The 226,005-nt window shown below is 72.8% G+C and carries 199 protein-coding genes, 5 tRNA genes, 1 rRNA gene, 5 pseudogenes and 1 riboswitch (2 of these 211 running past the window's edge); of the genes and pseudogenes, 118 read left to right on the top strand and 92 right to left on the bottom strand.

From position 1 onward, the window contains the following. The 5 genes from ACFVUY_RS01345 to ACFVUY_RS01325 all read left to right on the top strand — a co-directional run. Positions 1 to 67, top strand: partial view of a PadR family transcriptional regulator gene (locus ACFVUY_RS01345; RefSeq protein ID WP_359909483.1) — the final stretch only. Its footprint begins 632 nt before the window's first position; the window shows 67 of its 699 coding nt (coding positions 633-699); its start codon lies beyond the left edge, outside the window; its stop codon occupies positions 65 to 67. Positions 68 to 193: 126 nt separating this feature from the next. Then, positions 194 to 1,276, top strand: a complete 1,083-nt coding sequence (locus ACFVUY_RS01340) for an inositol-3-phosphate synthase (RefSeq protein ID WP_387691310.1) — start codon at positions 194 to 196, stop codon at positions 1,274 to 1,276. 127 nt (positions 1,277 to 1,403) lie between these two features. Continuing rightward, positions 1,404 to 2,726, top strand: coding sequence for an MFS transporter (locus tag ACFVUY_RS01335; RefSeq protein WP_387691309.1), 1,323 nt, complete (start codon positions 1,404 to 1,406; stop codon positions 2,724 to 2,726). Positions 2,727 to 2,834: 108 nt separating this feature from the next. After that, the gene (locus ACFVUY_RS01330; protein WP_387726600.1) at positions 2,835 to 3,515 is read left to right on the top strand and encodes a hypothetical protein; all 681 of its coding nucleotides are present in this window, start codon (positions 2,835 to 2,837) and stop codon (positions 3,513 to 3,515) included. Between the two features lie 37 nt (positions 3,516 to 3,552). Continuing rightward, positions 3,553 to 4,656, top strand: coding sequence for a hypothetical protein (locus ACFVUY_RS01325; RefSeq protein ID WP_387726597.1), 1,104 nt, complete (start codon positions 3,553 to 3,555; stop codon positions 4,654 to 4,656). Between the two features lie 90 nt (positions 4,657 to 4,746). On the opposite strand, the gene ACFVUY_RS01320 is transcribed toward ACFVUY_RS01325, so the two are convergent. Beyond that, positions 4,747 to 6,174, bottom strand: a complete 1,428-nt coding sequence (locus ACFVUY_RS01320; protein ID WP_387727069.1) for a CCA tRNA nucleotidyltransferase — start codon at positions 6,172 to 6,174, stop codon at positions 4,747 to 4,749. Between the two features lie 367 nt (positions 6,175 to 6,541). Here ACFVUY_RS01320 and ACFVUY_RS01315 point away from each other — a divergent pair, with 367 nt between their 5' ends. From ACFVUY_RS01315 to trxA, 7 genes are all read left to right on the top strand, one after another. Next, on the top strand, positions 6,542 to 9,112 hold the full coding sequence (locus ACFVUY_RS01315) for a DUF6049 family protein (protein ID WP_387726594.1): 2,571 nt from the start codon (positions 6,542 to 6,544) through the stop codon (positions 9,110 to 9,112). A gap of 58 nt (positions 9,113 to 9,170) precedes the next feature. After that, positions 9,171 to 11,639: a murein biosynthesis integral membrane protein MurJ gene (gene murJ, locus ACFVUY_RS01310; RefSeq protein WP_387691301.1), complete on the top strand. Its 2,469-nt coding sequence runs from the start codon at positions 9,171 to 9,173 to the stop codon at positions 11,637 to 11,639. Between the two features lie 303 nt (positions 11,640 to 11,942). Continuing rightward, positions 11,943 to 13,943: a protein kinase family protein gene (locus tag ACFVUY_RS01305; protein ID WP_387726591.1), complete on the top strand. Its 2,001-nt coding sequence runs from the start codon at positions 11,943 to 11,945 to the stop codon at positions 13,941 to 13,943. Positions 13,944 to 13,995: 52 nt separating this feature from the next. Then, positions 13,996 to 14,715, top strand: coding sequence for an RNA polymerase sigma factor SigM (gene sigM / locus ACFVUY_RS01300; protein WP_387726588.1), 720 nt, complete (start codon positions 13,996 to 13,998; stop codon positions 14,713 to 14,715). Then, complete coding sequence (locus tag ACFVUY_RS01295) at positions 14,712 to 15,701, top strand: hypothetical protein (RefSeq protein WP_387726585.1); 990 nt, start codon at positions 14,712 to 14,714, stop codon at positions 15,699 to 15,701. The genes sigM and ACFVUY_RS01295 overlap by 4 nt, the downstream gene beginning before the upstream one ends. 173 nt (positions 15,702 to 15,874) lie before the next feature. After that, positions 15,875 to 16,837, top strand: coding sequence for a thioredoxin-disulfide reductase (gene trxB / locus ACFVUY_RS01290; RefSeq protein ID WP_387691293.1), 963 nt, complete (start codon positions 15,875 to 15,877; stop codon positions 16,835 to 16,837). A gap of 127 nt (positions 16,838 to 16,964) precedes the next feature. Then, positions 16,965 to 17,291: a thioredoxin gene (gene trxA / locus ACFVUY_RS01285; protein WP_359909516.1), complete on the top strand. Its 327-nt coding sequence runs from the start codon at positions 16,965 to 16,967 to the stop codon at positions 17,289 to 17,291. Between the two features lie 161 nt (positions 17,292 to 17,452). Here the strand turns inward: trxA and ACFVUY_RS01280 are convergent, their stop codons facing one another. The 9 genes from ACFVUY_RS01280 to rpmH all read right to left on the bottom strand — a co-directional run bounded on the left by ACFVUY_RS01280 (position 17,453) and on the right by rpmH (position 24,209). Then, complete coding sequence (locus tag ACFVUY_RS01280; RefSeq protein WP_387726582.1) at positions 17,453 to 18,070, bottom strand: GNAT family N-acetyltransferase; 618 nt, start codon at positions 18,068 to 18,070, stop codon at positions 17,453 to 17,455. Positions 18,071 to 18,199: 129 nt separating this feature from the next. Then, a complete protein-coding gene (locus tag ACFVUY_RS01275; RefSeq protein WP_387691290.1) occupies positions 18,200 to 19,240 on the bottom strand; it encodes a ParB/RepB/Spo0J family partition protein in 1,041 nt (346 codons plus the stop codon). Next, positions 19,237 to 20,181, bottom strand: coding sequence for a ParA family protein (locus ACFVUY_RS01270; protein ID WP_359907026.1), 945 nt, complete (start codon positions 20,179 to 20,181; stop codon positions 19,237 to 19,239). The genes ACFVUY_RS01275 and ACFVUY_RS01270 overlap by 4 nt, the downstream gene beginning before the upstream one ends. Positions 20,182 to 20,484: 303 nt before the next feature. Next, positions 20,485 to 21,303: a 16S rRNA (guanine(527)-N(7))-methyltransferase RsmG gene (gene rsmG, locus ACFVUY_RS01265; RefSeq protein ID WP_359907009.1), complete on the bottom strand. Its 819-nt coding sequence runs from the start codon at positions 21,301 to 21,303 to the stop codon at positions 20,485 to 20,487. 159 nt (positions 21,304 to 21,462) lie between these two features. Then, on the bottom strand, positions 21,463 to 21,993 hold the full coding sequence (locus ACFVUY_RS01260) for a protein jag (protein ID WP_387691287.1): 531 nt from the start codon (positions 21,991 to 21,993) through the stop codon (positions 21,463 to 21,465). An 82-nt stretch (positions 21,994 to 22,075) separates the two neighbouring features. Further along, on the bottom strand, positions 22,076 to 23,260 hold the full coding sequence (gene yidC / locus ACFVUY_RS01255) for a membrane protein insertase YidC (RefSeq protein WP_387726579.1): 1,185 nt from the start codon (positions 23,258 to 23,260) through the stop codon (positions 22,076 to 22,078). Beyond that, on the bottom strand, positions 23,257 to 23,628 hold the full coding sequence (gene yidD, locus ACFVUY_RS01250; protein ID WP_224284463.1) for a membrane protein insertion efficiency factor YidD: 372 nt from the start codon (positions 23,626 to 23,628) through the stop codon (positions 23,257 to 23,259). Before yidD ends, yidC begins: the two co-directional genes overlap by 4 nt. Further along, the gene (gene rnpA, locus ACFVUY_RS01245) at positions 23,625 to 24,053 is read right to left on the bottom strand and encodes a ribonuclease P protein component (protein WP_049655849.1); all 429 of its coding nucleotides are present in this window, start codon (positions 24,051 to 24,053) and stop codon (positions 23,625 to 23,627) included. Before rnpA ends, yidD begins: the two co-directional genes overlap by 4 nt. 18 nt (positions 24,054 to 24,071) lie before the next feature. Further along, positions 24,072 to 24,209 (bottom strand): 50S ribosomal protein L34, encoded by a 138-nt coding sequence (gene rpmH, locus ACFVUY_RS01240; protein ID WP_030392420.1) that lies wholly within the window; start codon positions 24,207 to 24,209, stop codon positions 24,072 to 24,074. 353 nt (positions 24,210 to 24,562) lie between these two features. On the opposite strand from rpmH, the gene dnaA reads away from it, so the two are divergent. The 14 genes from dnaA to ACFVUY_RS01170 all read left to right on the top strand — a co-directional run bounded on the left by dnaA (position 24,563) and on the right by ACFVUY_RS01170 (position 40,568). Next, positions 24,563 to 26,425, top strand: a complete 1,863-nt coding sequence (gene dnaA, locus ACFVUY_RS01235) for a chromosomal replication initiator protein DnaA (RefSeq protein WP_387726576.1) — start codon at positions 24,563 to 24,565, stop codon at positions 26,423 to 26,425. A 1,018-nt stretch (positions 26,426 to 27,443) separates the two neighbouring features. Further along, positions 27,444 to 28,574 carry a DNA polymerase III subunit beta gene (dnaN, locus tag ACFVUY_RS01230; RefSeq protein ID WP_074001900.1) on the top strand — a complete coding sequence of 377 codons (1,131 nt, stop codon included), beginning with the start codon at positions 27,444 to 27,446 and terminating at the stop codon, positions 28,572 to 28,574. 171 nt (positions 28,575 to 28,745) lie between these two features. Continuing rightward, positions 28,746 to 29,621 carry a phosphogluconate dehydrogenase (NAD(+)-dependent, decarboxylating) gene (gnd, locus tag ACFVUY_RS01225; RefSeq protein ID WP_359906995.1) on the top strand — a complete coding sequence of 292 codons (876 nt, stop codon included), beginning with the start codon at positions 28,746 to 28,748 and terminating at the stop codon, positions 29,619 to 29,621. Positions 29,622 to 29,662: 41 nt separating this feature from the next. After that, positions 29,663 to 30,796 (top strand): DNA replication/repair protein RecF, encoded by a 1,134-nt coding sequence (gene recF / locus ACFVUY_RS01220; protein ID WP_359906992.1) that lies wholly within the window; start codon positions 29,663 to 29,665, stop codon positions 30,794 to 30,796. A gap of 374 nt (positions 30,797 to 31,170) precedes the next feature. Continuing rightward, complete coding sequence (locus ACFVUY_RS01215; protein WP_223244507.1) at positions 31,171 to 31,635, top strand: DciA family protein; 465 nt, start codon at positions 31,171 to 31,173, stop codon at positions 31,633 to 31,635. A gap of 268 nt (positions 31,636 to 31,903) precedes the next feature. After that, positions 31,904 to 33,919, top strand: coding sequence for a DNA topoisomerase (ATP-hydrolyzing) subunit B (gene gyrB, locus ACFVUY_RS01210; protein WP_387726573.1), 2,016 nt, complete (start codon positions 31,904 to 31,906; stop codon positions 33,917 to 33,919). A 131-nt stretch (positions 33,920 to 34,050) separates the two neighbouring features. Continuing rightward, a complete protein-coding gene (gene gyrA / locus ACFVUY_RS01205; protein ID WP_387691445.1) occupies positions 34,051 to 36,588 on the top strand; it encodes a DNA gyrase subunit A in 2,538 nt (845 codons plus the stop codon). A gap of 150 nt (positions 36,589 to 36,738) precedes the next feature. After that, positions 36,739 to 37,488: a DUF3566 domain-containing protein gene (locus ACFVUY_RS01200; protein ID WP_387691279.1), complete on the top strand. Its 750-nt coding sequence runs from the start codon at positions 36,739 to 36,741 to the stop codon at positions 37,486 to 37,488. Positions 37,489 to 37,749: 261 nt separating this feature from the next. Then, complete coding sequence (locus ACFVUY_RS01195) at positions 37,750 to 39,144, top strand: class I SAM-dependent methyltransferase (protein WP_387726570.1); 1,395 nt, start codon at positions 37,750 to 37,752, stop codon at positions 39,142 to 39,144. Positions 39,145 to 39,160: 16 nt separating this feature from the next. Then, positions 39,161 to 39,234 (top strand) — tRNA-Ile (locus ACFVUY_RS01190). A 104-nt stretch (positions 39,235 to 39,338) separates the two neighbouring features. Next, positions 39,339 to 39,412, top strand: a tRNA-Ile gene (locus tag ACFVUY_RS01185). A gap of 164 nt (positions 39,413 to 39,576) precedes the next feature. After that, positions 39,577 to 39,921, top strand: a complete 345-nt coding sequence (locus ACFVUY_RS01180; protein ID WP_380358480.1) for a DUF6191 domain-containing protein — start codon at positions 39,577 to 39,579, stop codon at positions 39,919 to 39,921. Between the two features lie 259 nt (positions 39,922 to 40,180). Then, a complete protein-coding gene (locus ACFVUY_RS01175) occupies positions 40,181 to 40,309 on the top strand; it encodes a DLW-39 family protein (RefSeq protein ID WP_014137031.1) in 129 nt (42 codons plus the stop codon). A 186-nt stretch (positions 40,310 to 40,495) separates the two neighbouring features. Continuing rightward, positions 40,496 to 40,568: transfer RNA gene (locus ACFVUY_RS01170), tRNA-Ala, on the top strand. Between the two features lie 81 nt (positions 40,569 to 40,649). On the opposite strand, the gene ACFVUY_RS01165 is transcribed toward ACFVUY_RS01170, so the two are convergent. Next, positions 40,650 to 41,390: a DUF5324 family protein gene (locus ACFVUY_RS01165; RefSeq protein WP_387726567.1), complete on the bottom strand. Its 741-nt coding sequence runs from the start codon at positions 41,388 to 41,390 to the stop codon at positions 40,650 to 40,652. Between the two features lie 219 nt (positions 41,391 to 41,609). Between ACFVUY_RS01165 and ACFVUY_RS01160 the strand changes: the two genes are divergently transcribed. After that, positions 41,610 to 42,503: a rhomboid family intramembrane serine protease gene (locus ACFVUY_RS01160; protein WP_387726564.1), complete on the top strand. Its 894-nt coding sequence runs from the start codon at positions 41,610 to 41,612 to the stop codon at positions 42,501 to 42,503. Positions 42,504 to 42,840: 337 nt separating this feature from the next. Here the strand turns inward: ACFVUY_RS01160 and crgA are convergent, their stop codons facing one another. Continuing rightward, positions 42,841 to 43,089 carry a cell division protein CrgA gene (gene crgA, locus ACFVUY_RS01155; RefSeq protein ID WP_224283164.1) on the bottom strand — a complete coding sequence of 83 codons (249 nt, stop codon included), beginning with the start codon at positions 43,087 to 43,089 and terminating at the stop codon, positions 42,841 to 42,843. 168 nt (positions 43,090 to 43,257) lie between these two features. On the opposite strand from crgA, the gene ACFVUY_RS01150 reads away from it, so the two are divergent. The 5 genes from ACFVUY_RS01150 to ACFVUY_RS01130 all read left to right on the top strand — a co-directional run bounded on the left by ACFVUY_RS01150 (position 43,258) and on the right by ACFVUY_RS01130 (position 46,957). Further along, complete coding sequence (locus ACFVUY_RS01150; protein ID WP_387691270.1) at positions 43,258 to 44,022, top strand: DUF881 domain-containing protein; 765 nt, start codon at positions 43,258 to 43,260, stop codon at positions 44,020 to 44,022. 69 nt (positions 44,023 to 44,091) lie between these two features. Continuing rightward, on the top strand, positions 44,092 to 44,271 hold the full coding sequence (locus ACFVUY_RS01145) for a hypothetical protein (RefSeq protein WP_049656795.1): 180 nt from the start codon (positions 44,092 to 44,094) through the stop codon (positions 44,269 to 44,271). Between the two features lie 55 nt (positions 44,272 to 44,326). Further along, positions 44,327 to 44,989: an aminodeoxychorismate/anthranilate synthase component II gene (locus ACFVUY_RS01140; protein ID WP_359912219.1), complete on the top strand. Its 663-nt coding sequence runs from the start codon at positions 44,327 to 44,329 to the stop codon at positions 44,987 to 44,989. 5 nt (positions 44,990 to 44,994) lie between these two features. Then, positions 44,995 to 46,086, top strand: coding sequence for a class E sortase (locus ACFVUY_RS01135; protein WP_387691267.1), 1,092 nt, complete (start codon positions 44,995 to 44,997; stop codon positions 46,084 to 46,086). Between the two features lie 37 nt (positions 46,087 to 46,123). Then, positions 46,124 to 46,957, top strand: coding sequence for a class E sortase (locus ACFVUY_RS01130; RefSeq protein WP_387726561.1), 834 nt, complete (start codon positions 46,124 to 46,126; stop codon positions 46,955 to 46,957). Between the two features lie 173 nt (positions 46,958 to 47,130). On the opposite strand, the gene pknB is transcribed toward ACFVUY_RS01130, so the two are convergent. The 6 genes from pknB to ACFVUY_RS01100 form a co-directional block, all read right to left on the bottom strand. Beyond that, positions 47,131 to 49,245, bottom strand: a complete 2,115-nt coding sequence (gene pknB / locus ACFVUY_RS01125) for a Stk1 family PASTA domain-containing Ser/Thr kinase (RefSeq protein WP_387726558.1) — start codon at positions 49,243 to 49,245, stop codon at positions 47,131 to 47,133. Between the two features lie 260 nt (positions 49,246 to 49,505). Continuing rightward, the gene (locus ACFVUY_RS01120; RefSeq protein ID WP_387691261.1) at positions 49,506 to 50,963 is read right to left on the bottom strand and encodes a peptidoglycan D,D-transpeptidase FtsI family protein; all 1,458 of its coding nucleotides are present in this window, start codon (positions 50,961 to 50,963) and stop codon (positions 49,506 to 49,508) included. Beyond that, positions 50,960 to 52,339 carry an FtsW/RodA/SpoVE family cell cycle protein gene (locus ACFVUY_RS01115; protein ID WP_359912237.1) on the bottom strand — a complete coding sequence of 460 codons (1,380 nt, stop codon included), beginning with the start codon at positions 52,337 to 52,339 and terminating at the stop codon, positions 50,960 to 50,962. Before ACFVUY_RS01115 ends, ACFVUY_RS01120 begins: the two co-directional genes overlap by 4 nt. A gap of 157 nt (positions 52,340 to 52,496) precedes the next feature. After that, the gene (locus ACFVUY_RS01110) at positions 52,497 to 54,113 is read right to left on the bottom strand and encodes a PP2C family protein-serine/threonine phosphatase (RefSeq protein WP_387691259.1); all 1,617 of its coding nucleotides are present in this window, start codon (positions 54,111 to 54,113) and stop codon (positions 52,497 to 52,499) included. A gap of 54 nt (positions 54,114 to 54,167) precedes the next feature. Further along, positions 54,168 to 54,722, bottom strand: coding sequence for an FHA domain-containing protein (locus tag ACFVUY_RS01105; protein WP_387691257.1), 555 nt, complete (start codon positions 54,720 to 54,722; stop codon positions 54,168 to 54,170). A gap of 46 nt (positions 54,723 to 54,768) precedes the next feature. Further along, complete coding sequence (locus tag ACFVUY_RS01100; RefSeq protein WP_359912199.1) at positions 54,769 to 55,635, bottom strand: DUF3662 and FHA domain-containing protein; 867 nt, start codon at positions 55,633 to 55,635, stop codon at positions 54,769 to 54,771. Between the two features lie 422 nt (positions 55,636 to 56,057). Between ACFVUY_RS01100 and ACFVUY_RS01095 the strand changes: the two genes are divergently transcribed. Next, positions 56,058 to 56,141: transfer RNA gene (locus tag ACFVUY_RS01095), tRNA-Leu, on the top strand. A gap of 99 nt (positions 56,142 to 56,240) precedes the next feature. Here the strand turns inward: ACFVUY_RS01095 and ACFVUY_RS01090 are convergent. Next, on the bottom strand, positions 56,241 to 57,386 hold the full coding sequence (locus tag ACFVUY_RS01090) for a sensor histidine kinase (RefSeq protein WP_387691254.1): 1,146 nt from the start codon (positions 57,384 to 57,386) through the stop codon (positions 56,241 to 56,243). Beyond that, entirely contained in the window at positions 57,383 to 58,033 is a 651-nt protein-coding gene (locus ACFVUY_RS01085) for a response regulator transcription factor (RefSeq protein WP_359912234.1), read from the bottom strand. Before ACFVUY_RS01085 ends, ACFVUY_RS01090 begins: the two co-directional genes overlap by 4 nt. A gap of 340 nt (positions 58,034 to 58,373) precedes the next feature. On the opposite strand from ACFVUY_RS01085, the gene ACFVUY_RS01080 reads away from it, so the two are divergent. Next, complete coding sequence (locus ACFVUY_RS01080; RefSeq protein WP_387691252.1) at positions 58,374 to 60,203, top strand: phosphatidylglycerol lysyltransferase domain-containing protein; 1,830 nt, start codon at positions 58,374 to 58,376, stop codon at positions 60,201 to 60,203. 275 nt (positions 60,204 to 60,478) lie between these two features. Next, the gene (locus ACFVUY_RS01075) at positions 60,479 to 61,171 is read left to right on the top strand and encodes a hypothetical protein (RefSeq protein WP_387691250.1); all 693 of its coding nucleotides are present in this window, start codon (positions 60,479 to 60,481) and stop codon (positions 61,169 to 61,171) included. An 81-nt stretch (positions 61,172 to 61,252) separates the two neighbouring features. Here the strand turns inward: ACFVUY_RS01075 and ACFVUY_RS01070 are convergent, their stop codons facing one another. Beyond that, a complete protein-coding gene (locus ACFVUY_RS01070; protein ID WP_387726555.1) occupies positions 61,253 to 64,033 on the bottom strand; it encodes a SpoIIE family protein phosphatase in 2,781 nt (926 codons plus the stop codon). Positions 64,034 to 64,311: 278 nt separating this feature from the next. Here ACFVUY_RS01070 and ACFVUY_RS01065 point away from each other — a divergent pair, with 278 nt between their 5' ends. From ACFVUY_RS01065 to ACFVUY_RS01050, 4 genes are all read left to right on the top strand, one after another. Further along, the gene (locus tag ACFVUY_RS01065) at positions 64,312 to 65,529 is read left to right on the top strand and encodes a rhodanese-like domain-containing protein (RefSeq protein WP_387694043.1); all 1,218 of its coding nucleotides are present in this window, start codon (positions 64,312 to 64,314) and stop codon (positions 65,527 to 65,529) included. Between the two features lie 98 nt (positions 65,530 to 65,627). Continuing rightward, positions 65,628 to 66,290 (top strand): DUF5819 family protein, encoded by a 663-nt coding sequence (locus ACFVUY_RS01060; RefSeq protein WP_387726552.1) that lies wholly within the window; start codon positions 65,628 to 65,630, stop codon positions 66,288 to 66,290. Then, positions 66,287 to 67,528, top strand: coding sequence for an HTTM domain-containing protein (locus tag ACFVUY_RS01055; RefSeq protein WP_387726549.1), 1,242 nt, complete (start codon positions 66,287 to 66,289; stop codon positions 67,526 to 67,528). The genes ACFVUY_RS01060 and ACFVUY_RS01055 overlap by 4 nt, the downstream gene beginning before the upstream one ends. A gap of 9 nt (positions 67,529 to 67,537) precedes the next feature. After that, positions 67,538 to 69,724 (top strand): FUSC family protein, encoded by a 2,187-nt coding sequence (locus ACFVUY_RS01050; protein ID WP_387726546.1) that lies wholly within the window; start codon positions 67,538 to 67,540, stop codon positions 69,722 to 69,724. Positions 69,725 to 69,917: 193 nt separating this feature from the next. Here ACFVUY_RS01050 and ACFVUY_RS01045 read toward each other — a convergent pair whose 3' ends face one another. Further along, a complete protein-coding gene (locus ACFVUY_RS01045) occupies positions 69,918 to 70,568 on the bottom strand; it encodes a hypothetical protein (protein ID WP_387726543.1) in 651 nt (216 codons plus the stop codon). A 100-nt stretch (positions 70,569 to 70,668) separates the two neighbouring features. Between ACFVUY_RS01045 and ACFVUY_RS01040 the strand changes: the two genes are divergently transcribed. Both ACFVUY_RS01040 and ACFVUY_RS01035 read left to right on the top strand, forming a co-directional pair. Beyond that, positions 70,669 to 71,316 (top strand): TetR/AcrR family transcriptional regulator, encoded by a 648-nt coding sequence (locus ACFVUY_RS01040; RefSeq protein WP_387726540.1) that lies wholly within the window; start codon positions 70,669 to 70,671, stop codon positions 71,314 to 71,316. Positions 71,317 to 71,321: 5 nt separating this feature from the next. Continuing rightward, entirely contained in the window at positions 71,322 to 72,074 is a 753-nt protein-coding gene (locus ACFVUY_RS01035) for a TrmH family RNA methyltransferase (RefSeq protein WP_387726537.1), read from the top strand. A 40-nt stretch (positions 72,075 to 72,114) separates the two neighbouring features. Here ACFVUY_RS01035 and ACFVUY_RS01030 read toward each other — a convergent pair whose 3' ends face one another. From ACFVUY_RS01030 to ACFVUY_RS01010, 5 genes are all read right to left on the bottom strand, one after another. After that, positions 72,115 to 73,458: a peptidoglycan-binding protein gene (locus ACFVUY_RS01030; protein WP_387726534.1), complete on the bottom strand. Its 1,344-nt coding sequence runs from the start codon at positions 73,456 to 73,458 to the stop codon at positions 72,115 to 72,117. Between the two features lie 157 nt (positions 73,459 to 73,615). Further along, a complete protein-coding gene (locus ACFVUY_RS01025; RefSeq protein ID WP_387726531.1) occupies positions 73,616 to 74,524 on the bottom strand; it encodes a pyridoxamine 5'-phosphate oxidase family protein in 909 nt (302 codons plus the stop codon). 32 nt (positions 74,525 to 74,556) lie between these two features. After that, the gene (locus ACFVUY_RS01020; RefSeq protein ID WP_387726528.1) at positions 74,557 to 75,027 is read right to left on the bottom strand and encodes a VOC family protein; all 471 of its coding nucleotides are present in this window, start codon (positions 75,025 to 75,027) and stop codon (positions 74,557 to 74,559) included. Positions 75,028 to 75,223: 196 nt separating this feature from the next. Further along, the gene (locus tag ACFVUY_RS01015; protein ID WP_387694032.1) at positions 75,224 to 76,231 is read right to left on the bottom strand and encodes an XRE family transcriptional regulator; all 1,008 of its coding nucleotides are present in this window, start codon (positions 76,229 to 76,231) and stop codon (positions 75,224 to 75,226) included. 300 nt (positions 76,232 to 76,531) lie between these two features. Continuing rightward, positions 76,532 to 78,688: a protease pro-enzyme activation domain-containing protein gene (locus ACFVUY_RS01010; protein WP_387726525.1), complete on the bottom strand. Its 2,157-nt coding sequence runs from the start codon at positions 78,686 to 78,688 to the stop codon at positions 76,532 to 76,534. Positions 78,689 to 78,949: 261 nt separating this feature from the next. On the opposite strand from ACFVUY_RS01010, the gene ACFVUY_RS01005 reads away from it, so the two are divergent. Next, entirely contained in the window at positions 78,950 to 79,516 is a 567-nt protein-coding gene (locus ACFVUY_RS01005; protein ID WP_387694030.1) for a CGNR zinc finger domain-containing protein, read from the top strand. A 98-nt stretch (positions 79,517 to 79,614) separates the two neighbouring features. Here ACFVUY_RS01005 and ACFVUY_RS01000 read toward each other — a convergent pair whose 3' ends face one another. From ACFVUY_RS01000 to ACFVUY_RS00990, 3 genes are all read right to left on the bottom strand, one after another. Next, on the bottom strand, positions 79,615 to 81,105 hold the full coding sequence (locus tag ACFVUY_RS01000; protein ID WP_387726522.1) for an FAD-dependent monooxygenase: 1,491 nt from the start codon (positions 81,103 to 81,105) through the stop codon (positions 79,615 to 79,617). A gap of 145 nt (positions 81,106 to 81,250) precedes the next feature. Beyond that, complete coding sequence (gene paaN, locus ACFVUY_RS00995; protein WP_387726519.1) at positions 81,251 to 82,951, bottom strand: phenylacetic acid degradation protein PaaN; 1,701 nt, start codon at positions 82,949 to 82,951, stop codon at positions 81,251 to 81,253. A 160-nt stretch (positions 82,952 to 83,111) separates the two neighbouring features. Then, positions 83,112 to 84,350, bottom strand: coding sequence for a hypothetical protein (locus ACFVUY_RS00990; protein ID WP_387726516.1), 1,239 nt, complete (start codon positions 84,348 to 84,350; stop codon positions 83,112 to 83,114). 159 nt (positions 84,351 to 84,509) lie between these two features. Between ACFVUY_RS00990 and ACFVUY_RS00985 the strand changes: the two genes are divergently transcribed. Further along, entirely contained in the window at positions 84,510 to 85,094 is a 585-nt protein-coding gene (locus ACFVUY_RS00985) for a TetR/AcrR family transcriptional regulator (protein WP_387694027.1), read from the top strand. Between the two features lie 85 nt (positions 85,095 to 85,179). On the opposite strand, the gene ACFVUY_RS00980 is transcribed toward ACFVUY_RS00985, so the two are convergent. Next, on the bottom strand, positions 85,180 to 85,626 hold the full coding sequence (locus ACFVUY_RS00980) for an Lrp/AsnC family transcriptional regulator (protein WP_380634174.1): 447 nt from the start codon (positions 85,624 to 85,626) through the stop codon (positions 85,180 to 85,182). A gap of 164 nt (positions 85,627 to 85,790) precedes the next feature. On the opposite strand from ACFVUY_RS00980, the gene ACFVUY_RS00975 reads away from it, so the two are divergent. From ACFVUY_RS00975 to ACFVUY_RS00960, 4 genes are all read left to right on the top strand, one after another. Beyond that, a complete protein-coding gene (locus ACFVUY_RS00975; protein ID WP_387726513.1) occupies positions 85,791 to 86,933 on the top strand; it encodes a thiamine pyrophosphate-dependent dehydrogenase E1 component subunit alpha in 1,143 nt (380 codons plus the stop codon). Positions 86,934 to 87,037: 104 nt separating this feature from the next. Continuing rightward, on the top strand, positions 87,038 to 88,006 hold the full coding sequence (locus ACFVUY_RS00970) for an alpha-ketoacid dehydrogenase subunit beta (RefSeq protein ID WP_380545877.1): 969 nt from the start codon (positions 87,038 to 87,040) through the stop codon (positions 88,004 to 88,006). Then, positions 88,006 to 89,397 (top strand): dihydrolipoamide acetyltransferase family protein, encoded by a 1,392-nt coding sequence (locus tag ACFVUY_RS00965; RefSeq protein WP_387727067.1) that lies wholly within the window; start codon positions 88,006 to 88,008, stop codon positions 89,395 to 89,397. Before ACFVUY_RS00970 ends, ACFVUY_RS00965 begins: the two co-directional genes overlap by 1 nt. Before the next feature lie 234 nt (positions 89,398 to 89,631). Further along, entirely contained in the window at positions 89,632 to 91,344 is a 1,713-nt protein-coding gene (locus ACFVUY_RS00960; protein ID WP_387726510.1) for a globin domain-containing protein, read from the top strand. Here ACFVUY_RS00960 and ACFVUY_RS00955 read toward each other — a convergent pair whose 3' ends face one another. After that, positions 91,345 to 91,914, bottom strand: coding sequence for an NUDIX domain-containing protein (locus ACFVUY_RS00955; RefSeq protein WP_387694024.1), 570 nt, complete (start codon positions 91,912 to 91,914; stop codon positions 91,345 to 91,347). Between the two features lie 710 nt (positions 91,915 to 92,624). On the opposite strand from ACFVUY_RS00955, the gene ACFVUY_RS00950 reads away from it, so the two are divergent. After that, on the top strand, positions 92,625 to 93,050 hold the full coding sequence (locus ACFVUY_RS00950; protein WP_387726507.1) for an SsgA family sporulation/cell division regulator: 426 nt from the start codon (positions 92,625 to 92,627) through the stop codon (positions 93,048 to 93,050). A gap of 102 nt (positions 93,051 to 93,152) precedes the next feature. On the opposite strand, the gene ACFVUY_RS00945 is transcribed toward ACFVUY_RS00950, so the two are convergent. Then, on the bottom strand, positions 93,153 to 93,533 hold the full coding sequence (locus tag ACFVUY_RS00945; RefSeq protein ID WP_359905187.1) for a phage holin family protein: 381 nt from the start codon (positions 93,531 to 93,533) through the stop codon (positions 93,153 to 93,155). Between the two features lie 120 nt (positions 93,534 to 93,653). On the opposite strand from ACFVUY_RS00945, the gene ACFVUY_RS00940 reads away from it, so the two are divergent. Together ACFVUY_RS00940 and tenA are read left to right on the top strand one after the other, a co-directional pair. Continuing rightward, positions 93,654 to 93,971 carry a cupin domain-containing protein gene (locus tag ACFVUY_RS00940; protein ID WP_387694046.1) on the top strand — a complete coding sequence of 106 codons (318 nt, stop codon included), beginning with the start codon at positions 93,654 to 93,656 and terminating at the stop codon, positions 93,969 to 93,971. Positions 93,972 to 93,997: 26 nt separating this feature from the next. Beyond that, positions 93,998 to 94,669, top strand: coding sequence for a thiaminase II (gene tenA, locus ACFVUY_RS00935; protein ID WP_387694022.1), 672 nt, complete (start codon positions 93,998 to 94,000; stop codon positions 94,667 to 94,669). Between the two features lie 103 nt (positions 94,670 to 94,772). On the opposite strand, the gene ACFVUY_RS00930 is transcribed toward tenA, so the two are convergent. Next, complete coding sequence (locus ACFVUY_RS00930) at positions 94,773 to 96,044, bottom strand: hypothetical protein (protein WP_387726504.1); 1,272 nt, start codon at positions 96,042 to 96,044, stop codon at positions 94,773 to 94,775. Positions 96,045 to 96,322: 278 nt separating this feature from the next. Here ACFVUY_RS00930 and ACFVUY_RS00925 point away from each other — a divergent pair, with 278 nt between their 5' ends. Then, entirely contained in the window at positions 96,323 to 96,523 is a 201-nt protein-coding gene (locus ACFVUY_RS00925) for a DUF5326 family protein (RefSeq protein WP_049653234.1), read from the top strand. An 86-nt stretch (positions 96,524 to 96,609) separates the two neighbouring features. On the opposite strand, the gene ACFVUY_RS00920 is transcribed toward ACFVUY_RS00925, so the two are convergent. Further along, entirely contained in the window at positions 96,610 to 99,117 is a 2,508-nt protein-coding gene (locus ACFVUY_RS00920; RefSeq protein WP_387726501.1) for a PKD domain-containing protein, read from the bottom strand. A gap of 235 nt (positions 99,118 to 99,352) precedes the next feature. Continuing rightward, positions 99,353 to 99,487, top strand: a riboswitch (TPP riboswitch). On the opposite strand from ACFVUY_RS00920, the gene thiC reads away from it, so the two are divergent. Continuing rightward, positions 99,482 to 101,296, top strand: coding sequence for a phosphomethylpyrimidine synthase ThiC (gene thiC / locus ACFVUY_RS00915; protein WP_387694019.1), 1,815 nt, complete (start codon positions 99,482 to 99,484; stop codon positions 101,294 to 101,296). Its footprint overlaps the riboswitch before it by 6 nt. 75 nt (positions 101,297 to 101,371) lie before the next feature. Here thiC and ACFVUY_RS00910 read toward each other — a convergent pair whose 3' ends face one another. From ACFVUY_RS00910 to ACFVUY_RS00900, 3 genes are read right to left on the bottom strand one after another with little or no spacing between them, the layout of a single operon-like run. Continuing rightward, on the bottom strand, positions 101,372 to 101,791 hold the full coding sequence (locus tag ACFVUY_RS00910) for a nuclear transport factor 2 family protein (RefSeq protein WP_387694018.1): 420 nt from the start codon (positions 101,789 to 101,791) through the stop codon (positions 101,372 to 101,374). After that, complete coding sequence (locus ACFVUY_RS00905) at positions 101,788 to 102,234, bottom strand: SRPBCC family protein (protein ID WP_387726498.1); 447 nt, start codon at positions 102,232 to 102,234, stop codon at positions 101,788 to 101,790. Before ACFVUY_RS00905 ends, ACFVUY_RS00910 begins: the two co-directional genes overlap by 4 nt. A 17-nt stretch (positions 102,235 to 102,251) precedes the next feature. Further along, positions 102,252 to 102,608 carry a VOC family protein gene (locus ACFVUY_RS00900; protein WP_387726495.1) on the bottom strand — a complete coding sequence of 119 codons (357 nt, stop codon included), beginning with the start codon at positions 102,606 to 102,608 and terminating at the stop codon, positions 102,252 to 102,254. Between the two features lie 113 nt (positions 102,609 to 102,721). On the opposite strand from ACFVUY_RS00900, the gene ACFVUY_RS00895 reads away from it, so the two are divergent. Then, positions 102,722 to 103,522, top strand: a complete 801-nt coding sequence (locus ACFVUY_RS00895; protein ID WP_387726492.1) for a helix-turn-helix transcriptional regulator — start codon at positions 102,722 to 102,724, stop codon at positions 103,520 to 103,522. Positions 103,523 to 103,624: 102 nt separating this feature from the next. On the opposite strand, the gene ACFVUY_RS00890 is transcribed toward ACFVUY_RS00895, so the two are convergent. Then, the gene (locus ACFVUY_RS00890) at positions 103,625 to 104,050 is read right to left on the bottom strand and encodes a CBS domain-containing protein (protein ID WP_387726489.1); all 426 of its coding nucleotides are present in this window, start codon (positions 104,048 to 104,050) and stop codon (positions 103,625 to 103,627) included. Between the two features lie 259 nt (positions 104,051 to 104,309). On the opposite strand from ACFVUY_RS00890, the gene ACFVUY_RS00885 reads away from it, so the two are divergent. Together ACFVUY_RS00885 and ACFVUY_RS00880 are read left to right on the top strand one after the other, a co-directional pair. Next, positions 104,310 to 104,798 carry a DUF5994 family protein gene (locus ACFVUY_RS00885; protein WP_387726486.1) on the top strand — a complete coding sequence of 163 codons (489 nt, stop codon included), beginning with the start codon at positions 104,310 to 104,312 and terminating at the stop codon, positions 104,796 to 104,798. Between the two features lie 160 nt (positions 104,799 to 104,958). Next, positions 104,959 to 105,396, top strand: coding sequence for an SRPBCC domain-containing protein (locus ACFVUY_RS00880; protein WP_359905155.1), 438 nt, complete (start codon positions 104,959 to 104,961; stop codon positions 105,394 to 105,396). 93 nt (positions 105,397 to 105,489) lie between these two features. Here the strand turns inward: ACFVUY_RS00880 and ACFVUY_RS00875 are convergent, their stop codons facing one another. Beyond that, complete coding sequence (locus ACFVUY_RS00875) at positions 105,490 to 105,876, bottom strand: VOC family protein (protein ID WP_359905153.1); 387 nt, start codon at positions 105,874 to 105,876, stop codon at positions 105,490 to 105,492. A 130-nt stretch (positions 105,877 to 106,006) separates the two neighbouring features. Here ACFVUY_RS00875 and ACFVUY_RS00870 point away from each other — a divergent pair, with 130 nt between their 5' ends. Next, the gene (locus ACFVUY_RS00870) at positions 106,007 to 106,930 is read left to right on the top strand and encodes a LysR family transcriptional regulator (protein ID WP_387726482.1); all 924 of its coding nucleotides are present in this window, start codon (positions 106,007 to 106,009) and stop codon (positions 106,928 to 106,930) included. Between the two features lie 48 nt (positions 106,931 to 106,978). Here ACFVUY_RS00870 and ACFVUY_RS00865 read toward each other — a convergent pair whose 3' ends face one another. After that, entirely contained in the window at positions 106,979 to 107,815 is an 837-nt protein-coding gene (locus ACFVUY_RS00865) for a helix-turn-helix domain-containing protein (RefSeq protein WP_387726479.1), read from the bottom strand. A gap of 101 nt (positions 107,816 to 107,916) precedes the next feature. Between ACFVUY_RS00865 and ACFVUY_RS00860 the strand changes: the two genes are divergently transcribed. Further along, entirely contained in the window at positions 107,917 to 108,513 is a 597-nt protein-coding gene (locus ACFVUY_RS00860) for an NAD(P)H-dependent oxidoreductase (RefSeq protein WP_359905145.1), read from the top strand. A 19-nt stretch (positions 108,514 to 108,532) separates the two neighbouring features. Here ACFVUY_RS00860 and ACFVUY_RS00855 read toward each other — a convergent pair whose 3' ends face one another. From ACFVUY_RS00855 to ACFVUY_RS00835, 5 genes are all read right to left on the bottom strand, one after another. Then, complete coding sequence (locus ACFVUY_RS00855) at positions 108,533 to 109,096, bottom strand: hypothetical protein (protein WP_387694009.1); 564 nt, start codon at positions 109,094 to 109,096, stop codon at positions 108,533 to 108,535. A gap of 217 nt (positions 109,097 to 109,313) precedes the next feature. After that, positions 109,314 to 110,870, bottom strand: coding sequence for an alpha/beta hydrolase family protein (locus ACFVUY_RS00850; protein ID WP_387726476.1), 1,557 nt, complete (start codon positions 110,868 to 110,870; stop codon positions 109,314 to 109,316). A gap of 161 nt (positions 110,871 to 111,031) precedes the next feature. Beyond that, positions 111,032 to 111,937, bottom strand: a complete 906-nt coding sequence (locus ACFVUY_RS00845) for a hypothetical protein (RefSeq protein WP_387694007.1) — start codon at positions 111,935 to 111,937, stop codon at positions 111,032 to 111,034. 353 nt (positions 111,938 to 112,290) lie between these two features. Continuing rightward, positions 112,291 to 113,715 carry a metallophosphoesterase gene (locus ACFVUY_RS00840; protein ID WP_387726474.1) on the bottom strand — a complete coding sequence of 475 codons (1,425 nt, stop codon included), beginning with the start codon at positions 113,713 to 113,715 and terminating at the stop codon, positions 112,291 to 112,293. Positions 113,716 to 113,887: 172 nt separating this feature from the next. Beyond that, positions 113,888 to 115,045 carry a LacI family DNA-binding transcriptional regulator gene (locus ACFVUY_RS00835; protein WP_359905133.1) on the bottom strand — a complete coding sequence of 386 codons (1,158 nt, stop codon included), beginning with the start codon at positions 115,043 to 115,045 and terminating at the stop codon, positions 113,888 to 113,890. Between the two features lie 340 nt (positions 115,046 to 115,385). On the opposite strand from ACFVUY_RS00835, the gene hisC reads away from it, so the two are divergent. The 5 genes from hisC (at position 115,386) to ACFVUY_RS00810 (ending at position 120,970) form a co-directional block, all read left to right on the top strand. Next, positions 115,386 to 116,465 (top strand): histidinol-phosphate transaminase, encoded by a 1,080-nt coding sequence (hisC, locus tag ACFVUY_RS00830; protein ID WP_387726472.1) that lies wholly within the window; start codon positions 115,386 to 115,388, stop codon positions 116,463 to 116,465. Positions 116,466 to 116,844: 379 nt separating this feature from the next. Beyond that, on the top strand, positions 116,845 to 118,227 hold the full coding sequence (locus ACFVUY_RS00825; RefSeq protein ID WP_387694005.1) for an efflux RND transporter periplasmic adaptor subunit: 1,383 nt from the start codon (positions 116,845 to 116,847) through the stop codon (positions 118,225 to 118,227). 8 nt (positions 118,228 to 118,235) lie between these two features. Next, on the top strand, positions 118,236 to 119,060 hold the full coding sequence (locus tag ACFVUY_RS00820; protein ID WP_387726470.1) for an ABC transporter ATP-binding protein: 825 nt from the start codon (positions 118,236 to 118,238) through the stop codon (positions 119,058 to 119,060). Continuing rightward, positions 119,057 to 120,268, top strand: coding sequence for an ABC transporter permease (locus ACFVUY_RS00815; protein WP_387726468.1), 1,212 nt, complete (start codon positions 119,057 to 119,059; stop codon positions 120,266 to 120,268). The genes ACFVUY_RS00820 and ACFVUY_RS00815 overlap by 4 nt, the downstream gene beginning before the upstream one ends. Before the next feature lie 12 nt (positions 120,269 to 120,280). Further along, positions 120,281 to 120,970 (top strand): hypothetical protein, encoded by a 690-nt coding sequence (locus ACFVUY_RS00810; RefSeq protein ID WP_387726466.1) that lies wholly within the window; start codon positions 120,281 to 120,283, stop codon positions 120,968 to 120,970. A gap of 84 nt (positions 120,971 to 121,054) precedes the next feature. Here the strand turns inward: ACFVUY_RS00810 and ACFVUY_RS00805 are convergent, their stop codons facing one another. Beyond that, positions 121,055 to 121,306: a hypothetical protein gene (locus tag ACFVUY_RS00805; protein WP_387726463.1), complete on the bottom strand. Its 252-nt coding sequence runs from the start codon at positions 121,304 to 121,306 to the stop codon at positions 121,055 to 121,057. A gap of 264 nt (positions 121,307 to 121,570) precedes the next feature. Between ACFVUY_RS00805 and ACFVUY_RS00800 the strand changes: the two genes are divergently transcribed. From ACFVUY_RS00800 to ACFVUY_RS00790, 3 genes are all read left to right on the top strand, one after another. After that, on the top strand, positions 121,571 to 122,437 hold the full coding sequence (locus ACFVUY_RS00800; RefSeq protein ID WP_380353905.1) for a helix-turn-helix domain-containing protein: 867 nt from the start codon (positions 121,571 to 121,573) through the stop codon (positions 122,435 to 122,437). Further along, positions 122,430 to 122,633 carry a DUF397 domain-containing protein gene (locus ACFVUY_RS00795; RefSeq protein WP_387726460.1) on the top strand — a complete coding sequence of 68 codons (204 nt, stop codon included), beginning with the start codon at positions 122,430 to 122,432 and terminating at the stop codon, positions 122,631 to 122,633. Before ACFVUY_RS00800 ends, ACFVUY_RS00795 begins: the two co-directional genes overlap by 8 nt. 88 nt (positions 122,634 to 122,721) lie before the next feature. After that, the gene (locus ACFVUY_RS00790) at positions 122,722 to 123,309 is read left to right on the top strand and encodes a GNAT family N-acetyltransferase (protein WP_387727065.1); all 588 of its coding nucleotides are present in this window, start codon (positions 122,722 to 122,724) and stop codon (positions 123,307 to 123,309) included. Between the two features lie 63 nt (positions 123,310 to 123,372). Here ACFVUY_RS00790 and ACFVUY_RS00785 read toward each other — a convergent pair whose 3' ends face one another. Beyond that, positions 123,373 to 123,759 carry a hypothetical protein gene (locus ACFVUY_RS00785; RefSeq protein WP_387693999.1) on the bottom strand — a complete coding sequence of 129 codons (387 nt, stop codon included), beginning with the start codon at positions 123,757 to 123,759 and terminating at the stop codon, positions 123,373 to 123,375. Between the two features lie 134 nt (positions 123,760 to 123,893). Next, positions 123,894 to 124,148: pseudogene (locus ACFVUY_RS00780) on the bottom strand (VOC family protein); the annotation flags it as partial. A 246-nt stretch (positions 124,149 to 124,394) separates the two neighbouring features. Between ACFVUY_RS00780 and ACFVUY_RS00775 the strand changes: the two are divergent. From ACFVUY_RS00775 to ACFVUY_RS00760, 4 genes and pseudogenes are all read left to right on the top strand, one after another. Next, entirely contained in the window at positions 124,395 to 124,598 is a 204-nt protein-coding gene (locus tag ACFVUY_RS00775; protein WP_387693998.1) for an EF-hand domain-containing protein, read from the top strand. Between the two features lie 217 nt (positions 124,599 to 124,815). Then, a complete protein-coding gene (locus ACFVUY_RS00770) occupies positions 124,816 to 125,217 on the top strand; it encodes a hypothetical protein (protein WP_387726457.1) in 402 nt (133 codons plus the stop codon). 477 nt (positions 125,218 to 125,694) lie between these two features. Further along, positions 125,695 to 126,090: pseudogene (locus ACFVUY_RS00765) on the top strand (alkyl/aryl-sulfatase); the annotation flags it as partial. Positions 126,091 to 126,160: 70 nt separating this feature from the next. Beyond that, positions 126,161 to 126,250: pseudogene (locus tag ACFVUY_RS00760) on the top strand (hypothetical protein); the annotation flags it as partial. Between the two features lie 115 nt (positions 126,251 to 126,365). Here the strand turns inward: ACFVUY_RS00760 and ACFVUY_RS00755 are convergent. Next, on the bottom strand, positions 126,366 to 128,603 hold the full coding sequence (locus tag ACFVUY_RS00755) for a transglycosylase domain-containing protein (RefSeq protein ID WP_387726454.1): 2,238 nt from the start codon (positions 128,601 to 128,603) through the stop codon (positions 126,366 to 126,368). 239 nt (positions 128,604 to 128,842) lie between these two features. Then, positions 128,843 to 129,448 (bottom strand): YceI family protein, encoded by a 606-nt coding sequence (locus ACFVUY_RS00750; protein ID WP_387726451.1) that lies wholly within the window; start codon positions 129,446 to 129,448, stop codon positions 128,843 to 128,845. 263 nt (positions 129,449 to 129,711) lie between these two features. Between ACFVUY_RS00750 and ACFVUY_RS00745 the strand changes: the two genes are divergently transcribed. Both ACFVUY_RS00745 and aspS read left to right on the top strand, forming a co-directional pair. Then, positions 129,712 to 130,065, top strand: a complete 354-nt coding sequence (locus tag ACFVUY_RS00745) for a UBP-type zinc finger domain-containing protein (protein WP_387693994.1) — start codon at positions 129,712 to 129,714, stop codon at positions 130,063 to 130,065. Positions 130,066 to 130,312: 247 nt separating this feature from the next. Then, positions 130,313 to 131,620, top strand: a complete 1,308-nt coding sequence (gene aspS, locus ACFVUY_RS00740; protein WP_387726449.1) for an aspartate--tRNA(Asn) ligase — start codon at positions 130,313 to 130,315, stop codon at positions 131,618 to 131,620. Positions 131,621 to 131,745: 125 nt separating this feature from the next. Here the strand turns inward: aspS and ACFVUY_RS00735 are convergent, their stop codons facing one another. The 3 genes from ACFVUY_RS00735 to ACFVUY_RS00725 form a co-directional block, all read right to left on the bottom strand. Beyond that, a complete protein-coding gene (locus ACFVUY_RS00735; RefSeq protein ID WP_030246527.1) occupies positions 131,746 to 132,459 on the bottom strand; it encodes an IclR family transcriptional regulator in 714 nt (237 codons plus the stop codon). A gap of 281 nt (positions 132,460 to 132,740) precedes the next feature. After that, a 5S ribosomal RNA gene (rrf, locus tag ACFVUY_RS00730) occupies positions 132,741 to 132,857 on the bottom strand. A gap of 87 nt (positions 132,858 to 132,944) precedes the next feature. Then, the gene (locus ACFVUY_RS00725) at positions 132,945 to 133,427 is read right to left on the bottom strand and encodes a nuclear transport factor 2 family protein (RefSeq protein WP_387726446.1); all 483 of its coding nucleotides are present in this window, start codon (positions 133,425 to 133,427) and stop codon (positions 132,945 to 132,947) included. Between the two features lie 198 nt (positions 133,428 to 133,625). Here ACFVUY_RS00725 and ACFVUY_RS00720 point away from each other — a divergent pair. From ACFVUY_RS00720 to ACFVUY_RS00635, 18 genes and pseudogenes are all read left to right on the top strand, one after another. After that, a pseudogene (locus ACFVUY_RS00720) lies at positions 133,626 to 134,156 on the top strand (sigma factor); the annotation flags it as partial. Positions 134,157 to 134,344: 188 nt separating this feature from the next. Then, positions 134,345 to 135,133: a response regulator transcription factor gene (locus tag ACFVUY_RS00715; RefSeq protein WP_359914346.1), complete on the top strand. Its 789-nt coding sequence runs from the start codon at positions 134,345 to 134,347 to the stop codon at positions 135,131 to 135,133. A 12-nt stretch (positions 135,134 to 135,145) separates the two neighbouring features. Then, positions 135,146 to 136,645 (top strand): sensor histidine kinase, encoded by a 1,500-nt coding sequence (locus tag ACFVUY_RS00710; protein ID WP_387693992.1) that lies wholly within the window; start codon positions 135,146 to 135,148, stop codon positions 136,643 to 136,645. Positions 136,646 to 136,882: 237 nt separating this feature from the next. Continuing rightward, positions 136,883 to 137,788 (top strand): LAETG motif-containing sortase-dependent surface protein, encoded by a 906-nt coding sequence (locus tag ACFVUY_RS00705; RefSeq protein WP_387726443.1) that lies wholly within the window; start codon positions 136,883 to 136,885, stop codon positions 137,786 to 137,788. Positions 137,789 to 138,322: 534 nt separating this feature from the next. Next, positions 138,323 to 139,867: a cytochrome ubiquinol oxidase subunit I gene (locus ACFVUY_RS00700; protein WP_387726441.1), complete on the top strand. Its 1,545-nt coding sequence runs from the start codon at positions 138,323 to 138,325 to the stop codon at positions 139,865 to 139,867. A gap of 33 nt (positions 139,868 to 139,900) precedes the next feature. Then, positions 139,901 to 140,926, top strand: a complete 1,026-nt coding sequence (gene cydB / locus ACFVUY_RS00695; RefSeq protein ID WP_387726438.1) for a cytochrome d ubiquinol oxidase subunit II — start codon at positions 139,901 to 139,903, stop codon at positions 140,924 to 140,926. Between the two features lie 4 nt (positions 140,927 to 140,930). Continuing rightward, positions 140,931 to 144,467, top strand: a complete 3,537-nt coding sequence (cydD, locus tag ACFVUY_RS00690) for a thiol reductant ABC exporter subunit CydD (protein ID WP_387726435.1) — start codon at positions 140,931 to 140,933, stop codon at positions 144,465 to 144,467. 81 nt (positions 144,468 to 144,548) lie between these two features. After that, complete coding sequence (locus ACFVUY_RS00685; RefSeq protein WP_387726432.1) at positions 144,549 to 146,363, top strand: GAF domain-containing protein; 1,815 nt, start codon at positions 144,549 to 144,551, stop codon at positions 146,361 to 146,363. A 222-nt stretch (positions 146,364 to 146,585) separates the two neighbouring features. Next, positions 146,586 to 146,999: a hypothetical protein gene (locus ACFVUY_RS00680; protein ID WP_387693986.1), complete on the top strand. Its 414-nt coding sequence runs from the start codon at positions 146,586 to 146,588 to the stop codon at positions 146,997 to 146,999. Next, positions 146,989 to 147,393: a hypothetical protein gene (locus tag ACFVUY_RS00675; RefSeq protein ID WP_359914327.1), complete on the top strand. Its 405-nt coding sequence runs from the start codon at positions 146,989 to 146,991 to the stop codon at positions 147,391 to 147,393. Before ACFVUY_RS00680 ends, ACFVUY_RS00675 begins: the two co-directional genes overlap by 11 nt. A gap of 423 nt (positions 147,394 to 147,816) precedes the next feature. After that, complete coding sequence (locus ACFVUY_RS00670) at positions 147,817 to 148,860, top strand: PstS family phosphate ABC transporter substrate-binding protein (protein ID WP_387726429.1); 1,044 nt, start codon at positions 147,817 to 147,819, stop codon at positions 148,858 to 148,860. 239 nt (positions 148,861 to 149,099) lie between these two features. Beyond that, a complete protein-coding gene (locus tag ACFVUY_RS00665; RefSeq protein WP_387693984.1) occupies positions 149,100 to 149,693 on the top strand; it encodes a hypothetical protein in 594 nt (197 codons plus the stop codon). 232 nt (positions 149,694 to 149,925) lie between these two features. Next, a complete protein-coding gene (locus tag ACFVUY_RS00660; RefSeq protein ID WP_387726426.1) occupies positions 149,926 to 152,559 on the top strand; it encodes a hypothetical protein in 2,634 nt (877 codons plus the stop codon). A gap of 112 nt (positions 152,560 to 152,671) precedes the next feature. Further along, complete coding sequence (gene pstC, locus ACFVUY_RS00655) at positions 152,672 to 153,703, top strand: phosphate ABC transporter permease subunit PstC (protein WP_359898082.1); 1,032 nt, start codon at positions 152,672 to 152,674, stop codon at positions 153,701 to 153,703. Positions 153,704 to 153,812: 109 nt separating this feature from the next. Beyond that, positions 153,813 to 155,051 carry a phosphate ABC transporter permease PstA gene (pstA, locus tag ACFVUY_RS00650; protein WP_359898080.1) on the top strand — a complete coding sequence of 413 codons (1,239 nt, stop codon included), beginning with the start codon at positions 153,813 to 153,815 and terminating at the stop codon, positions 155,049 to 155,051. A gap of 38 nt (positions 155,052 to 155,089) precedes the next feature. Then, positions 155,090 to 156,907 carry a phosphate ABC transporter substrate-binding protein PstS gene (locus ACFVUY_RS00645; RefSeq protein ID WP_387726422.1) on the top strand — a complete coding sequence of 606 codons (1,818 nt, stop codon included), beginning with the start codon at positions 155,090 to 155,092 and terminating at the stop codon, positions 156,905 to 156,907. Beyond that, complete coding sequence (locus ACFVUY_RS00640) at positions 156,904 to 157,815, top strand: sortase (RefSeq protein ID WP_387726419.1); 912 nt, start codon at positions 156,904 to 156,906, stop codon at positions 157,813 to 157,815. Before ACFVUY_RS00645 ends, ACFVUY_RS00640 begins: the two co-directional genes overlap by 4 nt. A gap of 23 nt (positions 157,816 to 157,838) precedes the next feature. Then, positions 157,839 to 158,756, top strand: a complete 918-nt coding sequence (locus tag ACFVUY_RS00635) for a phosphate ABC transporter ATP-binding protein (protein ID WP_387726416.1) — start codon at positions 157,839 to 157,841, stop codon at positions 158,754 to 158,756. A gap of 67 nt (positions 158,757 to 158,823) precedes the next feature. Here the strand turns inward: ACFVUY_RS00635 and ACFVUY_RS00630 are convergent, their stop codons facing one another. Then, a complete protein-coding gene (locus ACFVUY_RS00630) occupies positions 158,824 to 159,666 on the bottom strand; it encodes an HAD family hydrolase (protein ID WP_387726413.1) in 843 nt (280 codons plus the stop codon). 161 nt (positions 159,667 to 159,827) lie between these two features. On the opposite strand from ACFVUY_RS00630, the gene ACFVUY_RS00625 reads away from it, so the two are divergent. Continuing rightward, positions 159,828 to 160,016 (top strand): hypothetical protein, encoded by a 189-nt coding sequence (locus tag ACFVUY_RS00625; RefSeq protein WP_387693976.1) that lies wholly within the window; start codon positions 159,828 to 159,830, stop codon positions 160,014 to 160,016. A 54-nt stretch (positions 160,017 to 160,070) separates the two neighbouring features. On the opposite strand, the gene ACFVUY_RS00620 is transcribed toward ACFVUY_RS00625, so the two are convergent. The 3 genes from ACFVUY_RS00620 to ACFVUY_RS00610 all read right to left on the bottom strand — a co-directional run bounded on the left by ACFVUY_RS00620 (position 160,071) and on the right by ACFVUY_RS00610 (position 162,233). Continuing rightward, a complete protein-coding gene (locus tag ACFVUY_RS00620) occupies positions 160,071 to 160,748 on the bottom strand; it encodes a hypothetical protein (RefSeq protein WP_380636466.1) in 678 nt (225 codons plus the stop codon). 94 nt (positions 160,749 to 160,842) lie between these two features. Beyond that, positions 160,843 to 161,415 (bottom strand): hypothetical protein, encoded by a 573-nt coding sequence (locus tag ACFVUY_RS00615; RefSeq protein ID WP_387693974.1) that lies wholly within the window; start codon positions 161,413 to 161,415, stop codon positions 160,843 to 160,845. A 272-nt stretch (positions 161,416 to 161,687) separates the two neighbouring features. After that, positions 161,688 to 162,233 (bottom strand): RNA polymerase sigma factor, encoded by a 546-nt coding sequence (locus ACFVUY_RS00610; RefSeq protein WP_387693973.1) that lies wholly within the window; start codon positions 162,231 to 162,233, stop codon positions 161,688 to 161,690. Between the two features lie 85 nt (positions 162,234 to 162,318). On the opposite strand from ACFVUY_RS00610, the gene ACFVUY_RS00605 reads away from it, so the two are divergent. From ACFVUY_RS00605 to ACFVUY_RS00595, 3 genes are all read left to right on the top strand, one after another. Then, positions 162,319 to 163,230, top strand: a complete 912-nt coding sequence (locus ACFVUY_RS00605) for a serine/threonine-protein kinase (protein WP_387726409.1) — start codon at positions 162,319 to 162,321, stop codon at positions 163,228 to 163,230. An 86-nt stretch (positions 163,231 to 163,316) separates the two neighbouring features. After that, positions 163,317 to 164,204 carry an LLM class flavin-dependent oxidoreductase gene (locus ACFVUY_RS00600; protein ID WP_387726407.1) on the top strand — a complete coding sequence of 296 codons (888 nt, stop codon included), beginning with the start codon at positions 163,317 to 163,319 and terminating at the stop codon, positions 164,202 to 164,204. Between the two features lie 92 nt (positions 164,205 to 164,296). Then, positions 164,297 to 164,911, top strand: coding sequence for a hypothetical protein (locus tag ACFVUY_RS00595; protein WP_387693970.1), 615 nt, complete (start codon positions 164,297 to 164,299; stop codon positions 164,909 to 164,911). 27 nt (positions 164,912 to 164,938) lie between these two features. Here the strand turns inward: ACFVUY_RS00595 and ACFVUY_RS00590 are convergent, their stop codons facing one another. From ACFVUY_RS00590 to ACFVUY_RS00575, 4 genes are read right to left on the bottom strand one after another with little or no spacing between them, the layout of a single operon-like run. Further along, entirely contained in the window at positions 164,939 to 165,466 is a 528-nt protein-coding gene (locus ACFVUY_RS00590) for a hypothetical protein (RefSeq protein WP_387693969.1), read from the bottom strand. Then, entirely contained in the window at positions 165,463 to 166,068 is a 606-nt protein-coding gene (locus ACFVUY_RS00585) for a hypothetical protein (RefSeq protein WP_387726404.1), read from the bottom strand. The genes ACFVUY_RS00590 and ACFVUY_RS00585 overlap by 4 nt, the downstream gene beginning before the upstream one ends. Continuing rightward, positions 166,065 to 168,347, bottom strand: a complete 2,283-nt coding sequence (locus tag ACFVUY_RS00580; RefSeq protein WP_387693967.1) for a hypothetical protein — start codon at positions 168,345 to 168,347, stop codon at positions 166,065 to 166,067. Before ACFVUY_RS00580 ends, ACFVUY_RS00585 begins: the two co-directional genes overlap by 4 nt. A 13-nt stretch (positions 168,348 to 168,360) precedes the next feature. Next, on the bottom strand, positions 168,361 to 168,801 hold the full coding sequence (locus ACFVUY_RS00575; RefSeq protein WP_387693965.1) for a hypothetical protein: 441 nt from the start codon (positions 168,799 to 168,801) through the stop codon (positions 168,361 to 168,363). 215 nt (positions 168,802 to 169,016) lie between these two features. Between ACFVUY_RS00575 and ACFVUY_RS00570 the strand changes: the two genes are divergently transcribed. Genes ACFVUY_RS00570 through ACFVUY_RS00555 form a run of 4 tightly spaced genes read left to right on the top strand, consistent with a single transcriptional unit; the run spans position 169,017 to position 172,583 of the window. Next, entirely contained in the window at positions 169,017 to 169,994 is a 978-nt protein-coding gene (locus tag ACFVUY_RS00570; protein WP_387693964.1) for an ABC transporter ATP-binding protein, read from the top strand. Further along, positions 169,978 to 170,877, top strand: coding sequence for an ABC transporter permease (locus ACFVUY_RS00565; protein WP_387726401.1), 900 nt, complete (start codon positions 169,978 to 169,980; stop codon positions 170,875 to 170,877). The genes ACFVUY_RS00570 and ACFVUY_RS00565 overlap by 17 nt, the downstream gene beginning before the upstream one ends. Positions 170,878 to 170,890: 13 nt before the next feature. Continuing rightward, positions 170,891 to 171,808, top strand: a complete 918-nt coding sequence (locus ACFVUY_RS00560) for an ABC transporter ATP-binding protein (protein ID WP_387726399.1) — start codon at positions 170,891 to 170,893, stop codon at positions 171,806 to 171,808. A 58-nt stretch (positions 171,809 to 171,866) separates the two neighbouring features. Then, positions 171,867 to 172,583, top strand: coding sequence for an ABC transporter permease (locus ACFVUY_RS00555; protein WP_387693961.1), 717 nt, complete (start codon positions 171,867 to 171,869; stop codon positions 172,581 to 172,583). 143 nt (positions 172,584 to 172,726) lie between these two features. Here ACFVUY_RS00555 and ACFVUY_RS00550 read toward each other — a convergent pair whose 3' ends face one another. The 11 genes from ACFVUY_RS00550 to ACFVUY_RS00500 form a co-directional block, all read right to left on the bottom strand. Further along, positions 172,727 to 173,962 carry a CynX/NimT family MFS transporter gene (locus tag ACFVUY_RS00550; protein ID WP_387726396.1) on the bottom strand — a complete coding sequence of 412 codons (1,236 nt, stop codon included), beginning with the start codon at positions 173,960 to 173,962 and terminating at the stop codon, positions 172,727 to 172,729. A 63-nt stretch (positions 173,963 to 174,025) separates the two neighbouring features. Further along, the gene (locus ACFVUY_RS00545; RefSeq protein WP_387693881.1) at positions 174,026 to 174,748 is read right to left on the bottom strand and encodes a FadR/GntR family transcriptional regulator; all 723 of its coding nucleotides are present in this window, start codon (positions 174,746 to 174,748) and stop codon (positions 174,026 to 174,028) included. Positions 174,749 to 174,919: 171 nt separating this feature from the next. Further along, entirely contained in the window at positions 174,920 to 175,765 is an 846-nt protein-coding gene (locus ACFVUY_RS00540; protein WP_387693882.1) for an HAD family hydrolase, read from the bottom strand. A gap of 52 nt (positions 175,766 to 175,817) precedes the next feature. After that, positions 175,818 to 177,092 (bottom strand): serine--tRNA ligase, encoded by a 1,275-nt coding sequence (serS, locus tag ACFVUY_RS00535; protein WP_387726393.1) that lies wholly within the window; start codon positions 177,090 to 177,092, stop codon positions 175,818 to 175,820. Between the two features lie 560 nt (positions 177,093 to 177,652). Continuing rightward, positions 177,653 to 178,588 (bottom strand): prephenate dehydratase, encoded by a 936-nt coding sequence (pheA, locus tag ACFVUY_RS00530; RefSeq protein WP_387726390.1) that lies wholly within the window; start codon positions 178,586 to 178,588, stop codon positions 177,653 to 177,655. Between the two features lie 135 nt (positions 178,589 to 178,723). Next, positions 178,724 to 180,040, bottom strand: coding sequence for an iron uptake transporter deferrochelatase/peroxidase subunit (gene efeB, locus ACFVUY_RS00525; protein ID WP_387726387.1), 1,317 nt, complete (start codon positions 180,038 to 180,040; stop codon positions 178,724 to 178,726). A 5-nt stretch (positions 180,041 to 180,045) separates the two neighbouring features. Further along, positions 180,046 to 182,121: a FixH family protein gene (locus ACFVUY_RS00520; protein WP_387726384.1), complete on the bottom strand. Its 2,076-nt coding sequence runs from the start codon at positions 182,119 to 182,121 to the stop codon at positions 180,046 to 180,048. A gap of 13 nt (positions 182,122 to 182,134) precedes the next feature. Then, on the bottom strand, positions 182,135 to 182,650 hold the full coding sequence (locus ACFVUY_RS00515; RefSeq protein ID WP_387726381.1) for a copper chaperone PCu(A)C: 516 nt from the start codon (positions 182,648 to 182,650) through the stop codon (positions 182,135 to 182,137). Then, positions 182,647 to 183,315: an SCO family protein gene (locus tag ACFVUY_RS00510; protein ID WP_359898031.1), complete on the bottom strand. Its 669-nt coding sequence runs from the start codon at positions 183,313 to 183,315 to the stop codon at positions 182,647 to 182,649. Before ACFVUY_RS00510 ends, ACFVUY_RS00515 begins: the two co-directional genes overlap by 4 nt. Before the next feature lie 77 nt (positions 183,316 to 183,392). Further along, entirely contained in the window at positions 183,393 to 184,139 is a 747-nt protein-coding gene (locus ACFVUY_RS00505) for a YcnI family protein (protein ID WP_387693889.1), read from the bottom strand. A 184-nt stretch (positions 184,140 to 184,323) separates the two neighbouring features. Next, on the bottom strand, positions 184,324 to 185,148 hold the full coding sequence (locus ACFVUY_RS00500; protein WP_387726378.1) for a hypothetical protein: 825 nt from the start codon (positions 185,146 to 185,148) through the stop codon (positions 184,324 to 184,326). 230 nt (positions 185,149 to 185,378) lie between these two features. On the opposite strand from ACFVUY_RS00500, the gene ACFVUY_RS00495 reads away from it, so the two are divergent. Continuing rightward, on the top strand, positions 185,379 to 186,041 hold the full coding sequence (locus tag ACFVUY_RS00495) for an ATP-binding protein (RefSeq protein WP_387726375.1): 663 nt from the start codon (positions 185,379 to 185,381) through the stop codon (positions 186,039 to 186,041). 79 nt (positions 186,042 to 186,120) lie between these two features. Here the strand turns inward: ACFVUY_RS00495 and ACFVUY_RS00490 are convergent, their stop codons facing one another. After that, the gene (locus ACFVUY_RS00490) at positions 186,121 to 187,059 is read right to left on the bottom strand and encodes an LAETG motif-containing sortase-dependent surface protein (RefSeq protein ID WP_387726372.1); all 939 of its coding nucleotides are present in this window, start codon (positions 187,057 to 187,059) and stop codon (positions 186,121 to 186,123) included. A 183-nt stretch (positions 187,060 to 187,242) separates the two neighbouring features. On the opposite strand from ACFVUY_RS00490, the gene ACFVUY_RS00485 reads away from it, so the two are divergent. Both ACFVUY_RS00485 and ACFVUY_RS00480 read left to right on the top strand, forming a co-directional pair. Beyond that, a complete protein-coding gene (locus ACFVUY_RS00485) occupies positions 187,243 to 187,473 on the top strand; it encodes a hypothetical protein (RefSeq protein ID WP_359898022.1) in 231 nt (76 codons plus the stop codon). A 20-nt stretch (positions 187,474 to 187,493) separates the two neighbouring features. Further along, positions 187,494 to 188,804, top strand: coding sequence for an amidase (locus ACFVUY_RS00480; RefSeq protein ID WP_387726369.1), 1,311 nt, complete (start codon positions 187,494 to 187,496; stop codon positions 188,802 to 188,804). Here the strand turns inward: ACFVUY_RS00480 and ACFVUY_RS00475 are convergent. After that, positions 188,801 to 189,442: a TetR/AcrR family transcriptional regulator gene (locus ACFVUY_RS00475; protein WP_387726366.1), complete on the bottom strand. Its 642-nt coding sequence runs from the start codon at positions 189,440 to 189,442 to the stop codon at positions 188,801 to 188,803. The genes ACFVUY_RS00480 and ACFVUY_RS00475 overlap by 4 nt on opposite strands. A gap of 153 nt (positions 189,443 to 189,595) precedes the next feature. Between ACFVUY_RS00475 and ACFVUY_RS00470 the strand changes: the two genes are divergently transcribed. Then, entirely contained in the window at positions 189,596 to 190,462 is an 867-nt protein-coding gene (locus ACFVUY_RS00470; protein WP_387693895.1) for an alpha/beta hydrolase, read from the top strand. After that, positions 190,459 to 191,064: a TIGR03086 family metal-binding protein gene (locus ACFVUY_RS00465; RefSeq protein ID WP_387726363.1), complete on the top strand. Its 606-nt coding sequence runs from the start codon at positions 190,459 to 190,461 to the stop codon at positions 191,062 to 191,064. Before ACFVUY_RS00470 ends, ACFVUY_RS00465 begins: the two co-directional genes overlap by 4 nt. Before the next feature lie 77 nt (positions 191,065 to 191,141). Here ACFVUY_RS00465 and ACFVUY_RS00460 read toward each other — a convergent pair whose 3' ends face one another. After that, positions 191,142 to 191,300 carry a hypothetical protein gene (locus tag ACFVUY_RS00460; protein ID WP_387693897.1) on the bottom strand — a complete coding sequence of 53 codons (159 nt, stop codon included), beginning with the start codon at positions 191,298 to 191,300 and terminating at the stop codon, positions 191,142 to 191,144. Between the two features lie 203 nt (positions 191,301 to 191,503). Between ACFVUY_RS00460 and ACFVUY_RS00455 the strand changes: the two genes are divergently transcribed. Beyond that, entirely contained in the window at positions 191,504 to 192,325 is an 822-nt protein-coding gene (locus tag ACFVUY_RS00455; protein WP_387693898.1) for an integrase, read from the top strand. A gap of 112 nt (positions 192,326 to 192,437) precedes the next feature. Here ACFVUY_RS00455 and ACFVUY_RS00450 read toward each other — a convergent pair whose 3' ends face one another. After that, complete coding sequence (locus tag ACFVUY_RS00450) at positions 192,438 to 193,397, bottom strand: pirin family protein (protein WP_387726360.1); 960 nt, start codon at positions 193,395 to 193,397, stop codon at positions 192,438 to 192,440. Between the two features lie 122 nt (positions 193,398 to 193,519). Next, positions 193,520 to 194,023, bottom strand: a complete 504-nt coding sequence (locus ACFVUY_RS00445) for an SseB family protein (RefSeq protein ID WP_380635241.1) — start codon at positions 194,021 to 194,023, stop codon at positions 193,520 to 193,522. A gap of 213 nt (positions 194,024 to 194,236) precedes the next feature. On the opposite strand from ACFVUY_RS00445, the gene ACFVUY_RS00440 reads away from it, so the two are divergent. Together ACFVUY_RS00440 and ACFVUY_RS00435 are read left to right on the top strand one after the other, a co-directional pair. After that, positions 194,237 to 196,066, top strand: a complete 1,830-nt coding sequence (locus ACFVUY_RS00440; RefSeq protein ID WP_387726357.1) for an acyl-CoA dehydrogenase — start codon at positions 194,237 to 194,239, stop codon at positions 196,064 to 196,066. A gap of 282 nt (positions 196,067 to 196,348) precedes the next feature. Further along, complete coding sequence (locus ACFVUY_RS00435) at positions 196,349 to 197,656, top strand: M18 family aminopeptidase (RefSeq protein WP_387693901.1); 1,308 nt, start codon at positions 196,349 to 196,351, stop codon at positions 197,654 to 197,656. A gap of 116 nt (positions 197,657 to 197,772) precedes the next feature. Here ACFVUY_RS00435 and ACFVUY_RS00430 read toward each other — a convergent pair whose 3' ends face one another. Together ACFVUY_RS00430 and ACFVUY_RS00425 are read right to left on the bottom strand one after the other, a co-directional pair. Continuing rightward, on the bottom strand, positions 197,773 to 199,608 hold the full coding sequence (locus tag ACFVUY_RS00430) for an NHL domain-containing thioredoxin family protein (RefSeq protein ID WP_387726354.1): 1,836 nt from the start codon (positions 199,606 to 199,608) through the stop codon (positions 197,773 to 197,775). A gap of 7 nt (positions 199,609 to 199,615) precedes the next feature. Then, on the bottom strand, positions 199,616 to 200,212 hold the full coding sequence (locus ACFVUY_RS00425) for a GNAT family N-acetyltransferase (protein ID WP_387726351.1): 597 nt from the start codon (positions 200,210 to 200,212) through the stop codon (positions 199,616 to 199,618). A 128-nt stretch (positions 200,213 to 200,340) separates the two neighbouring features. Between ACFVUY_RS00425 and ACFVUY_RS00420 the strand changes: the two genes are divergently transcribed. Together ACFVUY_RS00420 and ACFVUY_RS00415 are read left to right on the top strand one after the other, a co-directional pair. Then, positions 200,341 to 200,829, top strand: a complete 489-nt coding sequence (locus tag ACFVUY_RS00420; protein ID WP_387693904.1) for an LURP-one-related/scramblase family protein — start codon at positions 200,341 to 200,343, stop codon at positions 200,827 to 200,829. Between the two features lie 140 nt (positions 200,830 to 200,969). Next, positions 200,970 to 201,392 (top strand): DUF350 domain-containing protein, encoded by a 423-nt coding sequence (locus ACFVUY_RS00415; protein ID WP_387693905.1) that lies wholly within the window; start codon positions 200,970 to 200,972, stop codon positions 201,390 to 201,392. 11 nt (positions 201,393 to 201,403) lie between these two features. On the opposite strand, the gene ACFVUY_RS00410 is transcribed toward ACFVUY_RS00415, so the two are convergent. Next, positions 201,404 to 201,751, bottom strand: coding sequence for a winged helix-turn-helix transcriptional regulator (locus ACFVUY_RS00410; protein ID WP_387726348.1), 348 nt, complete (start codon positions 201,749 to 201,751; stop codon positions 201,404 to 201,406). A gap of 106 nt (positions 201,752 to 201,857) precedes the next feature. On the opposite strand from ACFVUY_RS00410, the gene ACFVUY_RS00405 reads away from it, so the two are divergent. Beyond that, entirely contained in the window at positions 201,858 to 202,748 is an 891-nt protein-coding gene (locus tag ACFVUY_RS00405; protein WP_387726345.1) for an NAD(P)-dependent oxidoreductase, read from the top strand. A gap of 23 nt (positions 202,749 to 202,771) precedes the next feature. After that, positions 202,772 to 203,341, top strand: coding sequence for a GNAT family N-acetyltransferase (locus ACFVUY_RS00400; RefSeq protein WP_387726342.1), 570 nt, complete (start codon positions 202,772 to 202,774; stop codon positions 203,339 to 203,341). Between the two features lie 81 nt (positions 203,342 to 203,422). Here ACFVUY_RS00400 and ACFVUY_RS00395 read toward each other — a convergent pair. Continuing rightward, a pseudogene (locus ACFVUY_RS00395) lies at positions 203,423 to 204,477 on the bottom strand (aldo/keto reductase). Between the two features lie 154 nt (positions 204,478 to 204,631). Here ACFVUY_RS00395 and ACFVUY_RS00390 point away from each other — a divergent pair. The 3 genes from ACFVUY_RS00390 to ACFVUY_RS00380 all read left to right on the top strand — a co-directional run bounded on the left by ACFVUY_RS00390 (position 204,632) and on the right by ACFVUY_RS00380 (position 207,701). Further along, positions 204,632 to 205,579, top strand: a complete 948-nt coding sequence (locus ACFVUY_RS00390; RefSeq protein ID WP_387726339.1) for a hypothetical protein — start codon at positions 204,632 to 204,634, stop codon at positions 205,577 to 205,579. Positions 205,580 to 205,661: 82 nt separating this feature from the next. Continuing rightward, positions 205,662 to 206,756 (top strand): NAD(P)/FAD-dependent oxidoreductase, encoded by a 1,095-nt coding sequence (locus ACFVUY_RS00385; RefSeq protein WP_387726336.1) that lies wholly within the window; start codon positions 205,662 to 205,664, stop codon positions 206,754 to 206,756. Between the two features lie 42 nt (positions 206,757 to 206,798). Then, positions 206,799 to 207,701, top strand: a complete 903-nt coding sequence (locus ACFVUY_RS00380) for a class I SAM-dependent methyltransferase (RefSeq protein ID WP_387726333.1) — start codon at positions 206,799 to 206,801, stop codon at positions 207,699 to 207,701. A gap of 84 nt (positions 207,702 to 207,785) precedes the next feature. Here ACFVUY_RS00380 and ACFVUY_RS00375 read toward each other — a convergent pair whose 3' ends face one another. From ACFVUY_RS00375 to ACFVUY_RS00360, 4 genes are all read right to left on the bottom strand, one after another. Next, the gene (locus ACFVUY_RS00375) at positions 207,786 to 208,625 is read right to left on the bottom strand and encodes an alpha/beta fold hydrolase (protein WP_387726330.1); all 840 of its coding nucleotides are present in this window, start codon (positions 208,623 to 208,625) and stop codon (positions 207,786 to 207,788) included. Between the two features lie 70 nt (positions 208,626 to 208,695). After that, a complete protein-coding gene (gene metG / locus ACFVUY_RS00370; protein WP_387726327.1) occupies positions 208,696 to 210,429 on the bottom strand; it encodes a methionine--tRNA ligase in 1,734 nt (577 codons plus the stop codon). A gap of 195 nt (positions 210,430 to 210,624) precedes the next feature. After that, positions 210,625 to 210,825: a DUF397 domain-containing protein gene (locus ACFVUY_RS00365; RefSeq protein WP_359897985.1), complete on the bottom strand. Its 201-nt coding sequence runs from the start codon at positions 210,823 to 210,825 to the stop codon at positions 210,625 to 210,627. Next, positions 210,822 to 211,670 (bottom strand): helix-turn-helix domain-containing protein, encoded by an 849-nt coding sequence (locus ACFVUY_RS00360; RefSeq protein WP_387726324.1) that lies wholly within the window; start codon positions 211,668 to 211,670, stop codon positions 210,822 to 210,824. Before ACFVUY_RS00360 ends, ACFVUY_RS00365 begins: the two co-directional genes overlap by 4 nt. Positions 211,671 to 212,015: 345 nt before the next feature. Between ACFVUY_RS00360 and ACFVUY_RS00355 the strand changes: the two genes are divergently transcribed. Then, positions 212,016 to 212,171 (top strand): hypothetical protein, encoded by a 156-nt coding sequence (locus ACFVUY_RS00355; RefSeq protein ID WP_387726321.1) that lies wholly within the window; start codon positions 212,016 to 212,018, stop codon positions 212,169 to 212,171. Between the two features lie 25 nt (positions 212,172 to 212,196). On the opposite strand, the gene ACFVUY_RS00350 is transcribed toward ACFVUY_RS00355, so the two are convergent. Continuing rightward, positions 212,197 to 212,799, bottom strand: a complete 603-nt coding sequence (locus ACFVUY_RS00350) for a GNAT family N-acetyltransferase (RefSeq protein WP_387726318.1) — start codon at positions 212,797 to 212,799, stop codon at positions 212,197 to 212,199. 186 nt (positions 212,800 to 212,985) lie between these two features. After that, a complete protein-coding gene (locus tag ACFVUY_RS00345; RefSeq protein ID WP_359897977.1) occupies positions 212,986 to 214,269 on the bottom strand; it encodes an adenylosuccinate synthase in 1,284 nt (427 codons plus the stop codon). Positions 214,270 to 214,395: 126 nt separating this feature from the next. Here ACFVUY_RS00345 and ACFVUY_RS00340 point away from each other — a divergent pair, with 126 nt between their 5' ends. The 3 genes from ACFVUY_RS00340 (at position 214,396) to purM (ending at position 218,345) form a co-directional block, all read left to right on the top strand. Further along, positions 214,396 to 215,241, top strand: a complete 846-nt coding sequence (locus ACFVUY_RS00340) for a diacylglycerol kinase (protein ID WP_380546262.1) — start codon at positions 214,396 to 214,398, stop codon at positions 215,239 to 215,241. 334 nt (positions 215,242 to 215,575) lie between these two features. Further along, positions 215,576 to 217,159: an amidophosphoribosyltransferase gene (gene purF / locus ACFVUY_RS00335; protein ID WP_387693916.1), complete on the top strand. Its 1,584-nt coding sequence runs from the start codon at positions 215,576 to 215,578 to the stop codon at positions 217,157 to 217,159. A gap of 100 nt (positions 217,160 to 217,259) precedes the next feature. Continuing rightward, complete coding sequence (gene purM, locus ACFVUY_RS00330) at positions 217,260 to 218,345, top strand: phosphoribosylformylglycinamidine cyclo-ligase (RefSeq protein ID WP_359897972.1); 1,086 nt, start codon at positions 217,260 to 217,262, stop codon at positions 218,343 to 218,345. A 201-nt stretch (positions 218,346 to 218,546) separates the two neighbouring features. Here the strand turns inward: purM and ACFVUY_RS00325 are convergent, their stop codons facing one another. Continuing rightward, a complete protein-coding gene (locus tag ACFVUY_RS00325) occupies positions 218,547 to 218,804 on the bottom strand; it encodes a DUF3073 domain-containing protein (RefSeq protein WP_359897971.1) in 258 nt (85 codons plus the stop codon). Between the two features lie 382 nt (positions 218,805 to 219,186). Beyond that, positions 219,187 to 220,344 (bottom strand): Glu/Leu/Phe/Val dehydrogenase dimerization domain-containing protein, encoded by a 1,158-nt coding sequence (locus ACFVUY_RS00320; protein WP_387693917.1) that lies wholly within the window; start codon positions 220,342 to 220,344, stop codon positions 219,187 to 219,189. Between the two features lie 199 nt (positions 220,345 to 220,543). On the opposite strand from ACFVUY_RS00320, the gene ACFVUY_RS00315 reads away from it, so the two are divergent. Together ACFVUY_RS00315 and bldC are read left to right on the top strand one after the other, a co-directional pair. Further along, positions 220,544 to 221,485: a hypothetical protein gene (locus ACFVUY_RS00315; RefSeq protein ID WP_387726315.1), complete on the top strand. Its 942-nt coding sequence runs from the start codon at positions 220,544 to 220,546 to the stop codon at positions 221,483 to 221,485. 487 nt (positions 221,486 to 221,972) lie between these two features. Continuing rightward, entirely contained in the window at positions 221,973 to 222,179 is a 207-nt protein-coding gene (bldC, locus tag ACFVUY_RS00310) for a developmental transcriptional regulator BldC (RefSeq protein WP_014137253.1), read from the top strand. Between the two features lie 357 nt (positions 222,180 to 222,536). On the opposite strand, the gene ACFVUY_RS00305 is transcribed toward bldC, so the two are convergent. Together ACFVUY_RS00305 and hrpA are read right to left on the bottom strand one after the other, a co-directional pair. Further along, a tRNA-Asp gene (locus ACFVUY_RS00305) sits at positions 222,537 to 222,610 on the bottom strand. A gap of 124 nt (positions 222,611 to 222,734) precedes the next feature. Further along, positions 222,735 to 226,005, bottom strand: the 3' portion of a protein-coding gene (hrpA, locus tag ACFVUY_RS00300; protein WP_387726313.1) for an ATP-dependent RNA helicase HrpA. It continues 710 nt past the right edge of the window; 3,271 of the gene's 3,981 nt are visible here — the last part of the coding sequence; its start codon lies off the right edge, out of view; it ends in the stop codon at positions 222,735 to 222,737.

Genomic DNA, 226,005 nt, shown 5'->3' with positions numbered 1-226,005 from the left:
GGACGGGTCCCAGGACCCGCCCGGGCCACCGTACGACCGCCCGGGGCGCTCCGCCCAGGAGCGCTGACACCGCGCCAGCCCTGTGCCGCGCGGCAGGATCGGGCGCCTCGCGCCCGTACATGCAGTCATCGAAGAAGCAGGACGAGTTCCGCCGACCCCGGCGGTCCTCATGAGATCACAGGGAGCAACCGGAATGGGTTCGGTTCGCGTAGCCATCGTGGGCGTGGGCAACTGCGCCGCGTCGCTGGTGCAGGGTGTCGAGTACTACAAGGACGCCGACCCGGCCGGCAGGGTCCCCGGGCTGATGCACGTCCAGTTCGGTGACTACCACGTCCGTGACGTGGAGTTCGTCGCCGCCTTCGACGTCGACGCCAAGAAGGTCGGCTTCGACCTGGCCGACGCCATCGGCAACAGCGAGAACAACACCATCAAGATCTGCGACGTGCCGCCGACCGGCGTGACCGTCCAGCGCGGCCACACCCTCGACGGCCTGGGCAAGTACTACCTGGAGACCATCGAGGAGTCGGACGAGGCTCCGGTCGACGTCGTCCAGGTCCTCAAGGACCAGCAGGTCGACGTCCTGGTCTGCTACCTGCCCGTCGGTTCCGAGGCCGCGGCCAAGTTCTACGCCCAGTGCGCCATCGACGCCAAGGTCGCCTTCGTGAACGCCCTGCCGGTGTTCATCGCGGGCACCAAGGAGTGGGCGGACAAGTTCACCGAGGCCGGCGTGCCGATCGTCGGTGACGACATCAAGTCCCAGGTCGGCGCCACCATCACGCACCGCGTGATGGCCAAGCTGTTCGAGGACCGCGGTGTCATCCTCGAGCGCACCATGCAGCTGAACGTCGGCGGCAACATGGACTTCAAGAACATGCTCGAGCGCGAGCGCCTGGAGTCCAAGAAGATCTCCAAGACCCAGGCCGTCACCTCGCAGATCCGCGACCGCGAGCTGGGCGCCAAGAACGTCCACATCGGTCCCTCGGACTACGTGGCCTGGCTGGACGACCGCAAGTGGGCGTACGTCCGCCTGGAGGGTCGCGCGTTCGGCGACGTCCCGCTGAACCTGGAGTACAAGCTGGAGGTCTGGGACTCCCCGAACTCCGCCGGTGTCATCATCGACGCCGTCCGCGCCGCGAAGATCGCCAAGGACCGCGGCATCGGTGGCCCGATCCTGTCGGCCTCCTCGTACTTCATGAAGTCCCCGCCGGTCCAGTACTTCGACGACGAGGCCCGCGAGAACGTCGAGAAGTTCATCCGCGGCGAGGTCGAGCGCTGAGCGGCTGACCGCTCACGGCTCGCACAGCCGTAGGAGGGGCCCACGGTCTTCGGACCGTGGGCCCTTCACGTTCTCGCGGCCAATGTTTCACGTGAAACAGTGGCCGGTTCCATGGCACTCTGGGCGGGTGGCGATCACCGAGAACGGCAGCACCCACCAGTCCGCGCACCGCGCCACGCTCCTGGACCTGCTGAAGGGCCGCGACTTCCGGCGGCTGCTGACCGCCCGGGTGCTCTCCCAGCTCTCGGACGGCGTCTTCCAGGTCTCGCTCGCCGCGTACGTGGTGTTCTCCCCCGAGAAGCAGTCCTCCCCCGCCGACATCGCCTCGGTGCTGGCCGTGATGCTGCTGCCGTTCTCGGTCATCGGCCCGTTCGCCGGTGTGCTGCTGGACCGCTGGCGCCGCCGCCAGGTGCTCTACTTCGGCAACCTGGCCCGCTTCGTGCTGGGCCTGGGCACCGGCGCGCTGCTGCTGGCGCAGGCGCCGACCTGGCTGTTCTTCGCCTCGGCCCTGCTGGTCACCGCGCTCAACCGGTTCATCCTGGCCGGCCTGTCCGCCGCCCTGCCCCGGGTGGTGGAGCAGGACCAGCTGGTCACCGCCAACGCCCTCTCCCCCACCCTCGGGACGGTCGCCGCCGCCTCGGGCGGGGGCATCGGCTTCGCGCTGCACCAGCTGATGGCTCCCGGGCCTCAGGCCGACGCCGCCCTGGTCACGGTGGCCGCGCTGCTCTACCTGTCGGCCGCGCTGGCCGCCCGGCGGATGGACCGCGACCTGCTCGGCCCGGAGCAGCACGAGGGCCGCCCGGCGCTCGGCCAGGCACTGGTCCGGGCCGCCGTCGAACTCGGCGCCGCGGTGCGCCACCTCGTGCGGGACTGCCGGCCCGCCGTGCACGCGCTGGCCGCCGTCACCGCGGCCCGGTTCTGCTACGGCGTGCTGATCGTGGTCGTGGTGATGCTCGCCCGGTACACCTTCAACGACCCGACCGACAGCGCGGCCGGGCTGGTCACCCTCGGCCAGGCGGTGGGTCTGTCCGCCGCCGGGTTCTTCGTCGCCGCGCTGGTCAGCCCCTGGTGCACCCGTCGGCTGGGCCTGGCCGGGTGGATGACGGCCTGCCTGGTCGCCCCCGTGGCCTTCGTCCCCGCCCTGGGCCTGAGCTTCACCCTGGTGCCCTGCCTGATCGCCGCCCTGCTGCTCGGGGTGGTCACCCAGGGCACCAAGATCTGCGCCGACACGGCGGTGCAGGAGTCGGTCGAGGACGAGTACCGCGGCCGGGTCTTCGCCATCTACGACGTGCTGTTCAACGTCGCCTTCGTGGCCGCCGCCCTGGTCACGGCGCTGGTGCTGCCGCTGTCCGGCCGCTCGGTCGCGGTGGTGCTGGGGGTCGCCGGGGTATACGCCCTGACGGCGGTCCTCTACCTGCGCGCCGCCCGCCGGAGCCCGCTCCCCCGGTGACCAGGCCTCCTGGGAACCCTCGGGACTCGCGGCCGACGGCGTCCGACCGACTCGCCAAGGTACTCGAACCTGTCGGATCGACAGAACTCCGTCTCGGGGGACGAACTGATGAGCACACCGCCGAATCCGTACGGCCCGGCCCCGGTGGGGCCGCCCGTCGCCACGCCGTACGGGGCACCGCCTCCCCCGCCGGCCGCGCCGTACGGACCGCCGCCGGCCTACGGGCAGCCCGCGCCGCCGGCCCCGCCCGGCTACGGCCCGCCGCCCGGGTACGGACAGCCGCCCGCCTACGGGCAGCAGCAGCCCGGCCAACCGCCCTACGGACAGCAGCCGTACGGACAGCCGGCCCCCGGACCGTATGGGCAGCAGCCGCCCGCCGGACCGTACGGCCCGCCCCAGCCCGCCCCGGCGGTGCCGCCCGCGCCGGCCGCCAAGCGCGGCATCCGGTCCAAGCTGCGGATCGTCGGGCTGGTCGGCGGCTGCGTGGCGCTGGCCGTGGGCTACTTCGTGGCCGGGCCGAGCGTCAGCAGCGCCAAGCCCGGGGACTGTGTGCGGGCGAGCGGCTCCCGCGACGTCGAAATCGTCAAGTGCACTGACAGCAAAGCGAATTACCGCGTTCTGTCGAAGTTCGAGGGCACCACGGACGTGACCCGCTGCAAGCAGACGCCGCAGACCACGAGCTCGGTCTCGGGCAAGAGCGGCCGCCGCTGGAACAAGAAGCGGTACGTGCTCTGCCTCGGCCCGCTGGCGCCCGCCACCACCGGCGTCCCGCCGGTGAAGAAGTCCTGACCTCTTCCACCTCTCCTTTCCTTCCCGGGGGACCCCCTTGTCCGCTCCGCCTCCGCCTCCACCGCAGATGCCGTACGGCCCGCCACCGGGCGACGGCAACCCGTACGCCTCCGGCGGCTCCTACGGCGCACCGCCCCCACCGCCGCCGGCGCCCGGATACGGCGCACCGCCCCCACCGCCGCCGGCGCCCGAATACGGCGCACCGCCGCCGGCGCCCGGATACGGCTACCCGAGCGCCCCGCCGCCGCCCGAGCAGCCGTACGGCGTCCAGCCCCCGCCGGACGGCTACGGCTACGGGTACCCGCCGCCGCCGCCGACGGACGGGACCACCTGCCGGTTCTGCGGCGGCTACCCGGCGGTGAACGCCACCGTCCGCGGCCACCAGGGCCTGATCATCGCCTACCGGATGCTGCGGATGACCGGCCCGTTCTGCCGCACCTGCGGAACGGCGACGGTGCGCGACATGTCGGCCCGGACGCTGGTCCAGGGCTGGTGGAGCCTGGTGTCCTGGCTGCTGACCCCGATCACGCTGCTGCTGAACCTCGGCCCGCACAACAAGTTCAAGCAGTTGCCGCCGCCCGTCCCGGGCAGCCACGGCCCCCAGCTGAACCCGGGCGTTCCGCTGACCGGCCGGCCGCACATCGCGATGCTGCTGGTGCCGGTCTCGCTGGCGGTCACCGTGGCCCTGGCCGCGACCGGGGTGCTCGGCCCGAAGAAGGTCGACCCGGTCGCCGACCCGACGCCGTCCCCCACCGTGCTGACCTTCTCGCCCATGCCGCTGCCGAAGCCGACCTACACGTCACCGGTCATCCCCGCGCCGACCTTCACGCTGCCGGTCCCGACGCTGACGTTCCCGCCGGTCACCACGCCGACCGACTCGGACAGCAAGGTGGACGCGGCCAACCCCGGCGACTGCCTGCGCAACGCGAACGGCACCAGCGAGACCACCGACACCCACCCGAAGATCACCGTGGTGCCCTGCACCGACACCAAGGCGCAGTACAAGATCGTCTTCAAGTACCTCGCCACCTCCGACGAGAAGGTCTGCGAGAAGCAGCCGAAGTCGGACAGCTGGTACACCAGCAAGCACCCCAACCTCCCGGCCCTGGACTACGTGCTCTGCCTGAAGCAGCTCAAGTAGCCCGGTACGGAGGAGGGGTGGCCCCGGCCGAGTGCCGGGGCCACCCCTCCCGCCGTGTCCGGCGCCGTGTCCGGAGATCCGGATCCGGGCTCAGCCCTGCTGCTGCTCGGCCCACCAGGCCCGCAGTGCCCCGACCGCCTCGTCGTGCTCCATCGGGCCGTGCTCCAGCCGGAGTTCGAGCATGTGCTTGTACGCCTTGCCGACCTGCGGGCCGGGCTTGAGGCCGAGCAGCTCCATGATCTGGTTGCCGTCCAGCGCCGGGCGGACGGCGTCCAGCTCCTCCCGCGCCCTCAGCTCGTCGATCCGGGTCTCCAGACCGTCGTAGGTGCGGGAGAGCGCGGCCGCCTTCTTCTTGTTGCGGGTGGTGCAGTCGGAGCGGGTCAGCTTGTGCAGGCGCTCCAGCAGCGGCCCCGCGTCGGTGACGTAGCGGCGCACCGCCGAGTCGGTCCACTCGCCGCCGCCGTAGCCGTGGAAGCGCAGGTGCAGCTCGACCAGGCGCGAGACGTCCTCGATGAGCTCCTTGGAGTACTTGAGCTCCCGCATCCGCTTGCGGGTCATCTTGGCGCCGACCACCTCGTGGTGGTGGAAGGAGACCCGGCCGTCCGACTCGAAGCGGCGGGTGCGCGGCTTGCCGATGTCGTGCAGCAGCGCGGCGAGCCGCAGGGTGAGGTCCGGGCCGTCCTGCTCCAGGTCGACGGCCTGCTCCAGGACGGTCAGCGAGTGCTCGTAGACGTCCTTGTGCCGGTGGTGCTCGTCCCGCTCCAGCTGCAGCGCGGGGAGCTCGGGCAGCACGTACCCGGCCAGGCCGGTGTCGACCAGCAGCCGCAGGCCCTTCACCGGGTGCTTGGCCAGCAGCAGCTTGTTCAGCTCGGCCTGGATCCGCTCGGCGGAGACGATGGTGAGCCGCTCGGCCATCGCGGTCATCGCGGCGACCACCTCGGGCGCCGGGTCGAAGTCCAGCTGGGCGGCGAAGCGGGCGGCCCGCATCATCCGCAGCGGGTCGTCGGAGAAGGACTCCTCGGGGGTGGCGGGGGTGCGCAGCACCCGGGCCTCCAGGTCCTCCAGACCGTGGTGCGGGTCGACGAAGCCGCGGCCGGGCAGGTCGACGGCCATCGCGTTGACGGTGAAGTCCCGGCGGACCAGGTCCTCCCCGATGGTGTCGCCGTAGCTGACCTCGGGCTTGCGCGAGGTGCGGTCGTACGCCTCTGAGCGGTAGGTGGTGATCTCGATCAGGAAGGAACCCTCGGGGGTGTCCTTGCGGGCGCCGACCGTGCCGAAGGCGATGCCGACGTCCCAGACCGCGTCCGCCCAGCCCTTGACCAGCTTGAGCACCTGCTGCGGGCGGGCGTCGGTGGTGAAGTCCAGGTCGTTGCCGAGCCGGCCGAGCAGCGCGTCCCGGACGGACCCGCCGACCAGCGCCAGCCGGTGACCGGCCGCCTGGAACCGGCGGGCGATCTCGTCGGCGACCGGCGACACCCGCAGCAGCTCTTGGAGGCCGAGGGTCTGGGCCTCGCTCAGGCCTGGTACGACCTGGACGGCGGTGCTGGAGGGGTCGGTGTGCGCGGTGGGCTCATTGGCAGTGGACACGGCTCACAAGGGTACGTGCCCCGACAGGTCAACCGCCCGCGCGTTCTGGGCGTCTCACCCCACAGCCCGCAACACTGCGCCGCGGGCTGCATCGTTACCATGCCGGTGGACGAGTCTCGGGCACCGGACGGGGGATGCGGTGCCGCGCGCCGCCGCCGTCCGCGGGAACCCCCGCGGCAGCGGTGCGGCGACGGCGTCGGGCGGAGCGATCCAAGAAAGTCAAGCGAAGACCGTCGGGCGGACCGCGCCGGACGACAGCATCAGCAGCGAACGATCGAGAACGGCGAGGGCGAAGCGAGTGAGTGAGCCGGCACGGCACTCGGGCCTGGGGACGCACCGACAGCCTGGAGGGGCCGAGCGCCCCGCCGAGGGGCGTCATCCGGCCCGCCGGACGCGCCGGGCGGGCGCGCGCCTGGCCGCCGCCTGCGCGGCCGCCCTGACCCTCTTCACGGCCACCCCGGCCGGCGCGCTGCCCACCGGCGGCAACGTCCGGCCGGCCGCGGACTCCACCGTCACGGCCGAGTACCCGGTGGTGATGACCATCGACACGCTCAGCCCGCAGGTGGCCACCCCGAACGGCATCGTGACGATCACCGGACACGTCACCAACGCCGGCAAGTCGGCGGTCAAGGGCGCCCACGCGGCCGTCCGCAAGCCGTACTCCAACAAGCCGCTGGACCGGCGCAGCGACCTGGCCAACGTGGCCGACCGCTCCACGCCGGACGGCAAGGACGGCACCGAGCTGGACACCCCCCAGTACGCCCTGCCGGAGCTGAACCCGGGGCAGAGCCAGCCGTACACGCTGAGCGTCGCGGTGAGCGACCTCGGGCTGTCCGCGAGCGGCGCGTACGAGCTCGCGGTGGACGCCTGGGGTGGGACCGCCGACAACCCGCGCGACCGCCCCCTGGGCATCGCCCGGACCTTCCTGCCGTACAACCCGGGCGGCGCCGAGGCGCAGCCGACGAAGGTCGCCACGGTCTGGCCGCTGGTGCACGCGCCGGTGGTGGCCGCCCAGACCACCACCGACAGCAACGACCAGCCCGTCTCGGTGCTGCGCGACGACAGCCTGGCCACCGAGTTCGCCCCGGGCGGCCGGCTGTACGAGCTGGTCGACACCGGCGCCAAGCTGAACGGCCTGACCTGGGTGATCGACCCGGACCTGCTGGACGCCGCGCTCGCGATGACCAAGACCTACCGGGTGCAGAAGCCGGGCACCGAGGGGTCGGGCAAGTCCGTCAAGGACGACAACACCGTCCAGATGCAGCCCTCGGCCGCCGCCGTCGCCTGGCTGGACAAGCTGCGGGCCGCCGTCGCCAAGCCGGGCACCCAGGTGGTCTCGCTGCCGTACGCCGACCCGGACCTCGCCTCGATCGCCCACAACGGCTCCGACCTGACCGGGATGACCACCGCGCTGAGCAAGGCGGCCACCGCCGGCCGGCTGACCGTCGAGGGCCGGCTCGCCGTGGACACCCGGTCGGACGTCGCCTGGCCGTTCCAGGGCTACCTCGACCAGCAGATCGCCTCCCTCGCCCAGCAGTCGGGCAGCGGGCTGGTGCTGGTCAACGGCGCGAGCATGCCGGAGGCGGACTCGCTCAACTACACCCCGACCGCCGTCCGCCCGATCGGCGGCGGGCAGAGCGCCGTGGTGGCCGACGAGACCGTCTCCGCGCTCTTCGACAAGGACCTGAGCAGCCCGCAGGCGCAGACCGACGCCACCCAGCGCTTCCTCGCCGAGACCTTCGCGATCACCCACGAGCAGCCGCAGAACCAGCGCGGACTGCTGGTCCTGCCCCCGCGCGAACTGAGCGTCGCCGGCGCCAAGGCGCTGGCGAGCGCCCTGCAGACGGCGGACGGCAAGTGGATCTCCTCGGTCAAGCTGGACGCGGTGGCCCAGTCCGCGGCCGACCCGAAGGCGAACACCGCCGTCCCGGCGCCCACCGACTACCCGACCCAGGCCCGCGCCTCGGAGCTGCCCGCGGCCGACCTGAGCCGCACCGACGACATCCAGCACGACCTGGACACCCTGATGCGGGTGCTCACCCTGCCGCAGCGGGTGCGCGGCCCGTTCAGCGCCGCGATGGTCCGCTCGCTGTCCACCGAGTGGCGCAGCCAGCCGCCGGCCGGGAGCACCTACCGCGCCGGCGTCACGAAGTACCTGAAGGAGCTGACCAGCGCCGTCCAGGTGCCGAAGAAGAACGTCGTCACCCTGGCCGGCAACACCGGTCTGCTCCAGGTCAGCGTCCGCAACGACCTGACCCAGACGGTCACCAACCTGAAGCTGGTGCTCACCTCGGCCCAGCCGAACAGGCTGCGGGTGAGCAAGGAGGAGGAGCTGGTCCTCCCGGCGTCGCAGAGCGTGACCCTGCGCTTCAACGCCGAGGCGCACAACAACGGGACGGTCGCGATGACCGCCCAGCTGTGGACCACCGGCCCCGACTCCCGGCCGTACGGCGACCCCCAGCAGTTCAAGGTCGAGGTCACCTCGGTGACCAACGGGGTGCTGTACATCTTCGCGGGCGCCGGCGTCCTGCTGCTGCTGGCCGCGCTGCGCTTCGTGCGCCAGCGCAAGCGGCGCGGCGGGCAGCCGCACGAGGACGGCGACCAGCCGGTCGGGGACGCCCCGGCGGCGGACGGCACCGGAGCGCGGGACACGGCGGAGGACACGGCGGACGGCGTCTCGGAGGGCACGGCGGAGGGCGCCTCGGAGGCCACGGCGCAGGACTCCACCGCGGATCGCGCCGGGGCCGCCGAACCGGACCGGGCCGGCGGAACGGACGACACCCGAGGTGACGGTCCCGCGCAGACACCGCGCGGCAGCAGCCCGGATGGCCGGGATCGGGCCGCCGGTGATGAGAAGGTTGGTCCTTGATACCGCCGACCCCCCGCACCGCCGGGCCGGCCTCCCCCCACGACAGCGAAGAGGTGACATGACCGGGCGCAGCGAGGAGCGGCCGTCGGGCCGCGGTGAGAGCCGGCCGGGCGCCGAGTCGCCGTCCGGCGACTGGTACGTGGCCGACACCTACGCCCAGGACCCGTACGCGGCGGACGCGTACGGGCACCCGCAGGACGGCCAGGACCCGTACGGTCTGCAGGCCGGTCGGCCCGTCGCGCCCCAGCCGCCGGTCGCCGCGTACGACGTGCCGCCGCAGCTGCCGCCGCAGGGCGGCGGCTACCCGACGCCGGTGCCGCCGACCCCGTACCAGGCCCAGCAGCAGTTCGCGGCCCCGGTGCCGCCGGTGCAGCCCGGCTGGGACACCCCGGTGCAGGGCGCCTGGCCGCAGCAGCCGGCCCCGGCGCAGGCCGCCGGTGGCCACTGGGGCGGCGTCGAGCAGCCCCGGCCGCAGTGGGAGCCGGGCCCGGCGCACTCCGCCTGGGACACCGAGACCACCGAGTACGTCGGGGTGGACGCCCTGTTCGGCGGCCGCCCGGCGCAGGCCGCGGCCCAGCCGCCGGTCCCGCAGCCCGCCCCGGCCCCGCAGCCGGTCCAGCCGACCGCCCCTCCGGTCGGCCCCGCCCCGTACCCGCCGGCGGGCGGCTACCCGGGTCAGCCGCAGCACGGCGGCGCTCCGGGCGGGCAGCAGCACTTCGTGCCGCCGATCGAGTTCGACCCGCCGCTCTCCGAGGAGGAGGCCACCAGGCAGGTGGCCGCCGTCGCGGTGCCCCCGGCCGTCGAACCGCTGTCCGACATCGTCGCCGAGGAGCAGGCCGCCCAGCAGGCGCCCGCCGCCGAACCCGCCCAGGCGGCCGGTGGCGGCAAGGTCGCCAGCCTGCTGAACTCCAGCGCGATCATGGCGGCCGGCACGCTGGTCTCCCGCGGCACCGGCTTCGTCCGGACCATGGTGATCACCGCGGCCATCGGTGTCGGCGTGATGGGTGACTCCTACAACGCGGCGAACACCCTGCCGACCCTGCTGTACATCCTGATCGGCGGCGGCGCGCTGAACGCGGTCTTCGTGCCGCAGCTGGTGCGCAGCATGAAGAACGACGAGGACGGCGGCACCGCGTACGCCAGCCGGCTGCTCACCCTGGTGATGGTCGGGCTCGGCGGCGTGGTCTTCCTGGCGGTGCTCGGGGCGCCCGTGCTGGTGCAGCTGATCGCCCACCCGATGATGGCCAACCCGGAGCGCGCCGACACCACGGTGGCGATGGCCCGCTTCTGCCTGCCGAGCATCTTCTTCATGGGCATCCACGTGGTGATGGGCCAGATCCTCAACGCCCGCGGCCGCTTCGGCGCGATGATGTGGACCCCGGTCCTGAACAACATCGTGGTGATCTTCACCTTCTCCGCCTACATCTGGGTCTACGGCGGCTTCGGCACCACCCACGTCACCCCGGAGGGCATCTCCCCCGAGGGCGTGCGGCTGCTCGGCCTCGGCACCCTGATCGGTCTGGTCGTCCAGTCGCTGGCGATGATCCCGTACCTGCGGGCCGCCGAGTTCCGCTTCCGGCCCCGCTTCGACTGGCGCGGTCACGGCCTGGGCAAGGCCGCCCGACTGGCCAAGTGGACGTTCTTCTTCGTGCTCGCCAACCAGGCCGGCTACCTGGTGATCACCCAGCTGTCCACCAAGGCGGGCGACGCCGCGGCGGCGGCCGGCCACGGCGGCGTCGGCCTGGCCGCGTTCTCCAACGCGCTGCTGATCTGGCAGCTCCCGCAGGCCGTGATCACCGTCTCGATCATGAGCGCGGTGCTCCCCCGGCTCTCCCGGGCGGCGGCCGACGAGGACGCCGGCGCCGTGCGCGACGACATCTCCTACGGTCTGCGCACCACCGCGGTGGCGGTCGTCCCGGCGGCCTTCCTGTTCCTGTCGCTGGGCCCGGTGATCGGCCGGGCGATCTACGCGGTCGGCGGCAACGACACCGTCCTTAACGACGCCACCAACGTCGGTCTGATGCTCTCCGCGTTCGCCCTGGGCCTGATCCCGTACTCCGCCCAGTACGTGATGCTGCGCGGCTTCTACGCCTACGAGGACACCCGCACGCCGTTCTCCAACACCGTCTGGGTCGCGGCCTGCCAGGCCGGCTTCGCCCTGCTGTGCTGGCTGGTGCTGCCCGCCGAGTGGACGGTGGTCGGCCTCGCCTTCGGCTACGGCCTCGCCTACGCCGTCGGGGTGACGGTCGCGATGCCGAAGCTGAAGAAGCGGATCGGCGGGCTGGACACCAAGCGGATCGGCAGGACGTACAGCCGGCTGGCCGCCGCCTGCGTCCCGGCCGCCCTGGTCGGCCTCGGCGCCAGCCTGGGGGTCCAGCAGGTGCTCGGCGGCTGGCCGGGCAGCGTGGCGGCCCTGGTCGTGGCCGGCGGCCTCCAGCTGGCGGTCTTCGTGCTCATCGCGAAGCGCCTGCGGATCGAGGAACTGAACGCCATGCTGGGCATGGTCCGCGGCCGGCTGGGCCGCTGACCGTCCGACCACCGGCCGGACGAGCGGGCGCCCTGACCGGGCGTCAACCGGAGCGAGACGCTCCTCCGCTCGTCCGGCCGAGTGCTGGGGCACCGGTCGGTTCGGGTCCGCCCGACCGCCGGATGGCGACCCGGTGTCGAATCTGCACCACATCTCTCCACCCGCGTGCAACCGAGCGGACGTCTCAGCGGTCGTACCCGGTGGAGAAGAGTGGGCACAATTGTCCTGGAGCACAGGGCCGCCGACCCCCGGGCTCCAGCGAATCTCTCAGGCCGGGGCTACACAAGGGGAGGCAGGACCACGGTGGCTGATGGCACCAAGGCCGTCGTCGACACGTCAGCAGCTGACGCGGCGACGGACGAGGCCGCACTGGCCGCGGCGATCGACGAGCTCACGGGCTCGCAGGACGCCGGCGGGAGCACCTCCGCGGACGCCCGCGAGGGCACCACCACCGCTGCCGCCGCCCCCGGGCGCACCGACGCGGACAAGGACAAGGACAAGGACGGGAACGAGGACGAGGACGCGGGCGGGCACGACGCACCGGCCGCAGGACCGGGCACCCCCGCCGGCGAGGAGACCTCGGAGATCACCGCACCGCTCTCCGTGCAGGAGCTCCGCGCCGAACTGGCCGCCGGCTCCCCCCGGAAGAAGCCCGCCGACGAACCGGCCCGCCCGGCGCGCCGCCCCACCGACCCGCAGCCCACGGTCGACCCGCGCGACACCGCCACCCTCCCGCGCACCCTCCCCGCCCCGCAGCGCCGCAGCGGCGACATGATCGGCCACCGGTACCGGCTGGAGGAGTGCATCTCCCAGACCGAGACCTTCAGCAGCTGGCGCGCCGTCGACGAGAAGCTGCGCCGGGCCGTCGGCGTCCACCTGATGGCCTCCGGCCACCAGCGGGCCCGCAAGGTGGTGGCGGCCGCCAAGTCCGCCGCGCTGCTCGGCGACCCCCGCTTCGTCCAGGTCCTCGACGCCGTCCACGAGGGCGAACTGGTCTACGTCGTCCGGGAGTGGCTGCCGCACTCCTCCGACCTGGCCAGGCTGCTCGCCAACGGCCCGATGGAGCCGCACGAGGCGTACCAGATGGTCCGCCAGGTCGCCGACGCCGTCGCGGCCGCCCACCGGCGCGGCCAGGCCCACCTGCGGCTCACCCCGCGCTGCGTGCTGCGCACCGACAGCGGCCAGTACCGGATCAACGGCATCGCGGTGGACGCCGCCCTGCGCGGGCTGCCCGCCGAGGACGCCGAGGACGCCCAGCGGGCGGACACCCGCGCGATCGGCGCACTGCTGTTCGCCGCGCTCACCCACCGCTGGCCGTACCCGGAGGACCGCTACGACCTCCAGGGCCTGCCCAAGGGCCTCCAGAACGCCGCGCCGGACCAGGTCCGCGCCGGGGTCCACAAGGGCCTGTCCGAGCTCGCCGCGCGGGCCCTGTTCGACCAGCCGCCGCACCACGCCCAGCCGATCACCACGCCGGAGGAGCTGGTCCGGGCGATCGCGCAGATGCCCCGGATCCGCCAGCCCGAACCGGAGCTTCCCGCCTTCCCGGCCCCGCCCCGGCACAACACCCACGCGCTGCCCACCGCGCCCAACCCGACCCGGGTCGCCGACACCACCGTCGCCCCGCTGCCGGCCTCCTCCCGCCCGGCCTCCTCCCGGCGCGCCAGGCGGCGGCTGCGCCGGGTCGTCAAGGCCACCGCGTGGACGGTCGCACTGGGGGCGATCGGCGTCGCCTCCTGGCAGTTCGTCGACAGCCTGCGGCACACCGGGTCGGCCACCGCGTCCACCGCCCCCTCGACCAGCAGCACCGCGCCGAGCCCGCAGGCCAGCACCCACAACCCGGTGACGCTCGCCATCAAGGACGCGCAGTCCTACAACCCCCTGGGCGACGGCCCCGAGGGCACCGAGAGCATCGGGAAGGCCATCGACGGCGACCTGAGCACCTCGTGGACCACCGGCTGGTACGTCGACCAGTTCGGCGCCAAGCCGCCCGCGCTGAAGTCGGGCACCGGCCTGCTGATCGACCTCGGCTCCGCGCAGCCGGTCTCCTCGGTGAACGTCCAGTTCTCCGGCGGCGAGCAGTCCGCGGAGCTGCGGCTGCCCACCCCGGCCGTCGGCGCCAACCCGCTGCAGGCCAAGCCGGACGCCTTCACCGTCGTCGGGAAGAAGACCGGGAGCAACGTCGAGTACACCCTCGACTCCCCGGTCACCACGCGGTACCTCTTGATCTGGCTGACCGGTCTGACGAAGGATACCGACGGCAGGTTCCGCGGCCACGTCGCCGAGGTGAAGGTCTCCGGCTGATCCGACGACCGCGGACGCGGTACGGACCGGCGGCCGGGAGGGAGGGGTGACGGTGGCGGACGACGCGCACCCGACGGACGACGCGACGCTGCTCGCCCGGCACGTCGCCGGCGACCCGGCGGCCTTCGGTCTGCTGGTGGACCGCCACCGCGACCGGCTCTGGGCGGTCGCCCTGCGCACCCTGGGCGACCGCGAGGAGGCCGCCGACGCCCTCCAGGACGCCCTGGTCTCCGCCTTCCGCGCCGCCGCCGGCTTCCAGGGCCGCTCGGCGGTCACCACCTGGCTGCACCGGATCGTGGTCAACGCCTGCCTGGACCGCGCCCGGCGCGGCGCCACCCGCCGCACCACCCCGCTCGACGAGGACCCCCAGCGGCTGGACACCCTGGTCGGCAGCGCCGAGCCGGCCGACTTCCCGGTGGTCCGGGCCGAGCTGCACCGCGAACTGACCGCGGCGCTCGCCGAACTGCCCGCCGAGCAGCGGGCCGCACTGGTGCTGGTCGACATGCAGGGGTACCCGGTGGCCGAGGCGGCCGAACTGCTGGGCGTTCCGGTGGGCACCGTGAAGAGCCGCTGCGCGCGCGGCCGGGCCCGGCTCCTCCCCCTGGTCCGGCACCTGCGCGAGCCCGATGTTTCACGTGAAACAGCGCCCGCCCGCGGCTCGGCCCCACCGCGCCGCGACACCCGGGGGAACCCGAAGCCGCCCGGCACCGTCACAGGAGCGGGCCCGAGCACCGGCCGGACGGTCCTGGAAGGAGACGCGAGCACCCGATGAACGCCCACCCCTCCTTCCCCGACCCCGCCGAGGACCACCCCCCGATCGAGCGGCTGGCCGACCTCGCCGAAGGACTGATCGAGTCCCCGGACAGCGTCGGGGCCCTGCGCCGGCACCTGGACGGCTGCGCCGAGTGCCGGGAGACCGTCGACGCCCTCGCCGAGGTCCAGTCGCTGCTCGGCGACGTCGAGACCCCGCCGATGCCGGCCGACGTCGCCGCCCGACTGGACGCGGCGCTGGCCGAGGCCGCCGCCGCAGCCGCCGGGAGCGGCCGCGAGGCCGTCGAACCGGCTCAGGAGGCCCCCGCGGCCGACCACCGGGCCGAGGCCCCGGCCCGGTCCGCGCGTGCCGCCACGGCGCCCGCCACGCCCTCCTCCGCCGCCTCCCGGCCGGCTGCCCCGTCCGGCGACCGACCCGCCGGCCGGTCCGGCTCGGCCGTCGGGCCCGGCCGCGCCCGCCGCCGGCGGTTCGCCCTGCTGCTCGGCACGGCCGCCGCCCTGGCCGCCCTCGGGCTCGGCGGGGCACTGCTGCTCCACCCCGACGACGGGTCCGGCACGGTGGCGGCCACCGCGGGCGGCGCCCCGGCCGCCACCACCGACGGCCACGATGTCCGCGCCCCGCACACGGCGGGCGCCGGCACCGACTACCGCGACGACGAACTCGCCGCCCAGGTGCAGCAGTTGCTGGCGCGCTCGAAGAACGTCCCGGGACTGCTGGCCACCGGGCCCGCCCGGTCCGAGGGGGCCCCGCCCGCCGACGGCGGCCGCCCGGAGCCCGACTCGCCCTCCCCCGCCACCCCCAGCGGCCCGGGCTGCCCGGCACCCGCCTCCGGCACCCCGCTGGCCACCGACCGGGGCAGCTACCACGGCGCCCCGGTCGACGTCCTGGTCTACTCCCTGCCCGGCCGCCCCGGTTCCGTCGACGTCTACCTGCGCTCCCCCGACTGCGGCCCGGTCGTCCTGCACCAGGCCGTTCCCAGCCGCTGACCGGCGGTTCCCATGCGATCCACGCCGACGGCGGCACGCCGCTTCCGGACTTCGGGCGCCTGGTACTGATCCGCCTGGGAATGCGAGACACTGGTCAGTCGTTGTCCCGGGCGGCGGAGCAGGACCGCCCTCCCCGCAGCAAACGCGGGTCGCGATGCGAACCAGGAGAAGCAGTGAGCGACGTCCGTAACGTGATCATCATCGGTTCCGGCCCGGCCGGCTACACGGCCGCGCTCTACACGGCCCGTGCCTCCCTCAAGCCGCTGGTCTTCGAGGGGGCCGTGACCGCCGGTGGTGCGCTCATGAACACCACCGAGGTCGAGAACTTCCCGGGCTTCCGGGACGGCATCATGGGCCCCGAGCTGATGGACAACATGCGGGCCCAGGCCGAGCGCTTCGGCGCCGAGCTGATCCCCGACGACATCGTCGCGGTCGACCTCACCGGTGACATCAAGACCGTCACCGACTCCGAGGGCAACGTGCACAAGGCGCGCGCCGTGATCGTCACCACCGGCTCCCAGCACCGCAAGCTCGGTCTGCCGAACGAGGACAAGCTCTCCGGCCGTGGCGTCTCCTGGTGCGCCACCTGCGACGGCTTCTTCTTCCGCGACCAGGACATCGCGGTGGTCGGCGGCGGCGACACCGCCCTGGAGGAGGCGACCTTCCTCTCCCGCTTCGCCCGCAGCGTCACGATCATCCACCGCCGGGACACCCTGCGCGCCTCCAAGGCGATGCAGGAGCGCGCCTTCGCCGACCCGAAGATCCGCTTCGAGTGGGACAGCGCGGTCGAGGCCATCCACGGCGACCCGAAGCTGAGCGGCGTCACCCTGCGCGACACCACCACCGGCGAGACCCGCGAGCTGGCCGTCACCGGCCTGTTCATCGCCATCGGCCACGACCCGCGCACGGACCTCTTCAAGGGCCAGCTGGACCTGGACGCCGAGGGCTACCTCAAGGTCGAGGCCCCCTCGACCCGGACCAACATCCCGGGCGTCTTCGGCGCCGGCGACGTCGTCGACCACACCTACCGCCAGGCCATCACCGCCGCCGGCACCGGCTGCTCCTCCGCCCTGGACGCCGAGCGCTACCTGGCCGCGCTGGACGACCTGGAGGCCAAGGCCGCCGTCGCGGTCTGAGCCCCACCCTCCGCCCCACGGGGGTGTTCCACGTGAAACACCCCCGCCCCGGCCGGGCAGAAACAGAACGGGCCCACCCGTTGTTCTCCTGGCAGCAGCCCCCTCCGTCCGAACCCGAGGAGTTCCCGTGGCCGGCGCCACCACTACCGTCACCGACGCGACGTTCGAGCAGGACGTCCTGAAGAGCGAGAAGCCCGTACTGGTCGACTTCTGGGCCACCTGGTGCGGCCCGTGCCGCCAGGTCGCCCCGGTCCTGGACGACATCGCGGCCGAGCACGGCGAGAAGCTGACCATCGCCAAGCTGGACGTGGACGCCAACCAGGCGACCGCCGCCAAGTACGGCGTCATCTCGATCCCGACCCTGATCGTCTACAAGGACGGCGAGCCGGTGAAGTCCATCACCGGTGCCCGCCCGAAGGCCGCGCTGCTGCGCGAGCTGGCCGAGTTCATCTAGGTCTTCCGGTCGTCGACCGCACGGCGGCGGGGCTCCCCTCGGTGGGGAGTCCCGCCGCCGTCGTTTCCGGGCCCTCCGGGCGCCCCTGGAGACGCCCGCCGCGAAGCCCGCGGCAACGCCCTCCGGTGGCGCCCTACCGAGGCGCCCTACCGAGGTGCCCGCTAGAACGGTCGCAGCGCGGGCTCCTTGCGCCCGCCGCCCAACAGCCGTTCCAGCGCCCCCTCCACATCACCCCGCCAGGAGAGCGTCGTCCGCGCCTCCAGACGCAGCCGCGGGTAGCGCTGGTGCGGGCGGACGGTCTTGAAGCCGACCGCGAGCAGGTGGTCGGCCGGCAGCACGCAGCTGGTCGGCACCCGCCCGGACGAGCCGAAGGCCTCGATCGCCCGCACCCCCCGCCCGATCAGGTCCTTGGCCACCGTCTGCACCAGCACCCGGCCGAGACCCTGGCGCTGGTAGCCCGGCAGCACCCGGCTGACCATCAGCTGAACGGCGTCCGCCGACACCGGGCTGGTCGGGAAGGACTGCGAGCGGGGGACGTAGGCGGGCGGTGCGTAGAGCACGAACCCGGCGGGCCGGTCGTCCACGTAGACGATCCGCCCGCAGGAGCCCCACTCCAGCAGCACCGTGGAGATCCACCCCTCCTTCTCCAGCTCCGGCTTGCCCGCCTCCATCGCCTCCTTCGCGCTGACCGGGTCCAGCTCCCAGAACACGCAGGAGCGACAGCCGTTCGGCAGGTCCCCGAGGTTGTCCAGCGTCAGCGGAGCGATCCGCCGTCCCATGGCCGCACCTCCTCCCTCTCACGGTCGAGCATTCCCCCACGAACGCCGATGGGTGCATGTTTCACGTGAAACAGCGCTCACGTGGAACACGCACCCATCGGGTCGTTGCCCTCGGCCGGCCGGTCCGGCTCAGCCCTGCGACAGCCGCAGACCGTCCTCACCCGGGGCCATGCTGTCCAGGATCCGGTTCAGGTCCTCCACCGAGCCGAACTCCAGCACCACCTTGCCCTTGCCCAGCCTCCCGCCGCGCTGCGACACCTCGACCTTGACCCGGGTGTCGAAGCGGTCGGACAGCCGGCTCGCCAGGTCGTTGAAGGCCGGGGAGTTCAGCTTGCCCGCCTTCGGCGCCTGACGCTTGGGCTCCTCCGGTTCCTCCGAGCGCATCAGCACGACGATCTCCTCGACGTTGCGCACCGTGAGGCCCTCGGCGATGACCCGCGCGGCCAGCCGCTCCTGCTGCTCGGGCCCCGGCAGGCCGAGCAGCGCCCGGGCGTGTCCGGCCATCAGCGTCCCGGCCACCAGCCGGGTCTGGACGGACGGCGGGAGCTTCATCAGCCGCAGGGTGTTGGAGACGTGCGTACGGGAGCGGCCGATCCGGTCGGCCAGCTCCTCGTGGGTGCAGGCGAAGTCCCGCAGCAGCTGGTCGTAGGCGGCCGCCTCCTCCACCGGGTTCAGCTCGGCGCGGTGCAGGTTCTCCAGGAGGGCGTCCAGCAGCAGCTTGTCGTCCTCGGTGGCCCGGACGATCGCCGGGATCCGCTCCAGCCCGGCCTCCCGGGAGGCGCGCCAGCGGCGCTCGCCCATGATCAGCTCGAAGCTGTCCGCACCGACCTGGCGGACCACGATCGGCTGGAGCAGCCCGACCTCCTTGATGGAGGTGACCAGCTCGGCCAGCTTGTCCTCGTCGAAGACCTCACGCGGCTGGCGCGGGTTCGGGGTGATCGCGTCCAGCGGCAGCTCGGCGAAGTACGCACCGGCCGGCTGCGCCTGCTCGGCCCGCTTCTCCGCGGCCGCCCGGGCCGCCACCGTGCCGCGGCCGCTCGGCAGCGGCGTCACCGAGGCCGGTGCGGGCGCGGCTGCCGCGGGCTTCGCCTCCGCCCCGCCGTCCACCGGCGCGGCGGGGCGGATCAACGCCTCCAGCCCTCGTCCCAGACCAACCCTGCGAGCACTCACTGATGACCCTCCGTCGTGCCGTGCTGTGCCACCGGGGCGCCGTGCCCCTGCTGGCCGTCCCGCTGCTGACCCACCAGCGAGCCGCCCTGGCCCACCGCACGCAGCGCGAGCTCGCGGGCGGCCTCCAGGTAGGAGAGCGCCCCGGTCGAGCCCGGGTCGTAGGTGAGCACCGTCTGCCCGTAACTGGGCGCCTCCGAGATGCGCACCGAGCGCGGGATCGCCGTGCTCAGCACCTCTTGGTGGAAGTGGGTCCGGACCTCTTCGGCGACCTGGGCGGCCAGCCTGGTCCGGGCGTCGTACATGGTGAGCAGGATGGTCGACACGTGCAGTGCGGGATTGAGGTGCGCGCGCACCAGCTCGACGTTGCGCAGCAGCTGGCCGAGGCCCTCCAGGGCGTAGTACTCGCACTGGATCGGGATCATCACCTCCTGGCCGGCGACCAGGGCGTTGACCGTCAGCAGACCCAGCGAGGGCGGACAGTCGATCAGGATGTAGTCGAGCGGCTGCTCGTAGGCGGCGATGGCCCGCTGGAGCCGGCTCTCCCGGGCCACCAGGGAGACCAGCTCGATCTCTGCGCCGGCCAGGTCGATGGTGGCGGGGACGCAGAACAGCCCCTCGACGTCGTGCACCGGCTGCACCACGTCGGCCAGCGGCTTGCCCTCCACCAGGACGTCGTAGATGGACGGCACCTCGGCGTGGTGGTCGATGCCGAGCGCCGTGGAGGCGTTGCCCTGCGGGTCGAGGTCGACGACCAGGACGCGCAGGCCGTGCATGGCGAGCGAGGCGGCCATGTTCACGGTGGTGGTGGTCTTGCCCACCCCACCCTTCTGGTTGGCGACCACGATCACCCGGGTGGCGGCCGGCCGGGGCAGTCCCTCGCCCGCTCGGCCGATCGCCTGAACCGCAGCCTGGGCAGCCCGTGCGATGGGCGTGTCATCGATCTGGTCGACGGTCTCCGAGTCCTGCATGGGGGTCAGTGTTTCACGTGAAACCGGAGCGGCAACAGTCGCCGCCCGGTCACGGCGGAGGATGCCCGAGAGCAAGGAGCGACGTTTCACGTGAAACACCATGCCCGCTATGCCGGAAATCTGACGTTGCGACACTCCGGTGTCCCGGGGGCACCACCCGGCCGAACGCCGGGGGACCATCGGCCCGTCCGCCACCTGGACGACGACGGGCGGACGGTCCTCCCTCGCAGGAGGCCCGTCCGCCCGTGTTCGGTACGTCTTCGGCGTCGCGCCGGATCAGCGGCTGCGGCGCCGCCCGCCCCGGCCGCGCTCGCCGTTCCGGACGCTCGCGGTGCGACCCGCCCGGGCCGCCTTGGCCCGCCGGGTGGCCGCCTTCACCCCGCCGGGGCTCTCCCCCGCCTTCACCTGGATCACCCGGGTCGAGGTCTCCAGGGTGCCCTCGCCGACCGCGATGACGCTCCACTCGACCGCACCCAGCCTGGCCAGGCCGGCCCGCGATTCGGCCAGCTCCTGCTCCGCGCTGTCGCCCTTGAGCGCCAGCATCTGTCCGTGCGGACGCAGCAGCGGCATGCCCCAGCCGGCCAGCCGGTCCAGCGGCGCCACCGCCCGGGCGGTCACCACGTCCACCGCGAGCTTGCCGACCATCTCCTCCGCGCGACCGCGCAGCACCGTGACGTTGTCCAGGCCCAGCTCCCGGACGACCTCCTCCAGGAAGGTGGTCCGGCGCAGCAGCGGCTCCAGCAGCGTCACCGAGACGTCCGGACGGGCCAGCGCCACCGGGATGCCCGGCAGGCCGGCCCCGGAGCCGACGTCGCACAGGGTGGTGCCGGCGGGCAGCAGTTCGGCCAGCACCGCGCAGTTCAGCACGTGGCGGTCCCAGAGCCGGGGCACCTCGCGGGGCCCGATCAGTCCGCGCTGCACGCCCGCGGTGGCCAGCAGCTCCGTGTAGCGGACCGCGGCGTCGTAGCGTTCCCCGAAAACCTCCCGGGCGACGGCCGGCGCCTCGGACAGCTGGTCCAGCTCGGTGGCCCGCCCCTCAGCGGCCGGGTCCACGTCCGCCCCCGGCCGGCCGGCAGCCGCGTTCTCCGTGTCCATCTCGACCTCTCCGATCCCCGGATCCACCGACCCGCTCAACGCACTGTTTCACGTGAAACATCCCAGAAGGGACGACGACCCCGCCCGCACGAGGCGGACGGGGTCACGTCCGGTGAAGCTCTCCGGCCGCCACGGCGGCCGGTCGTCGACCTGACGGCCTCAGACCGGCAGCACGACCACGAACCGCTGGGGCTCTTCGCCCTCGGACTCGCTGCGCAGGCCGGCCGCGGCGACCGCGTCGTGGACGACCTTGCGCTCGAAGGGAGTCATCGGCCGCAGCTTGACCTGCTCGCCACTGCTCTTGGCCTGCTCCGCGGCCTCGGCCCCGAGCACCGCCAGCTCCTCGCGCTTGCGGGCCCGGAAGCCGGCAATGTCCAGCATGAGGCGGCTGCGCTCGCCGGTCTCCCGGTGGACAGCCAACCGGGTCAGCTCCTGGAGGGCCTCCAGCACCTCGCCGTCCTGGCCGACCAGGCGCTGCAGCGCGCGGTCGTTGCCGTCACTGACGATGGAGACCAGGGCGCGGTCGCCCTCGACGTCCATGTCGATGTCACCGTCGAGGTCGGCGATGTCGAGCAGACCCTCCAGGTAGTCCGCCGCGATGTCGCCCTCCTGCTCCAGACGGGAGATGAGGCTCTCGTCGGAACTGGCGGCGGTCTCGGCCTCGACGGCGGAGGTGGTGCCTTCCGTCACTGATGGACTCCTTCGGAGATGGGCCCGTCTGCCGGGCCGGGAACGAAGCTCTTCGCGGCTGTCACAACAGGCTTGGGGCCGGTCAGGACTTCTTCTTCGGCCGCTGGCCGCCACCGCGCTTCGGCTGCTGCCGGGTGCCCTGCTTGGTACCGGCCGGCTTGGCCGTGCTCTGCTTGGCGGCCGCCGGCTTGCCACCGGCATCGGCCGGGGAGTCCGCCGGGGCGGTGTCGGCCGGAGCTGCGTCGGCGGGCTCCTCGGCCGCGGCGTCCTTGCCCGGCTCCACGGTCGGCTGTCCGACGCCGCCCTGCTGGCGCTGGGCCTTGCTCTGCCGACGGGGCTGCTGGCGGCGCGCCTGCACCGACTCCTCGACCACCGCGGCGGCGCTGGCCGCCTCGCTCACGGCCGCCTTGGACGGGGGCAGCATGCCCCAGAGCGCGCCCTTGATCTCCGTACCGTCCGGACGCAGTCGGCCGGCCTTCTTCAGACGCTCCTGGCGCTCCTGGAAGGCCATGCTGCCCGGGGTCGGGTTGTTGTGGATGACGATCAGCTGCTGGCCCATCGACCAGACGTTGGTGGTCAGCCAGTAGACCAGGACACCGACCGGGAAGTTGATGCCCATCACGGCGAACATGATCGGGAAGACGTACATCAGCATCTTCTGCTGCTGCATGAACGGCGTCTTCACCGTGAGGTCGACGTTCTTGGTCATCAGCTGGCGCTGGGTGACGAACTGCGACAGCGACATCAGGATGATCATCACGGCGGTGACGATCTTGACGCTGGTCTCGGGGCTGCCGACGAAGGTCGCGGAGAGCGGGGCGCCGAAGATGTGCGCCTTGCCGGCGCTCACCAGCAGGTCACCGTGGATGACACCGATGTCCTGACCCTTGGCGACCTTGGCGAGCACGCCGTAGAGGGCGGTGAAGAACGGCGCCTGCACGATGATGGGAAGGCAGCTGGAGAACGGGTTGGTACCCGCCTCCTTGTACAGCTTCATCATCTCTTCGGACTGGCGCTGCCGGTCGTTCTTGTAGCGCTCCTGGATGGCCTTCATCTTCGGCTGGATCGCCTGCATGGCCCGGGTCGCCTTGATCTGCTTCACGAAGAGCGGGATCAGGCAGATCCGGATGACGACCACCATCGAGGCGATGGCGAGACCCCAGGCCCAGCCACCGTCCGGGTCGAAGATGTGGCTGTACAGCGAGTGGAACTGGACGATGATCCAGGACACCGCTGTGTACAGGGGATTCAGGAAGGAGAAGGTCACCGGTCAGGCTCCTTGGACAGGTGGATTGGCCGCACGGGACCAATGGTCGCCGGGCCCTCGGGGTCCGGACCGGCGGGGGTGGCGGTCACCGGGTCTCCGGTGGCGGACCGGCTCTTCAGCCAGTCCCGCAACCGCCGGTGCCACACCGGATGCTTGCGCGGCGGGACATGATCGACCCCGCCGGGCGTCCACGGATTGCAGCGCAGGATGCGCCACGCGGTCAGCCCGCCGCCTTTCACCGCCCCGTGCACCTTCACGGCCTCGTAGCCGTAGTGCGAGCAGGAGGGGTAATAACGGCAGACCGGACCGAGCAGTGGGCTGATGGTCCACTGGTAGACCCTGATCAGACCCATCAGCAGGTACTTCATCGACCTGCTCCCGTCGGCGCCGTGGCGGCGGGCTCCGTCCTCAGCAACCGCTTGAGTGCCGCGTCCAGGTCACGTTCGAGGTCCTGGTACGAGGCGGTCGCGGCCTGGGGCAGCGCACGCACCACTATCAGGCTACCGGCGGGCAGCCTGGACAGACGATCACGAACGAGGTGACGCAACCGGCGCTTGACCAGATTGCGGACGACCGCCGGGCCAACGGCCTTGCTCACGACGAAACCCGCACGCGCCGAAGGAGTCCCCTCGGCGACGTGCGGGCGGGAGTCGCTGGTCCGGTCGGTCTGCCCCTGCGGGTCACCGTCTCTGCTGAGATGGACGACCAGAAGGGGCCGGCCGGCCCGACGACCGCGTTTCACCGCGGTCGCGAAGTCCTGGCGCCGCCGCAGCCGATTCTCGGAGGGCAGCACAACAGACTCTGGCGCGGATCAGGCGGACAGGCTGGTGCGGCCCTTGCCACGGCGGGCGGCCAGGATGGCACGGCCGGCGCGGGTACGCATACGCAGCCGGAAGCCGTGGGTCTTCGCGCGACGACGGTTGTTCGGCTGGAAGGTGCGCTTGCTCACTCGGGGGCTCCTGAGGTGAATCGTAGGATGACGGGGAATCGCTTGGCCGTCACCGTGCGTCCGCGTGATCTCCCCTGATTCGGAAATCCGGCCCATCGCCCCAGTTCGGCTGGGGTCTGAGGCAATCCACGGCGCCCGTGCTGCGCGCCTTATGGAGCGGGTGGACCCGCGGACATGCGGCAGCGGCCATCGACAACTCGACCTGGTTACGGTACGCGGGACGGGGCACGGGGGTCAAACCAGCCCGCGATCGCCCGTCTTACCCACAGCCTGTGGACAACGACTTGATCCCGCCCTGTTCGCTGACTACCGTTGCAGAACTTGTCTGGTTTGTTCTTGGAAAGCGTGCACCAGTGGCTGATGTCAACAGCGACCTCGTCCCGGTCTGGGCCAGGGTCGTCGAGCGGCTGGTCAACGACCCCGATGTCGGGGAGATGGACAAACAGTGGGTGCAGCGCACCCAGCCGATGTGGATGATGCACGACACCGCCCTGCTGGCGACCCCGAACGAGCGGGCCAAGCAGGTGCTGGAGGGCCGGCTGCTGCCGCAGCTGACCGAGGCCCTCAGCCGTGAGCTCAGCCGCCCGGTCCGGATCGCCGTGATGGTCGACGCCAACGCGGTGCCGACCACGCCCGCACCCGCCCCCCAGTCCCCCGCCGAGCCCTACCCGGGCCCGGCCGAGGAGGACGCCCCCGACTACGGCGGCCAGGACTACCCGCAGTCGTACGAACACGGCCAGCCGTACGAGCAGGGCCACCCCTACGAGCAGGGGCAGGGGCAGCCGTACGAGCAGGACTACGAGCGGCCCCGCTACGACACCGGCGGCTACGACCCGCGCCAGGCCCCGTACGGCGGCCCCGGCGGCGGCCAGGGCTGGCAGGGCTACCAGGAGCAGCCGCCCGCCTACCGCGACCCGGAGGAGCCCGCGCCCCGCCAGGCGCCGCGGCCCGTCCCCGGCCCGCCCGCGACCACCCAGGGCGACCTCTTCGGCGGCGCCTACGGCCCCGGCCCGAACGAGCAGCCGCGGGCCGGCGCCGGCCGCCGGACCGGCGGTTCCCGCCCCACCGGCGGCCGTCCCGCGGAGAAGGCCTCCCCGGAGCGCTCCGCCGAGCGTCCCGGCGTCCCCGGGGTGCCCGCCCCGCCCGGCGCTCCCCCGGCCGGCGGCTCCCGCAAGGACGAGCCGGCCGCCCGGCTGAACCCCAAGTACCTGTTCGACACCTTCGTGATCGGCGCCAGCAACCGCTTCGCGCACGCGGCGGCGGTGGCGGTCGCCGAGGCCCCGGCCAAGGCGTACAACCCGCTCTTCATCTACGGCGAGTCCGGGCTGGGCAAGACCCACCTGCTGCACGCCATCGGGCACTACTCGCGCAGCCTCTTCCCGGGCACCCGGGTGCGCTACGTGTCCTCGGAGGAGTTCACCAACGAGTTCATCAACTCGATCCGGGACGGCAAGGCGGACACCTTCCGCCGCCGCTACCGGGACATGGACATCCTGCTCGTGGACGACATCCAGTTCCTCGCGAGCAAGGAGTCCACGCAGGAGGAGTTCTTCCACACCTTCAACACCCTGCACAACGCGAACAAGCAGATCGTCCTCTCCTCGGACCGGCCGCCCAAGCTGCTGACCACGCTGGAGGACCGGCTGCGCAACCGCTTCGAGTGGGGTCTGATCACCGACGTCACCCCGCCGGAGCTGGAGACCCGGATCGCGATCCTGCGCAAGAAGGCGATCCAGGAACAACTCAACGCTCCCGCCGACGTGTTGGAGTTCATCGCCTCCCGGATCACCCGCAACATCCGGGAGTTGGAGGGCGCCCTGATCCGGGTCACCGCCTTCGCCAACCTCAACCGGGCCCCGGTGGACCTGGAGTTGGCCGGGATCGTCCTCAAGGACCTGATCCCCGGCGGGGACGAGGACGCCGGCCCGGAGATCACCGCGCAGGTCATCATGCAGCAGACCGCCGCGTACTTCGGCCTGGGGGTGGACGACCTCTGCGGATCCTCGCGCAGCCGCGTGCTGGTGACGGCCCGGCAGATCGCGATGTACCTCTGCCGTGAGCTCACCGACCTCTCGCTGCCGAAGATCGGTGCGCAGTTCGGCGGCCGCGACCACACCACGGTGATGCACGCGGACCGCAAGATCCGCTCGCTGATGGCCGAGCGCCGCTCGATCTACAACCAGGTCACCGAACTCACCAACCGCATCAAGAGCTAGCCGACGCCGGGTCGTACCGTGCCGTGTCGTGCCGGGTGCCAAGCGGCGCCGCACAGCACGCGGCGAGGCACTGCGCGACACCCGGTACGGCACGACGAGGCACGGCCCCAGGGCGTCAGGAGCGAATCCTGACGCCCTTTCGCACGTCCACAGGTGTGCGGCGCGCGCCGGCTGGGCAGGGATGCCGTCGACGGACGTTCCGCCAGTCCACAGCCCGCGCCGAACAACTGACCGGTGATTCGAAAACCGAGGGCGCGCAAGGCCGTTGTCCACAGGACCGGCCCCTTCTCCACCGTCCACAGGGTGGGGAGTGCGGAGTTATCCAGAATTCGTCCACAGGCCCGTCACCGCTACGCTCTTCCGCGCAGGTCAAGTGCCTGTGGACTTGTGCACAACGGTTATCCACAGGCTGTGGACAGTTGACGGGCCGCCACTGGGCCGTCCGGGTTATCCACCGGTTGTCCCCAGGGGAAGGGCGGTTATCCCCAGGTTGTCCACAGCGGCGTCCACAGTTCGACAACCGTGGGCTACCGTTCATACCCTGGTGTGAAAGGCGTCACGAAAAGTTGACCGGCGCCCGTGGATAACCGGGCCCGGATCTGGGGACAGCCCTGGGGATAACCTGTGGATACCCAGCGTGGCCTGTGGGTAACGCTCGGCTGTCCACAGCGAGGCCTGCCCGTCCACAGCCGCCGTCCACAGCCGCTGTGGACAAAATTCGGGCTCTGACCTGGGGAAACGGGGTTATCCACGGTTTCCACAGGCCCTACTACTACCACTACACATTTAGACCCCGGACTTGCTTTCAAAGTGGGTGGGCCCCGAATCTGTGGACAACCGGTCTCCGACAACCGTTCGGGTTGCTTGCGCCCGTCTGCCCCGCCTGTCGGCGGAGTACGTCAGACTGTCCTTGCGACTGGAAGCGGAGTGACCGAGCTCGGCGGACAGCCGAACCGACGATCAAGATCAGACGAACCAGAGTGCGAGCGGGAGCGCTCGATCCAGGAGGCGGTTACCGGTGAAGTTCCGGGTGGAGCGTGACGTCCTCGCGGAGGCGGTGGCCTGGGCTGCCCGCAGCCTCCCGGCACGGCCGCCGGTGCCGGTGCTGGCCGGCCTGCTGCTGACCGCGCAGGAGGGCAGTCTGGCGCTGTCCGGCTTCGACTACGAGGTCTCGGCCCGGGTCGAGCTGGAGGCGGACGTCGAGGAGGCCGGCACCGTCCTGGTCTCCGGCCGGCTGCTGAACGACATCTCCCGCAACCTCCCCAACCGGCCGGTGGAGATCTCCACCGACGGCCAGCGCGTCAGCGTGGTCTGCGGCAGCTCCCGCTTCACCCTCCCCACCCTCCCGGTGGACGAGTACCCCGCGCTCCCCCAGATGCCGACCGCCACCGGCACCGTCTCCGGCGACGTCTTCGCCTCGGCCGTCAGCCAGGCCGCGGTCGCCGCCGGCCGGGACGACACCCTCCCGGTGCTCACCGGTGTCCGGGTCGAGATCGAGGGCGACCGGATCACCCTGGCCGCCACCGACCGCTACCGCTTCGCCGTCCGCGAGCTGCTGTGGAAGCCCGAGCAGTCGGACATCTCCGCCGTCGCGCTGGTCCCGGCCAAGACCCTCCAGGACATCGCCAAGTCCCTGGGCAGCGGCGACAACGTCTCCATCGCGCTCTCCTCGGGCGGCGCGGGCGAGGGCCTGATCGGTTTCGAGGGCGCCGGCCGTCGGACCACCACCCGGCTGCTGGAGGGCGAGTTCCCCAAGTTCCGCAGCCTGTTCCCGACCGAGTTCAACGCGATCGCCGCGATCCAGACCCAGCCCTTCCTGGAGGCGCTCAAGCGCGTCTCGCTGGTCGCCGAGCGCAACACCCCGGTCCGCCTCAACTTCGAGGAGGGCGTGCTGACCCTGGAGGCCGGTTCGGGCGACGACGCCCAGGCCACCGAGCGGATCGAGGCCTCCCTGGAGGGCGACGCCATCTCGATCGCCTTCAACCCGGGCTACCTGGAGGAGGGCCTCAAAGCCATCGACTCCCCCTTCGCCCAGCTCAGCTTCACCACCCCGACCAAGCCCGCGCTGCTCAGCGGCAAGGTCTCGGTGGACGCCGAGGAGGACAAGGCCTATCAGTACCTGATCATGCCGGTCCGCCTCTCCGGCTGATCCCGCCGCGTCCTACCGTCCACAGGCTGTGCACACCCGCTGTGCACAGCCTGTGGACGTCTCCCCCACCCGGCCCGACCGCAGACGGCCGGGTCCGCTCCAGCGCGTAGGCTCAAGGAGTGCGGCAACGGCGCCGCCGGCAGGCACGTCACCACAGGTAAGGACTTGGTCATGGAGCTCGGCCTCATCGGTCTCGGCAAGATGGGCGGCAACATGCGCGAGCGGATCCGCCGCGCCGGCCACACCGTCATCGGGTACGACCGCAACCCGGACATCTCCGACGTCGACAGCCTCCAGGAGCTCGTCACCAAGCTCCAGGGCCCGCGCGTGGTCTGGGTCATGGTCCCGGCCGGCGCCGCCACCCAGGCCACCGTCGACGAGCTCGCCGAGCTGCTCTCCCCCGGCGACGTGGTGGTCGACGGCGGCAACTCCCGTTGGACCGACGACATCAAGCACGCCGAGGCGCTGGCCGCCAAGGGCATCGGCTTCGTGGACTGCGGTGTCTCCGGCGGCGTCTGGGGCCTGGAGAACGGCTACGCGCTGATGTACGGCGGCGACGCCGAGCACGTCGCCAAGGCCCAGCCGGTCTTCGACGCCCTCAAGCCCGAGGGCGAGTTCGGCTCGGTGCACGCGGGTGCCGTGGGCGCCGGCCACTTCGCCAAGATGGTCCACAACGGCATCGAGTACGCGATGATGCAGGCCTTCGCCGAGGGCTGGGAGCTGCTGGAGGCCGCCCCCGAGGTCACCGACGTGCGCGAGGTCTTCCGCAGCTGGCAGGAGGGCACCGTCATCCGCTCCTGGCTGCTGGACCTGTCCGTCCGCGCCCTGGACGAGGACGAGCACCTGGACAAGCTGCGCGGCTGGGCCGCCGACTCCGGCGAGGGCCGCTGGACCGTCGAGGCCGCGATCGACCACGCCGTGCCGCTGCCGGCCATCACCGCCTCGCTGTTCGCCCGCTTCGCCTCCCGTCAGGAGGACTCGCCGCAGATGAAGATGATCGCCGCGCTGCGCAACCAGTTCGGCGGCCACGCGGTCGAGTCCAAGTAACCAGCAGGTCCTCCACAAGAAGGCGGGCGCAGTCCACAGCCATGCACGTCGCGCATCTGTCGCTCGCCGACTTCCGGTCGTACGCCCGGGCCGAGGTTCCCCTCGACCCGGGCGTGACCGCCTTCGTCGGACCGAACGGCCAGGGCAAGACCAACCTGGTCGAGGCGATCGGCTACGTCGCCACCCTGGGCAGCCACCGGGTCGCCACCGACGCCCCGCTGATCCGGCTGGGCGCCGAGCGGGCGGTGGTCCGCACCTCGGTGGTGGACCGCGGCCGCTCCACCCTGATCGAGCTGGAGCTCACCCCGGGCAAGGCCAACCGGGCCCGGATCAACCGCTCCGACAACGTCCGCCCGCGCGACGTGCTGGGCCTGCTGCGAACCGTGCTGTTCGCCCCCGAGGACCTCAGCCTGGTCAAGGGGGATCCGGGCGAGCGGCGGCGCTTCCTGGACGAGCTGCTGACCGCCCGGGCACCCCGGCTGGCCGGGGTGCGGCAGGACTACGAGCGGGTGCTCAAGCAGCGCAACGCCCTGCTGAAAACCGCCGCGATGGCCCGCCGGGCCGGCGGCGGCAAGGGCGCCGACCTGTCCACCCTGGAGGTCTGGGACGGCCATCTCGCCCGCGCCGGCGCCGAGTTGACGGCCTTCCGGATCCAGCTGGTGGCCGCCCTGCAGCCGCTGGTGGCGGCCGCGTACGGGCAGCTCGCCCCGGGCGGCGGCGACACCGCCCTGGAGTACCGCAGCTCCTTCGAGGGCGAACTGCCGACCAGTCGCGAGCAGGCCGAGGAGCAGCTGCTGAACGCGCTGCAGGCGGCCCGCAAGCAGGAGGTCGATCGCGGCGTCACCCTGGTCGGCCCGCACCGCGACGAGCTGCTGCTCAGGCTCGGCCCGCTGCCCGCCAAGGGCTACGCCAGCCATGGCGAGTCCTGGTCGTTCGCGCTGGCGCTGCGGCTGGCCTCGTACGAGCTGCTGCGCGCCGACGGCGGCGAGCCGGTGCTGATCCTGGACGACGTGTTCGCCGAGCTGGACGCCGCCCGCCGGGACCGGCTGGCCGAGCTGGTGGCCGACGGGGAGCAGGTGCTGGTGACCGCGGCGGTCGCCGAGGACGTGCCGAAGGCGCTGGCCGGCGCCCGGTTCGCGGTCTCCGACGGCGCGGTGCGCCGGATCGACGCCTGACCGGGCGCTCTTCCACCGGCGGCTTCCGCCCGGGTACCCCCTTCACCGGAGCCGGCGGTGCCCCCGCTCGCCGGTGTCCCCTTTCACCGGTGCCGCCGCACCCGGACCACCACACCGCCGTCACCGCACCGCGACCACTTCCGTGCACCGCCCACCCCCGCTCCGGTCCGAGGGGTCCGGCCGCTCCCGTAGGCTGGACGGCTCGGCGGGCGCGACCGCGACCGTTGTCCACAGGCTGGGGAAAGGAGATCGCCGTGAGCGAGCCGGCGGAGCACTCCCCCAGGTCCGGAGCTCCCAAGCCCGGAGCACCCCGGTCCGACGCCGCCGAGCCCGGCGCTCCCGCGCCGACCGGTGCCGACCTCGCCCGCTCCGCGCTGCGGGCGGCCCGTGCCCAGGCCCGCCAGCGCGGTGAGCAGGTCCGCGAGAAGCGCGAGGCGAAGCGGCACGGCCTGCGCAGCGGTGCCCGCTCGGACGGCCGCGACCCGGTCCCGCTGGGCGCGGCACTCAACCGGCTGCTGACCGAGCGCGGCTGGGAGTCCTCGGCCGCCGTCGGCGGGGTGATGGGCCGCTGGCCGCAGATCGTCGGCCCGGACATCGCCGCGCACTGCCATCCCTCCTCCTACGACGAGGCCGCCGCGGTGCTCACCGTGCAGTGCGACTCCACCGCCTGGGCCACCCAACTGCGCTGGCTGGCACGGCAGTTGGTGGCCCGTCTGAACCACGAGCTGGGGCACGGGACGGTCCGGACCATCAAGGTGCTCGGCCCGGCGGCGCCCGCCCGCGGCTACGGCCGGCTGCGTGCGCCGGGGAGCAAGGGGCCGGGCGACACCTGGGGCTGACCGGGGGACCGGGCGGCCGCCGGGGGGACGGATCGGACGACGATCTTCCGGAATCCCTGACAGCCCTTCCAGGCGCCCTGGGCCCCCCGGTCGAGTATCGGGACATGTGCAGAGGGGATTCAGGGCGGCATATCTGCCCTCAAGGGCTGCCAAACGCCCATCTATGTCAGTCGTACCGGTAGACTGAGAGCCAAACACTGTTGCTAGTGGCAACCGAGTCGAAACGCTGTGGTCGCACGCCCGCCCGCACGGGGTGGGCGTGCGGCCCGTGCTGTGCCAGAGAGGGCGCTTCGTGGCCGATTCCGGCAACCCCAGCCAGACCCCAGACCAGTCCGAGCAGGCTTCCTACACCGGTAGCAACATCCAGGTGCTGGAAGGCCTCGACGCCGTCCGCAAGCGCCCCGGCATGTACATCGGTTCGACGGGCGAGCGCGGCCTGCACCACCTGGTGCAGGAGGTCGTGGACAACTCCGTCGACGAGGCGATGGCCGGGTACGCCGACACCATCGACGTCACGATCATGGCCGACGGCGCCATCCGCTGCGTCGACAACGGCCGCGGCATCCCGGTGGACATCGTCCCCGGCCAGGACAAGCCCGCCGTCGAGGTCGTGCTCACCGTCCTGCACGCCGGCGGCAAGTTCGGCGGCGGCGGGTACGCCGTCTCCGGCGGTCTGCACGGTGTCGGCGTGTCCGTGGTGAACGCGCTGTCCACCCGGCTCTCGGTGGAGATCCACAAGGACGGCCACATCTGGACCCAGGACTACAAGATGGGTGCCCCGGCCGCCCCCCTCGTCAAGGGCGCGGAGACCGACCGCACCGGCACCACGGTGACCTTCTGGGCCGACGCCGACATCTTCGAGACCACCGTCTACTCCTTCGAGACGCTCTCCCGGCGCTTCCAGGAGATGGCCTTCCTCAACAAGGGCCTGTCGATCTCACTGACCGACGAGCGCCCCGAGCACGCGGACGAGGACGGCAAGCCGCTCACCGTCACGTACAAGTACGACGGCGGCATCGCCGACTTCGTCGCCCACCTCAACTCCCGCAAGGGCGAGGTCGTCCACCCCTCGGTGATCGACTTCGAGGCGGAGGACAAGGACAAGGCGATCTCGGTGGAGATCGCGATGCAGTGGAACTCCTCCTACACCGAGGGGGTCTACAGCTTCGCCAACACCATCCACACCCACGGCGGCGGCACCCACGAGGAGGGTTTCCGCGCGGCGCTGACCGGCCTGGTCAACCGCTACGCGCGGGACAAGAAGCTGCTCCGGGAGAAGGACGACAACCTCTCCGGCGAGGACATCCGCGAGGGCCTGACCGCGATCATCTCGGTCAAGCTCGGCGAGCCGCAGTTCGAGGGCCAGACCAAGGACAAGCTCGGCAACACCGAGGCCAAGACCTTCGTCCAGAAGGTCGTCCACGAGCACCTCAACGACTGGCTGGACCGCAACCCCAACGAGGCCGCGGACATCATCCGCAAGTCCATCCAGGCCGCCACCGCGCGCGTCGCCGCCCGCAAGGCCCGCGACCTGACGCGCCGCAAGGGCCTGCTGGAGTCCGCCTCGCTGCCGGGCAAGCTCTCCGACTGCCAGTCGAAGGACCCGTCCGAGTGCGAGATCTTCATCGTCGAGGGTGACTCCGCCGGCGGCTCGGCCAAGCAGGGCCGCGACCCGCGCACCCAGGCCATCCTGCCGATCCGCGGCAAGATCCTGAACGTCGAGAAGGCCCGGATCGACAAGGTCCTCCAGAACACCGAGGTCCAGGCGCTGATCTCGGCGTTCGGCTGCGGCATCCAGGAGGACTACGACGAGTCCAAGCTGCGGTACCACAAGATCGTGCTGATGGCCGACGCCGATGTCGACGGACAGCACATCCGTACCCTGCTGCTGACCCTGCTGTTCCGCTTCATGCGGCCGCTGGTCGAGTCCGGGTACGTCTACCTCGCGATGCCCCCGCTGTACAAGATCAAGTGGGGCAAGGACGACTTCGAGTACGCCTACTCCGACCGCGAGCGCGACGCCGTGATCGCCTCCGGGGTGGCGGCCGGGCGCCGGCTGCCCAAGGACGACGCGATCCAGCGCTTCAAGGGTCTCGGCGAGATGAACGCCGAGGAGCTCCGGGTCACCACCATGGACGTCGAGCACCGGCTGCTGCTCCAGGTCACCCTGGAGGACGCCGCCCGCGCCGACGAGCTGTTCTCCGTGCTGATGGGCGAGGACGTCGAGGCCCGCCGCTCCTTCATCCAGCGCAACGCCAAGGACGTCCGCTTCCTGGACGTGTGACGCCTGCACCCCAGGCCCCGCACGTTCCAGTCCGCGTGAAAGGAAACTGACCACCAGTGGTCGACGACAACCGTCCCGAAGGCGAACAGCCCGAGACTCCCGAAGCCGCCGAGGCCACCGCCCAGGTGACGATGCGGATCGAGCCGGTCGAGCTCGAGACCGAGATGCAGCGCTCGTACCTCGACTACGCGATGAGCGTGATCGTCAGCCGTGCGCTGCCCGAGGTCCGCGACGGCCTCAAGCCGGTGCACCGCCGCGTGCTCTACGCGATGTACGACGGCGGGTACCGCCCCGAGAAGGGCTACTACAAGTGCGCCCGCGTCGTCGGCGACGTCATGGGCAACTACCACCCGCACGGTGACACCTCGATCTACGACACCGTGGTCCGCCTGGCCCAGCCGTGGTCGATGCGGATGCCGCTGGTGGACGGCAACGGCAACTTCGGCTCCCCGGGCAACGACCCGGCGGCGGCCATGCGCTACACCGAGTGCAAGATGATGCCGCTCGCCATGGAGATGATGCGCGACATCGACGAGGAGACCGTCGACTTCGCGGCCAACTACGACGGCCGCTCACAGGAGCCCACCGTCCTGCCCGCGCGCATCCCCAACCTGCTGGTCAACGGTGCCACCGGCATCGCGGTCGGCATGGCCACCAACATCCCGCCGCACAACCTCCGCGAGGTCGCCTCCGGCGCGCTCTGGTACCTGGAGAACCCGGAGGCCTCCGCCGAGGAGCTGCTGGACGCCCTGGTCGAGCGGATCAAGGGCCCGGACTTCCCCACTGGCGCGCTGATCGTCGGCCGCCGCGGCATCGACGACTACTACCGCACCGGCCGCGGCTCGGTCACCATGCGCGCCGTGGTCGAGGTCGAGGAGATCCAGGGCCGCCAGTGCCTGGTGATCACCGAGCTGCCGTACCAGGTCAACCCGGACAACCTCGCGCTGAAGATCGCCGACCTGGTGAAGGACGGCAAGATCGCCGGCATCGCCGACGTCCGCGACGAGTCCTCCTCGCGCACCGGCCAGCGCCTGGTCGTCGTGCTCAAGCGCGACGCCGTCGCCAAGGTGGTGCTGAACAACCTCTACAAGCACACCGAGCTGCAGACCAACTTCGGCGCCAACATGCTGGCCCTGGTCGACGGCGTGCCGCGCACCCTGTCGCTGGACGCCTTCATCCGGCACTGGGTCAACCACCAGGTCGAGGTCATCGTCCGGCGCACCACCTTCCGGCTGCGCAAGGCCGAGGAGCGCGCCCACATCCTGCGCGCGCTGCTCAAGGCCCTGGACCTGATCGACGAGGTCATCGCGCTGATCCGGGCCTCGGCCAGCGCCGACGCCGCCCGCACCGGCCTGATGGGCCTGCTCGACATCGACGAGCTCCAGGCCAACGCCATCCTGGAGATGCAGCTGCGCCGGCTGGCCGCCCTGGAGCGCCAGCGGATCATGGACGAGCACGACGAGCTCCAGCGCAAGATCGACGAGTACAACGCGATCCTGGCCTCGCCGACCCGTCAGCGGGAGATCATCTCCGAGGAGCTCACCGCGATCGTCGAGAAGTACGGCGACGAGCGGCGCTCCACCCTCATCCCCTCCGACGGCGACCTCTCCATCGAGGACCTCATCGCCGAGGAGGACATCGTCGTCACCATCACCCGTGGCGGCTACGTCAAGCGGACCCGCTCCGACCTCTACCGCTCGCAGAAGCGCGGCGGCAAGGGCGTGCGCGGTGCCCAGCTGAAGCAGGACGACATCGTCGACCACTTCTTCGTGACGACGACCCACAACTGGATCCTGTTCTTCACCAACAAGGGCCGGGTCTACCGGGCCAAGGGCTACGAGCTGCCGGACGCCGGGCGCGACGCCCGCGGCCAGCACGTGGCCAACCTGCTGGCCTTCCAGCCGGACGAGCACATCGCCCAGGTGATGGCCGTCCGCACCTACGAGGACAAGCCGTACCTGGTCCTCGCCACCCGGGCCGGCCTGGTGAAGAAGTCCGCGCTCAAGGACTACGACTCGCCGCGCTCCGGCGGCCTGATCGCGATCAACCTGCGCCAGGACGAGGAGGGCCAGGACGACGAGCTGATCGGCGCCGAGCTGGTCTCCGCCGAGGACGACCTGCTGCTGGTCTCCAAGAAGGCCCAGTCGATCCGCTTCACCGCGACCGACGACGCCCTGCGCCCCACCGGCCGCGCCACCTCCGGCGTCAAGGGCATGGCGTTCCGGGAGGACGACGAACTGCTGTCGATGAACGTCGTCCGTCCGGGTACCTATGTCTTCACCGCCACTGACGGCGGGTACGCCAAGCGGACCGGTGTGGACGAGTACCGTGTCCAGGGGCGCGGCGGCTACGGCACCAAGGCGGCGAAGATCGTCGAGGGCCGGGGCTCGCTGGTCGGCGCGCTCGTGGTCGACGAATCCGACGAGATCATGGCGATCACCCTCTCGGGTGGGGTGATCCGCACGAGGGTTTCCGAGGTTCGTGAAACCGGACGTGACACCATGGGCGTCCAACTGATCAACCTCGGAAAGCGCGACGCGGTCGTGGGCATGGCCCGCAACGCGGAGGCCGAGGACGAGGAGACGGCGGAGGACGAGGTGGCGGGTACCGAGTCCACCGAGACGGCCGAGGGCGCGGTGACGGCGGTCGACGGAGACGTCGAGGCCTGAACCGAACCGCAGACCGGTGCCGCCGCGTCCCATCAACGGGCGCGGCGGCATCGGCCGCCGACCAGTTCCGGGCAATCCCGCCGGGCGCTGGATGACGATTGACGAAGCAGGGCGGCACCGCCGTCCTGGTGGGAAGTGCGGGAGGACCAGGTGAGTGGAGCCACGGGTGCTGCGGGAGGAACCTCCGGCGGCCGTCCGGGCGCGCAGGGCGGGGGTTCGTACGGCGTTCCGCAGCCGCCGACCGAGCACTCGGCCGCGTCCACCTCGCTGATGCCGCCGGCCGGTGGAGCGGGCCAGAGCGGTGCGACCTACGGCGGACAGCAGGCCGCGTCGGCGAGCGGCGGCCAGGCCGCCGGATCGGGCGGCTTCTCGCAGCCGACCACCTACGCCAAGGGGCAGCCGACCCCGGCCAGGGGCACCCGGGTCCCGGGGCACACCCCGCCCGGTGGCACCCCCACCGGCGGAGCGGCGCGCCGCCCCGGCGCGGCCCCCGCCCCGGCCCCCGCGGCCGGCGGCTCCGCGCTCGGCCGGACGCGCAAGGCCCGGCTGCGGGTGACCAAGGTCGACCCGTGGTCCGTGATGAAGGTCAGCTTCCTGCTGTCGCTGGCCGTCGGCATCATCATCATCGTGGCCGCGGCCGTGCTGTGGATGACGCTGGACTCGCTCGGCGTCTTCGACTCGCTGACCAAGACCCTCAAGGACGTCACCGGCTCGGACAGCAGCGGCGGCCTCAACCTGATGGACTACGTCGGCTTCGGCAAGGTGATGACTTTCACCACGCTGATCGCCGTGGTCGACGTCGTCCTGCTGACCGCCCTGTCCACGCTCTCCGCGTTCATCTACAACGCGGCGGCCGGCTTCACCGGCGGGGTGGAGCTCACCCTGGCCGAGGAGGACTGATTCCGGCCGGATCCTGACGCACGCTCAGTTTCCCGTCCGGGGACGGAATGTACGGGCCCCACCGGCTGTTGCAGCCGGTGGGGCCCGTCGGCATTTCGGGTGACAGCCGGCCGCCCGCGGCGCGCCGCCCGGAAAGCGGACGGCCGCCGTGGGATTAGCTGGGTGCCACCCGTCCCGAATCCCGGGAGTGCCGCAGGCCGCCCCCGATCCGCCCGACCGGGTCGGCTGAGGTTCCGCAGGACGACTGGACGGAGGCGCGCGGTGGCGAAGCTCGCAGGTCAACTGGTGGAGGCCCTGGAAGGGCTGTTGGGGGTCCCGGTGCCGCTGCGGGTCCAGGCCTGGGACGGAAGCGTCGCCGGGTCGCCGGGCGCGCCCACCGTGGTCCTGCGCAACCGTCGGGCGCTGCGCCGGCTGATCTGGCGGCCGGACGAACTGGGCCTGGCCCGGGCCTACGTCGCGGGGGACCTCGAGATCGCCCCCGGTACCGACCTGTACGAGACGCTCTCCGCCGTCGCCCGCTTCGCCGAGCGGCCGGAGATCCGCACCCTGGCCTTCGGCCCGCGGGACGTGGTCGGCGCCAGGGGCCGCCGGGTGCTCGCCGCCGTGCTGCGGGCCGGGGCGGTCGGCCTGGAACCCGAGCCGCCCCGCGAGGAGGTCCGCAGGGCCTCGGGGCGCCTGCACAGCCGCAGCCGGGACCGCGCGGCCATCAGCCACCACTACGACGTCGGGAACGACTTCTACCGGATCGTGCTGGGCTCCTCGATGGTCTACTCGTGCGCCTACTGGACGCCGGAGTCGAAGAGCCTGGAGGCCGCCCAGGAGGCCAAGCTCGACCTGATCTGCCGCAAGCTCGGCCTGCGCCCCGGGATGCGCCTGCTGGACGTCGGCTGCGGCTGGGGCTCACTGCTGCTGCACGCGGCGAAGCACTACGGGGTCACCGCGGTCGGCGTCTCCATCTCCCGGGAGCAGGTCGCGCTGGCCCGTGCCCGGGTCGAGGAGGCCGGCCTGTCCGACCGGGTCGAGGTCCGGCTGCAGGACTACCGGGAGATCACCGACGGGCCCTTCGACGCGATCTCCAGTGTCGGGATGGCCGAGCACGTCGGCGCCGAGCAGTACCGGGTCTACGCCGAGGGCCTGTACCGGCTGCTGGTGCCCGGCGGCCGGCTGCTCAACCACCAGATCGCCCGCCGCCCCGACCTCCCCGGTGAACAGCACCGCACCAGCCCCTTCATCGACCGCTTCGTCTTCCCGGACGGCGAGCTCTCCCCCGTCGGTTCCACCGTGGCGCGGCTGGAGGAGGCCGGCTTCGAGGTCCGGGACGTCGAGTCGCTGCGCGAGCACTACGGGCTGACCCTGCGCGAGTGGGTGGCCAACCTGGAGGCGCACTGGACGGAGGCGGTCCGGCTGGTCGGCCGCGGCCGGGCCCGGGTCTGGCGGCTGTACATGGCGGCCTCCGCGCTCGCCTTCGAGCAGAACCGGATCGGGATCAACCAGGTCCTCGCCGTCCGCAGCACCGAGGAGGGCTCGGCGGGCCTGCCGCCGACCCGCGAGGAGTGGCTGCTGCGGTCCTCCGCCGGTGCGCCGGGGCTGGTCGCGGGGGGTGCCGTCGCGGCCCCGGCCGAGCCGGATTTGGGAGATCGGCCGTCGGTCCGCTAATCTTTCAGTGCGGCAAGGGCCTATAGCTCAGACGGTTAGAGCGCTTCCCTGATAAGGAAGAGGCCACAGGTTCAAGTCCTGTTAGGCCCACAACCGCGAAGGGCCCGGAGTGATCCACTCCGGGCCCTTCGACTCTTTCGAGATCGGGCGGGGCCGTGGAGCGGCCGGGATCCGGTACGATCTCTGTTCGGTGAGGGCCTATAGCTCAGACGGTTAGAGCGCTTCCCTGATAAGGAAGAGGCCACAGGTTCAAGTCCTGTTAGGCCCACCTCCCCGAAGGGCCCGGAGTGATCCACTCCGGGCCCTTCGGCGTTTCCTGCCGCTCCTCCCGCCGCTCCTCCCGCCGCCGGACCGGGAACCGTGCGTCCGTCCCGACGGTTCCCCGGGGAAACACGGTGGAGGGTTGGTGACGGCATGGCGGTGTTGTGGGCGATGAGCATCCCCGGACTGGTCTGCGCCCTGGCGGTGCTGGCGGTGCTCGACCAGCTGGCACTGAGGGCGGGCCGCGCCCGCTGGGTGCCCTGGCGGGGGACCGGTCGGGAGGGGCAGATCTCGGCAACCGGGTTCGAGCAGTTGCACGCGCAGTTCGCCGCGGGCAAGCAGCACGAGCTGGACGAACGCGGCAGCACGCTGATGCTGCGGGACGAGGAGGGCGAGGGGGCGCCGCCGCGGACCAGGGTGGACCTCGCGGGCGGCACGGCCGTGGTGGTGGTGCCGGACCGCCCGGCGAACGGCCCCGCGGCCGGGGCGGTGCGGGGCCCGGGGTGCGGGGCCTGACCCGTGGGCGCGGCGGACGGTCCGGGGGCGGCCGGACCGCCCGCCAGGAGGTGCGGCGTCAATCCCGGGACCGGACCGCCGGGTTGGCCGTACCGGTGGCTGGTCACGATTGGGACACCGGTGTGTATCATCGGCCGCAAGGGCAGTCTGGCACTCGGCAGCCCGTTCGCGCTCGAAACACAACTGGACTCGTCGGCCCGGTCAGTCAGGCCGGATCCGGCTCTTGAGTCCGTCAACGCAAGAAGGACGAGGTCCCGCGGTGAAGAAGCTTCTCCTGGTCGCCCTGGTCGCCCTCGGCGGCTTCTTTGTCTACCGTCAGGTCCAGGCGGACCGCGCCGAGCAGGACCTGTGGACCGAGGCCACCGACCCGGTTCCGGCCGGTCGCTGAGCCCCCGGCGATCTGACGATCGACGAACTCCGGAGGCGCCCGTCGGCGCCTCCCGGGCCGGCCGGCCCGGTCGGCGAACCGGACCGGCCGACCCCATGGAACAGCACCGTTCCAGGGGGACGGCGCTGGGAATCGCGCCGGAAACCGGTACGCTAGTGCCCGTTGGCACGCGCGCGGTGCCGTCGAGGGGCATTAGCTCAGTTGGTAGAGCGCTGCCTTTGCAAGGCAGATGTCAGGAGTTCGAGTCTCCTATGCTCCACAATCCACGGCAGTAGCCGATCGGCCGTCGACCAGGATCCTGGTCGACGGCCGATCTGCGTTTCCGGCGGTCTCCGCACGGTCAGCGCGGCCCGGGGCCGTCCTCCTCGGGGGCGGGGCCGTCGTTCTCGCCGACCGGGGCCCCGTCCGTGCCCTCGGCGGTGGCGTCCGGGCCGGAGCCGTTCACCGGCGCGGACGCGGCGTGTGCGCCGGTGGGCCGGGGCTCCTGCGGTGCCGGGGGCTCGACCAGCCACTCCGGGTTGCTGTGCCGGCGCCACCACTGCCAGGCCACGATGCCGCCGCCGATCGCCAGCAGACCGGCCACGGCCAGGCCGGAGGCCAGGCGGTTGCAGTCCTTCTTCCTGGCGTTCCGGGCGGCCAGCTCGCTGATCTCGGCCGAGCTGACGTTGCCCTGGAGGGCGGTCAGCGCGGCGGCGCCGCGGGCCTGGGCCTCGTGGGCGACCGGCCCGACGGTGGCGCGGGCCTCCTCGACCGCCTGGGCGACCCTGGGGGCCACGGTGGTGCGGGCCTGGTCCGCGGCCCGGGCGGCGGACAGGCGGGCCGCCAGAGCGGCCTCCTGGGCCCGGTGGAGGGCCTTCAGGGCGTTCTGCTGGGCCTCCGGCGGCAGGCTGGCGAAGGCGTGGCCGATCTGCGGGGCGAGATGCCTGTCGTACTGGATGCGGAGGTTGTGGGCGGCCAGCGCGGCCTTCGGGCCCAAGGCGTCCAAGGCGGGGCCGAGGCGCTGCTTGGCGCCGTCCGCGAAGTGTGCGGCGGTGTCCCGGGTCCTGGTGGCCGTCTCTCGGGCCGAATCCGAAAAGCTCACGAGTCTCTCCTCCTGGGTGGCGTCCTATATGCACATATCCACCTGAATGCTGATCATGCATCCTGATTTGTCCGACGGCAGGTCGGGGTGGGCCGTTCGCGGGGCCCTGCGGGGCGGCGGGGTGGCGGGCGGGCGGTTGTGGGGGAGCCGGTCCGGGAGCGGGGGCGCGGCAGTAGGCTGGCGGTTTCGGAGGTCGTGTACGGGAAGGGGACTCCGCTGATGCTCCCGGACGAGCCGCGGCCGTCGGCCGATCGGTCCCCGGAGGCCGGTCCGCCCGGCTGCTACCGGCACCCGCGGACCCCCACCGGGGTCTCCTGCACCCGCTGCGAGCGGCCGATCTGCCCGCAGTGCATGGTGACCGCCTCGGTGGGCTTCCAGTGCCCGGAGTGCGTCGGCGACGGCCACGCCGGGACGCGTCGGGCGACCACCCGGTTCGGTGGCGCCCTGGCCGCCGACGGCGGGCTGGTCACCCGGGTGCTGATCGGCCTCAACGTCGTGGTCTGGGTGCTGGCGGCCTACGTGCTCACCCCGCGGCTGGGCCAGACCTGGTCGCTGTTCAGCGCGGGGCGGGACATCCTCGGCGGCCCGGCGGGCATCGCCGACGGCCCCGACCAGTGGTACCGGCTGCTGACCGCCACCTTCCTGCACCTGGAGTGGTGGCACGTCGGGATGAACATGCTGGTGCTGTTCTGGCTCGGCCCGACGCTGGAGGAGGCGCTCGGCCGGCTGCGCTTCCTGGCCCTGTACCTGGTCTCCGGTCTGGGCGGCAGCACCTTCGCCTTCCGGGTGGCCGGCGACTGGATGAACTCGGTGGGCGCCTCCGGGGCGGTCTTCGGGCTGATCGGCGCCACGATCGTGCTCCAGCTGCGGAACAGGGGCCCGCTCGGCCCGGCGATGGCGTTCCTGGTCTTCAACCTGGTCGTCACCTTCTCCCGCCCGGGCATCGACTGGCGGGCGCACGTCGGCGGGCTGGTGCTCGGCGCGCTGACCGCGGCCGGCCTGATGTACGCCCCGCGCGAGCGCCGCGGCCTGGTCCAGGCGCTGGCGGTGGCGGGCGCGGTGGCGGTCGAGGCGGGGATGCTGCTGACCGGGATGGCCCTCTACGGGGCCTGACCGCCCGGACGTTTGTCCACAGCGGGTGCGGGGTTGTGCACAGGCTGTGCGGCCACCGGGTTGCGGACTGCTGTTCTACGCGTGTCCTGCTGTGCGGTTTTCTCGTTTCCGGGGAGTTGTGCACAGCTGTGCACGGCCCCGCCCGGGAAAGTTATCCACAGGCTGGGGAGACTTTTCCCCAGTGTGGATAACCATGTGGATAAGCACGCCAGTCCGATGGTGGGGACAAACGACCGGATTCCCGACCGGTTCCGGGCACGCCTCACCGCCGCCCCGGGACGAGCGATCCGGAGCGGCGGGAAACGGCTCGAATCAGAGCCTCAGGACGGCCGGGCCGTCACTTCCACTGGGTGGAGACGCCGAACCCTGCGGCGATGAAGCCGAAGCCGACCAGGATGTTCCAGTTCCGCCAGCTCTCGACCGGGTAGGTGCCGCTGGTCACGTAGTAGGTGACGATCCACACCAGGCCGATCAGGAACAGCGCCAGCATCAGTGGGGCGACCCAACTGCGGCCCGAACTGATCTTCACCGCGGCCGTCGTCGGCGGGGTGTAGTCGGACTTCTTGCGGAGTCGAGACTTCGGCACGAGGAGCTCTCCTGTCGATGCGCTGTGAGACCGCGCAGGGTGCAGCGGGTGGAATCGGCTGCGGTCGGCCGTGGAGAACGTCCTGGGGACCGCTCCGCCACATGCCACCGGCGTCCGTTAGCGTAGTGGCTCGGCGGGTCTTGAGGAGATAAGGGTACGGTGACTAATTTGTCGATTCCCCCTGAGCCGGCCCCTACCCGCCGTTCCGGCACCCGAATTGTCGGACGTGCCCTGACCTGCGCCGTCTTCGCGCTCGCCGGTCTGCTCTTCTACATCAGCGCGCAGACCGCCCGCGGCACCGACCTGCGGACCGACAACTCGCTGCTGAGCCTCGGCGACGTGGTCCGCCAGCGCAGCGCGCAGAACCAGCAGGCGCAGTCCCAGCTCGCCGACCTCCAGGCCCGCGCCCAGCAGCTCACCGAACAGCAGGGCCACGACCCCGCCGACACCGCGCAGCTGGACGGCCTGCGCTCCGGCGCCGCGCTGGAGCCGCTCCAGGGCGGCGGCCTGACCGTCACCCTCAACGACGCCCCGCCGAACGCCACCGCGCGCATCCCGGGGGTGCCCGAGCCCCGCGTCAACGACCTGGTCATCCACCAGCAGGACATCCAGGCCGTGGTCAACGCGCTGTGGCGGGGCGGCGCCGAGGGCGTGCAGGTGATGGACCAGCGCCTGATCTCCACCAGCGCCGTCCGCTGCGTCGGCAACACCCTGCTCCTCCAGGGCCGGGTCTACTCCCCGCCGTACGTGGTCAAGGCGGTGGGCCGGACCGACGCCCTGCATTCGGCCGTCGACGCGGACCCGACGATCCGCAAGTACCTCCAGTACGTCCAGGCGTACGGGCTGGGCTGGAAGGTCCAGGAGAGCGGCGAGCTGAACCTGCCCGGCTACTCCGGCACCACCGAGCTGCGGTCGGCGGGCGGGCAGCAGTAGCGGACCGGCCCCGCGGCCGTGCACGGCGGGTCTACTCTTTAACCCAGTCCGCTACGTCGAGGGAGCACCATGTACGGCTGGATCTGGCGTCACCTCCCGGGGAACACCCTGGTCCGGGCCGTCATTTCGCTGCTCCTCGTCCTGGGGATCGTCTACCTCCTCTTCACCTACGTCTTCCCGTGGGCGGAACCGCTGCTCCCCTTCGGCGACGTCACAGTGGACGGCGGCGACGGCGCCGCGACCGGCTGAGCCGGCGGGCCCGGCACTCCCTTCCCGCACCGCACCCCACGGAGACCACGCGCGCATGACGACCCGGACGACCCCGCCCCGCATCCTGGTGGTGGACAACTACGACAGCTTCGTCTTCAACCTGGTCCAGTACCTGTACCAGCTCGGCGCCACCTGCGAGGTGGTGCGCAACGACGAGGTGACCGTCGAGCACGCCGTCCGCCGCTCCGGCGAGGAGGGCTTCGACGGAGTGCTGCTCTCTCCCGGGCCCGGCGCTCCCGAGGAGGCCGGGGTCTGCATCGAGATGGTGCACCACTGCGCGCGGATCGGGCTGCCGGTGTTCGGCGTCTGCCTGGGCCTCCAGTCGATCGCGGCCGCGTACGGCGCGGTGGTCGGCCGGGCGCCCGAGCTGCTGCACGGCAAGACCTCGCCGGTCGAGCACGAGGACGGCGGGGTCTTCGAGGGCCTGCCCTCGCCGCTGACCGCGACCCGCTACCACTCGCTCGCGGTCGAGCCGGCCACCGTGCCGGCCGAGCTGGTGGTCACCGCGCGCACCGGGAGCGGCGTGATCATGGGCCTGAGGCACCGTGAACTGCCCGTCGAGGGCGTGCAGTTCCACCCCGAGTCGGTGCTCACCGAGGGCGGGCACCGGATGCTCGCCAACTGGCTCGCGGAGTGCGGCTTCCCGCAGGCGGTCGACCGGTCGGCCGGGCTCGCCCCGGTGATCGGCCGGGGCTGACCGGCGTGACCGCGCTGCGTCCGGAGCGGCGCTTCCAGCCGGAGGCGGACCCGTACGGCACCGTGCAGCAGTACGGCGGGCCCGGGTACCCGGGCCAGGACGACGGCACCGGCGGTGCGCCCTACCGGCAGCACCCGGGGCAGACCGTGCCCGAGGACGCCTGGGGCGTCTACGAGCAGGCCCAGGAGCCCCTGGTGGACGGACCCGAGTACCCCTGGCTGCCCGACCAGACCCTCCAGCTGCGGCTGCCCCCGGACCTCGGCGCGCCGGCCGCCGAACCGGCCCCCACCGGCGGCCGGGCCGAGCGCCGCCGCGCCGCCCAGGGCCGCACCTCGCTGCGCTCCGGCAACGGCCGGCGCCGGGCGGGCGGCCGTGCCGCCGGGCGGGTGCGTCCCAAGGAGTCCCTGCTCGTGGTGGCCGCCCGGGGCGTCGGCGAGCTGTGCATAACGCTCGGCGTGGTGATGCTGCTCTTCGTGGCGTACCAGCTCTGGTGGACCAACGTGCAGGCCGACGAGGCCGCCGACGGGGCCCGCAACAAGCTGGAGCAGCAGTTCAACGCGGTCGCCCCGCCCGTCCAGCCGGGCCAACCGGCCCCGGACCCGAACAAGCCCGAGGTGTTCGAGCCCGGCAAGGGCTTCGCCATCATCTACCTGCCCAAGCTGGGGCTGAAGTTCCCGATCGCCGAGGGCACCTCCAAGTCGGCGGTGCTCGACAACGGCCTGGTCGGCCACTACAGCGGCACCGGCATGCCGGGCGACAAGGCGGGCAACTTCGCGCTGGCGGCCCACCGCAACACCCACGGCGAGCCGTTCCGGTACATCAACCAGCTCGGCAAGGGCGACAAGATCGTGGTGGAGACCGCCGCCGGGTACTACACCTACGAGGTCACCGGGGGCATCCCGGAGACCTCCCCGAACAACGTGAGCGTGATCAAGCCGGTGCCGAACGGCGCCGGGTACACCGGTCCCGGCCGCTACATCACGCTGACGACGTGCACCCCGGAGTTCACCTCCAAGTTCCGTCTCATCGTCTTTGGCAAGATGATCGAGGAACGGCCGCGTGCCCAGGGCAAGCCGGCCGCGATCACGGGCGGGTAGCCGCCCGGCCGCCCGGCCCGGAGGGGGAACACCGCAGATGCAGGACGAGACCGCGCAGTCGGCCGAACCGGCGCAGGAGGCATTCCCCCCGCCCGAGCCGCGGGCCGGGCGGGGCCGGAACCGGGCGCTGGCCGCGCTCGGCGTCTTCGGCGAGCTGTTGATCACCCTGGGCCTGGTGCTCGGCCTGTTCGTGGCCTACTCGCTGTGGTGGACCAACGTGCAGGCGGACCGCTCGGCCTCGGAGGCCGCCGACCGGCTGCGCGGCAGCTGGGCCGCGGGCCCGAACCCCGGCCCCCCGGCCGCCCCCGGCGCCACCCCGGTCCCCGGCGCGTCCGGTGCCCCCGGCGCCGCGCCCGCGGCCGCGCCGAAGCAGTTCGCGGTCGGGGACGACGTCGGCTTCCTGCACGTCCCGGCGATGGGCAGGGACTTCCAGGTGCTGATCCGGCTGGGCACCTCCACCGAGGTCCTGGACGACGGCGTGGCGGGCGTGTACGAGCAGCCGTACAAGGCCGCGATGCCCTGGGACCAGGAGGGCAACTTCGCGCTGGCGGCCCACCGGGACGGCCACGGCGCCAAGTTCCACGACCTGGACGCCGTCCACCGGGGCGACGCCGTCGTGGTCGAGACCCAGGACAAGTGGTACGTCTACAAGGTCGACAGCACCCTGGCGGAGACGTCCAAGTACGACACCGGCATCGTGGCGCCCGTCCCGGCCCGCTCCGGCTACGCCGGGCCCGGCCGCTACATCACCCTGACCACCTGCACGCCGGTGTACACCTCGCGCTACCGGATGGCCGTCTGGGGCAGCCTGGTGCGGGTGGACGACATGGATGCCAAGCGCACCCCGCCGCCGGAGCTGCGGCGCCCCTGAGGCCCTGCACGGGGCTCCCCGGGACCTACCGGGGACCTTCCGGGGCCTCGTGGGGGCCCCGGGGCCGGGTACGGAAACGCCCGAGGGCCCGCCGCAAGCGTTGCGGCGGGCCCTCGGGCGTGCTCCGTGCTGCTGGTCCCCCGGTTCAGCCGAACCAGGGGAATACCGGAGGCTTAGTGGTCCCCTTTGGGGGGTGTGGTGGTGGGGTCGCCCCCTTTGGGCGGCTCGGCCGCCTTGGTGTACAGCTGGATCTGGGTGTTCGGGTCGACCGCGGTGCCGGCCGGCGGGTTGGTCTGCTGCACCGTCGCGTTCGGGTCCGAAGGGCCGCTGACCACGATGTAGGTCAGGCCGAGCTTCTGCAGCTGGGGCCCGACGTCGCTCAGCTTGACGTTCTGCAGCGGCGGGACCTGGGGCTTGTCCTGCGCCTTGAAGATGGTCAGCGCGATCTTGGTGTTGGCCGGGGCCTTGGTGTTGGCCGGGACCGACTGGAAGGAGACAGTGTTGACCTTGCTCGGGTCGGGGGCCGGCGCGGTCTTCGAGGCGTCCACCTGGAAGCCGAGGCCCTGGAGGGTGGCCGTCGCGTCCTCCTTCTGGGCGCCGACCACGTTCGGCACGTTCACCTTGGCCTTGCCCTGCGACACGGTCAGCTTGATCGCGGCGCTCGGGTCGACGGCCGCGTTGGCCGCCGGGTCCTGGGCGGTGACGGTGTCCTGCGCGGCGTTGTCGTCGTCCTTGTACTCGGTGGTGACGTTGGTGAAGCCGAGGTCGGCGAGCGCCTTGACGGCCTGGTCCTTGGGCTTGCCGACCACGCCGGGGACCTGCGCCTTGGCCGGGCCCGAGGAGACCTGCACCGTGATGGTGGAGGTCTCCGCGACCTGGGTGCCCGCCGTCGGGGTCTGGGTGCAGACCTGGTCCTTCTTGACGTTGGTGTCCGGGCAGGCGATCTTGTCGCCCTCGGTCACCACGAGCTTGGGGCCGGCCCCGGCGGCGGCCGTCTTGGCCTCGGCCAGGGTCTTGCCGACCAGGTTCGGGGCGGTGACCTTCGCGGCCTCCTTGGTGCCCTTGTCGCCGAACATCGCCTGGGCGACGAAGAAGGTGCCGACCAGGACCAGCACGGCGGCCACCGCCAGCACGACCCAGGAGGTGTTGCTCTTCTTCGGCGGGTCCTCGCCCCGCCGGCCGCCGCCGCGGCCGTAGCCGTCGTCGTTGCCGCCGCCCGAGGCGCCGGCGTAGGTCTGGCCGTAGCCGTCGTCCTGGTAGCCGCCCTGCTGCCCGTAGCCGGGCTGCCCGGAGGCCTGCGGCAGGACGGTGGTCGGGCCGCCGCCGGGCTGCTGCGGCAGCACGTTGGTCTGCCCGTACGGGTCGTGCTGCTGCGGGTAGCCGTTCTGGTCGTAGCCGTATCCGGCGGCGCCCATGCCGTACGCGGCCTGCTGGGCGGCGGCGACCGGGAGGCCGTCGAGGAAGCGCTCGATGTCGTCGCGCATCTCGTCGGCGCTCTGGTAGCGGTAGTCGCGGTCCTTGGCGAGCGCCTTCAGCACGATCGCGTCGATCTCGGGGCGCACCTCGGGGTCGAAGACCGACGGCGGCTGCGGCTCCTCCCGGACGTGCTGGTAGGCCACCGCGACCGGCGAGTCGCCGACGAACGGCGGGCGCACGGTCAGCAGCTCGTAGAGCAGGCAGCCGGTGGAGTAGAGGTCGGAGCGGGCGTCGACCTGCTCGCCCTTGGCCTGCTCGGGGGAGAGGTACTGGGCGGTGCCGATGACGGCCGAGGTCTGCGTCATGGTCATACCGGCGTCACCCATCGCACGGGCGATGCCGAAGTCCATGACCTTGACGTTGCCCTGCCGGGTCAGCATCACGTTGGCCGGCTTGATGTCGCGGTGCACGATGCCGGCCCGGTGCGAGTACTCCAGGGCCTGGAGGATGCCGATGGTCATCTCCAGGGCGCGCTCGGGCAGCAGCCGGCGGCCGGAGTGCAGCAGCTCGCGCAGCGTGGACCCCTCGACGTACTCCATCACGATGTACGGGATGGAGATGCCGTCGATGTAGTCCTCGCCGGTGTCGTACACGGCGACGATCGCGGGATGGTTCAGGGACGCGGCCGACTGCGCCTCGCGGCGGAAGCGGGCCTGGAACGACGGATCCCGGGCCATGTCGGCCCGGAGCGTCTTCACTGCGACGGAGCGGCCGAGTCGGGTGTCATGGGCGAGGTACACCTCGGCCATGCCGCCGCGTCCTAGGACGCCGCCGAGCTCGTACCTGCCGCCGAGGCGACGAGGCTCTTCCATAGTTCAGACCCTCTCCCTCACCCGCCGGTGAGGTTGTGACGTAGGTGTCCCCGCACGCTCTGGGTGACGCCGCGCGGTCCGCGACCGGTTCTCCGGCCGAGCCGTGCGGTGCCTCGCGGGCGGCAACGGGCACACCCGCTGCTGGCGGATACGCTACCGGTCGCACCGCACCGGACCGGAGTCAACCGTCGGCCGATATCAGACCGGTATCCGGACGGGGCCGGCGATCGTGACGTTCCCCTCACCTCGGATCCACGCTCCTACTTGCCGAGAGCGGCCTGCATCACCGCCTTGGCGATCGGGGCCGCGAGCCGGCCGCCGCTGATGCCGTCGCGGTTCTGGGAACCGTCCTCGACCACCACCGCGACCGCGACCGACTGGCCGTCCGCGGTCTTGGCCCACGAGGTGAACCAGGCGAAGGGCAGCCCCGCGTTGTCCTCGCCGTGCTGCGCGGTGCCGGTCTTGCCGCCGACCTGGAGGCCGGGGATCTTGGCGTTGGTGCCGGTGCCGTTCTCGACCACCGAGACCATCAGGTCCTGCATCTTCTGCGCGGTGGCCGGGCTCATCGCCTGGGAGAACTGCTTCTCGGTGTGCTTGGAGACGGTGGTCAGGGTGGCCGAGCGCTCCTGGTCGACCAGGTACGGCTGCATCAGGCTGCCGTTGTTGGCGATGGCGGCGGAGACCATGGCCATCTGGAGCGGGGTGGCCCGGGTGTCGTGCTGGCCGATCGAGTCCTGGGCGGTGCCGTCCAGGCTCGGGCTGTCCGGGAAGACGCTCTTCTCGGACCGGACCGGGGTGTCGATCGTGCTGTTGAAGCCGAACTTCTCGGCCTGCGCGCGCATCCGCTCCTTGCCCAGGTCCGCGCCCATCTTGGCGAAGACCGTGTTGCAGGACTGGTCCATCCCGGACTTGACGGTCGCGTTCTCGCAGCGCTCGTTCGGGCTCTCGTTCTTCAGCTGGGTGGTGGTGTTCGGCAGGATGTACGGCTCGGGCGTGTCCGTGGCGTCGTCGATGCTCTGGTAGCGGCCGTTCTCGAACGCCGCGGTCGCGGTGACCAGCTTGAAGGTCGAGCCGGGCGGATAGGTCTCCTTCAGCGCCCGGTTGAGCATCGGCTTGTTCGGGTCCGCGTTGAGGTCCGTCCACGCCTTGGTGTCGGCCGCCTCGCCGCCGGCGAAGGTGCCGGGGTCGTAGGACGGGGTGGAGACCAGCCCGAGGATCGCGCCGGTCTTCGGGTCGAGGGCGACCACCGCGCCCTTCTTGTTGCCCATGGCGTCGAAGGCCGCCTTCTGGACCTTGGCGTTGATGGTGGTGACGACGTCGCCGCCGCGCTTCTGCTCGCCGGTCAGCATGTCCAGGGTGTTGCGGAAGAACAGCCGGTCGTCCGTCCCGGAGAGGATGCCGTCCTCCAGGTTCTCCAGCTGGTTGGAGCCGTAGGCCTGGGAGGAGTAGCCGGTCACCGGGGCGTACATCGGGCCGTCGACCCAGGAGCGCTTGTACTTGTAGCGCAGGCCGTCGACGAAGTCCGACTTCGTGACCGGCTGGCCGCTGACGATGATGTTGCCGCGCGGGTGGGCGTAGCGGTCGTACAGCTGGCGCTTGTTGTTCTTGTTGGTGGCCCAGGAGTCGGCCTGGACGCCCTGCACCCAGTTGGTGCGCACCATCAGGGCCAGGATCAGGACGAGGCAGAAGATCGAGACCCGGCGGATCGGCTTGTTCATCGGGCGGGTCCTCCCTGGCCCTCGGTGGCGGCCGGGGCCGGTTCGGCCCCGGGCCGGCGGGCGCTGTCGCTGATCTTCAGCAGGATCGCGACCAGCGCCCAGTTGGCGACCACGGACGAACCGCCCTGGGCGAGGAACGGCATGGTCATACCGGTGAGCGGGATCAGCCCGGTGACACCGCCGGCCACGACGAACACCTGGATCGCCATCGCCGAGGAGAGGCCGACGGCGAACAGCTTGCCGAACGGGTCGCGGGCGGCGAGCGCGGTGCGCAGGCCGCGCTGCACCAGCAGCGCGTACAGCAGGAAGATCGCCATCAGGCCGGTCAGTCCGAGCTCCTCGCCGAAGGAGCCCAGGATGAAGTCGCTCTTGGCCGCGAAGGCGATCAGCCAGGAGCGGCCCTGGCCGAGGCCGGAGCCGGTGACCCCGCCCGAGCCGAGCGCCATCAGCGACTGGCCGATCTGCTCGGTGGCGCCCTTCGGCGGGTTCGCGCTGAAGGCGGCCATCGGGTCGAGCCAGGCGTCGATGCGGACCTTCACGTGGCTGGCGGTCGAGGCGACCGCGACCGCGCCGCCGACCGACATCAGCAGGCCGAACAGGATCCAGCTGGTCCGCTCGGTGGCGACGTAGAGCATCACCACGAACAGGCCGAAGAACAGGAAGGACGTGCCCAGGTCGTTCTCGAAGATCAGGATCAGCAGGCTGAGCAGCCAGATCACGACGATCGGGCCGAGGTCGCGGCCGCGCGGCAGGTACAGGCCCATGAACCGGCGGCTGGCCAGTGCCAGGGCGTCCCGCTTGACCATCAGGTAGCCGGCGAAGAACACCGTCAGGACGATCTTGGCGAACTCGCCCGGCTGGATGGAGAAGCTGCCCATCCGGATCCAGATCTTGGCGCCGAAGTCCTCCGCCCGGGACGGGAAGAAGGCCGGCGCGGCGAGCAGGACCAGGGCCACCACCATCGAGATGTAGGTGTAGCGCTGCAGCACCCGGTGGTCCTTCAGCAGCACCATCACCCCGATGAAGCCGGCGATCCCGAGGGCCGACCACATCAGCTGGTTCTCGGCCGCCGGGTAGTTGCCCCGGAGCAGCTTGCCCGCCTTGTCGAGCCGCCAGATCATCACCACCCCGAGCCCGTTCAGCAGGGTGGCGATCGGCAGCATCAGCGGGTCCGCGTACGGCGCGAAGCGGCGCACCAGCAGGTGCGCGACCACCGCCAGGGCGCCCATGCCGAGCCCGTAGCCGAGCATGCCGGTGGGCAGCTTGCCGTCCATCGCGAGGCCGACGTTGGCGTACGCGAGGACCGGCACCAGCACCGCGAAGACCAGCAGGGCCAGCTCGGTGTTGCGCCGGTTGGGCGTCTCCTGCGGGGAGATCGTGGTGTTGCCCCGGCGGCGGGGGACGGCACGTTCAGCCGCCCGGCGCCGGCCGGACCGGGTGGTTTCTTCGCTCAGGTCGTAGCTGCTCACGTGGTGACCGCTCCCTGACGGCCGGCAAGCCCGCTCGGGGCGGACCTATGTCGGATCACGGACGTCACTGCTTCGGGCAGGAGTTGGCCCGGCTGAGTTCGTCATCGGTCAGCGGAGCCTGGTCGCCCTGCGCGCCGGCCACCGGAGGGGTGGTGCTCGGCGCCGGGGCGGGTGCCCCCGGAGCGGTCGGCGCAGGCGTGCCCGAGGGCGAGGTGGTCGGTGTCGCCGCGGCCGGGCCGCGGTTCTTCTCGGTCGGGGTGGGCGTGGTGGCCAGGTAGGCGGCCTGCGCCGCCTGGGTGGCCGGCGGTGCGGCCGGGGCGGTCGCCCTCGCCGCCCGCTGGCAGAGCTGGACCCAGCCGTCGAGCTCGTTGACCGTGGACTGGGCGTCCTTCATGCTGCCGACCGAGATGGTCTTCTTCACGTGGACCTGCTGGTCCTCGGGCAGCCACTTCAGCTGGATCTTGCTGTACGAGGAGTGCACCGAGGACAGGCTCAGACCGGCCAGGTTCTGGTTGATGCCCTGGTAGATCGCGACGTGGTCGTCCTGGGTGCCGACGTAGTACTGGTCCTGGGTCCACCGGTAGCCGAACCAGCCGGCGCCGCCGAGCAGGCCGAGCGTGACCAGGACGGCCAGCGAGACGGTCAGGCCCTTGCGCTTGCGCTTCGCGGGCCGGTCCTCGTCGAAGTCCTCGGTGCCGTACACCGAGGGCTCGCCGGAGCCGTACTCGCCCTCGTACCCCTCGGCGGGGCCGAAGCCGCCGTGCGCGGCGCCGTAGCCCTCCTGGTAGCCCTCGGCCGGGCCGAAGGCGCCCTGCGGGCCGCGGCCGAGGCCGGCGGCGCGGCCGGCCGGGGTGTCCGCGATCGAGCGGTCGGCGGCGGCCGAGGACGGCGGGGCGTCGGCGACCGCGCCGACCACCACCGGGACGTCGTTGAACTGGCCGCTCATGGTGTCCGTGGCGCCGACGTCGATGACGTCCGCCACGATGCAGGTGATGTTGTCCGGACCGCCGCCGCGCAGCGCGAGCTGGATCAGCTCCTGCACGGTCTGCTCGGGCGAGTAGTAGCTGCCGAGGGTGTCCTGGAGGGTCTGGTGGCTGACCGGGCCGGAGAGGCCGTCGGAGCAGATCAGGTAGCGGTCGCCGGCCCGGACCTCGCGGATCGACAGGTCGGGCTCGACCTGGCCGCGGCCGTCCAGCGCCCGCATCAGCAGCGAGCGCTGCGGGTGGGTCTCGGCCTCCTCGGGCGTGATCCGGCCCTCGTCGACCAGGCGCTGCACCCAGGTGTGGTCCTGGGTGATCTGCACCAGGGAGCCGTCGCGCAGCAGGTAGGCGCGGGAGTCGCCGACGTGCACCAGGCCCATCCGCTGACCCGTCCACAGCATGGCGGTCAGGGTGCAGCCCATGCCCTCCAGCTGCGGGTCCTCCTCGACCATCAGCCGGAGCCGGTCGTTGGCGCCCTGGACGGCGTCGCCCAGCAGGGTCAGCAGGTCGGCGCCCGGCACGTCCTCGTCCAGCCGGACGATCGAGCCGAGCACCTCGGAGGACGCGACCTCGCCGGCCGCGGCACCGCCCATGCCGTCGGCCACGGCCAGCAGCCGCGGCCCGGCGTAGCCGGAGTCCTCGTTCCCCTCCCGGATCAGTCCCTTGTGGGAGCCGGCGGCGAAGCGCAGCACCAGGGTCATGCGACCTGTGCCCCCCTCTGGGTCATGGACGGGATGCTGTCCCTCATGCGCCAACTACTTCCGCAGTTCGATGACGGTCCTGCCGATACGGATCGGCATGCCCGGCTGGAGCGGGGTGGGCGCGGTCAGGCGCTGCCGGTCCAGATAGGTGCCGTTGGTGGAGCCTAGATCCTCGACCGTCCACTGCCCAGTCTGATCCGGATAGATCCTGGCATGCCGGGAGGACGCGTAGTCGTCGTCCAGCACGATGGTGGAGTCGTGCGCGCGGCCGAGCGTGATGGTCTGGCCCTGGAGCGCCACCGTGGTGCCGGCCAGCGAGCCCTGCACCACGACGAGCTGGGTCGGGCCGCCGCGACGGCGCCCCCCGCCGCCCTGGGTCTGGCCCGCCGCGGGGCCGGCCTGGGCCGGTGCCGCGGCACGCGCGACGGTGGCGGCGGTCGCGGTGGCGGCGCCGCCGGCGGCCGTGGTGTTCGTGCCGCGACGGGAGGACCGCGGGTTCACCTTGGTGCCGAACAGGTCGCTGCGGATCACCTGGATCGCGACGATGACGAACAGCCACAGCACGGCCAGGAAGCCCAGCCGCATGACCGTGAGGGTCAGTTCTGACATGGCCGTCCCGCCAGTCGGTGAGCGAGGCGCGCGAACAATTCGGACACTACCCTTCGACCTGCCGGTAGACGATGGTGGTGGAGCCCACGACGATTCGAGAGCCGTCGCGGAGCGTAGCGCGCTGGGTGTGCTGTCCGTCCACCACGATGCCGTTGGTGGACCCCAGGTCGAGCACCATCGAGGGCGTGCCGGGCCGGATCTCGGCGTGCTTGCGGGAGACCCCGGGGTCGTCGATCCGCACGTCCGCCTCGGTCGACCGGCCGAGCACGCAGGCCGAGCCGGTGATCTGGTGCCGGGCGCCGTTCACCTCGACCCAGCGGCGCATCCCGGCGCCGCCGTGGCCCGCGCCGGGGAAGGCCCGGACGTTGCCGCCGGCGGGCGCGGGCGGGCCGGGGGGCATCGCGGGGGGCGCGGCCGGCGGCGGGGGCGCGCTGTACTGGCCGGCGCCGGGCTGCTGCCACGGTGCGCCGGGGGCGGGAGCGGCCGGCGGACGGTCGTAGCCCGGCTGCGGCGGCGCGTACTGCTGCTGCGGGGGCTCCTCGGCCGCGAGGGTGCGGCTGCGCACCCGGTACAGCCCGGTGTCCAGGTCGTCGGCCTTCTCCAGGTTCACCTGGAGCGGACCCATGAACGTGTACCGCTGGGCCTCCGCGTACTCGCGGACCATGCCGGCCAGCTCGGTGCCGAGCTGCCCGGAGTAGGGGCTGAGCCGCTCGTGGTCGTGCGGGCTCAGCTCGACGATGAAGTCGTTCGGCACGACGGTGCGGTCGCGGTTCCAGATGCTCGCGTTGTTGTCGCACTCGCGCTGCAGCGCTCCGGCGATCTCCACGGGCTGGACCTCGGACTTGAACACCTTGGCGAAGGTGCCATTGACGAGACCCTCGAGCCGCTGCTCGAACTTCTTCAGCACTCCCATGGGGCACCCCCTTCCAGGGTTCGTTCGCCTGCCTGCCGGCCGGATCCCGCCCGGGACCCGGTCGCGCCTCCTACTTGCGGTACTTCCGTACTGATCGTATCCACGCCGGGCCCTTCCGTACGGTTCCCGGACCGTGTGGTGCCCGGGGGTGGGCTCGGACACACAGGGTGACGCATTTCGGGTACGGCACGCCAGGTGCGCCCGCCGGATCGCCCTTCCGGAAGTCGTACGGGCGTTCGTCGGGCATGGGTTCGAGTGTCGCCGGGGTCTCCGGACAACGGATTCGGAGCAGCCCCCCAGGTCGTGCTAATGTTTTCCATGTCGGAAGGGCCGCCCGAAAGGGAGGCCGGTCCAAGGAAGTGCGAAGTACCGATGGTACCGAGCACCCCGGAAGATCGGTCGGCAACGAGGACAACACCCATGCGCGGGTGGCGGAATAGGCAGACGCGCTGGATTCAGGTTCCAGTGCCCGAAAGGGCGTGGGGGTTCAACTCCCCCCTCGCGCACAGCGAAGCCCCGCAGATCTACGGATCTGCGGGGCTTTTTTGTCGTCTGCCCCTCCCCGACGGCGGCCGGCACCGGTGCCTCCGCCGGGCCGGGGCGGATCAGCCGCGGTTGGCCGGGAGTTCGGCGCGGACCTCGAAGCCGCCGTCCGGGGTCGGTCCGGCGGTGAGGGTGCCGCCCAGCAGCTGGGCGCGCTCGCGCAGGCCGACGAGACCGTGGCCGCCACCCGGCAGCGTCTCGGTGGGGTGCACCGGCGGCGCGTCGTTGCGGACCTCGACCCGCAGCCGGCGGCCCTTCGCCCGGACCCGCACGTGCACCGCCGCCTCCGGGGCGTACTTGGTGATGTTGGTGAGCGCCTCCTGGACGGTGCGGTAGGCGGCCCGTTCGACCGCCTCCGGCCATGGTCGGTCGCCGGGGACCAGCTCGGAGTCGGCGGTCAGGCCGCTCTCCTCGATCAGCCGGGGCAGGTCGGCCAGCCGGGGCTGCGGGGCGAGTGGGGCGTCCGGCAGCCCGCCGGTGCCGCGTAGTACCCCGACCATCTGGCGCAGCTCGTCCAGGGTCCGCACGGACAGCTCGCGGATGGTGCGGGCGGCGGTCACGGCCGCCGGGTCGGGGCTGCTCACCTGGAGCGCTCCGGCCTGGATGCTGATCAGGCTGACCTGGTGCGAGACCACGTCGTGCATCTCCCGGGCCAGCCGGCCGCGCTCGCTGATCAGCACCCGCTCGGCCAGCAGCCGGCTCTCCCGCTCCTGGCCGCGGGTCAGCTCGTCCAGGCGGGCGGCCAGCTCCCGCCGGGTGCGGGCGAGCAGACCGGTGGCGGCCGGGCCGGCCGCCAGCATCACGGCCTGGATGGCGTCCAGCGCGGTGGCGCGGCTGAGGTCGAGGACGCCCTCGGGCAGCGGCCAGTGGAAGAACTCGACCAGGGCGAACAGGACGCCGCAGGGGATCACGATCCGGGGGCGGGGGCGCTCGGCGGCCACCGAGTAGACGGCCGTGATCGGGGCCAGCCAGATCTCGTCCACGAAGCTGCCCGGCATGGTGAGCAGCAGCACGGTCACCGGGAAGCGCCGGCGCCAGAACAGGGCGACGGCGGCCAGCGTGGACAGCGCCACCTGCCACCAGGCGGCCTCCCGGGCCACCAGGGCGGCGTCCAGCAGGGAGTAGAGGACGGGCAGCAGCAGCATCAGCCAGGGGGCGGTGCACCAGGCCGGCAGCCGTCTGGACGGCAGTTGGTCGGCGGTCGTCATGCCCCGTCGCCGGGCTTGGGCCGGACCAGCCCGGCCCGGTGGGCCAGGACGGCGGCCTGGACCCGGTTGGCGGCGCCGAGCTTGCCGAGGATCGCGCTGATGTGGTCCTTGACCGTGCCGGTGCCGAGGAAGAGCCGGTCGGCGATCTCGGCGTTGGACAGGCCCTCGCCGAGCAGCGCGAGCACGTCGAGCTCGCGGCCGGTGAGGGTGCGGGCGAGCGCGGTGGCCTCGGCGTCCGGGCCGCCGCCGTCCACGTAGCCGCCGATCACGGTGCGGGTGACGGTCGGGGAGAGGATGTTGCCGCCGGCCGCGAGCACCCGGACGGCGTGCACCAGCTGCTCGGGGGCGGTGTCCTTGAGCAGGAACCCGGCCGCGCCGGCCCGCAGCGCGGTGCCGATGTACTCGTCGGTGTCGAAGGTGGTGAGCATCGCCACGGCGGGCGGTTCGGGCAGGGCGCGCAGGCGGCGCAGCACCGAGATGCCGTCGAGGTCGGGCATCCGGATGTCGAGCAGCACCACGTGCGGGCGAAGCCGCTGGACGTGTTCCTCGGCCTGTCCGCCGGAGCAGTCGCCGACCACCTCCAGGTCGTCGGCGGAGCCGACGATCAGGCCCAGGCCGGAGCGGACCAGGATCTCGTCGTCGACGATCAGCACGCGGGTGGTGGTGATGGTGCCTCCTCGGTTCGGGCGGCCGGGTCGGGGCGGTCCGCGTGGGTCGTTTCGAGAGTAGGGGTTGTGCGAGTGGGGTGCCGAACGCCGGGGGCTGATCACCCCCGCCGTTCGGCGGGGGTGGGAATCCGCTACCCGGTTCACGCAATTCTCAGGTTCGGTGGGGAAACATGGAGTTGGCTGACCCTTTTCCGGCCGCATCCTCCAATCGGGCGGTCGGCCGGGTGAGGTCGCCGGTCAGTCCGTCGGGCCCGAGCGGGCGCCCGACGCCGGGCCGTTTGCGGATGCGCCCCACCATCTGATCGTTTGGAATTGAGCTGTGTCGTCCACTGTGAAGTCGGAGCCGTCCGCCACGTCCCACGGACCCCGGCCCGGCGACGTGCTGAACCGCTGGCGTCCGAGGGCCGCCGCGGCCTCCGTCTGGTACCTGCGGCTGATCGCGCTGCTGAACGTGGCGACGGTGCTCCTGGTGCCCTTCCGCGACCAGGTCTACGAGCACAACGAGGGCGAGTACTTCACCCCGTACCTGATGACCGCGGGCCTGGCCAGCGCGGTGCTGTCGGTGTTCCTCGCGATCGCGATGCGGCGGCGCAAGCGGGCCGCGTGGATCTTCAACACGGCGCTCGGCGGGATGTTCGCGCTGCTGTACCTGGCGGCCATGCTGGTGCCGGACGAGCGCTTCGACTCCCACCCGCTCAACTACATCTCCACCGTCCTGACCTGCCTGTTCGTGCTGGCGCTGCTGATCGGGCGCAAGGAGTTCACGTCCAAGGGCGACAGCTCCAACCCGAAGACCGCGGCGGCCACCTTCGTCGCCGGGCTGGCGTTCGGCGGCGGGGTGGGCGCGCTGCTGGTCTGGCTGACCAACGAGCTGTCCGGCGCCGGCTTCTGGGACCTGTTCCGCTACTCGGTCGGCCGGATGATCACGATCACCCCGTCCGAGCACCTGCGCTCGGTGATCGCCGCGCCGACCTGGGTGAACGCCGCGATCAACGCGATGGGCGCGGTGCTCTTCCTGCTGGTGCTGTACGTGGCCTTCCGCAGCCCGCGCGGCAAGGAACTGCTCACCGCCGAGGACGAGGCGCAGCTGCGCGGTCTGCTGGACAAGCAGGGCGAGCGGGACTCGCTCGGCTACTTCGCGCTGCGCCGGGACAAGGCGGTGGTCTTCTCCCCCAGCGGCAAGGCGGCGGTCACCTACCGGGTGATCGGCGGCGTCTCGCTCGCCTCGGGCGACCCGATCGGCGACCCGGAGGCCTGGCCGGGCGCGATCGACGCCTGGCTGTCCGAGGCCCGTGAGCACGCCTGGGCGCCGGCCGTGATGGGCGCCTCCGAGGAGGCCGGGGTGATCTACGCCCGGCACGGGCTGGACGCGCTGGAGCTGGGCGACGAGGCGATCGTCGAGCTGGACGAGTTCTCGCTGGACGGCCGCGCGATGCGGGTGGTCCGGCAGGCCTACAACCGGGTCAAGCGGGCCGGGTACACGGTGCGGATCCGCCGCCACGAGGACATCTCGGAGGAGGAGATGGCCGAGCTGGTGGCCAAGGCCGACGAGTGGCGCGACGGGGCCACCGAGCGCGGCTTCTCGATGGCCCTCGGCCGGCTCGGGGACCCGGGCGACGGCCGCTGCGTGATGCTGGAGTGCCACGACGGCGAGGGCGAGCTCAAGGCGCTGCTCAGCTTCGTGCCGTGGGGCCCGGACGGGCTCTCGCTGGACCTGATGCGCCGGGCCCGGGACACCGAGAACGGCCTGATGGAGTTCATGGTCATCGAGCTGCTGCAGCGCGCCGAGGAGGTCGGGCTGAAGCGGGTCTCGCTGAACTTCGCGATGTTCCGCTCGGTCTTCGAACGCGGTTCGCGCCTCGGCGCCGGCCCGGTGCTGCGGCTGTGGCGTTCGGTCCTGGGATTCTTCTCGCGCTGGTGGCAGATCGAGTCGCTGTACCGCGCCAATGCCAAGTACCGGCCGATCTGGGAACCGCGCTACCTGCTCTTCGAGAAGAGCAGCGAGATTCCGCGGATCGGCATCGCGAGCGCGCGCGCCGAGGGTTTCATCGTCGCGCCGAGCCTGCCCGCCCTGTTCCGCCGCCGGCACGCCCGGGCCGCCGTGGTGGCGCCCCGGCTCCCGGTCGCGGCCCGGGACGGGAAGGGGTAGCCCTCCGTCGGGGGGCGGAGGGGGCCGGTCGGTCGAAATGGGGGGCCGATGGGGGGATTGCCTCCCCCCAGAGGATGACCCCGCTCCACATCTGTGCCGATGTGGCTTTGTTAAGAGGCTTCTAATGTTGGAGTAGTCGAGAGTTCGGGGATTCGGAGAAAGCTGTGATTCACAGGACCCACGCGGGGGGCGTGCGAAAGGGGCCGCTGGCAATCGCCGGATCGGCCGCTGTCGCCGAGTGGGGAACGTTGTTCGCGACGGTCCGGGACGCGGTGGTGCGAAAGAAGTTCGCCGCCGTTCCGCTGGCCACCGTCGCGACGTTTCTGATCCTGCTGTTCAGCATCGTCCAGCACCTGCCGGGCGGAGAGCGTTTCGTCAACAACATCGGGGTGGTGCGGGCGGCGCTGCCGCTGGACGTCTCGCTGCTGCGGACCCCGCTCTCGCTGTACGTGCCGGCGCTGGACCTTCCGGTCTGGGGGGCGCTGGCCCAGGTCTTCGTGGTCTTCGCGATCGCCGAGATCGTGCTCGGCCGGCGGATGACCCTGGTGGTCGCCTACACCTGCACCCTGGCGGGCACGCTGTTCGCCCGGGTCGGCGTGGCGATCGGGCCGCACCACCTGTTCGGCTTCCCGAAGTGGGTCGCCTACGTGCGGGACACCGGGCCCTCGGCCGCGGTGGTGGCGCTGGCGATCTGCATCGCGTTCCGCTGCCGGGCCTGGTTCACCGGCGGCCTGGTGGTGGCGGTGATGATCGGCGAGGCGGTGGTGCTGCCGAACCTGGCCGGCCTGGAGCACGTGGTCGCGGTGATCACCGCGCTGCTGATCGCCGTCTCGGTCGAGGTCTTCGGGGACTTCTGGCCGAGGGTGCTGGCCGGGGTCGGCGCCGCCGCCTCGGTGGCCGCGGCCGCCTCGCGGGAGGTCGCGGTGGAGGCCCGGCGGCGCCGCTCGGCGGGCGCCGTCATCCCCTGACGGGTGCCGACGACGTTCCACCGGCCGCGTACGGGTGCCCGTACGCGGCCGTTCGGCGTCCGGCGGCCGTCGGCGCGGCCGTCAGGCGTGCGGGAGCGGGAGCTCGAACCAGACGACCTTGCCCACCGCCTTGCGGGCGGTGCCCCAGCGTTCGGCGAGCTTGGTGACCAGGGTGAGGCCGCGACCGGTCTCGCCGAGCTGCTCGGCCGGCTCCAGCGAGGGCAGGTTGTGGTTGTCGTCGCTGACCTCGACGAGCAGTTTGTCCACCCGGATCAGCTGGAGCTTCACGGTGTCCCGGGCGACCCGGACGGCGTTCGTCACCAGTTCGCTGACCAGCAGTTCGGTGGTGTCGCTGAGCGCCTCCAGGTGCCAGCCGGCCAGTTGCTCGCGCACCAGCGAGCGGGCCCGGCCGACCTCGCGGTGGTCCACGGTGAGGTCCCAGGTGGCCACCTCGGACGGGGCGACCCCGTCGAAGCGGGCCACCAGCAGGGCGACGTCGTCCTTGCGGTCGTCCGAGTGCAGCCGTCGCAGCACCTCGTCGCAGGCCTGCTCGGGGCTCTGCCGGGGGTCGATCAGGTTGCCGCAGAGCGCGGCCAGGCCGGCCCCTATGTCCCCGCCCCGGACCTCGACCAGGCCGTCGGTGCAGAGCACCAGCATCGAGCCGTCCGAGACGTCGATGGTCTTGGCGACGAACGGCACCCCGCCGACGCCGATCGGCGCGCCGGCCGGGATCTCCAGCAGCTCGCCGCTGCCGTCCGGGTGCACCAGGACCGGCGGGACGTGGCCGGCGCTGGCCAGCTCGCAGGTCCGGTTGATCGGGTCGTAGACCGCGTACAGGCAGGTCGCGAGGTGGTCGTCGCCGAGCTTGTGGGCCAGGTTGTCCAGGTGGCGCAGCAGCTGGCCGGGCGGCAGGTCCAGGGCGGCGAGGGTCTGCATGGCGGTGCGGAAGCGGCCCATCGCGGCCGCCGAGTGCAGGCCGTGGCCCATCACGTCGCCGACCACCAGGGCGACCCGGCTGCCGGGCAGCTGGATCGCGTCGAACCAGTCGCCGCCGACCTCGGCCTTGGGATCGCCGGGCAGGTAGCGGTGGGCGATCTGCACGCCGGGGATCTGCGGCGGGCGGGTCGGGATCATCGAGCGCTGCAGGGTGGTGGCGACCCGCGCCTCGGCGCGGTGCAGCCGGGCGTTGTCCAGCGACAGCGCGGCGCGGGCGGCCAGCTCCTTGAAGGTCGCGGCGTCGCCCTCGTCGAAGGGGGCGCGGTCCGGCAGCCGCAGCAGCTTGAGGATGCCGAGCACGGTGCCGCGGGCGGAGAGCGGGACGACCAGCATCGAGCGGCCGGTGACCACCGGGGCCAACTGGGCGCCGCCGAGCGCGATCGCGTAGTCGACCGCCACGTCCGGGCTGACCACCGGGACCAGCACCGGCTGGTTCAGCTGCAGGGCCATCCCGGGCGGGGTGCGGCGGGGCATGCTGACCAGCGAGCCCTCGGAGAGCACGTGGTCCCAGGCGCCGCCGGTCTCGTTGTAGACCAGGGCGACCCGGCGCAGCATGGTGTCGTCGTCCGGGCGGGCGGCGGGCAGCTCGGAGTCCGAGATCAGCCCGTCCACCAGGTCCACGCAGGCGAAGTCGGCGATCCGGGGGACCAGCACCTGGCACAGCTCGTGGGCGGTGAAGCCGAGGTCCAGCGTGGTGCCGACCTTGCCGCCGACCTCGTTCAGCAGGGCCAGCTGTTCGCCGGCCTGCCCGTTGGTGAGGAAGGGGCCGAGCCGTCCGGCGGGCGGGCCCTCCCCGGCCGCGGGCGCGGGGACCGGGACGGTGGCGGGCGGGGCCTGGCCGGGGTGCGGCAACGGGTGGCCGTTGGCGGGAGGTTCGACGGCGGTGTGCTCGATGGCGGGGGCTCCTGCGGTGGGCGGGGGTGCCTCCCGGCCGGCGGCGGGGGGAGGGACGGGCGTGCCGCCGCCCGCCGCGGCGCCCGCGACGGCGGCCACCGGCCGGACGGCGGAGGGGACGGCGGCCGGGGCGGCGGGGCGTTCGGCGGCCTCGCGCTGGACGGGCAGCGGGCCGGGCGGCCGGCGGCCGGGCGCGCCCTGTTCGGGCTGCGGCGGCGGGCCGACCCGGGCGGCGCGCTGCTGGGGCGTCGGGTAGCGGCGGCCGAGGCCGGCGGCCGCGTGCGCCGTACCGGTCTGCGCGTCGGCGGGCAGCACCGGCAGCACGGTGGCCGGGTCCAGCCGCAGGGCGGGCAGTCCGCCCCGGTCCAGCGCGGCCAGCAGCGCCGCGCGGTGGCCGGCGGGCAGCAGCCGGGCCAGTGGCTCGGGCACCGGCCGGGCGGCCGGGGTGAGCGCCGCGGTCAGGGTGTGGAAGCCGCCCCGGGCGCCGGGCGCGGCGGCGAAGGGGAGCAGCCGCTCGCCGAGCGCGAGCCGCGGCCCGGTGGAGCGCAGCGGGCGGGCGTCGGCGGCCAGCGCCAGCAGTCCGCCGGCCGGGCCGGGCAGCGGGTAGGCCCACCAGAGCACGTCGCGCTGGTGCTCCTCGCGGTCGGTGACGGTCAGCCGGCCGGCCCAGGGGCGGCCGTCGGTGGTCCGCTCGGCGAGGGTGTCGAACGCGTCGCAGGGGCGGCGGACGGAGCAGCGTTCGCGCGCCCGGGGTTCCAGGGCGGGCAGCAGGCCGGAGGCCGGGCGGTCGTGGGCGACCTCGGCGCGGTGGCCGAAGAGTTCCTCGGCGGCCCGGCCCCACTGGGCGATCCGGCCGGACCGGTCGACCAGGACGGGGACGAGCCGGACCAGGGCGGCCACACCCGTCGGGTGGTCGCCCGGCGCGGTTCCGTCGCCCGCCGGCCGCGGTGTGGAGTTGGACTCGGCCACCATGGATTCGCTCTGCTCCCGCCTGGCCGCCGCGCCCGGGGGCGGCCGTCGCTCCGGAGGAAGGCACGCTGTGCGGATACCAGCGAAGCACGGACCGGGCCGGGCTCGACACCGAAACGGGGAGATTCCTCAGGATCGGTTGCGTGTCGTGTGCCGCACGCCGGTTCGTGCCTCCGGTTCACCCGGACGGGGCCCGCGACCACGGCGGTAGGGTGGCAGGCCGGACCGCCCGTACGGGTGGTCCGCAGGACGCAGCCGGCCGGACGAGACAGAGGCGACAAGTGAGCGCGCAGAGCCCCGCCCGCTGGACGGACCCGGAGCAGCAGGCACTGGAGGAGCGGGTCGCCGCCGCCGAGCTCGCCTGGCTCAGCATGGACGTGGACGTCCAGACGCTGCGGGTCGAGATCGACAACTTCGCGCTGATCCACCACCAGCTGCTCGGCCCGCTGTACGCCCGGCTGGACGAACTGGACGCGCTGGTCGCCGAGGCCGTCGCGGCCCGCACCGGCCGGCCGGAGGACCTGCGCCGGGCCGCCGAGGCGCGGCAGCAGGTCGAGGACCTGCCGGACCTGGACGCGCTCTTCGACTCGGTACGGGAGCAGTCCGGCCAGGACGGGGAGGCGGCCCCGCCGCCCGCCGCACCGGAGCGGGTGCGGCCCGGCAAGGACGCCCAGCGGATCTACCGCGAGCTGGTCCGCCGCGCCCACCCCGACCTGACCACCGACCCGGCCGAGCAGCAGCGCCGGGCCGCCTTCCTGGCCCGGGTCAACGAGGCCTACGCGTACGGCGACGCGACCGCTCTGGGGGCCCTGGCCGCCGAGTGGTCCACCGCGCCGCAGGCCGCGCCCGCCGTCGACGCGCCCGACCGCGCGGACTGGCTGCGCCGCCGGCTGGACTGGCTGACCGCCAAGATCACCGAGACCGCCACCGAGCAGGTCCGGCTGGAGCAGACCCCGATGGGCCAGCTGCTCGCCCTGGCCCCGCAGGACCCGGACCGCCTGCTGGAGCAGCTCGCCGAGGAACTGCTGGCCAAGGCCGCCGAACGGCGGACCGAGCTGGAACGGCTGCTCGGCGGCCCGGCTCCGGCGGACGGTACGGCCTCCGGCGGCCGGGGTACGGCGCCGGTGGGCGACAATGACACGCATCCCCGCGAATCCCAGGAGAGCCACACGATGTTCCCGCAGATCCCCTCCGCCGACGCCGCCGCCGTGCCCGCCGACGCCGCCCTGCTGGACGTGCGCGAGCAGGACGAGTGGGACGCCGGCCACGTCGACGGCGCGCTGCACATCCCGATCGGCGAGGTGATCGCCCGCCTCGGCGAGCTGCCGGAGGAGAAGCTGTACGTGCTCTGCCGGGTCGGCGGCCGCTCCGCGCAGGTCGTCCAGTACCTGGTCCAGCAGGGCCGGGACGCGGTGAACGTGGACGGCGGGATGCACGCCTGGCAGGGTGCGGGCCGTCCGATGGTGAGCAGCACCGGCCAGGAGGCCTTCGTCCTCTGACGGCCCGGCACCCGCGGCCCGTGCCGTGCGGCAGGATGGGCGCGCGCGAGCGCGCCGGCACCGGGCCGGTGGCGCCCGCCGACCGGTCGGGGGAGGCCATGACCGAGACGACGGACCGGCCGGCTGCCGGGAGGACCTGGTCCAGGCCCGCGCAGCTGCTCCTCGGCTTCGCCGGGTCGGTGCTGGCCGGCGGCACCGGGCTGTTCCTCGCCGCGGTGTTCCTGCACGTCGCGCCCGCCAACTCGGTGTCCCGGCAGTACCGGGACGAGGTCGACGGCGTGGTGTACCCGGAGTTCGAGCAGAACTGGAAGCTGTTCGCGCCCAACCCGCTCCAGCAGAACGTGAGCGTGGACGCCCGGATCCGCACCGCCGCGCCCGACGGGTCCACCCGCACCCACGACTGGATCGGGCTGACCGCCCAGGACGTCGCCGCGATACGGGGCAACCCGGCGCCCAGCCACGTCGAGCAGAACCTGCTGCGCCGGGCCTGGGACTTCTACGACGGCTCGCACAACCCGCAGGACGAGAGCCCGGCCTCCCCGCGCGGCAGGCTCGCCGAGCAGTACCTCGAGCGGATCGCCCTGCAGCGGATCGGCCGGGAGGCGGACGGCGGGCGGGTCGTGGAGATCCAGTTCCGGTCGACCGCGGCCACCGTCCCGCCGCCGTCCTGGAGCGGCGAGCCCGCGCCGGCGGCGCCCCGGGTGCGGGAGCTGCCGTGGTGGCCGGTGACGGACGAGGACTACCGGGGGCTGCTCGGATGAACGAGGCGACGGTGCGGGCCGCCGCACCGGGCGGGGCGGGGCCGGACGGCGGGGTGCCCCGGCAGACCGGGGCCGGCCGGCCGGTGGAGTCCGGGGCGGCGGGGCCGGCACGCGGGCCGCGGGCACCGCTCGGGCGGGCCGCGGAGGCGTTCACCGGACGGGCGCTCGGCCGCCACCAGGCGGCGGTGGTGCGGATCGGCTTCGGGCTGGTCTGGCTGGCCCACCTGCTGCGCGAGTGGCCGCACCGGCGGGTGCTGTACGGCGACCTCTCCCCCTGGTCGGCGGAGCTGGCCGAACGGCTGCTGGCCGACAACGGGGCGTTCACCGTGCTGCCCTGGTTCGGCGGCCGGCTCTGGTTCGAGCTGGTCTACCACCTGGCCGTGCTGGCCGCCCTGGCCGTGCTGCTGGGCTGGCGGACCAGGGCGAGCACGGTGGTGTTCCTGGTCACCGTGCTGTCCCTGCAGAACCGCGACGTCTTCCTCGGCGACGGCGGTGACAACGTCGTCCACCTGATGGCGGTCTACCTGGTCTTCACCCGCTGCGCCGAGGTCTGGTCGCTGGACGCCCGGCGCCGAGGCCCCGGGCGGACCGGGGTGGTGCTCTGGGCGGTGCTCGGAGCCGTCCTGGCGGCCTGTCAGTTCGGCGGCTTCGCCGGGGACACCCTGACCTGGACCGACCGGGCCTTCCCGTACCTCGGCTGGTCGCCGTTGTTCTGGGCGCTCTGGACGGCGGCCGGGCTCTGGTGGACGCTCGGCCGGCTGCGGCCGGACGGCGAGCCGCGGGCGGTGCTCGACGCGCTGGCGAACATGGCGCACAACTGCGCGATGCTGGTGATCGCCGTCGAGGTGGTGCTGATCTACGCCACGGCCGGCTGGTACAAGGTGCAGGGCACGCGCTGGCAGGACGGCACCGCGCTGTACTACCCGCTGCACCTGGACTACTTCACGCCCTGGCCGGGGCTGTCCGCGCTGGTCGGCTCGGCGCTGCTGCCGGTCTTCCTGATCTCCTACGGCACCGTGATCCTCCAGGTGGCGTTCCCGTTCACGCTGCTCAACCGGCGGGTCAAGAACGGCCTGCTGGCCGTCATGATGCTGGAGCACGCGGGGATCGCGGTCGTGCTCGGGCTGCCGGTCTTCTCGCTCGCGATGATCGCGGCGGACGCGGTGTTCCTGCCGACCGGGGCACTGCTGTGGGCGGCGGCGCGGCTGAGCCGGATCCGGCGGAGGTATCCGGCCTAGGATGTCGCTATGTCCTGGTTCGCCGCACTTCGTGACACCGCGCGGACCGGGCTCACCCTGGACCGGGCGCTCACCGACCCCAAGCGGGCGGTGCGCGGGGCCGTCGCGGTGGCGCTGGTGCTCTTCCCCACCCTCGCGCTCGGCGGGGTCGCGCTCGCCACCTCGGCCGCGATGGGCGCGTTCATCGCCGGCTCGGCCACCTTCCAGCGCAGCTTCCGGCCCCGGGCCAGCCTCGCCGTCGCCGCCGGCGCCGGACTCGGCATCAGCACCTTCCTCGGCTACCTGGCCGCCGGCGTCCCCGGGCTGTTCCCGGTGCTGCTCGCGGTGTGGGCCTTCGGCGCAGGACTGGCCTGGGCGATCGGGCCCACCGCCGGAGTGGTCGCCACCAACACCGTCTCGGTGATGCTGATCGTCGTACAACTCCCGGTCAGCACGGTCACCGCGCTCGGCCACGGGCTCGTCGCCGCCCTGGGCGGAGTCGCCCAGGCCACCGTCATCACCGTCTGGCCGATCGGCAGCTGGACCGCCCAACGGGAGGCCCTCGCCGACACCTACGCCGAACTCGCCGACTACGCCCGCCGGTTGCGACAGGACCCGACCGCGCACGTCGACCCGGAGCCGTTCATGACGGCCCGCCACGCCGCCGCCCTCACCCCCTGGCAGGACCGCCACCGGCCACCCGAGCTGCGCGGACTGCGCGGCACCGCCGAGCGCATCCGGCCCACCCTCGCCGCACTCGCCGACCCCAAGGTGGGCGCCCCCGAGGAAGGGCCGGGACGGGACCGGGCCCGGGAAGTGCTGGCCGCCGCCGCCGAGGTCATGGACGCCCTCGCCCGGGCGATCCGCACCGGCGACCCCGTCCGGCTCCCCCGCTCCGCGCCCTCGCTCACCCTGGTCGGCTCCGACGACGGGCCGCGGCTCCAGGGCGCGGCCCGGCGCTCCGCCCGGCGGCTCGGCGGGCTGCTGCGGAAGGCCGCGGACACCCTGGACCGCAACGACGAGGACACCATCACCACCCCCGTCGTCGGGGCCGGCGGGGCGCTGCGCAAGCCCACCATCGCCCGGATGCTGCCGGTCGCGGCACGGGCCGTGCGGCGGCAGCTGCACCCGCGCTCGGCGATCTTCCAGCACGCCGTCCGGCTCGCCGGCGTGGTCACCGTCGCCTACCTGCTGGCCCGGCTCGCCGGATTCCACCACGGGTACTGGGCGCCGATGACCGCCGCGATGGTGATGCGGCCGGACTTCGCCCAGACCTACAGCCGGGGCGTCGCCCGGCTGGCCGGAACGGTGGTCGGGGTCGCCGTCTCGACGCTCGTGGTGCAGCTCGCCCACCCCGGGCAATGGGTGCTGGCCGCGCTGGCGGTGCTCTGCATCGGCGGGTCGTACCTGGCGTTCCGCACCGGGTACGCGCTCACCACGGTCGGGATCTCCACGTACGTGGTGTTCCTGCTCGGACTGCAGGAGGGCAACCCGCTGGTGACGGCCGTCGAACGGGTCGGGCTCACCCTGCTCGGCGGATCGATCGCACTCGTCACGTACGCGCTCTTCCCGACCTGGCAGACCGCCCGGCTCGGCGAACGGCTCGCCGAATGGCTGGCGGCCGCCGGACGGTACGCGGCGGCGGTGATCGCCTGCTACGAGGAGCCGGCGGCGTCGCGCGGGCGGGTGGTGCGCAGCGCGCTGCTGGACTCCCGGGAGGCGCGCTCCGAACTGTTCCAGGCGATGCAGCGGGCCGACGCCGAACCGGGGCGGCACGAATCCGGGCTGGCCGGGGTGAGCCGGCGCCAGATCGACCGGGCCCGGGCGGCGGTCGGCGCCCTCGGGCGGGCGGCGGTGCTGCTGGAGGCCCACCTGCCGGCGGGAGACGCGGAGCCGGTGCCGGGGGCGGGGGCGTACGCGGAGGAGCTGCGGCTGGCGACGGCGCTCGCGGCGGGGGCGATGCTGACGGGGCGGACGGTGGAGTTCGGGGCGGTGCGGGACGCCCAGGTGTGGTTGGAGGAGGGGCTGGCGGCGGCGCCGGCGGGGGTGCAGCGGGATGTGGTGAGGGCGGGGACCCGGTTGGTGGGGCAGGCCCTGCGGGATTTGGAGCGGGCTCTGCGGGGGTCTTCTGTGGGGGAGGGCTCTCGTGAGGGGGGCTCTCGGGAGGGTGGGGGGCCGGGGGCGGCTCCGGGGGTGGGTGCTCCGGGGGCTGGATGATTTTCAGACTGCCGACCCTGTGGGTGGGGCGTTGAGACCGTTGGCAGTCTGAAAATCACCCGTCACGCCCCTCTCCGCACCCACCCCCTGCGCCGCCCCCTTCCGCAGCGCGTCCCTCTCGCTGGGGAGGGGGCACCTTTCGCGCTGGGGGTGGGGTGCTCCTCTCGGTGGTGTTGGGGTTGGGGTGGTGGGGTCAGGCGGCGTGGGCGGCTTGGAGCCAGTTGGTGAACTCGCAGGCGAAGTGCCACTGGTGGCCGGTGGGGAGGAGGTCGGGGGCGGCTTCCGGGAACTGGACGGTGAGGCGGATGCGCAGGCCGTCGGGGGTGTCGGCGAATTCGTGGAGGACGTGGAGGACCTCGGTGCCGTCGGCGAGGGTGCCGGTGCCGCCGATGCGGACCGGGAAGGTGTCGTCGCCGGGGAGGTCGTGGTGGAAGCGGAGGAAGAAGCGGGCCGGGCCGGTGCCGATGGTTTCGATGATCTCGACCTGCTCGCCGGTGGAGTCGGCGAGGTAGTGCTCGGGGTTGGCGGCGAGCAGGGCGGCGCGGTCGCCGTCCTGCAGGCGGGTCTGCCACCAGGTGAGGAAGGTGTCGGCGTCGATGCCGGTGGCGGTGAGTTCGGTGACGGCGGTGCGCCGGCGGCCCGCGGAGGCCCGGGCCCAGCCGGCCAGGGCGGTGTCGGCGGCGGTGGTGTCGGGGGTGAGCAGTTCGCGCGTCCGGTCGTCGCCGAGGCGCTGCTTGAGCAGGCGCAGGGCGGCGCGGGCGCGGTCGAGTTCCCAGGCGAGGACGGCCTCCCGGGGGTGGGGGGTGCCGTCGATCTCGGTGCGGATGGTGAGGCCGGGCTGCATGGCGTCGCTCCTTGAAGAGGGCGAGAAGACGGAGGAATTTTCTCCGCTTCTAGTGACGCTAGCATAGGGGGAGAGATTTTCTCCGGTTAGGGAGTTGTGGATGAGGGCCGACGCGGAGCGCAGCCGGCGCAGGATCCTGGACGCCGCCTGCGAGGTGTTCCTGGAGCGGGGCCCGGACGCCCCGCTGGACGCGGTCGTGCGGCGGGCCGGGGTCGGCCCGGGCACGCTCTACCGGCGGTTCCCCGACCGGGAGGCGCTGGTCCGCGAACTGGTCACCGACCTGCTGGCCCGGCTCACCGAGGCCGCCGAGCAGGCGCGGGCGGCCGAGCCGGATCCGTACCTGGCGCTGCGCCGCTTCGTGCACGCCGCCGCCGATCTGCGGATGGGGGCGGCGATCGTGGTGCTGTTGGAGCACCTGGTGGTGGACGAGGAGCTGGTGGCCGTTCGCCGGGGCACCGTCGTGGCGGTCGAGGGGCTGCTGCGGGCCGCGCGGGAGGCCGGGCGGCTGCGCCCCGACGTGGGGACGGGGGACCTGGTGCTGCTCTGCGTCCGGGTGTCCCGTCCGCTGCCGGGGGCGCTGGCGGCGCTGGACGCGGACGGCTCCCTGGTCCACCGGCACCTGGACCTCGCGCTGGCCGGGTTGGCCGGCGAACCGGACGGACCGCCCGGGCGCGCGTTGGGCTTCGACGAGGTGATCGCCGCGGCCGGGCGGCCCGGTGAGCCGGCTCCGGGGCGGGTGACAGAGTGACCGCCATGGACGAGGACGAGCTGGTACGGGCCTGGCGGGCGATCGAGCGGGAGCCGGGGGCGGTGCTGCTGGACGGGTTCCACACGCTGAAGCACGCGCTGCGGTTCGGGGGCGAGGTGCGGCGGGTGCTGACCGCCGACCGGGCGGCTCTGCTGGCGCTGGCGGGTGAGCTGGCGCCGGATGTCGTGCCGGCATTGGAGGGGCTCGCGGTGGAGGTGCCGGAGGCCGTGCTGCGGGGGCTGGTGCCGCGGTTGCACCCGACGGGGGTGGCCGCGTCGGCGGTGCGGCCCGGTGCGCGGGCGAACCGGGCGGTGCTGGCCCGTCGGCCGCGGACGGCGCCGGTGGTGGTGCTGGAGAATCCGCGCAACCTGGGGAACGTCGGGGCGGTGATCCGACTGGCGGCGGGGTTCGGTGCCACCGGGGTGGTGACCACCGGGGACCTGGATCCGTGGCACCCGAACGTGCTGCGGGGCAGCGCGGGACTGCATTTCGCGACCGCGGTCGAGCGCTTGGATCCGGAGCAGCTGCCGGACGGGCCCCTGTACGTGCTGGATCCGGAGGGGGCGGACATCCGGGACGTCCCGTTCCCCGACGAGGCGCTGCTGGTCTTCGGCACCGAGCGGCACGGCGTGTCGGAGGAGCTCAAGGCGCGCGCCGACCACCTGGTGGCGGTGCCGATGCAGCCGGGGGTGTCCAGCTTCAACCTGGCGACCAGCGTCGGGATGGGCCTGTTCCACTGGATGTCGGGGCGGCGCTGAGGCGCGGTGCCCGGGCGGGCACCGCGCCCCGGTGGGGCCGTCAGGAGAAGAGCCGGCGCCAGGTGTCGGGGCCCGGGATGCCGTCGGCCTCGCTGCCGCGCCAGCCCTGGGCCTGCTGGAAGGCCTGGACGGCGCGGCGGTCGCTCTCCGTCCAGCGCGGGCCGGGGCCGACGCCGTACGAGCCGCCGAAGCCCTTGCGGACCAGCTGTTCGCCGAGCAGACGGACGTGGTCGTTGTTCTGGCCGGGGCCGAAGTACCGCGCACCGGGGAAGGCCGAGCCGCCGGTGGTGGGCGGCGGGGGCGGCAGCGGGGTGCCGGTTCCGCCGCCGATGTCGCGGCCCTTGCCGTTGACCAGGTAGTCCCAGGTGTCCTTGCCGGGGATGCCGTCGGCCTCGTTGCCGCGCCAGCCCTGGGCCTGTTGGAAGGCCTGGACGGCGCGGCGGTCGCTCTCCGTCCAGCGCGGGCCGGGGCCCTCGGAGTAGAACGCGGCGCCGCCGCGCCGCACCAGCAGCTGGCCGAGCCTGGTGACGTACGCGTTGTTGGCGCCGGGGCCGAACTGGGCGGTGCCGGGGAAGGCGGTCGAGGAGGTGCCGCCGCCGTCGTTGCCGCCGGCGGACAGGCCGGTGTAGCGGTACGGGACGTAGCCGCCGGAGTTGTTCCAGTACGCGTACGGGGTGGAGCGCTTCTTGGCGGCGGGGCCGGTCTGCTCGTAGGCGACGTACTTGGTGCGGGAGGAGTCGGTCCAGCCGCCGAAGATCACCACGTGCGAGCCGGCCTGGGGGTTGGCCGGGTTGTTGTAGATGAGGACGTCGCCGGGCTGGAGGTCGTTCTTGCCGATCCGCTCGGCGAAGCCGGGCAGTGTCCAGGTGGTCTGACTGCTGCCCAGGCCCCAGGCCATCGAGACGAAGCCGGAGCAGTCCTGGCGGTAGCCGTCCGACCAGTAGCGGCTCATGCTGTACGGCACACCCTGGTCGACCCAGGTCTGGGCGCGCTGGATGATCTGGGCCCGGGTGAGCGGCGCCGCGGCGGTGCGCGGGGCGGCGAAGGCGCGGGCGCCGGGAGCCTGGCCGTAGAGGCCGCTGACCTCGCCCTGGGGGGTCTGTGACCGGGCGTTGCTGCTGCCGCCCGGGGTGGGGCCGGGTGCGGGGGCCGCGGTGGCGGCGCCGGCGGCGGCCGTTCCGCCGCCTATCGCGGTGCCCACGGCGGCCATCAGGACGGCGGCCCGGCGGCGGACGCTGCGGGCGGCGGCGTGGCCGCCCTCGTGGACCGGCGCGGCGTGCAGCCGTGCGCGTCGGCGGGCGTTGCAGCCCCCGCATATGCAGTCCTCCGCCGGTTCGACGTCGTCGAACTCGATGAGCGGGGACAGGGGGTCGGTCAGGGTCATGCTCCGCCTCTTTCCCGGACTATTCCGCGTGTTATCCGGACCAAAGTCCCAAAGCGGGCGGGATGAGTCACGGTGGGTTAGGCCGAACGGGTGAGACCCGTTCGGCTCCCGGACGTGGCGTCGATCGGCGGGAGGGCCTAGAGGTGGTGACGTGCGGTCAGCGCGGGATGGCGGCCGAGTACTCGGGGTCGCTCCAGGTCAGCGGGGTGGCGTCGGCCAGTTCGACGACACCGGTGACGGTCAGTTCGACCATCCGTTCGGCGCCCGGGACGCCCTGCCGGGCCTCCTCGGACCAGTCGGCGCGGGCCTCGCCGGTCACCAGAAGCGCCCCGCCGGTCTCCCAGTCGGGCAGCAGCAGGCCGGCGCGCGGGTCCAGCTCCAGGTTCCCGAGCGTCAGGAACATGCTGTTGCCCGGGTACTCCGGCCAGCGCAGCCGGTCCGGTGCCACCGGTTGCAGGAAGCCGGGGAGGCCGCCGCGGTGGGAGGCGTCCACGCTGCCGTCCGGGCCGGTGCTGGCGATGAAGAAGGTGTCCGCGGTGGCCGCCGCCAGGCGCTGCGCGGTGGTCAGCGCCGGACCGGTGGCGACCGTGCGGGGCGGGCCGGCGGCCGGGCGGTCCGTCGGGGTGCGGCGCTGGATGTACTTCGGGCAGTTGGCGACCACTTCCTCGGCGTGCACCAGCAGCCCGCCCCGGCCGTCCGGGACGGAACGCCCGTTGAGCCGCATCCGGCGCCGGCCGGCCGGGTCCAGTGCGATGGTGCCGACCCGGGCCGGGCGGTCCAGCGCCCCGGCCAGCGGGTCGGCCCCGGCCGGGAGGGCGGCGACGGCCAGGGTGTGTTCGTCCGGGGCGGAGAGGAAGCCGGCCGGGCCGGCCAGCTGGGTGGCCCAGACCCGGCCGTCCGGGGCGGCGGCGCCGACGACCAGCATCCGGCGTTCGGTCAGGAAGCGGGCGGCGACCGTCGGGACGGTGTGGCGGATCGACCGGCCGGCGTGGTCGGCCCGTCCGGTCCGGTCGGCCCGGGCCTGGACGGTCCGCTCGCCGGGGTGGTACGGCGTGCTGGTGGTCATGGTCGGCTCCCTGGCGGTGGTCGGGGCGCGTTCTAGAAGAAGCCGCAGGTCGGGGCGGCGGCGGTGGGGGCTTCGGCCTCGGTCCCGTCCACGCCGGTGCGGGTGTAGACCTCCAGCCGGATGCCGTCCGGGTCGGTGAAGAAGATGCCGCCGGAGGCCGAGCCCTCGCTGTGCGGGACGACGCCGTCGTAGGCGAACTCCGCGCCGAGCCCGCGCAGCAGCCGTTCGGTGGCGCGGACCTCGTCGAGGCTCTCGACCTCGAAGGAGAGGTGGTGCAGGCCGGGGCCGGTGGTGGCGAAGGTGCCCGCGCTCTGCTGCCAGAGCGTCACCACCAGGCGGCCGTCGCGGCCGAGCAGGGCGTAGCGGCGTTCGGGGTCGGTGCCTTCGGCGGTGACCTCCAGGCCGAACACGGCGCGGTAGAAGTCGAGCGAGCGGGCCAGGTCGGTGACGTTCAGTCCCACGTGGCCGGTCTGCAGGGTGCGGAGCTGGGTGGTGGCGGACATGCCTGGTCACTCCTGGAGGCTTCGGCGTCCGGCGAGGCTGCTGCCTAACCGGTATTCATGAGAGTAGGAGTTAGGTGATGCAGCGTCAACCAGTGAACGGCACTGGAACGGTTAGGTTTTGCGGTGGGCACGCGAAAGCCCCGCCGGGCCTGACGGTCCCGACGGGGCTCGGAAGGAGGGAGGGCCCGGCCCCTGGCTAGGCCCACTCCCAGCGGATGCCGATGTGGCCCGGCTGCTGGTCCGGGGCCAGGACGTGGGCGCTCGCCGAGGCGCCGATCCACAGCTGTTCGCGGCGGTGGTCGACGTCGGCGCCGGGCTCGCGGTCGTAGCGCTCGCAGTGCGCGGGGACGGCCGCCGGGTCGAAGTGCACCTGGAGCACGTACTCGCGCACCGGGCTGGCGAAGCGGCGGCTGTACTCCATGGTCGGGCCGCCGGGCGGGATCTCCACCTCGTACTCGAAGACCGTGCTGTCGCCGAGGCCGAGCGGGCGGTCCAGCATCAGCTCGGCGACGATCAGCCCGGCCTCGGGGCGTCGGCGCACCCGGCCCAGCCGGCCGTGCCGCACCGAGGTGATCTCCGGGCAGCCGGCCGCCTCCTCGTCGGCCATGTGCACCACCAGGCAGCGGCCGACGCCGCCGACCGTGGCGCGCACCACCTGGCGCATCCGCAGCAGGTTGCCGCGCCGCTCGGCGTCCACGTAGTAGGAGTCGTGGATGCTCAGCCGCTCCAGCTCGCCGGCCGGCGGGGCGTTCAGCTCGGCGAAGATGTTGGCGATCTCCTGCTCGCCCGGCCAGACGTCCTCCAGTCCGAGGTGGCAGGTGTTGGCTGCGGCGGCCCAGCGGCCGCGCGGGCGCGGCGGGCCGAGCAGGGAGGAGAGCGCGCTGTGCGGCAGGCCGAGCAGTTCCTCCAGCAGGTGGACGGCGCGCAGCGAGCTGGCCCGTTCGGGCTGGCTGCGGCCGCGCCGCCAGTAACTCAGGGTCGTGACACTGACCCTGACGCCACGTCCGGCGAGGGCGGCGCGGATGCGGTCCAGGCTGAGGCCGCTGGCCTCGATGGCCAGGTGCAGGGTGTCGGCGAAGCCGCCGACCGGGGCGAGCCGGCCGGGCGGTGGTGCGGGGGCGCCGGCGGGAGCCGGTCCGGGGCGCTCCGTGTGCGACCCGACCAGCCGCAGTCGCGCGGCGTCCTGTGGTTGCTGTGCGGCCATGCGGTGACCCTCCCCACCAGGTGAGTTCGGCGGGACCGGGCCGGCGCCGGGGCGCGCCGCCAGCGGCTTCACCGAGCTTTGGGGAACCCTATGCACGGTCGAGAGGCTACGTCATCAGTCGTGCGTATGACAGTGGTCACGGCAGGTGGACCGAAGGGTTAGCGATCTTGAAACAGTCCGGAAACACGAGCCGCCGACCTGGGCCCGCACACCGCCGTGGGCGGGCCCGGACGGGCACCGCCGGGGCGGGCCCTGACGGCTCCGCCCCGGCGGGGGTTCGGTGGTGCTACCGGTCGGTGATCAGCTCACGTTCAGCGCGACGTCGTCGATCACGAAGCTGGTCTGCTGCGACGAGTCCTCGGTGCCGGTGAACTTGATGGTCACGGTCTGGCCGGCGAAGGAGGTCAGGTCCAGGGTGCGCTGGACGTAGCCCGCGGCGGCGTTCGCGTTGGAGTAGGTCGCCAGCGTGGTGCTGTTGGCCTGGACGGTCAGCTTGTCGTACGCGGTGGTGCCGGTCTCCGCGGTGTCGATGTGCAGCCAGAAGGTCAGCTTGGCGGAGGCGCAGCCGGCCGGGATCGAGACGGTCTGCGACATGGTGTCGGTGTGGGCCGAGCCGTAGCCGTTCAGCCAGGCCTTCCAGCTGCCCGAGTGGGCCGCCTGGGAGGAGCTGTTGTCGACCACGCCGCTGGAGGTGGTCCACGGGGAGGCGGTGCCGGTCTCGAAGCCGCCGTTGGTGACGAGCTGGGCGGCGGTGCAGCCGCCGGACGGCGGGGTGGTGCCGCCGCCGAGCAGGGCGGTGGTCAGCGCGTCGGCGACCGGGGAGCCCCAGCCGGTGACCTGGTCGTAGCCGGCCTTCGCGGAGAAGTCCTGGTTGGCGCCGGTGGTCACGTCGTGGAAGGTGCTGCCGTAGGCGCTGCTGTTCGCGACCGAGTACAGCCGCGGGCTCGCCTCGCCCAGGACCGGCTGCCCGGCGGTCTTGGCCTTCTGGTTGAACTGGGCCGCGTAGCCGGACCAGAGCGGCGCGGCGGCGCTGGTGCCGCCGTAGACCTGCCAGCCGCCGGCGGTGTAGATCGCGAAGCCGCTGGCCGGGTCGGCGTTGGAGGAGACGTCCGGGACGGTGCGCATGGTGCCGCTGACACCGGTGCCGGTCTGCCAGCTCGGCTTGGCGAACACGGTGGAGACGCCGCCGCCGGCGGTGCTCCAGGCGCTCTCCGAGGAGTAGGCGTTGCCGCTGGAGACCTTGAGGTTGGTGCCGCCGACGCCGGTCTGGTGCGGGCTGGAGGCCGGGAAGTCGACCGCCTTGACGGAGGAGCCGCTGGTCGAGCGGGTGCAGTCGCGGGAGCCGTCGTCGCCGGAGGCGGAGAAGATCGAGATGCCCTGGGCGGCGGCCTGCTTGAAGGCGTTGTCGACCGCGGTCATCGAGGAGGCGGTGGTGTCCGGCTCGCAGGAGCCCCAGGAGATCGAGACCACCGAGACCCTGTTGTCGGTCACGATCTTGTTGGCCATGTCGATCTCGCCCTGGTCGCTGTTGGGCGCCTCGTAGACCAGCTGGGTGGCCTTGGGTGCCGCGCCGCGGACGATCTCGCTGTCCAGCTCGACCTCGCCCTGGCCCTGGCCGGGGGCGGAGTCGTAGTTGGCGCCGTCCACCGAGACGGTGGAGACGGCCGGGCCGGACAGGCCGTACTGGGAGTCGTAGGTGGTCAGGTTCGAGGACTTGTAGCCGTCGAACTCCCACAGCGCGACCGTGGTGCCGGTGCCGTCCGCGCCGGTCCTGTTGAGGTTGTACGCGCCGGTGTACTGGGCCGGGGCCATGCCGCTCGGGGTGGCGGTGGCCGCGTTCGGGGTGATGGCGTTCGGCGTGGCGATGCGGTTCTTGCGCACCGCGTGGTTGTCCAGGCCGCTGATGCCCTGGACCACGGCGGCCAGGTCGGAGGGGATCGAGGCCGCGGCGTCGTTGGCGAAGAAGGCGCGCTGCAGCTGCGGGTCCAGGTACGAGCTCTCGTGGGTGCCGAAGGCCTGGGAGACCTGGGCGGCGGTGCCGTGGGCGTTGACCACCTGGCGGTTGGCGCTCACGTCGCCGACGGTCAGGCCCTGCTGGGCCAGGTACGTCCTGACCTGGTCGACGGCGGCCTGGGTCGGGCCGAACCGTGCGGTGAACTGCTCCGGCGTCAGGTAGTGGCCGTACTCCGCGGTGCCCGGGGTGGCGACGGCGGTGAGGAAGCGGTCCAGGGCGTCGGTGTCGCGCAGCTTCAGGCTGACGGACACCGCGATCTGCTGCTCGGCCGGAACGTCACCCTTCTTCTCCGAGTGGGCCACTGCGGGGTTCACGGTGTTCGGCAGGGCGACGCGCGGGGTGGCGTTGGGCGTGGCGGCCTGCGCGGTGGAGACACCGAGCGAGACGGCGGTCAGCGGCAGCACGGCTATCGCCGCGGCGAGGGCAAGGGAGCGGGGACGCAACGGATCCTCCTCTGGCCGGCTGTGGGGGCCGGCAAGGGGCCAGGCGTTCAGGGGGTCGAGAACGCTGGCTCGAACATGACAGAACCCGTGTGCGAATTGGCTCATGGCCGGGCAATTCGTTGCTAAAAAACAGTCAACTGTGGAGAGTGGGAAACCCGGCGGTTCCATACAGTGAATGACCGGGATTCCGGGTCCGGCCCGGACCGGACCGGTTCGGCCGATGGGGGCGGACGTAGAATCGGACCGAGCCGAGGGAGAGCCATGACCGATGCGCAGCCCGACCCGAGGGACCCGCGACCGCTGATCGGCGAGCCGCTCGCGCTCGACCTGCTCAACACCCGCTGGGCCGGAACGCCCGTCAACGATCTGCTCACCGACGTCGAGGGGTACGCGATCTGGCTCTCCTCCGCCGGGCTGGGCGGGCGCTGCGCGGCCGACGAGGCGGGCCTGGCGGCGATCCGGCAGACCCGCGAGGCGATCCTGTCGGCCGCCCGGGACGCCCGCGAGCAGGGCGAGTTGGGCGCCGCGGCGCGGGACGGACTGGACGCGGTGCTGGCGCGCGGACGGATCCGGCGCACGGCGGCACCGGGCGGGGCCGAGGACCGGATCGAGGCCGACGGGCCGCAGTGGCTGGCGCCCTGGCTGGCGGCGGACGGCTTCCTCGCGCTGCTCGGCGAGGGGGCCCACCGGGTCAGGCAGTGCGCGCACGAGGCGTGCATCCTGCACTTCTTCGACGCCTCGCAGAACGGCCGCCGGCGCTGGTGCCGGATGGCGGTGTGCGGGAACCGGGCGAAGGCGGCGCGGCACTATGTGAAGGCCCGCGGCTGACCGGCGGACCGGCGGGCTGACCGGCGGGCCGGAGCAGTGCGGGCGGGGGGGGGGGGGGCGGGGGGGGGCCCCCCCCCCCCCCCCCGCCCGCAGGACGGTCAGGCCGGGCTGCCCAGCCAGTCGGTGAGGGCGGTGCGGAGCTCGCCCTGGCCGGGGTCGACGGCGCCCCAGGCGACGTAGCCGTCCGGGCGGATCAGCAGGACGGTGTCGCGCAGCTTGCCGTGCGGGTCGGCGGGGGCGGCGCAGACCACGCGGTCGGTCCAGGGCTCGGCGGCGGCCAGCTCGTCATTGCTGACCAGGACGAACTTCCCGGCGCGCAGGGCCTCGTAGAGCCGCTCCGGGGCGGCGGGGGCGCCCTCGACGGGCTTGCTCAGGGCGGTCAGCCGCAGGTCCGGGACGCGCTTGCCGACCTGCGGGTGGGCGTCCTTGGGGGCCGGGTAGGAGATGCCGATGCCGGAGACCAGCCTGGCGCCGCGCTCGGTGACCGGGTCGAGGTGGCCGCCCAGCGCGGTCAGCGCCCCGCGCAGGGCGCGGGTGGGGGCGGACTCGGCGAGCGCCAGCCGGATCAGCGCGCCGGAGGTGCGCAGCACCGTCCGGCCGACCGGGTGCCGCTCGGTCTGGTAGGTGTCCAGCAGGGCGTCGGTGGCGTGGCCCCGGAGCGCGGCGGCGAGCTTCCAGGACAGGTTGGCGGCGTCCTGGAGGCCGGTGTTCATGCCCTGGCCGCCGGCCGGGGAGTGGCAGTGCGCGGCGTCGCCGGCCAGGAAGACCCGGCCGGAGCGGTAGTTGGGGGCCTGTCGCTCGTCGCTGTGGAAGGTGGAGCTCCAGCGCACCTCGTGCAGGCCGTAGTCCTCGCCGAGGATGGCCCGGGTGAGGTCGGTGAGCTGCTCGGTGGTGGGGGTGGTGCCGTCCGGGTACCGCTCCTCGCGGTCCCAGGCGATGATCCGGAACCAGCCGTCGCCGAACGGGGCGATGAAGGCGAAGCCGGCCTGGTTGGCGCCGACGGTGATCGCCTGGGTGGGCTCGCGGTCCAGCCGGACGTCGGCCAGCACCACCGAGTCGACCACGGACTCCCCGGGGAACGGGATGCCCAGCAGGTCGCGGACAGTGGAGTGGACGCCGTCGGTGGCGACCGCGTACGCGGCGCGGTGGCTGTGCCCGTCCCGGGTCTCCAGCGTCACGCCCTCGGCGTCCTGGTGCAGCCCGGTGACCTCGGCGCCGCGCAGCACGGTCGCGCCGGCGTGCTCCGCACGCTCCAGCAGCACCCGCTCGACGTTGTACTGCGGGGTGATCAGGACGAACGGGAACCGGGTGGGCAGCGAGCCGAGGTCGATGCCGAAGCGGTCGAACATCCTCAGTTCGGCGAGCGGACGGCCGGTGGCGATCAGCTCCTCGGCCAGGCCCCGGGCGTCCAGCAGCTCCAGGCTGCGGGCGTGCACGGCGAAGGCCCGGGTGAGGTTGGACTCGGCGGCCCGCTTCTCCAGCACCGTGACGCCGACCCCGGCGGCGGCGAGGTCGCCGGCCAGCAGCAGTCCGGTCGGTCCGGCACCGACGATCAGGACGTCGGTTTCGGTCGTCGGCTTCACGGCCATGTATTCAGCTCCCGTTCCTCGGAGGGCGGTCGGACGCCGTTCCCGGCGTTCTCCCAGCCTCCATCATCGCGGGCGCCGTCGGGGCTGTGAACCGCCGGGTCCCGGCGGTGGGCGACCGCCGGGACCCGGGCACGCGTCGAACGGCTCAGGCGTGCCGGCGGATCTCCACCGTGCGGAACCGGTTGGCGACGAACGCGCCGTCGCAGTAGGCCGCGTTGGCGGCCGGGTTGGCGCCGGTGCCGTGCAGGTCGGAGAAGGCGGCGGTCTGGTTGGGGTAGACCCCGCCGGTGAGGTTGAGCGAGAGCGAGACGCCGGAGTCCAGCGCGGCCTCGACCAGCAGCGCCTCCACCGCGGGCGAGGTGGTGTAGCCGGAGGCGGTCATGGCGCCCTTCTCGCGGACCGTGGTGCGCAGCAACTCGACGGCGGCGGCGGTGGATTCGACGGCGACGGCGAAGGAGACCGGGCCGAAGCACTCGCTGCGGAAGACCGCGCGGTCGTCCGGCTTGTCGGCGTCCAGCTTGACCAGGGCGGGGGTGCGGACGGTCGCGCCGGGGAAGTCCGGCGAGGTCACCGCGCGCGGGGCGAGGGCGAGTTCGCCGTACTCGCCGCCGGCCGCGGCGGCCGAGCGCTGGAGCACCCCGGGGTTGACCACGGCGCCGAGGATCGCCGCGGCGCGGGCGTCGTCGGACAGCAGGCCCTCGATGGCGCCGGCCAGGTCGGAGACCACCTGGTCGTAGGACTTGTCGCCCTGGTCGGTGGCGATGCCGCCGCGCGGGATCAGCACGTTCTGCGGGGTGGTGCACATCTGGCCGCTGTAGAGCGAGAGCGCGAAGGCCAGGTTGCCCAGCATGCCCTTGTAGTCGTCGGTGGAGTCGATCACCACCGCGTTGACGCCGGCCTTCTCGGTGTACACCTGCGCCTGCTTGGCGTGCTCCTCCAGCCAGTCGCCGAAGGCGGTGGAGCCGGTGTAGTCGATCAGCTTGATCGCCGGGTGGACGGCGAGCGCCTGGGCGACGGTGCCGCCCTCGTGCTCGGCGGCCAGGCAGACCAGATCGGCGTCGAAGCCGGCCTCGGCGAGCACCTCGCGGGCGATCCGCACGGTGAGTGCGAGCGGCAGCACGGCCCGCGGGTGCGGCTTGACCAGCACCGGGTTGCCGGTGGCCAGCGAGGCGAACAGGCCCGGGTAGCCGTTCCAGGTGGGGAAGGTGTTGCAGCCGATCAGCAGCGCGAGGCCGCGCGGGACGACGGTGAACTCCTTGGTCATCACCAGCGGGTCGCGCTTGCCCTGCGGCTTGGTCCAGCCGGCCTGCCGGGGCAGCCGGGTCTGCTCGGCGTAGGCGTAGGCGACGGCCTCCAGGCCGCGGTCCTGGGCGTGCGGGCCGCCGGCCTGGAAGGCCATGCCGTAGGCCTGGCCGGTGGTGTGCATGACGGCCTGGGCGAACTCGTGGGAGCGGGCGTTGATCCGGTGCAGGATCTCCAGGCAGACGGCGGCGCGCTCCAGCGGGGTCGCGGCGGCCCAGCCGGGGCGGGCGGCGGTGAGCGCGGCGATCAGCGCGTCCGGGGCGGCGTGCGGGTAGGTGATGCCCAGCTCGACGCCGTACGGGGAGGCCTCGCCGCCGACCTGGTCGCCGTCGGTGGGGTGGCCGTCGAGGGCGAAGGGCTTGCCGAGCAGGGCGTCGAAGGCGGCGTTGCCGTCCGCCGGGCCGCTCTCGCCGTAGGCCTTCGGGAACTCGGGGTAGGGCGACCAGTAGTCGCGCTCGGTGGCGGCGGTGAGCGCGGCGTCCAGGGTGGCCTGGTGGCGCTCGACCAGCTCGCTGACGAGGGGGTGGGTGACCGCTGCGGACATCTGTGCGCTCCTCGGAGGGCCTCGAAAAGCAGGACGGGACACGTCACAGAGTAACCGAACGATCGGTCGGCTCAAGGGGGTGCAGCGGGGGAATCCGGCGGGAACGCACAGGGGGCGCGTCCATGGCGGACGCGCCCCCGTGGGCTCGGGTGATCCGGGTCTACGGCACGCCGAGCTCGAAGAGGATGTACCCGGCGTACCAGCCGGAGGCGACCGCCCCGGTCCCCAGGACGGTGGCCAGCACCGGCAGGCTCAGCTTGCGCATCGCCACCGCCAGCGCGATGAACAGCGGGAACACGGGCATCAGGTAGCGCGAGACGTTGCCGAAGATGCCGAGGCTGCCGAGCACCGAGACGATCGTGGCCAGCGTGTAGGCGGTCAGCACCAGCGGCGGGCGCAGCCGGACCAGCAGCACGATCAGCACCGGCAGGCTGAACACGATCAGGGTGGCGAGGAGGTCCGGCACCGGGAAGCCGTAGGGGTAGTCGCTGCGGCCCAGCATCACGCCGCGGATCGCGTGCCAGGTGCCCTGGCCCCAGTCGAAGTAGTGCATCCAGGCGTCCTGCTGGATCCGGAAGTAGCCACCCCACTCGCCCGTCCGCCAGCCCACCCAGCCGACGTAGCCGAGCAGGCCGACCGGGGCCAGCACCATCGCGGTCAGCGGGCGCAGGACGCCGCTCTCCCGGCGGTACAGCTCGACGATCGCGGCCAGGCCGACGGCACCGATCAGGGCCGCGGAGGTGGGCCGGTTGAGCCCGGCGACCAGGGTGATCACCCCGGCCGCGATCCACTGCTTGGTCATCACGCAGTAGCAGGCCCAGGCGGCCAGCGCGACGAACAGCGAGTCCGAGTAGACGGCCCACTCGGCTCCCGACCCCGGGACGATCGCCCAGATGCCGGCCGCGATCACGCCCGAGCGCGCGTCTCCGGTGAGCTTCTCCACGACGGCGTAGATGCCGGCCGCGGCGAACAGCGAGGACACCACCGAGACGAGCATCCCGGCGCCGTACAGGCCGAGGCCGGTGGTCTCCGAGACCGTCCGCATCAGGCCCGGGTAGAGCGGGAAGAAGGCGGCCGAGTTCTGCTCGATGGTGTAGCCGATCGGACCGTTGGGGATCGGTACGAGCGCCGGGTGGTAGCCGAACTGCGCCACCTGCTGGTACCACCAGCCGTCCCAGGTGGCCAGCACGTCCCAGGGGTTGGCGCCGCCTCCGAACCGGGCCGGCTTCTTGGCGTAGTCACCGGCGAAGGAGAGCAGCTTCATGAAGACGGTGAAGCCGATCAGCTTCAGCACCGCGTAGCACCACACGGCCGGTCCGTAGCGGACCACCAGCCGGCGGCCGCGTTCCTGCCAGGTGCGCCCGGTGTCCGCCGGCTCCTCGCTGCGCTGCTCTGGCATGTCGGAGGCGACTGCCGGTATTGCGTTCATCAGCCGTGGACCCCAGTGCTCTGGACGTGGACGGATCGTCCGGAGATTCTAGGGCCTGCTTTTCCGGGTTGGTGTGGACCAGTCGGACCCGATCGCGTAACGCGGGGGGCGGCCGGGGATACTCGGAGGATGGCCGATCACACCACGCGCACCGCCTACACCGTGGAGTCACTGCTCGCGGTGACCGTCGACGTGTTCAACGAGCGCGGCTACGACGGGACCTCCATGGAGGACCTGTCCCGGGCGGCCGGGATCTCCAAGTCCTCCATCTACCACCACGTGCGCGGCAAGGAGGAACTGCTGCGGCTGGCGGTCGGGCGGGCGCTGGACGGGCTGTTCGCGATCCTGGTCGAGCCGGCCGCGGTCCGGGGCCCGGCGGTGGAGCGGCTGGAGCACGTGGTGCGGCGCACCGCGGAGGTGCTGCTGGAGGAACTGCCGTACGTGACGCTGCTGCTGCGGGTGCGCGGCAACACGGCCACCGAGCAGTGGGCGCTGGAGCGCCGGCGGGACTTCGACCATCAGGTGGCCGAGTTGCTGCGGGCGGCGGTCGCGGACGGCTCGCTGCGCGCGGACGTGGAGCCCAGGCTGGCCACCCGGCTGCTGTTCGGGATGATCAACTCGATCGTGGAGTGGTACCGGCCGGGGCTCAAGGCCGCCGACGGGGTCGCGGACGCGGTGGTCCACCTGGCCTTCGACGGGCTGCGGGCGCGCTGACCGGCCCGGCCCGCCGCGGCGGGCCGACCGGTGGGCCGGTCGGTGAGACCGGCGGGCCGGCCGGTGAGATCGGCGGCCCGAGCGGTCAGATCGGCGGCACCTGGTCGGTCTCCTCGAAGATCAGCATGGTCCGGGTGCCGAGCACCTGCGGAATGGACTGGATGCTGCCCAGCACCAGCTCCCGCAGGGCCTGGTTGTCGGCGGTGTGCACCAGCAGCAGGACGTCGAAGTCCCCGCCGACCAGCGCGATGTGCGCCACCCCGGGCAACTCCAGCAGCCGTTCGCGCACCGTCCGCCAGGAGTTCTGGACGATTTTCAGGGTGACGTACGCGGACGCGGTCTGACCTGCCCGTTCGTGGTCCACCCTGGCAGTGAAGCCGCGGATGATGCCGTCCTCGACCATTCTGGAGATCCGGGCGTACGCGTTGGCCCGGGACACGTGCACCCGCTCGGCCACCGAGCGGATGGAGGCGCGACCGTCCTGCTGCAGCAGCCGAAGGATCGACCGGTCGACCTGATCGAGTCTGGACATCTGTTCAGCAGACATGACCCCCCACCCCCACCGATTGGACACACTGCCACCAGTCGACCGCCGAACAGGCCGAATGTCCACCACCTTGTCACGCTTCTGGTCAAGATGAACAGACGACCGAACAATCGGTAGGGAGCCCCCGCCACCCCTGGAGGTGCCCCGAGATGACCGTTCTCGACCACAGACACCACACGAGCGTGCCCGGCTGGCTGCCCGGGGCCACCGCTCCGCGCACCGACCCGGCGCCCCTCCTCCCGGACCCGTCCCCCGTCCGGGCGCTCGGCACCCCGGCCATGGAGAAGTACGACCCGGCCCTGCTGCGCGAGCTCTACCGCCGGCTGGTCGTCGGCCGCCGCTACAACCAGCAGGCCACCACCCTGACCAAGCAGGGCAGGCTCGCCGTCTACCCGGCGTCCACCGGCCAGGAGGCCTGCCAGGTCGCCGCCGCGCTGGTGCTCGGCGAGCACGACTGGCTCTTCCCCAGCTACCGCGACACCCTCGCGGTGGTCTCCCGGGGCGTCGACCCCCTGGAGGCGCTGACCCTGCTGCGCGGCAACGCCCACACCGGCTACGACCCGCGGGCCAGCCGCACCGCCCCGCTCTGCACCCCGCTCGCCACCCAGGCCCCGCACGCCGTCGGGCTGGCGCACGCCGCCCGGCTGCGCGGCGAGCCGGTGGTCGCGCTGGCGATGCTCGGCGACGGCGGCACCAGCGAGGGCGACTTCCACGAGGCGCTGAACTTCGCGGCCGTGCTCGGCGCCCCGGTGGTCTTCCTGGTGCAGAACAACGGCTATGCGATCTCCGTCCCGCTCAGCGCCCAGTCCGCCGCACCGAGCCTGGCCCACAAGGCCGTCGGCTACGGCATGGCGGGCCGGCTGGTGGACGGCAACGACGCGCCCGCCGTGCACTCGGTGCTGACCGAGGCGGTCGAGCGGGCCCGGGCCGGCGGCGGCCCGACCCTGGTCGAGGCGCTGACCTACCGGATCGACGCCCACACCAACGCCGACGACGCCACCCGCTACCGCACCGAGCCCGAGGTGGCCGCCTGGCGCGAGCACGACCCGATCCTGCTGATGGAGCGCGCGCTGCGCGGGCTCGGCGTGCTGGACGACCGGCTGGTACGGGAGGCGGCCGACGAGGCCGAGGCGCTGGCGGCCCGGATGCGGGCCGAGTTCCACGCCGACCCGGCCCTGGACCCGATGGCGCTGTTCGCCCACGTCTTCGCCGAACCGACCCCACAGCTACGAGAGCAGGCAGCCCAGTTGGCCGAAGAGCTGGCCGCCGAGGCGGAGGTGGCGGACCGGTGAGCACCTCCCACCCGTCGCCCGCGCCCACCCTCGGCCGGGCCTCCCCCGGCCTCCGGCCGGGGGGACCCCCATCGCGGCGCCCCTCCGACGCCCGCCCGTCGAGCATGGCCCAGGCGCTCAACTCCGCGCTGCGGGACGCCATGCGCGAGGACCCGGCGGTGCACGTGCTCGGCGAGGACGTCGGCGCGCTCGGCGGCGTCTTCCGGATCACCGACGGGCTCACCGCCGAGTTCGGCCCGGAGCGCTGCCTGGACACCCCGCTGGCCGAGGCCGGCATCCTCGGCACCGCGATCGGCATGGCGATGTACGGGCTGCGCCCGGTCGTCGAGATGCAGTTCGACGCCTTCGCCTACCCGGCGCTGGAGCAGCTGTTCTCGCACGTCGCCAAGATGCGCAACCGCACGGCCGGCAGGCTGCCGCTGCCGATCACCGTCCGCATCCCGTACGGCGGCGGCATCGGCGGCGTCGAGCACCACAGCGACGCCTCCGAGGCGTACTACACCAGCACCCCCGGCCTGCACGTGGTCACGCCGGGGACGGTGGCCGACGCGTACGGGCTGCTGCGCGCCTCGATCGCCTCCGACGACCCGGTGGTCTTCCTGGAGCCCAAGCGGCTCTACTGGGGCAGGGCCGACTTCGACCCGGCGACGCCGGTCGAGCCGATCGGCCGGGCGGTGCTGCGGCGCACCGGCACCTCCGCCGTGCTGATCACCTACGGCCCCTCGCTGCCGGTCTGCCTGGAGGCGGCCGAGACGGCGAAGGCCGAGGGCTGGGACCTCGCGGTGCTGGACCTGCGCACCCTGGTGCCCTTCGACGACGAGACGGTCTGCCGGGTGGTGCGCTCGCTCGGCCGGGCCGTGGTGGTGCACGAGGCGAGCGGCTTCGGCGGCACCGGCGCGGAGATCGCCGCCCGGGTCACCGAGCGCTGCTTCCACCACCTGGCCGCGCCCGTGCTGCGGGTCACCGGCTTCGACATCCCGTACCCGCCGCCGATGCTGGAGCACCACCACCTGCCCGGGGTGGACCGGATCCTGGACGCGGTCGCCCGGCTCCAGTGGGAGGACCGAGGATGATGCCCGTCGTGCGCGAGTTCCGGCTGCCCGACCTCGGTGAGGGTCTCACCGGGGCGGAGGTGGTGCGCTGGATGGTCGAGGTCGGCGAGGTGATCGCCGTCGACCAGCCGGTGGTGGAGGTGGAGACCGCCAAGGCCGTGGTGGAGGTGCCCTGCCCGTACGGCGGGGTGGTCACCGCGCGGTACGGCGAGGTGGGCGAGGAGATCGCCGTGGGCGCGCCGCTGGTGACGGTCGCGGTGGCGCCGTCGTCGGGGAGCGGTCCGCTGGCTCCGGACGAGCCGGGCGTCGTCGCCGCTCCCGCGGCCTCCGAGGTGGAGCGGCCGCTGGTCGGGTTCGGCGTCGCCGAGCCGGGCCGGGGCGGGCGCCGGCGCCGGGTCGGGGGGCCGGCCGCGGTGCCGGCCGCGGTCGTGGCCGGTGGCGGTGCCGCTGCTGGTGCTCCGGCGGGTGCTGCGGCCGGTACGCCGGCGGGCGCGGTGGCCGGTGCTGCGGCCGCTGCGGTGGCCGTGCGGGTTCCGGCGGAGCGGACCGGGCCCGCGGTGGTGCCGGTGATCTCGCCGCTGGTGCGGCGGCTGGCCCGGGAGCAGGGGGTCGACCTGACCGCGCTCGCCGGGAGCGGGCCGGACGGACTGATCATGCGTGCGGACGTCGAACGGGCAGTCGCGGCCAGGGTGGCCGCTCCGGCGCCCGCCGGGCCGGCCGTGCGGGACGGTGTGGTGCCGCTGCGCGGACTGCGCAAGGCGGTGGCCGAGAAGCTGAGCCGCAGCCACCGGGAGATCCCGGCGGCGACCTGCTGGGTGGATGCGGATGCCACCGGACTCATGGCGCTGCGAAGGCAGTTGAACGCCACGCCGGGGCCGAAGGTGAGCGTGCTGGCGCTGCTGGCGCGGATCTGCACCGTCGCGCTGGCGCGCTTCCCGGAGCTCAACTCCTCGGTGACCGAGGACGGTTCGGGCATCCTCCGGCATTCGGCAGTGCACCTGGGCTTCGCCGCGCAGGGCGAGCGCGGGCTGGTCGTCCCGGTGGTCCGGGACGCGCAGAACCGCAGCACCGAACAACTCGGCGAGGAGCTGGCCCGGTTGACCGAAGCGGCGCGCGGCGGTGCGCTCACCCCGGCCGAACTGACGGGCGGCACCTTCACGTTGAACAACTACGGGGTGTTCGGCGTGGACGGCTCCACCCCGATCCTCAACCACCCGGAGGCGGCGATGCTCGGGGTCGGCCGGATCGTGGCCAAACCCTGGGTCCACCAGGGGGAGTTGGCGGTGCGCGAGGTGACCCAGCTGTCGTTCACCTTCGACCACCGGGTCTGCGACGGCGGGACGGCGGGCGGCTTCCTGCGGTTCGTCGCCGACTGCGTGGAGCAGCCGGGGATGCTGCTGCGACAGCTCTGATCCCGGCCGCCGAAAGGGGCGGACATGGTCGCCCTGGGTGCGCGGAGGGGCACCCAGGGCGACCGCGGACCGGGGAGAGTAGCGCGTCCCCGGCCCGGATGTCCGGGCTTCGCGCGATTCGTCGGAGGAGCGCTCCGGCCGTGCCACGCTGCCCTGGCGCCAGTAGGGACAAGCCGAGTGGTGGCGCAGCCGGCCGGAGGCGAAACGATTCTCTTGGGTACTCGAAACGTAGCGGTGAAGTCCCGCGGGACAGTCCTGGTCCGCACCGGACACGGCTCGGCGGGGGCCGCCTCCGTCCCGGGCCTGCCGACGGGTGCGCCCGGGCGCACCCCGGCGCGGGAGGTGGCACGGGAGGTGGCCGTCCGGCCGCCGACGCCGCTGGACCCGCTGAACCCGCTGGACCTGCCGCCCCTGGCGGCCGCGGAGGCGCCGACGGCGGTGCTGCCGCCGGTGTCGCTGCTGGAGCCCGTCCGGCCGGTGATCCCGGCCCGGCCGCCGCACCCCCCGGCCGTGCCCGCCACCGGCCCCGCTTCCGGTTCCGGCGCCGCGCCCGGTTCCGGCCCCGTCCTCGCTCCGGACCCCACTCCCTTCCGCCCGCTGTTCGTCGACGCGCCCGGCCTCAACTGGGCCGGGCCGGGCGATCGGTGGAGCGAGGCCTGGGGCGTGCGGACCTCCGTCGGGCAGCTCCCGGCCGCACCGCCCGCCGTCGCGCTCCCCGCTGCCGGGCTCCCCGCCGTCGGCCTTCCCGCTGCCGGCCAGGACGGGACCGCCTGCCGCCCGCCGCTCACCAGCCGGGAGGTCGCGCTGGTCCGGGCCGGCCTCGCCGCCGTCGGGCCGGACGCCGACCGGGCCACCGCGCACTTCTTCGCGCTGCTCTTCCTGCGCCACCCCGAGCTCCGCCCCTCCTTCCCCGCCGCCATGGACGTCCACCGCGACCGGCTGTTCCGCATCCTGCTGGCCGTCGTGCGCGAGATCGACCAGCCGGTGGCCCTGCGCGCCACGCTGACCGGGCTCGGCCGGGACCACCGTCGGTACGGCACGCTGACCGGGCACGACGCCGCGGTGGAGGAGTGCCTGGTGGCGACGCTGGCCCGGTACGCGGGCGGCCGCTGGGACGCCGAGGCCGAATCGGCCTGGCGCCGCGCCTACCGGATGATCTCCTCGGCCGTGATCGAGGCCGCCGAGGAGGACGCCCGCACCTCGCCGCCCTGGTGGCAGGGCGAGATCGTCCGGCACGAGCGCCGCACCCGGGACGTCGCGGCGATCACCGTCCGCCCGGACCAGGCGTACCCGTTCCGGGCCGGGCAGTACGCCGCTCTGGAGACGCCCTGGTGGCCGAGGGTCTGGCGGCAGTACTCCTTCGCCGGTGCGCCCCGCCCGGACGGGCTGCTGACCTTCCACGTCAAGGCCGTCCAGGCGGGCTGGGTGAGCAACGCGCTGGTCCACCGGGCCGCGCCCGGGGACGTGCTGCGGCTCGGCCCGGCGGCCGGCTCGATGACCGTCGACCACGCGGCGGGACCGGACCTGCTCTGCCTCGGCGGGGGCACCGGCATCGCGCCGATCCGCGCCCTGGTCGAGGAGGCGGTCGAGCACGGCGCGCCCGGCCGCCGGGTCGAGGTGTTCTACGGCGCCCGTCGGGCCGAGGAGCTGTACGCGCTGGGCGAGCTGCGCGAACTGGCCGCGCGGAACCGGTGGCTGACGGTCAGTCCGGTGCTGTCCGGCGGCGCCCCGGCGGGTGTCCTGCTGCCCGGGGGCCTGCTGCCCGGCGGGCCGCTGACCGGCGAACTGCCCGAGGTGGTGAGCCGGTTCGGCCCGTGGACCGGGCGCGAGGCGGTGCTCAGCGGGCCGCCCGCGATGGTGCGCACGGGCGTCGGGGCGCTGCTGCGGGCCGGGGTGCCGGCCGAGCGGATCCGGCACGACCCGGTCGGCGACCCGACTGCGGGTTGATCACCCGAGGTCGGGTGCGAGGAGCGCGCGGATGCCCTCGATGTTGGCCGCCAGGTACGCCCGCAGCCGGGGCGGGACCACGTTGACCGAGGTGACGCCCTCGCGGGTGAACGGCAGCCGGACCACCTCGTACTCGCCGTTGGGGTCGGTCACTTCGGGCCCGTGCCGCCGGCTGAGGTCCATCGAGGCGAGCCGGCAGACGAAGAAGTGCTGCACCTTGACCCCGTGCGGGTGCGGCAGGGTGCCGTCGTCGACGGCGGTCCCCCCGGCCGGTGGCTGGGGCAGGGGGTGGCTGATGGTGTCGACGAAGGCGGGCACCACGTCCACGACCTTGCCGCCGAGCTCCTCGTCCACCTCGCGGTGCAGCGCCTCGACCACCGTCCGGTCCTCGCGCTCGACCCCGCCGCCGGGGGTGATCCAGTACGGGTGCGGCGAGTCCGGCCGGACCCGCCGGATCAGCACGATCGACGCCGGGCCGTACGGATCGTCCGGGTCGAGTTCCAGCAGGATCGCCCGCGCGGTGCGCTTCACGACGGGGCGCGGTGGCGGAGTGCGGTTCTCGGGGCCCATGGCCACCTCCGGGACTGGCGCGTTGTGCGGGATTCTCCCGCGCCGGGGCGGGGGCGAAACCCGGGGAACAGGGTGAAACGCACCGGGAACGGGTCGAAACGCCGACCCGGTCGGGTGCATCCGTTCGGGGCCCCGCTGTGCTGCAATGAGCAGCTATCGGGCAAATCGGAGGTTTCGCTCCGCATGCCCGTTCTGGGCACGGACCTGTACGAGGGACTCGGGCTGGGGGTTGGGTGGCATGGATCGGATCGCACGGCCTTTCGGGAGGACGCAGCCGTTCGGGAAGGCACAGCCCTGCGGGACGTCGCGGCCGTCCGAGCGGACGCGGCCGTTCGGGGTCGCCCGGGGGCCCGGGACCGCGCGGGAGTCCGGGGCGGCCGTCCCGATCGCCATCGGCCCGGTGGCCGCCACCACGGCCCTGTCGCTCCCGGTCGGCCGGGCCGACCGGCTGGGGCCCGCCGCCCGCCAACTGCGGCGCGGGGTGGGGGCGATGAGCCCGGCGTTCATCTCCTGACACCACTTGGTCCGGACCAGCTCCGGCTCGTTCACCATTTGAAAAAGCACACCTTGTCCGCTACATCCCCAAACGGGACGATGATGATCGAACGTGGATTGGTTGCATAAACCGTCACAAAAACCGTCGAAAACATGTCCGGCCGCCATCGGACCAGCAGACCGACGGCGCGGGCAGAACGAGAGGTACTGGCGCCATGCAGCACAGCACAGTCCAGGGTCACCTGGTGATGAACCTCGTGGTCTCGCACGAGCTCTCCTTCCGCCTCCCGGTGGACCTGGCGTACGAGGCCGACGATCCGTACGCCGTCCGGCTCACCTTCCACCTCCCCGGAGACGCCCCGGTCACCTGGTACTTCGCGCGGGAGCTGCTGCTCGACGGGATCAGCGGGCCGGCGGGCGAGGGCGACGTGCACATCCGCCCGGTCGGCGAGGAGCTCTCGGAGGTCCGCATCGTGCTGCGCTCCCCCGACGGCGACGCCCTGCTGTGCGCGTCGTCCGCGCCGCTGATCGCCTTCCTGGCGCGCACCGACCGGCTGGTCCCGATGGGGCAGGAGTTCACCGGGCGGGACATCGACGCCCAGCTCGCCGACCTGCTCAAGGGGCGCGAGAACGCGGGGTGAGCGGTCCGGCGCCGGCAGGCCGCGCGGCGAGAACGGCGAAGGGGCCCGTACCCGGTGGAACACCCGGGTGCGGGCCCCTTTCGGCTGTCCGCGCGCCGCCGGTCAGTCGTCGTCCAGGGCCAGGTGCAGGCCCCACGAGACCAGGCTGATGATCAGCGAACCGACCAGGGCGGAAACGAAGTTGGTCACGTGGAAGTCCAGGCTCAGCTTCCCGGAGGCCCAGGAGGTGAGCAGGAGCATCAGAGCGTTGATCACGAAGGTGATCAGACCCAGCGTGAGGATGAACAGGGGGAGCGAGAACAGCTTGACCACCGGCTTGATCAGCCAGTTCACCACGCCGAACACGACGGCGACGCCGAGCACCGTCAGCGCCTTGTGCTGCCAGTCCGCGTTGCCCTCGGCGAGTTGGATGCCGCTGACGATCCAGGCGGCGACCCAGATGGCCGCCGCGTTGATCAGTGTCTTGATGACGAAACCCTTCATGCCGCCCAAGCCTGACAGGTACCCCCGTCCCGGCGGAACCACCGGACGGCGGGGTGGTGTTGAATGCCCCTGGTCCGGGAGGTGGACGGACGGGCCCGGGAACGAGGGAGGACGGTGGCGGTGAAGATCTTCCGGCTGGACGGACTGGACGCCGAACGGGCGGCCAACGACGGTGCGTACCTGCGGTTCCTGCGCGAACCGCGGATGTCCGCCGGGCTGTACGCGCTCGCCCCCGGCGACACCGACACCCAGACCGCGCACGACCAGGACGAGATCTACCAGGTGATCAGCGGCCGGGCCGAGCTGACCGTCGGCGCCGAGACCGCCACGGTCGGTCGCGGCACCGTGGTGTACGTGCCGGCCGGCACCCCGCACCGGTTCCACCACATCACCGAGGAGCTGCGCGTCCTGGTGGTGTTCTCCCCGCCGGAGGACTGAGCGCCCCGCCGGTTAGGGTCGGCGTCATGAGCACCAAGACGCTGACCGAAGAACTCTGGGCGGCCATCGAGCCGGTGTACGCCGAGATCCTCGCCCACCCCTTCCTGGCCGGGCTCACCGACGGCACCCTGCCGCGCGCGGCCTTCCGCCACTTCGTCGTCCAGGACTCGCACTACCTGCGCGACTACGCCCGCGCGCTCGCCGTCTGCGCCGCCAAGGCGCCCGGCGAGCAGGACGTCCGGGCCTTCGCCGACGACGCGGTCGGCGCGCTCGCCGCCGAGCAGGGCATGCACGCCGAGTTCCTGACGGCTTTCGGCGGCAGCGCCGAGGAGGCCGCCGCCGAGCCCGTGCTGCCCACCACCCGGGCCTACACCAGCTACCTGCTGGCCACCGTCTACGGCGGCTCCTTCGCCGAGGCGGTCGGCGCGGTGCTGCCCTGCTACTGGATCTACGCCCGGGTCGGCGAGGCGCTGCTCGCCCAGGGCTCGCCCGACCCGCTGTACGCCAAGTGGATCGCCACCTACGGCGACGAGGCCTTCCAGTCGGTGGTCCGCCGGGTGCTGGCGCTCACCGACCGGCTCGGTGAGGAGCTGTCCGCGGCCGAGCGCCGCAAGGTGGTCGAGCACTTCGTGACCACCTCGCGCTACGAGTGGATGTTCTGGGACGCCGCCTGGCGCGGAGAGCGCTGGCCGGTCTGAGGCCGCGCGGGTGCGTCCGCCGGTCGTCCGCCCGCCGTCCAGGTGCCGTACGGCGACGGGCGGACGACGGGCGGGCGCTGCCGGGACGGCGGGCGGTGCCGGGTCAGCCGGTGACGAAGTAGCCGGTCAGGTCGGCGACGACGTTCACCGGGCCGCCGTGGTTGAAGACCGAGTAGGTGCCCCCGCCAGTGACCCCGGTGGTCACCGAGTTGGCGACGGTCTGCCCGGGTTCGACGTTCACGGTGGAGGTGTTCGGCGGCAGGCCCCCGCCCGGGAACACCGTGAGGTGGCCGGAGTCGGTGACGTCGGTGATCGTGACGTTGGCCTCGACACCCAGCACGTTCGGGACCGAGCCGTCCGCGGGCACGGCCTGGACCGCGGTGGTCGCCCCCCGCTGGAGCTTGCCACCGGTGATCCGGGTGTCGAGGTTGCGGACCGGCGTCGTGAGCGCGCTGAAGAGCCCGGTGCCGGACGGGCCGTAGTAGCCGACCACGTCCACGATCACGTGCACCCAGCCGGCGCGGTTGTAGATGTCGATCTTCCCGTCCGCCCCGACCGGCACCACGACCTGGTTCGCGACCGTCGATCCCACCGGGAAGTTGACGTTCGAGCCGTTGGCGGGCCGCTGCGTTCCGCTCGGGTACGCGGTCAGGAAGCTGTCCCAGGAACCGTCCGTGGTGGTGACGTTGAGGACCACGGCCTTCGCGTCCGCGGTGCCCAGCTCCGGGCGGGCCACCTGGTACGTGCGCACCGCGTCGCCGCCGAGCCGGCCGGTGCCGTCGCTGCGGCTGTCGGCGATCCGGGTCGGGGTCAGCGGGCCGTACTTGTCGGTCGCCGCGGTCCGGTAGTACCCGACCACGTCGAGCACGACATGGGCGGTGCCCGCGTTGTTGTAGACGTTGATCCACGGGGCGCCCCGACCGACCGGACCGACCGCGATCGTGACCAGGTTGGAGATGGTCTGGCCGGCCTTGAAGTTGATGCTGGAGGTGGCGGGCTTGGTGCCGGCCGGGCCGGCCTTGGCGGCGAGCGTGACGAAGCCGTCGGCGGTCGGGTCGGTCACGGTGAGGTTGACCACCACGGCCGTGGCGTCGGTCGGCACGGCGGAGCCGCAGTACATCGGCGGGTGGTTGCCGCAGCGCTGCGAGACCGGGGTGCTGTAGTACTCGCCTTCCTTGAGCGGTCCGAAGTGGTCGTGCGACGGAGTCTGGTCGTAGGAGCGGGTGTCCAGGATCCGGGTCGGGGACATCCCGACGAACCCGGCCGGTGCGGTCACGTCGGCGGCGGCGGTCACGGCCGCCGGTGCCGCGCTCGCCGGGACCGCGGCGAGGGCCGCGACGGTCAGGTTGAGCGCCGCGAGAGCGGCTGTGGACATGGCTGTTCTGGCCCGCATGATCAGGTTCCCCCCTGGTCGATGGCACCGGACGGGCGTTCTCCCGGCACTGGTTGGACGCTTGGGAACGCCGGGGGTTGTACGCCGCCGGACGAATTCTCGGGGGTCACCCGGGGGGTCGGGCTCGGGGTGATCTCGGGGTTCTCTCCGGGCCGTTGGGCCTCGTTCCGGCACTCGCGCCACCGTACGATCGAAGTACCGAAAGCAAGCGGGATGCGGCACCGGACGGCGGCCGACCCGAGGGGAGAAGAGGAACCGACATGGCTGAGCTCTGGAAGTCGCTGCCCTCCTGGGTGCGCAACATCGTCATCCCGGTGCTGGTCCTGGTGCTGGCCTGGAACATCGTCGCCTTCGTGTTCGGCGTCGTCGGCGCCCTGCTCTCGATCGTGATCAAGCTGCTGGTGGTGGTCGGCATCGCCGCCGCCGTGGTGGTCCTGGTGAAGAAGGCTGCCAAGAGCTGACCCACCACCCCGTAACGCCGCCCTGAGGCCCGGCCCCCCTACGAGAGGGGGGACCGGGCCTCGGCCGTTCTCCGGTATCCGATCGGCTACTGGTTGCGGTAGTAGCCGAAGAGGTCGACGACGACGTCGGTCGTGCCGGCGTTGTTGGCGATGTCGAACCGGCCCCCGGAGCCGACCGGGACGGTGGCGTGGTTGGGGACGTCCAGCCCGGGGGTGGCGTTGAGGTTGCTGGTGCCGGGCTTGTCCGTTCCGGTGGCCCACGCGGTCAGGTGGGTGGCCCCGGTGGTCCCGGTCGCCGTCAGGTTGACCACCGCGGCGGTCGCACCGGCGGGCACGCCGTCGACCGTACGGCGGTCGAACGGGCCGAACGGAGTGCTGTTCCGCGAGTCCATCAGGCGGGTCGGCACGACCGGCGTGAACAGGCCCTTGCCGTCCGGGCTGTAGTAGCCGAAGACGTCGACCACCAGGTGCGAACTGGAGGCGTTGGTGAAGATCTCGACGCTTCCGTCCGCGCCCAGCGGGACCACCACCTGGTTGGGGATGTCCCGGCCCGGGGCGGTGTTGAGGTTGGAGCCGGCCGCGGGGCGCTGGGTCCCGCCCGGGTAGACCGCGACGAAGCCCGGCGAGGCGGACTCGGTGGCCGTCACGTTGAGCACCGCCGAGGTGGCGCCCGCCGGGACGCCGCCGGTCCCGGCGATCTGCAGGCGCCGCGGCGCGCCCGCGACCAGCGGGGTGGCGTCGGACCGGGTGTCGAGCAGCCGGGCCGGGGCGACGGAGGTGAAGCGGCCCGTGCTGTCCGTCGTGAAGTAGCCGAGGACGTCGGCGACGGTGTGCACATAGCCCGCGTTGTTGCGCACCACCACCGTGCCGTTCGGGCCGACCGGCACGGTCACCAGGTTGGCGACATCCTGGCCGGGGCCGAAGTTCAGGTTCGAGGCGTTCGACCGGGCGGGTGTCGTGGAGACGTCCAGGTGGCTGTCGGCGGTGGCCTCGGTCGCGGTCAGGTTGAGCACGACGGCCGTGGCGCCCGGGGGCACCAGGGTGCCGGCCGAACCGGAGACCCGGTTGCGGACGTCCAGGTCCATGGTCTCGCCGGGGCCGAGCCGCGGGTAGCGGCTGCCGGGCGCGCGGGTGTCCAGGATGCGGGTCGGGGCGATCGCGGTGTAGCCGGCCGGGGTGTAGTCGACGGTGACGGGCTGCTCGTTGGTCCTGGTGGAGCCGAACTCGTCGGTGACGGTCAGTCGTACGGTGTAGGTGCCTGGCTTGGCGTACACGTGGCGCTCGGTGGAGCTTTTCTCCCACGGAGTGGACGTGCCGTCGCCGAAGTTGTAGGTGTAACCGGTGATCCGCGGTGGACCGTAGGTGAGCACCTCCACTTTCACCGCCAGGGGGTCGGAGTCCTTCTCAGGGGTCACTGAGAGCAGGGTGTTGAGGGTGCCCGTGACCTCGTACGCGCCGCGGTCGCGGAACCCACCGTCCGGGCCGGTGTTGGCAACGTCCTCATAGTCGAATGCGCCGTGACTGAGCAGATCGACGGTCGGAACGCCGGGCACCTGGGGACCGGCGGAGTCGATGACGCTGCCGAGGTGCCAGCCGCTGATGGCGGCCCTGGGGACCGACAGCGGCCAGTAGTCCTCGTCGAACTGCACGTTACTGTTCGTCTCGTGCCGGCCCTGGCCGGTCGCGGCTCGCAAATCCTCGGCGAGCCGATAGTCCGCGTCGGCCCAACTGTAGGTGGGGTAGAACTCGACAGCGGGGGACGACACGGTGTTGTAGTCGAGGGTGGTCCCTTCGACCGAGCCGGCGGACACCCGGACGGTTCCGCGGTCCACGACGTTGTTGGTGATCGTCGCGTGGTCCGAGGAACCCGCCAGGTCGATGGCGGCCAGGGCGCTCCAGCGCGTGGTGTTGTTGGTGACGACCGTGCCCGGCGCGTCGGTCAACGAGACGGACGACCCCCCGAACGTGGAGGCGAAGTCGTTGCCGGCGATCACCGTCCCGGCGATACCGGGGCCGACCTTCACACCACCGGTGGTGCCGCGAACGAACGAGCGCTCGATGCGCACGTGGTCGCTGGCGCCGGTGACGGCGACGGCCGGACGGACGATCTTGTCGTCCCGCTGCTCGATCCAGTTGCCGGAGAGCTCGACCCGGCTGACGCCGTCGAGCTCGAAGTGTGTGACGTCGAAGCCGGAGAACACGACGTCGTGCTGGCCGGATATCGTCACCGGCTGCCGCAGCGGTCCGGCGATGACCGGGAAGGTCGACGTCCTGCCCGGAAGGGACGGCAGCTTGCCGATGCGGCCGGTGCCGCGGAAGGTGATCGGCTTGCCGGGCTCGCCGGAGCGCCGGACGGTCACGTCCTCGGGGTAGGTGCCGGGCGCGACCTCCACGGTCTGGCCCGGCAGTACCCGGTCGGCGGCGGCCTGGACGGTGCAGAGCGGCTGGGCCTGGGTGCCCGGGCCGCTGTCCTTGCAGAGACCGCCCTGGACGTAGAGGACGGCGGCCGGCTCGGCCGCGGCCGCGGGCAGTGGCAGGCCCACCACCGCGGAGACCACGGCGGCGCTCAGGCCGGCCGCGTGACGGATGCGCACGGTGCATTTCCCCCAAAAGTTGTCAAAGCCGTGAAACCCCTGAGCGGGCGCCGATCCGGTTGGGCCGTGCACGCCCTGATGGAGTGTCTGCGGAGTATCGGTGAGCATTATGGGGGCGGGGTGGGACAGGTCCGGCCGCGGGGCCCGGTCGGTGCGGCCGACCGGGCGGGGTGGGGCGCTCTGGACCTGCGGCGATCGGCTCGCTACGGTGTTGGGCGTCGTGTGCAGGCAACACCGCCTGCGACGCGGGAGCTCGGAGCACCGGGCTGAGAGGACGCTGACCGGGACGTCGACGGACGGACCGACGGCTGCGTCGACCGCAGGAACCTGACCGGGTAATGCCGGCGTAGGGAGTAGAGGTCAGATGACCACGTTCGAAGCACAGCCGCAGTCTGCCCAGGGCGCCCCCAGCAGCGAGCGCACCGGCTACCCGACCCCGGCCTGGCGCAAGGCCTACCGCGAGGGGTCGCGCCCCGACCTGCGCGTTCCGTACCGCGAGGTGCGGCTCAGCAACGGCGGGTCCGTCCCGCTGTACGACACCTCCGGCCCGTACACCGACCCGTCCTTCGAGCCCGATGTGCGGCGCGGCCTGCCCGCCCTGCGGGACGCCTGGATCCGCCAGCGCGGCGACGTCGAGGAGTACGACGGCCGCGAGCCGCGCCCCGAGGACGACGGGATCAAGCACACCTCGCCGCGCGGCGGGAACCTGCGCAACCTGGACGCCGTCTTCCCCGGTCGGCCGCGTCGCCCGCTGCGTGGCCGCGATGGCGCCGCCGTCACCCAACTCGCCTACGCCAAGCGGGGCGTGGTGACGCCGGAGATGGAGTTCGTGGCGCTGCGCGAGGGCCTGGCGCCGGAGTACGTGCGTGCCGAGGTGGCCCGCGGCCGGGCCGTCATCCCGGTCAACGTGAACCACCCGGAGGTGGAGCCGGCCGTCATCGGCACCAACTTCCTGGTGAAGATCAACGCCAACATTGGCAACTCCGCCGTGACCTCCTCGATCGAGGAGGAGGTGGAGAAGATGACCTGGGCCACCCGCTGGGGCGCGGACACCGTCATGGACCTCTCCACCGGCCGCAACATCCACACCACCCGCGAGTGGATCCTGCGCAACTCCCCGGTGCCGATCGGCACCGTGCCGCTCTACCAGGCCCTGGAGAAGGTGGACGGCAGGGCCGAGGAGCTGAGCTGGGAGGTCTACCGGGACACGATCGTCGAGCAGTGCGAGCAGGGCGTCGACTACATGACCGTCCACGCCGGCGTGCTGCTGCGCTACGTCCCGCTCACCGCGCGCCGCAAGACCGGCATCGTCTCGCGCGGCGGCTCGATCATGGCGGCCTGGTGTCTGGCCCACCACCAGGAGAACTTCCTCTACACCAACTTCGAGGAGCTCTGCGAGATCCTCGCGAGCTACGACGTCACCTTCTCGCTCGGCGACGGTCTGCGCCCGGGCTCGATCGCGGACGCCAACGACGAGGCGCAGTTCGCCGAGCTGAAGACCCTCGGCGAGCTCGGCCGGATCGCCCGTGAGCACGACGTCCAGGTGATGATCGAGGGCCCGGGCCACGTCCCGATGAACAAGATCAAGGAGAACATGGATCTCCAGAAGGAGATCTGCGACGAGGCGCCGTTCTACACCCTCGGCCCGCTGACCACGGACGTCGCCCCCGGCTACGACCACATCACCTCGGGCATCGGCGCGGCGATGATCGCCTGGTGGGGCACCGCGATGCTCTGCTACGTGACGCCCAAGGAGCACCTGGGCCTGCCCAACCGGGACGACGTCAAGACCGGTGTGATCACCTACAAGATCGCCGCCCACGCCGCCGACCTGGCCAAGGGCCACCCCGGTGCCCAGGCCTGGGACGACGCCCTCTCCGACGCCCGCTTCGAGTTCCGCTGGGAGGACCAGTTCAACCTGGCCCTCGACCCGGAGACCGCCCGCGCCTTCCACGACGAGACCCTCCCCGCCGAGCCCGCCAAGACCGCGCACTTCTGCTCGATGTGCGGCCCGAAGTTCTGCTCGATGAAGATCTCCCAGAAGATCCGCGACGAGCACGGCGACGGTTCCACCGCCGTGGACACCGAGTTCGACGCCGAGGCCCTGGCGGGCATGGCCGAGAAGTCCGCCGAGTTCGCGGCCCAGGGCAACAAGGTCTACCTGCCCCTGGTCGACTGACCCGGGACACCTGAGCGCCGCCCCGATCACCTCGGGGCGGCGCTTCGCCGTCCTCGCCGTCCTCGCCGTCCTCGGCTACTTCTCGGCGTCGCCGAAGACCATGCGGTGTCCGCGCGCGGTGTCCATGTACTCACGGACGCGGTGGATCAGCCCGTCACGGAGTTCGAAGACCAGGCAGTAGTCATTGGCGTAGTGATTGCCGTTGGCGAGCGTCGCGGTCATGGTCTCCTCCACGATCACGCGCTCGCCGTCGGCGTGGAAACCGTGGAAGGTGACGTCGACGTCCCTGGCGAACAGGCGGGGGAAGTCCTCGGCGAGGAAGCGCGTGATCACCTCCCTGCCGACCATGTGACTGGGACAGCCCAGCGCGGTGGCCGTCGCGTTTCCCGGAGGTGCCAGCCACTCTGCGTCCTCGGTGAAGACCGCGGAGATCTGATCGGCGTCGTGGCCGGCGAACGCCTTCCAGGCGGCCCGGACGATGTCGTGGCTGCTCATCGAGCCGAGGTCGGGACGGACGCCGGTCCGGGCGCGGCCGATGAAGCGGCCTCCAGCGTGCGGCGGATCACCGCCGAACCGTGCTCGACGGACTCGGCGATCGGTGCGGCCAGGGCGTCGGGCAGGACATCGGTGTGCCACACGAATCTCGTCCGGCCGCCGGCCTCCGGAAGCGCCTGCATGGACGCGTGGTGGTGGGACGGATGGAGGCTGCCGCCGACGACCGTGTAGGCGACCCGCATCGCCTCGTGGTCGAGGTCGACGAGCCGTTCGAACACGATCGTGCCATCGGCGAAGGTGACGGTGCGCGTGTCCGAGCTCAACCGGGTGTCGGTGACGAACCCGGGCGCCAGCCGCTCGTGCACCGCGCCGTAGTCGCTGAGCACCGACCACACCGCCTCGGGGCGGGCGTCGATGACGATTTCCTTGTGGATCGAGGCCATGGGTGATCGACTCCTCGTCAGGCCGAAGCGATGCAGAACAGGTGGCCCTCGGGGTCGGCGAGAACGGTCCACTCGCCTTCGCCGGGCTGGAACTCCGGCTTGGTCGCCCCGGCCGAGAGCAGCTCCTTCACCGTGATCTCGGGATCGGCGACCGTGAAGTCGAGATGGGCGTGCTTCGCGGCGTCGGGCCAGCCGGGCCCCCGGTAGCCGGCGACCCGCTGGAAGGCCAACCGGACCGGCCCCTCGCCGAGTTGGACGAAGTCGTCGTCGCCCTGCCCGAGGTCCCAGCCGGTGACCTTGCGGTAGAACTCGGCGAGGGCCCCGGGATCGGCGCAGTCGATGGTGATCGCGGTGAGCTCCGCGTGGACGGCCATGGATGGCTCCCTTCGTGTCATCAGATGAGCCCCAGCATCCGGGGCGAGGGGGCCGAAGGTCTTGAAGATCCTTGCGGGCCGTTCTGTCGTACCCGGCGGGTACCGTCCGCGGCATGCTGTCCGCATCGACCCTCGCCGCCCGGCCGGAGTTCACCGTGGCCGTGGTGGGGTGCCGTTCCGACCACGCCCGGTGGTCGCAGCCGGAGACCCGCGACGACCACCGCCTGGTGCTGGTGCGACGCGGCAGGTTCCGGCGATCGGCCGACGGCACCGACGCCGATCTGGACCCGACCACGGCCTACTTGGGCGCGCCCGGCGAACAGGAGCGCTTCGCCCATCCGGCCGGCGGCGACGTCTGCACGTCGGTCAGCTTCGAGCCCTCCCTCCTCGGGCGCCCGCCCGCCGCGGCGACGGTGTACGTCGACGCGCGCGTCGATCTCGCCCACCGCCGTCTGGTCGCTGCCGCGGCCACCGGCGACATCGACTACGCGCTGGCGGAGGAACTGCTCCGCCTCGTCGCGGCCGCGGCCGGTGAGCCGACTTTCCGCTCCCGGCCGGCCGACCGGGCGCTGGCCGCCGCGGCGCGCGAGGCGATCATCGAGGAGGCCCCGGAGGCCGGAGGGCTCTGCGCCCTGGCCGCGCTGCTGGAGGTGTCGCCCTACCGACTGAGCCGGGTGTTCTCCAGGGAGACGGGCGTCTCGCTGACCCGCTACCGCAACCGCGTACGCGTCACCCGGGCCATGGACCGGATCGCCGAGGGCGAACCCAGCCTCGCCGCCCTGGCAGCCCAGCTCGGCTTCGCCGACCAGGCGCACCTGACCCGCATCGTCCGCGAGCACGTGGGACACACACCGACGGTGCTGCGCCGGCTGCTCGCCCCGGTTCGCGCCCGTCATGAGCCGACGGGCCGATGAACATACCGCCGGACGGGCTTCCGGGAGCGGGGTCGGCGGGGTCGGCGGGGTGCGGGGCGCGGGTCGACCAAGTGCCGGGTGCCGGGTGCCGGGCGCCGTGGGTCACGCGGGCTCGGCGGCGAGCAGGTCGGTGGTGCGGTCCGCGGTGAGCACGCCGAGGATGTAGCCGTCCTCGTCGACGACGGGCCAGACCGCCAGGTGCTTGATCCGCATGGCGATCGCGGCCAGGGTCAGGCCCATGGTCGGCCAGGCGAACGGGCCGCGCTGGTGGGTGGTGGCGCTGATCGCGGTCCGCTCGGTGTACCAGGAGCGGGTGAGGAACGGGTGGAGTCCGGTGCGGGTGACCAGCCCTTCGCACCGGCCGTCGTGGCCGCGGACGAGAAGGTAGTCCAGGTGGGCGCCGCGGAGGATGTCGTCGGCCCGGTCGACGGTGCTGTCGTCGGCTATCTGGTAGGCGCAGGGTTCCATGGCGTCGGCGACCGTGAGGCCGTGGCCGGGCCGGGCGGGCTGGGGCGAGTGAGTGGTCACGGCGTTCACCGTTCCCGTCTCCGGCCGCCCGCCGGGGCGGGGTCTGCCGGGCTGTCCTGCACCCAGAACGAAGCCGGAACGGGGACCGGGATACGGGATGCCCTGGATGTCTCCGAGGCTACTCCCGCGGTGGTCGGCCCGGGGGAGGCTACGGCGGAGTAGCGTGGGGAGCAACCGAGGACATTCCGGACACCGGCATCAGCGTCGACGTCGCCCTGGGTCATGACGGGTCCCTCGTGGACCGGACGGGCGGCTTCGGATGATGCCGATCCCCCTCCCCATTCCTTCCTCCCCCGGGCCGTGGACGGCGCCCGGTGTCCCGCTGCTGCCGCGCTTGGAACTGGAGCCGACGATGTCGCGGGAGGGTGTTTTCGACGGGGCCTGGTGGCCCCGTTCGAACGAGGTCCTCGCCGAACTGCCGGACCTGATCACCGCGCTCGGCGCCCACTTCGGGCGCATCCTGCGGGTCGGCCTCGACACCGAGGCCTGGGACGGTGTGCCCCGGTCCGTCGCCGCGAACGGCCTGATGGTCAGGATCAACTGGTTCGCCGGCAGCGACGGGACGATCAGCGTCACCCGGGGCCTCCAGGACCACTTCCTCCTGCTGGTGGTGCCGCCCGGCACCGACGCGACAACGGCCGCCTCGGCGATGGCCGGAGCCTCCGCGACGGGGAACCACACTCCGGCGGCGGAGCTGCTGCTCGGCCGACCGGTGGTCGCCGTCGCGCCCGGCCGGATTCACGGCTGAAGCCGTTCTCCATCGGTGGAGAACACCGATGGAGAGCGCCGGTGGAGAACACCGGTGGGAGAAGTCGTCGAAGAACCTTCGCGGGGAGCGATGAGTTTCCGGGACGCCCGGGGTCTACCCCTGTGCAAGCTACGGACGTGACCACGGAGGAGATCCCGAGATGACCGAGAACCTGGGCGAGCTGACCATCACCCGCGAGCTGCCGGGTGCCCCGGCCGCCGCGTTCGAGGCGTACTTCGAGCCGGAGCAGTTCGTCCGCTTCTGGGGGCCGGTCGGCACCCACGTGCCGCTGGAGACCGTGACCGTCGAGGCGAAGGAGGGTGGTCGCTACGACAGCACCATGGTGATCGACGCGACCGGCGACCGGTACCCGCTGAAGGCCGAGATCACCGAGATCCGGGTCGGCGAGTTCTTCGCGATGGTGGAGGAGGGCTCGGGCATGCGCTCCACCCTCACCTTCACCGGTCTCGACGGGGGCGGCACCCGGGTGGTGCTGCACCAGACCGGGGTGCCGGAGATGTTCCGCGGCCCGGAGGCCGAGGCGGGGCTCAACTCCAGTTTCGACCGGCTGGTCGAGCACCTCGCCGGCCGGAACTGACGGGCGCGGCGCTTCCGGCGTGCCCGCCCCGGGCCACCCCCGTGGGCCCGGGGCGGGGGCGCGGTCTGTTGGCCGTGCGCTGGGGGTGAACGGTCAGTTGGCCGCGTCCTGGGGGTACCAGCGGAGCTCGACGGTGTTGCCGTCCGGGTCCTGGACATAGACGGAGGTGGCGGTGCCGCGGGCGCCGTAGCGGGGGACGGGGCCCTCCAGGACGGTGAAGGTACCCGCGTCGATGACCTCCTGCCAGTCGAGGGGCTCGACGGTGAGGCAGAAGTGGTCGACGTTGGACTCGTGCCGGGGGCCGTGGGCCAGGTCGATGATGGTCTCGGCACTGACCCGGATCGACGGGAAGGACACCTTGCCGGCGCGCCATTCGTCGACGCGGACGGGCTCCAGGCCCAGGAGGCCGGCGTAGAAGGCCAGCGAACGCTCGACGTCGGCGACGTTGAGGACCAGGTGGTCGAAGGCTACGACGCGCATGGGTGATCGGCTCCGCTCGGGGTGGGGCTGTCGGGGACGGGTTCAACGATCCTCTCGGCCGGGCGGGTGATCAATGCGTGATCGCCGTAGGATCGTTGAGCCGGATTCAACGATCGAGGGGCGGGGCGGGATGCTGGAGCGGTTGGAGATCGAGGTCTTCCTCGCGCTCGCCGGGGAGCTGCACTTCGGCCGGACCGCGGAGCGGCTGCACCTGACCACCGGGCGGGTCAGCCAGGTGGTGAAGAAACTGGAGCGCCGGATCGGCGGGCAGTTGTTTGACCGCACCAGCCGGTCGGTCCGACTCACCCCGGTGGGGCGGCAGTTGGCGGACGATCTGGCCCCGGTGGTGGCGGCGATGGAGGCGGCGCTGCGCCGGGCGGAGGACGCGAACCGGGGCGTCACCGGGGAGCTGCGGGTGGCGTTCCTCGGCGAGTGGACGGCGCCGGTGCTGCTCAAGGCGGCCGCGCTGTTCGGCGAGCGACATCCGGACTGCCGGGTGGACGTGCGGGAGGTGCAGCTCTCCAACTCCCGGGCGAGCCTGGTGGACGGGTCGATCGACATCCTGATCGCCTCCTACCCGTTCGACGGCATGGCCCGCGGGCCGGTGCTGCTGACCGAGCGGCGGGTCCTGGCGGTGGCGGCCGGGCACCCCTTGGCCGGCGAGCGGTCGGTGTCGCTGGAGGTGCTCGCGGACCATCCGGTGGTGCAGTACCCGGAGGTCACCTCGGCGGGCTTCAAGCGCGACCGCACCCCCGGCCGGACCCCGTCCGGCCGCCCGGTGCCCAAGGGGCCGTCCGGCGGCACCTTCTCCGAGATGCTCAGCCTGGTCGCGATGGGCCGCGGTGTCCTCCCGGTCGGCGAACACTCCCGCCGCTACTACCCGCGCCCGGACGTCGCGTACGTGCCGATCCACGACGCGCCCCCGATCCAGCGCGGCCCGGTCTGGCTGGAGAGCAACACCACCGCCCGGGTCCGCGCCTTCGTCCGGGCGGCCACCGACGCCGTCGCGGAGTCGGTCGACCGGGCGCCGCCGTTGTGCGTGGTGGCGGAGTGACCGGTGCCGGCGGAGTGACCGGTGGGGGCGGAGTAGCCGGTGGGGGCTTCAGGAGATCGCGCGCAGCCGGGGCCGCTCCGGGGCGAGCAGGCGGTCGAGGTGGGCGGCGGTGTCGTCGTCGGCGGGGAGCAGGACGAGGAGCTGCTGGGCGTCGTCGGTGAGGTCCAGGGTCTCGCGGTGGAGCCGGAGTTCGGGACCGGACGGGTGGCGGAGGCGGAGCGGGCCGCGGCGGGGGACGAGGTGGTTGCCGATCCGGCGGGTGAACTCGGGGCCGGCGATCGGGGCGAGTTCGGTGCTGAGCCATTCGGCGGACTCGACCGAGGGTGCGAGCCAGATGTCGAAGGCCTGCTCGTCGGCGATGTCGTCCCAGTCGGCGAACAGGGTGCGGGCGCGCGGGTCGGTGAAGACGTAGCGGGTGAGGTTCGGGGCCGGGGCGTCGAGCAGTCCGGCGGCGCCGAGGACGGCCGCGTAGCCGCTGGTGTGGGCGAGGACGTCGCCGAGGCGGTTGGTGACGGCGGCGATGCCCGGTTCGAGCAGGCGCAGGGTCTCGCGGACGGTGGGGCGCAGCTCGCGCGGGGCGGGGGCGGGTCGGGCGTGGCCGGTGCACGCGCCGCCGGTGATCTTGGTGAGGTAGCGCACGTGGTTGCGCTCGGCGGGGTCGAGGCTGAGGGCGTCGGCGAGCGCGTTGACCACGGCGGTGGAGGGGTTGCGGTCGCGGCCCTGCTCCAGCCGGGTCAGGTACTCGACGCTGATGCCGGCCCGGACGGCCAGGTCGGAGCGGCGCAGGCCGGGTGAGCGGCGGCGGCCGTGGTCGGGCAGGCCGAGCGTCTCCGGCTGGATGCTGTCCCGTTTGGCGCGGATGAAGTCCCCCAGTGGTGTGCCCATACGGCGAGCGTACGGTCGATCGTCGCGCGGAGGGTGGCCCTGCGGGGGCCAGCCTGGGTACGGCCTGGTTGCGGCCGTTCGGCGGGCGGAGAGTGGTCGCCATGGAGACGAACACGCACAAGCTGGTGATCATCCTCGGCAGCGTCCGGGAGGGCCGGTTCGGCCCGGTGGTGTCCTCGTGGGTGGCCGAGCAGGCCGCTTCGCACGGCGGCTTCGAGGTCGAGACAGTGGACCTCGCCGAGGTCGATCTGCCGCTCGAACTTCCGGCTGCCTCACCGAAGTTCGCGGGTGACGGTTATCCGCGTCCGGCCGGGATGGCGAAGCTGACCGAGGCCCTGGAGGGCGCCGACGCCTTCGTCGTCGTCACGCCGGAGTACAACCACAGTTACCCGGCCTCGCTGAAGGCCGCGATCGACTGGCACTTCACCCAGTGGACGGCCAAGCCGGTCGCCTTCGTCAGTTACGGCGGTGCGGCCGGCGGCCGGCATGCCGTGCTGCACCTGGAGAACGTGCTGACCGAGCTGCACGCGGTGACCATCCGGGACGGCCTGGCCTTCCCGAACTACTTCACTGCCTGGGCGGACGGCCGCCCGAACGACCCGCAGGCGCCCGGCTACGCCAAGGTCCTGCTCGACCAGCTGTCCTGGTGGGCGGGCGCGTTGAAGAACGCGCGGGCCGCCGCGCCGTACCCGGCATGACCGGAGCGGGGAAGGCACCTCAACCCGCCCTGCGCCGACGGTAGTAGTGCACGGTGAGCACGGCGAGCAGCGGTCCCCAGGCGGCCAGCGGCAGGTAGCCGGCCCAGAACACGACGGTCTGCCAGCCGTGGGTGATCAGCCCGATGTTCCGGTCGCCCCGGATGGTCAGGCCGAGCGAGAACATCACCATCGCGTACGGGAAGACCATCAGCGCCGCCGAGCCCAGCCCGGCCGGGACCACGGCGGCGAGCACCGGGACCGGGCGGCCGCCGAGGACGGGGATCCAGCGCGGCCACACCTCGCCCCAGCGGGCGACCAGGCCGAAGCAGAGGAGCGCCAGCGCCTCGCTGACCACGCTGAGCGCGAGGATGTACGCCCAGCCGCCGTCGAACGGGGCCGGGTCCTGCTCCGGCGGTGTCGGGCCGTGGTCGAGCAGCGGCAGCCCGAGGATGAAGCCGCCGATCCGCCAGAGGCAGGAGGGCAGGACCGCCAGGGTGATCGCGTAGCCGGTCCGGACCGCCCAGCGGGGTACGCCCGGTGCGGGTGTGCCGTGCAGTCGTGCCGCGATCGTCCGTGCGCCCATGGTTCCGCCTCCGGCCCCGGGCGGACGCCGTCCGTCCGCCACCGGCTCCGACCTTCCCGGAGCGCGCGGGCGGGGGCGTCCTCACCCGGGCTGAAACCGGGCGGGCCCGCTCCCCCGGGCGGGGGAGCGGGCGGTCGCCGCGGTAGGAGGCCACGGGGGGTAGGAGGTTGCCGCGGTCAGGAGGCCACGGGGGTAGGAGGTCGCCGCGGTGACGAGGTCAGGGCAGCAGCAGCCCCCAGGACAGGGCCCAGGGCAGGAACACCACCCCGGCCAGCAGCAGGGCGCCCAGCCGGACCCGGTCGGCCGCCGGGGCGGCGGCCAGGGCCGCCCGCTCCCGCCTGGCGCTGACCGCGGCGACGGCGGCCGCCCCGAGCGCGAACAGCGCGAGCAGTTGGACGGCCAGCCAGACCACCGGGCGGCCGAACAGGACCGGGCCGGGGAACATCGCGGCGGTGACCATCAGGAAGAGCAGGTACCCGAGGGCGCCCAGGAGGGCGGCCGTCCCGGTGAGGGCGGCCCAGCGGGCGGCCCGGGGCAGGGCGGCGGGTCGCGGCCGGCGGCGCAGGCGGCGGACGGCGCCGGTCAGCGCGTAGCCCACGAAGCCGGTCAGGCACAGCAGGGTGGCGACGGCCTCGACCCAGGTGGACTCGTACCAGGGGAGCGGATCGAGCGCGCGGCTGCGGATGTCCTGCTGCGGGGCCGGGTCGGCGGAGGCGGTGGGCAGGCCGGTGGCGAGCCGCTGGATCCAGGCGGATTCGGCCTCGGCGTAGTCCGCCGGGAGCCGGTCGGGCCGGTCGTAGCCGTCGTCCGCGGTGAGGTGCAGGTTGTGCCGGACGTCGGGGACGGTCCGCAGCGTGTAGTGGGTGTTGCCGCCGCGGTCGAGGGCCCGGCGGATGATCGCCGCGCTCTCCTCGGGGGCGGCCTCGCGGTCGAGGGTGCCCCACTCGGCCAGGACCGGCTGCCGGACCCGCTCCCACACCGGCACCGGATCGTAGTCGGCCTCCGGGAAGATCCCGGCGGCGGTGAGCTGCCGGACGGAGGTGTCCGAGAGCGCGTCGACCAGCGAGCCGTGGACGCCCGCGTGGCGCAGGTAGCCCCGGTACGCCCAGGCCTGTTGGCGAGCGGGGGTGAGGCCGACCGCGCCGACGGTGACCAGGTACGTCACCTCGGTGGAGCGGGTGGCGGCGAGCGAGGCCACCCAGGCGCCCTCGGACAGGCCCCACAGGCCGACCCGGTCCGGCGCGACCTCCGGCCGGGCGCGCAGCAGCCGGACGGCGGCCAGGGCGTCCTCGGCCAGCTGCCCGTAGTCCCGGTGGGTCGTCGAGTAGCCGTCGGTGCGCTTGTCGAAGACCAGCGTGGTGACGCCGTGCCGGGCGTACGCCTCGGCGGCGGCCCGCAGTTCGGCCAGCGGGCCCGGCCCGGCCCCGGGGACCATGACCAGCCCGGGGCCGCGGGTGCCGGCCGTCGCGGCGGGGGAGGCCAGCAGCAGGCCGTGCAGGACGGTGCCGCCGGCGCCGGTGAAGTCGACCGGGCTGGCGACCGGATCGCCCGTCGCCGACGTGGTGTTCGCGGGTGTGGCGCTCGCAGGTGTGGTGCTCCCTGCCGTGCCGTTCCCCGCCGTGCCGCTCACGGCCGTGCCGTTCCCCGCCGTGCCGCTCACGGCCGCGGCGCCCGCCGGTCCGCCGGTGAGGAGCAGCCCCGGCAGGGCCGTGAGTAAGGCGGTGAGCAGCAGCGCCGCTCCGGTGCGTGCTGGTCGGATGGGTCCGGTGCTCATCGCCGCTCTCCCCCGGTCGTTCTCCACTTGTGGGTTCCAGCCTGGCGGGCGGCGGAGTCCGGGGCGATGGTGGTCGCACCCGGACCGGGGGTGGGGATGTCCCCCGGAAGCGCCCCGGGCACCCCGGAAGCGCCCCCGTCACCCGGGGCGTCGCGGAGGGCTCAGCGGACCTCGTCGGGCCCGGTGAAGTCGGGCGGTGTGTACCCGGGGCCGGTGAAGTCGGGCGGGGTGAAGGCGGCCGGGCGGGTCGTGCGGCCCCGGGGGTCGGTCAGTCCCTCGGGGCCGGGGCTGGTGAACGCGGGCGAGGTGTAGCCGGGGCTGCTGAAGTCGGGGCTCTCGTAGCCCGGGCCGTCGTGGTCCGGGCTCCCGTGGTCGGGGCCCGCGTGGTCGGGGCCGTCGTGGTCGGGCCGTGCCGCCGGGCCCGGCACCGGCGGCAGCGCGTCGAGCAGGTACGGGAGGATTCCGCGCTCGCGCAGCGCGCCGCGCCACTCGCGGTGGGCGTCGCCGAGTTCGGCGGCGAGCTCCGGGTCGGTGCCGGCCGGGGCGGTCGCGGCGCCTTCGCGCAGGGCGGTGAGCAGCAGCCCGATGACGCCGATGGCCATCGCGGCGACCCCGGCGGCGAGGGCCACCCACCCGGCCGTGACCAGGGAGTGGGCGAGGGCGAGGTTCGGACCGGCGGCGCGCAGCAGGTAGCCGATCAGCAGCAGGAACAGGGCGGCGGCCCAGGCCAGGATCGGGGTGAGCACGGTGAGGACCGGGAACAGTCCGGCGCCGCCGCCCCCGGAGCGCAGCTGGCTGAACAGCCCGGGGGCGGCCGGTTCGCCGCCGGGCGGCGGTGGGGGCGTGCTGTGCAGGCTCTCGCGCAGCCGGGTGTAGTGGGTGTACTCGGTGGCGGCCGCGGCGTTGACGCGGTCGGCGTCGCGCAGGGCGCGGATGCGCAGCTGGTCGGTGGTGAGCGCGCCGGGCGCGCGCAGGGCGGTGAGGACGGTGCGGTCGCGCAGGGCTTCCGTGAGGAGGCGCTCGTACTCCGGGCGGTCCTCGGCGAGCAGTGGCGGGGGGTTGGACATGGGAACCCCGTTCGTGCGGTCCCCGTTCGCTCCGCCCCGGGGGCGCGCGGCCCTCAGGACGCCGAAACGGGCGCGGAGGCGGGCCGCCGGACGGGCGGCCGGGTGTGGTGTGCCTCATGGTAGGGGCGGGCACGCCCGGGCTGACAGTCGGTTTCCGGAATTTCGCGCCCCGGGACGCGTGCGTGCGACCGCCCGAGCGCCGGGAACAACTGTTCTACGGCGATGGTCGGTTGACGATCGGTCGGAAGTCGGAAGTCGGAAGTCGGCAGCCGGAAGGCGGAAGTCGGCAGCCGGAAGGCGGCAGTCGGTGGGCGATCCGTGCGAGCGATCCGGCCGATGGACGGCCGCGCGCCTCAGCCGATGGGCAGCCGGGCGACCAGCAGCCGCCCCTCCATGGTGACGCCGCCGTCCATCGCCACCGCGAGGTCGTCCGCGTACACATACGGCCCGGGGATGTGCGGCGGCTGGCCGTCGTCGTTGTGCACCGCGCCGGTGAGGTACGGGATGGGGCTGTGCCCGTGCACGATCCGGCTGCCGCCGTAGGTGTCCAGCAGCTCGTGGACGGCCATCGGGCCGGCGTCGCCGCGGAAGGCGAACCGCTTGGTGAAGCGGCGGAAGCAGTCCCACCACTCGTCCACGCTGCCGTCGGCGAGCAGGCCGTGCACCGCGTCGTTGACGTCGGGGATGGACTCGCCGTACTCCAGGTACGCGGTGGTGTCGGAGTGCAGCAGCAGGTGGCCGTCCTCGACCGCCATGGCGGGCAGCCGGGAGAGCCAGCTGATGTGGTGCGCCTCCAGCCGGTCCAGGTCGCTCTGCTGGCCGCCGTTGAGCCGCCAGGCGGCGAGGAAGGAGGCGGTGCCGGCGGTGGACTGGACGGGCTCGTCGCCGTACTTGGCGGCGCCGAGGAAGAGCAGTTCGTGGTTGCCCATCAGGGCGCGGCAGTAGCCGCCGGCCGCGGCGGCCTCGGCGGCCAGCTGCATGACCAGGTCGATGACGCCGATGCCGTCGGGGCCGCGGTCGGTGAAGTCGCCGAGGAACCAGATCCGGGCGCGGCCGGCCGACCAGTGGCCGTCGGCGTCGATCAGGCCCTGGCCGTGCAGCGCGGCGCGCAGCTCCTCCAGGTAGCCGTGCACGTCGCCGACGACGTAGACCGGGCCGGGGGGCTCGCCGGGGCCGGGGGCCGGGTACGGGTAGGTGGGTGCGGCGGGGTCGGGCAGCGGCGGGCCGAGTTCGATGGTCGGCGGGTCGTCGCGGCCGTCGAGCCCGAGTGCGGGGGAGGGCTGGTCGGGCAGGGTGGGTTCGTAGCCGCCCTGGTCCCGGCCGTCGTAGCCGCCCTGCTCCCGCGCGTCGTAGCCGCCCTGGTCCTGGCCGTCGTAGCCGGTCTGCTCCCGGCTCTCGTAGCCGCCTTGCTCCCCGCCCGCGTAGCCCGTGCGCTCCTCGTACCCGGGGCCGTCCTCGTAGCCGCCCTGCCCCTGCTGTCCCTGGTGCTCCTGCTGTCCCTGGTGCGAGAAGGCCGGGGTCTGGTCCATGCCGATGCCCTGGGCGTGCACGGTGTGGCCCTGGCCGTCGGCGGGCCAGTGCTGCTCCAGGTAGCGGGCTCCGCCGTAGCCGCTGTAGGTCTCCCCGTCGTGGCCCTCCCCCTCGTAGGGCGCGGCGGGGTAGCCGGTGGCGGCGTCGGGTTCGTAATAGGTGCCGTACGGCAGCACGTCGAGGTCCGGCTGGTGGCGGGGGACCGAGTGGGGGTGCTCGGGCCCGGGGAAGCGGTCCTCGGGTGTCATTCGCCCATCATAGGAAGACCACTCTCCCGGCGTCGTCACCTGGTGGGTATCCAATCCTCCGGAGCGTCAGCCGGGCGGTCCCGCAAGGTCCGTTTTGTCCCGGCTCGGCATGGTCTCGTCGGCTGTGGCGGGGCCGCGCGGCCCGGCCTCGGGGCCGCTGCGGCGTGGTGGTCTATACCTCGCCCGGGGCCCGGGGCGGGCTGACGGTGGTGCGCGGACTCCGGCGCTGGGAGGACGCGCGGACGATCAGCTCGGTCGGCATCAGGGTGCCGGGCGGCGGCCCGGTGCCGGCGGTGCGGAACCGCGGCGGGAAGAGCCGGGCGATGTCGACGCCCGTCCCGGAGTCCACGCCCTCGATCGCGTCGATGAGCAGGTTGACCACCGTGGTGCCGATCTTGCGCGGCTTGAGCGAGAGCGTGGTGATCGGCGGCTCGGTGGTCGCGTAGACGTCGCTCTCGCTGCAGCAGACCAGCAGCAGGTCGTCCGGCACCCGCAGGCCGTAGCGGCGTGCGGCGGCCAGCAGGTCGGTGCCGTTGGGGTCGAACAGTCCGTAGACGGCGTCCGGCCGGTCGGGGCGGGCGAGCAGCCGGTCGGCGGCGACGGCGCCGGCGGCCGGGTCGTGCGCCGGGTAGGTCTCGTAGACCGGCTCCTGCCCGACCTTGGCGCACCAGCCGAGGTAGGCCTCGGTGGAGAGCCGGGTGTAGGTGTCGGTGCTGGTGCCGGTGAGCAGGCCGATCCGGCGGGCGCCGGCCTCGGAGAGGTGGTCGAGGATGCCGAGCACGGCGGCCTCGTGGTCGTTGTCGACCCAGGCGGTGACCGGGCAGTTGCCGGGCTTGCCGTCGCTGACCACCGGCACGCCGGACCGGTAGAGCTCGCTCACCAGGGGGTCCTGGTCGGGCGGGTCGATCACCACGGTGCCGTCCAGGGCGATGTTGCCCCAGACGTCGTGGCGGGAGGAGGCGGGCAGCACCACCAGCGCGTAGCCGCGGCCCAGGGCGGCGCTGGTGGCGGCCCTGGCCATCTCGGCGAAGTACGCGAACTCGGTGAAGGTGAACGGCTCTTCACCGTAGGTCGTGACGGTCAGGCCGATCAGGCCGGACCGTCCCGTGCGCAGGGTGCGGGCGGCCGCGGAGGGGCGGTAGCCGAGGCGCTCGGCTACCTCGCGCACCCGGCTGCGGGTCTCGTCGGGCAGGCGGCCCTTTCCGTTCAGCGCATCGGAGACAGTGGTGATCGACACTCCGGCGGCTGCTGCCACATCCCGGATGCCGGCCCGCTCCAGACGCCGTGAGGTGGTGGGACGCCGACCGCTCTGGTTGGCTGCTGCTGTCATGGCGGACCGATCGTATGGCTCCTGACAAGGGTCTGTGACCGGCGCATCGGAAGCCCCCGGAGATACGTTTCTCCAAGAGTGAGCCGGGGTGCGCCCCTTCGATACCCGCCTGAAACCAGGCCTCTTACCTCTGACATGTGCCAAAGGAACCGGGCAGAATGGCTGATCTGCGCCTGTAACCCGACCGGGCATCTCACTCCTACGGGTGAGGGCGGTCGGTATCGTGCAAGGCACCCGACCGGGGAGTCCGGGCGCGTCACGAGGTCCGGGCACGGAGGCGACCCCGTCCGTGGCGGGCGAGCGCACCGGAGAGTTCCGCAACTGGAAACGGAGTACGACCGTGAGCAGTGGTACGTCAGCGCAGGGCCCGCGGCTGCGGCCGACCCTCGACGGCATCCCCACGTACAAGCCCGGCAAGCCGGCCGGCGCCGACGCCTACAAGCTGTCCTCGAACGAGAACCCCTACGAGCCGCTGCCCGGTGTCCTGGAGACCGCGGTCAAGGCGGCCGGTTCGCTCAACCGCTACCCCGACATGGGGGTCACCGAGCTGACCTCGGTGCTGGCCGAGCGCTTCGGGGTGCCCGCCGAGCACATCGCCACCGGCACCGGCTCGGTCGGCATCGCCCAGTCGCTGGTGCTCGCCACGGCCGGCCCGGGCGACGAGGTGATCTTCGCCTGGCGCTCCTTCGAGGCGTACCCGATCGTCGCCACGGTCTCCGGGGCGACGCCCGTCCCGGTGCCGCTCAAGGCGAACGGCGACCACGACCTGGACGCGATGCTCGCCGCGGTCACCCCGAACACCCGGCTGATCTTCGTCTGCAACCCCAACAACCCCACCGGCAACGTGATCCACCGCGCCGAGCTGGAGCGTTTCCTGGACGCCGTCCCCGGCGACGTCCTGGTCGTGGTGGACGAGGCCTACATCGAGTTCATCCGCGACCCCGAGGTGCCCAACGGCATCGACCTCTACCGGGACCGCCCGAACGTGTGCGTGCTGCGCACCTTCTCCAAGGCGTACGGCCTGGCGGGCCTGCGGGTCGGCTTCGCCATCGCGCACGAGCCGGTGGCGGCCGCGCTGCGCAAGGTCGCCACCCCCTTCGGCGTGAGCCGGATCGCCCAGGACGCCGCCATCGCCTCGCTGCGCGCCGAGGAGGCGCTGCTGGAGCGGGTCGAGGCGCTGGTCGAGGAGCGCACCCGGGTGGTGGCCGGACTGCGCGCCCAGGGCTGGGAGATCCCGGACTCGCAGGCCAACTTCGTCTGGCTCTGGCTCGGCGAGCGTTCGCCGGAGTTCGCCGCCGCGTGCGCCGAGGCCGGCGTGATCGTGCGGCCGTTCCCGGAGGGCGTGCGGGTGTCGATCGGCGAGGCCGAGGGCAACTCGATCTTCCTGTCGGTGGCGGAGGCCTTCCGCAAGTCGCTCTGACGTCCTGCTGGTGATCGCAGGGGCGTGCCGGTCCTCCGGTGCGCCCCTGCGGCGTTTCCGCGCCCCTGGGGTGTCCCGGGCGGGTGTCGCGGGCCGTGCGGCCGCGTTGCGGGCGGCTGCCGCGGGTCCCGGACCGTACGGCGTTCCGCACGGCTGCCGCAGACCGGGCCCGACTCCGTGAGAACGCCCTCAGAACGTCCTGCCGGATGCCTGGAGGTCGCTGGGAGCCCGCTGGGAGTTGCGCCAACGGCCGCCCACGGGGCGGCCAAGGCGCCCGCACGGGAGGGGCGCTCTGTCCGCAATGCCCGGATCCGGCCGGTCAGGCTTCTCCCAGCCGGCGTCCAGGACGACGCAAGAGGGCCCCGGGAAGCTGTCCGGCATGAAGGTGCTCCCACGGCGGCGAGGCGCCGTCCTCGTCAATTCCGCGCTCGGCGTGGCCCTGCTGGGCGGTGCCGCCCTGGTGTACGCCACGGTCAGCGGCAGTTCCGGCCCGGCTTCCGCGAAGCCCGTGGCCCGTACCGCGACGGTGTCCAAGGGCACCGTCCTGGCCACCGTGTCCGGATCCGGCACCCTGGTCTCACCCACCGACGCGGCCCAGGACTTCACCACCGGTGGCAGGCTCACCGCGGTCGAGGTCGCGGTCGGGGACGCCGTGAAGAAGGGTCAGGTGCTCGCCACCGTCGACACCGCGGCGGCCCAGCAGCAGGTGGACGCGGCCCGGTCCGCGCTCACCACGGCCCAGGCCAACCTCACCAAGGCCCAGGCCGGGGTCACCACCACGACCACCGAACAACTGCCGGGCGCCACCTCCGCCGCCTCTCCGGGCGCCGGGGCCGGCAGCGGTGGCCGCGGGGCGGGCGGGAGCAGTACGCCCGCCCCGCAGACCACCACCATCACCACCACCAAGGTCGACGACGCGGCCGTGGCCCAGGCCCAGCAGCAGGTCGCCACCGCGCAGACCGGCCTCGCCAACGCCCAGGCGGCGCTGACCGGCACCACCCTGACCGCCTCGGTGGACGGCACGGTCGCCTCGGTCTCCGGCAAGGTCGGCGACACCGTCGGGGCCACCGGCTCCGGCTCCTCCTCGTCCTCCTCCACCAAGTCCACGGGCAGCGGCGCGAGTTCGACGTCCGCTCCGAGCGGCTTCATCGTGCTCACCAACCCGACCGGGATGCAGGTCACCGCGAACTTCTCCGAGCTCGACTCGCTCAAGCTGAAGAAGGGCGAGGCGGCCACCGTCACCCTGAACGCCCAGTCCGACACCAAGCTCAACGCGACCGTCCTGTCGGTCAGTTCGCTGCCCACCAGCAGCGGCTCCGGCGGCGCGGCCGGCTCCGCCGCCGTCCAGTACGCGGCCACGCTCCAGATCACCGGCGACACCAGCACGCTGCGCACCGGCCTCAGCGCCACCGTCCAGGTGATCACCGGCGAGGCCGACAACGCGCTCTCGCTGCCCACCTCCGCCCTGTCCGGCACCGGAACGTCGCGCACCGCGACCCTGGTGCAGCCGGACGGCGCCTCCGAGCGGGTCACCGTCGGCGTCGGGGTCGAGGGCGACAGCACGGTACAGGTGGTCTCCGGGCTGAAGGAGGGCGACAAGGTCGAACTCCCCACCACCAGCGGCGGCAACGGCTTCCCGAACGCCTCCTTCCCGGGCCTCGGCGGCAACCGGGGCGGGGCCGCGGGCGGCGGGGTCTTCCCGGGCGGCGGCTCCGGCGGCGGTGGCGCCGGTGGCGGGGCCGGTCGCGGCGGCAAGGGCTGAGACCGGTCATGCGTCACGTCATCGACAAGCGCGTCCCCGCGCATCCCGTCCCGGTGATCCGGATCCGCCGGCTCACCAAGGCGTACGGGCACGGCGACGCCACCGTGCACGCGCTGCGCGGCCCCTCCGACCCGGCGACCGGCGAGCCGCAGGGCGTCGACCTGGACATCGAGCAGGGCGACTTCGTCGCCGTGATGGGCAGCTCCGGCTCCGGCAAGTCCACCCTGATGAACATCCTCGGCTGCCTGGACGTCCCGACCGCCGGCCGCTACCTGCTGGACGGCACCGACGTCGGACACCTGGACGAGCAGCAGCTCGCACTGGTGCGCAACCGCAAGATCGGTTTCGTCTTCCAGTCCTTCAACCTGGTGCCCCGCACCACCGCCCTCGCCCAGGTCGAGCTGCCGCTCGCCTACGCGGGCGTCCGCACCGCCGAACGGCGCCGCCGGGCGATGGCCGCGCTGTCGCTGGTCGGGCTCGCCGAACGGGCCGGGCACAAGCCCAACGAGCTCTCCGGCGGCCAGCAGCAGCGCGTCGCGGTGGCGCGGGCGCTGGTGACGGCGCCCGCGATGCTGCTCGCCGACGAGCCGACCGGCAACCTCGACAGCCGCTCGACGGAGGAGGTGCTCGCCCTGATCGACGGGCTCAACGCCACCGGCCGCACGGTCGTGCTGATCACCCACGAGGACGAGGTCGCCCGGCACGCCAAGCGGGTGCTGCGGCTGGTCGACGGGCAGATCGTCAGCGACCTGAGGCAGGCGCCCGTGGAGGGGCCGCCGCCCTTCCTGGACGCGGCGTTCGCGCAGACCGCGGTCGCGGAGGTGTCGGCGTGATCCTCTGGCAGACGCTCCGCTTCGCGGTCGGCGGCCTGGCCGCCAACAAGGTGCGCTCGGCGCTCACCATGCTCGGGGTGCTGATCGGCGTGGCCTCGGTGATCCTGCTGCTGGCGGTCGGCAACGGCTCGTCCGTGGCGGTCAAGGACTCGATCACCTCGCTCGGCACCAACTCGCTGACGGTCAGCTCCAGTTCGGCGAACGGCGGCTCCCGGGCCACCTCCGCGGTCAAGAAGCTCACGGTCGCCGACGCCAAGGCGCTGGCGAGCGACGGCGACTCGGGCGCCATCAAGTCGGTCGCCCCGGTGGTCACCACCAGCGGGACGGCGCTGTACGGGAACATCTCGTACAGCCCCGGCTCGATCGTCGGCACCTACCCGTCGTACTTCGAGACCGCCAACCAGAAGGTCGCCCACGGCGAGTACTTCACCGACGACGACGTGCTCAACTCGCGCAAGGTCGCGGTGCTCGGCGCGACGACCGCCAAGCAGCTGTTCGACACCGAGAACCCGGTCGGCAGGTCCGTCGTCCTCGGCGGCACGCCGTTCACCGTGGTCGGCGTGCTCCAGGCCAAGGGCGGCAGCGGCTTCACCGACCCGGACGACGTGGTCGTCGCCCCGCTCCCGACGGTGCAGAACGCCTTCACCGGCTTCGGCTCGGTCAACCAGATCCTGGTGCAGGCCTCGAACGCCGACAGCACCACGGCGGCCCAGTCCGAGATCACCCGGGTGCTGCTCGGGACGCACGCCATCGCCGACCCCGCCAAGGCGGACTTCCGGATCACCAGCCAGGCCTCGCTGCTCACGGCGCGGGAGAGCACCACCAAGACCTTCACCGTGCTGCTCGGCGCGGTGGCGGCGATCTCGCTGCTGGTCGGCGGGATCGGCATCACCAACATCATGCTGGTGACGGTCACCGAGCGGACGCGCGAGATCGGCATCCGCAAGGCGCTCGGCGCGCCGCGCGCGGTCATCCTCGGGCAGTTCCTCACCGAGTCGACGCTGCTGTCGGTGATCGGCGCGGGGCTGGGCGTGGCGGCCGGGATCGCCGGCTCGCACTTCAGCATCGTCGGCATCAAGCCGGTGGTGATCCCCGAATCCGTGCTCGGCGCGTTCGCCATCGCCGTCGCCATCGGGCTGTTCTTCGGCAGCTACCCCGCCAACCGGGCCGCCTCGCTGCGGCCGATCGACGCCCTCCGGCACGAGTAGGACTCCACTGTCATGAGCAAAGAGATCGCCACGGTCAGCCCGGACACCGGCACTCCGGCCGAGCAGGTCGCCCTGCTCGCCACCCCGCCGGACGCCCGCGACGTGAGCGCCGAACTGGCCGCGCCGCCCCGGCGGAAGCTGCCCTGGCTCAGCCTGGTGCTGGCGGGCGGCGTGATCGCCACCGGGGCCTTCGCGGGCGGGGTCTGGTACCAGCAGAACAACGGGACTGCGGGCGGCGGGAAGTCCTCCGCCCGGCCGGCCGCCGCCGCGGCGGCTCCGGGCGGCGGCTACGGGCAGGGGCAGAACGGCTCCCGCCGTGGCGGGCAGGGGCAGGGTGCGGGCCAGGGCGGCCAGGGCCAGGGCGGGCAGGCCGGCTTCGCCCGGGGCACGGTCAAGGCCGTCGACGGCAACACGGTGTACCTGACCGACACCAACGGCAACACCATCAAGGTCACCACCGGCGACGCGACGAAGGTCCAGCTCAACAAGGAGGGCAAGGTCGGAGACCTGCAGCCCGGCCAGAGCGTGACCGTCGTCGGCACCCCCGACGCCAGTGGTGGCTACACGGCCAGCCAGCTCGTCGAAGGCGCCGCCGGCGCGGGCGGCTTCGGTGGTGGCTTCGGCGGTGGCGGTGGCGGTGCTGGCTTCGGCGGCGGTGCCGGGGCCGGTGGCGGCGCTCCCAGGAACCCGTCCGGCGGCTGACCCGGAGCCGACGGACGACCGCGAGGCCCTCGCCCCTTCGGTGGGCGGGGGCCTTCGCATGTGCTCAGCGCGGTTCGAGGCGCCTCACCGGTTCCACACCGATTCCCGGTCCAGGTCCCGGAGCAGGTGGAGGAGGTTGAGGAGAGTGCTGACGGGCGCGTTGCCGAAGTCGACCAGGAGACGCCCGTCGAGGATGGTCTCACCGGCGGAGGCCAAACCCCAGAGCAGCCCGTACGGGAGACCGCGCCGGTGCAGCTCCCCGAGCAGGACCGTGATGTGCGCGGCGGTGAAGTCCCGCATCCGGGGGTCGTCCGGCGCGACCGGTTCGCGGGTCACGCGACGGAGTCCAGCTCGTACAGGGAGGGGGTGTTCAGGGTGCACACAGGAACCTCCGAGAGGCATGAGTGTGGAGGGGGAAGCCGTGAGCCAGGCCAGGGGGTGGTTGCTCTTCGGCGGGCGGGCAGCAGGCGCCTACTGCGCTGAACCAAAGCGTGTCTGACGATCCATCGGATCGTTCTGAGGATGACGATAGCGCGCGTCGCCACAGATTTGTGGCGATAAGCGAGAAGTTCCCCCGAACGGGGCTGGCAGACTGGTCCCATGGCCCTTCGATCGAACCCAACGCTCCGCCAGTTGAGGTTGGGTGCCGAACTTCGCAGGATGCGGGAACAGGCCGGCCTCGGCGGCAGCCAACTCGCCCGCGCACTGGGCATCAATCCCGCCCACGTGACCCAGATGGAGAGCGGCAGGACCGGCATCAGCGTCGAACGCCTGCGCACGATCGCCGCGTTGTGCATGTGCGTCAACGAGCCCTTGATCGACGCGCTCGCGGACATCATCACGGACCGGGACAAGGGCGGTTGGTGGGAGGAGTACCGCGGAAACCTCTCGCCCGACTTTCTTGAGGTTGCAGAGATCGAGGGGCGGGCGAGAGGGCTCTCTACCTACACGATGGCCTTCATCCCGGGCTTGCTCCAGACCAACGCCTATGCATCGGCCGTCTTCGCGCGAAACTTCCCACCTCTCCCGTGCCACGAGGTCGATCTGCGGACATCCTTTCGGATGCAGCGGCAGAGGGTCGTTCGATCCGGCGAAACGCCGTACTTGGCATACATCCATGAGGCAGCGCTGCGTATGCAGTTCAGTGGACCAAAGGTTCAAGCCGAGCAGCTCGGAAGTCTCATCGAGGCTTCCGAGCTGCCGACCATCTCTGTTCGAGTTGTGCTGTTCGAGGTCGACACGCTGCCGCTCACGCACGAGAACTTCACCTATGCCGAAGGGCCGATTCCTGAGCTCGACACAGCGCAGATGGACTCGGGGCTCGGCAACGTGCTCTTTGACGCGCCAGCCCACATGACCCGGTTCCGCACCCTGCTCGCTCGGATCGACTCGGCGGCCCTCTCGGAAGGTGAATCCCGGGAGTTCATTCGATCCATCAAGAAGGATATGGAAAGCAAGTATGCCTAACTCTCCGTGGCAGAAGTCCAGTTACTCTGGCGCGAACTCCGAATGCGTAGAGGTGCGGATTGTCGCTGGTGTGATCGAACTCCGCGAGTCCGACGAGGGTGACGTCATCGTCCGCACCACCGCCCCCAACTTCGCGGCCCTCCTCCAGGGCGCGAAGGCGGGCGAGTTCGACCGCCTGGCCACCTCCCGCGCTTAGCGAACCGTTCCGGCGGCCCCTTGCTCCTCCGCAAGGGGCCGTCGGAAAATCGATGGCCGGTTCGGCGGCACCCGATGAAGATCGCTGGATGCATCCCTTCCTGCAGACCGAGCGTCTCCTCCTGCGGCCGTTCACCGAGGCCGACGGAGACGACCTCTTCGCGCTGGACAACGATCCCGAGGTCATGCGCTTCATCAACGGTGGCAAGCCGGCGGACCGCGAGGCGATCCGCACGCGGACCCTGCCCCGCCTCCTCCACGTCCACCCGTGTTCGGGCACCCGGGGCTTCTGGGCGGCCCAGGAGAAGACCACCGGGACGTTTCTGGGCTGGTTCGAGCTCCGTCCGCTCGACGACCACGATCCGGCCGTGGTCGAACTCGGCTACCGGCTGAACCGGTCGGCCTGGGGCAGGGGTTGTGCCACGGAGGGTTCGCTGGCCCTGATCGACAAGGGGTTCGCCGACCTCGGGGTGGAGCGGGTCACTGCGAACACCATGGCGGTGAACACGGGCTCCCGGCGGGTGATGGAGAAGTCGGGCCTGTCGTTCCTCCGCAGCTATTTCGGGGACTGGCCGGAGTCGATCCCGGGGTCCGAGCACGGCGAAGTCGAGTACGAGCTCCTCAAGGAGACCTGGGACGCGCGGGAAGTCGGCCGGTCCGACTTCCCGCGCACGTAGCGGTAGTTCGTGCCGGTGGCCCCTCGCGCCTCGCGAGGGGCCACCGGTCGATGCGGGCGGTGCCTACGGCTGGATCACGAAGTACACCACCATGCCCGCGGTCAGGCACAGGAAGAGCTGCACCATGAAGCCCCAGGTGAGCGGCACTTCGTCCGTGTCGCCGGCCTTGTCGGCCGCGAGCTGCCGGCGCGCGAGCTTCCCGAGGTGCCCGGCCGTCCCGAGGGCCATCGACAGCATCGCCAGCGAGTACATGGACAGCGCACCGGCCGGGTTCATCCCGTTCGTGTGGTAGCGGCCGATCAGGAAGAGCGCTCCGGCCAGCGGCGCCAGGGACACCATGATCCGGTACGTCCGCGTCGGCTGCGGCGGTACCGCCAGCGCCCAGAACAGCACCGTCGTCAGCGCGACGATCCACCACCAGGTGGCCACGCTCAAGCCCAGTGGAGTCATTCCCCCACCCCCCAGGTCACGGACGTTCGTTCACGTCCACTCCCGAGCACACTAGCCACGCCTCCCAGGGCCCTGCGCCGACCGAATCCCGCAAGATCCCGGCCGAGTTGCTTGCCGGATCCCGGCAGGAACGCTCAGTCGAGGCAGAACTCGTTGCCCTCGACGTCCTGCATCGCGAGGCAGGACTCGTTCTTGTCGTCGGCGACCAGCAGGTGCACCCGTGTCGAGCCGAGCGCGCCCAGCCGGGTGAATTCGGCCTCCAGTACCGCCACGCGCTCCTCGCCGAGGAGTCCGGTGCCCACCCGCACGTCGAGGTGCACCCGATTCTTCACGACCTCGCCCTCGGGGACGCGCTGGAAGTACATGCGTGGGCCCGCGCCCGTGGGCTCCCGCCGCTCAATTTCCGCCGTGGATCCGCAGGTTGTGGGGGCTCTGGGGCTCCTGATCCCCGGTCCCCAGCAGCCCTGGTGCTGGCTTTCGCCGCGCGGCCGAGCCTCGTGGGGTTGGAGCGATCCGAACACGGAAGCAATTATCAAGTTATGGCAATTAAATATCCGTAATTCACTTCGACGGAACTCGTGGATTTGTGCTCTATGCTTCGGAATCGCGGAAGAATCTCCTCTCAAAGGAATCCCATGAGCAGCGCAGACAACAAGAAGTCCCAGTTCGACGAGATCGACACCGACGGCGACGGCTACATCAGCGCCGTGGAGCTCAAGGCCCACCTCCAGGAGAACCCCAAGGTGAGCGACGCCAACGCCAAGGCGCTCTTCAAGTTCGCGGACGACAACGGCGACGGCCGGATCAGCTTCGAAGAATTCGCCGCGATCGTCAGGTAGTCGCTTTATTGGACGGTCGCCCCATGCGCAGGAAGTCGGCCATGCCGACTTCTCGCGCGCGGCAGTCGCGTCGGCGGCCCCTTGCTTCCCGCAAGGGGCCGCCGGTGTTCCCTCCGGGGGTGGGTCCAGCCCCACCCCGCTGTGGGGCTGGACCCATACCCGGCCGCCCGTCCGCTCCGTAGCGTCGTTCCCACAACGACACGGAGGGGAAAGAACCATGGCGACCACGACCGACCAGGACACCTTCACCACGGTGAAGAAGTGCATCGGGCTCTTCGGTGCAGCCGGCGCCGTCGTCCTCGGCACAGTGGCCGTGATGGCGGCCACCGGCCACCCGACGACCCCGTTCATGTGGATCCGCGGGGTGATCTTCCTCGCCATCGCCCCGTTCCTCCACCGGCTGGCCACCCGCGCCGCCGGCGGCTCCTTCAAGGCCTTCGACCGGGTCCGCACCCTCTCCACCGTCATGCCGATCGCCATCATCGCGGTCGACGCGATCCCCGGCCTCTGCCCGGTCTGGTACGCGGTCCTCCAGGGCCTCTCGGCCCTCGCCCTGGTCGCCGTCGCCGTCCTCACCCGCACCCCCGCCCTGCGGGCCGCCTTCCCCAAGGCGGGCTGACGCCCCGCCCACCAACTCGGCGCAGGAAGTCGGCCGTTCCGACTTCCCGCGCCGAAGCTTCTCCCCACGGTCGTCGACGTCCAGCAGATCATCGCCGCGGTGGGCATGGACGCTCACCGCACGGGAAGTCGGCGGCATCGACTTCCTGTGCGCGCGGATGCGGCATTGCACCGGATTCCGGCCGTTCTGGTCCGGATAGTGGCTCGATCGGCGCGCTTGTGAGTGACGGGGTGCGTGCATAGCGTGACCGGGTCGCACTGCGACGCTCGCACGCAGCGATGTGGAGGTGGCTTCGCCATGCCCGAAATGCCCGAGCACACCGAGCCCATCGAGCCCACGGCCGGGCCGCCGATGGGAAGGACGGCCGGGACTTCGCCGACGCCAGCCGGTTCATGATCGCCCCGCCGGACGTCCCGGTCATCGTGTCCCGCAAGAGCGGAGAGAAGGTCGTCCGGGACTTCACCGCGTACGAGTTCCGTCGTCGCGCCGGAGGGCTTTCTTGAGCACGCCGTCAGCGAGAACATCTGTGCCGGCCCGGCGATGGCGCGGCGCGCCCAGTACATGGACGCGGCGCAGCTCGACAAGGGGCCGACGGGGCAGGTCGGTGCCGGCCTGGGACTGACCATCTCCACCAGCGAGGTGACCCTCGTCCCGCCGACCGTCCACATCGGCGGGCCCGAGCACCAGCCGGTTCCGAAGGCGCAGTGGAACGAGCAGGCCTACGTCATCCCCTGGCGGTCGGGGCTGTGCCAGTACGAGCCGGCCGGCGTGCGGCTGCTGTTCCAGCTCACCCCGGGCACCGAGGCCCCGGCGGAGATGAGCATCTACCTGCCGGACGCCAGGGCGCTGTGCATCGCCGAGAACGCCACCCACACCGGCGGCGGAGGCGTACGGCCAGGACACCCCGGAGGGCTTCCGCTGGGAGGCCGAGCTGCTGAACCACGTGGTCTTCGGCACCGCGGCGCAGGACAGCGGGATCTCCGCGGATGCCCTCCAGCAGGCCAAGGACCTCCAGGCCAAGGTCCTCACCCACCTCGGCTACGGCGCCGAGAACGGCACTTGGCGCAACGCCGACCTGGTCGGCGCTGAAGCACCTCGCCCCGCCGAACTGATGCTCGGCGGGGCGGGGTGCTGCGCGGGACGCGCGGTCAGGGCTGCTGCGGGTCGGGCTGCTGCGGGTCCGGCTGGGGTGCGGTCGCCGGGCCCGCGCCGGGTGCCGGGCCGGTGGGGGCCCCGGTTCCGGTGCTGTTCGGGTTGGTCTTGGGCGCCGGGTCGGGGATGTCGGCCATCGGCAGGGACTGCTTGGGGGTGCCGCGCAGGGCCTGGTTCATGGCGTCCCGCCAGATCGGGCCGGGGCCGTCGGCGCCGAAGACCTCGGTGCGGTACTTCCCGTTGATGGTGATGTTGCGCATCTCCACGCCGCCCTGGGGGCCGCCGATCCAGACGGCGGTGGCGAGCTGCGGGGTGTAGCCGTTGAACCAGGCGGCCCGCTTGCGGTCCGAGGTGCCGGTCTTCCCGGCGATCTGCCGGTTGTCCTCCAGGCTGAGCGCCGCGCCGGTGCCGTTGTTCTCGGTCACGCCGTTCAGGACGGTGTTCAGCGCCCGCGCCGTCGAGTCGGAGAACACCTTCTCGCACTGGCCGGCCGGGACGGGGACGTCCTTGCCGTCGACGGTGGTGATCCGGTTGATGGCGACCGGGGCGCAGTGGGTGCCCTGGGCGGCGAAGGTCGCGTAGACGTTGGCCATGGTCAGCGGGCTCATCTCCTCGACGCCCAGGGCCATCGCGGGGACCTCCTCCAGGGGCTTGCCGCTGGCCTTGGTGGTGATGCCGAGCTTGTTGGCCATCTGCTTGACCGCGCAGAGGCCGATCTCCTGCTCCATCTGGATGAAGTAGGTGTTGACCGAGAGGGCCATCGCCATCTTCAGCTGGTACGGGCCCTTCTCGCTCGCGGACTCGTTGGGGACGACCGTCTTGGGACGGGCGTCGTTCTTCCAGGTCCCTTCGCAGGTCTTCATCGTCGGGTACTCGAGCTTGTTGGGGGACGAGTACTCCTGGGTCGCCGGCAGGCCGGCCTCCAGTGCCGCGGCCGCGACGACCGGCTTGAAGGTGGAGCCGGGCTGGAAGCCGTTGCCGCCGCCCATCGCCGCGTCGACGTTGAGGTTGACGACGGTCTGGTTCTGGTTGGTGTCCAGGCCGTACGGGCGGGTCTGGGCCATCGCCAGGATCTTGCCGGTACCGGGCTCGACCATGGAGGCGGCGGCGGACACGGTGTCGGTGACCCGCACGTTGCTGCTCACCGCGTTCTGGGCGGCGGCCTGCTTGTCCGGGTCCAGCGTGGTGTAGATGTTCAGGCCGCCCTGGTTCCAGAACTTCTTGCGCTCGTCGGCGCTCTTGCCGAAGACCGGGTCCTGCTTGACCACGTGGCGCACGTAGTCGCAGAAGAAGCCCATGCCGGCCTGGGCGGTGATGCAACCGTTCTGCGGGGCCTTGAAGTTGAGGCCCAGCGGGGCGGCCTTCGCCTCCTTCGCCTGCTCGGCGGTGAGGTGCTTGTTCTCCAGCATCTTGTCGATGACGGTGTCGCGGCGGTTCTGCGCGGCCTGCGGGTGCAGCTTCGGGTCGTACTGGGACGGGTTCTGCACCAGCCCGGCGAGCGTAGCCGCCTCGGCGACGGTCAGGTCCTTGTTGCTCTTGCTGAAGTAGCGCTGGGAGGCGGCTTCCACGCCGTAGGCGCCGTTCCCGTAGTACGTGATGTTGAGGTAGTTGGTGAGGATCTGGTCCTTCGGCACCTCCTCCTCCAGCTTGATGGCGACCTTGAGCTCCTGGATCTTGCGGCCCAGGGTCTTGCGCTGCGCCTCCAGGACGGCGTCCCGGTCGTCGCCGGCCTGTTCCACGTTGACGTTCTTCACGTACTGCTGGGTCAGGGTGGAGGCGCCCTGGGAGGCGGTGCCGCTCTCCGCGTTCTTGCTGATGGCGCGCAGTACGCCCTTGAGGTCGACGGCGCCGTGCTCGTAGAAGCGGGCGTCCTCGATGTCGACCTGGGCCTGCCGCATGAACGGTGACATCTGCTCGGCGGTGATGACGGTGCGGTCGCGCTCGTAGACCTTGGCGATCAGCCCGCCCTTGGCGTCGAAGATCTGGGTGGCCTGGGTGAGCGGCGGGGTCTTGAAGTCGGTGGGGACGTCCTCGAACCCCTCCGCCGTGTTCTTGGCCGCCAGCCCGATGCCGCCGGCGACGGGCAGGGCGAGGCCGGCCAGCAGGACGCCGGACACCACGCTCACCCCCAGGAAGGTCGCACCGAAGCGGGCCAGCCGGAGCGGCGCCTTGCGGGGCGGCTTGGGGGTCGCGTCCTCGGCGGAACTCCATATCGGGGGGTGGTTCGAATCCATTCCGGAATGCTAACCGGTGAAAGTCACCGGCCGAACGGTTTTTCGGGCGTGGTTGTCACGGCTGTGCAACAGGCGGGGGACCGGCTCCGGCGGGGCGGGTCGTGTACGCACTGAATGAATGCGGGGGAATTGAGTGGTCCGTACGCAATGCGGACCGATCCGTGTGCGGCGCCGCCCCCTCCCGTGGTCCTGCACTCACTGTGATGCGGTGGGCGGGCCGAAAGGTTGCGGGCGTCCGGTCAGGCGGCGGCACCTCCGGTCCCGGGGGCGGCGTCCCCGGTCCCGGGAGCGCTCTCCAGGACCGCTTCGACGTCGACCTCGACGTCGACCAGGTTGCCGACCACCGTGCCGCCCCGGTCCACCACGTCGTTCCAGCTCACGCCGAAGTCCTGGCGGTTGATCCGGGTGCTGGCGGTGAATCCGGCGCGCCGCCGGGGGCCCAGGTCGCGCCCGTCCTCCCACCACGGGGTGTCCCACTGCCCGAGGTAGGCCACGTCGAAGGTGACCGGGCGGGTCACGCCGCGGATGGTGAGCCGGCCCGTGACCTCGAAGCCGCTCGCGCTCACCTGGTGGACCTGTGATCCGACGAAGCTCCAGGTCGGGTGGTGCTCGACGTCGAAGAAGTCGGCGCTGCGCAGATGCGCGTCCCGCTCGGGCGAACCGGTGTACACCTGGGTCGCGTCGATGGTCGCCTCGACCCTGGCCTGCTCCGGCGCGTCCGGGTCGACCTCCAGGACGCCGTGCACGTTCTTCAGCTGGCCGCGCACGTAGGTGACCATCATGTGTCTCGCGCGGAACTCCGCACCGGTGTGGCTGGGCTCGAAGAACCATTTCGTGGTGGCCATGGCGACTCCGTGAGGTGGTGGCCGGCGGGTCCCCGGGATCCCCTCCAGCCAGCGTAGGACGAAGCCGGCCCGCGGTCGCCCGGACGGCGGCCGACCCGCACCGCCGCCTCCCCCGGACCGGCAGCACCGCCACCTCCGCCGGACCGGCAGCACCGCCACCTCCGCCGGACCGGCGGCACCGCCGCGGCCGCCCGCCGGACTGGCAGCACCCCCGCGACCGGGCCAGGCTGGTGGGGACGGACCGCCCAGCCGAGGAGGCAGGTATGACCGGCGAGCCGATCCCGGGGATCGACCCCACCGCGATGCCCAGCGGCGAGGGCTGCGCGGAGTGCCTGGCCGGCGGCGGGTGGTGGTTCCACCTGCGGCGCTGCGCGGCCTGCGGCCACATCGGCTGCTGCGACTCCTCCCCCGCCCAGCACGCGACGAAGCACGCCCGCGGGGCAGGCCACCCGTTCCTGGTCAGCTTCGAGCCCGGCGAGGACTGGTTCTGGAACCTGGAGACCGGCGCGTACTACGAGGGCCCGCCGCTGGCGCCGCCCACCGCCCACCCGGCCGACCAGCCCACCCCGGGCCCGGCCGGCAAGGTCCCCGCCGACTGGCAGTCGCGGCTGCACTGACGGCCCCGCGGCATTCGGCCGGGCACAGCCGAGCCGGTCACAACCGAGCCGGTCACAACCGAATCGTTCTGGCGGCCCCTTGCGCCTCGCGAGGGGCCGCCGGGCGCTGTCCGCCCGCCCGGACACGGCGGAAAACCGGGCGACTCCCGCGAGCTTGATCCTCTACGGTGAACGCGCCCAGGGCGGCCGTTTACCGCCCGTCGACGTGGCGCGACCAACGCGCCCGCACCCCAGGGGGTCCCCTGTCATGACGCGCACCCTTGTCGTAGAGCTCCACGCGCACCTCGGAGAGACGGTCACCGTCTACGGGTGGGTGAACACGCTCCGACTCCAGCGGCGCATCCAGTTCGTTCTGGTCCGGGACCACACCGGTCTCGTGCAGGTCACCCACCTCCGCGGTGGGGAGGGCGACGCCGTCGAGGCCGCCTTCGAGGGCGTGACGGTCGAGTCCGCCGTGAAGATCACCGGAAGGGTCGTCGCCAACCCGCAGGTCAAGCTCGGCGGGCTGGAGATCGTCCCGTCCCGGGTGGAGGTGGTCTCACCGGCCGAGCCGAAGCTGCCGATCGACGAGAAGACCGGTATCGACCAGCGCCTGGACTGGCGCTTCCTCGACATCCGGCGCCCCTCCCAGCACCTGGTCTTCGACGTCCAGACGACCGTCGAGCGGGCGATGCGCGAGGTGGCGGCCGAGGAGGGCTTCACCGAGCTGCACACGCCGAAGCTGATGGGGACGGCCTCCGAGTCGGGCGCCGAGGTGTTCGAGGTCGGCTACTTCGGCCGCACCGCCTACCTCGCCCAGTCCCCGCAGTTCTACAAGCAGATGGCCATCGCCGGCGGCATCGACCGGGTCTTCGAGATCGGGCCGGTGTTCCGGGCCGAGCCGTCCTTCACCTCCCGGCACGCCACCGAGTTCACCGGGGTCGACGTCGAGATCGCCTGGATCGACGGGGTCGAGGACGTGATGGCCTTCGAGGAGCGGATGCTGCACCGCGTCCTGGCGGCCGTGGCCGAACGCCACGGTGCGGCGATCGCCGAGCACTTCGGCACCGCGGTCACGGTCCCCGGGCTGCCGTTCCCCCGGATCACGATGGCCGAGGCGCTGGCCCGGCTCCGCGCCACCGGCTGGGACCGGGAGGGCGTCAAGGACGACCTCGACCCCGAGGGCGAGCGCGCGCTGTGCGCCCTGATCGCCGAGGAGACCGGGCACGAGTTCGTCTTCGTTACGAGGTTCCCGGCCGCCGTACGGCCGTTCTACCACCTGCGGCCCGAGGACGACCCGACCGTCACCGAGTCCTTCGACCTGCTGTGGAAGGGCGTGGAGATCACCACCGGCGCCCAGCGCGAGCACCGGTACGACCGCCTCGTCGCCCAGGCCCGGGAGAAGGGCATGGACACCGGGCCGCTCTCCGGATACCTCGACTGCTTCCGCTACGGCACGCCGCCGCACGGCGGACTCGGTCTGGGACTCGGCCGGCTGCTCATGCTGGCGCTGGGCCTGCCGTCGATCCGTGAGGCGACGTTCCTCTTCCGGGGCCCGCACTGGCTCGAACCGTAGGACTCGAACCGTAGGACTCGAACCGCACGGAACGACGGAACGGGCCGCGCCCGAGGAGGTCTCTTCCTCGGGCGCGGCCCGTTCTCTCGTGTCCGTCGGCCGTCGTGTCCGTCGGCCGGATTCCGTCAGCTGCGGCGCAGGGCCTCGGTGAGCCGGTTGGCGGCTTCGATGATGGCCTGGGCGTGCAGCCGGCCCGGGTGGCGGGTCAGGCGCTCGATGGGGCCGGAGACGGAGACGGCGGCCACCACGCGGTTGGACGGCCCGCGGACGGGGGCGGAGACGGACGCGACGCCCGGCTCCCGCTCCCCGATGGACTGGGCCCAGCCGCGGCGGCGGACGCCGCTGAGCGCGGTGGCGGTGAAGCGGGCGCCCTGGAGGCCCCGGTGGAGGCGCTCGGGCTCTTCCCAGGCCAGGAGGACCTGGGCGGCGGAGCCGGCCTTCATCGGCAGGGTGCTGCCGACGGGGACGGTGTCGCGCAGGCCGGAGAGTCGTTCGGCGGCGGCGACGCAGATGCGCATTTCGCCTTGGCGGCGGTAGAGCTGCGCGCTTTCCCCGGTGACGTCGCGCAGGTGGGTGAGGACGGGGCCCGCGGTGGCGAGCAGTCGGTCCTCGCCGGCGGCGGCGGAGAGTTCGGACAGGCGGGGGCCGAGGATGAAGCGGCCCTGCATGTCGCGGGTGACCAGGCGGTGGTGTTCGAGTGCGACGGCGAGTCTGTGGGCGGTGGGGCGCGCCAGACCGGTGGCGGCGACCAGCCCCGCCAGCGTGGCGGGGCCCGACTCCAGTGCGCTGAGCACCAGAGCGGCCTTGTCGAGAACGCCGACGCCGCTAGTGTTGTCCATAGCATGATATTGCAGTCTCAGGTAGCGAGACGCAAGTCCGTTTCGATGTTCGCCATCCTCTCAGATACCCGCAAAGCGGCTCTTCCGGGACTTCGGGTCTCACATGCTGGATGTGCCGGAGGGCGTGCCGCGGCACCGGAACCGCAGGCGGCGAAACGGCGGGGGGAGCGGCGGGGGGAGCGGCGGGGGGAATGACGGGAGAAACGGTGGGGGGAGCGGCGGGGGAAATAAAAAAAGCCCCTGCCGTGTCACTGTCGGACACGGCAGGGGCCGTAAAAAGAATTCGGCGGCGTCCTACTCTCCCACAGGGTCCCCCCTGCAGTACCATCGGCGCTGAAAGGCTTAGCTTCCGGGTTCGGAATGGAGCCGGGCGTTTCCCTCTCGCTATGACCACCGAAATGATCGGGCCGGGCAATTGCTCGAAAGCATTGCCTTCGCCTCGCTGCAAATCATAGCAGGAGGGAAAACGAGGGGATTCCGCGGCCTCAGCGGCCGGCGTCCGTCGGGCCGGTCCGCGGGGTCGGCCGGGCCGGGCCCGGTGCCGAGCCGGGCAGCGGGCTGGTGTCCAGGTAGCGGGTCTCGTAGACCCGCTCGGTGAACCGCCAGCCGTCCGCCGTGCGCCGGTACCGGTCGTGGTAGATCGCGTGGTTGATCCCCTGCCGGCCGTCCTTGAGGCGCGCGAGTTCGTACATGTGGGCGCGGCCGGTCGCGGTGTCGCCGTCGATCACGACCGCCCCCGGGTGGGTGTTCTGGATGAAGAAGTCCCACTGCTCCTGGAGCTTCTCGCCGCCGGCCCGGATCTGCTCCGGGCCGGTCAGCTCGATCGGGACGTCGGGCATCCGCAGCACGCCGTCGGGGGTGAACAGCGCGGCGAGGCGGGCGCGGTCGCGCATCATCACCGCGTCGGTGAACTCGGCCTGCAGGGCCGTGATCTCGACGCGGTCGGCGATCGCCTGGAAGTCGTTCATCGGGTTCTCCGTTCCGTTGCACCGGTACGACGGATACGACAGAACAGCCGCTCGAAATGTGACATGAGCGGGAAGGCGTCACATCGCGGGCCGCCGCGCTGTCATAGGAGGAGCGGAGAGCCGTCGAGTCGAAGGGGTGGGGACACGGTGCGGGAAGCAGGGGTCGGCACCACGACCGAGCCGGGCCCGGGCGCGATCATGGGCGAGCGGCGCCGGCTGATCGACCTGGCGTACCGGCTGCTCGGTTCGCCGGCCGACGCCGAGGACGTGGTGCGGGAGACGTACGCCCGCTGGTACGCGCTGCCCCGGCGGGAGCGGGAGGCGATCGTCTCGTCCGGCGGCTGGCTGACCACGGTGGCCAGCAGGATCTGCCTCAACCGGCTCAGCTCGGTCCGGGTACGGCGGGAGCGCCACGTCGGAGGGTGGATCCCCGAGCCGCTGCCCGCGTGCCGGGAGTGGACGGACCCCGCGGCGGCCCCGGCGGCCGACCCCGCGGCCGACCCGGCCGACCGGATCACCCCGGACGGGACGGTGAGCACGGCCTTCCTGGTGGCTCTGGAGGCCGTGACCCCGGCCGAACGGGTCGCCTTCGTCCTGCACGACGTCTTCGGCCACCCCTTCGTCGAAGTGGCCGCGATCGTCGGCCGCAGCCCGGCCGCCTGCCGCCGGCTGGCCGCCTCCGCCCACCGCCGGATCCGGGCCGCGCAGGCCCGGGCCGCGCCGGGGGCCTGATCACCCCCGTCCGGCGCGCGTCCGTCGTGTCCACGCCCGTGCGCACACCATCGAGCCTGCCCCTGTGCGCCGATCGTCCAAAAACCGACCGATAAGGTGTTAATCCAACATTCATCCATGCCGCATAGCCTCCGGGGGCTAGCCTCATGCTGAACGTCATCGTCCGACCGGGAGGCGAAAGCCCCGTGCAAGGCACTGTCACCACACCAGGCGGCTCCACGGTGGCCGGGGGCCAGGGCGAAGCGTTCCTGCTCGTCGTGGACGACGAACCCAACATCCGCGAGCTGCTCTCCGCCTCGCTGCGCTTCTCCGGCTTCCGCGTCGCCTCCGCCGCCAGCGGGACCGAGGCGCTCGAACTGGTCGCCGCCGAGCGCCCCGACCTGGTCGTGCTCGACGTGATGCTCCCCGACCTCGACGGCTTCACCGTCGTCGAGAAGCTGCGCGAGCGCACCAGCCGCGGACAGATAGCCGGCCCGGCCCACGGGCACCCCGGCGACCACCTGCCGGTGCTCTTCCTCACCGCCAAGGACGGCGTCGGCGACAAGGTGCAGGGCCTGGCCGCCGGGGCGGACGACTACGTCACCAAGCCGTTCAGCCTGGAGGAGCTGATCGCCCGGATCCGCGCGATCCTGCGCCGGGCCGGCGGGCCCGCCGAGGACGGCCGGCTGATCGTCGCCGACCTCAGCCTCGACCCGGTCGCCCACGAGGTCACCCGGGGCGGCACCCCGGTCTCGCTCTCCCCGACCGAGTTCAAGCTGCTGCACTACCTGATGGCCAACGTCGGCCGGGTGGTCTCCAAGTCGCAGATCCTCGACCACGTCTGGGCCTACGACTTCGGCGGGGATCTCTCCATCGTCGAGTCGTACATCTCCTACCTGCGCCGCAAGCTCGACTCCGGCCCGGCGCACGGCCCCAAGCTGATCCACACCGTGCGCGGCATCGGCTACGCCCTGCGCCGCCCCCCGCAGGGCTGACCGGGTCCGCTCGTGCTCGCCCGCTTCTCCGCCCGGATGTCGCTGCGCGCCCGGCTGCTGGTGCTCGTGCTCGCCCTGGTCACCACCGGGCTCGCGGTCAGCGACACCTTCGTGCTCGGCACCGTCCGGAGCCAGCTGGTGCAGCAGCTGGACGAACAGCTCCAGCGCTACGGGCCGCCGCTCTCCCGCAAGCCCCCGGGCCAGCTGACCGCGCAGACCGCCGGCCGGCCCGCCGTCGCAGGCCGGCGGGTCAGCCTGCCCAGCCAGTACCTGGTGCAGTACCTCTCCTCGGACGGCAAGGTCCAGGCGCTGATGCGCCAGCCCGTCTCGGACAGCGACCCGGCGCCCCAGCTGGAGGGACTGGACCCGACCCGGACCGCCCCCGACGTCCCCTTCGACCTGCCCGACCAGCGCGGCCAGCACCGCTGGCGGGTCCTGGTGCTGCCGCTCCAGACCCCCCGCGGGCAGGCCGCCAACCCCAGCGCGTACGCCTCGCCGGCGGTCACCCCGACCCACGTCATGGTGGCGGTCTCCCGCGAGGACATCGACGCCACCCTCGGCAAGCTGCGCACCTCCTTCCTGGCCATCGGCGGCGGCGTCCTGGTGGTGATCGCCGCGCTCGGCCTCTTCGCCGTACGGGCCGGGCTGCGGCCGCTGCGCCGGATCGAGGAGGGCGCCGAGCGGATCGCGGCCGGCGAGCTGTCGCACCGGATGCCGGAGCTCTCCCCGGGCACCGAGGTCGGCCGGCTGTCGGTCGCGCTCAACGGGATGCTCACCCAGATCGAGGCGGCCTTCGCGGCCCGCGCCGAGTCCGAGGCCCGGATGCGGCGCTTCGTCGCCGACGCCTCGCACGAGCTGCGCACCCCGCTGGCCGGGATCCGCGGCTTCGCCGAGCTGTACCGGATGGGCGCGCTGCCCGCCGAGGCCGACGTCAAGCGGACCATGACCCGGATCGAGAGCGAGGCCGACCGGATGGGCGCCCTGGTCGAGGACCTGCTGGTGCTCGCCCGGCTGGACGAGGAGCGCCCGCTCGACCTCGCCCCGATGGACCTGCGCACCCTCGCCGCCGACGCGCTGCACGACCTCACCGCCCTCGACCCGAGCCGCCCGGTCGCGCTCACCGGCCCGGCCGGCACCGGCGCGCCCGGCGCCGCGCCCGTCATCGGCGACGAGGCCCGGCTGCGGCAGGTGGTCACCAACCTGGTCGGCAACGCGGTCAAGCACACCCCGCCCGGCACCCCGGTCCGGATCGGGGTGGGCACCGACCCCGGTGGCGTCTGCCTGCTGGAGGTCGCCGACTCCGGCCCGGGCCTCACCGAGGAGCAGGCCCAGCGGGTCTTCGACCGCTTCTTCCGGGTCGACCCCTCCCGCAGCCGGGACAACGGCGGCGGCGCCGGCCTCGGCCTCGCCATCGCGACCGCCCTCACCCGCGCCCACGGCGGCACCCTCACCCTGCACACCGCCCCGGGCGAGGGCGCCACCTTCCGCGTCGAACTGCCCTGCCAGCACTGACCGGATTTCCTGCGGGTTCGCCCGAATGTCGGGAATTCCGGCCTTTGCGCAGCGGTCCGCTCCCGACTTTGTCGACTCGTCAATTCCCCGGCGAAGCAGGAAGGCACGGCGCCCGGTCGTTGCCGGAATCCGGCATGGAGCGTCAAGAATGCGTATGCCTATGATCGGTGCTGCCCGGCCGTCGGACTCCGTTCCGGCCGAGGCTTTTGCTTTCCTGCAGGCCCGAAAGGGGTCATTGTGAAACTCCGCCGTTCGCTGGTCTCGGCCGCCCTCGTCGCCGCCGTCGTCTCGCCCGCCGTGGTGCTCTCCGCGGCACCCGCCTTCGCGGAGTCGGCCGCCGCGGCGCAGACCCGGAGCGACAACGGCTCGATCGCCGAACTGGAGCAGGCCGCCGCCGACGCCGCCAAGGCGTACACGGCGGCCGTCGCCAACGCGGCCAAGGTGCAGGCCGAGGCCTCCGCCTTCCTCGACAACTCCCAGCCCTACCAGGGCACGTACGAGGAGGCCAAGGCCGCCGCGGTGAAGGCCGCCGCGGCCAAGGACGCCGCCAGGAAGGAGGCCGAGGCGGCCTCCGACGCGTTCCGCGTCGCCACGGAGGAGGAGCTGCCCGCGGCCAGGGAGCGGCTGAACAAGGCGTACGCCGCTGCGAACGCCGCCAACGCCGCGGACACGAAGGCCAAGGCCGCCGTGACCGCCGCCCGGAACGCCCTGGACGACGCCCGGGTCGAGGCGTTCCGGCGGATCCACGCGGCGGATCAGGCCACCAAGGCCGCGGCCGCCGCCAAGGCCGCCGCGGACCAGGCCCTCGCCGAGGCGAGGGCGGCCGCCGCGAAGCCGGTCGAGAAGCCCGCCGAGAAGCCCGCCGAGAAGCCGGCGGAGCAGCCCGCGGCGGTCACCCCGGTCTCCAGCACCACCACCGCGGCCAAGGCCGGCACCACCGGCAAGTCGACCGCCTCGACCACGTCGACCACCTCGACCACGTCGAGCACCCGGGCCACCACCGGCTCGACCACCGAACTCGCCGAGACCGGCTCCAACCCGGCCACCCCGTACCTTGCCCTGGGCGCCGGCCTCGCGATCAGCCTCGGCGCCGCGGCCCTCTACGTCTCCCGCCGCAAGCCGGCCACCCGCCCCACCTCCTGACCCACCCCGGTCGCGCCCGCTCGGGAGGGCGACGCGACCACCCCGGAACCGCAGGACAGGCCCCGGCCCGTCCTGCGGTTCCGGCGTTCCCGGCCCCCGGACCCCAGCCCCGGCCCCTGGACCTCGGACCCCGGACCCCCGGATCGGGTGCACCCGGCGGAGCCGTCGCGCGGCTCCCGCCGGCCGGACGGACGCCGGTAGCACGCGGATCCGGCCGGGGCGACCGGGTCGCGAGCCTGTCAAGCGCCGGTTCGGCCAACAACTTCCGGCCGTCCGCCCCGTCGTTCGTTGCCCCGGCCCGCGGGGGGTCCGCAGACTGTGCGGACCGCACCGCGGCCGTGGCGCAGCGCACCGGGCTGTCAAACCCACCCCACCTGCAGTTCCCTCGTAAGGATGGTGGATACTGCTCCTTGTGAACGTGTTCACGTTCACAAGCGGACAAGCTTGCGTGGTTGAGCAACGGTCTACGGCTATAGATGAAGTTTGTCCGGAAGATGCCCGTCGTCACGCGGGCAGGTTGGGAGAGAGGGCGACGTGGAACTGGCAATCGCTCACGAGACCATCGCGCGATGGCAATTCGGCATCACCACCGTCTACCACTTCCTCTTCGTCCCGCTCACGATCAGCCTGGCCGCGATCGTGGCCGGTCTGGAGACCGCCTGGGTGCGGACGAACAAGGAGAAGTACTTCCACGCCACCAAGTTCTGGGGAAAGCTCTTCCTCATCAACATCGCGATGGGCGTGGTCACGGGAATCGTCCAGGAATTCCAGTTCGGCATGAACTGGTCCGACTACTCCCGCTTCGTCGGTGACGTCTTCGGCGCCCCGCTCGCGATGGAGGCGCTGATCGCCTTCTTCTTCGAGTCCACCTTCATCGGCCTGTGGATCTTCGGCTGGGACAAGCTGCCGAGGAAGATCCACTGTGCCTGCATGTGGATGGTGGCCCTGGGCACCGTGCTCTCCGCCTACTTCATCCTGGCCGCCAACTCCTGGATGCAGCACCCGGTCGGCTACGCGATCGACCCGGTCACCGGCAAGGCCCAACTGACCGACGTCGTCAAGGTGCTGTTCCAGAACACCACCCTCGTGGTCGTCTTCCACACCCTGACCGCCGCCTTCCTCACCGGCGCGGCCTTCGTCGTCGGCATCGCCTCCTTCCACCTCTGGAAGGCCAAGCGCAAGCCCGGGACCGCCGACCCGAGGAAGACCGCCGCGATGCGGACCTCGCTTCGGCTCGGCCTGGTGCTCGCGGTCGTCTTCGGCGCCGGCACCGCGCTCAGCGGCGACACCCTGGGCAAGGTCATGTTCGAGCAGCAGCCGATGAAGATGGCCGCCGCCGAGGCGCTCTGGGAGACCCAGGCGCCGGCCCCGTTCTCGGTCTTCGCGGTCGGCGACGTCAGCAAGGGCCACAACTCGGTCGCCCTGGAGATCCCCGGAATACTCTCCTTCCTCGCCCACAGCGACTTCAGCTCCTCCGTCCCCGGCATCAACGACACCGCCGCCGCCGAGGCCGCCCAGCACGGCGGCGACCCCAAGGACTACATCCCGAGCATCTTCGTCACCTACTGGGGCTTCCGCCTCATGATCGGCTTCGGGATGACCTCCTTCCTGGCCGGCCTGATCGGCCTGTGGACCACCCGGAGGAAGCTCTTCCTGCGCCCCGAGTTCCGCACCGGCGAGACCGAGGTGCCCCGGCTGATGCTCACCCCCAAGCGCGAGCTCGGGCCGCTGCTGACCAAGTGGAGCTGGCGGATCGGCATCCTGACCATGGGCTTCCCGCTGATCGCCAACAGCTTCGGCTGGATCTTCACCGAGATGGGCCGTCAGCCCTGGGCCGTCTTCGGCCTGATGACCACGGCCAGCGCCGTCTCCCCCAACGTCGGTGTCGGCACCCAGATCGGGGCACTGGCCACCTTCACCACCCTGTACGCGATCCTCGCGGTCATCGAGGTCCGGCTGCTGGTCAAGTACGCCAAGGCCGGCCCGGTGGTGACCGAGCAGCCGCCCACCAAGGACCCGTCGCTGCGCGGACCGTCCTCGGACGGGGACGCCGACAAGCCGCTCGCCTTCGCCTACTGAGGCGCCGGGACACCGGGGAACTGAGGATCTGACATGCAACTCCACGACGTCTGGTTCGTGCTGATCGCGGTCCTGTGGATCGGCTACTTCTTCCTGGAGGGCTTCGACTTCGGGATCGGCGTGCTCACCAAGCCGCTGGCCCGCAACACCGCCGAACGGCGGGTGCTGATCAACACCATCGGCCCGGTCTGGGACGGCAACGAGGTCTGGCTGCTGACCGCCGGCGGCGCCACCTTCGCGGCCTTCCCGGACTGGTACGCGACGCTCTTCAGCGGCTTCTACATCCCGCTGCTGGTCATCCTGGTCTGCCTGATCGTCCGCGGCGTGGCCTTCGAGTACCGGGCCAAGCGCGACGGCGCCCGCTGGCAGCGGAACTGGGAGGAGGCCATCTTCTGGACCTCCCTCCTCCCGGCCTTCCTCTGGGGCGTGGCCTTCGCCAACATCGTGCGCGGCGTGGACATCGACGCGCAGAAGAACTACATCGGCACCCTCTGGGACCTGCTGAACCCGTACGCGCTGCTCGGCGGCCTGGTGACGCTCGCCCTGTTCACCCTGCACGGCTCGGTGTTCGCCGCGCTCAAGACGGTCGGCGAGATCCGTGAGCGGGCCCGCAGGGCCGCCCTGCTGTCCGGTCTGGTGACCGCCGTGCTGGCGCTGGTCTTCCTGATCTGGACCCAGGCCGACCACGGCAACGGCCGCAGCCTCGCCGCGATGATCGTCGCGGTGGTCGCCCTGCTCGGCGCCCTGGCGGCCAACCAGCTCGGCCGCGAGGGCTGGGCGTTCAGCCTCTCCGGGGCGACCATCGTGGCCGCGGTCGCGATGCTCTTCCTGGCGCTCTTCCCGGACGTCATGCCCTCCACCCTGAACCCGGACTGGAGCCTGACCGTCAGCAACGCCGCGTCCTCGCCGTACACGCTGAAGGTGATGACCGTCGTGGCGGCGATCTTCACCCCGCTGGTGCTGCTCTACCAGGGCTGGACGTACTGGGTGTTCCGCAAGCGGATCGGCGTCCAGCACATCCCCGGGCACAACCCGGCCGCCCCGCTCGACCAGGCCTGACGCCATGAAGCCGGTCGACCCCCGACTCCTCGGGTACGCCCGCACCACCAGGGCCTTCCTCGTCGGATCCGTGCTGCTCGGCGCGGTCGGCGCGGCCCTGGTGGTCGCCCAGGCGAGTCTGATCGCCGAGATCGTCGTCCGCGCCTTCCAGCGCGGGGCGACGCTCGGCGAGCTGGCCACGCCGCTGCTGCTGCTCGCCCTGACGGCGGTCGGGCGCGGGCTGGTCGGCTGGCTCACCGAGCTCACCGCGCACCGGTCCGTCGCCCGGGTGAAGTCCACCCTGCGGCGCCGGCTGCTCGACCACGCCACCGCGCTCGGCCCGTCCTACCTGGCGGGCCGGCGCACCGGCGAACTCACCACCCTCGCCACCCGCGGCATCGACGCGCTGGACGACTACTTCGCCCGCTACCTGCCGCAGCTGGCGCTGGCCGTGGTCGTCCCGGTGATCGTGCTGCTGCGGATCGTCGGCGCCGACTTCACCTCGGCCGCGATCATCGCCGGGACGCTGCCGCTGATCCCGCTGTTCATGGTGCTGATCGGGATGGCCACCCAGTCCCGGATGGACCGGCAGTGGAACACCCTGGCCCGGCTCTCCCACCACTTCCTCGACGTGGTCGCCGGACTGCCCACCCTCAAGGTGTTCAACCGGGCCCGCACCCAGGCCGCCACCATCGCCCGGATCACCGCCGACTACCGCCGCGCCACCCTGCGCACCCTGCGGATCGCCTTCGTCTCCTCCTTCACCCTGGAACTGCTCTCCACCCTGTCCGTCGCGCTGGTCGCCGTCACCGTCGGCTTCCGGCTGGTGGACGGCACGCTCGACCTGGAGACCGGGCTGCTGATCCTGGTGCTCGCCCCCGAGGTGTACTTCCCGATCCGCCAGGTCGGCGCGCTCTACCACTCCAGCATCGAGGGGCTGACCGCCGCCGACGAGCTGTTCCGGGTGCTGGAGACCCCGCTGCCCGCCGCCGGCACCACCCCGGCGCCGGACCTCGCGGGTGCCGAGATCGCCGCCGACGGCCTGGTCGTCCGGCACCCCGGGCGCACCGAGCCCGCCCTGGACGGCGCCGGGCTGACCCTGAGTCCGGGCTCCAGCACGGCGCTCACCGGCCCGAGCGGCGCCGGCAAGTCCACCCTGCTGGCCGTCCTGCTCGGCCTCACCGCCCCGGACTCCGGCACCGTCCGGATCACCGCCGCCGACGGCCGCGTCCACGACCTGGCCGAGCTGGACCCGCAGAGCTGGCGGCGGCAGATCGCCTGGGTGCCGCAGCACCCGCACCTGTTCGCCGGGACGGTCGCCGAGAACCTGCGGCTCTACCGGCCGCAGGCCACCGACGAGCAGCTGTGGACGGCGCTGCGGTCCGCGCACGCGCTCGACTTCGTGACCGACCTGGCGGCCGTCTTGGGGGAGGACGGCGCCGGGCTCTCCGCGGGGCAGCGCCAGCGCCTCGCCCTCGCCCGGGTGCTGCTCGCCGACGACCGGCCGCTGGTGCTGCTGGACGAGCCGACCGCCAACCTGGACGGCGCCTCCGAGGCGGCCGTGGTGGACACCGTCCGGGCACTGGCCGCCGATCCGGCGCGCACCGTGCTGGTGGTCGCGCACCGGCCGGCCCTGCTGGCCGCCGCCGACCGGCGGGTACGGCTGGCGGGGCCCGCCGCCGCCCCGCCCGCCCCGCTCGCGGACGGCGGTCACCACGGCGGTCACCACGGCGGTCACCACGGTGGGAAGCGCGGCTGGAACCACAGCGGGAAGCCGACCCCGGCCCCCGCCGTCGCCGAGGAGACCGGCCCCGAGGGTGGCACCACCCCCCGGCTGGCGCTCTCGATCCTGCTCGGCGCGCTCGCCCTCGGCTGCGCCGTCGCCCTGATGGCCACCTCCGGCTACCTGATCTCCCGGGCCTCCGAGATGCCGCCGGTGCTCTACCTGATGATGGCCGTCACCTCGGTACGGGCCTTCGGCATCGGCCGCAGCGTCTTCCGCTACGCCGAGCGGCTGGTCTCGCACGACGCGGTGCTGCGCACCCTCGGCACCCTGCGGGCCGCCGTCTACCGGCGGCTGAGCGTGCTCGCCCCGGCCGGACTGCCCGCCTTCCGGCGCGGCGACCTGCTCTCCCGGCTGGTCGCCGACGTGGACGCGATCCAGGACTACTACCTGCGCTGGCGGCTGCCGGCCGCGGTGGCCGGCCTGGTCGCGCTGGCCTCGACGGCGGCGATGGCCGCCTTCCTGCCCGCCGCAGGCCTGGTGCTCGGCCTCGGGCTGCTGCTCGCGGGCGTGCTGGTGCCCGCCCTGGCCGCCCGCTGGTCGGCCGGTGCCGAACGGCGCCAGGCCCCGGCGCGCGGGCGCCTGGCCACCGCCGTGGTGGACGCCTTCACCGGCACCGCCGAGCTCACCGTGGCCGGCGCCCTGCCCGGCCGGCTGGCCGCCGTCCGCACCGCCGACGCCGCGCTGACCGGGCTGGCCGCCCGCTCGGCCGCCACCACGGCACTCGGCACCGGGCTGATCGCCCTGCTCACCGGGCTGACCGTGACGGCCGCGGCCGCCGTCGGCGTCCAGGGAGTGCGCGACGGGGTGCTGGCGCCGGTCTGCCTGGCCGTGGTGGTGCTGACCCCGCTGGCCGCCTTCGAGGCCGTCACCGGGATGCCGCTCGCCGTCCGGGCCCGCCAGCGCAGCCGCGCCGCGCGGGCCCGGCTGGACGAGGTGCTGAACGCTCCGGCGCCGGTCACCGAGCCGGCCGAACCGGTGGCGCTGCCCGAGCAGCCGCTGCCGGTCGCGGTCCGCGGGCTGACCGTCCGCCACCCCGGGCAGGCGGTGGACGCGCTCGCCGGGGTGGACCTCGACCTCGCCGCCGGGCGCCGGATCGCCGTGGTCGGCCCGTCCGGCTCCGGCAAGACCACCCTGGCCCAGGCGCTGCTGCGCTTCCTGGAGCCGAGCGCCGGGTCGGTACGGTTCGCCGACGGCTGTCCACAGGCTGTGGACAGCCGCGCGCTGGCGGGCGAGTCCGTCCGCCGGGTGATCGGGCTCTGCGCCCAGGACGCCCACGTCTTCGACAGCTCGCTGCGGGAGAACCTGCGGCTGGCCCGGCCGGAAGCGGTGGAGGACGAGCTGCGCGCCGCGCTCGCCGGCGCCCGGCTGCTGGAGTGGACCGAGGGCCTGCCGGACGGCCTGGACACCATGGTCGGCGAGCACGGCGCCCGGCTCTCCGGCGGCCAGCGCCAGCGGCTGGCACTCGCCCGGGCCCTGCTCGCGGACTTCCCCGTCCTCGTCCTGGACGAGCCCGCCGAGCACCTCGACCTGCCCACCGCGGACGCCCTCACCGCCGACCTGCTGGCCGCCACCGAGGGCCGCACCACGGTGCTGATCACCCACCGGCTGGCCGGGCTGGACGACACCACGGTGGACGAGGTGCTGGTGCTGGACGGCGGGCGCGTGGCCGAGCGGGGCCGCTGGTCCGAGCTGGTCGCCGACCCGGACGGGCGGCTGCACGCGATGTGGCGGCGGGAGCGGGAGGCGGACGGGCTGCTGGAGCCGGTGGGCCGGTAGCCGCGCGGCCCGCCGTACTGCCCGCCGTACTGCCCGTCGCGCCGCCCTTCGGCTGAAAAGCGTACAAACTAGGCTTTCTCCATGGACCCCACGCCGGACCTCCCCGAGGCCACGCCCGAGCCGACACCCCATCGGGTGCCCGAGATCGCCTCGCTGGGGCTGGACACCCTGGTCACCGAGGTCGCCGAGCGCCTCCAGTCGGCCGCCGCGGTCACCGACCGGATGCAGCGGCTGCTGGAGGCGGTGGTCTCGATCGGGGCCGGGCTGGACCTGCACGCCACCCTGCACCGGATCGCCGTGGGCGCGGCCGAACTGGTCGACGCCCGGTACGCGGCGCTCGGCGTGATCGCCCCCGGCGGCACCGGCCTGGCCGACTTCATCCACGTCGGGGTCGACAACGGGACCGCCGGCGAGATCGGCGAACTGCCCGCCGGCCGGGGCATCCTCGGCGTGCTCATCGACCGCCCCGAGCCGCTGCGGCTGACCGACCTCGGCGCCGACCCGCGCTCCTCCGGGTTCCCCCCGCACCATCCGCAGATGAGGACCTTCCTGGGCGTGCCGATCCGGGTCCGCGCGGAGGTGTTCGGCAACCTCTACCTCACCGAGAAGAAGGGCGGCGGGGCCTTCACGCCCGAGGACGAGCAGGTGGTGCACGCGCTCGCCGCGGCGGCCGGCGTGGCCATCGAGAACTCCCGGCTGTACGAGGAGGGCCGCCGCCGCGAACGCTGGATCGCCGGGGCCGCCGCCGTCACCACCGCCCTGCTCTCCGCCGAGCAGGCCGAGACCGCGCTGACCGTCGCGGCCGAGCAGGTGCGGGAGCTGGCGGACGCCGCGCTCGGCATGATCCTGCTGCCGACCGGCCCGGAGGACGGGGACGAGGGCGACGGGCAGATGCGGATCGCCCACGCCTCCGGTGAGCTGGCCGAGTTCGTGCGCGGCGAACTGCTGCCCAGGGAGAGCTTCGCGGCCCGGCTGCTCGCGGGGGAGAGCGTCTACCTGGACGACATGTCCAGCGACCCGACCGTGGTGATCAGGCTCGCCCGCCGCTTCGGCCCGTCCATGGCGGTGCCGATGGTCGCCGCCGGGCGGGTGCTCGGCGGGCTCTGCGTCTGGCGCCCCTGCGGAGCGGTGCCGTTCACCGACAGCGAGAAGCAGCTCGCCGAGACCTTCGCCTCGCAGGCCGCGCTCGCCCTGCGGCTCGCCGAGGGCCAGCGCGACCAGCAGCGCCTGGCCGTCTTCCAGGACCGCGACCGGATCGCCCGCGACCTGCACGACCTGGTGATCCAGCGGCTGTTCGCCACCGGGATGATGCTGGAGAGCGCCGCCCGGCGGGCGGTCGTCCCCGAGGTGAGGGTCGGCATCGGCAAGGCGGTGGACGAGCTGGACGCCACCATCCAGGAGGTCCGCACCACCATCTACGCCCTCCAGCACGACAACCACGGCGACGCGCCGGACACCCTGCGTACCCGGGTGCTGCGCGAGGCCAGCCAGGCCGCGGCCGCGCTCGGCTTCAAGCCCGCGGTGAGCTTCGTCGGGCCGGTGGAGAGCCTGGTCGGCGAGAACACCGGCCGTCAGCTGCTGGCCGCCCTGCGGGAGATGCTCTCCAACACGGCCCGGCACGCGCGCGCTTCCCGGGTCGGGGTGGAGATCGACGCCACCACCCACCTGGACGAGGACGGCCGCCCGGTGGGCGGCGACCCGGAGTCGCTGGACCGGGGCGGGCGGCCGGGCGTCCTGCTCACCGTGACCGACGACGGGGTGGGCATCCCGCAGGGCGGCCGGCGCAGCGGCCTGCTCAACCTCACCCGGCGCGCCGAGGCGCTCGGCGGCGACGCCTGGCACGAGAGCGGGCCGTACCGCAAGGGGACGATGGTGCGCTGGACGGCCCGGCTCTGAGCGTTCCAGGGCGGTTCCCGGCCGGTGACCGGTCGGTTCCGGGTCGGTTCAGGGCCGCTTCCGGAGCGGTTTCCGATCGAGACGCGTGAAAGTTAAACGAGAGAGAACTTCCCGACCAACGGCGCAAGTTGTGAACGTTCTGGGCTTTCGGGGGCTCCGTGTGCACACATAGCTTTACTCCGCTCGGAGGGGAATCCGGAGGGCAACCGGACGGAGGGGGCAGTGAACGCTGCCGGCCGCGGCTACACCGCAGCAGGGGCAAGTCGAGGGGGGTTCCGCGCCGAACGGGCGGCGGACGGGCGCTACCGCTGGCAACTGAAGGCGCCCAACGGACGGGTGGTCGCGATCACCCCGGCCGCGTTCGAGACGGCCGGCGAGGCCGAGCGGGGCTTCGACGGCCTGCGGGTCGTGGCCGTCGACCTCACCGCGCGGATCACCCACGTGCGGGAGGGCATCGGCTGGATCTGGGTCGTCCCGGGTTCGCGGGCCCTGCCCGAGGTGCGCTCCAGCCGCGCGTACGAGCGGTACGCGACCTGCCAGAACGCCTTCCGGCGGTTCGTGGTGCTGCTCTCCAAGCAGCCGCCGCGCGAACTCCCGGAGCCCGTAGTGCCGTTGAGACGCACCGATGGCCGCTGAGCGGCGCGGTCCGCGGCTGCTGATCGTGCCGGCGGCCGACCGCTGCCTCGGCTGGGCGCTGCGGGCCGCCAACGGCCGGCCGCTCGGGGTCGGCGTGCGGACCTACCGGAGCGAGGAGGAACTCGCCGAGTCGGTCCGGGAACTGCTGATCGAGCGGGCCGCGCTGCGATGTTCGGTCGGACAGTCCGAGGGGCGTCAGTGGGTCTGGGCCGCCTACCTGCCGGTGCGCAGCACCCGGCGGGGGGCGGCCGACGCCGTTCCGGTGGCCCGCAGCGCGCGGGGATACCTGCGGCGGGACCAGTGCCAGGCGGGGGTCGAGGGGTTCCTGGCCGGACTCCAGTGGGTGGGGCAGGAGTTGCGGCGGTCCGGGCGGGACGGCCGCTGGCCGCTGTGAGCGTTTGAGTCGATGACGGTCCGAGTCGGATGACGGACCGTCATTCCGGCGTTCCCGGACGGGGATCCTCCAGTGGATCCCGTTCCCGGAAGGGGATCCTCCATCGGATCTCCGTCCGTGCTGTTCCGGTGAAGGACAGGTTTCCGGCAACACTCCGAGCAGCCTCCTGGAGAAGAACGTCGACCGGGCTCGGAGCCCCGGCAGTGCCCCTGTCACGTGCACGCTGACCAGTGGCTAAACCTCGCTGAACCGATGAGTCGACATTCACCGGCCGGGCTCGACCTCTCTTCCGGCGGAACCTCCCCGGCGGACAGGATCGGCACTGCCGGCGAGGCCGCAGCGGACGCGGCCACACGGCCCCGAACTCCCGAACGGAGTACGGGTTTCACGCGATGTACGTCTCTCCCCCGGAGGAAGAGGAACATGCGTAAGACCGCTGCCAAGCTGCTCACCGTCGCCGCGCTGGCGACCTCCCTCGCCACCGTCGTCGGCGGCACCGCCGTCGCCGACCCGGCCACCGGTGTCACCCCGCGCGCCATCGACATCGTGGGTGTCGGCTCCGACACGACCCAGTCGGTGCTGAACCAGCTCGCCGCCGACTACAACGCGTCGCTGACCAGCTCCACCTCCCCGCGCCTCTACAGCTGGGACGCGATCCCGGCCGGCACCATCACCACCAAGACCGGTGCCACCGCGATCACCCGCCCGAACGGCTCCGGCGCCGGCATCACCGCGCTGAACGCCAACACCAGCGCCACCGTGGACTTCGCCCGTTCCTCGCGCGGCCCCGTGGCCACCGACCCGACCACCGACGACTTCGTCGCGCTGGCGCAGGACGCGGTCTCCTGGGCCGCCAAGAACGGTGGCAACGCCCCGGCGAACCTGACCACGGCGAACCTGAAGGGCATCTACTCCTGCACGATCACCAAGTGGAACCAGATCAACGCGTCGCTCCCGAACGCCACGATCAAGCCCTTCCTGCCGCAGACCGGCTCGGGCACCCGTTCCTTCTTCCTGACCGCCATCAACGGTGGCGTCACCCCGCTCACCCCGGGCGCCTGCGTCAACAGCAGCGTCCAGGAGAACCAGGGCAGCGACACCCAGCTGAACGACATCAACGCGCTGGTCCCCTACTCCGTCGCCCACTACATCGGCCAGGTGTACTTCGGCAAGGGCACCGGCGCCGACGTCCAGGGCCCGCTGACCATCCGCAACATCGACGGCAACGCGCCGGTCGACACCGTGAACAAGGTCATCAGCGACACCTTCGTGGCCACCCAGTACGGCCGCGTGGTCTACAACGTCTTCCGTGACGCCGAGTGGAACGCCACGGACGCCCACGGCACCGCCCTGCGCGCCATCTTCGGCGCCGGTGGCTGGATCTGCACCAACGGTGCCACGGACATCCAGAGCTACGGCTTCCTGCCGCTCTCGCCCTTCGCCTGCGGCAGCGTCACCCACTCCTGATCGAACCCGCACCGCACCGGCGGCCGCAGGGGCCTCGCCCCTGCGGCCGCCGGCCCAGCTGAACCCTCGGACCGGGGAGCAGAGCGCACCACGGCCGTACAGCCGGGACCGTCCCCCCGGCACCCTCACCGGGCCCGTGCCGCCGGCCGCGTTCCGCCCGCGGCGGCGCCACCCCCGCACGAGCTTCCTCGAACCGCACCACCGATCACCCCTCCTCTCCCTCTCCCAAGGAGTTCGGCATGTCCCGCATCAGTGCCCGCCTGGCCGCGACCGGTGCCACCGTCGTCCTCGCCCTGACCGGTGTGAGCGGTGCGGCCGTCGCCGACACCACCGCCACCCCGGCCTCCGGCCAGGCCGTGATCACCACCGACGTGAGCTTCCTGGCGGACGCCGCGCTCAACGGCATCCTGGTCATCCCGCTGCAGCCGGCCGACCCGAAGCTCGACGCCGACACCGGCCTCACCGTGACGCTCCCGGTGACCGACGGCGCCGCGAACATCCCCGGCTTCTACGGGCACGTGCAGTTCGGCGGCGGTCTGCTCTTCATCAACCTCTCGACCGGCAAGAGCGTGACCTTCAAGCAGCTCGACTTCTCGGTGGCCAAGGGCTACTTCACCGCCGTGCCGAACGGTTCGACCACCCCGGTGCCGCTGCTGGACCCGCGCGGCAACAACGTGATCGGCCGCACCGGCACCACCCAGACCCTGAACTCCTCCAGCTTCCAGGTGGACGCGGCCGGCGCGAACTACCTGGACACCAACCTCGGCACCACGTACTTCAAGGGCGGCCAGCAGATCGGCTCGCTCGCGCTGTCCTTCACCCCGGCGAGCTGATCCCAGCTCCACCCGGCCGCAGATCGGAGGGCCCGCGCCTCGGCGCGGGCCCGCCGCATGCGGATCTTCCAACTCCGGTACGGAGTCGCCGCGTTGTGGTCTCGTACACCTGGCCGACCGGATCCCGCCATGTCCGGCTGGCCGAATAGTACGCACGGAATCGTCCGTCCCCAGCGCGATCCGACGCCCTCGCGCCGCTCCCTCGGCGGCCCGCAACTCCCGGAGGCCTCGCATGAGAACCCGCGTACCCGACCGAAGAGGTCGGGGAAGGTGGCGCCGTCGACTACCGGCCCTGGCCCTCGCCAAGGCGGTGGTGGCGGCGCTCGCTGTCGTTCCGATCGGGTTGGGCGCGGCGCCGCAGGCTCACGCCGACTCCTCGACGACCGTGACCGGCCCGAAGGTGTGGATCCCGGCCGCCGGAACGTACGGCGACGAGGGCAGTGTGACGGTCTCCCAGACGGCCAACCTGACCAACCAGGTGCTCCAGGTCTCCTGGAGCGGCTTCACGCCGACCGTCACCCAGAGCGGCGGCCCGGTGACGACCACGCCCGTGGAGTCGACCCTCAACCTGTACGCGGTCCGGGTCTACCAGTGTCGCGGCACCGACCCCGCCGTGACGGACTGCTACGGCAGCACCCTCTACGGCGGCGACCGCGAGGCGGGCTTCGAGCAGCCGGCCCGCCCGGTGCACACGGAGACGCCGGACTGGCCCACGAACATGGTGCTGGCCCCGACCGGCCCGGACGGCTCGGGCACCGCCTCCATCGAGGTGTGGAGCGCCAAGGAGAGCACCACGCTCGGCTGCGACGCCACCCACCCCTGCTCGATCGTGGTCGAGCCGAACTACGGCGGCGACCCGACGGACCTGTACAACATCCGCGGCGGCAAGGCCGACTGCAACGACCACCGGATGGACAAGGACAGGTTCTACAACGCCGCTTCGGACGGCGTCATGAAGCCCGGCCGGATCAACTCGAAGACCAAGAACCGCACCAGCGAGCAGTGCGCCTGGCTGAACCGGACCGTGGTCCCGCTCTCCTTCGCGCCCACCCCGGACTCCTGCGTCGCGAGCGCCCAGGACTTCGGCGCCGCCGGTCTGGAGATGGCCAACCGGGCGATGCAGCAGTGGCGTTCGGGCCTGTGCCTGGGCGAGTCCCCGATGACCGTGGGCTACATCCCGGCCGGTGGCGAGCCGCAGGCCCGGTCGGCCTTCCTGGGCGGCAGCAGCAGCATCGACCTCGCGCTGACGGCCCGGCCGGACACGTCACCGCCCCCGCGGCCGTACGTCTACGCCCCGCTGGCGACGACCGGGATCTCCGTGACCTTCGTGGTCGACGACCCGAACACCGGTCGGCAGATCAAGGACATGAAGCTGAACGCGCGGCTGCTGGCCAAACTGCTGACCCAGTCCTACGCGTCGCCCGGCGCCGACATCCCGTCCGTGGCCGGCAACCCGATCTGCCTCTTCACCGACCCCGAGTTCAGGCAGCTGAACCCGGAGACCCCGGAGAACGGGATCAGCTGGCCGACCAGCTGCGGCGGAGCCCTGACGATCTTCCCCGGTGTCCCCGGCGGTACGACGGACTTCACCTACCTGCTGACCTCGTGGATCGCGGCCGACCCGGACGCGGCCCGCTTCCTCGACGGTGAGCCGGACCCGTGGGGCATGCACGTCGACAGCTTCTACCTGAAGCCCCGGTTCACCGGCTACCCGGCCGAGGCCTTCCAGCCCCAGGACATGTCCGGGACGAGCACGCCGCAGGACGGCGCCGACACGGCGCACTGGAAGCAGTTCGAGTGGGTGCCCTCCACCGAGGGCCTCTCCCGGGTCGCCCGCAACCAGGTCCAGAACCGCCCGAACTGCCAGCAGCCGACCTACAACGCCAACGGCGGGCACGACGCCTGCGCCGCGCAGCCGGCCGGCCAGCGGATGATGCTCGCCATCATGGACACCGCCCAGGCCAAGGCGTTCTCGCTGCCCGAGGCCACGCTGCTCAACCCGGCCGGCTCCTACGTGTCGCCGTCCACGGCCGGCTTCCAGGCCGCCGTCGCCGACATGCCGACCGACCCCGCCACCGGGGTCCAGCAGCTGCCCTACGGCACGCCCGACACCGCGTTCTCCCGCGACCAGCGGGCGTACCCGCTGAGCTACGTCCAGTACGCGATGGTCCCGACCGGCGGGGTGCCCGCCGCGAAGGCGGCCGTGATCTCCCGCTTCCTCAAGACGGTGACCACCACCGGGCAGACCTACGGCATCGCGCCCGGCCAGCTGGCCCAGGGCTTCCTCGCCCTGAACAACGCCCAGCGCCAGCAGGCCCAGCAGGCCGTCCAGCACGTCGAGGCCCAGGACGGCAAGCTGCCCGGCAACCAGACCGCCCCGCCGGCCGGGAAGCCCGAACCGGGCACCCCGGAGAGCGGCAACGGCGGCTCGGGCTCCGGCGGCACCGTCGACGGAACCGGCCCGGTGAGCACCTCCGGCACCGGCACCACCGGCGCGGACGGCAACTCCGGCGGCACCGGCTTCGGTTCCTCCGACGGCCTGTCCGGCGGCGGGCTCTCCGGCACCGGCTCCACCGGCTCCACCGGGACCGGCACGGCCGGCGGCGCCGCGGTCCCCGGCACGGCCGCCGGCGGCAAGCCCGCCGCGAGCGCCGCGCCCTCCGGCGGCCCGCTCGCCGCGGCCCCGGTCGGCACCCCGGTGCCCGACCGGCCCGGCACCGCCCGGCTGCTGCTGCCCGTCGCGCTGATCGCCGGCCTGGTGCTGCTGGTCGGCGGACCGGCCGCGCTGTTCCTCGGCGGCACCCCGGCCGGGGCGAAGGTGCTGACCGGCGCCCGCACCCAGTGGTCGCGGCTGCGCCGCAAGTAGGAACCCGCGCTCGGCGGGGCCGCCGTTCCGGCCCCGCCGAGCGCTTCCTCCCGCCGAGGCAGCGCCCCGGACCCTCACCGAGCACGCCCGTTCCCGAGCACGGAGAGCACACATGACATCCGCCGCTGAGCCCGCGGCACCGTACGCCGGGGCGCCACGCCAACCCGACCACGGGCCCGATCAGGACGTCCCGCGCACCATCACCGCCCCCGCGACCCCGGGTGACCGGGTGTTCCGCGGCGTGCTGCGGCTGGCCGGCCTCTCGGTCTTCGCGATCATGGGACTGATCGCCTTCTTCCTGGTCCTGCGCGGCACCGACGCGCTGCGCGCGGTCGGCTGGTCCTTCCTGACCGAGCAGAAGTGGCAGACCGCCGCCCACAACTTCGGCATCGCCGCCGTCCTGCCCAACGGTCTGCTGATCGCGGTGATCGCGCTGGTCATCGCCGTCCCGGTGGCACTCGGCACCGCGATCTTCATCTCCGAGTACGCCCCGGTGCGCCTGCGCGCCGCGCTGATCTCGCTCGTCGACCTGATGGCGGCGATCCCCAGCATCGTCTACGGCCTGTGGGGCCTGTTCTTCCTCCAGCCGCGGATCATCGGCTTCGTCCGCTGGATGGCCAACCACCTGGGCGACGCCATTCCCTTCCTCAAGGTGCGCATCGGCGACATCGGCACCTCGTACACCTCCTCGACCTTCATCGCCGGCGTGGTGGTCTCCCTGATGATCATCCCGATCGTCACCTCGCTCAGCCGGGAGGTCTTCTCCCAGGCCCCGCAGGGCGAGCGGGAGGGCGCGTACGCGCTGGGCTCCACCCGCTGGGGGATGGTCCGCGCCGTGGTCCTGCCGTTCGGCAAGGGCGGCGTCATCGGCGCGGTGATGCTGGGCTTCGGCCGCGCGATGGGCGAGACCATCGCCGTCGCGCTGATCATCTCGCCGAACTTCAAGGCCATCACCCACATCCTGGAGAACGGCGCCAACTCGATCTCCGCGCTGATCGCGCTGCGCTTCGGCGAGTCGGACTCGCTGTCGCTCTCCGCGCTGATGGCCGCCGGTCTGGTGCTGTTCGCGCTCACCCTGCTGGTCAACGTGCTGGCCGGGGTCGTCATCAACCGCTCGCGCTCCGGCGCCGCGACGGCGGACTGAGCATGACGAACCCCCGAACCGCCCGCGGGGACAGGGCCCGTCCCCGGACGCCCGCCCGCGGGGCGACGACAGGCCCACGCAGCCACCCGAACCGTGAAGGGACCATCCGATGACCACGCTCGACCTGCCGCCGGTCGCGGTGTCCGGGCCCGCCGGTGAGCCCGCGCCCCCGGGGCCAGCCGCGGCCGGGGCCCCGGGCCCCGAGAAGAAGCTCCGGATCGGCGGCGTCACCCGCGACGACGTCCTCACCGTGGCGGGCGCGACGGCCGGCTCGCTCGCACTGGACTGGGTGCTGTACGAGCGGGTGCTGCCGTTCAGCGGCGCCTTCGGCTTCCTGCTCTGCTGGTACCTGCTCTTCCTGGCCGGCTACTACCTGCTCGGCCGGCTCCAGTGGAACCCGATGATGGTGCGGGACCGGCTGGTCGCCGTGGTCGCCTGGAGCTCCGGGCTGCTGGTGGTCGCGCTGATCGCCGACCAGATCGGCTACGTCGCCAGCCGCGGCTGGGAGGCGGCCCAGCACCTCAACTTCTTCACCGAGTCGATGGAGCACACCGGCCCGCTCGACCAGCTCACCTCCGGCGGCGCGCTCAACGCGATCGTCGGTTCGCTCGAACAGCTCGGCCTGGCAACCCTGTTCGCCGTTCCGCTGGGCATCGCGGCGGCCGTCTTCATGTCCGAGGTCGGCGGCCGGATGGCCCGCCCGGTGCGGACCCTGGTCGAGGCGATGACGGCGCTGCCGTCCATCGTGGCGGGCCTGTTCATCCTCGGCGTCGTGATCATCACCTTCGGTTTCGAGAAGAGCGGCTTCGCGGCCTCGCTCGCGCTCACCGTGATGATGATGCCGATCGTCACCCGGGCCGCCGAGGTGGTCATCCGGCTGGTGCCCGGCACCCTGCGCGAGGCCTCGTACGCGCTCGGCGGCAGCCAGTGGCGCACCGTGTGGAACGTGGTGCTGCCGACCGCCCGGCCCGGCCTGGTGACCGCGGTGGTGCTCGGCATGGCGCGCGGCGTCGGCGAGACCTCGCCGGTGCTGCTCACCTCCGGCTTCACCTCGCAGTTCAACGGCAACCCCTTCGAGGGGCACCAGGTCTCGCTGCCGCTCTACATCTGGAACTACGTCAAGCAGCCGTACGACGGCATGATCGCGCGCGGCTTCGCGGCCGGCCTGACGCTGATGGGCGTCGTGCTGGTCCTGTTCGTCACCGCGCGCGTGCTCGGCGGCCGCCGGCCCGGGCAGCTGACCCGGGCCCAGAAGCGCCGGATCGACCGGGACGCCCGCCGACAGGAGGCGGCCGCGCTCGGCGCCATCGCCCGTCCGTACGCCCTCCACTCGCAGGCGAAGCACTGATGTCCGGACCAACCACCCTCCGTCCCCGAGGAGTTCACATGTTCCGGGAGGCCGCAAGGCGCTCCACGGCCCGGCTGCTGGCAGGGGCCATGTCCCTGTCGCTCGCCACGGCCTCCCTGCTGATCGGGCAGACCCCGGCCCACGCCGCCTCGATCTCACTGAGCGCGGACGGCTCCAGCTGGGCCGGCCCCGCCATCGACCAGTGGCGCCAGGACGTGTCCCCGCAGGGCATCCAGATCAACTTCAACCCGGTCGGCTCGGCGGCCGGCCGCACCCAGTGGTCGATCGGGCAGGACGACTTCACCGCCTCCGACGTGCCGTTCCGCTCCTCGCCGGACACCGGCCTCGGGCAGAACGGCCACGCGAACGGCGGCGGCGAGCGGGAGAACCCGGTCTACGGCTACTCCTACGTGCCGATCACCGCGGGTGGCACCACCTTCATGTACAACCTGGTGGTCGGCGGCAAGCAGGTCCGCGACCTGCGGCTCTCCCCGCAGACCATCGTGGACATCTTCACCGGCAAGATCACCAACTGGAACGACCCGAAGGTCACCAGCGACTACGGCAAGGCCCTGCCCAACCTGCAGATCACCCCGGTGATCCGCTCCGACGGCTCCGGCGCCACCGCGCAGTTCACCCGCTGGATGGAGCACACCCACAAGGACCAGTGGGAGTCCTACTGCAAGACCGTCAACGGGGTGAGCTGCGGCGACTACACCGAGTTCTTCCCGCCGTCCGGCCGGATGGTCGCGCAGAACGGCTCCGACGTGGTGGCCGGCTACATCAAGTCCCCGGGCAACGTCGGCACCATCGGCTACGACGAGTACGCGTTCGCCAAGCGCAGCAACTGGCCGGTCGTGAAGGTGCTCAACCAGGCCGGCTACTACTCGCTGCCGACCGCCTCCAACGTCGCCGTCGCGCTCACCGCCGCCAAGATCCGCGGCGTGGACGACGGCACCCCGGCGGACGACCCGAACTACCTGCAGCAGAACCTCGACGGCGTCTACACCATGGACGACCCGCGCGCCTACCCGATCTCCAGCTACAGCTACCTGATCGTGCCGCGGGCCGGGGCGGCCAACCCGCCGCCGCCGCGCTTCAACAACGACAAGGGCTCCGCCCTCAGCCGCTTCCTCTCGTACGTGCTGTGCGAGGGCCAGGGCAAGGCGGACGACCTCGGCTACTCGCCGATCCCGCGCGGCCTGGTCAAGGGCGGTCTGCTGCAGACCAGGAACATCCCCGGCAACGCCAGCCCGGTCGACCCGAACACCCTCTCCAACTGCGCCAACCCGACCTTCAACTCGGCCGGGGAACTGACCGTCCTCAAGAACGCCCCGATGCCGAGCCCCTGCGACAAGGCCGGCACCCCGCTGGACTGCACCGTGCAGAACGGCCAGCCGGTCAAGACCGGTTCGGGCGCGGGCGGTTCCGGTGGCGCGGCCGGCGGCTCCGGCGGTGCGGCGGGCGGTTCCGGCGGCACCGGCGGGTCCGGTGGCTCCGGAGGCGGTACCGGCGGCGGCGCGGGTGGCGCCGGTACCGGTACGGGCGCGGGAACGGCCGGCGGTGCCGGCGACCCGAACGCGGCCGGCGGCGCGGCCGGCGGTGACCCGAACGCGCCCGGTGCCGGCGACGCCACCGAGGACGTGGTCGACCCGCAGACCGGCCAGGTGGTCGCCCGCGGCCGCGGCGGCGCCGCCACCGAAGTGGCGGCCAACGTGGTCGAGGTCAGCGGCAAGCCCGAGGACTGGATGCTGTCCTCCCTCACCGCGCTGGAACTGCTCGCCGTGGTGCTCGTTCCGCCGCTGCTCGGCCGCCGGCTGCTGCGCCGCCGCAACGGCTCGGGCGGTACCTCGTGACGGCCCCGGTGCTGGAGAAGCCGGTCGCGCCGAGCGCGCCGGAGCAGCCGGCCGCCCCCGTCGGGCCCGCCGCCCCGGCCCGGCCCGCCGTCTCCCCCGGGCGGCGGCGGTTCCTCCAGGGCGCCTGGGCGGTCAGCCTGGCCGCGGCGCTGGTGCTCGGCTTCGTCGGGTACCTGTTCACGCTCTCGCACGTCCAGCAGAAGCACTACCAGTCCACCGCGTACAAGACCTTCCGCGACCAGCTGGCCCGGGCGGTCGCCCCGACCGGCGCGGCCGCCGACGGCGACCCGGTGGCACTGCTGGACATCCCGGCGATCGGCCTGCACCGGGCCGTGGTGGTCGAGGGCACCACCGGCCGGGACCTGATGCGCGGCCCCGGCCACCGCCGGGACACCGCACTGCCCGGCCAGCGCGGGGTCGCCGTGGTCTTCGGCCGCGGCGCCACCTTCGGCGCGCCGTTCGCCGAGCTGTCCAGGCTGCGGGTCGGCGACAAGATCGAAGCCACCACCGGCCAGGGCACGTTCACCTACACCGTCAACGTGTACGGCGACGGCGACCACCCGATCGTCGACCAGGCCCGCAACCGGATGGTCCTGGTCACCGGCGACTCCGACTGGATCCCCGGCTCCACCGTGCTGATCGGCGCCCGGCTGGACGGCGACCCGCAGCAGAACCCCGGCGGCCGGCCCGCGACCGTCCCGTACGACAAGGCACTGGCCGCGGACAAGGGCGCGCTGGCCACGCTCCAGCTGTGGTCGCTCGGCCTGCTCGGCGCGGTGGCCGGCGCCCTGCTGCTGGCCCGGTACTGGCGGCGCTCGGCCGCGTACCTGAGCCTCGCGCCGGTGGTCGGCGCGCTGCTCTGGGCGGTCTACGAGAACGCCGCCGCCCTGCTGCCCAACCTCTACTGACGCGCGCCCGGAGGACCGTTCCGATGACCGACGCACCACTGACCGAAACCCCGATGGCGGCCCCCTCACCGGCCGACCCGGTCGCCGACACCATCACCCTCCCCCCGGTCGCCCCCGTCCCGTACGCCGACCGGCGGTACGCGGACGGCCACCCCGGCGACGAGCCGCTCGCCGGACTGGAGACCCGCGACGTCTCCGCCTGGTTCGGCAGCCGCAAGGTCCTGGAGCGGGTCTCGCTGGCGATGCCGGCCGGTGAGGTCACCGCGCTGATCGGCCCGTCCGGCTGCGGCAAGTCCACCTACCTGCGGATCCTCAACCGGATGCACGAGATGGTGCGCGGCGCCGCCCTCTCCGGCGAGGTGCTGCTGGAGGGGGACGACGTCTACCGGCCCGGCCGCCGGCCCGCCGAGGTGCGGCGCCGGATCGGCATGGTGTTCCAGCGGCCCAACCCGTTCCCGGCGATGTCCATCCAGGACAACGTCTCCAGCGGGCTCAAGCTGGCCGGGATCAAGGTGTCCAAGGACGAGCGCCAGCACCTGGTCGAGACCAGCCTGCGCCGGGCCGGGCTCTGGGACGAGGTGTCCACCCGGCTGCACACCCCGGGCGGGGCGCTCTCCGGCGGCCAGCAGCAACGCCTGTGCATCGCACGGTCGTTGGCCGTCTCGCCGGACATCCTGCTGATGGACGAGCCGTGCTCCGCGCTCGACCCGACCTCCACCCGGCGGGTCGAGGAGACGATCGCCGAACTGCGCGGGCGGCTCACCATCGTGATCGTCACCCACAACATGCAGCAGGCCCAGCGCGTCTCGCAGACCTGCGCGTTCTTCCTGGCCACCCACGACACCCCGGGGCGGATCGTCGAGGCCGGACCGACCGAGCAGATCTTCGGCAGCCCGCGCGACCAGCGGACCTCGGACTACGTCAACGGCCGCTTCGGCTAGGCCGGTCCGACCGCTGCGACCATTCCGACCGCTCCGGCCGTTCCCGGCCGGAGCGGTTCCCGTTGTCCTACCGGCCGAGGAGCCGCTCCAGCACCGCCGCGACGCCGTCCTGCTCGTTGCTCAGGGTGCGCAGCGGCACCGCCGCCAGCACCTGCGGGTGCGCGTTGGCGACGGCGTACGCGGTGCCGGCCCAGGCCAGCATCTCCAGGTCGTTCGGCATGTCGCCGAAGGCCACCACCTCGCTCCGGTCGATCCCGCGCCCGGCGCACCAGCGGGCCAGCGTGCTGGCCTTGGTGACGCCGGGCGCGCTGATCTCCAGCAGCGGGATCGCCGCCGAGCGGGTGATCTCGGCCAGGTGCCCGGCCGCCTCCCTGGCCTCGGCGAGGAACTTGTCCGGGTCGAGGTCCGGGTGCTTGGCCAGCAGCTTGAACAGGCCCCGCACCGACCCGCCGGCCCCCAGCAGCTCCTCCGCCGTGCCGACCTCGTGCTCCAGCTCGTCGCCCCACATCGGCACCGCGTACCCGGGCTCGCGGGCCCAGCCGCCCGGGTGCTCGAAGGCGAACGCGGTGCCCGGCAGCTTGGCCCGCAGCGCCTCGACCACCGCCAGGGTGGTCTCCACCGGCAGCGGGAAGGTCTCCAGCAGCTCGCCGCGCCGCACGTCCACCACCGCGCCGCCGTTCGAGCAGATCGCCACCCCGTGGCCGCCGATGTGCGGGCTCACCTGCTGCATCCAGCGCGGCGGCCGCCCGGTCACGAACACCACCTGCACCCCGGCCGCCTCGGCCGCCGCCAGCGCCGCGGCGGTGCGGTCGGTGACGGTGCCACCGGAGCAGAGCAGGGTGCCGTCCAAGTCGGTGGCGATGAGGCGGGGCGCGGTACGGGGTTCGGTCACCGGTCCATCTTCGCCCATCGGCGCGGCAGGGTCACCGGCCCGGCCCCGCGCCCACCGGCCGTCCGCGCCGTGATCAAGCCCTTCATACGCCGTTTCCGGCCGATCCCCAGGCCCCCGCGGTGCCCGGGCGGCCGCGGCGGGCATGACCGCTCACGGCCACCCCGTCGGCAGGAAGAGCCATGCCCACACGCCAGCTCCGCGACCAGCCGTCCTCCAGCGCCCGCCCCGACACCCGCGACCCGCAGGCCCCCGGCGCCTCGCGCGACCCGGTCCTGCTCGGCGACGTCCTCTTCCACACCCTCGCCGAACTCGCCCGCCGCACCAGCGCCCCCTCCCTCCCCGCCCAGCGCACCCGCCCGCACCCGTAGCACCGCCGTGCGGCCCGTCCCCGCCCGGCGGCGCGGGCGGAGCCGGGCCGCCGTTCAGGAGGAGAGGCGGTTCAGTGCCGCGGTGGTGATGCCTTCGACGGCGGCCGGGGTGGAGCCGGGCTGGCCGGTGAGCTCGACGATGGCGACCCTGGTGCCGCTGCGCAGGACCGCGACCCCGCCGGCGGCGGTGCCGTCGCCGTTGTAGGCCGGGTACCAGCGGGCGGTGCCGCCGGTGACGGTCAGGCTGTGGGCCGCGCCGTAGTACCAGTGGCCGGCGGGCTCGTCCTGGCAGCCCTCGACGAGCGCGACGAGCTGCTGCTCCCAGGTGGCGGCCGCGGTCCCGGTGGGGGCGTTCGCGGCCGACTCGATCAGCATGCCCTTGGTGTCCAAGGTCCAGTGCACGGACGCGTACGCGGTGGCCTTGTCCTTGGTCAGGTCGTGCATCGTCTCCTCGCCGGAGCATGCGGACAGCCCCTGGCGTCCGGTCAGCTCGATGGTCGCGCCGACCGGGTTCATGCCCTTCTGGAAGTCCTCGCTCTGGACAAGGTGGGCGGAGCCGAGTCCGGGCGCGGCGACCGCGGTGCGGTGCGGTGCGCTGTGCGCGGCCCCGTCGGCGGTGGCCGCCTGGGTGCCGACGACGCTGGCCGTGATCAGCGCGGCGGCGAAGCAGGCCGCGGCGGCGACCCGGTTGCGGCGAACGGACTTCTGCTGGACGGCCTGGTTCTCGGTCATCTGGTCCCCCTGCTGGTCGGGACGCCTGCTGCGTCCTCGTACAACCGGGGAGATGCCGCCGGGGGAGGGAAAGCCGGAGCCCGGAGCGGCTGTTTCACAGCTGTGACAGAGCGGCCCTGACGACGTGGTCCATCGCGGCCGTGCCCAGGCAGGCGTGGACGTTCAGCACTCCGTAGTGGCTGCCGCTGCGCAGCACGGCGATGCCGCCGCAGGGCTCCTTGCCCTCGGGCGCTCTGCCGGTGGTATTGAGGGTTCCCTCGTAGGTACCCATCCAGCTCGCGGTGGCGTCCGGGGCGAGCTGCAGTGTCGTGGTCCTTCCGTAGACCCAGTGCCCTGGCGGTTCCTCCTTGCAGGGCACCTCCTCCAGCAGCAGGCGCTCGGTGAAGTTCTGCGCCAGGGAAGGGCTCGGGGCCTCGGCGGCGACCTCGCGGGCGACCTGGTCGACGCGGTCGGCGGCCGGCGGGGGGTCGCCTGGTTCGGTGCGGGGGCTGGTCGTCAGTCCGCGGAAGTGGGCGCCGGTCCCGCTCAGGGTCTGTTTGAGGGTCGTCTCGCCGGAGCAGGCCGAATTGGCGTCAAACCCGTCGCCGTACCAGTCGGTGACGTGGATCTGCCCGATGCGGATGTCCGGGCTGAACGCCGCGGGGTCCACAAGGTTCGCGGTCGTCATCGGCCCGGTCGCACCGGTCGGAGAGGCGGAGCCGGAGGCCGAGGACGCGGGCGTCGGGCCGGACCCGCCGGGCGTCGCGGGAGCGGACGCGCCCTGGGATGCCCCGCCGACCGCGGCACCCGACCGTGCTGCCGGGGGCGGGGTGGCGCCGGGGGGCGGTGGCAGGACGAACCGGCCGGCCGCCAGCCCGAGCGCGGCGGCCGCCACCAGGGCGGCGACGGCGGACCGGCGCCGGACGGCGACGCGGCCGCGGCCCGCCGGAGGGGCGCCGTTCACAGGCCGGTGACCAGGCGCTCGCGCATGAAGTGGCGGGCCCGGTCGATACGGTCCTTGACCGTGCTCAACGGCGCGTCCAGCTGCTCGGCCACCTGGACGTAGGTCAGGTCGCCCAGGTCGCGCAGCACGAAGGCCTCCACCAGGGTGGGGTGCTGCCGCTCCAGCGCGGCCAGCGCCTCCATCAGGTCGAGCCGGGTCCCGGCGATGACGCTGGTGGTGCGCGGGTCGACGGACTCGGGGAGGTCGGCGTGGCTGTCCTCGGCGCGCCGGCGCATCGAGCGGTAGGCGGACCGGGCGGCGTTCGAGGCGATCACCGTCACCCAGCCCTGGAAGGAGCCGCGGCCGCCGTACTGGCCCAGGTGCGTGCTGACGGACAGCAGCGCGTCCTGCGCCGCCTCCTCCGCGTCGGCGTGGTGGGGCAGGAAGCGCGAGCAGCGGCGCAGCACCACCGGCCGCAGCTTGGCCAGCAGGTACTCCATCGACCCCGGGTCGCCCGCCTGAGCAGCCGCCACGAGCCGTTCCAGCTCACCTTCCTCGAACACCCGGATCCCCCGTCTCGTCCCGCCCGGCACCCCACCGTCGAACGGGAGTTCCGCGCTCCCCCCGACTCCGGCAGAATGCTGCCACATGCGCAAGCTCGGCCGTTACCTCCTCCTGGAGCGGCTCGGAGCCGGCTCCTTCGCGACGGTCTGGAAGGCCTACGATCCGGAGCTCGACACCGACGTCGCGGTGAAGGTGCTGGCCGAGAACTGGGCCGCCAACGCCGATGTGCGCGAACGGTTCCTGGCGGAGGCGAGGCTGCTGCGCCGGATCGCCAGCCCCCGGGTGGTCCGGGTGCACGACGTCGGGGTGCAGGAGGACCGGCCCTACTTCGTCATGGACTACGTCCGCGGCGGCACCCTGGCGGACCGGGTCGGGCAGTGCGAACCGCAGGAGGCGCTGCGGCTGGCCGCGGAGGCGGGCTACGCGGTCCAGGTCCTGCACGAGGCGGGCGTGGTGCACCGCGACGTCAAGCCGTCCAACCTGCTGCTCGCCACCGGCCCCGCGCCCGCCGCGGTGCTGGTGGCGGATCTGGGCAGCGCGAAGCAACTGGCCGACGCGTCCGGGCTGACGGTGACCACGGGCACGCCCGCGTACATGGCACCGGAACAGGCCTTCCAGACCGGCGGGTTCGACGGGAGGGCCGACGTGTACGCGCTGGCCGTCGTGGCCTACGAGCTGCTGACCGGGCAGAAGCCGTTCGGCCCGGGCGGACGCGCCACAGCCCTGATGACCGGCCGGCCGACCGCCTCGACGCTGCCGGCGCTCCCGGCCGGATCGGAGCTCCCGCCGAACGTCGCCCTGCTGCTGCGGACCGCGATGTCCGTCGAGCCGGCGGACCGACCGCCGACCGCCCAGGCCTTCGCGGACGCGCTGCTGGCTCCGGTCCCGCAGTCCCGGCCCCCGGAAGGCCCCGGGTGGCTGACCCCGCGCGCGGTCTGTCTGGCGGCGGGCACGGTGTTCACGGCGACGACCCTGCTGAGCTGGCTGCAGCGTTGAATCCGGCAGGGAGCCGGTCCGCACCGGCCCGCACGGCGGCCCCGACGGGCAGGCCCGGCCGCTGACGGCTGCCGTAGGGTCGGGGCATGCGACTGAGCACCGTGATCCTCCCCGTCCACCGGTGGAGCGAAGGGCAGAAGATCTGGCGGCGGGCCGAGGAACTCGGCTTCCACGCCGCGTACACCTACGACCACCTGAGCTGGCGGTCCTTCCAGGACGAGCCGTGGTTCGGCTCGCTGCCGACGCTGACGGCGGCGGCCTGCGCCACCGAGCGGCTGCGCCTGGGCACCCTGGTGACCTCGCCGAACTTCCGGCACCCGGTGACGCTGGCGAAGGAGCTGATCACGCTGGACGACGTGTCCGGCGGCCGGTTCACGCTGGGGATCGGGGCCGGGGGGACGGGCTTCGACGCGACGGCGATGGGGCAGGAGGCGTGGCCGCCGAAGGAGCGGGCGGACCGGTTCGGGGAGTTCCTGCCGCTGCTGGACGAGCTGCTGCGCAGCGACGCCACGACGCGCGAGGGCACGTACTACTCGGCGGTCGAGGCGCGGAACATCCCGGGCTGCGTGCAGGCGCCGCGGCTGCCGTTCTACGTGGCCGCCGCCGGCCCTCGCGGGATGCGGCTGGCCGCCGAGCACGGGCAGGGCTGGGTGACGTACGGCGACCCGAAGGGCCCGGCGGACGTGCCCGTCGAGCAGGCGCCCGGCGTGATCGCGCGGCAGATCGAGAAGCTGACGGCCGCCTGCGAGGAGCGGGGCCGGGACGTCGCGACGCTGGAGAAGGTGCTGCTCCAGGGCTCGACCGCGGAGAAGCCGCTGCAGTCGGTGGAGGCCTTCGTGGACTGGGCGGGCACCTACCGGGAGCTGGGCGTCACCGAGCTGGTGATCCACTGGCCGATCCCCGACTCGATCTTCGAGAACGACCTCGCGGTCTTCGAGGAGATCGCCACCGAGGGCCTCGCCCGGCTGGGCTGAGCGCCGTCGGCGGGGCGGGCGTCGGTCCGGGGCGCTAGTCTGTCGGCCGCGTCACCTAACTGATCATGTGTCACCACGGGGGTTCCTTCGTCATGCCTTCTTCCAGCTCCGGCTCCAGGAGACTTCTCGCCACCGCCCTGGTCGCCGCCGCGGCGTTCGGCCTGGCCGCCTGCGGCCCCGACGACAGCGCGGACCAGGGCGCGGGAGGCGGGGCGACCACCGCCGCCTCCGCCGCGCCCACCGCCGCCCCGGCCGGCGCCGCGAGCCAGGCGCCGAGCGGCAAGCCCGCCGGGACCGGCAAGCCCGCCGCGACGGGCACGCCGTCCGCCGACGGCGAGCCGGAGGGCTTCTGCACCCACGGGCCGCTGCCCGCCGGGCAGAAGTGGGTCTACCCGGCGAAGGGCACCAGCGCGACGACCCTGGTCTACAAGGACACCAAGGACGCCTGCGGCGTGAACGACGTCGTCTTCGAGCCGGTCGGCGCGGACAAGAGCGCCGCGTTCGCGCCCACCGCCAAGGGCCACCTGAGCTCGGTGCTGGCCCCGCCGAAGGACGTCAACCTGGCCGACCTGGTGAAGCACGTCAACGAGTGCCTCGCCGCGCCGCACAACGAGAAGGGCTCGTACCCCTGCTCGGCCGGTGACTACAAGGTGGCGATCGACGCCTCCGGCAAGGTCACCGAGCTGTGGGAGCGGGCCCACAGCTGACGGGCGCCGGGAGCGGCGCCGGCCGGCTCACATCACGTCGAGCCGTTCGGCGCCGCCCGCGCAGCCGAGCTGCCGTTGGGCGGCCCGCTCGGCGAAGCCGCCCGCCAGTTCTCCCATCCGCTTCCGGCCGGGTCCGTCGGGAAGGTGCCCGCCGTCCTTCACGGTGATCCTGAGGACGGCCCGGTAGGCCTCGGTCCGGCCGTTCACCGAGCAGCCGAAGGCGGCCGCTCCGAGGGTGTCGCCGCCGGACCGCACGTCCCCGAACTCCGCGTCGGCGGTCAGCGTCCGCCCGTCCTCTCCGGAGATCCGGCAGTGCAGGGACGGCTTGACCTCGGCCGTCGCCGACGTGTATTCCGTGACCGCGAAGACCCGGGGGGCCCGGCCGAGCAGCTCGGCGACGGCCGGGTCGTCCAGCAGGCCCCGGCACTCCCCGTGCGACAGGGACACGGCCGGTGGCCGGTACGCGGCGTGGTCGAGGTACAGGTGCCAGCCGAGCAGGCCGCCGCCGAGCAGCAGCGCCGTCGCGCCGGCGAGCAGCGCCTGGGAGCGTTTCATGAGCACCGGTCCTTCCTCGCCTCCACCAGGGCGGCCCGGGTGAGCTCTTCGAGGTCGGCCCGGCCGCCGTCGCCGGAGGCGCGGGCGGCCTCCCCGGCGGTGACCTCCAGCTGGACGTAGTCGTTCGAGGTGTACTTCCCGCCCAGGCAGCTCGCGGCCACGGCCGCGCCGCCCGGCCACGACGTGCCGAGGCCGGCGATGTCGAAGGCGCGCGCCTGCGGGTGCGCGGCGCCCTCGGCGGTGAGGGCGAGCTCGCCCTGGCGCCGGACGGACGTGAAGGTGATCGCGCCGCGTCCGTCGACCCGGATGACGCAGGTCTGCGGGTCCTGGCCGATGAGGGCCTTCGTCTCCTCCTCCACGTCCTGGCCGCCGTCGGGGAGCAGTCGCGCGAGCGGGGTGCCGGCGCCGGTGGGCATCCGGCAGAGGTGGGCGGCCCGGCCGGGCGGGTCGGCGGGGCGGTGGTCCCGCCAGTCCAGGTAGCCGACGGTCCCGGCCCCCGCCACCGCGAGGACCAGCACGCGGGGGAGCCACCACCGGCTGTCGAGGCGCCACCCCCACCGGTTCGTCAGGAAGCGGCCCCACCGGGCCGCGAGGTCCTTCACGCGCCGCCCTTCGCGTGGTTGACGTGGTTGTTGACGACTCCGTTGCTGTAGCCGTTCATCACGTTGATCCCGGCGCTCTCGGCGAGGCGGTTGACGTCCTCGCGGCTCATCCCGGAGGTGCCGCCGGCGTCCTTGACGGCCTGCTTGACGCTGCCCACCGCCTGGTTCTGTCCGCTCGCGTTCTCGTCGCGCGCGGTCTGGTCGCCGGCCGCGGTGGTGTCCTGCTTGTTGGCCTCGATCACGCTCTCGGCGATCGAGTCGATGATCTGGTCGGCGACCTCGCCGCCCAGCGGGATCTTCTCCGTCACGGTGCCGATGACGGCGCTGAAGGCGTCCTTGCCGTAGCCGACGTTCTTCTCCAGCGCCTCGTTGAACTCCTTGTCGGACTCGGCGTGCTTGTAGTGCACCTCGTCGACCCGGGCCTCGTTGAGGATGCCGCTGGCGATCCCGCCGGCGTGGGCGATGTTGTTGATGTCGACGTTGAGCCGGGCGAAGTCGGTCTGCCCGCCGTCCATGTGGCCGCGGATGAGGGCGGTGGTGTACGCCTGGTTGGCGTTGACCACGGCGCCGTAGGACTCCGGATCGCGTCCGAGCGCGTCCATCAGCCCCTCCACGGAGGACTTGCCGAGGTTGGCCGGCGAGCCGTTGACCGGCAGCTCGTGGGTGAGGGCGAGCGCGTTCTGCACGTCGCCGATGTACTCGGCGGTCATGTGCCCGAGGCTGCCCCGCATGGCGGCGAGCTTGCCGTCGCCCTTGATGTCGTCCAGCCCGCCGTCGTCGCCGTGCCGGCCGAAGGTGTCCACGACCCGCTTCATCAGGTCGGCCTGCTCGGTGGTGTGCCGCTCCGGCGGGACGGGGCCGGGCTCGTCGTACGGGTGGCCGGTGGTGGCGGCCTCCAGGGCGCGGCCGAAGGCGGCCGGCCCGGCCTGCTTGCTCGCGTCCCACACCTTGGAGTCCCGCGAGGTCGTGTCCGGGATCCAGTCCTTGTCGTGGGCGTAGTAGTCGAAGTAGTCCGAGGGCTTGGGCTTGCCGCCCTGGTTGACCGTGCCGTCCTGGTTGTACGCGGTCGGCTGCTCGGTGAAGAACTTGTTGGCGGCCTCCGGGCTGTGCGCGAGCGCCTCCAGGACGGCGGTGGTGGGACGGAAGCCGGAGCCCGCCTCGTCGCCCCCGGTCAGGTTGAAGCCCTGGATCTTGGAGCCGGGCGGCGGGGCCGGCCAGTACCTGTCCTGGGTGTCGAGCTGGGTGACGTGCTCGGCGATCGGGTTGATGAAGTGGGCGTCGTAGTCGCCGTTCATCAGGATGCCGGAGAGCACCTGGTAGCCGTACGGCACGTAGTCGAGGCCGGAGGCCCGGTAGGGCTTGTCCCAGACCGGCTGGGATCCGGCCTTGCGCAGCGCGGCGGACCACTCGTCCGACAGGTGCGGCTCGTTGGTGGTGCGGGTGGCGGTGGCGAGGGTGAGTCCCAGGTTCTTCTGGAGGTCCTGGTAGGCCTTCCAGCGCGGGGACTTGTCGTCGCGGGGGTGCGCCGGGTCGCCGACCATGCCGTTCCAGGACTTGATCAGGCCGTCCGGCCCGAGGTCCTGGTAGAACTTGGTGGCGAACTTCGGGTCGTTGCCGTGCGAGGCCAGCAGCGAGTTCAGTTCGGTGAGTTCGGGCTCGGTGATGTCCCCGCCCTTGGCGGCGAGCTGGGCGGCGCGCTTGCCGTCCGCCTCGGGGCCGCCGCCGATGGCCTTGCCGTTGAAGGACTTCTGCCCGTCCGTCATGCTGTCGGCGCGCAGTGCGTAGGCGATCCGCTCGTCGGCGGCGGCGGCCTCGGCGACGGCGGCGTCGATCGCCTTGCGGGCGGCCTCCGCCTTGTCGCCCCATTCCTTCTGGTAGTCCCGGAGGGCCTCGTAGTCGTGCCGGGTGGCGTTGTCGGCCGGGGGCCAGCTGACGGTGCCGTTGTCGGTGACGGTCAGCCCGGCCGTGCGGGCCTGCGCGACCGCCTTGTCCAGCTTGGTCCTCGCCGCCTTGAACTCGGTCGACGCCTCCGTGAAGATCGAGGCGAAGGCGTTCGCCTCGGTGACGGCGGCGGTCAACTGCTCGTTGGTGCGCTGCAGGCCGGGGCGGGCCTGGTCGGCCGAGGGGCCGCTCCAGCAGGCGGAGTTGACCTGGGCGATCACCGTTCTGTCCCAGTCGTCGTCCATCGACTTGAGCTTCTGGGCCACGGTGGTCCAGGCGGTGGCGGCGGTGTCCAGGACGCCGAAGTCGGCGGTGCTGAGTTCGTGGAAGTCGACCATCGCTGCTCTTCTCTCAGGCGCCGAGGTCGTGCTGGACGGCCGACTCGTTCTGGCGGTAGTTGGTGGCGGTGGCGCGCAGCGCCTGGGTGGTCTGCCCGATGGTGCCGCCGAGCGCGGCGACGCACTGGTCCCAGGTGCCGGCGGCGCCCGCCGCGGCCTTGCCGGTGCTCCAGTTGGCGAGCGAGGTGGAGACCTTGGTGGTGGCCTCGTCGGCGCCCCGGCCGTCGGTGTTGAGGCGGGCGTGGATCTGGTCGGAGTTGTTCCCCGCGGTGGTCAGCGCGTTGGTGTCGGCGCTGAAGCCGGCTCCGCCCCCGCCTCCCCCGCCCGGTGCCGAGGCCGAGTTGATCTGCGTGCGGGCCGCCTCCTGGGCGCGGGCCCGGTCGGTCAGGTTCCCGTCCGCGTCGTAGGCCCAAGGGTTCATCATCCGGTCGAACGCGGTCGCCCGATCAGACATGTCGATCGATCCCCTCCCGCGCCGGAACGCTGTTCCGGCACCCCCGTTGGCAAAGAATGTGGCAAGTACGTCAAGAGTTCGACAAAGGGTACAGGCGGGTTCCGGTTTTGCCGAACCCCTAGGGGAGAGGGGGGCCGGCGTCATACCGCAGCAGCAGACGGGCTCGTCATTCGAGCTCATGACCCCTGTGGCACAAGAGCGTTACGGTGGTCGGCGTGTCCACAGCTGTCATCAAGACGGACGGCCTCACCAAGAGGTTTCCCCGGGTCACCGCGCTCGACCAGCTCACCGTCGAGGTGCGGCCGGGTGTGGTCGGCCTGGTCGGGGCCAATGGCGCGGGCAAGTCCACTCTGATCAAGATCCTTCTCGGGCTCGCCCCGGCGACCTCCGGCCGGGGCGAGGTCCTCGGCCTGGACGTCGCCACCCGCGGGTCCGAGATCCGCGCGCAGGTCGGCTACATGCCCGAGCACGACTGCCTGCCACCGGACGTCTCCGCGACCGAGTTCGTGGTGCACATGGCCCGGATGGCGGGCCTGCCCGCCACCGCCGCCCGTGAGCGCACCGCGGACACCCTGCGGCACGTCGGCCTCTACGAGGAGCGGTACCGCCCGATGGGCGGCTACTCGACCGGCATGAAGCAGCGGGTCAAGCTCGCCCAGGCGCTGGTGCACGACCCGAAGCTGGTGCTGCTGGACGAGCCGACCAACGGCCTCGACCCGGCCGGCCGGGACGAGATGCTGGGGCTGATCCGCCGGGTGCACACCGACTTCGGCATCTCCGTGCTGGTCACCACCCACCTGCTCGGCGAGCTGGAGCGGACCTGCGACCACCTGGTCGTGATCGACGGCGGCAAGCTGCTGCGCTCCTCCTCCACCGCCTCCTTCACCGAGGCGACGGCCGTCCTCGCGGTCGAGGTCGGCGACCACCCGGAGGACCACGGCCTGGAGCCGGGCCCGGCGGTCCGCGAGCGGCTCGCCGCGGTCGGCCTGTCCGTCCAGTCCGAGGGTTCGCACCAGCTGCTGGTCCGGCTGGCCGACGAGTCGACGTACGACACCATCCGCGACGCCGTCGCCGAACTGGGCCTCGGCCTGGTCCGGTTGGAACAGCGCCGGCACCGGGTCGCCGAACTCTTCACCGACTCCCAGGACACCGAGCAGAGCAGGGGAGGGACGAACGATGGCGCTGCCTCCTGACACCAGGTCCGCCGACACCGGCGTCATCCACGACATCGGCTACCGCGGCTACACCGGCCCCCGGCTCGGCCGCTCCTACGCGACCCGCGCGCTCTTCACCCAGAGCCTGCGCGCCGCGTACGGCCTCGGCCGCTCCGGCAAGTCCAAGGTGCTGCCGATGCTGGTGCTGGGCGTGGTGACCGTGCCCGCGCTGATCATGGTGGCGCTCTCGGTCGTGATGAAGCGCGAGGAACTGCCGGTCGAGTACGCCGGCTACCTCTCCATGCTCAGCCTGGTGGTCTCGGTCTTCCTCGCCTCCCAGGCGCCGGTACTGCTCTCCCGGGACCTGCGCTACCAGACCGTCCCGCTCTACTTCTCCCGCCCGATCACCCGCACCGACTACGTCCGGGCCAAGTTCGGCGCCATGGTCTGCGCCCAGCTGCTGCTGATGGCGGCCCCGTTGCTGGTGCTGTACATCGGCGCGCTGCTCGGCGGGATGGACTTCGGGCACAACACCGGGCACTTCCTGTACGGCCTGGTCGCGGCCGTCCTGTACGCGCTGGTGCCGACCTCGGTCGCCCTGGTGATCGCGGCCGCCACCCCGCGCCGCGGCTTCGGGGTGGCCGCCATCATGGGCTACCTGGCGGTCAGCGCCGCCCTGGGCGCCGCCGCGGTCGGGATCAGCAACCCCAGCACGACCGGCTCCGACACCGCGCAGTGGATGTCGCTGATCTCGCCCACCGACCTGGTGGAGTCCCTGGTCAACGAACTGTTCGGCCTCGGTGAGGGATTCGACCGCCGGCACGCGCCGGGCGGCCTGGGCCTCGCCGTGTTCGCGCTCGTCGCGGTGGCCATGGTGGTCGGCTCGTACCGGCTGCTGCTGCGCCGCTACCGGAACGTTTAAAGGGGAGGGCGGCATGGCCACCATCAGCATCGACAAGGTCTCCCGCTGGTTCGGGAACGTGGTCGCGGTCAACGACATCACCATGGCCATCGGCCCCGGCATCACCGGCCTGCTCGGCCCCAACGGGGCGGGCAAGTCCACCCTCATCCACATGATGAGCGGCTTCCTGGCCCCCTCCAGCGGCTCCGTCACCCTGGACGGCGCGCCGATCTGGCGCAACCAGCAGGTGTACCGGCAGATCGGGCTGGTGCCCGAGCGGGAGTCGATGTACGACTACCTGACCGGCTGGGAGTTCGTCCTCGCCAACGCCGAGCTGCACGGCCTGCCCCAGCCGGGCGCCGCCGCCGGCCGGGCGCTGGACCTGGTGGAGATGGCCTACGCCAAGGACCGCCGCACCGGCACCTACTCCAAGGGCATGAAGCAGCGGGTCAAGATGGCCTCCGCACTGGTCCACGACCCGTCCGTCCTGCTGCTCGACGAGCCCTTCAACGGCATGGACCCGCGCCAGCGGCTCCAGCTGATGGAACTGCTGCGCCGCTTCGGCGCGGACGGCCGGACCGTGCTGTTCTCCTCCCACATCCTGGAGGAGGTCGAGCAGCTGGCCCGGCACATCGAGGTGGTGGTCGCCGGACGGCACGCCGCCTCGGGCGACTACCGCAAGATCCGCCGGCTGATGACCGACCGCCCGCACCGCTACCTGGTCCGCTCCAGCGACGACCGCCGGCTCGCCGCCGCGCTGATCGCCGACGGCTCGACCACCGGCATCGAGGTGGACGAGCGGGAGCGGGCGCTGCGGATCGAAGCGGTGCACTTCCAGGGCTTCACCACCCTGCTGCCCAGGGTCGCCCGGGAGGCCGGCATCCGGCTGTACACCGTCTCCCCGGCGGACGAATCGCTGGAGAGCGTCTTCTCCTACCTGGTCTCCGCATGAGCGGGCACGTGAGCACCGCCGCCAGGACCGTCGTTGCCCAGGAAGGGGCGGACCGACCATGAACCCCACCGTCGCCAGGCTGACCCTGCGCGGGCTGCTGGGCCGCCGCCGCGGCCTGCTGCTGCTGGTGGTCCCCGCCCTGCTGCTGATCGTCGCGGCCATCGCCAGCGTGTCCAGCGCCGACCCCCACGAGACGGCCGGCAACATCCTCGGGGCCCTCGGCCTCGGCACCCTGATCCCGATCCTCGGGCTGGTCGTCGGCACCGGGGTGATCGCCAACGAGATCGACGACGGCTCGATCGTCTACCTGCTCGCCAAGCCGCTGCCCCGGTGGCGGATCGTCACCACCAAGCTGGTCGTCGCGATCGGTGTCACCTGGCTGTTCTCGGTCGTCCCGACGCTGCTGGCCGGGCTGCTGCTGGTCGGCACCCAGGACGGCGTGGCGCTCGGCTACACCGTGGCGGTGCTGGTCGCCGGCGCCGCGTACAGCGCGCTGTTCCTGCTGCTCGGCGTGGTCACCCGGCACGCGGTGGTGGCCGGGCTCGCGTACGCCCTGATCTGGGAGTCGACGGTCGGCAACTTCGTCGAGGGCGCCCGCACGCTGAGCATCCAGCAGTGGGGCCGCTCGGTGGCCGAGGCGGTCGCCGGGCAGAACGCGATCAGCTCCGACGTCTCGCTCGCGGCGGCGGTGCCGCTGCTGCTGGTGGTCACCGTCGCGGCGACGGTGCTCGCCTCGGTGAAGCTGGCCGGGATGACGCTGGCCGGCGAGGAGTGAGCCCGGCCCGGCCCTGAGCCCCCGTACGGCGGTGGGCCCGGTCCGACAGCGGAGCCGGTACGGAAGTGGACCCGGTACGGCAGTGGGCCCCGGACACCTGAGGGTGTCCGGGGCCCACTGCCGCGTTCTCGCCGGCGAGCGGCTCAGAGGGTGCGGTTGCGGCCCGCGCCCCAGCCGGCCGCGCCGACCACCAGGACCAGCACCAGCATCAGCACCAGCGGGGTCTCCCAGCCGCCGGTCAGCTGGCGCAGCGCACCCGCGCCGACCGGGCCCGCCGCCGCGACCAGATAGCCGATCGCCTGCGACATCCCGCCCAGCTGGGCGGCACCGGCCGCGGTGCGGGTGCGCAGCACGATGAACGCCAGGCCCAGGCCCAGCGAACCGCCCTGGGCCACGCCCAGGATGGTCGCCGACACCCACGCGGCGGAGACCGGCGCGACCAGCAGCATCGCGATGCCCAGCCCGTTCAGGGCCACCATGGTCAGCGCCAGCCCGCGCTGGCTGGTCATCCGGCCGGCCATCAGCGGCACCAGGAAGGCGCCCGCCACCTGCACCAGGTTGGAGAAGGCGAAGACCAGACCGGCCTGGCCGCGGTCCATGCCGTGGTCGGCCAGGATGGTCGGCATCCAGGCGACCAGGGTGTACACCAGCAGCGACGAGATGCCCATGAAGAGGCTGATCTGCCAGGCCAGCGGGGACTTCCAGATGCCCTCGATCGGCTTGGCCGGCGCGGCGGCCACCGCCCCCTGCCGCTCCTGACGCGAGCGCAGCACCTGCGGCAGCCAGGCCACCGCCGCGATCAGCGCGAGCAGCGACCAGGCGCCCAGCGAGGCCCGCCAGCCGCCGCCCAGCGCGTGCTCCAGCGGGACGGAGGTGCCGGCCGCGAGGGTGGCGCCGACCAGCATGGTGGTCGAATAGACGCCGGTCATGGTGGCCGCGCGGTCCGGGAACTCGCGCTTCACCAGGCCCGGCATCGACACGTTCAGCACCGCGATGGCCACGCCGATCACCACGCAGCCCGCGTACAGGGCCGCCACCGAGGGCAGCACCCGCAGCAGCACGCCCGCGCCGAGCACCAGCACCGCGCCGAGCACCACCCGCTCGGCGCCGAAGCGGCGGGTCAGCCGGGGCGTGAGCGGGGCGCCGACGCCCTGGAACAGCACCGGGACGGTGGTGATCAGCCCGCTCGCGGTGGCGGACAGGCCGAAGGTCCGCTGGATCTCGCCGACCATCGGGGAGACCGCCGCCAGGCAGGCGCGCATGTTCAGCGCGACCAGCAGGATGCCGGTCAGCAGCAGGAGCGGATGGGCCGCCCGGGTGCGGAGGGGGAGCGGGGCGGACGTGGTGACAACCGGCTGCTGGGCACGGGTGACGGCCATGGATGTGCTGTTCTTTCGTGAAGGTGCGTGGATGCGGACGGCGGAGGGGAGGCTCGCGCCGTCCTACTTCCGCGCCGCGATGGCCGCGAGCAGCTGCTCGACGGCCGCGGTCGGGCCGGCGAGCAGCGCACGACACGCCGCCTCGGCCCGGTCCGGGTCACCGCTCTCGATCGCGTCGACCAGCGCCTCGTGGGTCGCGACGACCGCCTCGGGCATGTCGTGGTCGCCGAAGGCGGAGGTCATCGCCTCGCGTACGGAGGCGCCGAAGTAGCGGTACACCTCGGCCAGCGCGGGGTTGTGCGCGGCCTCGACGACGGCGGTGTGGAACTCCAGGTCGTGCTCGACGGTGGCCTCGCGGCTCGCCCGCTCGGGGTGCGCCGCGAACACCTCGGCCTCACGGGCCAGCGCGGCGCGCATCCGCCGGACGTCCTCGGGGGTGTGCCGCAGCGCGGCCAGCCGGGCGCCCTCGGTCTCCAGCGCCGCGCGGACCTCCAGGACGTCCCGGATGCCCGAGCGCTGGACGCCGCGCAGCACGGACGCCGGGTCGCTGGTGGAGCGGACGAACGTCCCCTCGCCCTGCCGGGAGACCAGCATCCCGGCGTGCACCAGCACCCGGATGGCCTCCCGCACGGTGTTCCGGCCGACGGCCAGCTGTTCGGCCAGCTCGTGCTCGGTGGGAATCCGCGAGCCCACCGGCCACGCCCCACCGGCCAGCTGCGCCCGCAACTGCTCGATCGCGGTGTCCACCAGGGAGCGCCGCCCGGCCGCCTGCAAACCGCCGCTCATGCCGGACCTCCCTTTCCACCGCACACGTCATCACCGGTCGTCGGTCATCCTACAACCGCTTGCCCGGTCATCCTACAACCCATCCCTGACCAGCCCACGAACCCTGGATGTACCCCCGGATACGGTTCCCGCGCCCGTCGGCGGGGCGGCCGGGCCTCCCCGCCGGAGGCGTCAGCGCTGCGGGTAGAGGCGCTCCAGGACCGCGGCGACGCCGTCCTCGTCGTTGCTGGCGGTGACGGCGTCCGCGACGGCGAGGAGTTCCTCGTGGGCGTTGGCCATGGCGACGCCGTGGGCGGCCCAGCCGAACATCGGGACGTCGTTGGGCATGTCGCCGAAGGCGATGGTGTCGGCGGCGCGGACGCCCAGGCGGCGGGCGGCGACGGCCAGGCCGGTGGCCTTGGACAGGCCGAGCGGGAGCAGTTCGACGACGCCGGCGCCGGCCATCACCACGCCGACCAGGTCGCCGGCGGCGCGCCGGGCGGCGTCGGCGAGGGCGTCGTCGGTGAGGGCGTGGTGCTGGATGTAGAGCTTGCTGAGCGGGGCGTCGAACAGCCCGCCGCGATCGACCCGGACGACCGGCAGGTCGGAGCCGATCAGCAGCTCGTAGCCGGGGCCGGCCAGCACCTGGCCGTCGAGGCCGTCCTGGTTGGCGGCGATGGCCAGCGGGCCGGTCTCGGTCTCGATCTTCTCGATCGCGAGCGCGGCGAGCCGCCGGTCCAGGGTGAGCGAGGTGAGCAGCTTGTGCGCGCCGGCGTCGTACACCTGGGCGCCCTGTCCGCAGACCGCTATCCCGGTGTAGCCGATCTCGTCGAAGACCGGGCGGGCCCAGACCGCCGAGCGCCCGGTGACGATGATGTGCAGCGCGCCCGCGCCGGTGGCCGCGGCCAGGGCGGCGCGGGTGCGCTCGGAGACGGTCTCCCCGCTGGTGAGCAGGGTCCCGTCGAGGTCGGTGGCGACCAGCCGGTAGGGCAGGCCGCCACCGCCGGGGGAGGCGAGGCTGGGGCTGATGGTGCTCATGGGCCTTACGTCTCCCGGGAGTTGCGGGTGGTGCTGGGTGGTGCTGGCCGGGCTACTTGACCGGTTCGAGGACGGTCCGCCCGCCGAGGTACGGCCGCAGCGCCTCGGGCAGGACGACCGAGCCGTCGGCCTGCTGGTGGTTCTCCAGGATCGCCACGATGGTGCGCGGGACGGCGACCAGGGTGCCGTTCAGGGTGGCGAGCGGGCGGGTCTTGCCCTCCTCGCGCATCCGGATCGCCAGCCGGCGGGCCTGGTACTCGGTGGTGTTGGAGGTCGAGGTGACCTCGCGGTACTTGCCCTGGGTGGGGATCCACGCCTCGATGTCGAACTTGCGCGCGGCCGAGGCGCCGAGGTCGCCGGAGGCGACGTCGATCACCCGGTACGGCAGCTCCAGCGCGTTGAGGAAGTCCTTCTCCCACTGGAGCAGGCGGCGGTGCTCGTTCTCCGCGTCCTCGGGGGTGGTGAAGACGAACATCTCCACCTTCTCGAACTGGTGGACGCGGATGATGCCGCGGGTGTCCTTGCCGTAGGTGCCGGCCTCGCGGCGGAAGCAGGACGAGTAGCCGGCGTAGCGCAGCGGCAGCTTGTCGGCGTCGAGGATCTCGTCCATGTGGTATGCGGCGAGCGGGACCTCGCTGGTGCCGACCAGGTACCGGTCGTCCTCGGCGAGGTGGTACACGTTCTCGGCGGCCTGGCCGAGGAAGCCGGTGCCGTCCATGGCGGCCGGGCGGACCAGGGCCGGGGTGATCATCGGGGTGAAGCCGGCCGCGGTGGCCTGGGCGATCGCCATGTTGACCAGGGCGAGCTCCAGCAGCGCGCCGGGGCCGGTCAGGTAGTAGGAGCGGGCACCGGCGACCTTGGCGCCGCGCTCGGTGTCGATCGCGCCGAGGATCTGGCCGAGCTCGACGTGGTCGCGGGGCTCGAAGCCCTCGGCGGCGAAGTCGCGCGGGGTGCCGATCTCCTCGAGGGTGACGAAGTCCTCCTCGCCGCCGACCGGGGCGGCCGGGTCGATGAGGTTCGCCAGCGAGCGGAGCAGGCGGTCGGCCTCCTCCTTGGCCGCGCCCTGTTCGGCGTCGGCGGCCTTGACCTCGGCGGCCAGGTCCTTGGTGCGCTGCAGCAGGGCGGCCTTCTCGTCGCCCTTGGCCTGGGCGACCTGCTTGCCGAGCACCCGCTGCTCGTTGCGCAGTTCGTCGAAGCGGCTGCCCGAGGACCGGCGCCGCTCGTCGGCGGAGAGGAGGGCGTCGACCAGGTCGACGTCCTCGCCACGGACGCGCTGCGAGGCGCGCACTCGGTCAGGGTCCTCACGGAGCAGGCGAAGGTCAATCACAGGCCCAAGCGTACCGGGCGACCGTTCCTCCACCAGTACGGCATTTCCCCTGGGGATAACTCGCCCGATCCTGTGGATAACTTCTGTGGGGAACGCTCCGCCGCCGGGTTATCCACAGGCCCGGCCCCTGGCCTGTGGATCCAAGGGGAGGATTGCCTTCCGCGTGAACGAACCAGGGAATTGAGGTTTCAAACCTCAATCAACCTTCCCGAGTGAGGGAATTGAAGCACTCGGACGGGTGATTTGCTGGCAACCGGGTGACTCTGGTCCGATTGGTCATCTCTGCGACGCAAACCGATGGTCCGACCAGTTCTGGGCAATGGCTATACCGGTTTGTCGACTCTCCCCCGACCTGTGGATAACTCGGGGCTGTGGACAGCGGGGAGCCCTGTGGACAGCGGCCCCCGGCCCCGGGCCCCCTGTGGACGACGGACGTGGCCGTCCGCCCCGCCCGGTCGACCCGATCCAAAACAGTCGGAAAAGGTCAGAAAGACAAAAGATGCAATCAGGGTGTCCGGACGGCCGCGGAGGCCGCGGAGGTCGCGGATGCCCCGCGGGTCTCAGATGTTCCCGCGGCCGTCGAGGGCGCGGGAGAGCCAGTCCGCCGCCGAGGAGAAGTCCTCGTCCGAGGTCCCCGGCCGCTGGTGGGTGGACTCCTGCCGGTCGGCGCGCGGATAGGAGCCCAGGTACCGCACCTGCGGGCAGATCCGCTTGAGCCCCATCATCGCCTCGCCGACCCGGCGCTCGGACAGGTGGCCCTCGCAGTCGATCAGGAAGCAGTAGCTGCCCATGCCCTCGCCGGTCGGGCGGGACTCGATCCGCATCAGGTTGACCCCGCGCACCGCGAACTCCTGGAGCAGCTCCAGCAGCGCGCCCGGGTGGTCGTCCGGCAGCCAGACCACCATCGAGGTCTTGTCCGCGCCGGTCGGCGAGGAGACCCGGCCCGGACGGCCGACCAGCACGAACCGGGTGGCCGCGCTCTTGGCGTCCGCGATCTCCTTGACCAGCGGCTCCAGCCCGTAGATCGGCGCCGCGAACTCCCCGGCGAACGCGCCGTCGTAGCGGCCCTCGGAGACCAGCCGGGCGCCGTCCGCGTTGGAGGCGGCCGACTCCCACTTCGCGTCCGGCAGGTTGGCCGCCAGCCAGCGCCGCACCTGCGGCTGGGCCACCGGGTGGCTGGTCACCGTCTTGATCCCGGACAGCTCGGTGCCCGGTCGCACCAGCAGCGCGAAGGTGATCGGCAGCAGCACCTCACGGTAGATCATCAGCGGTGCGCCGGAGGCGAGTTCGTCGTTGGTCGCGGTGACCGCGCCCTCCACCGAGTTCTCGATCGGGACGAACGCCCCGGACGCCTCCCCGCCGCGCACCGCGTCCAGTGCCAGCGCCACCGAGGACAGCGGCACCAGCTCCCGGGTCGCCGCCTCGGGCAGGGTGTGCAGGGCCGCCTCGGTGAACGTGCCGGCCGGTCCGAGGTAGGTGTAGCGGGTGGCCGACATGATGCCTCCGTGGGAATCTCGGTGCTGCGCGGGCGGAGTGTGCCGAAGCAGTCACCCTAACGACTCCGCGGCCCTGGCAGGAAAGCGTTCCACCGACCGGAACCGCGGCGGTGCGTCCCGGTGAATCCGGGGGAACTACCCCTCCAACAACTGCTGTCCGAGGTAGCCTCCGGGCGGCGGGCCCGGTGGCAGCGCGTACAGGCCACTGGCCTCGTGCCGCAGGAAGCGGGAGAGGCCGTCGCCCCGGGAGAGCTTGCGCTGCACCGGGGTGAAGCCCTTGCGCGGGTCTGCCTGGAAGGCGAGGAAGAGCAGCCCGGCGTCCGGGGAGCCGTCCGGCAGCAGCCCGTCGTGGTACGAGAAGCCGCGGCGCAGCATCGCCGCCCCGCCGTTGGCCGCCGGGGCGGCGACCCGGATGTGCGCGTCGGCGGGGATCGCCAGGGTGCCGTCCGGGCCCTGCGCGGCGAGCTCGACCGGGGACCGCTCGCCGGCCCCGGCGGGTGCGCCGAGCGGGGCGCCGTCCGACTTGCGCCGACCGATCACCCGCTCCTGCCGGTCCACCGGAAGCGCCTCCCAGTGGTCCAGCAGCATCCGGATCCGCCGGAACACCAGGAACGAGCCGCCGGCCAGCCAGCCCGGCTGGTCGCCGCCGGCGCAGAACACCGTGGCGGCGAAGCCCTCCTCGTCCGGCCGGGGGTTGTTGGTGCCGTCGACCTGGCCCATCAGATTGCGCCCGGTCACCGGCCGCGCGGCGGCGCCGGGGGTGCGGGCGAAGCCGGCCGACTGCCAGCGCAGCGCCGCCGTCCCGGCCGCGAGCCGCTGCAGCACCCGCAGGGCGTGCACGGCGACCAGGGCGTCGTCCGCGCCGATCTGGACGAACAGGTCGCCGTCGCCGCGGGCCGGGTCGAGCGCGTCGCCGGGGAAGGCGGGCAGCGGTTCGAGCCCGGGCGGGCGGCGGTCGGCCAGCCCGGCCTTGTCGAACAGGGCGGCGCCGAAGCCGACCGTGAGGGTGAGCGAGCAGGGCCCGGCGTCCAGCGCGACCTGGCCGTCGAACTCCTCGGCGGGCTCGCCCGCGGTCAGCCGTTCGGCCGCCTTCGTCCAGCGCTGCAGCAGGGTGCGCAGCCCGTCCCGGCCGACGCCCACGGCCAGGTCGAAGGCGGCGAGCTGGACCCTGGCCTGCGCCGGGTCGGTGATCCCGGCCTGGTGCTCGCCGCGGAACGGCACCCGGGCGGAGCCGAGCGTCCCGCCGGACGGGCCCGCCGCGTCCGCCGTCCCGCCCGGTCGGCCGTCGAGGGCGACGGCCCCGGCGACGCCCGCGCCGGCGCCGGCCAGCAGTCCGGCCCCGGCGGTGCCGAGCAGCGCCCGCCGGGTGAAGCCCGCGGGCCCCGCCGGACCCGACCCGTGGTCCGCCGGGCCGGGCTGCGCCGCAACGTGCTCCGTGGATGTGTCCGTCATCCCGCTCACCCGATCCTGAACTGCTGGGTCGGGGTGGTCTGGTCGATGTCGGAGGAGCGGATCTGCACCGACACCACCCAGTTGCCCGCCAGCGGGAGCTGCGCGGTGCCGATCCAGCGGCCGGTGCCCTCCGGGGTGAGCGCGACCGGCAGCGGGCCGAGGTCGCGGTCCGGCAGGGTGAAGGCGAGCTCCACCTCGGGGACGTCCACCGGCTGCCCGTCCGCGCCCGCGAGCGCGAGCGTCACCTCGTTCGGCCCGGTCCGGGCGGGGTTGAGGGTGACGGTCGCGGTGCCCTTGGCGTTCGGCGTCCGGCCCTTGGTGTCGTACGGGAGCTTGAGCTCGACGGTGCGGCCCGGCTCGGTCTGCGGCGCCACCGGGGCCCCGCCGGCCGCCGGAGCGGCGGCCGCCCCGGCCTTGAGCTCGCCCGCGACCCGTCCGGGCGGGGAGTTGGTGAGCATCGTGGTGACCACCAGCACCGCCACCGCGACCAGCGCCTCGACCAGCACCGAGCGGCGCAGCCCGGCCCGGGTCGGGGTCAGCCCCCGGTCGCGTCCGGCGCTCCGCAGGGCGGCCCGCTGGCGCTCCAGCTGCGCCTGCCGGACCGGGTCCTCGCTGTGCGTCGCCACGGCGACCGGTTCCGGCAGTTCGGCCGGTGCGACCTCCACCGACTCGGCCGGGGCCGAGCGCAGCCGGGCCAGCCAGGAGCGGGAGATCCAGGCGACGCCGAGCATCGCGACCACGCAGCCGCTCTTCACCAGCAGCAGCCGCCCGTACTCGGTGCCGGTCAGCGCGCCCCAGCTGCCCAGGCCCCGCCAGGACTGGTAGATCCCGGTGACGGCCAGCACGGCCACCGAGCCGAAGGCGATCCTGGAGAAGCGGTCCACCACCTCGGCGCCGACGCCCTCGCGCAGCGCGACCAGCAGCGCGGCCAGCCCGCCCAGCCAGAGCGCCATGGCGAGCAGGTGCAGGATGCCGAGCGGCAGCGCCAGCCAGACCTGGATGCCCACCGAGGCGTGGTCGGCGCCGACCCAGGTCGCCGCGAGGGCGACCGCCAGCACCAGCCCGGCCACGCCGAGCCCGAGCCGGACCTCGCGCTGCGGCCGTTCGGCGGCCCGCCGCTCCAGCTCGCGCAGCTCGGCGGCCTCGGCGGCCTCGGCGGCCTCGGCGTCCTCCTCGGACGCCGCGAGACCGGCGGAGCCGCCGGCGTCCTCGGAGCTCTTGGAGCCCTCGGAGCCGTCCTCGTCCCGCGGCTTCGGGACGACCGGCCGCGGCGGCTGCCCCAGCTGCCCGACCAGCAGCGACAGGAACACCCCGCCCGCCGCGAGCAGCAGCAGCCGGGCGGCCAGCGCGGTGCCGATCCGCTCGTCCAGCGTGGCGCGCATCAGCGACAGGTCGAAGGCCTGCCCGACCCCCGAGCCGCGCTCGTACGGGCCGCGCAGCATCAGCACGGCGACGGTGGAGACCAGCAGCGCCGTCCAGCCGGTCATCAGCAGCCGCTGCACCCGGCGCCGGGCGGTGCCGGCCGGCCAGCAGATCAGGACGAAGGCGGCGACGCCGACCAGCAGCGCGAACGCGGTGTACGCGACGGTGCGCCCGGTCCCGTACAGGAAGGCGACCAGGCCGTCGGCCTCCGCACCCTGCAGCGCGGTCGCCGACACCGAGGTGTCCGAGGGCGCGCCGATGGAGAAGGTGAACGCCCCGCCGACCGGGTGGGAGTCGTCCGAGACCGCCCGCCAGGCCACCGTGTACGTGCCGTTGGCGAGCCCGCCGCGCAGCCCGACCCGGGCGGTGTTGCCCTTGCCGTCGGCGTGCGCCGGGTTGCCGGTGTCCACGGCCTGGCCGGCCGGGTCGAGCACCCGGACGGAGTCGCCGGAGAGCGAGACGGACTCGCTGAAGGTCAGCGTCACCGCCTGCGGGGCGGTCGCGACGACCGAGTTCTGCCGCGGGTCGGTGGAATCCAGGGTGGCGTGCGCGGAGGCCGGGGCGGCGCCCGCGAGCATCAGCGCGAGCAGCGCGCCGAGCACTCCGAGCACCCCGGCGGTCCGGCGGTGGGTGGCCTTCTCCAGGCCGGCCGACTGCATGGTGGCGGTCCCCTTAACTCTGGCTGGGCCGGTAGGTGAGCTCCTTGACCGGAACCTTGACGGAGATGGTGCCGGACTTGGCGAAGGTGAGGTCGAGCTCCAGCTCGTCGCCGAGGGCCGGTGCCTTCTGCCATCCCATGATCATGAGGTGGTTGCCGCCCCGGGCGAGCTGCAGGGTGCCGTGCGCGGGGACGTCGAGACTGTCCACCTGCTCCATGGTCGACGCGGTCGAGCGGTGCATGGTGACCGACCCGGCGGTCGGGCTGGTCACCTTGAGCAGCTCGTCCTGCCCGCCGTCGTTGCGGACGGTCAGGTAGCCGGCCGCCATGCCGCCGGCCGGGGGCAGCGGGATGTAGGAGTCGGCGACGCTGAGCCTGGCCGGGCCGCCGGCGGCACCGTCCTGCCCGCCCGTGCCGCCGCCCGTCCCGCAGGCGGCCAGGATGGCGCCGCCGCCCAGGGCCGTCGCGACGACGGCACCGAGCAGGGCGGTGCGGCGGAAGCGGCCGGTTCCGGTCTGCACCGAGGTCACGCCGCGACCCCCTTGGCGAGCAGCGGCAGGTCGTGCTCGTAGGTCTTCTCCTCGGTGCCGCTCATGTAGAGCACGTGCGCCTTGTCGTCCGAGGGGAGGAAGGCCAGCACCTGCGCGCCGTGGGTGGAGGTGACCGTGCCGTCCCCGTTGACCACCGGGTCCTCGATCATGATGCCGAGCGACTTGGCCGCGGTCTTCACCTTGGCCAGGTCCCCGGTGAGGCCTATGAAGTCGCTGCCCATCGAGTCCAGCCAGGTGCGCAGCACCTGGGGGGTGTCGCGCTGCGGGTCGGTGGAGACGAAGACGACGTTGACCTTCTGCCGGTCCGCCTCGGGCAGCGCCTTCATCGCGACGCCGATGTCGCCCATGGTGGTCGGGCAGACGTCCGGGCAGCTGGTGTAGCCGAAGAACAGCAGGGTGGCCTTGCCGTTGGTCTGCTGCCGCAGGTCGAAGGGCCGGCCGGAGGTGTCGGTCAGCTGGAGGTCCGGCTTCTCGAAGTTCTTGGCGAGCTTGGTGCCCTGGTACGGGGTGTCCTCCTTCTGCCGGGTGACCTTGGCGACGGTGGAGTCGCCGCCGGAGGAGCCGCAGGCGGACAGGGTCAGGGCGGCGGCCAGCGCCAGGGCGGCCGCGCCGGCCAGGCGGGTGGTGCGGGTGGTGCGGGGCATGCGAGTTCCGATCGTGCGCGGTGGGCCGCCGGCGGGGCCGCACCCGTCCTGCGGGTGCGGCGCCGCCGGCGCGGGGGTCAGGAGGCGGAGCCGCCGTTCTTGCGGCGCAGGCCGAGCACGCCGACGGCGGTGCCGATCACACCGACCACGATGCCGACCACGCCCAGGGTGCGGGCGGTGGAGTCGCTGGACTTGGCGTCGCCGGCGGCGGCGTGGTCGGAGCTGTCCCCGTGGGCGCCCGCGGCCGGGGACGCGGTGACGCCGTGGCCGTCGCCCTCGGCGGCCTTGGTGAGCTTCAGGACGGGGGCGGGCTTGGCCGGCTCGGGCTGGCCGTCCTTGGACTCGTCGATCCAGCGGGCGATGTCGCCGTTGTCGTAGGTCTGGAGGGTCTTGAAGACCAGGCTGTCGGTGTCGGTCGGCAGCGGGCCGAGCGAGACCCGGAACTCCTGGAACTGGCCGGGGGCGATCTTGGTGCCGGCGTCGGCGGTCCAGGTGATCTTGGAGACGGCCTCGGTGACGTCGTTGCCGTGCACCTTGATCGGCTTGTCGAGCTTGGCCTTCTCGACCGCGGCGGTCCAGCCCGGCAGCGGCAGGGTCCGGACCGAGGCCAGCGGGTGGTCCAGCGGGAGGTTGACCTCCAGCTTCACCGTGCCCGCGGTGTCGCTCTCGTTCGGCACCCGGAAGTCGACGGCCGTGTAGCCGCCCTGGGCGGCCGCGCCCGGGTTCACGGTGACGTGCGCGAAGGCGGGGCCGGCCAGCGCCACCACGGAGGCGGCGGCGGTGAGGGCGACGGCGGCGAGACGACGGGTGGGAAGGGAACGCATGATGCGGGTCTCCGATCGGAGCTCGGCGGCAGCCGGTACCGGGCGACGGACACGATCCGTACCGCGGGGGCCGCGCGTGGGGAGGTGGGGGCAGAGCCTCGGGCCGCCCCGGTGGTCGGGGGAACGGCCGGACGGTGCGCACACCGGCACCCGACGCGGCCGCAGGGCCGCCGGGAGACGCCGGTCAGTACGCGAGAGCCCCGCACGGCGGACCGCGCCGCACCACGCTGTGCCGCAGCACCGCACCCGTCGGGAACAGGCTCTCCCCGCCCCGGGCACCGAACCGGCGGGCCGGGCCCGCCACGCCGAACAGACCGCGCAGCAGCGCGGCCACCAGCGCGAACGCCGTGCGCAACGGCGCCGCCCAGTGCTCCCGGGCCGCCGTGGCGGCCACCCGCAGCAGCCGCCACAGCGCCGCCTCGCCGCGCCGCAGCCACCAGCCCGCGACCAGCGCGGCACCCAGGTGCCCGGCCAGCATCGACGGCGTCATGCCGAGGACACCGGCCTGCCACCAGGGCGCGGTGGCGAACGCGTGCGGATCCAGGCCGGCGGAGGAGACCAGCTGCTCCGCGGACGGGCCGCCGGACAGGCCGAGCAGCGTGCCGGGGCGCGCCTCGTTGCAGATCAGCCGACCGGCCACCTGCGGCACGGTCAGCGGACCGGGGCCGCCGTGGTGCATGCCCGGCATGGAGCCGTTGAAGCCGTTGAAGCCGTGGAAGAGACAGTGCAGCGCGAGCTGCCCGGCACCCAGCGCCCCGGCGATGCCCGCCAGCGAACGCTCCCGCCCGCCGCAGACCGCCGCGAACGCCAGCACCGCGGCGAAACCCAGCGCCAACGCGGTCGGCGGCACGTTCCCGCCCCCCGCCAGGGCGTGCCCGGCGGCCGCTATCAGGGTGCAGACCAGCGCGAACGGGACCGCCCGGGCAAGCCGCAGGTCCCAGGCGGCGGACCCCACCGGCTGAGCCGGTCCGGGGGCGCCCGGGAGCGGGGCGGCGGCGAGGGCAGTCATGGCCGGGCCATCCTCTCATTGCGTACGCCGCCGACACGGGCAGGGTGGGAAATCCCTACGAATGCCCCTTTCGGCGGCGGCGTGCGAGGGGGCGTACGTGTCGCCCGGCACAGACCCCGTCCCCCGGTCCATCCGCCGAACGGGCGGTAGCGGCCCCCGGGCACGGTTCACCCGCGAATCGCCCGGAGATACCTAGTTGTATGTGGAGCCGCAGCCAGGAGGGACCTCCCGTGGACATCTGGTGGACTCTGCACCTCAAGCGCGACCCGGCCAGCGTCCCGCTGGCCCGGCGCATCCTGCTCGGTGCGATGGCGACCGCGGGCGTCGACCCGCAGATCGCGGACGACCTCGGCGTCGCCCTCACCGAGGCCTGCGCCAACGCCGTCGAGCACGGCGCCACCGGGCGGCCCGACGACGGCTTCCAGGTCACCGCCTCGATCTGCGGCGACCGGCTGCGGATCGAGGTCACCGACTCCGGGCCCGGCCTGCCCGCCCCGGCCCCCGCTCCTGCCGGGGCCGCCGCTCCCGCCGCCGTCCGCCGCCCGGCCGCCCCGGCGCCCGCCCGTCCGGCGGTGGCCGGCCGGGCGCCCCGCCGCACCCGCCGCGGCCGGGCCACCGTCCCGGCCCGCGTCCTCGCCGCCCACCGGCCCCGCCGCGACGGCCACCCGTACGACACCCACGTCCTGCCCTGCCGTCCCAGCGCCCCGACGCTGCGCCCGGTCGACCTGGACACCCTCCCCGACCTCACCGCCGAATCCGGCCGCGGCCTCTTCCTCATCCACGCGCTCACCGACCACGTCCAGCTGCGCAACCACCCGCTGCGCGGGGCGATCGTCAGCTTCGACAAGATCCTCAAGTGGCAGGACGGCGCGCTGCTGCGCGCGGCGTCCTAGTGCACGTGGGGCCGGGGGCCGGAGACGACGAGGGGCGCGGGCTGTGGGCCCGCGCCCCTCGGGGTCGACCGGGGCGGGGTCAGCTCCGGGTGGCCGGCTTGCGGCGGCGCAGGGCGACCAGGGTGCCGGCGCCGACGGCCAGGACGGCCGCGCCGCCGAGGGCGATCGGCAGGGTGTTGGAGCTGGAGCCGGTCTCGGCCAGGTGCGGGCCGCCGGAGGGCGAGGGGGACGCGGTGGCGCCCGGAGCGGTGGTGGCCGGGGCGGTGGTGGCCGTCGTGGCACCGGCCTCGCCCACGTTGAACTCGCCCAGGTAGTCGTCGAGGAACTGGGTGCACGCCTGCGGCTTGTTGTTGGCCGGAGTCGGGACCTTGTCGTTGTCGAAGGCGTCCGAGCCGGCTTCGTAGTTGGCGCCGTAGTGACCGACCAGGGCCTTGGCAGTGGCGGCGATCCGGACCTTGTAGGTGATCTTCTCGCCCTTGGCCAGCTTGAACTCGGGCGCCAGCAGGGCCCGGTCGTCGAGCTTGGCGGGCTTCCAGCCGGACCCGGTGTCCAGCTGGACGTCGAAGAACTCGGTGCTCCACTGGACCGGACGGTCCCCGAACTCATCGGTCACGTAGAGGGAGTTGTGGACGACGGGGAGGTCGACGCCGCTCTTGTTCTCCCAGGTCATGGTCATCTCGGCGGCTTGGCCGCCCTTGACCAGGGTGGTGCCGTACAGGCCGGTGCCGGTGACCTTGAGCAGGTTGCTCTGGTAGACGCCGCCGTGGCAGCGGTTGTCGCCGGTCGGCGCCGGCACCGGCCGGGTCGGCAGGTTCGTCGGCCTGGCGGTGGCCGTCGGGGCCGGGGTGCCGGGGGTGGTGGCGCCGGTGCTCGGCGGGGCGGAGGCCGACGGAGTGGCCGTGGCACCGGCGCTCGGAGAGGCGGTGATGCCCACGGCACCGGCGGTGGTGGCGCAGACGGTGGCGCCGAGCGAGAGTGCCACCAGCGTGGACGCGGCCAGGAGTCGGGAGTTGCGCATGGTGAAGGTCCCCCATTTTTGGATGAAATTTGGCTGAAATCAGGCGAATTGAGGCCATGGCCGAGCCGTTGGCACTGGTCGCGACCGCGCACCCTACCGTGCTGCTGTGGCCGGATTTCGACCAGGGGACGCTCTGCCGTCCTCCGGTTGCCGGGCGCGCGCGGCGGTCGGACGATGGGGGGCATGATGCACCAGATGCGAGCCGAGTACGGCGCCGGCGGCGAGGCCGGCGGGGTGCGGCTGTGGCACGTGGTCCGGGGTGAGGAGAGCGTGGCGATGTGCGGCCGCGAACTCGATCCGCAGGCGCGGGTGCGGTCGGCGGTGGACTGGGGGAAGACTCCGGAGCTGTGCTGCCACACCTGCGGGGCGTACTTCCTGCGCGAGGCGCCGTACCTGGCGGCCGAGCACCCGTAAACGGCGCTACCGTGCTCGGCATGGAGGAACCCCTCGTCCGGCCGCGGCCGTTGACCGACGAGGCCGCCGGGCTGCGCGCCGGTGTGCCGGAACTGTCCGAGTACGTCGACCGGTTGTGCGCCCTGGTCGAGCGGGTGGACCCGCTGATCCACGCGTTCGTGCCGGAGCCCGGCCGGCACGAGCGGCTGCGGGCGCAGGCGCGGCAGCTGGCCGCGAGGTACCCGGAGCCGGACGGGAGGCCGCCGCTGTACGGGGTGGCGGTGGGCGTCAAGGACATCGTGCGCGTGGACGGGCTGCCCACGCACGGCGGTTCGGCGCTGCCGCCCGGTGTGCTGGCCGGGCCGCAGGCCGTGGTGGTGGACCGGCTGCGGGCGGCGGGGGCGCTGGTCGCGGGCAAGACGGTGACCGCCGAGTTCGCCGCGAGCGCCCCGGGTCCGACCCGCAATCCGCACCGTCCGGGGCACACCCCGGGCGGCTCCAGCAGCGGTTCGGCGGCGGCGGTCGCGGCCGGGCTGGTGCCGCTGGCGATCGGCACCCAGACGGTCGGCTCGGTGGTCCGCCCGGCCGCGTACTGCGGGGTGGTGGGCTTCCGGCCGACGTACGGGCGGATCCCGATCGCGGGAGTGATTCCGAACGCGCCGAGCTTCGACACCCTGGGGACCTTCACCGCCGATCTGGCGGGCGCCGCCCTGGTGGCCCCGCTGCTCTGCGACGACTGGCGGCCGGAGCGCGGCGAGGCGCCCGGACCCGTGCTCGGGGTGCCGGACGGCACGTACCTGGAGCACGCCGAACCGGCCGCGCTGCAGGCCTTCGAGGAACAGCTGGCGCGGCTGGCGCGGGCCGGGTTCACGGTGCGCCGGGTCGAGCTGTTCCCCGACTTCGCCGGGATCACCCGGCGGCTGCAGACGGTCAACCGCTTCGAGCTGGCCCGCAGCCACGCCGACTGGTTCGCCCGCTTCGGCGGGCTCTACCGGCCGGAGACGGTGGCGGGCATCCGGGCCGGCCGGGCCGTCGCGGCCGAGGACCGGGAGGCCGCCCTGCGGTTCCGGGAGCGGCTGGTCGAACGGGTGGCCGCGGCGGGTGCGGCGGCCGGGGTGGACCTGTGGCTGGCGCCCTCGGCGACCGGCGGGGCGCCGGAGGGCCTGCACAGCACCGGGGACGCGGTGATGTCCCTGCCGTGGAGCTTCCTCGGGCGGCCCGCGCTGAGCCTGCCGGCCGGGCGGACCGCGGAGGGGCTGCCGCTGGGGCTCCAGGTGGTCGGCGCGGCGGGCGGCGACGAGCGGCTGCTGGCCCAGGCTGCCTTCATCGAAGGGGTGCTGGCGGGGCGTTAGGCGAGCGCCGGGTCGGCCGGGTCGGTGGCCTCGGCGCGCAGCAGGCGCAGCAGCAGGCGGCCGGCCCGCTCGTACGGGGCGTCCTCGTCGTGCAGCACGGCCTGGGAGTTGGCCGTCTCCAGGACCGCGATCAGGGCGAAGGCGAGGTCCCCGAGGTCGGTGTCGGGGCGCAGGCCACCGGTGGCCCGGGCGGCGCCGAGGGCCTCGACGACGGTGTCGGACCACTCCCGGGCGCAGCCGGCCAGGGCGTCCCGGACGGGGCCGGGGCGGGCGTCGAACTCGGCGGTGACCTCGTAGAAGAAGCAGCCGCCGGGGAAGACCCGGGCGCGGGAGTAGGCGAGCCAGCTCTCGCAGAGGGCGCGGGCCCGGGCGAGGCCGGGCGGGACGTCGGCGATCGGGGCGACGACGGCGTCGGCGAAGATCCGGCGGGCGGCCCGGACGGTGGCGAGCTGCAGTTCCTCCTTGGAGCCGAAGCCGGCGAAGACGCCGCTCTTGCTGAGTCCGAGGTCGGTGGCGAGGCGGCCGATGGAGAGCGCGTCCAGGCCCTCGACGGAGGCGATGGAGACGGCGCGGCGCAGCACCGCCCGGCGGGTCTCCTCGCCGCGCAGGACCCGTCCGTCGGTGGTCGGTCCGGCCATCGTCCGCCCCTGTTCTGCTCGTCGTGCGTGCCGCCCAGGGTAGTGCGTGGACCTCGGGGGCCTCGGAAAGCTCCTGAAAACTGCACGAACGGTCGTGCTAATATCTCGGCGCGAGCGAGGCGTGACAAGGAGCGCGGAGAGCAGGGAGATCCGATGGACCCGGTTCAGGCACTGATCCGTACGACCCTCAACCCCACGGCCCGGATCGCTCCCGGCCTGGCCGGGCGGGCCGCCTTCGAACTGTTCATGCACCCGGTGCGGCGCAGCCGGGTGCGCGACTCGGAACGGGAGGTGCACGGGCGGGCGGTCACCGAGCGGCTCGCCGTGGGCGGCAAACCGGTGGTCGGCTACCGCTGGGGGAGCGGCGAGCGGCCGGTCCTGCTGCTGCACGGCTGGCGCTCCCGGGCCTCCCGGTTCGCCCCGTACGTGCCCCGGCTGCGGGCGCTCGGGCTGAGCGCCGTCGCCTTCGACGCGCCGGGCCACGGCGACTCCGGCGGCCGGACCACCAGCGTGCTGGAGTACCGCGAGCTCGCGCTGCAACTCCAGGAGCGGTACGGGCCGTTCGAGGCGGTGGTGGCGCACTCGCTCGGCGTCTGCGCGGCCTTCGGGGCGCTGGCCGACGGCCTGCGGGCCGGGCGGCTGGCGGCCGTCTCCGGGGTGTCCCGGGTCGGTTTCTTCCCGGCCGCGTTCTGTGCCGGGCTCGGGCTGAACGCCGAGGTCGAGCGGGCACTGCGGGAGCGGATCGAGCGGGAGCTGTTCGGCGGGGACGCCGGGGGCTGGGAACGCTACGACGCGGCGCGCCGGGTCGAGTCGGTCGCCGGGCCGGTGCTGGTGGTGCACGACGAGGGCGACGGCATCGTCCCGCCGAGCGAGGCGCAGCGGCTGCGAAGGGCGTACGGGGAGCGGCTGGACCTGGTGGTCACTCAGGGGCTCGGCCACCGCAGGATCATCGCGGAGCCGACAGTCGTTGATCAGGTGATCGGATTCATCTCTGCCGGCCGGGAGGTCGCTGTCGCATGAAGATCGTCGAACTGCACGCACAAGCCATGGAGTTGGCCGTCCAGGTGGTGGACGGCCTACGGCCGGACCAACTCGACCTGCCCACCCCCTGCGCCGGTTGGACGCTGCGCAAGCTGCTGGAGCACTGCGTCGGCCAGCACCAGGGCTTCGCCGCGGCCGCCCGCGGTGCCGGGCCCGACCTGGCACTGTTCGCGGACGCCCCGCTCGGCGCCGACCCGGCGGGCGCGTTCCGCCGTACCGGCACCGACCTCGTCGAGGCCTTCCGGGCGGCCGCCGCCGAGGGCCGGCCGCTCTGGCTGCCCGAGATCCGCGACGCCGACCCGTTCCCGTTCACTCAGGCGGTGGGCTTCCACCTGCTGGACACCCTGGTGCACGGCTGGGACGTCGCCGCCGTGCTCGGCACCGCGGACGGTCTGGTCGCGGCGGTGGACGGCGACGACGCGCTGGCCGCCGCGCTGCTGACGGTGACCGAGGCCGTCCCGAACACCGAGGAGCACCGGGCGCCCGGCCGGGCCTTCGGCCCTGGGCTCGAACCCGGCGGCGGCGGGCGGTTCGCCCGCGCCCTGGCGCTGCTCGGCCGCGACCCGGCCTGGAAGCCGTAGCGGCGCGGGGCGCGGGGCGCGGGTCTGCAGGGCCTTACGGGCTCAGGGCCTCCGGGACGCAGGGGATCCCGGAAACCCTAGGACGCCCGGGTGGCGCCGGTGCCCCGGGCCCCGGCGCCCCGGGTGTCGGGGCCGCGCTGCTCGTCGGGGAAGCGCGGCCCGCCGATCAGGAAGAGCAGGGCGGCGGTCGGGAAGCCGAGCGAGGCGGCCACCAACACGATGAACTCCCAGAACATCTTCCGCTCCTCGTCAGTCGCGGGCGGCCCGGACACCCGAAGGTGATCCCAAACCCGGCCCGCTCCGATTGGCCGAATCGTCCGGTCACAGTCCGACGGTATGGCCGAATCACCCCGGCTGCCACCGGGCGTCGCGCCCCGGCCCGCGCCACACCGGCGCACGGGTCTGGGCGCGGGCCACGCGCGGCGGCCACACTGTCGGGATGCAGCTACAGCTCGCAGGGGAAGCACGGCGGCCCGACCGCGAGAGCGAGGACTTCGTGGCGGCCTCGCCGGAGGCGCTGGTCCTGCTGGACGGCGCGAGCTCGCCGGCCGGTCTGGAGTCCGGGTGTCGGCACGGGACGGCCTGGTACGTGCGCCGGCTGGGCGTGCACCTGCTCGCGCGGCTCACCGACCGGGCGGACCGTTCGATCGCCGAGTGCCTGGCCGACGCCATCGTGGAGACGGCCGCGCTGCACGGCGGCCGCTGCGACCTCGCCCACCCCAACACCCCCGCCGCGATGGTCGTCGCGGCCCGGCGGCACGGCGAGGCGCTGGAGTACCTGGTGCTCGGCGACTCCCTGCTGGTGCTGGAGTTGAAGGACGGTCCGCCGAAGGTGATCGGGGACAACCAGCGCTTCCCCGGCGGGGAGGAGCTGCGCCGCCAGGTCTGGGAGACCGTCCCCGGCTCGGCCGAGCGGGCCGCGCTGCACCTGGAGTACGCGATGGCCGTACGCGCCGCCCGCAACCGGGGCGCCGGCCCGTGGATCGCCGCCGCGAGTCCCCGGGCGGCCGAGCACGCCGAGACCGGCTTCGTCCGGCTGGACCGGCTGCACGCGCTGGCGGCCCTCACCGACGGTGCCTCGCGCTACACCGAGCGCTTCGGGCTGGGCAGTTGGGGCGACGTGCTGCGGCTGCTCGCCGAGTCGGGGCCGGGCGAGCTGATCGCCCAGGTCCGGGAGGTCGAGCGGGCGGACGCCGGCTGCGAGCGCTGGCCGCGCGGCAAGACGCACGACGACGCCTCGGCCCTCTACGCGCTGCTGTAGCGGAGCCGGGCGGCGCAACAGCCGGCAGAACGGCGGAACGACAGAACGGCGGAACAGCCGCAGGCGACACCTGCGACCGTTCCGCCGTTCCGCCGTTGCGGCTCCGGGGCCCTCAGTGGCCGTCGGCGGGGATGGTGCCGAGCCGGCCGGCCTGGAAGTCCTCCATGGCCTGCTGGAGTTCGCGGTGGCTGTTCATGACGAACGGGCCGTAGTGGGCGACGGGTTCGCGGATCGGGAGGCCGCCGAGGAGGACGACCTCGAAGTTGTTGTCGCGGGAGTCCTGCTTCTCGTCGGCGCGCAGGGTGATGGAGTCGCCGTCGCCGAAGACGACGGCCTGGCCCCGGTGGAAGGGGCGGTGCTCGGTGCCGGCCGAGCCGTTGCCGGCGAGGCCGTAGGCGAGGGCGTTGAAGTCGGCGCGCCAGGGCAGGGTGATCTGGGCGCCGGGGCTGACCGAGGCGTGGATCATGGTGATCGGGGTGAAGGTGGTGCCCGGGCCCTGGTGGCCGTCCAGCTCACCGGCGATGACCCGCAGGAGCGCGCCGCCGTCCTCGGTGCTGAGCAGCTTGACGTTGCCGCCGCGGATGTCCTGGTACTTCGGGGTGATCATCTTGTCCGAGGCGGGCAGGTTGACCCACAGCTGGAGGCCGTGGAAGAGGCCGCCGGACCTCACCAGCGACTCCGGCGGGCTCTCGATGTGCAGGAGGCCGGAGCCGGCGGTCATCCACTGGGTGTCGCCGTCGGTGATGGTGCCGCCACCGCCGTGCGAGTCCCGGTGGATGAACGTTCCGTCAATGATGTACGTGACGGTCTCGAAGCCGCGGTGCGGGTGCCAGGGGGTTCCCTTCGGCTCGCCGGCCGCATAATCCACCTCGCCCATCTGGTCCATCATGATGAACGGGTCGAGGTACTTCTGGTTGATCTTGGCGAAGGCGCGGCGGACGGGGAAGCCCTCGCCTTCGAAGCCCTCGGGGGCGGTCGCCACGGTGAGGACCGGCCGTGCGCTCGTGACGGCGGGGTCCGGCGTGGTGACGCGCGGGAGGGTCAGCGGGTTGTCGACGGTCACGGCGGGCATGTCGGCCTCCTTCGGGGGGTGTCTGGCCTACGTGCACGAGGTTAGTTCAATTCTCAACAACAAGCAAGTTGAAAATTGAACTATGTAGTGACGGAGGAGCGGGGCTCCTCTTCCAGGATGGGTCAGCCGTACATCCGGCGCATCGTGAAGTCGACCATCTGCTCGACGGCCTTGGCGTCGAACACCATCCGGTGCTCGCCCTCCATGTCCAGCGCGAAGCCGTAGCCGGTCGGCAGCAGGTCCAGGACCTCGGCGCCGGTCACGGTGAAGTGCTTGGACTCCTTGCCCGCGTAGCGGCGCAGCTCCTTCAGCGAGCTGAACATCGGGATCACCGGCGTCGGGGTGTTGTGCAGCGCCAGGAAGCCGGGGCGGTCGCCGCGGGGGCAGTGCACCTTCGAGGTGATGAAGATCGCCTGGAAGTCCTCGACCGCCATCGAGCCGGTGGTGAAGGCCCGCACGGCGTCCGCGAGTGAGGGCGGCGAGGGTTCGGGGTACAGGGACTGCTGGGGGGGCTGCGACTGCCCGCCGTAGGCGTCGGGTCCGGGCATGCCGTTCATGCCCTGCTGCGGTCCCGCCTGCTGCTGGTAGGGGTCGCCCGGGTATGTGTTCTGGTCATATCCGTACACACGGACAGGCTAGCGGGAGCGCACCCTCTTGTGCTGGCATCGATCCTGACAAGGAGTGGCCGCCCCGACTGTGGGACGTGACCACGTTCATAGCGGATTCACCGGCGGGGGCTTGCCCAAGTTACCGCTGGGTAGCATCATGATGCCTACTGGTGGGTACGGGACGCCGGAACGCGGCGGTCTCCCGGAAGCGACGAACCGGAGATAACGGCCATGGGTCACTACAAGTCCAACCTGCGGGACGTGGAGTTCAACCTCTTCGAGGTGTTCGGCCGCGAGCAGGTGTACGGCACCGGACCGTTCGCGGACATGGACGTCGAGACCGCGAAGAACATCCTCAGCGAGATCGCACGCCTCGCCGAGAACGACCTCGCGGCGTCCTTCGCCGACGCCGACCGCAACCCGCCGGTGTTCGACCCGGAGACCAACACCGCGCCGGTCCCGGCCACCTTCAAGAAGAGCTACCAGACCTTCATGGACGCCGAGTGGTGGCGTCTGGGCATCCCGGAGTCGATCGGTGGCCAGGTCACCCCGAACTCGCTGGTCTGGGCCTTCGCCGAGCAGATCCTGGGCTCCAACCCGGCCATCTGGATGTACTCCTCCGGCCCGGCCTTCGCCGGCGTCATCGCCGAGGAGGGCACCGAGGAGCAGCTCGAGGTCGCCAAGCGGATGACCGACCGCCTGTGGGGCTCCACCATGGTCCTTACCGAGCCCGACGCGGGCTCCGACGTGGGCGCCGGCCGCACCAAGGCGATCCAGCAGGAGGACGGCTCCTGGCACATCGAGGGCGTGAAGCGCTTCATCACCTCGGGCGAGCACGACATGTCCGAGAACATCATCCACATGGTGCTGGCCCGCCCCGAGGGCGGCAAGCCGGGCACCAAGGGCCTGGGCCTGTTCATCGTCCCCAAGTTCGACTTCGACTGGGAGACCGGCGAGCTGGGCGAGCGCAACGGCGTCTACGCCACCAACGTCGAGCACAAGATGGGCCTCAAGGCCTCGAACACCTGCGAGATGACCTTCGGTGCCAAGCACCCGGCCAAGGGCTGGCTGCTCGGCGAGAAGGTCGACGGCATCCGCCAGATGTTCAAGATCATCGAGTTCGCCCGCATGATGGTCGGCACGAAGGCCATCGCGACCCTCTCCACCGGCTACCTGAACGCCCTGGAGTACGCCAAGGAGCGCGTGCAGGGCGCCGACATATCGCAGTTCCTGGACAAGACCGCCCCGCGCGTCACCATCACCCATCACCCGGACGTGCGCCGCTCGCTGCTGACCCAGAAGGCCTACGCCGAGGGCATGCGCGCGCTGGTCCTGTTCACCGCGTCCACCCAGGACGACATGATGGCCGCCAAGCTGCGCGGCGAGCGCGACGAGGCCGCCGAGCGCCTCAACGACCTGCTGCTGCCGATCGTCAAGGGCTACGGCTCGGAGAAGTCCTACGAGCAGCTCGCCCAGTCGCTCCAGACCTTCGGCGGCTCCGGGTACCTCCAGGAGTACCCGATCGAGCAGTACATCCGGGACGCCAAGATCGACACCCTGTACGAGGGCACCACGGCGATCCAGGGCCAGGACTTCTTCTTCCGCAAGATCGTCAAGGACGGCGGCCAGGCGCTCACCGCGCTGTCCGAGCAGATCCAGAAGTTCGTCGACTCGGGCGAGGGCGGCGACGCCCTGGCGACCGAGCGCGAGCTGCTCGGCAAGGCCGCCGGCGACCTGGCGGCCATCGTCGGCAAGCTGATCGCCGACCTGACCTCGGTCGAGCAGGACGTCAAGAACATGTACAAGGTGGGCCTCAACACCACCCGCCTGCTGATGGTCTCCGGCGACGTCGTGGTCGGCTGGCTGCTGCTGCGCCAGGCCGCGGTGGCCCTGGCCAAGCTGGAGGCCGGCGCCTCGGAGAAGGACGTCCCCTTCTACCAGGGCAAGGTCGCGGCGGCCCGCTTCTTCGCCAAGAACGTCCTGCCGACCGTCGCCCCGCAGCGACTGATCGCCGAGGGCATCGACAACGAGATCATGGAGCTGGCGGAGGAGGCCTTCTAGGCCACCCTTCCCGGGGCCACCCGCCACCGCCCTTCCCGGGGCGCGCCGTGCGGGAAGCCTCCCGGCAATCGAACCGCCTGACACACCCTCGCACCGAAGGGCCCGGCTGCCACCGGGCCCTTCGGTGTGTCCGCGGCCGCGGTCCGGAGGACGGAAACCACCGGCCGCGCGGGCCGGTTCGCGGTCGAGGCGTTCCGAATGCCGTGTCCGTGTACGGGCATATGCTCAGGTGCGAAGTCGACTCCCCATCCGGCTTCGGCCCTCACTCGACCCAGGAGCAGTATGTCGACCGCCGCCCGCCAGGCATTTTTCGACCGGACGCACAGCGACGACCTGATCGCGTTCCTCGGTACCTCGCCCTCGCCGTACCACGCGGTGGCGAGCGCCGCGGAGCGGCTGGAGAAGGCGGGCTTCCGGCAGGTCGCCGAGACGGACGCGTGGGACGACGCGGCCGGCGGGCGCTACCTGATCCGCGGGGGCGCGCTGATCGCCTGGTACCTGCCGCAGGGGGCGGGCCCCGAGACCCCGTTCCGGATCGTCGGCACCCACACCGACTCGCCCAACCTGCGGGTCAAGCCCGTCCCGGACACCGGTTCCGAGGGCTGGCGGCAGGTCGCGGTGGAGATCTACGGCGGCGTCCCCCTGAACACCTGGCTGGACCGCGACCTCGGCCTCTCCGGCCGGCTCGCGCTCAAGGACGGCACCGTCCGGCTGGTCCAGCTGGACGAGCCGCTGCTGCGCGTCCCGCAGCTCGCCATCCACCTGGACCGCCAGGTCAACGAGGGCATGAAGCTCGACAAGCAGCGCCACCTCACCCCGATCTGGGGCCTCGGCCCGGTCGACGAGGGCGCGCTGATCTCCTACGTCGCCGGGCGGGCCGGTCTGGCCGCCTCCGACGTGGTCGGCTGGGACCTCATGACCCACGACGTCCAGCCCGCCTCCTACCTGGGCCGCGACCGCGAGCTGCTGGCCGCCCCGCGCCTGGACAACCTGCTCTCGGTGCACGCGGCCACCGCCGCGCTCGCCGCCGTCGCCACCGCCGACGGCGCCGCCGACCTGCCGTACATCCCGGTGCTGGCCGCCTTCGACCACGAGGAGACCGGCAGCGAGTCCGACACCGGCGCGCAGAGCCCGCTGCTCGGCAACGTCATGGACCGGACGATCCACGCGCGCGGCGGCACCACCGAGGACCGGGCCCGGGCGCTCGCCGGAACCGTCTGCCTCTCCTCGGACATGGGCCACGCCGTCCACCCGAACTACAGCGAGCGGCACGAGCCGGGCCACCACCCGATGCCGAACGGCGGACCGATCCTCAAGGTCAACGTCAACAACCGCTACGCGACCGACGGCGTCGGCCGGGCGGTGTTCGCGGCCGCCTGCGAGAAGGCCGGCGTGCCGTGGCAGAGCTTCGTCTCCAACAACGCCATGCCCTGCGGGACGACGATCGGCCCGATCACGGCGGCGCGACTGGGCATCAGGACGGTGGACTGCGGCATCGCGGCGCTCTCCATGCACTCGGCACGCGAGCTGTGCGGGGCGGAGGACCCGTACCTGCTGGCGAGCGCGCTCAAGGCCTTCCTGGAGGGCTGAGAACGGCGGCGAGCGGGGCCCGGCGGTCGTCCGCCGGGCCCCTTCGCGTTGTTCCGCGCCGTTCAGTGGCGCCGCGCCGTTCCGCGGTGCCGCGCGTCGTCCCGCGCCGTCCGGCGTTACTCCATCCCGGCGAGGACCAGCGGCAGGCGGCGGGCGCCGTCGGCCACCAGCGTCACCGGCACGCCCCAGTCCTGCTGGTGCACGTGGCAGGCCGGGTACTCGATCTCCGGGTCGTCGTCGCAGGAGGCGGCCATCGCCGAGACGTGCAGCACGCCCTCGGTGACCTCGGCGGAGAGCACCAGTTCACGGGAGAGGTCGGTGTCCGCGCCCGCGCCGGAGACCAGCAGCTCGGGCGGGGTCGCGCTGACCAGCAGCCGGGTGGAGGGGCCGTAACGCTCGTCCAGCTTCTGGCCGTTCGGCGCCTCGAAGACCACGTCCAGCCGGAAGGCGCCCGGGGCGACCTCGGTGGCCGCGCGCCGGGTGCGGTGCGCCACCGACTCGACCTGCACCGCCTCCTCCGGCAGCCGCAGCCTGGTCAGCCGGTGCCGGGCCGACTCGACCACCACGATGTCCCCGTCCACCAGGACCGCCCCGGAGGGCTCGCGCAGGTCGGTGGCCAGGGTGCTGACCTCGCCGCTCGCCGGGTCGTAGCGGCGCAGCGCGTGGTTGTAGGTGTCGGCGACGGCCACCGAGCCGTCCGGCAGCACGGTGACGCCCAGCGGGTGCTGGAACAGGGCCTGACCGGCCGCGCCGTCGCGGTGGCCGAAATCGAACAGGCCGCTGCCGACGGCGGTGCGGACCGCCTTTGTTTCACGTGAAACCCAGCGCAGCGAGGAGGTCTCGGAGTCGGCGACCCAGAGTCGCTCGCCGTCCGCCGACACCGCGAGGCCGGACGGCTGGGCGAACCAGGCCTCGGCGGCGGGCCCGTCCACCAGGCCCTCGTTGGTGGTGCCGGCCGCGACCGCGACGGTGCCGGCGGCCGGGTCGTACGACCACAGCTGGTGCACGCCGGCCATCGCGATCCACACCCGGCCGTCGAACCAGGCGACGTCCCACGGCGAGGAGAGGTCCACCTCGCGGGCCGGGCCCTCGGTGGCCGAGCCCTGCCACCACTGGCGGCCGGTGCCGGCCAGGGTGGTCACCCGGCCGTCGGCGAGGCGGACACCGCGCAGGGCGTGGTTGACGGTGTCGGCCACGACCACGTCGAAGTCGTACGGGTGGCCCTCGGGGAGCAGCGCGAGGCCCTGCGGCTCGCTGAACCGCGGGCCGGCGCCGTCCGCGCCGTCGCCGTCCACCAGGCCGCGCTGCCCGTCGCCGATCCGGCGCACCACCGTCTCGCCGTCCTCGGCCAGCTCGACCAGCGAGTGGTGGCCGGAGTCGGCGACCAGGAAGTGGCCGTTCGGCAGCCGGACCGCCTTGCCGGGGAACTTGAGGTCCCCGGCGCTCGGCTCCGGCGCCACGTACGGGCCGTCGCCGCGGCGCAGCGTGCCCTTCGCGGCGTGCTCGGCCTCCAGCTCCTCGACCAGCCGGGCGAGCGCGTGGGCGTGGCCCTCGCCGGCGTGCTGGGCGACCACGTAGCCCTCCGGGTCGATCACCACCAGCGTCGGCCAGGCCCGGACGGCGTACTGCTTCCAGGTCACCAGCGCCGGGTCGTCCAGCACCGGGTGGTGCACCTCGTAGCGGGCGACGGCGTCGACGACCGCCTGGTGGTCGGCCTCGTGCACGAACTTCGGCGAGTGCACCCCGACGATCACCACGGTGTCGCGGTGCTTCTCCTCCAGCTCCCGCAGCTCGTCCAGGACGTGCAGACAGTTGATGCAGCAGAAGGTCCAGAAGTCCAGGATGGTGATCTTGCCCCGGAAGTCGGCGAGCGCGAGCTCCTTGCCGCCGGTGTTCAGCCAACCGCCTGCCCCGACCAGCTCGGGGGCGCGTACACGTGCACGAGATGCCATGCGTCAATCAAACCGCACGCCGGGTGCCCGCATTCCGGGCGTCCCGGGTGAGGTCGGACTGCCAGCGGGTCTCGCCGTCCTGGGTGCGGTCGGTGGGGCGCAGGCCGAAGGCGCGGGCGACGGCGGCGGAGGCGTGGTGGTCGGGGTGGATGTGGGCGGCGGCGGTGGTGACGCCGGCGGCGGCGAGGTGGGCGAGCAGGGCGCGGGCGGCCTCGGTGGCCAGGCCGCGGCGCTGCCAGGGGGTGCCGACCACCCAGGCGACCTCGGCCTCGGAGGCGTCGGGGCGGACGGTGGCCTGTACGTAGCCGGTGAGGGCGCCGTCGGCGCGCAGCCGCAGCACCCAGTTGCCCCAGGCCTCGGCCGGGTCGGGGGAGCCGGCGGCGAGCCGGGCGCAGCGGGCGCGCTGCTCCTCGACGGTGGCCGGGCGGCCGCCGGTGAAGGCGTGCAGGGCCGGGTCGGCGAGCGCGGCCGCCAGCTCCTCGGCGTGCCCGGGGGCGATCGGCAGCAGGTCGAGGCGCTCGCTGCGCAGCTCGGCGGTGGTGAGGCCGCTGGTGACGCCGCTGGTGAGGTCGTTGGTGAGGCCGTTGGTGAGGTCGGGGTGCATGGCGGTATTGAAGGGGATCGACGGCCGCCGTGCGACGGGGTTTTCGGCCGGTGCTTCGTGGCGGTGCTTCTCCGCGGCCGGGCGCTCGGGGTCGAATGGGGCGACGTCAACACGGAGGAGGTCGCACGGTGCGGTATCTGGTCAGGGAGAAGCTGTTCGCGGTCGGCGACGACTACTGGATCGAGGACGACCGGGGGCACAAGGCGTTCCTGGTGGACGGCAAGGTCCTGCGGCTGCGGGACACCTTCGAGCTGAAGGACGCGCACGGGCGGGTGGTCGCGGTGGTGCGGGAGAAGATGCTCACCGTCCGCGACGCGATGAGGATCGAGGACGCCGACGGCGAGGTGGTCGCCACCGTCCGGGAGAAGCTGTTCACCCCGTTCCGGGACAAGTACCTGGTGGAGCTGGCCTCCGGCGGCGAGCTGAAGATCCACGGCAACCTGATCGACAAGGACTACCGGGTCGAGAACCGGCACGGCGACGAGCTGGCCCGGATCAGCCGCAAGTGGTTCCGGATCCGGGACACCTACGGGGTGGAGGTCGCGGACGGCGCGGACGCCGGGCTGCTGCTGGCCGTCGCGGCCTGCGTCGACCACCTGGTGCAGGAGGAGGACTGACCCGTCCCCGGTTTCCCGGTCCCCGGTCCGCCCCTCACCCGGGTGGGGTATCTTTTGCCAACCCTTGACCAGGCCGGTCGGGGGCCCCGACCGGCACGGTCGAGGGGGACGGCGTGAGCGGACCGGGGGCTGGAACCACGATGAACGACATCCTGCACGGGCTCGGTGCGGCGGCGGCCTACGGCACCCTCGGCGTGGTGCTGCTGCTCCTCGGCATCGGCCTGGTCGACCTGCTGACGCCCGGCAAGCTCGGCCGGCAGATCTGGGTCGAGCGCAACCGCAACGCCGCCGTCCTGCTCAGCTCCGCCCTGCTCGGCATCGGCGGCATTGTCTTCACCGCGATCATGTACACCTATGCCGACTTCGGCAAGGGCCTGGTGTCGACGGCCTGTTACGGCCTGCTCGGGCTGGTGCTGATGGCCGTCGCGTTCTGGCTGGTGGACCTGCTGACGCCGGGCCGGCTCGGCGAGATCCTGGTCGATCCGGAGCCGCACCCGGCGGTGTGGGTGTCCGCGGCCTGCAACATTGCGGTGGCGGCGGTGGTGTCGGCCGCGATCGCGTAGGCCGGGCCGCGCTACGCCGGGCGGGGCGCCTCGCCCAGGACGTGCTCCCGCCCCCAGTCCCCCAGCGGCCCCAGCGCCGTGTTGAGGCGGCTTCCCGCCCCGGTCAGCGCGTACTCGACCCGGGGCGGCACCTCGTCGTAGGCCTCCCGGTGCACGATGCCGTGCGCCTCCATCTCGCGCAGGTGCGCGGCCAGCACCTTCTCGGTGATCCCCGGCAGCAGCCGGCGCAGCTCGCCGAAGCGGCAGTGCGGGCGTTCGCCCAGGGCCCAGAGGATCGACACCTTCCACTTGCCGCCGATCACGTCCATCGCGGCGTCGGTCCCGCAGACGTGCGCCCCCGGCCTCGGTGCGATCGCCATGCCCACCCCTTCCGGCCCCTGCCAGCTCGATGCTCACCCCAGGGTAACCACCCACTTCGAAGTGCGTACTTGATCGTTTCCGGGGCCGGCGCGGAGGCTGACTGCCATGGCAACCAACCCCGTTGAGAACACCCCCAAGGCTCCGCTCACCCTGCTCGGCCTCGGCGCGATGGGCACCGCGCTGGCCGAGGCCTGGCTCGCCGCCGGGCACCCGCTGACCGTCTGGAACCGCACCGCCGCCCGTGCCGAGGGACTCGCCGCCCGCGGCGCCACCGTCGCCGCCACCGTCGCGCGGGCCGTCGCCGCGAACCGGCTGGTCGTCGTCTGTCTGCTCGACGACGCCTCCGTGCCGGCGGCGCTGGACGGCGTCGACCTGACCGGCAAGGACCTGGTCAACCTGGTCACCAGCACTCCCGGGCAGGCCCGTGCGCGGGCCGCCTGGGCCGAGGAGCGCGGCGCCCGCTACCTGGACGGCGGGATCATGGCCGTCCCGCCGATGATCGGCGTCCCGGCGGCCGGGGCGTACGTGTTCTACAGCGGCTCGTCCGAGCTGTTCGAGGAGCACGGGGGCGCCCTCGCCGTCCCGGCCGGCACCCGCTACGTGGGCGCCGACGCCGGGTACGCGGCGCTGCACGACGTGGCGCTGCTCAGCGGGATGTACGGGATGTTCGCCGGGATCGCGCACGCCTTCGCGCTGGTCCGCGGCGAGGCCGTGGCGCCGAGCGGGCTGGCGCCGCTGCTGGGCGACTGGCTGGCCGCGATGTCCGGCTCGGTGGCCAGGACGGCGGCGCAGCTGGAGAGCGGCGACTACGCCCGGGACGTGGTGTCCAACCTGGCGATGCAGGTGGCCGGCAAGGAAACGCTGCTGCGCACCGCCGAGGAGCAGCGGGTGAGCCCGGAACTCCTCGAACCGTACTTCCGGTTGATGGAGCGCCGACTGGAGCTCGGTGGCGGCGGCGAGGACCTGACCGGGGTCGTCGACCTGCTGCGACGGTGAGGGCCGGCCGGTAACGTACCGGCATGGCAGACCTCGAAGAACGCGCCACCGTCGTCGCGTCCGAACCAGGGCAGGCCGGGGCGGGGGTGGTCGTCAGACCGCGCCGCGCCGACGACCTCGCCGACTGCGTCCGGGTGCTGGGCGACGTCCACACCGTCGACGGCTATCCCGCCGACTGGCCCGACCGCCCCGCCGCCTGGCTGACCCCGGACGGCCTGCTCGCCGCCTGGATCGCCGAGTCGGACGGCCGGCTCAGCGGACACGTCGGCCTGGCCCGCAGCGCCCCGGGCGACCTCGCCCCCGTCCTGTGGAGCGGGCGCACCGGCGGCCGCCCGGAGCTCACCGCCGTGATCGGCCGGCTCTACGTCGCCCCCGGGGCGCGCGGCCACCTGGTCGGCGCCCGGCTGCTGGCCTGCGCCGTGGCGCACGCGCGGGCGCTCGGCCTGCACCCCGTCCTCGACGTGCTCGCCACCGACACCGCCGCCGTGGCCCTCTACCGCCGCCTCGGCTGGACCCACCTCGGCGGCGGCGACCAGCGGTGGGCCTCCGGACGCGCCGTCACCGTCCACTGCTTCGCCGCCCCGAGGGGGTGAGTTCCGGCCCGCCCGGCCGTCGTGGCCGGGCGGGCGGAGGCCGGGAAGGCGGGAGGAGACGGGGAGGGGAGGGCCGGGGGCTCAGGCCGCGGGGCGGTCGGACACCGGGCGGCGGCGCAGGGCCGGGCTGGTGAGGGCCGGGGGCTGCCAGACGCCGTCGGCCCGGTAGAGGTCGGTGCCGGGCGGGACGATGGCGTCGATGCGGTCGAGGGTGGCGTCGTCCAGGACCAGGTCGGCGGCCTTGAGGGCCGATTCGAGCTGCGCCGCGGTGCGCGGGCCGATGATCACCGACGTGACGGCCGGGTGGGCCGCCGGGAAGGCGGTGGCCAGCTCGGGGAGGGTGCGGCCGAGCTCCTCGGCGAGGACGGTGAGGGCCTCGACGGCCTCCAGCTTGGCCGCCGTGGTGGGCAGATCCGGGTCGAAGCGGTGCGGGTGGAGGGCGGCCCGGCCCCGGGTGAGGTCGATCGGGCGGTCCTTGCGGTAGCGGCCGGTCAGGAAGCCACCGGCGAGCGGGCCCCAGGTCAGCGCGCCCATGCCCAGCCGCTGGACGACGGGCAGCACGTCGCGCTCCACGCCCCGGGCGAGCAGCGAGTACGGCGGCTGCTCGGTGCGGAAGCGCTGCAGGCCGCGGCGCTCGGCGACGTGGTGGGCGTCCACGATCTGCTCGGCGGGGAAGGTGGAGCAGCCGAAGGCGCGGATCTTGCCCGCCCGGACGAGGTCGCCGAGGACGGAGAGGGTTTCCTCGATGTCGGTGGTGTGGTCCGGTCGGTGGACCTGGTACAGGTCGATCCACTCGGTCCGCAGCCGACGCAGGCTCTCCTCGACCTCGCGGACGATCCAGCGCCGCGAGTTGCCGCCCCGGTTGTGGCCCTCGCCCATCGGGAAGTGCACCTTGGTGGCGAGCACGATCTCGTCGCGGTCGCCACGGGCGGCCAGTGCCTGCCGACGATCTCCTCGGACTCGCCGGCCGAGTACATGTCCGCGGTGTCGATGAAGTTGATGCCCCGGTCGACCGCGGTGCCGATCATCCGGGCGCAGTCGTCGTGGTCGGAGTTGCCGACGGAGCCGAACATCATGGTGCCGAGGCAGTAGGTGCTCACCTCGATGCCGGTGCCGCCGAGAACGCGGTAGCGCATGGCCATTCCCCCCTGGTTGGCGATCAGTTGCTGGTCAGAGATTAGGAGTTGGAGTGCGCTCCAGCGCAAACGCGGCTCGGCTCCCTCGGGTGGGGGAGCCGGATCACCGCACCGGGGGAGGAGTGGCGGGGGCGGCGCGGGCGAGCCTGTCGGCATGGTGAGGAACGGGTGGGCGGTGACCGGCTGGGGCCTCGGGTACGCGGGGTTCGGGCTGGGGTGCGCGCTGGGCGGGACGCGGCTGTTCGGCGCGGACTGGCCGGGGTGGGTGGTGGCCGCCGTGGGGGTCGCCTCGGCGGCCGTCGGCCTGGCGGTGGTGCGACGGTCGCCGGGGCTGCGGTGGCTGCTGTGGCTGGCGTGCGGGGCGGCCGCGGTCGGGGCCTGGGGCCTGCTGATGGACCTGGTGACGCTGCTGTTCGGCCAGCGGGTGGACAGCGTCCCCGACACGGTGGAGCGCACCCTGGCGGCGGTGGGGGCGGTGCTGCTGGCCCGCACCGCCCCGGGGCTGCGGCCCGGTGCCCGCGGCGGCCCGGGCGGCCGGGCCGAACGAGTGGCGCCGGCTCCCGGGGCGGCCCCGCCGATCGTCCAACTCGCCGCCTGGGCAGGCACGCTGGCGTTCGTGCCGTACGTGCTGATGAAGCTGCTCTGGGCGTTCGGCGGCAGCTTCGCCGGGATCAGCGGCGACCAGATGTACGCGAGCTACGTGCGCAACGGCTCCTCCGGGCTCTGGCTCGCCCTGGAACGCCGGGGCCTCGACGGCACCGTGCTGTTGGCGCTGCTCGGGGTGTTCCTGCTCTGGGGACTGGTCCGCCCGTGGGGGCAGGTCTTCCCGCGCTGGACCCTGCCGCTGCGCGGCCGCCGGGTGCCGCGCTGGCTGCCGCTCACCCCGGCCCTGCTGGGCGCGGCTTCGCTGGCGCCGTACGGGGTGGTCGGGATCGGCTACCTGACGCTGTGCACCGCCGGGGTGACGCGGATCAGGCTGGGGGAGTTCGCCAGTGAGCAGAGCGCGTTGGAGATCTCCTGGGTCGGGATGTGCGGGTTCGCCGGGTACGGGGTCGCGCTGGCGGTGGCCGCCCGGTCGTACTGGCGGCGGACGCGGGGCTGACCTCGCAGCGGTTTGCTGAGGCGGCAAGAACGCTTGCCGATGCTGTAGGGCGGGCCGCAGCCTGGCGGTGGAGGTGAGCGCCATGGGCGAGACGGCAGTGACGGCAGGAACGGTCAGGACGACAGGAACGACCGGGGCACCCGGGACGACCGGGACCGGGGAACGCGAGCGCTACGACGTGGTGGTGGTCGGCGCCGGAGCGGCGGGGCTGAACGCCGCGCTGGTGCTGGGCCGGGCCCGTCGCCGGGTCGCCATGGTGGACGCCGGCGAGCCGCGCAACGCGCCCGCCGCCCACATGCACGGCTACCTGAGCCGGGACGGCATGCCCCCGGCGGCGCTGCTGGCGGTCGGGCGGGAGGAGGTCGCCCGGTACGGGGTGGACCTGATCGACGCCCGGGTCGAGCACATCGAGTCCGCCGAGCACAGCGAGCACATCGAGTCGGCCGAGCACAGCGATCACCTCGAGTCCGCCGAGCCGGCCGGGTCCGCCGGGTCGGGCTTCGTGGTCCATCTGGCCGGCGGGCCGGTGCTGCACGCGCGCCGGGTGGTCGTCGCCACCGGGCTGCGGGACGGGCTGCCGGAGCTGCCGGGCCTGGTCGAGCGGTGGGGCCACGACGTGCTGCACTGCCCGTACTGCCACGCCTGGGAGGTCCGCGACCGCCGGCTCGGGGTGCTCGGCACCGGACCGGGGGCGGTGAACCAGGCGCTGCTGCTGCGGCAGTGGTCGGCGGACGTGGTGCTGCTCGCGCACACCCTGGCGCTGACGGACGCCGAGCGGGAACGGCTCGCGGCCCGGGACGTCCGGGTGGTCGAGGGCCGGATCGTCCGCCTGGTGTCCGACGACGGGCGGCTGCGCGGCGTCGAACTCGCCACCGGGCAGGTGGTGCCGCGGGAGGCGGTGTTCGTCTTCCCGCGGCCGGTGCCCCGGGACGCGCTGCTCTTCGGCCTCGACTGCGCCCGGGACGACAACGGCTGGGTCACCACCGACCGGACCGGCCGCACCAGCCTCCCCGGCGTCTGGGCGGTCGGCAACGTCGCCGACCCGCGTGCCCAGGTGGTCACCGCCGCCGGGATGGGCGCGGCGGCGGCCTTCGCACTCGACCACGACCTCGTGGCGGAGGAGCTCGACCGGGCGGTGCGGACGTACCGCGCGTCCGGCGCCGCCCTGCCCGCCTGAGCGGGAAGCTTTCGTCAACCCACCCACGATCGGAGAATCCGGATGTCAGCGCAGCAGCACGGCCACTCCCACGGGCACGGCCACTCCCACTTCCACTCCCACGGGCACGTTCCCGCCGCCGACTTCGACTGGGACGCGCTCGCCGCGCACCTGGAGCTGGAGGCCGACCTGCGGGCCGGCGCCGTCACCGAGGCCGGGCGGTGGCTGCTCGGCCTGCACGGGGAGGGCGAGGTGCGGCGGGTCCTCGACGTCGGCAGCGGCCCCGGGGTGATCGCCGGACTGCTGGCGGAGGTCTTCCCGGCGGCCGAGGTGGTGGCGGTCGACCAGTCGGCCGCCCTGCTGGAGCGCGCCCGGACCCGCTCCGGCGGTCGTCTCGGCACCCAACAGGCCGACCTGCCCGAGGAATTCGGCAAGCTCGGCGAGGCCGACCTGATCTGGTCCGGCAACGCCGTCCACCACCTGGGCGACCAGCAGGCCGCGCTCACCTCGCTCGCCGGGGTGCTGCGGCCCGGCGGTCTGCTCGCCGTCGCGGAGAGCGGCCTGCCGGCGCGCTACCTGCCGCGCGACTTCGGCCTCGGCCGGCCCGGCTTCCAGGCCCGGATGGACGCCGCCCACGAGGACGGCTTCAGCGCCATGCGGGCCGAACTGCCCGGCAGCACCCCGGAGATCGAGGACTGGCCGGCCATGCTGCGGCGGGCCGGACTGACCCCGACCGGCACCCGCACCTTCCTGGTCGACCACCCCGCCCCGCTCGCCGGGCCCGTCCGCGGCTACCTGCACACCCAGCTGACCCGGCGCCACGACCAGCTCGCCGAGCAGCTCGACGCCGAGGACCGGGCCACCCTGGAGGCGCTGCTCGCCGAGGACGCCCCCACCGGCATCCTGCACCGTCCGGACGCCTTCTACCTGTCCGCGATGACCGTCCACACGGCCCGCCGGGACTGATCCGGCGGCCGCGGGGTCCTCGACCGTACGGACGGCGGCCGTCGGCCCTCGACCGTGCAGCCGGCGACCGTACGGCCCGCGGCGTCAGCCCGCGAGAAAGGCGGCCACCGTACGGGTGAAGGCGGCCGGATCGTCGAGCCACGGGTAGTGGCCGGCGCCGGGCTGGACGGCGGCACGGGCGTGGCGGAACAGCGCGGCCGCGGCGCGGACCGCCCCGGGCCGCGGGTCGGGGTCGTACTCGCCGGCCAACAGCAGCGTCGGCACCGGGAGTTCGGCGACGGCGGCGCGGACGGCGGCGGGCCGGAAGCCGCCGCCGTGGTACGCCGCGGCGGCCTCCGGGTGGCTCTGGACGGCGCAGTCGGCCTCGTGGGCGCGGGCGGTGGCGTTCCAGTCGCCGTGGAAGAGCGGCGCCACGGCGTCGGGGTCGGCGACGCCGCCGGCGAAGGCGGCGCGGACGGCGGCCCGGGCGGCCGGGTACCACTCCTCGTCGGCGAGGCCGCGGGCCTCGGCCGCCTCGCGGTAGTCGTCCTCGGTGGCGGTGCCGCCGAGGATCCGGAGGCTGGGCGTGACCAGCACCAGCCGGCCGGTGTGCCCGGGGTGCCGCAGCGCGTACAGGGTGGCGAGCGAGCAGCCGGCGGAGTGGGCGAGGAGGTCGGCCCGGTCGAGCCCGAGGTGCGCCCGGAACGCCTCGACGTCGGCCACCTGCCGGTCGACCCGGTAGCCCGCCGGGTCGGCCGGGCGTGCCGATCGGCCCGTGCCGCGCAGGTCGAGGACGTGCAGGGCGCGGTGCGCGCCGAGGCCGCCGAGGTCGCCGAGGTACGCGGCGTCGCGCATCGGGCCGCCGGCGAGGACGAGCAGAGGGTCGCCCTCGCCGAGGACGCGGTAGCCGAGCGGGGTGCCGTCGGGGCCGGTGAAGGTCGTCATCGAACGATCGTGGCAACCGCCGACCGGCCGGGCAACGGGAAATCGGCCGGGCGCCGCGCAGCCGGGCCGGTCAGCCCGCCGAGCCGCCGAAGCGCGCCGTCCAGGCCGCCAGGTCCTCGTCCGTGATCTTGGCGAACAGCACCGGCGGCACCGTGAACGCCGTCCCGGCCGGCACCAGGTCCAGCGCCCGCGCCTCCTGGGGGGTGATCCAGTCCCGGGTGGCGGCCGGGGAGTCCTCGGGCAGCGCGAAGGCCCCGCGCATCGCCGCCGCGGTGGCCGGGATGAACGGTTCGGAGACCACCGCGTACAGGTGGATCAGGTTCATCGCGGTGCGCAGGGTCAGCGCCGCCGCCTCCGGGTCGGTCTTCACCTGCAGCCAGGGCGCCTTCTCGTCCAGGTACGCGTTGCCCGCGCTCCACAGCGCGCGCAGGGCCTGCGCCGCCTTGCGGAAGTTGAGCGCGTCCAGCTGGGCCTCGTACTCGGCGAGCAGCGTGGCGACCTGCTCGCCGAGGCGCTGCTCGGCCAGGCCCGGCGCGTGCCCGCCCGGGACGTCGTCGCCGAAGCGCTTGCGGCTGAAGGAGAGCACCCGGTTGACGAAGTTGCCGAGGGTGTCGGCGAGGTCCTTGTTGACCACCGAGGCGAACAGGTCCCAGGTGAAGCTGGAGTCGTCCGACTCGGGCGCGTGCGCCATCAGGAAGTAGCGCCAGTAGTCGGCGGGCAGCAGCTCCAGCGCGACGTCGGTGAAGACGCCGCGCTTCTGGCTGGTGGAGAACTTCCCGCCGTAGTACGTCAGCCAGTTGAAGGCCTTGACGTAGTCGACCTTCTTCCACGGACGGCGCGAGCCGAGCAGCGTGGCCGGGAACATCACGGTGTGGAACGGGACGTTGTCCTTGGCCATGAACTCGGTGTAGCGGACGGTCTCGTCGACCTCGTACCACCAGGACTTCCAGTCCCGCAGCTGCCCGGCCGGGGCCGCGTCCGCCCATTCCTTGGTGGCGCCGATGTACTCGATCGGGGCGTCGAACCAGACGTAGAACACCTTGCCCTCGGCGGCCAGTTCGGGCCACACGTCGGCCGGCACCGGGACGCCCCACTCCAGGTCGCGGGTGATCGAGCGGTCCTGGAGGCCCTCGGTCAGCCACTTGCGGGCGATCGAGGAGGCCAGCACCGGCCAGTCGTCGGCGTGGGCGGCGACCCAGTCCCCGACCTCCTCGGTGAGCTTGGACTGGAGCAGGAACAGGTGGCGGGTCTCCCGGACCTCCAGGTCGGAGCTGCCGCTGATCGCCGAGCGCGGCTCCAGCAGGTCGGTCGGGTCGAGCACCCGGGTGCAGTTCTCGCACTGGTCGCCGCGGGCCTTGTCGTAGCCGCAGTGCGGGCAGGTGCCGACGATGTAGCGGTCCGGCAGGAAGCGGCCGTCGGCGTTGGAGTACACCTGGCGGATCGCGCGCTCCTCGATGAAGCCGTTGCGCTGCAGCTCGCGGGCGATCTCCTGGGTGATCTCCCGGTTCTGCGGCGAGGAACTGCGGCCGAAGTGGTCGAAGGAGAGCCCGAAGCCCTCGTACACCGACCGCTGCGCGTCGTGTGCCCGGGCGCAGAACTCCGCGACCGGCAACCCGGCTTCCTGAGCGGCCAGTTCGGCGGGCGTGCCGTGCTCGTCGGTGGCGCAGATGAACAGCACCTCGTGCCCTCGTCGGCGCAGGTACCGGGCGTGGACGTCCGCCGGGAGCATGGACCCGACCATGTTGCCCAGGTGCTTGATCCCGTTGATGTACGGAAGGGCGCTGGTGATCAGGTGCCGAGCCATCCTCGGATGCTCCGATTTCTCCCGCACGCGCACCCCACCCGGAGTGCCGTGTCAGGCGCAGGGGTCCACTGTGGGCTGCAAGCCTAGGGCAAGCGGAGGGCCCTGGCGCGCGCGGCGGGCCGGGGCGGACGGCACTTCCGGGGCGGCGTGGACCGTCCTTCCGGAGCAGGATCGACGGTGCTTCCGGGCCGGGCGTCAAGGCCGGCTGAAGTCGCCGTACCGGTCGAACTCCCCGGACTTCACCCCGCGGACGAAGGCGGCCCACTTGCGGGGGGTGGTCTGCACGACGACCTCGGGCCGGTCGGACTCGCGGATCTCCACCAGCTCGCCCGCCGATCTGACCTCGACGCAGTCGGTGCTCTCGCCGCTGGCCGAGGCCTTTCGCCAGGTACTCATGCGAAGTCTTTCAGCAAGGCCCGGATGAAGTCCCGGGACTCGTCCGGCCCGAGCGCGATGGCCGCGGTCTCCTCCTTGATCCGGCGGTAGGAGGCCAATTCGGCCTGGGTGTGCACGAATTTCGGCCCGTGGGAGAGATCGATCTGGACGGTGTCGAGTTCCGGGACGGGTCCGCGGGCGAGGTACAGGCTCTCTCCGGAGCCGGTGTAGGTGGGCACGCTGAACGGGATCACCCGGATCTCCACACCGGGCCGTTCGGAATTCTCCAACAGGCTCCGCAACTGGTCGCGCAGTACTTCCGGACCGCCGAACTGCATGCGCAGCGCGGACTCGTGCAGGAATGCGCTGTACGGCTTCGGGTGGTCGACGAAGATCTGCTGGCGCCGAATCCGGAATGCCTTCCGGATGTCGGCCTCCTGCCGGTACTGCGGGGGGAGCCGCTCGAACACCGCGGCGGCGTACTCCGGGGTCTGCAGCAGTCCGGGGATGAAGGTGCTGTTCAGGATGGAGAGGGAGGACGCGTGGTGCTCCATCTCCGCGATGTCGATGATCGCGTTCGGCAGCCGGCCGCGGTAGCCGTCCCACCAGTACTTGCGCCGGTCCTGAGTCATCGTCAGCAGCGCGTCCAGGTAGGGGCCGTCCGCGCAGCCGCAGGTGAGTGCCCAGATCCGGAGCCGCTCGGCGCTGATGCCCGACTTCCCGTTCTCCATCTGGGAGATCTTGGGCAGGTCGGTGCCGATGGTGGCGGCCAGGCTCTTGGGCGTGACGCCCACGAGCTCGCGCATCCTGCGCAACTCGATCCCGAGGCGCTGCTGGCGCACGGTCGGCGACAAGCGGGGTGGCATGACTCTCTTCTCCGGGTCGCGGCTGGCGTCGATGCTTCCGGTGAAGTGTGCCGCGCGTGCCGGGCCCTAGCTACCGAAATGGGGGATACCCCACGATGGAGTGAACGTCCTTCCGCTCGGTAGCAACTCTGGCACCTTGACCCTATGGTCATCCGTGTCACTCGCTGACTTGTTGCCGCCTAAACAGTCGTCAAACAGTCGTCAATCGGCCGTAATGACACATCAGATGCATGGTCGCGGCGCCCGAAATCATCGACCGGAGACAGCCATGCCCCTCCCCTCTGTACTCTGCCTTCCCCATCGGCCCCACCGGCCCCACCCGTCCCGGCGCATTTCCGCATCCCGGTGAATGCGCTTCTCGTCGCCGGATTGTCGGCGCTCCTGCTCGCCGTCCTGTTCGTTGGCTGGCTGGTCTGGCTGGTGAACGTCAGGCCCTCCGAACTCCGCGCGGTGAAGCGCGAGTTGGCGGCCGGCCATGCCGCCGCGGGGGACCGGAAGTAGCCGCCGCGGCCGGCCGGGGCGCGGCTCAGCCCCGGGAGAGCCGTTCCGTCAGCCGGGACTCGGCCGCCGGCCACTCGTCGGCGAGCATCGAGAAGTAGACGCTGTCCCGCCAGCTGCCGTCGGGGCGCAGCCGGTGGCGGCGCAGGGTTCCCTCGTACTGGGCGCCGAGGCGCAGGACCGCGGTGCGGGAGCGCTCGTTGCGGGCGTCGGTCTTCCAGAAGACCCGGCCCATGCCGAGGTCCTCGAAGGCGTGGCGCAGGAGCAGCAGCTTGGCCTCGGTGTTGACCGCCGTGCGCCAGACCGAGCGGGCGTACCAGGTGCCGCCGATCTCCACGGACTCGTCCGGTGCGCTGTGGTCGTGGTAGCCGGTGACGCCGACGGCCCGGCCGCTCGCGAGGTCGACGGCGGCGAAGTTCACCGACTCGCCCGCGGCCGCTTCCGCGATCCGGGTGTCGAGGATCGCGCCGAGCTCCTCCTGCGAGCCGGGCAGCGGCGACATGGTCCAGCGCCAGACGTCGGGGTCGGGGCCGATGGCGGTCCAGAGGTCGGCGAGGTGGCGGCGCTCCAGCGGCTCCAGGCGGATGTGGCGGCCGGTGAGGGTGACGGGTGCGGGCTGCTTCGCGGTCATGATCCGAACGTAGCCCGATTGTGCACTAGAGGCAATAGATGTTTGAACTAGTGCAAAAGACCCCGGTGCGAAAGGCCCGAAGCGAAAGAGCCGGCGCGGAGGGTCCAGCACGGAGGATCCGGGACGACGAAGGGCCCCGCAGGACGGTGCGTCCTGCGGGGCCCTCGGTGAAGAGCGGGTTCCGGCTCAGATGAACGAGTTGATCTGGATCGTCTCGTCGCGGCCCGGGCCGACGCCGATGGCGGAGATCGGCGCGCCCGACATCTCCTCCAGCGCCTTCACGTACGCCTGGGCGTTCTTCGGCAGATCGGCGAAGGACTTCGCCTTGCTGATGTCCTCGGTCCAGCCCGGCAGCGTCTCGTAGATCGGCTTGGCGTGGTGGAAGTCCGACTGGTTGTAGGGGAGCTCCTCGACCCGCTTGCCGTCGATCTCGTACGCGACGCAGACCGGGATCTGCTCCCAGCCGGTCAGCACGTCCAGCTTGGTGAGGAAGAAGTCGGTGAGGCCGTTGACCCGGGTCGCGTAGCGCGCGATCACGGCGTCGAACCAGCCGCAGCGGCGGTCGCGGCCGGTGGTGACACCGCGCTCGCCGCCGATCCGGCGCAGCGCCTCGCCGTCCGCGTCGAGCAGCTCGGTCGGGAACGGGCCGGAGCCGACGCGGGTGGTGTAGGCCTTGAGGATGCCGATGACCCGGTCGATCTTGGTCGGGCCGATGCCGGCGCCGGTGCAGGCGCCGCCCGCGGTCGGGTTCGACGAGGTCACGAAGGGGTACGTGCCGTGGTCGACGTCGAGCAGGGTGCCCTGGCCGCCCTCCAGCAGGACGACCTTGTCCGCCTTCAGCGCCTCGTCCAGGACGAGGGTGGTGTCGGAGAGGAAGGGCTTGATCTTCTCCGCGTAGCCCAGGTACTCCTCGACCACCAGGTCGGCCGGGATGGTGCGGCGGTTGTACAGCTTGACCAGGATCTGGTTCTTGTCGTGCAGCGCCGCCTCGATCTTCTGGCGCAGGATCGACTCGTCGAACAGGTCCTGGACCCGGATGCCGACGCGGTTGATCTTGTCCGCGTAGGTCGGGCCGATGCCGCGGCCGGTGGTGCCGATCCGGCGCTTGCCGAGGAAGCGCTCGGTGACCTTGTCCAGGGTGCGGTGGTACGGCGTGATCAGGTGGGCGTTGCCCGAGATCAGCAGCTTGGAGGTGTCGATGCCGCGCTCGTTCAGGCCGGCCAGCTCGGAGAGCAGCACGGCCGGGTCGATCACGACGCCGTTGCCGATCACCGGCGTCACGTTCGGGCTGAGGATTCCGGAAGGGAGCAGGTGCAGGGCGTACTTCTGGTCGCCGATGACCACCGTGTGACCGGCGTTGTTGCCGCCCTGGTAGCGGACCACGTAGTCCACGGAGCCACCGAGGAGGTCGGTGGCCTTCCCCTTGCCCTCGTCTCCCCACTGAGCGCCAACGAGCACGAGTGCCGGCACAGGCGTACACCCCTTCCGGTTGGGGCATCCTGCGTAGGCCGCAGTCTGCCCCGAGATAGACGAAGCCCCTGGCGCAATGGCGCAAGGGGCTCTTGCACCGAGAGATTACCTGAGGAAGGACCGGTCGTGTCGTCCCTGTCCACGCCTGCTACCGGCGGCCCGGAGCCGCTCCTGCTGCTCCTCGACCCGGTGGCCCGGCAGACCGACGGCGAGTCGGTGCGGATCGCGAAGGACGTGCTCTGCGGGGGCGCGGACGTGAAGGTGGCCTTTCCGGAGAGTCCTTCCGAGCTCGACCGGGTGCTTTCGCACCGGGGCCGGAGGCGACCGGTGGTGATCGGTTCCGACCTCGCGCTGCAGCGGGTGCTCCAGGCCCTGCATCGCCAGCGTGAGCTGGGCACGGAACCGGTGGGGATGGTTCCGGTCGGCCGCTCGCAGGAGCTGGCGGCGGCCCGCGCGCTCGGCGTGCCGGGGGAGCCGGTGCGGGCCGCGCGGGCGGTGCTGTCGGGCGCGCCGCGCCGGCTGGACCTGCTGGTGGACGACGGTGGCGGGGTGGCGCTGGGCGGGGTGCGGATCACCGGCGGGGGTGCGCGGCGCATGGTGGGCCGTTCGGGTGGCTGGCGTTCGCTATGGGCGAAACTGGCTGCGGCCGAGCAGGCGAACGCACTCACTCCGGACGGCGCCGACCACAGCTCCCGGGTCCGGGTCGAGGCCGACGGCCGACTGCTCGCGGACGTCCACCGGCCGGTCCGGCTGGTCCAGGTCACGCTGCCGTCCGGCGCCTCGGACGGGACGGGCGAGATGGAGGTGGTGGTCGCCGCCTCCGGCGCCCTGGTGCGCGCCCGGGCGGCGAGCGTGTCGGTGGTCGGGCGGGGCTTCGACTACGAGGCCGACGGCCGCCCGGTCGGTCCGGTCCGGGCGCGGACCTGGACGGTGCACCCGGGAGCCTGGGGCCTGCTGCTGCCGGCCGCCTGACCGGCCGCCTGACCGGCTGCCTGGCCGGCTGCCTGAACGCCCGCCCGAACGCGCCCGACCGCCCGCCCGACCGGTGGGCGACCGGCGGGCGACGGGTGGGGGAACACCGGGTGAGCAGGCTCACGTTCGTCCGTGCCCGGACCCCCGCCGCCGCGCACCCGGAACTCCCCAACAGGCGCGAACCACAAGGCCAAGCGCCGCCCGCCGGAATTCCCCCCACCCGAAATCCCCGGCCGGTAAGGGGTTTTGTCTACGCGCATCAACTCGCGATCGCCGGACAAACCCGCAGTCCCGGGGTCCGACAGCCCGGGTCAACTGCCCTAGACTCGAAGGCGTGCCACGTGGTGACGGAAGACTCAACCACGATCTTCTTCCCGGTGAGAAAGGCCCCCAGGACGCTTGTGGCGTCTTCGGTGTCTGGGCTCCCGGCGAGGAGGTCGCCAAGCTCACGTTCTTCGGCCTTTACGCCCTGCAGCACCGCGGTCAGGAATCCGCGGGCATCGCAGTGAGCAACGGCTCCCAGATTCTCGTCTTCAAGGACATGGGCCTCGTTTCCCAGGTCTTCGACGAGGCCTCGCTGGGGTCGTTGCACGGGCATATCGCCGTCGGACACGCCCGCTACTCGACCACCGGTTCCTCGGTCTGGGAGAACGCCCAGCCGACCTTCCGGGCGACCGTTCACGGTTCGCTGGCCCTCGGGCACAACGGAAACCTGGTGAACACCGCCGAACTGGCGGCCATGGTCGCCGAACTCCCCGGCGAGGAGCACGTCTCGCGCTCCGGCCGGAGCGCCGCGACCAATGACACCGACCTGGTGACGGCGCTGCTCGCCGGCCACCCGGACCTCTCCATCGAGGAGACGGCCAAGGTCGTGCTGCCCCAGGTCAAGGGCGCGTTCTCGCTCGTCTTCATGGACGAGCACACCCTCTACGCCGCCCGTGACCCGCAGGGCATCCGCCCGCTGGTGCTCGGCCGGCTGGAGCGCGGCTGGGTGGTCGCCTCCGAGACGGCGGCGCTGGACATCTGCGGCGCCTCCTTCATCCGCGAGGTCGAGCCCGGCGAGCTCATCGCCATCGACGAGAACGGGATGCGCAGCTCCCGGTTCGCCGAGGCCAAGCCCAAGGGCTGCGTCTTCGAGTACGTCTACCTGGCCCGCCCCGACACCTCCATCGCCGGCCGCAACGTGCACCTCTCCCGCGTGGAGATGGGCCGCCGGCTGGCCAAGGAGGCGCCCGTCGAGGCCGACCTGGTGATAGCGACGCCCGAGTCCGGCACCCCCGCCGCGATCGGCTACGCCGAGGCCAGCGGCATCCCGTACGGCTCCGGCCTGGTGAAGAACGCCTACGTGGGCCGCACCTTCATCCAGCCCAGCCAGACGATCCGCCAGCTCGGCATCCGGCTCAAGCTCAACCCGCTGCGCGAGGTCATCGCGGGCAAGCGCCTGGTGGTCGTGGACGACTCGATCGTGCGCGGCAACACCCAGCGGGCCCTGGTGAAGATGCTCCGCGAGGCCGGCGCCGCCGAGGTCCACATCCGGATCTCCTCGCCGCCGGTGAAGTGGCCCTGCTTCTTCGGCATCGACTTCGCCACCCGCGCGGAGCTGATCGCCAACGGCATGACCATCGAGGAGATCGGCCGCACCCTCGGCGCGGACTCGCTCTCCTACATCTCGATCGACGGCATGATCGAGGCCACCGCGCAGCCGAAGGACCGGCTCTGCCGGGCCTGCTTCGACGGCGAGTACCCGATGGAGCTGCCGGATCCGGCGCTGCTCGGCAAGCTCCTGCTGGAGGCCGAGATCAAGGGCGGCCAGCAGCCGCCGGCCGTCCGCGGCAAGCCGACCAGCGGCAGCGACCTGGACGGCGTCCAGTCGCTGCTCGGCGGGGCGGGCGCGGCCGACGCGCTGCGCCGGCCGTAACGAACCGACGGTGGGGTCCCGTGAACCGGGGCCCCACCGCTGTTCCACCCCCTGCTGTTCCGTAGAACCACCCCCACCTGACCCGAAAGGGCCGCACGCAGTGACCAGCAACCAGAACGGTGCCACCTACGCCGCCGCCGGTGTCGACATCGAGGCGGGCGACCGCGCCGTCGAGCTCATGAAGCAGTGGGTGAAGAAGGCCAACCGCCCCGAGGTGGTCGGCGGTCTCGGCGGTTTCGCCGGCCTCTTCGACGCGTCCGCCTTCAAGAACTACGAGCGGCCGCTGCTGGCCTCGGCCACCGACGGCGTGGGGACCAAGGTGGCCATCGCCGCCGCCATGGACAAGCACGACACCATCGGCCACGACCTGGTCGGCATGGTCGTCGACGACCTGGTGGTGTGCGGCGCCGAGCCGCTGTTCATGACCGACTACATCTGCGTCGGCAAGGTCGTCCCGGAGCGGGTCGCCGCGATCGTCAAGGGCATCGCCGAGGGCTGCGCGCTGGCCGGCTGCGCCCTGGTCGGCGGCGAGACCGCCGAGCACCCGGGCCTGCTGGGCCCGGACGAGTACGACGTCGCGGGTGCCGGCACCGGTGTGGTGGAGGCCGACGCGCTGCTCGGTGCGGACCGGGTCCGGGCCGGCGACGTGGTGATCGCGATGGCCGCCTCCGGCCTGCACTCCAACGGCTACTCGCTGGTCCGCCACGTGCTGCTGAACGAGGCCGGCTGGAAGCTGGACCGCAAGGTCGAGGAGTTCGGCCGCACCCTCGGCGAGGAGCTGCTGGAGCCGACCCGGATCTACTCGCTGGACTGCCTGGCGCTCACCCGCGCCACCGAGGTGCACGCCTTCTCGCACGTCACCGGCGGCGGCCTGGCGGCCAACCTGGCCCGGGTCGTCCCGGACGGCCTGCACGCCCGCCTGGACCGCGGCACCTGGACCCCGCTGCCGGTCTTCCAGACCGTCGCCGAGGTCGGCAAGGTGGCCACCCTGGAGATCGAGAAGACGCTGAACATGGGCGTCGGCATGGTCGCGGTCGTCCCGCCGCACTCGGTGGACGTCGTGCTGTCGATCCTGGAGGACCGCGGCGTGGAGGCCTGGCTGCTCGGCGACATCGTCGAGCGCGGCGACGGGCACGAGGGCGGCGCGGCCCTCTACAACGCCTACGAGGGCTTCCGGGCGAGCTGACCCGGGCGTGACGACGAGAGGGCCCCTCCGGAGCACCGGAGGGGCCCTCTCGCGTGCGGTGGAGGAGGTCGGCGGACCGTGCGGAACCGGTCGGCGGACCGTACGGGGGAACGCCGGGCGGGGCGGTCCGGCACGAGGGAACGCCGAAGACCGGTCCGGCGCCCTGGCGGGTGCCCGAACCGGTCGGCGGGACTGCTGTGGCTACGAGCGGCGGGAGGCCTGGGACGCCCCGGTGCCTGGCCCGTTGTCGTCCTCGTCGTCGAGGTCGGCGTAGCGGGCTGCGTACTCCGCGTACGGGTCGTCCTCCTCCTCCTCCTCGATCGGCTCCGGCTCGATCGAGGCGGTGGACGGAGATACGCCCAGCTCGTTGGACAGACGGTTAGCGTCGAACCCGCCGCTGTTGTACTTCAGCTCGCGGGCGACCTTCGTCTGCTTGGCCTTGGCCCGGCCGCGCCCCATGGGTCGACCCCCTCAACGATGGGGCTCACGGCCCCGAGTCTGACACGTGTTCATGATCAGGACCGGCCTGCCCGAATGGGAGGACCGTCCCTTGGAGCATTAACGGTACCTGTTTCCGCCGCTGGACGGTACGTCGTCGGTGTGACGTGGCGCGCACCGACCGCACCCGCGACCAGGTCTTCCCAGGTCAAGGGAGGTTTTGCGGCGTTTTGCGCGCTGTCCAGAGGTGTCTGAGGTCCGTCGTTCCAGGACTGATTATCCCCCCTAGGGGGGCCTCGGATCACCCGTTCGGCGGGAGAAGTGAGAATCCGGTTCCACATCGTGATGCGCGGGGGACCGTCCCCACGGCCCCCCGCGCATCACCGGGTCGGTTGTCGACCCGTCAGGCGCGGCGGGCGCCGGGCAGCAGCACCGTGCGCAGGGCGCTGATCTCGCGCATCCGCTTCTCGGCCAGGCGGTCGGCGGCGACCGCGGGCGGGATGCCGTCGGCCGTCGCCCGGGTGAAGATCTCCAGGGTGGTGTCGAAGATCTTCGTGGCCTTGTTCTTGGCCCGCTCGAAGTTGAAGCCGTCGATCTCGTCGGCGACCTGGATGACGCCGCCGGAGTTCACCAGGTAGTCCGGCGCGTAGAGGATGCCGCGGTCGGCCAGGTCCTTCTCGACGCCCGGGTGGGCCAGCTGGTTGTTGGCCGCGCCGCAGACGACGGAGGTGCCGAACTCGCCCAGCGCGGCGACCGTGGCGTCGGTCAGCGCGCCGCCGAGGGCGCAGGGGGCGTAGACGTCCAGCTTGGCCTGGAGCAGGGCGGTGGTGTCGGCGACGACCTCCACCTCCGGGTGGGCGGCGCGCACCCGGTTGACCGCGGCCTCGAAGGGGTCGGTGACGACGACCGTGGCGCCGTCCGCGACCAGGTGGCCGACCAGGTAGTGGCCGACCTTGCCGACGCCCGCGACGCCGACCCGCTTGCCGCGCAGGGTCGGCTGGCCCCAGCGGGCCTGGGCGCTGGCGCGCATGCCCTGGAAGACGCCGAAGGCGGTCAGGATGGACGAGTCGCCGGCGCCGCCGTGCTCGGGCGAGCGGCCGGTCACGAACTCGGTCTCGCGGGCGATGACGTCCATGTCCTGGACGTAGGTGCCCACGTCGCAGGCGGTGATGTAGCGGCCGCGCAGGGACTCGACGAAGCGGCCGTAGGCCCGGAGCATCGCCTCGTTCTTGTCCTTGTTCGGGTCGCCGATGATGACGGCCTTGCCGCCACCGAGGTCCAGGCCGGCCAGCGCGTTCTTGTAGGACATTCCGCGGGACAGGTTCAGCGCGTCCTCCAGCGCCGCCTCCTCGGAGGCGTACGGGAAGAAGCGGGTGCCGCCGAGGGCCGGGCCCAGGGCGGTCGAGTGGATGGCGATGATCGCCTTCAGGCCCGAGCTGCGGTCGTGGCAGAGGACGACCTGCTCGTGACCGTCGCCGGGGGCGCCGTCCTGTTCGGTACGGAAGATCCTGCTGAGCACGCCGGGTGCGGAGTGCGTGGCGGGGGTCTGTACGTCGGTCACTGTGGTGACTCCAGTATCGAAGGCCCGCTGCTGTGGTGCGGGCGTCTGAGGCGAAGCGTAGCCGCGCCCGTGCCGCCGATCGGCCGTCTTGTCCGAGCTGGGGCCGGTCGTCCGAGGAGTGAGACGGGAAGGGGGACGGGGTGCGGGCGCGAACGGGTTCGGGGGCGCGCCCTCCCGGGGCCGGGCGGTGCGTGCGACCATGCAGGACGTGACCGTCGTACGTACTTCCGTACAACCGCCCTACGCCGCCCACCTGCGGGTCTACGAGCCGCTGGCCGCCTATCCGGAGCCCGAGCGGGCGCACTGGCAGGCCTGTGCGGCGGAGCGCGGTCCGGACGCCGCCGAGCCGTCGCAGCCGGTGGCGGCGGCGGTGCTGGAGGAGCAGCGGGAGGCGCTCGCCGGGCTGGCCGCCCGCACGCCCCGGGCGCTGCCCGAGCGGGAGAGCGGGCGGGCGTACCTGCGGGTGGTGGACGGCGTACTGTACGTCTGCCCGTGGGCGACCCGACTGCGCAGCTGGGAGGCGCTGGAGGAGCTGCGGGCCGGGGCGCCGGTGGCGCTGCTGGACACCGCGCTGCCGCCGGTGGCCCGGGCGGCCGCCGAGGCGGACCGGGAGCGCTGGCGGGCCGAGCACCCGGACGCCCGGCCGTGGATCCTGACCAGCCGGTGGGAGGTGCCGGTGCGCTGGTTCCTGCCCTTCGGGGACGAGGACCGCTGCTTCGTGCCGGGCGGGGACGGACCCGCGGACGGACCCGCGGACGGACCGGGAGGGGAAGCGGAGGAGGGGCCAGGGGACCGGCCGGCGGCGCTGTTCTACCTGGTGCCGATGGCGCAGGCGCGCCGGCGGGTGGCGCGGGCCTTCCGGGCGCTGCGCGAGGCGGTGCCGGACGGGGAGCTGGTGCAGGGGGCGGAGCGGGTCGGGCGCTGGCTGGAGGAGTTCCATCCGCGCTCGCTGGTGGAACTGGACTACGGGGGCCTGGTGCATCTGCTGGGCCCGGAGCGGTTGCTGGCGGACCGTTCGGCGGGGGAACTGGAGGAGGGGCTGCGGGCGCTGCGGGCGGGGGACACCGCCGAGGCGCTGCGCGTGTACGGGGAGCTGACGGTGCGGTGGCGCCGGGTGCTGGCGCTGCGGCACGCGAACTGATGTCCGACCGCGCGTGTATGACTGTAAGAGTCCTAAGCACTGCACGTCCGATGACCAAGGTCCTGGTTCGGGTCAATAGCTGCCGAACGTGACACTACTCACCGTTGACGCGAACTTACCCCTATGTGCAAAAATGGGACAACCAGCCCAACTTCACGTGAGCGTGCCCACTTTTGGGTGGTTCTGGAGTCGATGCGTGCTTTGCGGGGAAACGGAGGGTCTGGTCCCTTCGTAACCGGATGTCATGGCTGCGTGACTGTCCGTTATGGGGTGGTCCATCGCCATCCGTCGGCCTTGAACCCGTGAGGGGTCAATTTTGGCGGTTTGGTCGATAGGGCTGGACGGATGGTGTAGTTGTAGACACCAGGACAAGCCGTTCGTCCTATAACCGACTCGGCCCGTCTATGCCATTTCGGGCATCGCGGGCCAAGGTGCAGAATTTGAAGGATAGAACCGCCCTGGTTCGGTTCTCCCGAGGAGGCCGCTCATGACCGCTCGTACCCCTGATGCTGAGCCGCTGCTGACGCCGGCAGAGGTTGCCACCATGTTCCGCGTGGACCCGAAGACGGTCACTCGCTGGGCAAAGGCGGGCAAGCTGACGTCGATTCGCACGCTCGGCGGTCACCGCCGTTACCGTGAGGCGGAGGTGCGCGCTCTGCTTGCTGGGATTCCCGCCCAGCGCACTGAGGCCTGATAGGCCGAAGGCTCTTTAAAGGGGCCGCTTACCGGACTCCGCCGGGTCCGGTAAGCGGCCCCTTTGTCGTGCCCGCCCGAGGGTGTTCCGTGCCGGGCGAGTGGTCGGAATGTTGAACTCCGGATAACGATTTGATGCGCGTGGGGCGGGGGGGATTTACAGTGAATAGCTGTACAATTTTACATATTAAATTAACGTGGTTCCCGGAAGGGTGGCGCGGGGCCGATTCCTGGGGAGGTTCCGTGACGACCGTCACACGGTCCGTCACTTGTGGTCTAGACCTGGCCGGGGTAGTGGGCCGAACGGTCAAAAGCGAGAGGCCCGGAACCTGACGGTTCCGGGCCTCTCGCACTGCGGCGATCCCGACGGGACTTGAACCCGCGACCTCCACCTTGACAGGGTGGCGAGCTAACCAACTGCTCCACGGGACCAGAGTGTTTCCTGATCTCGTTCACTCGCTTGCCGCGCTGCGAACAAGACAGACTGTAGCCCATGGTGGGCCCCCAGGTCGAACTGGCTCCTGAAGGCCCACCGCAGCTCACACGGCCACCCGGGTCAGAGCGTCGCCCGCGCCGCCGCCATCGCCTTCGTGATCCGCTTCTCCGACACCGGGCTCGGGGTGCCCAGCGACTGGGCGAAGAAACTGACCCGCAGCTCCTCGATCATCCAGCGGATCGCCCGCACCTCCGCGGACGGCTGGTGCCCGGCCGGCACCGCCGCCAGCAGCTCCCCGTACTCCTGCTGCACCTGCTGCACCTTCAGCAGCTGCTGGGCGTCCCGCTGCGGATGGTTGGGCAGCGCCTCCAGGCGGCGGTCCACCGCCAGCAGGTAGCGCTTGAGGTCCGGCAGCCGCTGCCAGCCGGTGGCCGTCACGAAGCCCGGGTGCACCAGCGAGGCCAGGTGCAGCCGGACGTCGTTCACCGCGTTCAGCAGCACCGGGCTGCTCACCGACTTCAGCCGGGTCGAGGCCTTGTGGAAGGCGATCAGCGCGGTGGCCGTCTTCAGCGTGGTGTCCGCGGACAGGTCGTACAGGTCCGTGCGCACCTTGTCGTGCAGCTTGCCGAAGGCCGCCTCGTCCCAGGCCGGCCCGCCGGCCAGGGTCATCAGCCGGTCCGTCGCGGCGGCCACGACGTCCTCGAACAGGGCGCCGATCGAGCCGTGCGGGCTGTGCGAGAGCGCCAGCTTCGCCTGGTTGCCCAGCCGGCCCTGGATGGACTTGGCCGGGGAGGTGGTGGTCAGCATCAGCAGCCGCCGCGTCCCCTCCCACATCGACCGGGCCTGCGCCTCCGGGGTGTCGAACAGCTTGACGCCGACCGACGGGCCCTCGTCCACCAGGGCCGGGTAGGCGCGCATCGAGTGGCCACGCGAACGCTGCTCGAAGGTGCGCTGGAGCACCGGCAGCGAGGCCGGCCAGGCGGTCAGCCCGCTCTGCTCGATGCCCTGGCCGGACGCGGCCGAGGAGAGCGTCTCCTTGAGCTTGGGCTTGAGCCGGAGCCGCAGCTCCTCCAGGTCCTTGGACTCGGCGAGCTTCTTGCGGCCGTCCACCACCCGGAAGGTCACCTTGAGGTGATCGGGCACCCGGTCGTCGTCCCAGGCCTCCGGGGGCACGGTGACCGCCGTCAGGCGCTTCAGGGCGTGCTCCAGGGCCGGGAGCAGGGGCTCCTGGCGGTCCTTCACCGCGCGCAGCGCCGCCCGGGCGAAGTCCGGCGCCGGAACGAAGTTGCGCCGGATCGCCTTCGGCAGCGACTTGATGTACGCGGTGACCAGCTCCTCCCGCAGACCGGGGATCTGCCAGTCGAAGCCCTCCGCGGTGACCTGGTTCAGCACCGGCAGCGGGATGTGCACGGTCACGCCGTCCGCGTCGCTGCCCGGCTCGAACTGGTAGGTCAGCTTGAAGCGGAGCTTGCCCTGCTGCCAGTGGTCCGGGTAGTCGGCCTCGGTGACGCCGTCCGCGGCGTCGTTGATCAGCATCGACTTCTCGAAGTTCAGCAGGTCCGGCTGCTCGTGCCGGGCCTTCTTCCACCAGGAGTCGAAGTGCCGGGTGGAGACGATCTCGTCGGGCAGCCGGGCGTCGTAGAAGTCGAACAGGGTCTGGTCGTCCACCAGGATGTCCCGGCGGCGGGCCCGGTTCTCCAGCTCCTCGACCTCGCCGAGCAGCTTGCGGTTCTCCGCGAAGAACCGGTGGTGGGTCTCCCAGTCGCCCTCGACCAGCGCGTTGCGGATGAACAGCTCGCGACAGAGCTCCGGGTCGATCCTCCCGTAGTTGACCTTGCGCTGGGCGACGACCGGCATCCCGTAGAGGGTCACCTTCTCGTACGCCATGACGGCGCCGGCCTTCTTCTCCCAGTGCGGCTCGCTGTAGCTCCGCTTGATCAGGTGGCCGGCCAGCGGCTCGACCCACTCCGGCTCGATCTTCGCGTTGATCCGCGCCCAGAGCCGGGAGGTCTCCACCAGCTCCGCCGACATCACCCAGCGCGGCGGCTTCTTGAACAGGCCGGAGCCCGGGAACACCGCGAAGCGGGCGCCGCGCGCACCGCCGTACTCGCGCTTCTCCACGTCGAACAGACCGATGTGGGAGAGCAGGCCGGCCAGCAGCGACTGGTGGATCCGGTCGGCGTCCGGCTCGGCGTCCTCGTGCGGCTCCTCGATCGTCACGCCCAACTGCTTGGCGACGGTGCGCAGCTGGACGTAGATGTCCTGCCACTCCCGTATCCGCAGGTAGTTGAGGAACTCCGCCTTGCACATCCGGCGGAACGCCGAGGAGGAGAGCTCCCGCTGCTGCTCCCGGACGTAGCGCCACATCGCCAGGTAGGAGAGGAAGTCGGAGGTCTCCGAGTTGAACCGCTTGTGCCGCTCGTCGGCGGCCTGGCGCTTCTCGGCCGGGCGCTCGCGCGGATCCTGGATGGAGAGCGCGGCGGCGATCACCATGACGTCGCGGACGCAGCCGTTGCGGTCCGCCTCCAGCACCATGCGGGCCATCCGCGGGTCCACCGGGAGCTGGGCGAGCTTGCGGCCCAGCTGGGTCAGGCGCTTGCGCGGATCCTTTTCCTCCGGGTCGAGCGCGCCCAGCTCGTGCAGCAGGGCGACGCCGTCCTTGATGTTGCGCGAGTCCGGCGGGTCCAGGAACGGGAAGGCGGCGATGTCGCCGAGGCCGGCCGCCGTCATCTGGAGGATCACCGAGGCCAGGTTGGTGCGCAGGATCTCGGCGTCGGTGAACTCGGGGCGGGAGAGGAAGTCCTCCTCCGAGTAGAGCCGGATGCAGATGCCGTCCGAGGTACGGCCGCAGCGGCCCTTGCGCTGGTTGGCGCTGGCCTGGCTGATCGCCTCGATCGGCAGCCGCTGCACCTTGGTGCGGTGGCTGTAGCGGGAGATCCGGGCGCTGCCCGGGTCGATCACGTACTTGATGCCGGGAACGGTCAGCGAGGTCTCGGCCACGTTGGTGGCCAGCACGATCCGGCGGCTGCGGGAGCGCTGGAAGACCTTGTGCTGCTCGGCCGAGCTGAGCCGCGCGTACAGCGGCAGGATCTCGGTGTTCTTCAGCTTCAGCTTCCCGAGGGCGTCCGCGGTGTCGCGGATCTCGCGCTCGCCGGAGAGGAAGACCAGGATGTCGCCGGGGCCCTCGGCCTGGAGCTCCTCGGCGGCCTCGCAGATCGCCTGGACCTGGTCCCGGTCGCGGTCCGCCTCGTCCGCCTCGTCGTCGGCCTCGTCGACGATCGGCCGGTAGCGGACCTCGACCGGGTAGGTGCGGCCGGAGACCTCGATGATCGGGGCGTCGCCGAAGTGCCGGGCGAAGCGCTCCGGGTCGATGGTCGCGGAGGTGATCACG

This window comes from Kitasatospora sp. NPDC058063 (assembly GCF_042885395.1).
In the GTDB taxonomy this organism is placed as follows: domain Bacteria; phylum Actinomycetota; class Actinomycetes; order Streptomycetales; family Streptomycetaceae; genus Kitasatospora; species Kitasatospora lactacystinica.
This window is presented reverse-complemented; position numbering and strand designations above follow the sequence as displayed.

Coding starts and splice junctions, on each gene's coding strand:
- ACFVUY_RS01090 (WP_387691254.1), bottom strand. CDS start 57,386: ATGACGACCGCCGACCAACTGCCGTCCAGACGGCTGCCGGCCTGGTGC.
- ACFVUY_RS00845 (WP_387694007.1), bottom strand. CDS start 111,937: ATGTCCAACCCCCCGCCACTGCTCGCCGAGGACCGCCCGGAGTACGAG.
- ACFVUY_RS00810 (WP_387726466.1), top strand. CDS start 120,281: ATGAGCAAAGAGATCGCCACGGTCAGCCCGGACACCGGCACTCCGGCC.
- pheA (WP_387726390.1), bottom strand. CDS start 178,588: ATGTCGGCCACCCGCTACACCTACCTCGGACCGGCCGGCACGTTCACC.
- ACFVUY_RS00315 (WP_387726315.1), top strand. CDS start 220,544: ATGCAGGACGTGACCGTCGTACGTACTTCCGTACAACCGCCCTACGCC.
- ACFVUY_RS00350 (WP_387726318.1), bottom strand. CDS start 212,799: ATGACCGCGAAGCAGCCCGCACCCGTCACCCTCACCGGCCGCCACATC.
- ACFVUY_RS00470 (WP_387693895.1), top strand. CDS start 189,596: ATGGACCCGGTTCAGGCACTGATCCGTACGACCCTCAACCCCACGGCC.
- ACFVUY_RS00820 (WP_387726470.1), top strand. CDS start 118,236: ATGCGTCACGTCATCGACAAGCGCGTCCCCGCGCATCCCGTCCCGGTG.
- ACFVUY_RS00560 (WP_387726399.1), top strand. CDS start 170,891: ATGGCCACCATCAGCATCGACAAGGTCTCCCGCTGGTTCGGGAACGTG.
- pknB (WP_387726558.1), bottom strand. CDS start 49,245: ATGGAAGAGCCTCGTCGCCTCGGCGGCAGGTACGAGCTCGGCGGCGTC.
- ACFVUY_RS00575 (WP_387693965.1), bottom strand. CDS start 168,801: ATGTCTGATCGGGCGACCGCGTTCGACCGGATGATGAACCCTTGGGCC.
- ACFVUY_RS00590 (WP_387693969.1), bottom strand. CDS start 165,466: ATGAAACGCTCCCAGGCGCTGCTCGCCGGCGCGACGGCGCTGCTGCTC.
- ACFVUY_RS00840 (WP_387726474.1), bottom strand. CDS start 113,715: ATGACACCCGAGGACCGCTTCCCCGGGCCCGAGCACCCCCACTCGGTC.
- ACFVUY_RS00800 (WP_380353905.1), top strand. CDS start 121,571: ATGGCCCTTCGATCGAACCCAACGCTCCGCCAGTTGAGGTTGGGTGCC.
- ACFVUY_RS00670 (WP_387726429.1), top strand. CDS start 147,817: ATGCGTAAGACCGCTGCCAAGCTGCTCACCGTCGCCGCGCTGGCGACC.
- ACFVUY_RS00785 (WP_387693999.1), bottom strand. CDS start 123,759: ATGACTCCACTGGGCTTGAGCGTGGCCACCTGGTGGTGGATCGTCGCG.
- ACFVUY_RS00725 (WP_387726446.1), bottom strand. CDS start 133,427: ATGAACGACTTCCAGGCGATCGCCGACCGCGTCGAGATCACGGCCCTG.
- ACFVUY_RS01180 (WP_380358480.1), top strand. CDS start 39,577: ATGAGCATCCCCGGACTGGTCTGCGCCCTGGCGGTGCTGGCGGTGCTC.
- ACFVUY_RS00455 (WP_387693898.1), top strand. CDS start 191,504: ATGCAGCTACAGCTCGCAGGGGAAGCACGGCGGCCCGACCGCGAGAGC.
- ACFVUY_RS01055 (WP_387726549.1), top strand. CDS start 66,287: ATGAACGAGGCGACGGTGCGGGCCGCCGCACCGGGCGGGGCGGGGCCG.
- cydB (WP_387726438.1), top strand. CDS start 139,901: ATGCAACTCCACGACGTCTGGTTCGTGCTGATCGCGGTCCTGTGGATC.
- ACFVUY_RS00750 (WP_387726451.1), bottom strand. CDS start 129,448: ATGGCCACCACGAAATGGTTCTTCGAGCCCAGCCACACCGGTGCGGAG.
- ACFVUY_RS00660 (WP_387726426.1), top strand. CDS start 149,926: ATGAGAACCCGCGTACCCGACCGAAGAGGTCGGGGAAGGTGGCGCCGT.
- ACFVUY_RS00405 (WP_387726345.1), top strand. CDS start 201,858: ATGGCAACCAACCCCGTTGAGAACACCCCCAAGGCTCCGCTCACCCTG.
- ACFVUY_RS01005 (WP_387694030.1), top strand. CDS start 78,950: ATGACCGATGCGCAGCCCGACCCGAGGGACCCGCGACCGCTGATCGGC.
- ACFVUY_RS00555 (WP_387693961.1), top strand. CDS start 171,867: ATGAACCCCACCGTCGCCAGGCTGACCCTGCGCGGGCTGCTGGGCCGC.
- ACFVUY_RS00795 (WP_387726460.1), top strand. CDS start 122,430: ATGCCTAACTCTCCGTGGCAGAAGTCCAGTTACTCTGGCGCGAACTCC.
- ACFVUY_RS00360 (WP_387726324.1), bottom strand. CDS start 211,670: ATGCCACCCCGCTTGTCGCCGACCGTGCGCCAGCAGCGCCTCGGGATC.
- ACFVUY_RS00380 (WP_387726333.1), top strand. CDS start 206,799: ATGTCAGCGCAGCAGCACGGCCACTCCCACGGGCACGGCCACTCCCAC.
- thiC (WP_387694019.1), top strand. CDS start 99,482: ATGACCACGTTCGAAGCACAGCCGCAGTCTGCCCAGGGCGCCCCCAGC.
- rsmG (WP_359907009.1), bottom strand. CDS start 21,303: ATGGACACGGAGAACGCGGCTGCCGGCCGGCCGGGGGCGGACGTGGAC.
- ACFVUY_RS00970 (WP_380545877.1), top strand. CDS start 87,038: ATGGCCCAGGCGCTCAACTCCGCGCTGCGGGACGCCATGCGCGAGGAC.
- ACFVUY_RS01280 (WP_387726582.1), bottom strand. CDS start 18,070: ATGGGACGGCGGATCGCTCCGCTGACGCTGGACAACCTCGGGGACCTG.
- ACFVUY_RS01295 (WP_387726585.1), top strand. CDS start 14,712: ATGAACGCCCACCCCTCCTTCCCCGACCCCGCCGAGGACCACCCCCCG.
- ACFVUY_RS00580 (WP_387693967.1), bottom strand. CDS start 168,347: ATGGTCGACTTCCACGAACTCAGCACCGCCGACTTCGGCGTCCTGGAC.
- ACFVUY_RS00410 (WP_387726348.1), bottom strand. CDS start 201,751: ATGGCGATCGCACCGAGGCCGGGGGCGCACGTCTGCGGGACCGACGCC.
- paaN (WP_387726519.1), bottom strand. CDS start 82,951: ATGTCCGCAGCGGTCACCCACCCCCTCGTCAGCGAGCTGGTCGAGCGC.
- ACFVUY_RS01035 (WP_387726537.1), top strand. CDS start 71,322: ATGGACGAGGACGAGCTGGTACGGGCCTGGCGGGCGATCGAGCGGGAG.
- ACFVUY_RS00945 (WP_359905187.1), bottom strand. CDS start 93,533: ATGAAGGGTTTCGTCATCAAGACACTGATCAACGCGGCGGCCATCTGG.
- ACFVUY_RS00325 (WP_359897971.1), bottom strand. CDS start 218,804: ATGGGGCGCGGCCGGGCCAAGGCCAAGCAGACGAAGGTCGCCCGCGAG.
- ACFVUY_RS00885 (WP_387726486.1), top strand. CDS start 104,310: ATGATGCCGATCCCCCTCCCCATTCCTTCCTCCCCCGGGCCGTGGACG.
- ACFVUY_RS01015 (WP_387694032.1), bottom strand. CDS start 76,231: ATGGCCGCACAGCAACCACAGGACGCCGCGCGACTGCGGCTGGTCGGG.
- ACFVUY_RS00735 (WP_030246527.1), bottom strand. CDS start 132,459: ATGGACAACACTAGCGGCGTCGGCGTTCTCGACAAGGCCGCTCTGGTG.
- ACFVUY_RS00450 (WP_387726360.1), bottom strand. CDS start 193,397: ATGCCCGCCGTGACCGTCGACAACCCGCTGACCCTCCCGCGCGTCACC.
- aspS (WP_387726449.1), top strand. CDS start 130,313: ATGACGCGCACCCTTGTCGTAGAGCTCCACGCGCACCTCGGAGAGACG.
- metG (WP_387726327.1), bottom strand. CDS start 210,429: ATGGCTCGGCACCTGATCACCAGCGCCCTTCCGTACATCAACGGGATC.
- ACFVUY_RS01045 (WP_387726543.1), bottom strand. CDS start 70,568: ATGCAGCCCGGCCTCACCATCCGCACCGAGATCGACGGCACCCCCCAC.
- ACFVUY_RS00485 (WP_359898022.1), top strand. CDS start 187,243: ATGATGCACCAGATGCGAGCCGAGTACGGCGCCGGCGGCGAGGCCGGC.
- tenA (WP_387694022.1), top strand. CDS start 93,998: ATGAGCACCAAGACGCTGACCGAAGAACTCTGGGCGGCCATCGAGCCG.
- ACFVUY_RS00615 (WP_387693974.1), bottom strand. CDS start 161,415: ATGACGACCGCGAACCTTGTGGACCCCGCGGCGTTCAGCCCGGACATC.
- ACFVUY_RS00900 (WP_387726495.1), bottom strand. CDS start 102,608: ATGGCCGTCCACGCGGAGCTCACCGCGATCACCATCGACTGCGCCGAT.
- ACFVUY_RS00675 (WP_359914327.1), top strand. CDS start 146,989: ATGGCCGCTGAGCGGCGCGGTCCGCGGCTGCTGATCGTGCCGGCGGCC.
- ACFVUY_RS01020 (WP_387726528.1), bottom strand. CDS start 75,027: ATGTCCGCCACCACCCAGCTCCGCACCCTGCAGACCGGCCACGTGGGA.
- ACFVUY_RS00400 (WP_387726342.1), top strand. CDS start 202,772: ATGGCAGACCTCGAAGAACGCGCCACCGTCGTCGCGTCCGAACCAGGG.
- recF (WP_359906992.1), top strand. CDS start 29,663: ATGCACGTCGCGCATCTGTCGCTCGCCGACTTCCGGTCGTACGCCCGG.
- ACFVUY_RS00870 (WP_387726482.1), top strand. CDS start 106,007: ATGCTGGAGCGGTTGGAGATCGAGGTCTTCCTCGCGCTCGCCGGGGAG.
- ACFVUY_RS01330 (WP_387726600.1), top strand. CDS start 2,835: ATGAGCACACCGCCGAATCCGTACGGCCCGGCCCCGGTGGGGCCGCCC.
- ACFVUY_RS00460 (WP_387693897.1), bottom strand. CDS start 191,300: ATGTTCTGGGAGTTCATCGTGTTGGTGGCCGCCTCGCTCGGCTTCCCG.
- ACFVUY_RS00620 (WP_380636466.1), bottom strand. CDS start 160,748: ATGACCGAGAACCAGGCCGTCCAGCAGAAGTCCGTTCGCCGCAACCGG.
- bldC (WP_014137253.1), top strand. CDS start 221,973: ATGACCGCTCGTACCCCTGATGCTGAGCCGCTGCTGACGCCGGCAGAG.
- ACFVUY_RS01000 (WP_387726522.1), bottom strand. CDS start 81,105: ATGGCCGTGAAGCCGACGACCGAAACCGACGTCCTGATCGTCGGTGCC.
- ACFVUY_RS01120 (WP_387691261.1), bottom strand. CDS start 50,963: ATGAACAAGCCGATCCGCCGGGTCTCGATCTTCTGCCTCGTCCTGATC.
- ACFVUY_RS00745 (WP_387693994.1), top strand. CDS start 129,712: ATGACCGGCGAGCCGATCCCGGGGATCGACCCCACCGCGATGCCCAGC.
- ACFVUY_RS00930 (WP_387726504.1), bottom strand. CDS start 96,044: ATGTCCACAGCCGCTCTCGCGGCGCTCAACCTGACCGTCGCGGCCCTC.
- cydD (WP_387726435.1), top strand. CDS start 140,931: ATGAAGCCGGTCGACCCCCGACTCCTCGGGTACGCCCGCACCACCAGG.
- ACFVUY_RS00770 (WP_387726457.1), top strand. CDS start 124,816: ATGGCGACCACGACCGACCAGGACACCTTCACCACGGTGAAGAAGTGC.
- ACFVUY_RS00910 (WP_387694018.1), bottom strand. CDS start 101,791: ATGAGCAGCCACGACATCGTCCGGGCCGCCTGGAAGGCGTTCGCCGGC.
- ACFVUY_RS00775 (WP_387693998.1), top strand. CDS start 124,395: ATGAGCAGCGCAGACAACAAGAAGTCCCAGTTCGACGAGATCGACACC.
- ACFVUY_RS00835 (WP_359905133.1), bottom strand. CDS start 115,045: ATGACAGCAGCAGCCAACCAGAGCGGTCGGCGTCCCACCACCTCACGG.
- ACFVUY_RS00980 (WP_380634174.1), bottom strand. CDS start 85,626: ATGTCCAGACTCGATCAGGTCGACCGGTCGATCCTTCGGCTGCTGCAG.
- ACFVUY_RS00985 (WP_387694027.1), top strand. CDS start 84,510: ATGGCCGATCACACCACGCGCACCGCCTACACCGTGGAGTCACTGCTC.
- ACFVUY_RS00825 (WP_387694005.1), top strand. CDS start 116,845: ATGAAGGTGCTCCCACGGCGGCGAGGCGCCGTCCTCGTCAATTCCGCG.
- ACFVUY_RS00415 (WP_387693905.1), top strand. CDS start 200,970: ATGAACGACATCCTGCACGGGCTCGGTGCGGCGGCGGCCTACGGCACC.
- ACFVUY_RS00875 (WP_359905153.1), bottom strand. CDS start 105,876: ATGCGCGTCGTAGCCTTCGACCACCTGGTCCTCAACGTCGCCGACGTC.
- gyrA (WP_387691445.1), top strand. CDS start 34,051: ATGCGGATCGAGCCGGTCGAGCTCGAGACCGAGATGCAGCGCTCGTAC.
- ACFVUY_RS00600 (WP_387726407.1), top strand. CDS start 163,317: ATGCGACTGAGCACCGTGATCCTCCCCGTCCACCGGTGGAGCGAAGGG.
- ACFVUY_RS00565 (WP_387726401.1), top strand. CDS start 169,978: ATGGCGCTGCCTCCTGACACCAGGTCCGCCGACACCGGCGTCATCCAC.
- ACFVUY_RS01100 (WP_359912199.1), bottom strand. CDS start 55,635: ATGGGAGTGCTGAAGAAGTTCGAGCAGCGGCTCGAGGGTCTCGTCAAT.
- ACFVUY_RS00505 (WP_387693889.1), bottom strand. CDS start 184,139: ATGCGTTCCCTTCCCACCCGTCGTCTCGCCGCCGTCGCCCTCACCGCC.
- efeB (WP_387726387.1), bottom strand. CDS start 180,040: ATGACGGACACATCCACGGAGCACGTTGCGGCGCAGCCCGGCCCGGCG.
- ACFVUY_RS00390 (WP_387726339.1), top strand. CDS start 204,632: ATGGTGAGGAACGGGTGGGCGGTGACCGGCTGGGGCCTCGGGTACGCG.
- ACFVUY_RS00605 (WP_387726409.1), top strand. CDS start 162,319: ATGCGCAAGCTCGGCCGTTACCTCCTCCTGGAGCGGCTCGGAGCCGGC.
- ACFVUY_RS01105 (WP_387691257.1), bottom strand. CDS start 54,722: ATGTCAGAACTGACCCTCACGGTCATGCGGCTGGGCTTCCTGGCCGTG.
- ACFVUY_RS01140 (WP_359912219.1), top strand. CDS start 44,327: ATGACGACCCGGACGACCCCGCCCCGCATCCTGGTGGTGGACAACTAC.
- ACFVUY_RS01040 (WP_387726540.1), top strand. CDS start 70,669: ATGAGGGCCGACGCGGAGCGCAGCCGGCGCAGGATCCTGGACGCCGCC.
- ACFVUY_RS00520 (WP_387726384.1), bottom strand. CDS start 182,121: ATGCAGTCGGCCGGCCTGGAGAAGGCCACCCACCGCCGGACCGCCGGG.
- ACFVUY_RS00925 (WP_049653234.1), top strand. CDS start 96,323: ATGGCTGAGCTCTGGAAGTCGCTGCCCTCCTGGGTGCGCAACATCGTC.
- ACFVUY_RS00685 (WP_387726432.1), top strand. CDS start 144,549: ATGGACCCCACGCCGGACCTCCCCGAGGCCACGCCCGAGCCGACACCC.
- ACFVUY_RS00965 (WP_387727067.1), top strand. CDS start 88,006: ATGCCCGTCGTGCGCGAGTTCCGGCTGCCCGACCTCGGTGAGGGTCTC.
- ACFVUY_RS00475 (WP_387726366.1), bottom strand. CDS start 189,442: ATGGCCGGACCGACCACCGACGGACGGGTCCTGCGCGGCGAGGAGACC.
- ACFVUY_RS00665 (WP_387693984.1), top strand. CDS start 149,100: ATGTCCCGCATCAGTGCCCGCCTGGCCGCGACCGGTGCCACCGTCGTC.
- gnd (WP_359906995.1), top strand. CDS start 28,746: ATGGAGCTCGGCCTCATCGGTCTCGGCAAGATGGGCGGCAACATGCGC.
- ACFVUY_RS00850 (WP_387726476.1), bottom strand. CDS start 110,870: ATGAGCACCGGACCCATCCGACCAGCACGCACCGGAGCGGCGCTGCTG.
- pstC (WP_359898082.1), top strand. CDS start 152,672: ATGACATCCGCCGCTGAGCCCGCGGCACCGTACGCCGGGGCGCCACGC.
- ACFVUY_RS01060 (WP_387726552.1), top strand. CDS start 65,628: ATGACCGAGACGACGGACCGGCCGGCTGCCGGGAGGACCTGGTCCAGG.
- ACFVUY_RS00500 (WP_387726378.1), bottom strand. CDS start 185,148: ATGACTGCCCTCGCCGCCGCCCCGCTCCCGGGCGCCCCCGGACCGGCT.
- ACFVUY_RS00955 (WP_387694024.1), bottom strand. CDS start 91,914: ATGGGCCCCGAGAACCGCACTCCGCCACCGCGCCCCGTCGTGAAGCGC.
- pstA (WP_359898080.1), top strand. CDS start 153,813: ATGACCACGCTCGACCTGCCGCCGGTCGCGGTGTCCGGGCCCGCCGGT.
- ACFVUY_RS00595 (WP_387693970.1), top strand. CDS start 164,297: ATGCCTTCTTCCAGCTCCGGCTCCAGGAGACTTCTCGCCACCGCCCTG.
- ACFVUY_RS00540 (WP_387693882.1), bottom strand. CDS start 175,765: ATGAGCACCATCAGCCCCAGCCTCGCCTCCCCCGGCGGTGGCGGCCTG.
- ACFVUY_RS01160 (WP_387726564.1), top strand. CDS start 41,610: ATGCTCCCGGACGAGCCGCGGCCGTCGGCCGATCGGTCCCCGGAGGCC.
- ACFVUY_RS00510 (WP_359898031.1), bottom strand. CDS start 183,315: ATGCCCCGCACCACCCGCACCACCCGCCTGGCCGGCGCGGCCGCCCTG.
- ACFVUY_RS01340 (WP_387691310.1), top strand. CDS start 194: ATGGGTTCGGTTCGCGTAGCCATCGTGGGCGTGGGCAACTGCGCCGCG.
- ACFVUY_RS00905 (WP_387726498.1), bottom strand. CDS start 102,234: ATGGCCTCGATCCACAAGGAAATCGTCATCGACGCCCGCCCCGAGGCG.
- ACFVUY_RS00860 (WP_359905145.1), top strand. CDS start 107,917: ATGGAGACGAACACGCACAAGCTGGTGATCATCCTCGGCAGCGTCCGG.
- yidD (WP_224284463.1), bottom strand. CDS start 23,628: ATGAAGTACCTGCTGATGGGTCTGATCAGGGTCTACCAGTGGACCATC.
- ACFVUY_RS01110 (WP_387691259.1), bottom strand. CDS start 54,113: ATGACCCTGGTGCTGCGCTTCGCCGCCGGCTCCCACAAGGGACTGATC.
- ACFVUY_RS00895 (WP_387726492.1), top strand. CDS start 102,722: ATGCTGTCCGCATCGACCCTCGCCGCCCGGCCGGAGTTCACCGTGGCC.
- ACFVUY_RS00865 (WP_387726479.1), bottom strand. CDS start 107,815: ATGGGCACACCACTGGGGGACTTCATCCGCGCCAAACGGGACAGCATC.
- ACFVUY_RS00440 (WP_387726357.1), top strand. CDS start 194,237: ATGGGTCACTACAAGTCCAACCTGCGGGACGTGGAGTTCAACCTCTTC.
- ACFVUY_RS00550 (WP_387726396.1), bottom strand. CDS start 173,962: ATGGCCGTCACCCGTGCCCAGCAGCCGGTTGTCACCACGTCCGCCCCG.
- ACFVUY_RS01050 (WP_387726546.1), top strand. CDS start 67,538: ATGTCCTGGTTCGCCGCACTTCGTGACACCGCGCGGACCGGGCTCACC.
- ACFVUY_RS00480 (WP_387726369.1), top strand. CDS start 187,494: ATGGAGGAACCCCTCGTCCGGCCGCGGCCGTTGACCGACGAGGCCGCC.
- ACFVUY_RS01030 (WP_387726534.1), bottom strand. CDS start 73,458: ATGACCCTGACCGACCCCCTGTCCCCGCTCATCGAGTTCGACGACGTC.
- ACFVUY_RS00630 (WP_387726413.1), bottom strand. CDS start 159,666: ATGGGCGAAGATGGACCGGTGACCGAACCCCGTACCGCGCCCCGCCTC.
- ACFVUY_RS00430 (WP_387726354.1), bottom strand. CDS start 199,608: ATGGCATCTCGTGCACGTGTACGCGCCCCCGAGCTGGTCGGGGCAGGC.
- ACFVUY_RS00465 (WP_387726363.1), top strand. CDS start 190,459: ATGAAGATCGTCGAACTGCACGCACAAGCCATGGAGTTGGCCGTCCAG.
- ACFVUY_RS00950 (WP_387726507.1), top strand. CDS start 92,625: ATGCAGCACAGCACAGTCCAGGGTCACCTGGTGATGAACCTCGTGGTC.
- ACFVUY_RS00375 (WP_387726330.1), bottom strand. CDS start 208,625: ATGACGACCTTCACCGGCCCCGACGGCACCCCGCTCGGCTACCGCGTC.
- ACFVUY_RS00990 (WP_387726516.1), bottom strand. CDS start 84,350: ATGCCAGAGCAGCGCAGCGAGGAGCCGGCGGACACCGGGCGCACCTGG.
- ACFVUY_RS00545 (WP_387693881.1), bottom strand. CDS start 174,748: ATGAGCGGCGGTTTGCAGGCGGCCGGGCGGCGCTCCCTGGTGGACACC.
- ACFVUY_RS00635 (WP_387726416.1), top strand. CDS start 157,839: ATGACCGACGCACCACTGACCGAAACCCCGATGGCGGCCCCCTCACCG.
- ACFVUY_RS00755 (WP_387726454.1), bottom strand. CDS start 128,603: ATGGATTCGAACCACCCCCCGATATGGAGTTCCGCCGAGGACGCGACC.
- ACFVUY_RS00435 (WP_387693901.1), top strand. CDS start 196,349: ATGTCGACCGCCGCCCGCCAGGCATTTTTCGACCGGACGCACAGCGAC.
- ACFVUY_RS00365 (WP_359897985.1), bottom strand. CDS start 210,825: ATGAGTACCTGGCGAAAGGCCTCGGCCAGCGGCGAGAGCACCGACTGC.
- ACFVUY_RS00645 (WP_387726422.1), top strand. CDS start 155,090: ATGTTCCGGGAGGCCGCAAGGCGCTCCACGGCCCGGCTGCTGGCAGGG.
- ACFVUY_RS01025 (WP_387726531.1), bottom strand. CDS start 74,524: ATGACCACCAGCACGCCGTACCACCCCGGCGAGCGGACCGTCCAGGCC.
- ACFVUY_RS00790 (WP_387727065.1), top strand. CDS start 122,722: ATGCATCCCTTCCTGCAGACCGAGCGTCTCCTCCTGCGGCCGTTCACC.
- ACFVUY_RS00425 (WP_387726351.1), bottom strand. CDS start 200,212: ATGCACCCCGACCTCACCAACGGCCTCACCAACGACCTCACCAGCGGC.
- ACFVUY_RS01070 (WP_387726555.1), bottom strand. CDS start 64,033: ATGGTGGCCGAGTCCAACTCCACACCGCGGCCGGCGGGCGACGGAACC.
- ACFVUY_RS00975 (WP_387726513.1), top strand. CDS start 85,791: ATGACCGTTCTCGACCACAGACACCACACGAGCGTGCCCGGCTGGCTG.
- ACFVUY_RS00490 (WP_387726372.1), bottom strand. CDS start 187,059: ATGCGCAACTCCCGACTCCTGGCCGCGTCCACGCTGGTGGCACTCTCG.
- ACFVUY_RS00385 (WP_387726336.1), top strand. CDS start 205,662: ATGGGCGAGACGGCAGTGACGGCAGGAACGGTCAGGACGACAGGAACG.
- ACFVUY_RS00880 (WP_359905155.1), top strand. CDS start 104,959: ATGACCGAGAACCTGGGCGAGCTGACCATCACCCGCGAGCTGCCGGGT.
- murJ (WP_387691301.1), top strand. CDS start 9,171: ATGACCGGGCGCAGCGAGGAGCGGCCGTCGGGCCGCGGTGAGAGCCGG.
- ACFVUY_RS00855 (WP_387694009.1), bottom strand. CDS start 109,096: ATGGGCGCACGGACGATCGCGGCACGACTGCACGGCACACCCGCACCG.
- ACFVUY_RS00625 (WP_387693976.1), top strand. CDS start 159,828: ATGCCCACACGCCAGCTCCGCGACCAGCCGTCCTCCAGCGCCCGCCCC.
- ACFVUY_RS01145 (WP_049656795.1), top strand. CDS start 44,092: ATGTACGGCTGGATCTGGCGTCACCTCCCGGGGAACACCCTGGTCCGG.
- ACFVUY_RS01130 (WP_387726561.1), top strand. CDS start 46,124: ATGCAGGACGAGACCGCGCAGTCGGCCGAACCGGCGCAGGAGGCATTC.